Source organism: Amycolatopsis sp. TRM77291 (assembly GCF_054166285.1).
In genome coordinates, this window is the sequence record NZ_JBSZHF010000001.1 from 1259013 (window position 1) to 1452235 (window position 193223).

The window sequence follows — 193223 nt, forward strand, 5'->3', positions numbered from 1 at the left end:
CCGGCGAACTGTACGGATTGCTGACCGCGCACGGCATCCTCGCCCGCACGGCCGCCGATCCGGTCACCGACGACGCGGCCTTCTCTCGGGGCCTGGCCGCGGGACGGCGTTCGCGAGGGCTCGCCACCGAGGCGTTCGGCGCCCGGCCGCTCGTGCTCGACGGCGTACTGGAGCCGGAGTCGTTGCCCGACTACCTCTCCGGCGTCCTTATCGCCGACGAGGTCTCCCATCTGCTGCGTACGTCGGACACGCACGTCGTCCTTTGTGGAGCGAGCGAACTCTGCCGCCGTTATGCCGCCGCTCTCGCCGGAAGGGGAGTGGAGGCCACCGTGCTTTCCGAGGAGATCACCGTCCGGGGGCTGTGGCGTATCGCGACGGCCGCCGGACTGTTCGAAGACCGTCTCGAAAGGACACTGAAGCCGTGACCGGTTTGATCGCGATCCTGCGCGGAGTGACCCCGGCCGAGGTCGTCGGCATCGGCCGGGCGCTCGTCGACGCGGGTTTCCCCGCCATCGAGGTGCCACTGAACTCGCCCGAGCCGTTCGAGAGCGTCCGCCTGCTCGCCGACGCGTTCGGCGAATGGTGCGAGATCGGCGCCGGCACCGTGCTCACCACCGAAGACGTCGGCCGGGCGCGGGCGGCCGGGGCGCGGATGATCGTGGCGCCCAACACCGATCCCGCGGTGATCTCCGCCGCCGTGGCCGAGGGGATGACGCCGTATCCCGGCGTGGCCACGCCCACCGAGGCCTTCGCCGCGGTGGCCGCGGGAGCACGGAGTCTCAAGCTGTTCCCCGCCGGCGCGGTCGGGATCGGGGGCATGAAGGCGTGGCGTGCCGTGCTGCCGTGCGAAATCGGGCTGCTGCCGGTCGGCGGCGTCGACGAAACGAACCTGGCGGACTGGGCCGCCGCCGGGGCGGCCGGGGCGGGGCTGGGTTCCTGCCTCTACCGGCCGGGTGACGACGCGGACGCGGTCGGCGTCCGTGCTCGCGAATTCTCTGAGATCTGGCACCAGGACTAAGGAAGAAATCCATGAAGATCGTGTCAATGACGACATATCAGGTGCCGCCGCGCTGGTCGTTCCTGAAGATCGAAACCGACGAGGGCGTCACCGGCTGGGGTGAACCGGTCCTGGAGGGCCGGGCCGCGTCGGTGGCCGCCACCGTGGAGGAGCTTTCCGACTACCTGATCGGCAAGGATCCTTCGCGGATCGAGGATCTGTGGACCGTGCTCTACCGCGGCGGGTTCTATCGCGGCGGCGGTATCCACATGAGCGCGCTGGCCGGGATCGACCAGGCGCTGTGGGACATCAAGGGCAAGGCACTCGGCGTCCCGGTGCACGAGCTGCTCGGCGGCCGGGTGCGCGACCGGATCAAGGTGTACTCGTGGATCGGCGGTGACCGCCCCGCCGAGACCGCCCGCGCCGCGCGTGAGGTGGTCGATCGCGGGTTCAGCGCGGTGAAGATGAACGGCACCGAGGAACTGTCCTATCTGGACACCTGGGACAAGGTCGACCGCTGCGTGGCCAATGTGGACGCCGTGCGCCAGGCGGTGGGCCCGGACATCGGCATCGGGGTGGACTTCCACGGCCGCGTGCACAAGCCGATGGCCAAGGTGCTGCTGCGTGAACTGGAGCCGTACCGGTTGATGTTCGTCGAGGAGCCGGTGCTGTCCGAGCACGTCGACGGGTTCGCCGACGTCCTGCGCAACTCGCCGATCCCGATCGCGCTCGGCGAGCGGCTGTACTCGAGGTGGGATTTCAAGGCGGTGCTGGCATCGGGCGCCGTCGACATCATCCAGCCGGATCCGTCACACTGCGGCGGCATCACCGAAGCGCGCAAGATCGCGCATATGGCGGAGGCCTACGACGTCGGCCTGGCCCTGCACTGCCCGCTCGGCCCGATCGCGCTGGCGGCCTGCCTGCAGATCGACGCGGGCTGCTACAACGCGACGATCCAGGAACAGAGCCTCGGCATCCACTACAACACGAGCAACGATCTCCTGGATTATCTGGCGGATCCGTCGGTCTTCGCCTACGACGAGGGACAGGTCGTCATCCCCCGCGGGCCGGGGCTGGGCATCGAGATCAACGAGGAGTACGTCGCCGAACGCGCGGCCGAGGGACATCGCTGGCGGAATCCGGTGTGGCGGCACACCGACGGCTCGTTCGCGGAATGGTGAGCGCGATGACGACTTCCGTCCAGACCACTGTGCGCCCGACCCGGTTCCGGGTGCTCATCGCGGTGATGTTGTTCGTCACCGTCGTCATCAACTACCTCGACCGCTCGAACCTGTCGATCGCGATGCCCGCGATCGCCGGCGAACTCGAGCTGACCAAAGCGGAACAGGGCCTGCTGCTGTCGGCCTTCGGCTGGACCTACGCCGCGTTGCAGCTGCCCGGCGGCTGGCTGGTCGACAAGATCCCGCCGCGGTTGCTCTACCCGGCGTGCCTGATCCTGTGGTCGCTCGCGACGTTCTTCATGGGGATCATCGGCGGATTCGTGGCGCTGATCGCGTTGCGGCTGATGGTCGGCGTCTTCGAGGCGCCCGCCTATCCGATCAACAGCAAGATCGCGACCGTCTGGTTCCCGGAACGCGAACGCGCCACGGCCATCGGTTTCTACACCTCGGGCCAGTTCATCGGTCTCGCGCTGCTGACTCCCGTGCTGTCCTGGCTGCAAACCGTGCTTTCGTGGCACTGGGTGTTCATCGCCACCGGTCTGGTCGGCATCCTCTGGGCAGCGCTCTGGTACGCGAAGTACCGGGAGCCGCGCGACTCGCGGGCCAACGAGGCCGAGGTCGAGCTGATCCGCACCGGCGGCGGCCTGGTGGATCTGCCGCGTGAACGGCCGGAGCGGGCGCGGATCACCCGCGCGGATCTGGCGACGGTGCTGGGCAGCCGGAAGCTGTGGGGAATCTACTTCGGACAGTTCTGCCTGACCTCGACACTCTGGTTCTTCCTCACCTGGTTCCCCACGTATCTCGTCGAATACCGGGAAATGGACTACATCAAATCCGGCTTCCTGGCGTCACTGCCGTTCATCGCGGCGCTGGTCGGTGTGCTGGCTTCCGGGGTCCTGTCGGATTTCCTGGTGCGCCGCGGTGCTTCGCTCGGGGTGGCGAGGAAGGGGCCGATCATCGCGGGTCTGCTGCTGAGCACCGTGATGGTCGCCGCTGGCTTCACCGACTCGACGACGCTGGTCATCGTCATCCTGTCGATCGCCTTCTTCGGCAACGGGCTCGCGTCGATCACCTGGTCGCTGGTCTCGGCGCTGGCCCCGCGACGGCTGCTCGGGCTGACCGGTGGCATGTTCAACTTCATCGGGAACCTGTCCTCGATCGCGACCCCGATCGTCATCGGCCTGATCGTCACCGACGACAGCTTCGCGCCCGGGTTCGCCTACATGACCGTGATCACGATCGCCGGGATCCTGTCCTACGTCCTCCTGGTCGGCAAGGTCGAGCGGGTCGCGGAGCGGCTGTGACCAGCGCTACATAGATACCCCTTAGGGGTACTTGCGCCGAGTGAGGCGCCGGGCATAACTTCGTCTCCGTCAGATACCCCCTAGGGGTATCAAGTTCTCGAAAGGACGGTCGTCATGGCGGAGACAACCCCGGACCCACGACGGTGGTGGGCGCTGGGACTCATCGCACTGGCCCAGTTCATGGTCATCATGGACACTTCGATCATCGGCGTCGCACTACCCGCCATGCAGCAGGACCTCGGGTTCTCCCCGGGGGACCTGTCGTGGGTGTTCAACGCCTACGTCATCGCGCTCGCCGGGCTCCTGCTGCTCGGCGGACGCCTCTCGGACCTGTTCGGCGCGCGGAAGATGTTCACCGCCGGCTGGGCCGTCACCCTCGGCGGTTCCGTGGTCGCCGCGGTCGCGGGCACCGCGTGGGTCGAACTGCTCGGCCGGGTACTGCAAGGCGCGGGAGCGGCGCTGATCGCGCCGTCCGCGCTGACCCTGCTGATGATGCTGTTCGGCGCGCGACCCCGTGAGCTGACCAAGGCGCTCGCGCTCTACGGCGCGGCCGCGCCCGCCGGTGGCACCGCCGGGGTGTTCCTCGGTGGCGTGATCACCGAATGGCTGTCGTGGCCGTGGATCTTCTGGCTCTACGTCCCGATTTCGCTCATCGCCGTGCTGGCGACCGGCAAGCTGATGCCGTCCGCGCCCGCACGGCGTGGCTCGGTCGACATCGCCGGTGCCATCGCGGCGACCGCAGGCCTCGGGCTGACCGTGTTCGGTGTCGTCCGGGCACCGGAAGCGGGCTGGGACTCGACGGGCACGTGGGGCGCGCTGGTGGGCGGGGTCGCCCTGCTCGCGGTGTTCGTGCTGATCCAGCGCAGGCGTGAGGTTCCGTTGGTACGGCTGGGAATCTTCCGGACGCCGAACCTCGGCGGCGCGAACCTCGCGCAGTTCCTGCTCGGCGCGGCGTGGATCCCGATGTGGTACTTCCTCAACCTGTACCTGCAACAGGTCCTGGGATACGGCGCCTTCGCCAGCGGTGCCGCGCTGCTGCCGATGACCGTGCTGATCGTCGTGCTGATGGTCGCGGTCGCGCCCCGGCTGATCGGCCGGTTCGGGCCGAAGAAGATGATCATCGGTGGCCTGTGGGCACTCGCCGCGGGTCTGGTCTGGCTGTCGTTCGTCAGCCCGACGGGCAATTTCGTCGTAGACGTCCTGCCCGCGTCGCTGGTCGCGGCACTCGGCCAGGCGCTCGCGTTCATCCCGTCGCTCGGCACGGCCATCTCCAGCGCGAAACCGGAGGAAGGCGGACTGGCGTCGGGGATCGTGAACACCTCGTACCAGATCGGTTCGGCGCTCGGCCTCGCCGCGATGACCGCGGTCGGCGTGTCGTCCGGCGCGGGGCGGATCGGGGACCCGGTCGCGCTGACCGGAGGTTACTCGGCCGCGTTCCTCGGGGCGGCGGGAATCGCGGTCGCCGGTGGCTTCCTGGCCATGGCCACCCTGCGCGTCCCGAAGCCCGAGCCGAGCGAGACCGGCGGAGGTGAACCGGCGGTGCTGCGATGACCGGCTGTATCCCGTGTGGAGGGTGAGACCGTTCCAGGTCCGCCCTCCACACGTGTTTTCGGGCCCGGCCTCACATTCCGCGCGGCTGCCTCGTCGGTTGGACAGGAACATCCACCAACGCAAGGAGATCGCGATGAACGCCAGGCTCGACTACTTCGGCAACCAGGTCGGCGGAAAGTTCGTGAAGGCTCTCGTCTCGGCGAACAAGGGGCTGGTCGACTCGCCGCTGTCGCTCACGATCCAGGAACTGGTACGGATGCGCGCGAGCCAGATCAACGGATGCGCGGTGTGCCTGGACATCCACACCAAGGAGGCCGCCGCCGCGGGTGAGACGGACGTGCGGATCAACCTGGTCGCCGTGTGGCGGGAGGCGAACTGCTTCACCGAGGCCGAGCGTGCCGCCCTGGAGGTGACCGAGCAGGCCTGCCGGATGGCCGACGGCGGCGTCGTCACCGATGAGGCGTGGGCGAACGCCGCCAAGCACTTCGACGAGGACCAGCTCGCCGCCCTGGTGGGCGTGATCTCGCTGATCAACGCCTTCAACCGGATGAACGCCATCATCCAGAACCCCGGCGGCGACTACCGGGTCGGGCAGTTCGCATGACGAGCACCGAGACGGCACGCAACCGGGCGGCGTTCGACCGCTTCCACGACGCGACGAACAGTGGCAGCTACGACGTCATCGAGAAGATGATCGACGAGGTCGTCGCGCCGGACGTGGTGTTCCACGCGCCGGTGCCGATGGAGACGACGGGGGCGCAGGCGCTGAAACAGGTGTGGACGGTGCTGCTTCGCGCGTTTCCCGACCTGCGGGTCACTGCCGAGGACGTGCTCGCCGACGGCGACAAGATCGTCTGCCGGAACACTGTCACCGGCACCCATGAGGGCGAATACCGGGGAATGCCCGCCACCGGGAAGCCGGTTTCCTACAGCGAGATCTTCATCCTCCGCTTCGCCGGAGGGCGGGTCGCCGAGATCTGGGGCGTCGTCGACGTCCTCACCCAGCTGCGGCAACTCGGCGCCCTCGCGGCGTAGCGGTCAGGCGTCGGCCCACGGCCGGAGTTTCTCCGGGTTCCGCATCCCCCAGATCCGCTGGATGCGGTCTTCGGCGACGTGGAACGCGAAGACGGCGACGGTCTGCCCGGCCTGCTGGAGGACGAGGCCGGGCAGCCCGTTGACCTCCCGCTCCACCAGGTCGAGGCCGGACGTCAGGTGCGCCACCGTGAGGAGATAGGACGCGACCTCCTCGCGCCCTTCGAACGGGTGCAGCGCGGCCCTGACGACACCTCCGCCGTCACTGGCCGCCTTGACGTCCGGATCGAGGAGACCGATGAGGGCTTCGATGTCCTTGGCCTCCCACGCCTTCTTGAACTCCTTGACGAGGTCCGCCTGCCGGGCGACCGGAGCGGGCACGAGCCGCGACGCGCGGATGCGGCGGCGGGCGGAGGTCGCCAGCTGACGGCAGGCGGCCGGGCTGCGGCCGACGATCGCCGCGACCTCGGCGAAGGGATAGCGGAAGACGTCGTGCAGGACGAACGCGACCCGCTCGGCCGGTGTCAGCGACTCGAGCACGACGAGAAACGCCATGTTGATCGACTCGTCGAGAGTGATCCGATCGGCCGGATCGTCGGTGGGCGGGCGCAGGGTCGTCCACTCGACATGTCCCGGCACCGGCTCGGGCAGCCACTCGCCGACGTAGCGTTCCCGCCGCTTGCGGGCCGAACCGAGGAGGTCCAGGCAGATGCGGCCGGCGACGGTGGTCAGCCAGGCGCCGGGGGAGTCGATCGCTTCCCGCTGTGCCGGGGACAAGGCGTACCAGCGGGTGTAGGTCTCCTGCACCACGTCCTCGGCCTCGGAAAGCGAACCGACCAGGCGATACGCGAGGCCGATCAGCTGACGCCGCTCACTCACTATCGCCTTCAACGCCGGGTCGAGCGGGCCTTGCGTGCGTTCGGTCATGGGAAGTCGCCCCCTGGGTCTCGTGCGTTGTCCCGGGTACGACGAGACACGCCCGCCGGTTGTGAGGTCGCTGCCGGCGGTGGGCCTTCGATTGTGTGCCTGCGCCTGGCCACGTCGATGAAGGAATTGGGACATCGAGTGTCCCGGTTCCTTCATCGACGAGCCACTACCTCACACTGTGCGGCTCTCGGGCTTCGCCTTGCCACGGTAGCCACAGGATCAGCAGCGGTCACCGTGGTGGTCCGTGAAACCAGGGCGGCATGGGTCAGTGCGTCCCGGCTTCGGTGAGGATCCGGACAACGCCCGCCTGGCCTTTGGACCGGGCGTGGGCGAGGGGAGTGACGCCCTCCTTGTCGGCCAGGTTCACGTCGGCCCCGGCGGTGGCGAGTGCTCGGACCACCTCCTGGTGACGCGGCCCGCCGTCGCCGAGGATGACCGCTTCCAGCAACGCGGTCCAGCCGAGATCGTTCACGTGGTCGACGTCGATCCCGCTGCCGGCCACCAACCGCACGTACTCGGCGTGCCCGCGTTCGGAGGCGGGGATCAGCGAGACGCCGCCGTACCGGTTGGTGATGGTCAGATCCGGTTTGGCCTCCAGCAGCAGCTTCGCCATCGGGACGCTGCCGGTGACTCCGGTGACCAGCCACGGCGTGTCGTGCCGTCCGTCGAGCGCGTCCGGGTCGGCGCCCGCCCGCACCAGGACCTCGGCGACGTCGACGCGGTTTTCGGTGACCGCGACGAGCAACGGGGTCCGGCCGCGATCGTCACGCGGGTCTCCAGGTCGGCGCCCGCCTCGACGGCCTGCCGTACGCGGTTCACGTCGGCTTCGAAAAGCTGGCTCACGGGGACTCCTTGCCGGGGCGGCTGGGACGAGGCGGGCGGCGGGGCAGTGCTCGGAGCCGTCCGGGGTGGTGCGCTCGGTGCCTGGGGGGAGCAGGCACCGAGCACGAGGGCGGCGAGCAACGCCACGACCGCCCGCTCACCGATCATCAGCGGAGTTCCCCGATGGCGCGCAGCCCGGCCGTGGCGAAGCGCTCGTCGAGGTCACCGCTGGGCGCCCCGCCGACGCCGATCCCGGCGATCGGGCCGCCGTTCGCGGCGACCGGCACACCCCCGCCGAGGAAGAGCGTGCCCGGGATGTCGCGGATGGTCGGACCGTCACCCCGGGCGTTCTTGGCCAGCGCGGACGTCGGCTGTCCGAAGGAGACCGCGGTGAAGGCCTTGCGCTTGGCGGACTCTTCCGTCTGCGGCCCGGCGCCATCGCCCTTGAGCAGCACACGCACGTCACCCGAGCGGTCCACCACCGCCACGGTGACCCGCTGGCCCTCCTTCTCGGCGGCGTCCAGCGCGGCCTGCGCGGCGCGGATGGCGGCGTCGGCGCCGAGCACGCTGGTCTGCACGACGGCCTGCTGGGCGGGCGGCTGCGGCTTGCGGTCCTGTGCCTGCGCCGCGCCCACGCCGGTGGCCAGCGCGACGGTCGCGAGACCGGCCGTCATACCGAGGAGGAGACGAGTGCGGGGGAGCTTGGCGTTCATCGGATTTCCTTTGCGGTGAGGGGGTGTTGCCTTCCCCTACGACTCTCCCGTCCGGCGGGGCGCGGCGAATCGGGAGAGTGGACATCGATCGGACGCCGAGTGATCGGTGGGGGCATCAACCGAACGATTGATGCGGAACACCCCGCCTCCCTGCTTACGATCATCGACGACGAAGGGAGGACCGAATGGAATCGCACCTCGGCGCGGCCACCCGGCTGAACGCCGCGATGCATGCCGGGTTCTTCCTGCTGCTCGCCGCGTCGGTGGCCAGGTTCGTCGCCGGGCACGGTTTGAGCGGTGCCACACCGTTGATCCTCGTGCTCACCGGCGCGCTCGCGCTGGTGTACGTGGCGGGGATACTGAGCTGGGAAACGCTGGGCCGGTGGCGTCCGGTGTGGTTGACGGCGGTGATCGGGGTCTGGCTCGCGCTGGTGGTGGCCGCGCCGAGTTTCGCCTGGTGCGCCGTGCCGTTGTTCTTCGTCTGCCTGCAGATGCTGCGCCCGCGGGTGATGGTCGCGGTCGTGGTCCTGCTGACCGCCGCGACCATTCTCGCCCAGCTGAGGATCGCGAGCGGGTTCGATCCGAGCCTCGTGCTCGCGCCGGTCGCGGTCGCGCTGATGGCCACGATGACCTTCCTGCAACTCGACCGGGGCCGGAGGGAGCTGGGTGAAGCCGTCAAGGCACTCCTGGGCGCCAGGGTCGATCTCGCGCAGAGCCAGCGACTGGCCGGGATGATGAAGGAACGGGAGCGGCTGGCGCGAGAGATCCACGACTCCCTCGCACAGGGGCTCTCGAGTATGCGGATGCTGTTGCAGGCGGCGGAGCGGTCGTGGGACACGGACCCGGAGCTGGCGAAAGCCCATGTGTCCCGCGCCGTCGAGGCGGCGGGGGACAACCTCGCCGAGGCGCGCCGGTTCGTCAGAGGCCTCGGGTCACCGCGGCTCGACGCCGGGGATCTCGCCGAGACCTTGAAGGAACTCGCCGAGCAGATCATGTTCGCCGCCATGCACGCGGTGCGCTTCGAGACCAGCGGAGACCCGTATCCGCTGCCGCCCGCGGTGGAGGCGGCTCTGCTCCGGGTCGCACAGGGCGCGCTGGCGAACGTCAGCGAGCACGCCAAGGCGACGAAGGCCGCCGTCACGCTGACCTACCTGGCCGACAAGGTCGTCCTCGACATCCGCGACGACGGTGTCGGCTTCGATCCGGCGTCGACTCGCGCGAGCGGCGACCGGGGGAACGGTATGCGGATGATCAGCGAGCGGCTCGCCGAACTCGGTGGTGAGATGGTCGTCGAGAGCGCGCCGGGAGAGGGCACCGCGCTCGCCGTCGCCGTGCCCACCAGGGAGTTCCGATGACCGTCCGGGTACTGATCGTCGACGATCATCCGGTGGTGCGGGCGGGAATCGCCGCCCTGCTGGCGGGCGAGCCCGGATTCGAGGTGATCGGCGAATGCGCGGGCGCCGACGAGGCCGTGCTCTTCGCCACCGCGGAGAAACCGGACGTCGTGCTGATGGACCTGCAACTCGGCGACGGCCCCGACGGCGTGAACGCCACCGAACGCCTGACCGCTCTGCCGGAGCCGCCGAAGGTGCTGGTGCTCACCACCTACGACGCCGAGCTGGACATCACCAGGGCGGTGGCCGCCGGCGCCACCGGCTACCTGCTCAAGGCGGGACCGCCCGAGGACCTCTTCAAGGGCATTCACGCGGCCGCGCGCGGGGAGACCGTGCTGGCACCCCAGGTCGCGGCCCGGCTCTTCGGGCATATGCGGGCTCCCGCCCCCGCGTTGAGCCCCCGTGAGACCGAGATCGTGCAGTTGGTGGCGGAGGGGTTGATCAACCGGCAGATCGCCGCGCGGCTGTTCATCTCCGAAGCCACGGTGAAGACACACCTGGTCCACATCTACGACAAACTCGGCGTCGACAGCCGTGCCGGTGCGGTCGCCGTCGCCACGGAACGGAGGATCATCCGCAACTGAAGGCGTTGCCCGGCCGCATTTAGCCGACTACTTGCGTCGCTTTGGCGCCGGACCCAGCGTCGCGGTTCGATGGTCATGTCGCCGCGCGTCAACGCGAGCGTCGTGGCGCGGGACAGCAGTTCGTGCGGGAAACCGAGATCGATCGCGCTGGCCTCGTCGAGGCGGGCCAGTTGCGAGCCGGTGAACTCGACCTCCAGCGCGCCGAGGTTGTCCTCCAGTTGGGCTGGTGTGCGGGCGCCGATGATCGGTGCCGTCACGCTCGGGTTCTGCAACGTCCAGGCGAGCCCGACCTGGGCGGGGGTGCGGCCGAGTTCCGCGGCGACCTCCTTCACCACGTCCACGATGGCGAGGTTGCGTTCGGTGAGCGTGCCCAAGGCGAAGTTGAAGTTCTTGCGAGTGCCGTCCTCGGACGGCACCGCGGTCAGGTCGTCCCGGCTGTACTTCCCGGTGAGCACGCCGCCCGCCAGCGGTGACCAGGGGACCACTCCCAACCCCATCTCGCGTGCCATGGGGATCAGGGCGCGTTCCCCGGTGCGCTCGATCAGGTTGTACTCGATCTGCAGCGCGACCAGTGGCGACCAGCCGCGCAGGTCGGCGATCGCCTGCATCCGCGAAACCTCCCAGGCCGGCGCGTTGGAGATGGCCACGTACAGAAGCTTGCCCTGCCGGACCAGATCGTCCATCCCGCGCAGGATCTCGTCGACCGGGGTCGTGAAATCCCACACGTGCAGATAAAGCAGATCGATGTAGTCCGTGTTCAGCCGCCGCAGACTGGATTCCACCGACGCGAACAGGCTTTTTCGCTGGCCGCCCCCGGAATTCGGGTCGTCCGGACGCCGCAGGGTCGTGTATTTCGTCGCCAGCACGAGGCTTTCGCGGTTGTCACGGGCGAATTCGCCCAGCAGCCGCTCGGAGCTGCCGTCGGTGTAGGTGGATGCCGTGTCGATGAAGTTGCCGCCGCGTTCGACGTAGGTGTCGAACAGTTCGCGCGCCTCGTCCCGCCCGGCGCCCCAGCCCCATTCGGTGCCGAACGTCGCCGCGCCCAGCGCCAGCGGGGACACCCGCAGCCCGGACCGGCCCAGCAGCCGATAGGTGTCGAGGGTGAGCGACATCGTGTCCTCCTGTACTCGTGATCCGTTGTCGAAGACGAGTCTGCGACCGCCGCGAGCAGGGGTTAAGGGAGGAGACATCCTGGGAACACCGGTCCCACCCTCGCTGTTGGACCGGGCATGACGACCCCCACCGTGGACACGACCCAGGAGCTGGCCGCGTTCCTGCGGACCCGGCGTGAACGCCTGGACCCGGACGAATTCGGCCTGCCGTCACGCCGCCGGTCCCGGCGGACCCCGGGTCTGCGCCGCGAAGAGGTCGCCGAATTGGCCGGGATCAGCATCGACTACATCGTGCGGCTGGAACAGGCACGCGGGCTGCGTCCCTCGGCGGACGTGGTGGAAGCGCTGGCGCGCGCGTTGCGCCTGGCCCCCGACGAACGTGTCTACCTGTTCGACCTGGCCCGGCAGCGACCCCGCAACGCCGACAAGCTCGCCACCACCGCGGCGCCGCCATTGGCCCGGCTGGTCGCCGATCTGTCGCCGTTGCCCGCCATGTTGCTGAACCACCGCTACGACATCCTGGCCTGGAACGACGAGATGGCGAGGCTGCTGGTGGACTTCGCCACGTTGCCGCCGTCGCAGCGCAATGCGATGTGGTTGTGCCTCAAGCATCCCGAGGTGCGCGAGTTCTACGCGGACCGTGAACGCGTGGTGCGGGAAGGGATCGCTCATCTGCGCGCCGCCTGGGCGGCGCATCCGGACGACCAGGCCTTGGCCGATCTCATCGCCGAATTCACCAGCGACGGGGAATTCGCGCGGCTGTGGGCCGAACGTGACGTCAAGGTCAACGGCCGCGGGCGCAAGGTGCTGCGGCATCCCGAGGCAGGCGTGCTCGACCTGCATTTCGAAGTGCTGACGCCGCTTCAGGATCAGGATCAGCGGCTGGTGATCTATCGCGCCATGGCCGAAGAAAGCCGCTCGGCGCTGGACCGGTTGTTCAGCACCTAGTCTTGGTGAGCCGGGCGGGCCGGTCGGCGAGCGGTCCGCCCGAGCGGAGCAGGGTCCCCAGCGTTTCGAGCGGCTCGGGGACGACGGTGTACCAGCTCCAGGTGCCACGCCGCTCCCGCTCGAGGATGCCGGCGGAGACCAGCACCCGCAGGTGATGGCTGAGCGAGGGCTGGGGCATGTCGAACTCCTCGGCGAGGTCGCAGAAACACGCCTCGCCTCCGGGGGAGTGCCGCACGAGCGACAGCAAGCGGATCCGGACGGGATCCGACAGCGCCTTGAACAGCTTCGCGGCCGTCTCGGCGTCCCCGGGATCGACGACCGCCGCGGGTTCGGCCATCAGCAGGGTCACCGCGACCGGCTTCCGGGTGCGTCCGTTCTCGCTCGTCACGAGCCCAGCGTACCCCTTGAATTGACAAAATTCGATCCAGGCTCTTCAATTTGGATCGAGATACTTCAATCCAGCTCGCCCGGACCGAGGAGACGTGATGAACCCTGCGACCGAGGGCTTGCCCGGCCGCGCGGCGCTGGACCAGCTCGACCGGATCACCGACGAGCTGGCCGATCGGTTCCGCGGCACGTACGGCCGGGAGACGGTCGAACACTGCGTCGAGGAGACGTACCGGCTGCTGGATCGCTCGGCGACCGTCAAGGTCCACCTTCCGGCGCTGACCGCCCGGTTCGCCCGGCTACGGCTGGTCGACCTCGCCAAAGTCGGCGGGCTCACGTTGGTGACCGCGCCCCAGGTGCTGTTCGTGTGCGTGCACAACGTCGGCCGTTCCCAACTGGCCGCGGCACTGCTCGACCATCACGCCTTCGGGCACGTGATGGTCCGCTCCGCCGGATCGCGGCCCGCCGGGGAGATCCCTCCGGTCATCACCGAGGCGCTGGCGGAGCTGGGCATCCAGCTCACGGATGCCTACCCCAAGCCGTTGACCGACGAGGTCGTCCGCGCGGCCGACGTCGTGGTCACGATGGGCTGCGGGGACGCGTGCCCGGTCTACCCGGGAAAGCGGTACCTGGACTGGGACGTGGCCGACCCGGTGGACCAGCCGCTGAGCGTGGTCCGGTCGATCCGGGACGACATCGGCCGCCGCGTCCGGCACCTGCTCGACGAACTCATCGACTGATCACCGCAGAAAGGCGGACTGGTATGACCCGCAAGCCCGAGGTGTTGTTCGTGTGCGTGCACAACGCCGGCCGCTCGCAGATGGCCGCCGCGCTGTTGCAGCACTACTCGCTCGGCCGGATCGCCGTCCGGTCCGCGGGTTCCGAACCCGCGGACAAGGTGAACCCGGCCGCCGCCGCGGCGCTCGCGGAGTGGGGTTTGGACGTCACCGCCGAGGTACCGAGCAAGCTGTCCACGGAGGACGTCGAAGCGTCCGATGTGGTGATCACGATGGGCTGTGGTGACACCTGCCCGGTGTTCCCCGGCAAGCGCTACCTGGATTGGCCGCTGGAGGATCCCGCGGGCCAGGGTGTCGACGCCGTCCGCCCGATCCGCGACGAGATCGACCGCCGCGTCCGTGGCCTGGTCGCCGAAATCCTCGACGCCTGACCTTCGCTTCCGACCTCTGGAGACCAGCCCCGTGACCCGAACCGCCGAAGAGACCGACACCGACGTCCTGCACAAACTGTCCTTTTTGGACCGCTTCCTGCCGGTCTGGATCATCGTCGCCATGGGGGCAGGACTCCTGCTGGGCAGCGTGATCCCCGGCCTGCAGGGCGTGCTCGACGCGGTGAAGATCGGGCAGGTCTCCTTGCCGATCGCGCTCGGTCTGCTGCTGATGATGTACCCGGTGCTGGCGAAGGTCCGCTACGACAAGCTCGACACCGTGACCAAGGACAAGCGCACGATGGTGCTGTCCTTGGTGCTGAACTGGATTCTCGGTCCGGCGCTGATGTTCGCGCTCGCCTGGCTGATGCTGCCGGACTTGCCGGAGTACCGGACCGGGCTGATCATCGTCGGCCTCGCCCGGTGTATCGCGATGGTGATCATCTGGAACGACCTCGCCTGCGGTGACCGCGAGGCCGCGGCGGTGCTGGTCGCGCTGAACTCCGTCTTCCAGGTGATCATGTTCGGTGTGCTCGGCTGGTTCTATCTCGATCTGCTGCCCGGCTGGCTGGGCTTGGACACCACGACACTGGACTTCTCGCCGTGGGAGATCGCGCTCAGCGTGATCATCTTCCTCGGCATCCCGCTCGCCGCCGGCTACCTTTCCCGCCGCATCGGGGAGCGGAGCAAGGGGCGCGACTGGTACGAGGGCAAGTTCCTTCCGAAGATCGGGCCGATCGCGCTCTACGGCCTGCTGTTCACGATCGTGATCCTGTTCGCCCTGCAAGGTGACAACATCACCTCCCGCCCGCTCGACGTCGCCCGGATCGCGTTGCCGCTCTTGGTGTACTTCGCGGTCATGTGGATCGGCGGCTACCTCCTGGGCAAGGCCTCCGGTCTCTCCTACGAGCGCACCACGACGCTGGCGTTCACCGCCGCGGGCAACAACTTCGAACTCGCGATCGCCGTCGCCATCGGCGTCTTCGGCGTCACCTCGGGGCAGGCGCTCGCCGGGGTCGTCGGCCCGCTGATCGAAGTACCGGTGCTGGTGGCCCTGGTCTACGTCAGCCTCTGGCTGCGCAAGCGTTGGACCGCCAAGGCTCCCTCCGCATGAGCGGTTCGGCGCGGGTAGTGGTCATCGGCGGTGGCCAGGCCGGTCTCGCCGCGGGCTACTACCTGCGCCGTGCCGGGCTGGACTTCGTCATCCTCGACGCCCAGACCGAGCCGGGCGGCGCCTGGATCCACGGCTGGGACTCGCTGCGGCTGTTCTCCCCGGCACAGCACAGTTCACTGCCCGGGTGGCCGATGCCGCCTTTCCCAGGGCCCGGGTATCCGACCGCCGAGCATGTCGTCGACTACCTCGCCGCCTACGAGAAGCGCTACGAACTCCCGATCCGCCGCTCGGAGCCGGTGACCGACGTGTCCCATGACGGCGGTCGATTCACGGTGAGCACCGATACGGGGGAGTGGAGCGCCGAGGCAGTCATCAGCGCCACCGGCACCTGGTGGCGGCCCTTCCTGCCGTTGATGCCCGGCGGATTCACCGGTCGCCAGCTGCACACCGTGGACTATCGCGGTCCGGAGGAGTTCGCGGGCCAGGACGTCGTGGTGGTCGGCGGCGGCAACTCCGGCGCCCAGATCGCCGCCGACCTCGCCGGCACGGCGAACCTGACCTTGGTCACCCGCCGCCCACCCCGCTACCTGCCCGACCACATCGACGGCAAAGCCCTCTTCGACGTCGCCACCCGCCGCCGCCAAGCCCTCGAAACCGGCCAGTCCGACACCGGCGGAGTCGGCGGGCTCGGCGACATCGTCGCCGTCCCACCGGTCCGCGAGGCGCGTGACGCCGGACTGCTGCGGCCACGTCCGATGTTCGCGCGACTCGACAGCGAAGGTCCTGTGTGGACAGACGGCACCCGGCGGCACGCCGACGCGGTCATCTGGTGCACCGGCTTCCGCCCCGCGCTGAGCCATCTCGCGTCGCTGCGGCTGCGGACCACCCGCGGCCGCATCCCCACCGAAGGCACCCGAGTGGTGGCCGAGCCCCGGCTGCACCTTCTCGGCTACGGCGACTGGACCGGGCCGGCGTCGGCCACGCTGATCGGTGTCGGGATGACCGCGCGGGCCGCGGTCGCCGACATCAAGGCCATGCTGGAGACCGGCGGCTCGTAGGCCTGAAGGCCCCCTTCCCTCGGCTCAGCCGAAGGAAGGGGGCCCTCACGCGCATCAAGCGGTGACGAGCGACAAACCGTAGTTCTGCAGGATCTCGTTCACCGGCTGGAACCAGGTCTCCCCGCCGGAACCGCAGTTGCCCCAGCCGCCGGAAGTGACTCCCTGCGCCTGGTCACCGGTGATGAAGGAGCCGCCGGAGTCGCCGGGTTCGGCGCAGACGTTGGTGCGGGTCATCTGGTGCACCGCGCCCTGCGAGTAGTTGACCGTCTCGTTGTGCCCCAGCACGGTGCCGCAGTGCCAGTGCGTCGTCGAACCGGACCGGCACACCGAGGTGCCGACCGGCGCGACCCACGAGCCGCGGACGAGCGCGTCGCTGACGGTGCCCCAGCCGAGGACGACCGGCGCGGTCCACCAGCCGTTGCCGATCCGGATGAAGGCGTAGTCGTTGCCGGGGAAGGAAGAACCGGCGAAGTTGCCCATCGCCGAGCCGTCCCAGCCGACGACGGAACTGCCGGTGCCGCCGCAGTGGCCCGCGCTGACGAAACCGCCGTGGACGGAGAAACCGATGGAGCAGCGGGTGTTCCCGTTGATGTAGTACGGGTCGCCGCCGACGGTACCCGCCGCGAACGGTTCGGCCTTGGGGGCGGTGACCACCGTGACCGGACCGGATTTCCTCGCCCTGGCCAGGAAGTCGTCGACGTCGGAACCGTGCGCGCCCGGCCGCACCGCGACCACGACGCTGCCGCTGCGCGGGTCGGCGCGCCAGCCGCTGACGGCGGCGGGGGCGGGCTCGGTCTCGACCGACCTGTCGATTTCGGCCTTGGCCGCGTCGAGCCGGGCCGCGCTGATCGCGGCCGCGGTGGGTTCGGCGCCTGCCTGCCGGACGGCGGGAGCGGCGGCGGGGTCGGTCACCCCGACGACGAGTTTGCCGCGCGCCGGATCGAACCAGGCGCCGCCGAACGCCGCACCGGCGGCCTGCTGGGCGGCGGGCAGCACCCGCGACGCGGTCATCTCCTGGGTGAGCCTGGCGGAGGCCTGCGCGGCGGTGAGCCCCAGGTCCCGCTGCATGGCGGCGATCAATCCGGGGGAAGCCTGTGCGACGGGAGCGAAAGCGGCGGATGTGAGACTCGCGGTCAGGACGGCGGCGCCACCGACTGCCAGGGCGATTCTTCGACGCATGGTCTAGTCCTCCAAGGCCGGGGGAAAGAAACACACTGCCCGCCGAGTGTGCGGCCCGGGTCCACGAAAGGGCGAGGATTGTCCGGTCTTCTGTCCGGAATTCACAAGAGCGAATTCCGGCGGACCGGACCATCCATTGTCTACTTAGGACGGATGGCCGCCCGGGCCGTCCGAGCGCCCTCGCCGGGGTTCCAGTACGTTGCCGGATATGACCGCGTCGCCGGAGGATGTGCCGGAGCAGGTGCTGCGCACCTCGATCGTGGAGCGGTTGTTCGCTCGTGAAGCCGACCCGCGCCCACTGTTCACGCACCAGGACCACAGCGCCGGTGTGGACAGCACGGTCACCTGGACGGAGTTCGTCTCGCGCGTGCGACTGGTCGCGGGCACACTGCGCCAGGTCGCACGGCCGGGTGATCGTGCGGCCGTGCTCACCGGCCAGGACTTGAATTACCCCTTGGCGTTCTTCGGTGCGCTCGCCGCCGGGCTCATCGCCGTGCCGTTGATGGCACCCGGCAGCCCATCCCAGCGAGCCAGGCTCACCGGTGTGCTGGACGACAGCGGCGCACGGGTTTGGCTGACCTCCTCGGCCGCGGCCGCGAAGGTCCGCGAAGCGGGCACGCCGGACCACCTGATCGTGGTCGACGAACTGTCCGGGCCGGGGGCCGATCCGCTCCCCGTCGCGCCGGAAAGTCCCGCGTATCTGCAGTACACGTCCGGGTCGACCCGCGAACCCGCCGGTGCCGTGATCTCGCACCGGGCGGTGGCCGCCGCCTGCTGGCAGGCGAGCCGGGCCTACGCCGTCGACGAGGGCACGACGTGCGCCGGCTGGATCCCGTTCTTCCACGACATGGGCCTGATCCAGCTGCTGTGCCTGCCGGTCCACGCGGGGGCGCGATCGGTGTTCATGTCGCCCGCCGAATTCGTGCACCGTCCGGTGCGCTGGCTGCGTCAGCTCGCCGATCACCCGGCCGTGTTCACCGCCGCGCCGAATTTCGCGTTCGACCTGGCCGTCGAAGCGGCCGGAGAAGCGGGGGACGACCTCGACCTCTCCGACGTCCGGATCGCGCTGAACGGCGCCGAGCCGGTGCGGCCGGACACGGTCGCGCGCTTCCTGGAGACGTTCGGACCGCACGGATTCCGTGCCGAGGCCCACCGTCCGTCCTACGGCCTGGCCGAGGCCACCGTGTACGTCGCGAGCGCGGACGCGGAAGGGCCGCGTAGCGCGGTGTTCGACCGCGAAGCCCTCGCGCAGGGCCGGGCGATCGAGGTGGCGAAAGGTCAGGAACTCGTCTCGGTCGGCCGGCCGCTCGGCCAGCGGGTCCGGATCGTCCGGGACGGGGTGGCGCAGCCCGACGGCATCGCCGGGGAGATCTGGATCCACGGGCCGAACGTCGCGGCGGGGTACTGGGGCCGTGGCGACGCCGCCGCGTTCGACGGCGAACTCGACGGCGTCGCCGGCTGGTTGCGCACCGGTGACCTCGGCGTGTTCCACCGCGGCGACCTCTACATCACCGGCAGGCTCAAGGACCTCATCGTCATCGACGGCCGCAACTTCCACCCGCAGGACATCGAGGCGGTGGCGGGTGAGGCGCATCCGGCGATCCGCCGCGACCGCGTCGCCGCATTCGGTGTCACGGACGAAAGGGGAGAAGGGGCGATGTTGGTAGCCGAATGGGCAAAAAACGCCGAGGCGGATGTCAAAGAAGTGACGAGAGTGGTATTGCGCGCCGTTTCCAGGGAACATGATTTGACGCTGCGATCGGTACGTCTGGTTCCCTCCGGTGACCTTCCGCGCACTTCCAGTGGCAAGGTCGCGCGAGCCGCGGCGAGGGCGCGTTATAGTCGGCCTCGTGGGTGATCACCGCGCGGAGGTCGTGAAGGTCGTCAGTGAGACTTTTCGGCTTGATCCCGCCGAAATCGAGTCCGACGCGCCGCTCGAAGAGCTGGGTATCGACTCCAAGGGACGGATAAAACTCCTGTCGGCGCTGGAGATCTACCACGACGTGAGAATCGATCTGGACCAGCTGGACCGGTTCACCGACATCGGGTCGGTGGCCGAGGTGCTCGCAGAGGCACTCGGCGTCAAGGCCGACGGATCCGACGAAAGGCGCTGAAAAGAATGAGCGGGGGCTTCACCGCGGCGACCGATGCGCTTTCATCGGCGTCGAAGAACATCGGAAAGCTGACGGAACAGCTGCTCGAAGACAATCCGGATCTGTCGAACACTCCGGTGAACGCGGCGGGCTTCGGCCAGGCGCACGGCGACCACGCGAAGAAGTACACCGACGGCGTGGCGGCGTTGTGGGCGTCGGTCCAGGGGTACAGCACCACGCTCGGCTCGTTCGGCACGAACCTCGGTACCGCCGCCACCGCCTACGGCACCAACGAGGACGAGCAGAAGAACAAGATCACCGAGACGGGGATGCGCTAGTGGCCACCGAAACCACCTGGACCGACGTCAAGGCCGTCCTCGACGACCCGGCCGTTCCCGCCGAGCAGAAGACCAAGCTCATCGGCTCGTGGATGCGGACGCATCCGGCGCCCCCGCCGTGGTCGGCGGACCAGGAGCCGGAGGACATCAAGCGCAAGCGCGAGGAAGCCGAGAAGTACGCGGCGTCCTACAACGCCATCCCGTTCCTGGCGTCGGACGACGTCGGCAAGGTCTACGACGAGGCGAAGAAGGCCGGAGATCAGGCCAGCTTCAACCAGAACGAAGAGACGAAGGCCGTCGACGAAGGCAACAAGAAGCTCGACGGCGTGAAGGAACCCACCGCCGAGGGCGCCGGGACCAAGACGTCGGACGAGATCTTCGACGCCGCCGCGCCCGCGCTCAAGGTCTTCCAGACCTTCGGCTCGCTGCTGGCGAAGGTCCCGGAAGACTGCCGTGGAGCTTCTCGCGCGCTCGATTTCGAGAAGGACATCAAGAAGCCGTTCGACGAGCAGCGCGGGATCAGCTTCAAGAACTTCGTCGACGACGCCGCCCACTTCAAGACCGGTGCGAAGACCGTCGAGAAGGCCATCGAGGACACCGGTTCCCAGCTGACCACGCTCTACGGGACCTGGACCGGGAAGGCCGCCGACGCCTCGTCGGCCAACTACAACGAGAAGATCCTCCCCAAGGCCAAGAAACTCTCGCAGACCCTCGACAACGCGAGCGAAGCCACGCTGCACACCACCGCCACGGTCTTCAAGCTGTGCAAGGGCAAGGCCGACACGGTCGTCGATCTCTACAAGGAGATCGTCGGCAAGGCGGACTTCACGATGGCGCAGAAGGTCATCGCCATCGCCGCCGGCGAGAAGAGCGGCAAGGAGGACCTCGGCGCGATCGCGGGCTGGATGGACGTCAACTTCGGCTCCAACCTGGTCCAGCAGCTGAACAACGACGGCTGCTGCGACGACGACGAGTTCAAGAAGGCGGGCCAGAACCTCGCCAAGCAGTGGATCCAGAACCAGTTCATCCCCGAGATGTGGACCATCATCTACGAGGGATTCGCCAAGTCATGCAAGGAAACCAAGGATTTCGTCAACCAGGCCTACGACGAGCTCGACAAGGTCATGGGCAAGGTCAAGAACGAGTTCGAAGGCGCGGGCGCCGGTGGCGCCGGTGGCACGGGCGGCGGCCCTGGTGGCACGGGTGGCGGTCCCGGCGGCACGGGAGGCGGGCCAGGCGGTCAGGGTCCGGACTTCACCGGTGGCCAGGGCGGACCGGGCGGTGGCCCCGGTGGTGGTCCTGAAGGCTCGGGAACCGGCGGACCGGGTGGCGGCCCTGGCGGCGGCGGAACGGGCGGTTCGGGCAAGGGCCCGGACTTCACCGGTGGCACGGGCGGCGGACCAGGCGCCGGTCAGGGACCGGACTTCACCGGCGGCACCGGCGGCGGTCCGGGCGGCGGCGGCCCCGAGGGCGGCTCCGGCAGCGGCCCCGGTGGCGGTGGTTCCGGTCCCGGCGGGAGCGGTACCGGTCCGACGGGCGACGTCAAACCCCCGCCGGTCCCGGACGTGAAGATTCCCGAGAGCGGCTCCGGGTCTCCGGGCGGCTCCGGCGGCGGTCCGGACGCGAACAAGGATCAGACGTCGCCCTCGGGCGTGACCCCGCCGCCGTCGAACGGCGATGAGCAGAAGGCCGCGGCCGAAGAGGCGAAGAAGCAGGCCGCCGCGGCGGCCGAGAACGCGAAGAAGCAGGCGTCCGAGGCGCTGGGCAAGCTGGGCGACGGTCCGGCCGGTGCCGACCTCGGTGGTTCCGGCGGCTCCGGGCCGGGCGGTTCGAGCCCCGGTGGAGGTGGAAACACCGACGCCGCGGCCGAAGCCAAGGCGGCGGCCGAGAAGGCCGGTGAGGAGGCGAAGAAGCAGGCTTCCGACGCGCTGAACAAGCTGGGCGACGCCCCCGGCGGCATGGGCGACACCGAAGGCAAGGACGGCGACTCGAAGGACGGCGAGAAGTCCGCCGACGAGGCGAAGAAGAAGGCGTCGGACGCCTTGGACAAGCTCGACGACGAGCTTTCCGGCGAAGACAAGCTGACCGGTGACAAGCCCGGTGAGGACGGCGGCAAGGCCGAGGACGGCGAACGCGAGACCCTCAAGGTCAAGCAGGGCGACACCACCTTCGAGATGACCGAGCCGGACAAAGACGGCGAGATGGAGATCAAGGTCGGGGACGGTTCCGGGCCCGCCAAGGACTTCAAGCTCGACTGGACCGGCGACGGCGACGAGTCCAAGCTGAGCTCGACCCCAGGCCAGGACGACGGGAAGCCGGACAAGGACGGTGTCCACCGTCCCGGTCCGGACGGCAAGATCCACATCCAGGACGGCGATGTGAAGATCACCGCCGAACGGCCCGACGGTCCCTCCGGGCCGACGGTCGTCACCGTCGACGACGGCACCGGCAAGCCGACGACGTACACCCTCGGCGAGGACAAGCCCTCCACCGACAAGCCCTCCACGGACAAGGCGGCACATCCGGCGACCCCCGTCACCGGGACGGCGCAGCCCGACTCCAAACCGGAGTTCACCCCGCACCACGGTGGTGGCGGAACCGTCCCCGACGGGATCCGCGCCGGTGACATCGGAGGCGGTGGCGGTGGTGGTTTCGGAGGCGGTGGCGGTAGTGCCCCGTCGATGCCCTTCGAGACCGCGAGCCCCGCGACGGGCCAATCGCTCAGCGAAGGCGTGCACACCGGCGGCGGTGGGACACAGCAGCCACAGCCCGTGGCCGCGGGCGCCCCGTCCGCTCCGATGGGCAGCCCGGCGAGTCAGTCGTTCGGCGGTGGTGCGATGCCGCCGATGGGCATGGGTGCCGGCGGAGCGGGCGGCCAGGGCGGAGACCAGGAACGGACCAACCGCGCGTACCGGATCGAGGGCGAGGTGTTCGACCAGATCAACGAACCCACCGGCCGGATCACCGGTTCGCTGCTGGACGACGAGGATCAGTCGGTCACCCGCAAGCGGTGAGCCGGGGCAGGGGAGAACAGATGAGCGCCGATGACACCGCCGCCATGAAGGCGACCCTGGACGGCCTGGTCCGCGAGCAGTCGGAGCGCCGGGCGCTGCGGGACAAGCGGGCCGACGACATCAAGGCGAGCTCGCAGGAGTTCATGACCAAACAGGTCGCGACCGCCCAGCGGTACGTCGAGCACCGGCGGGAGCTGGGGCAGCGCAAGACGAAGTCGGGCTGGAGCACCGATCGGTCGCACGCGCAGCCGGGGGCGGCGTCGCCGTTCGAAGACGAGCCCGTGGACATGGCGGCTCCGTTCGCTTCGGAGCCGCCTGCCCGCCCGGGGCGGGACACGCCCCGGCGCGCTCCCCGCGCCCGCCCGGCACCGGCGGACGACGAGGACGACGCCTTCCTCAACAACCGTTGGCGCGACTGAACCCGCCGGGTTTGCCCTTGCCGCCGCGGGGTATCCGGCTCGGTGAGGCGAGCCGGAACGAGCCGGCCGGGTATCCAGGGCGGATGGGTTCATGGTCGACGTGAAGATGACGGTAGACGCTTCTCTCGAGCGCATTTTCGAGGTGCTCGCGGACGGCTGGACGTACGCGGCGTGGGTCGTGGGGGCATCCCACATCCGTGACGTCGACGCGGGCTGGCCGGCGCGGGGGACGCGGATCCACCACTGTGTGGGGTCATGGCCCCTCCTGCTCGACGACGTCACCAAGGTGCACGTCGCCGACCCGCCGAGGCTGCTCGAACTCGACGCGCGCGCCTGGCCGTTCGGCACCGCGCGGATCCGGTTGGAGCTGCGGGAAACCGCGGCGGCGACCACGGAGATCCTGATGTCCGAGCAGGCGACCCGCGGGCCGGGACGTCTGCTGCCGGAGGCCGCGCAGGCGCTTTTCCTGGTGCCGCGGAACCGCGAATCCCTGCGACGTCTCGCGGATCTCGCCAAGGGCCGCGAAGCCGCTCAACCGCCGGTTTGATCCTGGTGGCTCGGCCGCCCGAGCCGGATCCGGTCGCGCGGCGGGTCGAGGGGGTGGCTGTCTCCCCGTCTGCCGGCGCGGATGGCGGCGAGCAGTTCCTTGATCGTGGCCGCCGCGTCGTGGCGGGGCCGCCAGCCGAGTTCCTCCCGCGCGCGCCGGGTGTCCACAAGGGACGCCCGATCGGCGAGCCGCAGCCAGGACGGATGCAGTGGTTGCAGGCCGAGCCGCCAGCTCGGCCAGGCCAGCCCGGTCAGCAGCCGCAGCGGTACGGGAATCCGGAACCCGCCCGCCAGTCCGGCGAGGTCGCGGCTGTCGAGGACGGGTTCGCCGGCGAGGTTGAACGCACCGGTCGCGCGGCGGTCGAGGATCGCCCGGATCGCCTGTGCCACATCGTCGGAGTGCACGACCTGCATCCGCAGCCCCGGCCACAACGGCACCGGCAGCCATTTGCCGCCGAGCGGTAACGGCGGCGCCAGCGGGCTGAGCAACCACCCCGAGAACTCGGCCGCGGCGTCCGGCTGCACGACACCGCACGGACGGATCCGCGCCACCCCGATCTCGGGGTGATCACGGCAGAATTCGTCCAATTTGGACTCGAAAGCCGCTTTACCCGCGCTGTAGGCGCTTTCGGGGAGACCGCCGCAGGGCCACTCCTCGTCCACCTCGGCCCAGCGGTCCGCCGGGGTGTAGGCGGCGACCGACGACGCGCACACGATGTGCTTCACACCGGCGTCGGCGGCCGCGCGCAGGACGTTCGCGCTGCCCGCCAGGTTGGTCCGGCGCATGGCAGGATCGTCGGCGCGCGGATGAATCGCCCACGCGAGATGCACCACGGCGTCGGCGCCGCCGAAGATCTCGGTCAGCCCCGGCCAGGCGTCGTTCGCCCCGATGTCCTGCTGGACCCAGCGGGCCGACGAGTAGGGCGCGACGGTCGTGTCGGGGTGGCGGCGTGCCACTCCGAGCACGTCGTGACCGTCTCCGGCCAGTGCCCGGAGCAACGCGGTCCCGATATTCCCGCTCGCTCCGGTGACGACGATCTTCATCCGCGAGTCCTCATCGGTAGACGGCGCGGTGCGCGGCACGCACCGTCGCGCGATAGACGGAACCGGCCCAGCCGTCCCTGGCGAGGGCCGCCCTGGCGGCGTTCGAGCCGGGCGCGCCGTGCACCGCGCCGCCGGGATGCGCCGACGCGGACGCCAGGAAGAGCCGGTCGATCGGCGTGTCCGCCCGGCCGAGACCGGGGACGGGACGGAAGAAGAGCTGCTGCTGGATGGCCGCGGTCCCGGCGTTGATCGAACCTTCCACCAGGCTGTGGTTCCCTTCCTCGAGTTCGGCGGGCCCGGCGATCGCGCGGCCCGCGATCAGGCCGCGGAAACCGGGCGCGTGCTTCTCGATGACCTCTTCCATCAGGTCCGCGTGGCGGCGCAACCGGGAAGCGGACCAGGGTTCGCCCCTCGGCACATGCGTGTAGGCCCAGGCCGATTCGGTCCCGGCGGGGGAGCGGGTCGGATCCGCGGTGGTCATCTGCCCGAGCAGCAGGAACGGATCAAGGGGCACCCTTCCGCAAGCGAGATCGTTGGCGATCCCGGCGAGGCCGTCGAGGTCCGCTCCGATGTGGACGGTGCCCGCTTCGCCGACTTCGGTGGCGCTCCACGGAATGGGCGAGGACAGCGCCCAGTCCACTTTGATCGTGGCGTCGTCCCACACGAACCGGTCCAGATCGGACACCAGCCGCGCGGGAAGGTGCGCGGCGCCGACCAGATCCCGGTAGAGCACCGGAGCGGGGACATCGGCGAGCACGGCCTTGCGGGCACGAACCGGTCGTCCGTCCGCGTCCCGCACACCCACCGCCCGGCCATCCGAGAGCGTGACTTCGGTGACCGGCGTGCCACAGACGACCTCGCCGCCCTTGGCGGACAGGCGGTTCACCAGCGCGTCGGTCAGACAACCCGCCCCGCCTTCCGGCACCGGGAATCCGACGTCCTGGCCGAGCATGGTCAGCAGCCAGCCGAAGACGCCGCTCCCGGCCTGGTCCGGGCCGAGGTCGGTGTGCATGGCGTTGCCCGCCAGCAGCAGACGGGCGCCCTCGCCGTCGAACTTCTCCTTGCCGAGGCCGCGGGCGGTCAGGGTCAGCATCCTCGCCAGCCGGAGCGATTCCGCCGTGCCGAGTGTCTTGAACAGCCGCGCCCCCGACCGCACCGGCGGAAAGGGGCGCACGATCGCGTCCAGCAGCGGCTCGCGCAGACGCTGCCAGCTCGCGTGCTCGGCCCGCAGGTTGTCCGCGTCCCGCGCGTCGAACTCCGCCACGGAACGGGCCGTGCGGTCGAGATCGCGGGACTGCAGGACGTACCGGTCGTCGGGCAGCACATGCGCCAGCACCGCCGGCGCGTGCCTCCACCGCAGGCCGTATCCCTCGAGTTCCAGCCCGGCGAGCACCGGCGACGCCGCGCCGAGCGGGTAGAAGGCGCTGTAGACGTCGTTGCGGAAACCCGGCGCGGTGAGCTCCTTGGTCCGTACCGCGCCCCCGGGCTCGGCCGTGGCCTCGATGACCAGCGTCTCCCAGCCGGCGTCGGCCAGGAGATTGGCCGCGACCAGGCCGTTCGGCCCCGATCCGATCACCACGGCGTCGACTTCCATGGTCAGGACATACCCCGGACGGGCGGATTCAATCCCGTAGATCTACTTCGCCCGCATGGACAGCCAGGACTCGTGCTGCTCTTCGGTCTTCGCCCAGAGGGCCGCCAGTTCGCCGGTGCCGATGTCCTCCACCGGGATGCGGAACTCGCGCAGCGTCGCGGCGAACTCGTCGAGAGAAGTCAGGGTGCGGCGGTCGCCGTCGCCGCGTTTGAGCGTGCGCGCCCGGAGAGCCAGCTCGCGGCCGTCACGGTGATGTTGTGCCACCAGCACCTTGGCGAACGGGGAGTCCGGGGACCTGATCTCGGCCCGATCGGCGAATTCGGTGACCTCGCGGGGCTCGGTGCGGTAGTCGCAGGAGCCGACCGTGCCACCGGGATGGTGATGCATCCGCCAGGTTCCGTCGTCGAGACGCTCGATCCGGAAGGGCAGTTCCCCTTGCCAGTACGTGCCTTCTCGTACCGGGAGGGGTTCGAGGAACGCGTCGCCGATCCCGGTGTCGGCGAGCCAGGTCTCCCCGTCGACGTCGACCAGCAGGGCGATGTGGTTGCCCCATTGGCCTTCGCCGCGGGTCGAGCGCAGGACGGCGCCCTCCACGACGGTCACCTCGAATCCCGCCGCCCGCAGGAGAAGGGCGAGCGCGCCGTTCATCTCGTAGCAGAGCCCGCCCCGGCCGCGGCGCGTGAACTTGTCGAGCAGGGCCTCCTGGTCGAGCAGGAGCGTCCTGCCGAGCTGGAGGTCGAGGTTCTCGTAGGGCACGCGCAACCGCCATGCCCGGTGCAGGTTCCGGAGCGTGGCCGGATCCGGCCGGACGGGCTCGCGGTACTCCAGCCGGTCGAGGAACGCGTCGAGGATCATGGGGCCTCCTTGGGTAGATCGACTCTAAAAATAGAGTAGCTCTAATTTTGGTGCCGATCCAGTATGCTGACCTCATGACCGAGCCGGTGGGTTTGCGGGAACGGAAGAAATGGCGCACCCGGAAGGTGTTGATCGAGACGGCGTACCGGCTTTTCGAACGGCAGGGCTACGACCGGACGACCACCGCCGAGATCGCCGCGGCCGCCGAGGTGTCCGCCGCGACGTTCTTCAACCACTTCGCGACGAAGGAAGACCTCCTTCTCACCGACGACGGCGAACAGATCCTGCGCGTGGGCCTGGACGTGCTCGCCGCGCGCGAAGTGGGAGAGACCCCCGCCGGGCTTCTGCGGCGCGCGATGTTCGGGATGCTCGCCGAGGCCGGAGCGGGGCTCCGCGATCCGGCGGCCGAGCCCGAGCGGATCCGGCTGGACCTCATCACGTCGGTGCCGTCGTTGCGCGCGACGATGCTGCAGCGCGCCTTCGACGCTCAGGAGCGGCTTTCGGCCGCGCTGTGCCGATCCTGTGCGGGCGAGATCGACGAGGTCGACGCCGCGGCGCTGGTCGGTGCCGCCACCGGGGCGGTCTTCGCGGCCGGGCGGACGGCCCTCCGCCTCGGCACTCCGCTCGACGAGGCGATGCGCCGCGCGATCGGCCGCGCGACGGCCTGACCGGGCGGTTTCACGAACGGCGCCAGGCGATCCCGCGGTAGGCGGAGCTGTCCGCCGCGAAGCCGTAGCCGATGACGACGGTGCCGGTCGCGTTGATGTGCTGGGCCACGATCGCCGTGATACCGGCGGGTGACGGGAGCGGGAGGGGCGTCGCGTCCGCGTCCCAGCGCACCGGCCGCACCATTCCCCCGCGCACGGACTCGCCGACGACGGTCCCGGCCTCGTCGACGTCGAAACACGTACTGGCGGTGTCCGAAGGCAGGGGCCGGAGCACGGTGGGCCGTCCGTCGCGATCCCAGCGCGCGCCGACGCCGCGCCGGTCCGGCGTCAGGCCCCAGCCGATCGCGACACCCCGCCCGGTGATCCGGACGACCTGCCCCGCGGAGAACTCCGGTTCACCGGTCAGCAGGACGGTGCCTCCGTCGCGGTGCCACACGACACCGTCGCCGAGGATGGCGCCGGCGTCGGTGATCCCGCACGCCGTCGTGCGGCGGGGCGGGGGCAGGGTGCTGATCTTCCCCGACGGCGTCCAGCGCACCGCGGTGCGGACGCCCGAGCCGTTCCTGGCCGATCCGACGACCTCGTCCAGCCCGTTCAGGTCCTGCCCCTGTGTCTCGCCGTCCCCTGGCAGGGCGGCGAGTTCGACGACCTCGCCGTCCGGTGCCCAGCGCAGCGCCCGCCAGCGGTGGCCCGGCCACATCGCGTTCCCCAGGATCGACCCGCGCGCGTTCACCCGGCACGCCGTGCCGGAGAGCGCCCCGGCCGGGAGTTCGAGCGCGTGTACGCGGCCGTCGGGCCGCCAGCACACGGGCCGGAGGTACTCGCGGGCGAGGAGCGAACCCGCGATGACGCCCGAAGCGTTGACGCCGACCGCGCGTCCGCCGGAGCAACCGTCGAGGAGAGACAGCGGCGTGGGATGCCCGTCGCGATCCCAGCGCGCCGGCCGTGACCCCGACTCGCCCACGATCACCCCGGCGTCGTTCACGCCGTAGGCGCCGGTGCCCTCGCCGCCGGTGAGCGGCCGCAGGCCGACCGCCGTGAAGCCGGGTCCCTCGGGCATCGGATCGGGCACGAGTGGGCAGCCTAGTGCGACGGCGCACGCGATGGGGAAACTTGCACTGACCGGGTGACGCGGCACTCCACAATGGACCTGGCTACGGCGTCAGCACGATCCGGCCGAACACTTCGCCGTCGTCCATCTTCCGGTGCGCCAGAACGGCTTTCTCCAGCGGCAGCACCTCGTGCACCACCGGACGCAGCTCACCGCGCACCGTCGCGCCGAAGTGCTCCGCGTTCACCGCCCGCCGATCCGGCTCGGGGATCGAGTCCGCGCTGAAGGCCGCGAACGACAAGGACTTCCGAAAGGTCGCCATCAGCTTCGCGCCGAAATCCGCCGGGGGCATGCCCGCGACCACGCCGACGAGGACCATGCGGCCGTTCGGATTCAGGCGGTCGAAGAAGGACGGCATGTCCACACCGGACACGATGTCGATGATGACGTCGTACCCCGACGGCCCGTCCCCCTCGCCGGACCGGTCGAGGACGTGGGTCGCTCCCAGTTCGCGCAGGCGCTCGCCGCGTTCGGCCGAGGACGTCGTGACCGCCACCGCGCTCGCGCCACCGCGCGCCGCGAGCTGCACCGTCATGATCCCGATACTGCCCGCAGCCCCGCGCACGAGCACCGATTCGCCCGGCGCGAAATGGGCGTGGGCGAGCGCGAAATGGGCCACCATGCCGGAGGTCCCGATGGCCACCGCGTCGGTGGCGGGCAGGTCGCCGGGAAACGGGAGGATCCTGTCCGCCGGGACGGCCACCTGTTCGACGTAGCCGCCGCCCTCGCCGGTGAACGTCCAGACCCGCCGCCCGGCCAAGGCCGGATCGACGCCGCCGCCGACCGCCCTGACGGTTCCGGCCACCTCGTTGCCGGGGATGAATCCCTCCTGGAAGCCGCCGAGGCCGGCGAGAGCGCCGCTGCGGATCACGGTGTCGACCCCGCCGACACCGATCGCTTCCACGTCGATCAGCACTTCTCCCTCGGCGGGAACGGGGGAGGGGACGTCGATCACGGCAAGGCCCTCGGGGGCGCCGAACGTCCGGATCTCGACTGCGCGCATTTCGTCTCCTGGTCGTCGATCACTGGTCCGGCGGACGTTAACGGACGCCCCCGTCCGTTTTGGCTAAACTGAGAGCGGTGACCGATCATTTGCCTCGGATCCCGCGCTCCGACGCCGTGGACAACCGGGAACGCATCCTCGAAGCGGCTCGCGCGCTGTTCGCCACCGAGGGCCTGAACGTGCCGCTGCGGGAGGTCGCGCGCCGCGCGGGAGTCGGCCCCGCCACGCTGTACCGCCACTTCCCGACCAAGGAGATCCTGGCGACGGAGGCGTTCGCCGAGCAGATGCGCACCTGCCACGCCGTCGTCGACGAAGGGCTCGCGGATCCGGATCCGTGGCGCGGCTTCTGTTCCGTGATCGAGAGGATCTGCGAGCTGCATTCCCGCGACCGGGGCTTCACGGCGGCCTTCGTCTCCGCCTTCCCCAAGGCGGTGGACTTCACCGCGGATCGCGACTACGCGCTCAAGGCGATAGCCGAACTGGCGGGCCGGGCCAAGGACACCGGGAAGCTGCGCCCCGATTTCGTCCTCGACGACCTGATCCTCATGCTCATGGCCAACAACGGGATCCAGGCCGCTTCGGCGGCCGCGCAGGTGGCGGCGTCCCGCCGGTTCGCCGCGCTCGCGATCCAGGCCTTCCGGGCCGTGCCGGACCGGTCGCCGCTGCCGCCGGTGGCGCGGCTGGCCCTCGTGCTGCCGGGAGTGACCCGCTGACTCATTTCCTGCGGGCTTCGAGCCCTTCCAGGATGAGGTCGAGGCCGTAGGCGAATTCCTTCGTGTGGTCGTAACCCGGCCGCCGGGCGTGCTCGGTGATCACCTCGGCCAGATGCGGGAACTCGTCCCGCGGCAGGCCGTCCAGGATGTCGCCCGCGACCTCCGGGACGTCTTCGCTCAGCGGGAGGTTCGACTCCTGGAGCACGAATCCGCCGATGTAGCTGTCGATGAGCGAGACGGCGTGCACCGCCATGGGGACCGTGAATCCCGCCCGCCGAAGGACACCGAGGACGGCGTCGTGGTGGCGTAACGTCGCCGGCCCCGGATTCCGCCGGGAGTCCATGAGGCCCAGCGCCCAGCTGTGCCGCGAAAGGACCGCGCGCGCGGACGAAGCCCGCGCGCGGATCGCCTCGCGCCAATCGACGGCGCCGGGGTCCGGCAGCTCGATCGCCGCGAACACCGCGTCGACGACGCCGTCGAGGATCGCGTCCTTGTTCGGCACGTGGTGGTAGAGCGACATGGCCTCCACGCCGAGGTGCTGCGCGACCCGGCGCATCGTCATCGCCTCCACGCCACCGCGATCGGCGACTTCGATCGCGGCTTTCAGTACGCGGTCCCTGGTGAGTGATCGGCGAGGCGGCACGTTGACAACCTTACAGGTGTAAGACAGCCTTACGGGTGTAAGGCCATCGAGAGGAGAGACCGATGCCGATGCCGAGATGGTGGGGCCACATCAACAAGCGGGTGTTCAACCCCCGGGCGATCGCCGGAGGGAAGTATCCGGTGCTGATCCACGTCGGCCGCAGTTCCGGAAAGACCCGCCACACGCCGCTCGACGCGCATCCCGTCGATGGCGGCTACCTGTTCGTCCCGGTGTACGGCCCGGAGGCGGACTGGGTGCGCAACATCCTGACCGCGGGGGAAGCGCGGCTCCGGATCGGCGGACGGGAAGTGGACCTCACCCGCCCGCGGCTCGTCGGGGCGGACGAATTCCCCGACGGCGTGACCCGTCCGCCGAAACTGCTCCGCCTCACCGAATTCCTCCGGATGGACCTGAAACCCTGAGAGGACCCTGTGCTCCGTTAGTACCAGGGAGGGAGGCGGTGTCGTCCTCCAAGCCGATGCCCGGTGTGCCCGTGCCTTCGTAGTTTTGCCGGTATGAAACGCACTTCAGTCGTCATGGCCGTGCTTTGCGCGGCAACGCTCGTCACCCCGGCCGTCGCGTCCGCGGCGCCATCGCTGCAGCGGACACTGCAGCGCGATGCCGACACGCTCGTCGCGAACGGGTCGCCCGGCGTGCTCATGGAGGTCAGCACGGCGAAGGGCGGCGTCAAGGTGCGCAGCGGCCACGGCGATCTGCGGACCCGGACCCCGGTGCCGTGGAACGGTCATTTCCGGATCGCGAGTTTCAGCAAAACGTTCCTGTCCGCGACGATGCTCCAGCTCGTCGGCGAGGGACGGCTTTCCTTGGAGGACACCGTGGACCGGTGGCTTCCGGGGGTGGTGAGCGGGAACGGCAACGACGGCAAGGCCATCACCGTCCGGCAGCTGCTGCAGCACACCAGCGGGCTGCACGACTACATGGCGGAACTGGACATGTTCACCGAGAAGGGTTTCCTGCGGCACCGGTTCGACGAGCTGAGCGCGTCCGAGGCGGTGAAGCTGGCGGTCGGAAAGCCGCCGGAGTTCGCGCCGGGGACGAGCTGGGGCTACTCCAACACCAACTACGTCCTCGCCGGGATGGTGACCGAGAAGGTGACCGGGCGGGACTGGCGACAGGAGATCATCGACCGGATCGTCCGCCCGCTGGACCTGCGCGAGACCACCCTGCCGTATACGTCGCCGTTCATCCCGGCACCGCACGCGCGAGGGTACGACCGGTTCGTCGTCGAGGGCTCGAATCCGCCGCGGCTCGGACGGCGGGTGGACGTGACGCTGATGAATCCGTCGATGGGCGGGGGAGCGGACGGGTCGATCAACAGCACCACCGAGGACGGCAACAAGTTCCTGCGGGCGCTACTGGGTGGCAAGGTGCTCCCGCCGTCCATGCTGGCTGAAATGAAGAAGACCGTGCCCGCCCCGGGGCTCGGCGCGTACGGGCTCGGCCTGGTGAAGTCGACCGCTTCCTGCGGTGACTACTGGGGCCACGGCGGCGCGCTGCCCGGCTACCTGACGGGCAACGGGGTGACCGAGGACGGCAAGCGCAGCGTGATGGTCTCGCTGAACACGCTCACGCCGCTCAACCCCGGTTCCGAACCGCCGCCGGGGAACCCGCTGGACCCGGTGATCGACCACGCGCTCTGCGGCCGCTGACCCCCGCCCTTACCACTCACGAGGTTCAGCACCGGCGATTTCCCGTGATCGGGCGGACGACACACGTGTCTGGGACGACACACGTGTCTGGATGGACGACACGAGCGTGGCCGGGGTTTCGCCGCGTGTCGTCCGCCCGATCACGCGTGTCGTCCCTCCAATCACGCGTGTCGTCCGTCTGGTCACGCGAACCCGCCATCCGTGCGCCGGCCGGACGTCGTATCCAAGTGAGTCGCCGCGGTCGGGGTCGTGTCGTTCCTCGGCGGCCGGTCGTCAGGGAACGACCAGCACCGGCCAGTGCCCGGCCCTGATGAGCTTGGTCGCGACCGACCCCGCGAACCGGTGACCGGCCTGCTGTGAGGCGCCGACCACGACGGTGTCGACCTTGCCGCGGTCGGCGGTGTCGCGGAGCACGGTGTACGGATCGCCGTAGGTCTTCAGGAAGCTGACCGGCACGTCCAGTTCTTCGGCGGCCTCGCGGATCTGCTCGCGGATCTCCGTGTAGAGCTGCACCGCCGTGTCGTGTTCCATCGTCGCCGCGACCGCGGGACCGAGCGCCGGACGGCAGACGAAGGCGACGATCAGCCTGCCGCCCTCGCGTCGTGCCATGCCGAAGGCGAAGGCGGCCGCCCGCATCGCCGTGTCCGAGCCGTCGACCCCGGCCAGGATGGCCCGCCCCGGATGGTGCCGGGGCGGGCCGAAACGCTCCACAGTGGACTCGAAGGCCCCGGCGGCGTTCTCGTTCATCGCGCGACCGGTGCTTCCGACGGCGTCTCCACGTCGAGGGTGGTGCGCAGGGTGAGCGGCTTGAGCAGCAGCGCCGCGATCACGCCCACGACGCCCACCGCCGCGGAGATCAGGAAGATGTGCGCGGTCGCGTCGCCGTACACGGTGTGCACGATCGTCTGGACCTCCGGCGGCAGCGCCTTGAGGTTCAGCGCGCTGACGCTGCCCGTCGACGCCTGGCCCGCCGGCACGTGCAGCGCGGTGGAGAGGTCGGCGGTGACCCGGTTCGCGAGCACCGCGCCCAGCACCGAGACGCCGATGGTGCCGCCGAGCGACCGGAAGAACGTGACCGAAGCGCTGGCCGCGCCCAGATCCCGCAGCGGCACGGTGTTCTGCACCGCGAGAACGAGGTTCTGCATCGTCATGCCGACACCGACGCCGACGATCGCCATCGCGACACCGACCAGCCACAGCGGTGAGGCGTGGTCGACGGTGCCCAGCCCGAGGAAACCGATCACCAGGGTGATCGTGCCCGCCACGATGTACGGCTTCATCCGTCCGGTGCGGCTGATCAGGCGCCCGGACACGGTCGAGGAGACGAGCACGCCGCCCATCAGCGGGATGGTCAGCAGTCCGGCTTCGGTGGGGGAGTAGCCGCGGCCGACCTGGAAGTACTGGCCGAGGAACACCGCGCCGCCGAACATCGCCATCCCGACCGCGAGGCTCGCGATGATCGCCAGCGCCGGGGTGCGCTGGGTGATGATGTGCAGCGGGACGACGGGTTCGCGGACCTTCCGTTCCACCAGCACGGCGAAGGCGAGGAGCACGGCGCCGCCCGCCACCATCACGGCCGTCTGCCACGACAGCCAGTCGAAGCTGTTGCCGACGAACGAGACCCAGATCAGCAGGACGCTCACGCCCGCCGCGATCAGGCCCGCGCCGAGGTAGTCCACCTGGACGCCTTCCCGGCGCACGGTCTCCAGCTTCAGGGTCCGCTGCAGCACGATGAACGCCGCCACCGCGATCGGCACGCCGACGAAGAAGCACCAGCGCCAGCCGAGCCACGGCACGTCCACGATCAGGCCGCCGAGCAGCGGCCCGCCGACGGTGGCGACCGCCATGACCGCGCCGAGGTAACCGTTGTAGCGGCCGCGTTCCCGCGGCGGGATGATCGCCGCGATCACGACCTGGACCAGCGCCTGAAGACCGCCGACACCGATGCCCTGGAACGCGCGGGCGGCGATCAGCTGCCCGGTGTTCTGGCTGAATCCGCTGATCATCGACCCGATCACGAAGATCACGATGGCGATCTGGACCAGCGTCTTCTTGTTGAACAGGTCGGCGAGTTTGCCCCAGATCGGGGTGGTGGCCGTCGCCGCCAGCAGGGTGGCCGTGACCACCCAGGTGTACTGCGTCTGCGAGCCGTTCAGCGAGCCGATGATCAACGGCAGGGCGGTCGACACGACCGTCGAGCTGATCATCGCCACGAGCAGCGCGAGCAGCAGACCGGACAGCGATTCGAGCACCTGGCGGTGCCCCATCGCCCCTGACGGTGCCTCCGCCGTCGTTCCCTCGGTCTTCATGGCGTCCTTTCGAGCGGCAATGTTGCTCATTGTGCAAACTTGCACAGTGAGAACTTTATTCCCCTCGCTACGCTGTCCTGGTGGACGCCCTCGACACGCTGCGCACCCGCAAGAAGGCGGCGACGCGGCAATCGCTGCACGAGGCCGCGCTCCGGCTGGCGATGGAGCACGGGCTGGACGGGGTGACCGTCGAGGACATCGCCGACGCGGTTGGCGTGTCCCGGCGGACGTTCTCGAACTACTTCGCGAACAAAGAGGACGCGATCCTGCACGCCGACCGCGAGCGCACCGGCCTGCTGGTGACGCTGGTCGAGGGCAGGCCGCCGGGCGAGAAGCCCTGGCAGGCGCTGCGAGCGGCCGCCCGTGAGCTGTACCGGGCGCACCCCGTCCCCGACCGCGAATGGGTGGCGCAGCTACGGCTGCTGCGGCGGCACCCGTCGCTGCTCGCCCGGCAGGCGGGTGACCAGTTCGCCCTCGAACGCGACCTGATCGCGGTGCTGCTCGCCAGGGGGCACGGCCTCGATCAGGAGCTGGCCAGGCTCACCGCGGCGACCTTCCTGGCCACGTTGCGCACGGGGAACGTCCTGTGGCTGGAAGGTCCGGAAGAGCAGTCGCTTCCCGAGCTGGTGGACCGGTTGCTGGCCCGCGTCCGGCTTCGCTGAGCGGGAACGGATTCTCTTCCGTCCATTCGGACCGAGTCAGATCGAGCCGGTGCGCAAGGCGAAGGCGACGGCGTGCGTGCGGTTGTGCAGGCCGTATCGCGACATCACCCGGTGGAGGACGTTCTTCACCGTGCTCTCCGAATAGGCGAGTTTGGCCGCGATCTCTTCCGTGCCATGGCCGTCGGCCAGCAGGCGGAGTACTTCTCGCTCCCGGTCGGACAGGCCGGACAGCGCGAGTCCGTTGGGCGCCAGCAGGTCTTCCTGTATCCGTTCGAGCTGGGAGAGCAGGCTGCCCTGCAGGCGCGGCGGCAGCGCGCCCGCGCCCTGGCTGACCGCGAGGATCGTCCGCGCCAGCTGCTCGCCGTCGAGATCGCGCCGCGGCAGCAACGCGGCCATCCCGCATTCGATCGCCGTCATCAGCACCTGGACCGGGAAATGGTCGGTGACGATCACGCATCTCGGCGGCGTCGCGAGTGACGACGCGGCGCGGACCTGGCGCAGGAAGGCGAAAACGCCGTCGCCGATCGAATCCCCGACCGTCACGACGACCTCGGCGGACCCGAGGTCGGTGCCGGACAGTACGTCCAGCCGTTCGTCGGCGCCGAGGATGCTCGTCGTGCCGAGCCCGGCCAGCGGATCCGGGGCGTACACGGCGACTCTGACGCGATCGGTCCTCCTGCTGAGCTTCTCCCCGTGAATCATGCGAAGTCCCCGTCCGAAGCGCAGCGTTAATAGCTATTGCGATACTTAGAAGCTATAACGTTCCAACGTCGCATGTCAACCGCGGTCGGCAGCGGCGTCACAGGGCAAGACGCCCGGCAGGCGGGAAAGGTTCACTGCGAAGGTGATCGGGTCACCGGGACGTGAGGTCGTCCAGTTCGTCCGCGATCAGCAGGTCGGGGTCGAACTTCATCCCGGTGAAATGGCCGGCGAGTTCGAGTGAGAGCACGCCGTGCAGGCGGGTCCAGAAGGCGATCGCGCGGTGCAGCGTCGAGGACGGGGCAGGGTCGTCGCCCGCCCAGTCGCGATGGCCGTCCAGATGCTTGTCGAACGGGGTTTCCGGCTTGTCCACGGTGATCGCGCGGCACGCTTCGAGCAGCACGGCCATGACCTCGCTCGAGATGGCGGTGGTGTCCTCGGGCGCGTGGTAGCCGGGGACGGGCGTGCCGTAGATGAGGAAGTAGCGCTGCGGGTCGCTCCGGGCCCAGTCCCGGATCGTGACGGCGAGCCCGGCCAGATCTGCGCCGCCGTCGAACGCCGCGCGGACGGTGTCGGCGAGGCTCCGGTACGCGTCGCGGATGAGCGCGGTGATGAGGTCGTCGCGGCTGGCGAAGTACCGGTACAGGGCGGGACCGCTCATCCCGACCTGTTTGGCGATCGCGTTGAGGGACAGCGCGGGCACCCCGGCGGCGGCGATCTGCTCCCACGCGTGCTGCTTGATCTCCGCGCGCACCTGGTCGCGATAGCGCTCCCGCGGGCTCTTCCCGTCCGCGTCCGTCATCGGTCCTCCCGCTCTGTCGGCCCGAAGCTTAGTCGGCGCTCCGCGGGCAGGAGCGCAAGTTCGGCCGAAGCCTGCTCGCGCAGCGCGCCGAACGACGGCCCCTCGGAGAGGTCCACGGCCATGGCGAGGCACTCCCTGGCCTCCTCGAAGGCACCGGCCTCCCGCCAGGCCCGCCCCTCACGGACGGCGCAGGTCGCCTCCAGCGCGTCGAAACCGCCTTCCCACGCGAGCCAGCGGCCGGTGCGGTAGTGGCCCGCCGCCTCCCGCCATTCGGCGAGATCACCGAGCACGTCGCCGATGGCGCGCAGGGTCAAGGCCTTCAGCAGCCGGTGGAAAGCGGGATACGTGTCGGCGGCCAGCCGCTCGGCGTCGGAAAGCACGGCCCGGTGCACGGCGAGCGCTTCGGCGTGCCGTCCGGCGTTGAGCAGCGCGCGCCCGTAGACATTCCGCGCCGTGGTTTGCCCGTCCCAGAACGGGAGTTCGCCCGCCAGTTCGTACCCGCGCTTCGCGAACTCGAACGCTTCGTCGGTCTTCCCGGTCAGCCGCAGCACCTGGCCGAGGTAGATGGACGCCCAGGTCTGCTCGACGCGGTCGCCGATCCCGGCGGCGATTTCCAGCGCGCGGCGGTGCGCCGCCACGGCACCCTCGTCGTCGCCGAGACAGACGCTGGCGGCCCAGCCGACGAAGTTGAGCAGTTTCGCCTCGGCCCCGGCGTCGCCGAGCGCGTTCGCCGCGGCCGCGCCGAGCGAGAAGATCTCCCACCACGGCCGCTGGGCGCTCCGCCCGTCGGAATACCAGTGCAGTGCGACGGCGAGGTCCCGGACCTCCCGGTGGAGACCCTTCCGTGCCGCGATCCGGTGTGCGGCGACCCAGTTCCCGCCTTCGACGTCCAGCCAGCGGGCGCTTTCCTCCCGTGAGCCGAACCGGCCGTTCTCCGGCGCCCCGGGGTAGAACAGCCTCGCCGCTTCCGCCGCCTTGCCGAGCAGATGGGCGAGCACGGTGTCCCGCGCGGCCGGGTCCTCCTCCGCCTCGAACCGTTCCTCGGCGAACAGGCGGATCAGGTCGTGGAACTGGTGCCGTTCCGGCTCCGCCGTGCTCTGCAGGAGGCTGGCGTCGACGAGTTCGTCGAGCTGGTCACGGACGTCGGCGGGCGGCGCGCCGGAGACGACGACCGCGAGTTCGAGGCCGAAGTCGGCGCCGGGCACGGTCGCCAGCAGCCGGAACAGGCGCCGGGCCTCGGGCGAGACCGCGCGATAGGACAGGTCGAAAGCCGAGCGCAGCCGCAGATCGCCCGCCGCGAGCGCGCGCAGGCGGGTGCTTTCGTCGCGCAGCCGGTCGGCCAGCTGGGCCAGGGACCATTGCCGCCGGGTGGCGAGCCGGTTGCCCGCGATCCGGAGCGCGAGCGGCAGATATCCGCACAGCTCGGCGAGTTCGCGTGCCGCGGCGGGCTCCGCGGCCACCCGGTCGGCTCCGACGATCTTGGCGAGCAGGCCGGTCGCGCCGTCGTCCGAAAGCGCTTCGAGGGCGAGCCACCGGGCGCCTTCGAGCCCGGCGAGCGTCCTGCGGCAGGTGATCAGGGTGAGGGAACCGGGCCCGGTGACCAGCAGCGGCCGGAGCTGCGCCTCGTCGGCCGCGTTGTCGAGCAGCAGCAAGACTTTGCGGCGTTCGAGCAGCATCCGCAGCAACGCCGACCGTTCGGCGTCGGAGGCGGGCACCTGCCCAGGCGCGACGTCCAGCGCGCGCAACAGCCGGTCGAGCGCGGTCCCGGCGCTCAGCGGGCGTTCGTCCATCCCGCGCAGGTCCACCGCGTAGCCCCCGTCCGGGAACTCCGCGCGCCACAGATCCGCGGCGGTCACCGCGAGCGCGGTCTTCCCGACCCCGGCCTGCCCGACGATCGCGACCACGCCGCCACCTTCGGCGACCCTCGCGGACAGCTGCTCCAGCTCGCTTTCGCGGCCGGACAGATCCGCGGTCGGCGCGGGCAGCGCGCAGGTCGCCGCGATCTGGGCGGCCAGCGCCGGATTCCGGCGACGTCCCTGTTTGGCGACGGTGAGGAAGAACTCCCGGTCGCCGCCGGTCAGGCCGAGCGCGTCGGCCAGCACCTCGGCGGAGCGTTGCTGGGCGGCTCGCGCGCGGCCGCGTTCCAGTTCGCGCAGGGCACGGACGCTGATACCGGAGGCCTCGGCCAGGCGCCCCTGCGTCCACCCCGCGGCCCGACGGTGTTCGAGCAGGAGCTTGCCGAACACCGACCGCTTCTCGTTCGCCTCCACCGCGGCCCATTCAACCGGCAGGCTTCCGGCGACGAAAAGCTGCCCCCTGCTTCCGCTTGTCCGGCGTTCTCGGGGGCCGGTTACCTGGAAGGCATGTCGACGATCATGACGACGCCCGTGCGCCCGGTGCTCCGGGCCGAGAAGATCCGGGTCGCCGTGCACGCCGCCGACCCGCTCGTGCGGGCGGGACTGCGCAGCGCGCTCGGCGACGGGCCCGGCATCAGCCTGCGCGACGACCCGCGGCAGGCCGACGTCCTCGTCGCGGTCGCGGACGACGACCCCCGGCGTATCCCGGCCGGGTCCGCGCGGCTGGTGCTGGTGGCCGATCACCCCAACCAGGCCGAACTGTGGGCCGCGGTGGAACGCGGGCTCGCCGTCGTCGTCGCGCGCTCCGAGGCGACGCCGGCGCGGCTGCTGCGCGCGGTCGCCGACGCCCACGCCGGCCGCGGCGATCTGCCCGCCGAGCAGCTCGGCAGCCTGCTCCGGGGGATTTCGCGGCTGCACAAGGAAGTTCTCGAGCCCCGCGAGCTCACGCTCAGCGGTCTGTCGCCCCGCGAGACCGAAGTGCTCCGCCTGCTCGCGGAAGGATTCGACACCGGTGAGATCGCGCGTCGGGTGGCCTACTCCGACCGGACGGTGAAGAACATCCTGCACGGCCTGCTCAGCCGGTTCAACCTGCGCAACCGCACCCATGTCGTGGCGTACGCGCTGCGAGAGGGGCTCATCTGAGCGCTTTCAGATGACCCCTTCCCGGATCGCGTAGGCCACCGCGTGCGACCGGTTCCGCAGCCGCAGCCGGTCGGTGACCGCGTAGATGACGTTCTTCACCGTCCGCTCCGAATAGGCGAGTTCGGTGGCGATCTCCTGTGTGTCGAACCCGTCGGCCATCAGGCGGAGGACGTCGATCTCCCGCGAGGAGAGCGCCACCCCGGCGGGTACCTCGGGCGCGAGCATCTCCCGGTGCAGCCGCTCCGCGTGTTCGGTGAGCCTGCCGAGCAGATCCCGCGGCGGGTACACGGAGCCCGACGCGGCGGCCCGGACGCTGTCGGCCACGCGGGAGTCGGTCATCGCCGACCTCGGCAGGATGGCGACCACCCGGCATGCCACCGCCGCCGCGAGGCCACCTTCCTCGATCCGGTCGGTGACCAGCACGATCGGCCTGCCGATTTCGGCGGCGACCGCACGCAACGCGGTGACCGCGTCGGGGGAAAGCCGGTCGAACGCGGCGACCACGACATCGGTTTGGTCCCGCGCCCGGCCCTCGACCACCTGCACGGACGCGCGTGCCTCGAGGAGGTCGGCCATCCCGGCCTTCGTGATGGGGTCCAGTGCGCAGACGCTCACCCGGACTGGTCGCATATACCCTCTTCTGTCCACTGTGGATCTTCGATTTGTCAAGAGCCGCAAGGACAAAAAGCGCTGCCCGCATGAGCGGGCGGAGCTCTTGTACGGTGGGCTCCGGGTAGCGGCCCGCCTCGGGTGACCCCCACACTCTGATGGCGGGTCGCTTCCTTTCGTGCGGCGCGTGGCGATTCTCGCCCGCCGCGAACAGCCCCGGCAACGCGTTCGCCCGCCTCCTGCTTTCCCCGCCAACTGAGACTGGCCGAAGGGGCAAATTCGGCCCTGACCTGCGGTGACGCCACTTTGGCGCAATGTGACGCCAGGTTGGCCTTGCAATGGCGCCACCTTGGTGCCATGATGGCATCATGGATTTGACGCCCTTTGTGGACAACGTTCGCCGGGAACTCGCCGTCGCCGCCGAGGCTGGGGGAGCCGAGGCGAGCGCGCTCGCCGAACGCCTGACCGCGCCGCTCGCGTCGGCCATTCGTCTCGCGCTGCTGGACGCGCTGTCCGCCGCGTCGGACGAGATCACCCGTGACCTCGCGCCGGGTTCGGTCGAGGTCCGGTTGCGTGCCGGGGAAGCCAGCTTCGCCGTCACGCTGCCCGCGGTCGAACAGGCCCAGCCGGTCGCGGCCGCCGCGCCGGAGCCTCCGGCGGCGCCGCTGACAGAGGACGAAGGAGCCACCGCGCGGATCAACTTCCGGCTTCCGGAAAACCTCAAGACACGCGTCGAGGAAGCGGCGGCCGCGCAAGGCCGTTCGGTCAACGCGTGGCTCGTGCGCGCCGCGTCCGCGGCGTTGAACCCGTCGGAGCCGGCCGCGCCGCCCGCCCCGGCGAGCGGCGGTCGTCGCGGCGCGCAGCGCTACACCGGCTGGGTCAGCTAGACCTCGCCTGCCAGCACGAACACCGATCACACCACCTTCGAGGGGACAACCATGCCTTCTTTCGCCACCCCGGAACCCATTCTCGCGGACCTCGAGCCGGTCGTCGGCAACGTCCGCATCGTCGCCGGCGACCGCGCCGACACGGTCGTCGAAGTGGCGCCGCTCGACGAGAACAGCGAATCCGACGTCGACGCCGCGAAGCGGACCGTCGTCGAATTCTCCGGCGGCACCCTGACCGTCCGCGCGCCGAAGATGCGCCTGCTCGACTTCTCCAACCGGACGAGGTCGATCGACGTGACCATCGAACTGCCCGCCGGTTCCCGGGTGCAGGGCAGCACCGGGCTCGGCGACCTGACCGTGACCGGGCGGATCGCCGGCTGCCGCTACCGGTCCGGGACCGGGCACATCCACCTCGACCAGGCCGGGGAGCTGAAACTGCACTCCGCGTCCGGGAACATCGTCGTCGAGCACGCCGACGGGAACGCCGACATCAGCACGAGCTCCGGCCGGGTGCACGTCGGCCGGATCGACGGCACCGCGGTGGTCAAGAACTCCAACGGTGCCACCACGATCGGCGCCGTCGCCGATTCGATCCGCATCCGTTCGGCCAACGGCGACATCACCGTCGACAAGGCCGAAAGCGGCGTCGAAGCCAAGACCGCCAACGGTTCCGTCCGCGTACTCGACGCGGCCAGGGGCACACTCACCCTCGAGACGTCGCTGGGCGACATCGAGGTCGGCATCCGCGAGGGCAGCGCGGCCTGGCTCGACGTGAACACCCGGTTCGGCCGTGTCATCAACGACATGGCCGCCGCCACCGCGCCCGGCGACGCGACCGACAAGGTCGAGGTCCACGCCGGCACCTCCGTCGGCGACATCGTCGTCCACCGTTCCTGAAGGGGATCCCCGATGAGAAACCCGGCCATCTCCGCCACCGGACTGCGTAAATTCTACGGCGACAAGGTCGTCCTGGACGGTATCGATCTGCACGTCCCGGCGGGCACCGTCTTCTCGCTGCTCGGCCCCAACGGCGCGGGCAAGACCACCACGGTCAACATCCTGTCCACTTTGGTCACTCCGGACGCCGGTGCGGCGACCATCGCCGGAGCCGACCTCGGCACCGACCCGGACGGCGTCCGCGCCGCCATCGGCCTCACCGGCCAGTTCTCCGCCGTCGACAACCTCCTCACCGGCGAGGAGAACCTGTTCCTCATGGCGGATCTGCACCATCTGCCGCGCCGGGCGGGGCGCAAGCGCGCCGCCGAACTCCTGGAACGGTTCGAACTGTCCGACGCGGCGAAGAAGACGCCGTCCACCTTCTCCGGTGGCATGCGCCGCAAACTCGACCTGGCGATGACGTTGATCGGCGACCCGAAGGTCATCTTCCTCGACGAACCGACCACCGGCCTCGACCCGCGCAGCCGCCGCACGATGTGGCAGATCGTCCGGGACCTCGTCGACAGTGGCGTGACGATCTTCCTCACCACGCAGTACCTGGAGGAGGCCGATCAGCTCGCGGACCGCGTCGCCGTCCTCGACGGCGGCCGGATCGTCGCGCTGGGCACACCCGACGAGCTGAAGCGACGCGTGCCCGGCGGGCACATGCAGCTGAAGTTCCCCGACACGGTCTCGCTGCGTGACGCGACCCGCGTGCTTCGAGTGTCCACTTCGGACGAAGACGCGCTTGCGCTCCGCGTGCCGACTGACGGCACCGTCGCCGATCTTCGCGCCGTGCTGGACCGCCTCGAAGCCGAATCCGTCGCCGTCGACAGCCTCACCGTGCACACGCCGGATCTCGACGACGTGTTCCTCAGCCTCACCGGTCACCGGACCGACGCCACCAAGGAGATGGCCCGATGAGCACCCTGTCCCTTTCGATGCGCGACTCGGCGACCATGCTGCGCCGCAACATCCGGCATATGCAACGGTATCCGTCGCTCACCATCATGCTGATCGGCCAGCCGATCGTGTTCCTGCTGCTGTTCGTCTACGTTTTCGGCGGCACGCTCGGGAACGGCCTCGGCGGCGGAGGCGGCAGAGCCGAATACGTCGGCTATGTCACGCCGGCCATCCTCCTCGTGACCGTGTGCAGTGCCGCGCTCGGCACCGCGATCTCCGTGGCGACGGACATGACCGAAGGCATCATCGCGCGGTTCCGCACGATGGCGATCAGCAAGGCGTCGGTACTGACCGGGCACGTCGTCGGCGCGCTCATCCAGACGACGATCGCCCTCGCCGTGGTCTTCGGGGTCACGCTGCTCGTCGGCTTCTCGCCGACGGCGGGAGTCGGCGAATGGTTCGCGGTCGCCGGCCTGCTGTTGCTGCTGGCCCTCGCGCTCACCTGGCTTTCGGTGGCGCTGGGCCTGGCGGCCAAGAGCGTGGAGACGGCCAGCAACACGCCGCTGATCTTCATGCTGCTGCCGTTCCTCGGCAGCGGGTTCGTGCCCACCGACTCGATGCCCGCGTGGCTGCGCTGGTTCGCCGACTACCAGCCGTTCACGCCGGTCATCGAAACCCTTCGCGGACTGCTGCTCGGCACGCCGATCGGCAGCAGCGGCTGGTTCGCGATCGGCTGGTGCGTCCTGCTCTCGGCGGTCGGGTATGTGTGGTCGAAGTCCTTGTTCGCCAAGGAACGCGACCGCTGAGACGTCGGACTGGGGGTCGCCCCGGGCGGGAACGTTCTGTTCCGGTCCGGGGCGCCGGTCTTTCAACGCGCCGAAAACCCTCCAGCGCGCTAGCCGCGTCCGACTCCAGACGGACGTCCGCGCACGGGTCCGGCTCCTAGCCTGAACGCACACATTCCGTTCGACATCAAGGAGTCCGGGTTGCCCGACAAAAAAGCCATCGTGGCGGCCCTCGTCATCGCCGCCGCGCTGACCCCGGCGACGCCCGCCGCGGCGGAGGCGCCGACGCCACCAGCCGCGCCGATCACCTGGCACGGCTGCACGACCGGCCCCGGCGACCGGCTCGGCGCGGAACTGGACAAGGCCGGCGCGCAATGCGGCGAGGTCGTCGTGCCGGTCGACTACCGGCGCCCGGAGGGCCGCGAGATCACCATCGCGCTGTCACGGATCAAGGCCACCGATCCGGCGCGCCGCCGCGGCGTGGTGCTGCTCAATCCGGGCGGACCCGGCGGGCCCGCGATGGAGCTGGTCCTGGCCGGGCCGTCGATGCCGGAGATCGCCGCGCGGTACGACCTCGTCGGCATGGATCCCCGGTTCGTCGGGCGTAGTTCACCGCTGCGGTGCGCTTGGCACACCGACACGTTCGCGCGGTCGGCCGGGCCGGACGCCAGGTCGTTCCGTGAGAGCGTGGCCTTCGCGAAGGAGCTGGCGCGCGGCTGCTCGGGCAACGACCACGAGCTTCTGCGGGCCGCGTCGACCCGCAACACCGCGCGGGACATGGACGTCGTGCGTGCCGCGCTCGGCGAGCGGAAGATCTCGTACATCGGCGCTTCCTACGGGACCTATCTTGGCGCGGTCTATCTCCAGATGTTCGGTTCGCGGGCCGACCGGTTCGTGCTCGACTCCGCGGTCGATCCCGGCGTGTTCGGGCCGGGCCTGCTCCGGTCGACCGCCCCGGCGCTCGACGCCGCGCTGAAGAACTGGGCGAAGTCCGCCGCGGGCCGGGAGCTGGGCGAGCAGACCGTGCGGGACATCGCGCGAGCGGCGGAGCGGCGGCCGTTCCGGGTCGGAAAGTACACACTGGACGGTCATCTGGCGCCGTATCTGTTCTTCGCGCACCTCTACGACGACAGGCCCGCGTCGCAGGCCGAGTTCGCCGCCACCGTGCGGACACTCCGCGATGCCGCGGCGGGCCGTCCCGTGACGCCTTCGCCGTCGTTGAACGAACTCCTCGACGGTTTGACGACCGGATCCGGCGCCGCGACCGACCGGGCCGGGACGCCGGTCGTCTGCGCGGATCGCGCGGCTTCCCGCGCGCCGGCGGAGTACTACCGGGACATCCAGTCGCATCGGCAGGCCGAGCCACTGTTCGGCCCGCTGGCCCGCAACATCACGCCGTGCGCGTTCTGGCCCGTGACGCCCGCCGAACCCGCCACCCGGATCCACAACGGCTCACCGGCGTTGCTCCTCGGCTCGACCGGCGACCCGGCGACGCCCTACGCCGGGCAACTCGCCATGCGCAGGGTGCTCGCCGGATCGCGCATGGTGACGCTGGAAGGCGCGTACCGCCACTCGGTGTTCTTGAAGGGTGACGCGTGCGTCGACGCGGCGGTGCGGGACTACCTGCTCGGCGGCGAACTCCCCGCGGACCGGGTGTGCCGCTCGTGACGGATCAGCAGGCGAGATCGTGCCGCGGCCGTGCCCCGGTGACCAGGAACTCCGTGGCCAGGTCGTTCGCGCACTTGTTGTCCTTGAACAGGTACGCCAGATGCCCGCCCTGGTCGGCGGTGACCATCCTGGCGCGGTCGCCGAACGCTTGACGCAGCGTCCGTGCTCCTGCCAGCGGTGTGGCGGGGTCGCGGAGGTTCTGCACGATCAGGACGTTCGACGGGCCGCGGCCGGTGATCTTCACGGGCGGTTCGATCGGTTCGGACGGCCAGAACGCGCACGGGGTGATGTCCGCGGCCGCCGCGCCGAACAGCGGATGGCGGAACCGGTCGATGGCGACGTTGCGTCGATACGTGCCGACGTCTTCCGGCCAGTCGGAGTCGTTGCAGATCACGTGCAGCTGACTCGCGATGTAGTTGTCCGGCGGGTAGCCCGCACCGGACAAAGGCGTCGGGACGGGCTTCCCGGTGTCGAGCGCGCGCCAGGTCTCGGCCAGGTGCGGCAGCTTGCTGTCGTAGTAGAGATCGGCGAACGTGACGTGGCGGAACACCTGGCCGTTGTAGCCGTCCGGGCTCGGTGTCCGGTCCAGTCGCGCGGCGAGCTCGAAGTACTTCGCCGTCACTTGCGCCGGCGTCCGGCCCAGGCCGTATTCGGGTTTCGAGGCGGCGAACTTCGCGAAGTCCGGGAAGCGGTCTTCGACGCTTGGCCGAACAGGCGAGAGAAGGAGGCGTCCCAGCCGCCTGGGCCGGTCGCGCTGTCGATCAGGAACCGGTCGCTGCGCTCGGGGAACAACGACGTGTACACCGAGCCGAGGTAGGTGCCGTACGAGATGCCGAAGTAGTTCACCTTCCGCTCGCCGAGCGCCTCGCGCACCCGGTCCATGTCGCGGGCGGTGTTGGCGGTCGTCATGTACGGCAGGAGCGGGGCGGTCGCCGAGGAACCGCATTTCGCGGCGACGGCGGCGACCCGCTGCGCCTCGCTCGTGACGTCGGCCGAATTCCGGGCGTATCTCGGGATGTTGGTCGGATGCTCCGCGAGGGACAGCCCGCACGTCACCGGCGTGCTGTTGTGGACGCCGCGCGGGTCCATGCCGATGACGTCGTAGGCGTCCAGCACCGCCTGCGGGATGTTCAGCTTCTTGAGCGTGGCCGGATAGGCCAGCCCTTCGCCACCGGGGCCACCGGTGTTCGTCAGCAGTACGCCGCGGCGCTTCTCCGGTTTGGTGCTCGCCAGCCGGGAGATCGCGATCTCGATGGTCTTCCCGCCGGGATCGCGGTAGTCCAGCGGTACCTGGATCGTGCCGCATTCCAGGCTGAGGCCCGCCGCCTCTTCCGGGCACGGTCCCCATTTCGGCGCAGGTGAGGCCGACGCTACCGCCGGGGCCGCTGTGGTCACCAAGACCGCGACCAGAACGGGAAGTAGTTTCATTCCACTTCGGACGGTCATCGGCGCGGCTCCCAGCGGAAGAGCCGCGTCGCCAGGACGACGGCGACGACGACCCACGCCAGCGTCGGGGCGAGCAGGAGTAGCGAGTCGGCAATGGCCACGCCGCCGTTCCAGGCGTTGACGGCGAGTTCCGTCGCCGAGCCTCCGGGCAGCAGCCTTTTGACCAGGGTCAGCTCGTCGGTGCCGGAGATGCCGACCCAGCTGGCGACGGCGATCACACCGAGACTGACCGGCAAGGTGGTGACCTGGGCGTGTTCGGGGGAGTTGGTCAGGCCGGCGGTGGCCAGGCCGAGGCCGATCATCATGGCGACGCTGGCGAGCACCGCCACCACCAGCAGGGCGACGTCGGCGGGCGTTCCGGTGATCGAGCCCAGCACGATCATGATCACCGCCACCTGGACGAGCGAGATGACGGTGACCGGCAGCACCAGGCCGACCAGGATCGACGCGTCACCCGCCGCCGTGGAGCGCAAGCGCTTGAGGAAGAGGTTCTGCCGTCGCGAGGCCAGTGTGGTCACCGCGCTGGTGTAGAGGCCGAACGCGCAGACGGTGAACATCACGATCGCCGCGATGTATCCGAGGCTGCCGATCTTGGCGAAGACCTCGTGCTGGTAGACGAAGAACGCGGAGATGGCCAGCGGCATCACGAAGCTGGTGATCAGGACCGAGCGGTTCCGGAAGATCTGGATCAGCTCGCTGCGGGCTATCGAAAGCATGAGAGAGTCCTTTGTGGCTAGTCGTTGTCGATGGCGCGGAACACGTCGTCGAGCCGGGTCGGGCCCGCTTCGAGATCCCGTAGTTCGATGGCGTTGTCCTGCGCCCACCCCAGCAGGACATGCAGATCCTTCTGCAGGCCGAAGGTCTCGATGACGAACTTCCCGTCGTGTTCGGTCCTGCCCTGCAGCGGCAGCGCGGGGGCCGAAGGCGGCAGGGCGAACCGGATCACGGCGGGCAGCGTCCGCGTGAGTTCGGAGACCGTGCCCTCCCGGTGGAAGGTGCCCCGGTGCATCAGGCCGATGCGGTCGGCGCGCTGCTGGGCCTCTTCGAGGTAATGCGTGGTGAGAACGATGGTCGAACCGTCCTCGCGGAGTTTGTCGACCGCGTCCCACAGCGCGTCCCTGGACTGGATGTCCAGACCGGTCGTCGGCTCGTCGAGGAACACCAGCCGCGGCGAGCCGTACACCGCGGTCGCGAAGTCGAGCCGCCGCTTCTCACCCCCGGAAAGCTGCGACACCTTCGTGTCGGCCTTGCGGGTCAGGTCCACGATGCCGAGCACCCGTTCGAACCGGTCCGTGCGCCGCGTCAGGCTCCCGATGAGGCGGATCGATTCCCTCACCGTCAGATCCGGTGAGAAACCGCTCTCCTGCAGCATGATGCCCATTTCGGGGCGGACGGCGACGCGGTCCCTCGGGCTCTTCCCCAGCACCCGCACCGTGCCCGACGTCGGATTCCGGTGTCCTTCCAGGGTTTCCAGGGTCGAGGTCTTCCCGGCGCCGTTCGTGCCGAGCAGGGCGTAGAACTCGCCCTGCCGGACCTGGAAGGACAGATCCTTCACGGCGTGGAAGTCGCCGTACTTCAGGTTCAGGCGGTCAACGTCGATTGCTGTCGAAGTCATGCCCTGATTCCAGCCGCCCGGCCGCGGCCCGGCCAGTGTGCTCACGTCACGAACGGGTATGACGCAGTGTCACTGGTGCCCGCCTTCGCGCAGGGCCGATACTGGGCTCATGTCTGCTGTGGACACCGAGCCGGCGAAGGGAAAGCTGCGCCGGCTCAACCTCACCATGTTCTTCCCGCTGCTCGTCGTCGGCGGGGTGATCGTGGTCGCGTCCGACGCGCGGACCTGGTGGCACGCGGTCGTCCTGAGCGCGGGCGTGCTGGCGGCCATGGTCGCCTTCGTACGGTGGGCGGCGGGCGAGGTCCTGCGGGTGGCGATCCCGTGCCTGGTCGTTTCGGCGGCCGTGTGGCCGTTCTCGGTGCTGGTGGCAGGCGGGAGTTCGTCGTTCTTCGGCGTCTTCCTCGTGGGTTCCCTGGTCGTCCCCCAGTTGCCCCGGCACCGGATCGCGGCGGCCGTCGCGCTGGTCGCGTACATCGCGGCGGTGGGGGCGCTGAGGCCGCTGGTCTCGCACGAGGACGTCTCCGGTGAGCTGACCGGCTTCGTGTTCGTCCCGGCGGCGATCACGGCCGTCGTGCTCGGCCTAATGTTCCCCAACAAGCGGTTCTACGACGTCGTCAAGGAGCTGGAAGAGTCGCGTGAGCGGGAGGCGGAATTGGCCGTGATCCGGGAACGCGTCCGGTTCGCGAGCGATCTGCACGACATCCAGGGCCACACGCTGCACGTGGTGAAGCTCAAGACCGCGCTCGCCAGGAAGCTGGTGGACATCGACGCCGAGCGGGCGAAACAGGAACTCGGGGAGATCCACGCGCTCGTGGCCGACACGATCACCCAGACGAAGGAACTCGCCTACGCCCAGCGCCGGCTCAACCTCTCCGCCGAACTGGAGAACGCGAGGAACCTCTTCGAGGCCGCGGGGATCCGCGTGCGCGTCAACCGGGAGGCGGACGTCGATCCGGCGGCGGGCAGGCTGCTCGGCCAGGTGCTGCGCGAGACCACGACCAACATCCTGCGCCACGCGCAGGCGAGCCGCGTGCGGATCACGCTGTCGGAATGGAGCATCAGTATCGTCAACGACGGTGCCCAGCGAGCGCCGCTGCCCGAACTACGCGGGCTGGCCGCGCTCGAACAACGTGTCGTCGCGGACGGTGGTGAACTGACGGTGCAACAGGAAGACGGGCAGTTCGTGACGGCCGCGTCGTTCCCCGCCCGGGAGGGACGATGACCACGGTCGTGCTCGCCGACGACGAAGCCCTGCTGCGCAAGGCGATGGCGGCGTTGCTCCCGCTCGAAGGCGAGATCACCGTCCTCGCCGAGGCGGAGAACGGCGAAGAGGCCGTCGAGGCCACCTTGCGGCACGAGCCCGACGTGCTCGTCATCGACCTCGAAATGCCTGGGGTGGACGGGCTGGGCGCGGTCGCGGAGATCCGCCGCACCCGGCCGAACCAGGTCATCCTCATGCTGACCCGGCACGCGAAACCCGGGGTGCTCCGCAAGGCCCTCAAACTCGGCGTCCAGGGCTTCGTGAGTAAGGCCGCCGAGCCGTCGCACATCACTTTCGTCATCGGCGCCCTGCACCAGGGCAAACGCTGGATCGACCCGGACGTCTCCGCGCTCGCCGTCGTCGACGACTGCCCCCTCACCGAGCGGGAACTGGAGGTGCTGCGGGTGACCGGGGAGGGCTATTCCGTCGCCGAGATCGCCGCGCAGCTCCACCTCGCGCAGGGCACGGTGCGGAATTACCTCTCGAACGCGATGCAGAAGACCCAGACGCAGACCCGGCACGAAGCCGCCAGGTACGCCCGCGAGCACGATTGGCTTTAGCGAGCCCGCACGTGCGCGCGTTCCCCCTGCGGTCCGAAAAGGACCAGGGTTTCGACGGCCTTCCCGTCGGCCGAACCGAGCCAATGCGGCAGCGCGGTGTCGAACTCGGCGGCCTCGCCGGGTGGCAGGACCATGTCGCGGTCGCCGACCACCAGCCGCAACCGTCCATTGAGGACATACACCCATTCGTAGCCGCCGTGGGTCTGCGGCGTGGGTTCCGCCGGTTCGGCCCTGCTGGGGATGAGCATCTTGAACGCCTGCACCCCGCCGGCGCGCCGGGTGAGCGGCAGGAACGTCATGCCGTGGCGGTGGATCGGCTGGAGGTGGATGCGCGGATCACCGGTCCGGGGAGCGCCGACGAGGTCGTCGAGCGGCACGCCGTGCACGCGGGCCAGCGGCAGCAGTAGCTCCAGCGTCGGCCGCCTGCCGCCGCTTTCCAGCCGCGACAAGGTGCTTTCCGAGATCCCGGTCGTCGCCGACAGCTCGGCCAGGGTCAGGCCCCGGCGTTTGCGCAGCGCCCGCAGGCGGGGGCCGACCGCGTCCAGTACCTCGTCCGTCTCGTCCATGTCGCCGATCTTGCCAGGTCGGCAAGTTTTCGTGCCAAATCGGCTGCGCTGAGGCGAGGGTGGCGATCATGAACGCGACGGAATTCTGGGACGAACTCTACGAACGGCGCGCCGCCGAAACGCCGAAGGTGAACGCGAGACTGGCCGAGATCGCGGGCCCGCTGACGCCGGGCACCGCGCTCGACCTCGGCTGTGGTGGCGGGGGAGACGCGGTGTGGCTGGCCGCCCGAGGCTGGCGGGTGACCGCGGTCGACATCTCCGGAGCGGCCGTGCGCTCGCTCCGGGAACGCGGCGGGCCGATCACGGCGCTCCGCGTCGATCTCGCCGAGGACTTCCCCGGCGGCACCTTCGATCTGGTGTCGGCGCAGTACTTCCACACACCGTTCGAGCTGGACCGCGCCCGCGTCCTGCGCACCGCCGCGGGGTCGGTGAACCCCGGCGGGCGGCTGGTCGTCGTCGACCACGGCTCCGCCGCGCCCTGGTCGTGGGACCAGGACGCCCAATACCCCACTCCTGCCGAGGTGGCGGCCGGATTGCAGCTCGACCCGGCGGGCTGGTCGATCGACCGCGCGGAGGCGGCGGAACGCCTGGCCACCGGCCCGGCGGGCCGGACCGCGATGGTCGTCGACCACGTCCTGGTGCTCCGGCGGGCAGGCCGATGAGCCGCAAACGCGACGCCGGGCCGCCTTCGACGGGCGCCGGGGAGAAAGACGTCCTCGCCGGATTCCTCGACTATCTCCGGACCGCGGTCATGGCCAAGGCCGAAGGGGTGCCGGAAGACCGGGCCCGCGCCCCCGGCGTGCCGTCCGGCACGAATCTGCTGGGCCTGGTCAAGCATTTGACCCACGTCGAACGCCACTGGCTGCTCGGCCACCGCGTCACCGACTGGAAGGCGACGTTCCGGCCGGGCCCGGACGACACGACGGCGTCGATTCTGGCCGCCTACCGGGAAACCGTCGCCGAGGCGAACACCGAGATCGCTTCCTGGGACGACCTCGCCGCGACCGGGCCCCGCCGGGGATCACGGCGCTGGACGCTGACCCACCTGATCGAAGAGACCGCACGGCACGCGGGACACGCCGACATCCTGCGCGAACTGATCGATGGCGCCACCGGGCGCTGAAACGGAGATCCCCATGTTCCACCGAGCCGCCGCGTTCGTCGTGGCCCTCGTCCTGCTGACGGCCTGCGGTCCGCCCCCGGCCGCCGCCCCGCCCTACGAGAACGTCACCCGCGGCGACACGGCTTTCGCGAGTCAGTTCCGGCACGAGTTCGCCGACGTCGACGGCGTGAAGATGCACTACGTCACCGGCGGCAAGGGCGCCCCGCTCGTCCTGCTGCACGGCTGGCCGCAGACTTGGTACGGCTGGCACCGGGTCATGCCCGCGCTGGCCGAGCACTTCACGGTGTACGCCCTCGACCTGCCCGGACTCGGCGACAGCGCCGGCTCGCCGCCCAGCTACGACAAGGCGACCCTCGCCCGCTATGTGCACGGCCTCGTCGCCGGACGACTGGGCCTGCGCGACGCCCGGATCGCCGGGCACGATCTCGGCGCCGCGGTCGCCTTCCAGTACGCGGCGCAATTCCCTGGCGACATCACCAAACTCGCGTACCTCGATCTGCCGCTGCCGGGCCCCGCGCTCGACGCGACCGCCTACCGGAATCTGAGCTGGCACATCGCCTTCCACTCGCAGAAGACGGTTCCCGAAGCCGTCGTCGGCGACGACGTCCGCGAATACCTGTCCCTGTTCTACCCGCAGGTCGCCTACTCCGGGACGGCCTTCGGCGGGCCAGGAGTGCCGTCGCCGTTCGACGACGCCGAGATCGACGAGTACGCCCGCACCTACACGAGGCCGGAGGTCCTGCACGGCGGTTTCGAGCTCTACCGCACGCTCGGGCAGGACGCGACCGCGAACGCCGGCGCGAAACCGATCACGACTCCCACCCTGCTGATGACCGCGGAAGGTCTGCTCGAACCGCAGAAGGCCACCCTCGCGCCCCGCGTCGCGAACCTGGCCCGCGCCGTGGAGGTGCCGAGGGCGGGACATTGGCTCGCCGAGGAGAATCCGGAGTTCGTGAGCGCCGAACTGGTCGCGTTCTTGAAGTAGTTGCCCAAGATCGAGAACCTTTGCGATGCTTCCCCCATGTCCACCCTGGAAGTCCTCAACCACCCGTTCCGCGAGCAGTTCGAGGTCTTCCTCGACGAACACCGTCGTGTCCTCGACAAGTCACTGGAAGGCCTGACCGAGGAAGAGGCCCGCCGGTCGCTCGTCCCCTCCCGGACGACCCTGCTCGGCCTGGTTAAGCACGCGACCTTCGTGGAGAAGGTGTGGTTCGTGGAAGCCGTCACCTGCCGCCCGCGGACCGAGATCGGCCTTCCCGAGACACCGGACGAATCGTTCATCCTCGCCGAGGAGGACACGATCGACTCCGTGCGGCAGGCGTACCGCGAAGCCTGCGAGGCGTCGCGCAAGGCGGCGGCCGCTCTCGAACTGGACGACCTGCTCCACGGCAACCGGCGCGGCCCGCTTCCGCTGCGATGGGTGTACCTGCACGTGCTGCGTGAACTCGCCCAGCACGGCGGTCACGCGGACATCCTGCGTGAGCAGATCCTGAGCTCCCGGTAGACGACGATGACCGGGGAGCGGGCGCTCCCCGGTCATCGCGCTCAGTGCGTCAGGAACGGGTCAGCGTGACCCCGTACTTGTTCGCCGCGTCCACGACGGGCTGGTAGTAGGAGTACGAACCCGTGGCGTTGGCGCCCTGGTTCCAGCCGCAGTCGTGGCCGTCGGCGGGGCCGCCGGAGGTCATGCCCTGCGCGGTGTTGCCCGCGATGTAGGCGCCGCCGCTGTCGCCGCCCTCGGTGCAGACGGTCGACTTGGCCAGGCCGGTGGTGGCGACGCTTTCGCCGCTGTAGCGGACGGTCTGGTTGTACGCGGTGATCTTTCCGCAGGTCCAGCCGGTGGTGTTGCCCGCCTTGCACAGCGTGGTGCCGACCGGCGCCTTCGAGCTGCCGGTGATCCGCACCGTGGTGCCCATGCGGGTGTCGACGTAGCCGCGGCCGGTGTCCTCGGCGTCGATGTCCATCAGGCCCATGTCGGCCGACGGGAACTGGGTGGCGACACCGCGGCCGATGTGGACGCCGCTGCGGTTGAGGATGTCGGGGTTGCCTTCGACGCAGTGCCCGGCGGTGAGCATCACGTTGTTGCCGTTGCTGGTGGTGCCGGGGAAACCGAGCGAGCAGTTGGTGCCGGGGACGAGGTCCATGATCTGGCCGGGGATGACGTCGGCCTGCGTGGTGTTCCCGTTGGCGACGCCGGTCTGGACCGACACGCCCGGCAGTGCCGTGAGGCGGCGGACGAGGGCGCTGTCGGCACCCGGCTGCACGGTGACGACGACCTGGTCGGCCGCGAGTTCCGGACCCCAGGCCTGCACCTGGCCGACGTCCTTGCCGATCACCGTGCCGACCTTGGCGGACAGGGCGTTCAGCGCGTTCTCGCCGCGGGCGGCGGTGCGCGGGGTGAGCCCGGCCGAGCGGAGCTCCTTGGCGGAGGCGGCGTCGGCGTTCACCACGAGGGCGCCGGCGTCGTCGAAGTACGCGCCGTCCGTGTGGAGACCGCGCGTTCTGATGCTCTCCAGCGACGCGATCAGGTTCTTCTCGTGGTCCAGCTTCTGGGCGGCCTGAAGCGGGCTGACCTTGAGCTGGGCGGCGAGGGTCTCGAGCATCGTCTGGTCGTAGGCGGTGACCGGCGCGGCGGTCGCCGGCACGGCGAGCGCTCCGATTCCGGCACAGACGCTCAGCAGGGTGAGCATGACGGGTCCGCGAATTCGCATGCGAATTTCCTTCGATAAGGAGGGAACGACGAACCGCCGGAATATGTTCGGAAAGCGCAGGGGACCGGGCGGTTCATCTCGACGTCACGCACAGTACGAGCGCCCGTACGGCATGCCGTAGCGCCGAAAGTAGGATCCGTGATCGCGGACCTACTTTCGTATGCGGAAAACGTGAATTGCCCGCGTAATCAATTGCGCGGAAGTGTCATTGGCGCAAAAGTGCCATGTCGAGGTAGCTCTCGAGCGCGGCGGCGCCGGAGAGCAGGGCGCGTCCCCTCGCCGAGAGACGCGAGTGCCAGTCGCGCAGCGCCGACTCCAGCGGGACGACCCCGCCCGCCGACCGGACCTGGTCGAGCACCGGCGCGATGCGCTCCAGGAGGTAGCCGCCGCGCCTGAGCTGATGCGTCAGTTTCGCGTCGCGCACGTCGGCCGCGCTGTAGACGCGATAGCCCGTCTTCGGGTCGCGTCCGGGCCGTAGCAGGCCCGCTCGTTCCCATTCGCGCAGCGTGGCGGGCTGGACGCCGAGCTTCCGCGCCAGCGGGCCGACGAACATCTCACCCCGCTCCTGCGCCACGGGTTCGAGATCGCGGATCGCGGCCGCGACGTCCTGGAGGGTGCGGCGGTCGTCGAGCAGCTGCGCGTGGCTTTCGTCGATGAGCCGGAGAGCCTCCTCGACCGCGTCCTGGTTGACCGCGCGCATGATCGACGACGCCGTCGCGTGGCCGTGCCCTGGTACGAGGGCGAGGAACGCGCGCAGGGCTCGCGCGTGCAGTGGCGTGTAGGCGCGATAGCCCTGCGGACCGCGTTCGGCGGCGGGGAGGATGCCGTCCGCCTCGTAATTGCGGACGGCTTGGGTGGACAGACCGTGCTCGCGCGCCAGGTCGACCGGCCTGAGCCGCTCGCGGGGTTGAAGGTTCCGGCCCACCGCCCCACGATATTCGGTCTACCGGCCGCGCGAGGAGTCCGCCCGCCGCTCGTAACGGGCGCGAGCCAGCCGATAGGCCGTTTCGAGCAGCTCGCGGGTGGCCGTCTCGGTGTTCGACGCCGGGTTGACCACCGCCAGCCAGCCCGCGGTGCCGTACACGGGGTGGGCGACCAGGGTGTCAGCGGCGGCGGGGTCCTGGCCGAGCTGCCGGTTGAACTCCTTCTTACCGGCGTGGATGTTCACGCGGAACGTGTCCGGCCGGTCCAGCCGCGAGCTCTCGTCGCCGGGGTAGTTCTTGGTCACGATCGTCGCGAACGGCTGGACGTTCGTCGGGACGACACCGTCGGGGGAGTAGTAGAAGAACGCGTCGCCCCAGCTGAGTTCCGGCCATTCGTCGCCGGGCCTGGGGGTGAGGGTCAGCACGCCGTCGAGGCCCGAGACGAGGCCGATGATCTCTTCGATGGTCATGTGCTCAAGCGTGGCATTAAAGTGCTTGTGGAGGGTTCGAGCGGGTTTTCGACGGAGTGAAGGGTGTCAAGTCTCAAATCGATGCGCACGGCGGAGGTCGCGCGCCTGGCGGGGTGCTCCGTCCAGCAGGTGCGCAACCTCGAACGCGACGGCGTGCTCCCGGCGGCGTCGCGGACGGCCTCGGGTTACCGGAGCTACGGGGAGATCCACCTCCGGTCCGCGCAGGCCTACCGCGCGCTCGCCGCCGGGGTGGGGCCGGTCGAGGCCAAGAAGATCGTCCGCGCCGTGCACCGGGATCCGCTGCCCGAGGTGCTCGCGCTCCTCGACGCCGCCCACGCCGGGCTCGACGCCGAACGCGCGGATCTCAGGGAAGCCAGGGAAGCGGTCCGGGTGATCTCGCACGAACCGATCGAAGACGTACGCGGGTCGGACTCGATGAGCGTCTCCGAGCTCGCGTCGGCGCTCGGTGTGCGCCCGTCGACGCTGCGGCACTGGGACACGGAACGGCTCGTCGTCCCCGGCCGCGATCGGCGGGGGACGCGGCGGTACACGCCTGCCCAGGTGCGGGACGCGCGGATCGTGCAGCAACTGCGGCTGGCCGGTTACCGGGTCGCGCCGCTTCGGGCCTTGATGCCGGAGCTGCGGCGCTCCCGGCGGGTGGAGGACGTCGCGTCCGCCCTCGCCGCAAGGGACGCCGGGATCGCGGCCCGCTCACGGGCGCTTTTCGACGGCACCGCCGCCCTTTCGCTGGTGGTGCGGGAGGCCGAGAGGTGAGCGCGCCTTCCCCGCACGGTCCGGGCCCGGCGCTGGTGTGGGGGGGGGGCCCGGGGCGGGGGGCCCAACGGCGGGCGGCGGGGGGGGGGGGCGCGGGGCGNACGTTGACCGCCGGGCGCTACTGACCGCTTTGGGCGTGGTGGGCGTGTCTCGAAAGCCACTTTCGGGACATCTGACGTCGCGAAAGTGGCTTTCGCGACATGCCTTCCCACGCGAGTGCAGGTCCACATAGGACAGAAGTGGGGCCGGATCGCTCTCAGCGCGTGCAGCGCCAGAAGACCGTCGCCGAATAGGGCGAGATGACCACCTTGTAGTACTCCTCGCAGTCGGTGAACCCGGCCCGTTCCGCCTGGGTCCTGGCGTCGTGGCGGGCGTGGAAGAGCGCGAGGCCGAAGTCGCTCGACCCGTGCCCGACGAATTCCCTGGTCTCCTGCGTGCTCGCCGATGCGGGGTTGGCGATCGCACCCGAGATGGCGGCCGCGCCGAGCAGCGCGAGCAACGTTTTCCTCATACCGGCCACGCTAGGGCCGCGACGGTGCGCGATTCGCCCACTGGATGGACGTTCCCGCGGCCTCCGTCCGTCGCAGCCGGGTTCGCACGGGGCGCGAAACGGCTATCGTCGCGGCATGTCTTCTCGCAAAGTGGGAACCCAGCGGGCCTTCGACGCGGCCGCCGCCGATTTCGCCGCGCTCGGGCGGCATCTCTGGGAGCCGATCGGCGCCGCCACGGTGGCGGCGGCCGGGCTCGGTGAAGGAGACCGCGTCCTGGACGCCTGCTGCGGCACCGGGGCGTCGGCGATTCCCGCGGCGCGCGCTGTCGGTGCCACGGGCGTGGTGGACGCGATCGACCTCTCGGGGCCGATGATCGGCGAACTGCGCCGCCTTTCGGCCGATCTGCCGCAGTTGCGCGCCCACGAGGCCGACGCGACGGCATGGGGCACCGGCGGCTACGACGTCGTGCAGTCCGCGCTCGGCATCTTCTTCTTCCCCGACATGACGGACGGCACCGAGCGGCTGATCGGCCGGGCTCGGCCGGGCGGCCGGGCCGTGTTCACGATCTGGCGCGGCGGGTCGATGGTGGCGGCGGGTCGCCATCTCGGCCGCGCGGTGGCGGCGGTGACGGATTCCGCGCCGCCGCCCGAACGCGAGCCGGGTTTGATCGACCGCATCGACCAGGCAGGCCCTTACGGAGATTGGCTTTCCGAGCGGAATCTGTCCGATGTGGACGTCGTGGTGAACGAGCTGCGACTGGAGATGACACCCGAGGTCGCTTGGCTGGTCATCATCGGCTCCGGGTTCCGGGGACTGCTCGACGACCTCGATCCCGGCGTCGTCGAGCAGGTGCGTGAGCGCTACCTCGATTCCCTGCGGGCCGAGGGCGTGACCGAACTCGACGCCACGACACTGATCGGCTCCGGCACCGTCCGCTGACGGCCGAGCCCAATTCGGTGTACAGTCGTTCACTCAAACCGGGGTGAACGGCGGGACACGGGTGCGACCAGACAACGACTCCTCTGTTCGGGGCCGCGGGCAGGGGCCGTTCGGCTCCTGGCTGCTCGGCCCGCTCGACCAGGATTCGGCCGTGTTGCGCCGCCGCGTCCAGGGACTGCTCACCGGGACGCTGATCGCGACCAACGTCATCGGCGCGCTGGTCGTGGTCGGGCTGGCGGCGCTGCTCATGCCCGCTCCCGGCATGTCCGGCGAACTCGTCCGCGTGACCGCGATCGCGGTCCCCGTCTACGTGGTCTCCGCCGTCGTCGTGGGCGCGCTGTGGGGCACTCGCGGCGCGCTGCGGACCCTGCGCTGGGCCGCCGACGGCCGGACGCCGAGCGACGAGGAGCGCGCGGCCAGCCTCCGCGTCCCGTTGCGGCTGACGCTGGTCCAGGCCGTGCTGTGGGGCATCGCGACCGTCGTCTTCGGTGTGCTGGCCGCGCTGGTGCAGCCGCGGGTCGTGCTCACCGAACTGCTCGTGGTCGCCTTCGCGGGGGTGGTCGTCTGCGCGATCGCCTACCTGGCCGGGGAGTTCATCCTGCGGCCGTACGCGGCCCTCGCCCTCGCGGGCACCTCGCCGGACCGGCCGCTCAGCGGCGGGGTCAATCTGCGGATGCTGCTGTTCTGGTGCCTCGGCACCGGGGTGCCGGTGGCCGGCCTGGTGGTCACGGCGGTGCTGGCGTGGGTGCGAGGCGACGTGTCGACCACGAAGCTCGCCATCTCGGTCATCGCGCTCGGCCTCGTCGTGCTGGTCTTCGGGCTGCTGGTGACCGTGTTCACCGCCCGGGCCGTGGTGAACCCGATCCGGTCGGTGCAGCACGCGCTCGGCCGGGTCCGGGCCGGTGACTTCGCCGTGGAGATCCCGGTCTACGACGGCACCGAACTCGGTCTGCTGCAGGCGGGTTTCAACGGGATGGCCGTCGGCCTCGCCGAACGCGAACGTTTGCGTGACCTGTTCGGCAGGCATGTCGGCGAGGACGTCGCGAGCGAGGCGATGCGCACGTCGGCCGAACTCGGCGGCACGGTGCGGACGGTGTCGGTGTTGTTCGTCGACCTGATCGGGTCGACCGCGCTGGCCGCGAGCCGCCCGCCCGAGGAGGTCGTCGGCCTGCTCAACCGGTTCTTCGCGGTGGTGGTCGACGAGGTCGACCGCAACCACGGGCTGGTCAACAAGTTCGTCGGTGACGCCGCGCTGGCGATCTTCGGCGCACCGGTGCGGCTGGCCGACCACGCGACCCTCGCACTGTCCGCGGGCCGGGCGATCTCGCGCAGGCTGGCGGCGGAGGTACCCGAATGCCCGGCCGGGATCGGGGTGGCGACGGGTGAGGTGGTCGCCGGCAACGTCGGCGACCCGCGGCGGTTCGAGTACACGGTGATCGGCGACCCGGTCAACGAAGCCGCCCGGCTGACCGAACTGGCGAAGAACGTCGAAGCCCGGTTGCTCGCTTCGTGGACGGCGATCGAATCCGCCGCCGAGGACGAGGCCGCGAAGTGGAAGGCGACGGAGGACGTCGTCTTGCGGGGCCGCGCCCGGCCCACCACGCTCGCGACACCGAAGTCCTGACCCGTGAGTGCTCCTGCGCGGGCGAGCCGCTGCGCCGAGGAACTCCTCTGCTCAGCCGTCGAGGATCTCGGTCGGTTTCGCGAACCGGTATCCCAGCGCCCGTAACGAGTTCACCAGATCCCGCAGGCCGCTCTCGCCGAGGAACGGGTGGTAGAAGAGGCTGGCGACGTTGTCGCGGACGACGAGCGCACTCTGGGCGTCGGCGAGCATGTCGACGGCGGTGCGGGAGGCGTGCTGGTTGAACGCGACGGGCGCCACGTTGCCGATGTTCTCGGGGACGACGTTCGCGCCGTAGACGTCGCGCACCGGATACGGGAAGAACTGGCCGTACACCTGCTCCGTCGTCGCGGTGGCCGTCGAACCGCAACGGCCACCGGGACAGAAGCCCGCGTAGTAGCTGCCGCGGTCGTATCGGGCCTGGAAGATCCCGCTGACCTGCTGGTAGTCCACGGCGGACCCGCCGTAGTGCGGGAACTCGAACATCGTCGGCTCCGGGAGACCCACTCGCCGGAACTCACCCAGGCCGGTCGCGACGCGTTCGTCGAACCACCGCGCCGAATCCCCGGGCATCGGGCCGTCCAAACGCACGACGCCGTCACCGTCCACACTGGACCTGTAGAACTCGAAGTCGCTCGCGCTCACGCCGTCGTAGGGATTCGGGCCGCTGTCGCTCTGATGGCTGTAGCCGTGCATGACCAGCGTCGCGCCCGCTTGGACGGAGTCCTTGAGCACGGCGACCAGTTCCGGCGAGTCCACCAACCGCGCGGAGGTCGGGTTGCCGTCGTTGGCCCGGCCCTGAGGATCGGAGTAGTACGGATAGACCGCGAGGGAGAACGGGATCTTCTCCTGGATCGGGAAGTCCGTGACCCGGCGGAGCTCTTCCGGTTTCGTCCGCGGGCCGACGTCTTCGAGCCGGATCAACGCGCGGTGCCGGTCCGGTGCCTGCGGCGACAGGACACCCAGCAGGATGTCGGCCGCGGCGAGGTAGCGGTCCCGTGCGTCGGCGTAGGCGTACGGCACCTCGGCCACATAGGTCAAATGTCCTGATCGGACGGCCCATGGCGAGGGTGTGCCACCGGGAGCGCTCGCCTCGGCCAGGATCTGGACCCGCGTCCGGTCGCGGACGTCGATCGCGACGACCCCGGTACCCGACCGGGGATCGCGGCGCAGGGGAGTGCCCTTGTAGGTGATGGTGGTGGGGTTGTCGTCGCGATACCCCTCCGTGCGCCACCCCGGGCCGGTTCGCAGCTGCCAGATGTTGGCGCCGATCCAGACCACGGGGGCGCGGATGGCCGCGACGTCGTCGAGGAACGCCTTCGGCAGTGCCGCGTCGGAGACCGAGCCGAGGTACACGACCGACTGGAACGCCTCCAGCTGCCGCGGCCGGTAGTCGGCGGCGGGCCGCATTTCCCAAGCGGTGCCACGGGAAACGAGATTCGCGGTGAACATCGCGTACGCCTCGGCCGTCCGGACCTCTTCCGGCGGGGCACCGGTTCCGTCCTGCTTGCGCCCGTCGTCGTAGAGCACGAGGGTCTTCCTGCCCGGATCCCCGCCGGGACCCGGCATCCCGGCCTTTCCCGCGCCGGGAAGGCGATCGGCGAGCGTCACCGGCGTGGCGGCCGGTGACGCCGTGACCGGTTCCGTCTTGGTGACCTGGACCAGGACGACCACGGCGACGGTGGCGGCGACGACCGCGACGACGGTCAGCCGGAACCAAGCGGGCAGGCGAAAGCGCCGCCCGCCGTCATCCATCTTCATCGGGTCAGACCTCGGCCGGTTCGTTCGAGCGGGCGGGCCGGAAGGGAGCGGGCGGATCCGCGGCGAGGCCGAGGAGATGCGCGATGGCCCGCTCGGTCCGTTCGGCGGCGGCGCCGTCGCCGAAGGGGTTGCCGTTGCTCGTCATCCGCGTGCGGGCCGCCGGGTCGTCCAGCAGGCGCCGGGCGGTCGAAACGATCTTGTCGTGGTCCGTCCCGACGAGCAGGGCGCAACCGGCGTTCACCGCCTCCATCCGCTCGGTGACGTCGCGGAGCACCAGCACCGGGACGCCGAAGGTGGGGGCCTCTTCCTGGATACCGCCGGAATCGGAGAGCACGAGCGTGCTGGCGGCCAAGGTCGCCGCCAGTTCGGGATAGGGCAGCGGGCCGGTGATCAGCGCGCCCGGCGTGTCCGCCAGTTCCTCGCGGACCAACCTTCGCACTTCCGGGTTCGGGTGCGCGGGAAGCACCACGCGCAGTGCCGGATCCGTGGCCATCAGTTCGGCCACCGCGCGCAGGACCCGCCGCATCGGCTCGCCCCAGGACTCTCTGCGGTGGAGGGTGACCAGCATCAGCTTCACCGTGCCGCGGGTGGCGTTTTCCAGCAGTGCCGCCAATTCCCGATCGTGCACCGTGGTGGAGCCGTCCGTCACCGTGAGGATCGCGTCGACGACGGTGTTCCCGGCGACCAGCACGTTCTCTTCGGGTACCCCTTCGGCCCGCAGGTTCGCGGCGGCGTCGGGGGTGGGGGCGAGGTGCAGCGCGGCCGCCTGGGTCACCAGTTTCCGGTTGAGTTCCTCGGGGAACGGCGCGCCGAGATCGAACGAGCGAAGGCCCGCTTCGAGATGCACGACGGGGACGCGGCGCCAGAACGCGGCGAGCGCACCGGCCAGAGTGGTCGTCGTGTCTCCCTGGACGACCACGGCGGACGGCGAACGCCGGTCCGCCACTTCCTCCAGCCCGGCGAGGACGCCGGAAAGCAGTTCCGGCTGGGAACCCGTTCGCCGGTTCAAGGTCAGGTTTTCGTCCGCCGTCAGTCCGAATGTCGCCAACGCCTGGCCCACCATTTCCGGATGCTGCCCGGTCGCGATGAGCACCGGCCGCATCCGTCCGCCGGAAGCCAGCGCCCTGGCCACCGGAGCCAGTTTCACGGCCTCGGGCCGGGTTCCCACGACGAGCCAGATTTCGGGCATGACGTCGGTTTTGTTCTGTGCGTTACGCACCTGGTCCTTCTTCCGGGTTCGTGCATCGGTTCGCGTGAATTCGTCTGCGAAGTCACGAGAGAGTGGGCGCGGGTGAGGCGAGAATCACTGACTGATGGTCACCTTCGCGGGGGATCGACGCCTTCGAACGCTAACACGAACGGGGTAACGTACCCACTCGAAAGGCTGAATATCGCTTACCAGGGGGACCCGCTACTCGCCGTGTGAAAACTGTGAGTAGATGTTTTGTGGCGACCTCCGCCGGGAGGAAAGACATGTCGATGGTGCCGGTGGGCCCGGTCAAAGTTTCCGCGCTCGGAATCGGCGCGACGATGGCGGGGGCGACGGTGAGCACGGTGCTCGCGGTGGTGATCGGGGCGATCGCGCTGCTGCTCATGGCGCGCTCGCTGCACCTTCGCTTGAAGGACTGATGGCGAACCCCGCCTTCGCCGCGACCATGATGTTGTTGCTCCTGTGGTGGCCGGCGCACAACCTCCTGCTCGCGGCCTTCGCGTGGCGCACCGGGCGCCCGCGCCGGTCCGTGGCGGCGCGCGGGAAGGGGCTCGAATTCTGGATCGTCATTCCGGCGCTCAACGAGGAACGGGTCGTCGGCAACACCGTCCGGAACGCGCTTTCGCTTGGTACGGAACGGAATCCGGTCCGTGTACTGGTCATCGACGACGGCTCGGACGACGGCACACCCGGCGCCCTCCGCGAGGTGACCGACCCGCGCCTGCACGTCCTGCGCCGCGATCTCCCGCATGCGCGCAAGGGCAAGGGCGAGGCGTTGAACGCCGGCTACCGCTACATCCTCCGGCTGTGCGAAGCCGAGGGAAGTGTGGCGAGGACGATCGTCGGCATCATCGACGGCGACGGCCGGGGGAGTCCCGGCATGCTGCGCGAGGTGGCCGACGTGTTCGGCGACCGGGGAGTCGGCGCCGTGCAATGCCGGGTGCGGATTCACAATCGGCGCAGTGTGCTCGCGTTGCTCCAGGATCTCGAGTTCGGTGCGGTCGCCGACGCGTCGCAAAGTCTGCGCGATCTCGCGGGCAGTGTCGGAATGGGCGGAAACGGGCAATTCACGAGACTCGGCGTGCTGTGGCGCTTCGACCCGGCCCCGTGGTCGGACTGTCTCGTCGAGGATCTGGAACTCGGACTGCGCCTGCATGTCGCCGGAATCCGGATGCGCTACGTGAAATCGGCGTGGGTCACGCAACAAGGGCTGGTCGATCTGCGCCGATTGCTCCGGCAGCGCACCCGATGGGCACAGGGCAATCTGCAGTGTGCGAGGCATTTGCGGGAATTGCTGGCTTCCCGGCATGTCGGCAGCGTCGGGCTCCTGGATTTCCTCGCCTATCTCGTGACCCCGTGGCTGACCGTGCCGTTGTCGCTGATCGTTTCCCTGTTGTTCGTGGGCACGCTGGTGGCCTCCTGGTCGGGGGTCACTTTCGGTGGGCTGATCGCGCCGCCGTCGGCGTTGCCCGGGGCGGCCTTGATCGGCGTGGCCGTGTTGCTGGTTCCCGGTCTCGTGTGGGCGATCGTGCACCGGCTCCGCCTCGGTGAGGAACCACTTCACCGCTGTCTGCTCGCCGGCCTGCTCTATCCCGGCTTTCTGGTGCTCGGTGTCGTCGCGACCTGGCGCGCGCTGTTCCGCGTGGCGGCCCGCCGCAACAGCTGGACCAAGACGGAACGGTTGAGCGAGGACGAGACCGCCCCCGCCGGAGTCGCCTGAGAAGGTATTCGCATGAATGTCGACGCGATGATCGAAGACCTCAGGACCCTCGTCGAGATCGAGTCGCCTTCGGGGGACATCGAGGCTTTGACCGCGTCGGCCGAAGCGGTCAAAGCCCTCGTCGAGGCCCGTCTCGGCGGAACGGCGACCCTGGTCGAGAGTGCGGCGGGACCGCACGTCCGGTGGTCCGGCGGCGGTGAACCCCGCGTGCTGGTCCTGGGGCACCACGACACCGTGTTCCCGATCGGTACCCTGGCGCGTCGGCCGTTCGCCGTGACCGACAGCCGGGTGACCGGGCCCGGGGTGTTCGACATGCTCGGCGGACTGGTGCAGGCGATCCACGGGCTGGCCGCGCTCGACGACCTCTCCGGCGTCGAGATCCTGGTGACGGCCGACGAGGAAACGGGTTCGCACGCGTCTCGCGCGCTCATCGAGGAACGCGCCCGTGCGTGCGGCGCGGTGCTCGTGTTCGAAGGCGCGGCCGACGGCGGCGGGCTCAAGATCGGCCGCAAGGGCTGCGGCACGTTCGAGGTCGTCGTCACGGGCCGGGCGTCGCACGCCGGCCTCGAACCCGAGGCGGGCGTGAACGCGCTGACCGAAGCCGCGCATCACGTGCTGGCGATCGCCGCGCTCGACCGGCCCGAGGCCGGGACCAGCGTCACTCCGACGGTCGCCTCGGCGGGAACGGCGAGCAACGTCGTGCCCGCGTCCGCGACCGTCGTGGCCGACGTGCGAGTCGAGACCACCGAGGAGAAGGAGCGGGTCGAGGCCGGATTCGCCGCGCTCACCCCGCGCCTGCGCGGGGCGGAGATCACGGTGCGGGGCGGGATCCACCGGCCACCGATGCCCGAGTCGGCCGCCGCGGACCTGTTCGCGACCGCGGAACGACTGCTGCCCGGAGTCGCCGGGGTGTCCGTCGGCGGCGGGAGCGACGGCAATCTCACGGCCGCGGTCGGCGTCCCGACCCTCGACGGGCTCGGTGCCGTCGGCGGCGGCGCGCACGCCGATCACGAGTACCTGCTGGTCGAGTCGATGGCGGAACGGGCGGAGCTGACCGGCGGGCTTGTCAGGGCGATCCAGGGTCGCTGATCGCCAGTTCTTGCCCGATTTCGGGCGAGAACTGGCGCTTCGGTATCACGATGTGCATGATGGGCTCCGTGGAGGACGCGGACATCGTCGAGCAGGTGGCCTTGTCGACGGGTCTGTCGACGGCCATCGCCGCCCGTGTCGTCGAGGACGTCCTGGCGTTCTACCGGCAGCCGGTCGAGCAGTACGTCCGGGAGCGGCATGCCCGGTTGCAGGCCGAGGGCGGGAAGAACCCCGAGATCTTCCCCCGTATCGCCGGCGAGCTGAGCCGTCGTCTCGTCGCGCCTCCCGACCTGTCCGAGCGGCAACTGCGCCGCATCGTCTACGGCTGACGGACCACGCCCGTCCGTTTTCTTTTGTGAGGTTGACTCGTCATGTGCGGAATCGTCGGCTACATCGGCGGCCAGAACGCCGCCCCGATCCTGATCGAGGGGCTGACGCGGCTGGAGTACCGCGGCTACGACTCCGCCGGGATCTCCGTCCTGGGCGGTAAAGGCGCCCAGGTGCACCGGATCGTGGGGCGGGTGCGGAACCTGACGGCCGCCCTGCCCAAACGGCTAGCGGGCAAGGTCGGCATCGGACACACGAGGTGGGCGACGCACGGCCCGGCGACCGAGGCGAACGCCCATCCGCACGTCTCCGAGGACGGCCGGATCTCCGTGGTGCACAACGGGATCATCGACAACGCCGACGCGCTGCGCGAGCAGCTCACCCAGGCCGGGGTGACGCTGTCGTCCGAGACCGACACCGAGGTGCTCGCCCACCTGATCGCGCGGTCGAGTGCGAAGACACTGGAAGACGCGGTCGTCGAGGCCGTCTCCCGCGTCACCGGCACTTACGCCATCGCCGTCACCGACACCGCGCACCCCGACCGGGTCGTGGTCGCGCGGAACGGTTCGCCGCTGATCATCGGCGTCGGCGACCGGGAGATGTTCGTGGCCAGCGACCTGTCCGCGCTGGTCCGGCACACCTCGCAGGTGGTGCACCTCGACGACGGCGAGTTCGCCAGCGTCTCCGCCACCGGCTACCGCACCTTCACCGTCGACGAGAGCGACACCGGCAAGGCCGCGACGGCGATCGACATCCAGGCCGACGACCTCGACCTCGGCGGGCACAAGCACTACATGTACAAGGAGATCCAGGAGCAGCCGGAATGCCTGGAGCGGATGATCCGGGGACGGCTGGACGACCGGTTCGGAGTGTCCCGTTTGGACGGTCTGAACCTGACTCCCCGTGATCTGCGCGGTTTCGCGCGGGTGAAGATCCTCGGCTGCGGTTCGGCGTACTACGCGGGCCAGATCGGCGCCACCATGATCGAGGACCTGGCACGGGTCCCGGCCGACGCGGAGGCCGCGTCCGAGTTCCGCTACCGCAACCCCATCATCGAGGCGGACACCCTCTACATCGCGGTCAGCCAGTCCGGCGAGACCGCCGACACCGCGTTCGCCGTCGAAGAGGTCAAGCGCAAGGGCGGCCGGGTGGTCGGCCTCGTGAACGTCGTCGGCTCGACGATCGCGCGGGCCTGCGACGGTGGCCTGTACCTGCACGCCGGCCCGGAGATCGCGGTCGCTTCGACCAAGGCGCTCACCAACATGGCCGTCGGGTTCGCGATGATCGCGCTGGCGCTTGGCCGCGTCCGCGATCTGTCCAACGCGGACGGACAGCGCATCGTCGCGGCGCTGCGCGCGTTGCCGAAGCAGGTCGCCGCCGTGATCGAGGCGGAGGACCGGATCGCCGAACAGGCCAAGATCTGCGCGGACGCGCGGAGCCTGTTCTTCATCGGCCGGGTCCGTGGGTTCCCGGTGGCGCGGGAGGGCGCGCAGAAGTTCAAGGAGATCTCGTACCGGCACGCGGAGGCCTACCAGACCTCGGAGCTCAAGCACGGTCCGCTCGCGCTGATCGACGAGGAGCTGCCGACGGTCGCGATCGTGCCGTCCGACGACCTGGCCGACCGCAACCTGGCCGCGATGCAGCAGATCAGGGCGCGCAAGGGGCAGGTGCTGGCCATCACCCACGACGACGTGGACTTCGGCGATCTGGACGTGCCGCGGTTCGTGGTCCCGCGTTCGGAGCCGGAACTCGACCCGATCCTGCTCACCATTCCGCTGCAGCTGCTGGCCTACCACGCGGCGCTGCTCCTCGGCCACGACATCGACAAACCGCGTAACCTCGCGAAGTCCGTCACCGTGGAATGATCTCCTGAGCCGTCGAAGGGGTCCGTCATGAGGCAGTACCTGCTCGCCGTCCAGCTCGACGAGAGCGAACGGGACGCGCCGGAGGAAGAGGTCCGGGCGATGCTGGCCAGGACGGGCAAGGTCACCGACGAGATGAAGGCCGCGGGTTCCTGGGTCTTCGTGGGCGGGCTGGAGCACTCGGACGTCTCCACGGTCGTCCGTCCCGAAGGCGGCAAGGTCACGATCACCGACGGGCCGTTCGCCGAGACGAAGGAACAGCTCGGCGGGTTCTGGGTGATCCAGGTCGAGGACCTCGACCAGGCGCTGGCCTGGGCGGAGAAATGCGCGCTCGCCTGCGGGCAGCCGATCGAAGTGCGGCCGTTCGGCGACCCGTCGCTCCCGTGATGGATTTCGACGGGATCTACCGGGCGGAATACGGCCGGTGCGTGGCCACCCTGACCCGTCTCCTCGGCGACATCACGCTCGCCGAGGAGGCGGTCCAGGACGCGTTCGCGACGGCGGTGGAGAAGTGGGCGGAAACGCCGCCCAATCCGGGCGCGTGGATCGTGACCACCGCCCGCAATCGCGCGATCGACCGCATTCGCCGGGAATCCACCCGCGAGGCCCGGCACGCCCAGGCGCTCCTCCTGCACTCGCCGGATGAGCCGCGTGAGCTGGGCCCGGTGCGCGACGACCAGCTCCGCATGATCTTCACCTGCTGCCATCCGGCGCTTTCGCCGCTCGCGCGGACCGCGCTCACCCTGCGCCTGATCGGCGGGCTGGAGGTGGGGGAGATCGCGCGGGCGTACCTCGTCCCGGAACCGACCGTGGCCCAGCGGATCGTCCGTGCGAAGAAGAAGATCCGCGACGCGGGCATCCCGTACCGCGTGCCGGGGAAGGACGAGCTGCCGGATCGGCTGGACTCCGTGCTCACCGTGCTCTACCTGGTTTTCAACGAGGGATACACGTCCACGTCGGGAGACCTACTGCGGACCGACCTCTGCGTGGAGGCGGTGCGCCTGACCAGGGCGCTCGCCGATCTGATGCCCGGCGAGCCGGAGGTGATCGGGCTGCTGGCCCTGCTCCTGCTCACCGAAGCCCGGCGGCCCGCGCGGGTGGGGCCTTCCGGTGAGCTGGTGGTGCTCGCGGAGCAGGACCGGTCGCTGTGGAACCGGGAACTGATCGCCGAGGGCCACGAACTGGTGCGGCGATGCCTGCGGCTCGGCCGTCCGGGCCCGTACCAGGTGCAGGCCGCGATCAACGCCGTGCACACGGACGGTGAGTCGACCGACTGGACACAGGTACTGGCGCTCTACGACCAGCTGTGGCGGCTCACCCCGACGCCGGTCGTCGCGCTCAACCGCGCGGTCGCCGTCGCCGAGGTGGACGGCCCGGCTGCGGCACTGGCCGGGATCGAGGGACTGGAGCTGCCCGGGTATCACCATCTGCCCGCCACGCGGGCGAACCTGCTGGCCCGTCTCGGCCGGACATCGGACGCCGTCGCCGCCTACGACGAGGCGATCACCTTGGCCACCAACGACACGGAACGGGCTTTCCTGCGGGCCAAACGGGCAGTCCTGTCGTAGTTTCGGGCAACCGCCGACGAAAACGCCACACACGCTGTGTCCTCAATGGACAGAGCGCCGCGGCCGGGTGGAGGGTTCCGTTGTCGGACCGGTGAGAAACCAACTATTGTCGCCATGACCGCTCGTCCGCCAGGCAGGAGGTGACCGTTGTACGCCGAAGAGCGGCAGCGCGCCATCCTCAAACAGGCGCGGCAGAACGGCCGGGTCGACGTGGCGACGCTCGCGGCGGCCTTCGAGATCACCAGCGAGACCGTCCGCCGTGACCTGACGGCGCTGGAACGCAGCGGAGTGGTGCGGCGGGTGCACGGCGGCGCGATCCCCGTCGAGCGGCTGGGTATCGAGCAGGGGCTCGACGCCCGCGACGCGGTGATGACCGCGGAGAAGGACCGTATCGCCGCCGCGGCGCTGGAGCAGATCCCCGACGGGGGCTCGATCCTGCTGGACGCGGGCACCACGGTGGCCCGGCTGGCGAACCTCGTCCCCGCCGATCGCGGGCTGACCGTGGTCACTCCTTCGCTGCCGAACGCGTTCACGCTCGCCAACCGGCCCGGCGTCACGCTGATGCTGGTCGGGGGAAGGCTGCGCGGCCGGACCATGGCGTCGGTCGACGGCTGGGCGCTCGACGCCCTCAAGGACACTTTCGTCGACGTCGCTTTCCTCGGTACCAACGGTCTTTCCGTCGAGCGGGGGCTCACCACCCCGGACACCGCCGAGGCGATGGTGAAGCGCGCGGCCATCGCGTCCGCCCGGCGGACGGTGCTACTGGCCGATCACACGAAGATCGGCGACGACCATTTCGCCCGGTTCGGGGGCCTTTGCGACGTCGACACCCTGATCACCGACAGCGGTGTCGAACCGCGGGAGATCGACGACATCAGCCGGGCAGGCGTCAAGGTGATCATCGTTTGAAGCGTTCGGGTGAGAGGCTCGCCGGATACCTGATGACAGCGCCGTTCTACGTCCTCTTCGGCGTGTTCGGGCTCTTCCCGTTGCTCTACACCGCGTGGGTGGCGCTGCACCATTGGCATCTGGTCAACGGTGACACCGGGTTCGCCGGGCTGGGCAACTTCGCGGTCCTGCTCCAGGATCCGTATTTCTACAACGCGCTCTTCAACACGGTCAGCATCTTCATCCTTTCGACCGTCCCGCAACTGCTGGCCGCGCTCGGGCTCGCCGCGCTCCTCGACCGTCCCTTGCGGGCGAGGACAGTGTGGCGGGCGAGTGTGCTGCTGCCCAACGTCGTCTCGGTGGTCGCGGTCGCGCTGGTGTTCAGCCAGCTGTTCGCCGAGGACTACGGCGTCGTCAACTGGGCGCTGGGGCTGGTGGGGATCGACCCGGTGGACTGGCGGTCCGACCGGTTCGCCTCGCACGTCGCGGTGAGCACGATGGTGATGTGGCGCTGGACCGGCTACAACGCGCTGCTCTACCTCGCGGCCATGCAATCCGTGCCGCAGGAACGCTATGACGCCGCGATGCTCGACGGCGCCTCGCGCTGGCGGACCTTCTGGTCCATCACCGTGCCGGCGATCCGCCCGACCATCGCCTTCACCGTCGTCGTCTCGACCATCGGCGGGTTGCAGCTGTTCGCCGAGCCGCAGCTGTTCGACGACACCGGCGTCAACGGGACGGGCGGCGCCGACCGGCAGTTCCAGACCCTCGCCATGTACCTGTACGAAAAGGGGTTCGGCGAGTTCGACGCCGGATACGCGGCGGCCATCGCGTGGTTGCTGTTCCTGTGCTCGGCCGTGTTCGCGCTGGTCAACTTCACGCTCGTGCGCCGGATGCGGGGCGGTGAGTGACCGTGGCGGCAAGGGAACGGGCCGGTTTCGTCGTCTACGGGCTGCTGCTCGCCGTCGCCGTCGCGTCGGTCTTCCCGTTGTACTGGTCGTTCGTGGTGTCCTCGAAGGACAATTCCGCCCTCGGTGAGACCACGCCGCCGCTGCTGCCCGGCGGCAACCTGGTCGAGAACGTCGGCAGGGTCTTCGGGACCGTCGACTTCTGGCTGGCGATGCAGAACTCGCTGATCGTCGCCGGCACGGTCACCGTTTCGAACGTGCTGCTCTCCAGCCTGGCCGGATTCGCCTTCGCGCGGCTGCGCTTCCCGGGCCGTGACTCGCTTTTCCTGGTGGTCATCGGTACCGCGATGGTGCCCGCCCAGCTCGGCGTCATCCCGCTCTACCTCGTGGTCGGGGAACTCGGCTGGTACGGGCGGCTGGAAGCGGTGATCGTGCCCGGGCTGGTCGGCGCGTTCAGCGTGTTCTGGATGCGGCAGGCGTGCGAAGAGGCGATCCCCGGCGAACTGCTCGACGCCGGCCGCGTCGACGGCTGCTCGACGGTGCGGCTGTTCTGGCATGTCGCCATGCCCGCCATCCGCCCTCAAGCCGCCGTGCTCGGGATGCTGACGTTCATGACCGCGTGGAACGACTTCTTCTGGCCGCTGATCGTGCTCGACCCCAACGCTCACCCGACCGTCCAGGTGGCGTTGTCGCGGCTGGCGAGTGGTTACTTCACCGATTACTCGCTGATGCTCACCGCGGCGACGATCGGGGTGCTGCCTGTGATCGTGCTGTTCATCCTGCTGGCCAGGAAGGTGGTCGACGGCGTGATGCGGGGTGCGCCGCGGGCTTGACCGTGGTGGTGTCGTTCGGGCTGCTGGGTCTTCGTGGGTCTTTGCCGTTTTTCGGCGAGGGCAGGGTGTTGTGGTGCGTGGTACGGCCTCGGTCGTGTTGGTGGGCGGAGTGGAGTTCAGCCCGATCGAGGCGTCATCGGATTTCGGCGACCAGGCCGGTGCCGATCGTCGAGGACGCGGCTGTCGCCGTTTTCCGGCGTCTTCGTTGGGGAGCTCCCGATTGCTGTCAGGCCGGCCCGCGGCGTGATCACGAGCGGACTCCAGCCCGATGGTGCCGTAGCCGTATTTCGGCAACCGAGTTGGCGCCACTCGTTGTGGACCCGTGGCCCTTTTCGGCGACGGTTTCAGAATGGTGGCTCTTGGGTGCGGGGTTCGTGTAGTGGCGGTGGCGTGCTGTCGTAGTTGTGGCCGGTGGGTGTGGTGATGGTGAGAGTGCCGTCCTCGGCCAGCCGGTAGATCCAGCCGGGTTCGTCCTTGAGCCGGTGGTCACGGCGGCAGAGGTCGATGAGTTCGGTGTCGGCGGTGTGGCCGCCGTGTTGCCAGGGGACTGAGTGGTCCAGGTCGCAGGTTTGGGCGGGGCGGTGGCAGCCGGGTCTTCGGCATTCCCGGTCTCGGACCCGGACGAACTCGTCCAGTCCGGCGGTGGGCCGGTAGCGGTCGCGGCCGAGGTCGAGGACTTGCCCGGAGAATGGGTCGGTGATGATCCGGCGCAGCACGGCGTCCGGACCGGAGGCGATGTGCCGGGCCAGTGCGGCGGGGATGTGGCCGTGTCCGGCGAGTTCGGCGGGTTCGTCGTTCAGGCCGAGGTAGGTGTTGAGGTCCATGTAGAGGAACACTTCGGGCCGTTCAGCCTTGCCACTTTGGCCACCCAACAGCAGATCGAGGGCGATGTCGGCGCGCAGCTGATCCAGCGTCCGGGTCTCCCCGCCGGTTTTGAGGGCGCGTGCCTCACGGTCGATCCGGGTGTAGGCGGCGGCCACTTTCTCGACAGGGCCGTCCTCGACTTCGATCGAGGCGACGCCGATCTCACCCTGGCGGATCGACAACCGGCGCCCGGCACGGTGCCGTTCCGCGCGGCGGGCGGCACCGTCACGGTCGGCCATCATCGCCGCGTGATTCGCTGCTTTCCGGATCTGCTCGGAGTTCCGGCCCGGCAGACGGTCTTCCAGGACCTCGTCGACCGCGCGGGCGTCCTCCTCCGACAGCCACGCGGTGGCGGTGGCGACCTTCAGCGCCCCATAACCACCCACCTGCCCCTGATCCAGCAGTCCCAGCGTCCGAGGTAATCGCGTGGTCAGCGCCGCCGCCGTCGACACCAGGCCGGCCGCGTGACCGTCCACAACAGACAGTGCGAACGCGACTTCCTGCGCCACGCTAGACGCGCCGTCACGGTGACGGTTGAGCTGCGCGAGCGCGCGGAACCGGACCGCCTCCAGGCGGGCGATACCCTCCGACGCCGCGATAGCAGCGTCGACGGCATCGTTGTCCTCCAACGAATCCAGGGCGGCATTGATCTCCTTCAACACATCAGACGAGGTTATTTCCTTGAGTAGCGCCACAGTGGCGTTGCGTGTGTCCACACATAGAAGCTACAACCGACCACCGACAGTTTCCGGGCCAGCGCGTCGTCGTTTTTCGGCGATGTGTGTGAATCTGGTTGTTGTGTGCCTGCGTGTCTGGAGGGTGTTTGTTTCTGTGTTTCGAGGTTGGGCATGGGACTGACCGTCGAGGTTTTCCGCGCCAGCGCGTCGTCGTTTTCGGTAACGTGCGGTGAGCTATGGTGCGGTCGGAGGTCTGGTCGTTGTGGTCCTACATGCTGTGCGGGGGTGTTCGTTCTTGCGTTTCGAAGTCGAGCATGCAACCGACCACCGACAGTCTCCGCGCCAGCGCGTCGTCGTTTTTCGGCGACGCGCGTCAATTTCGGCGCAGGTCAAGCTGTTGTGACCCCTAGAAGTCCCTGTATGCCTAAATCTTCGTGCAGGATCGTGTCGAAGTCGCGCATGCGACCAGCCATCGCCGAATTCCGGCAACAACAGGACCCAGGCTGTCAGAACGACTGAAGTCCGTTGCGCGCCACCACATCCGCGTAGAACCGGGCGCTGTCCTTGAGAACTCGTTCCTGCGTTTCGAAATCGACGTGCACGAGTCCGAACCGCTGCGTGTACCCCATCGCCCACTCGAAGTTGTCCAGCAGCGACCAGGCCATGTAGCCGCGGACGTCGGCGCCGCGTTCGATCGCGTCGTGTACGGCGGCGAGGTGTTCGGCGAAGTATCGCACGCGCTTCTCGTCGTGCACCCGTCCGTCGACGACCTCGTCCTCGAACGCGGCACCGTTCTCGGCGATCACGAGCGGCAGGCCGGGGCAGTGTTCGTGGAGCCACAGCAACAGATCGGTGAACGACGAGGGCCGCTGTTCCCAGCCGAGCGAGGTCAGGTCGCCGCGGGGCGGCTGGACGTCCATTCCGCGCAGACCTGGCAGAGGACAGTTGCTGTCGGCCTCGGGGTCTTCGAGCGGGACCGCGCGGGCGGGCGCGTAGTAGTTGACGCCGAGGACGTCCAGCGGCTGCGCGATGATCTCCAGATCGCCGTCGGCGATCGCCGGTTCCAATGTGCCGAGATGCGCCAGATCCGCCAGCAGTTCGGGCGGATAGCCGCGGCCCAGCAATGGGTCGAGGAAGAATCTGTTGTGCAGGAAGTCGAACTTGCGCGCGGCCTCGCGGTGCGCGGCGTCGTCCACATCGGTCAGCACCGGGGCGAAGTTGAGCACGATGGACACCTCCTGCTCGCCGCCGTTCGCCCGCAACGCCTGAGCGGCCTTGCCATGCGCAAGCAGGAGATTGTGCCCGGCGACCAAGGCCGCGCCTTCGTCTTTGATACCCGGCGCGTGATCGCCGTTGCCGTAGCCGATGAAGGCGGCGCAGAACGGTTCGTTGATCGTGGTCCATTGCCGCACCCGGTCGCCGAGTACATTGTGGACGGTCAGGGCGTAGTCGGCGAAAAGGCTCGCGAGGTCGCGGTTCGGCCATCCGCCTTCAGCCTGTAAGGCTTCCGGGAGATCCCAGTGGTAGAGCGTCACCATCGGGGTGATGCCGTGCTCCAGCACCGTGTCGACAAGGCGATCGTAGAAGGCGAGGCCTCTGGGCTCGACCGTGCGGCCGTCCGGCATGACCCGGGACCACGCGACGGAGAACCGGTAGTACGGCACGCCGAGCCCGCTCAGCAGCCCGATGTCCTCGCGGTAACGCCGGTAGTGGTCGCAAGCCGGGTCACCGGTGGCCAGACCCGGCCGCGCGGTGAAGGTGTCCCAAATGGACGGTCCGCGGCCATCCGCCGTCGTGGACCCCTCGATCTGGTACGCCGCCGTGGCCGTGCCCCAGCGGAACCCGGCCGGAAACCTGCGTGTCACGCCGTCCCCACTCAGTTGGCGGCCGCGGCGCGGCCCTCGGTCGCGGCCTGGTTCCATGCCTCGTCCAGCGACTGCTTCCCCTCTTCGACGCGGCCGAGCGCGTGTCCGTACACCGGCCGCACCTCGCCGTCGCGCAGCCCGCGGTAGTTCGGCCGCAAGGCCTCGGCGGAAGCCGCGAAGATCTTGCCGATCGGCGCACCGCTGAAGTACTGGCTGGTATGGGAAAGCACGGAGGTGTCCTGGTACGCGCCCAGGGCGCTCGGCAGGAGCCCGCTTTCCAGGAAGATCCGCTTCTGCTGTTCGGGAGCGGTGAGCCAGACGGCGAGGTCGTAGGCTTCCTTGCGGTGCGCGCCCTGTTTCGGGACGGTCAGGAACGAGCCGCCCCAGTTGCCCGCCTTGCCCGGAACCGAGGTGACGTCCCATTTGCCCGCGAGCTCCGGCCCGCCCGCCTCTTCGATCTGGGTGAGCATCCACGCGGGACAGGTGATGGCGGCGAACCGGCTCTGCTTGATCGCGACCGTCCACGGCTGGGTGAAGGTGGTGACGGCGGCCGTCTCCTTCTTCAGCGCCATCCCGCCCGCCAGTTCGAAGGCCTTGCGCACGTTGGGGTTCGTGTCGGCGATGAACCGCTCGTCCTTGGCGAAGTAGTTCTCCTGCGCCTGGTTGAGCATCGCCGTGTAGACGGTGCCCGCCGAGTCGGCGAACTTGACGTCGTCCGGTGCCTTGGCGCTGAACCGCTCGCCGGTTTCGGCGAACTTCTCCCAGGTCGGCCACAGCGCGGCCACCTGCTCGCGGTCGCTCGGCAGACCGGCGTTCGCGAACAGGTCGCGCCGGTAGCAGAGGGCGAGGCTGCCCATGTCGGTGCCGAGGCCCATCACGAACCTCCCGTTTTCGGCGGTGCCCTGGTCCCATTTCCAGGCAGGCCACTGCTCGCGGAGCCCCTGCGCGCCGAACTCGGAGAGGTCGCTGAACTTGTCCGTCGACTGGCGGAACTTGGGGAGGTACTGCTCCTCGATCGCCACCACGTCCGCGCTGCCGCGCCCGGCGCCGAGTCCGGTGGCGAGCTGGCGGTGATGCGTCTCGAAGTCGGCGACCCGGCCCTCGACGGTGATCCCCGGATGGGCCCTTTCGTAGTCGTCGAAGAGCTTTTCGTACCCGAACTCGCCGAAGGTGGCGACGGTGAGCTTGATCGGGCCGCCGGCTTCCGGCGCGCTCGAACAGCCGCTCAGCAGCAGCACCAGGGCCGTCAAGCCGGCCAGTACGCGGGTCATGGTTCTCCTCGGTCGTGTGGTCACGCGAGTCGTCTCGGCAGCTGGTCGCCGACGGTCAGCCGGGAATCGGCGTGCAGTTTGGTCAGGACCCTGGACACCAGCGACTGCACCGTCCGCCGCGGCAGGCTCAGCTCGGCGGCGATCTCCGGGTTCGACAGCTTCGCCGCCACCAGCCGCGCGACCCGCAGTTCCAGCGGCGACAGCGCCCCGCTGTGCCGGGGACTCCGCTCGGCGCGGCTCAGCACGCCGTAGCGGCGCAGCCTGCTTTCCGCCCGGCGGATGCTCCAGGTGGCCCCGACCTCGCCGAGCACCTCACACGCTTCGGTGAGCGAGCGCGTCGCCGCTTCGAGGTAACCGGCGCGGCCGAGCAGTTCGGCGGCGTCCTCCAGCGCGGCCGCGAGTTCGATCGGGCGGTCGACCTCGCGGTAGTGATCGGCCGCGGCCAGCATGCCGTCGGGGTCGCCGTCGATCAGCGACCGGCACCGGAGTGCGGCCGCGGTCGCCCTGGCGGGGACGGTCTCCTGGCTCGCCTCCTCGGCGCAGACGGCGAGCGCTTCCTGAGCGACGGCGTCGTTCCCGGCGGCGAGCGCGACGCGGACGACGTCGGGAAGCCATTGGTGGCGCAGCATCATCCGGGCGTAGTCGGGGCGCAGCACCGGCGCGAACAGCCGCAGCGCGTCGTCGAGTTCGCCGCGCTGCTCGGCGGCCATCGCCTGTGCCGCCAGGTAGAAGTCGCAGCTCTCGCGTTCGGACGAGTTCGACGGTGAGTGCGCCTCGGCCGCCTCCAGATGGGCGCGGACGGCGACGCGTTCGTCGCGATGACCCGCGATGAGGGCGGCGACCCCGTGCAGCAGCAGGGCGGCGGCGCCCGGCTCGCGGACACCGTAAAAGGTGATCGCGGGGCCGTCTTCGGTGACCGAGTCCAGTTCGGCCAGCGCCTCGTCCCAGCGGCCGGTCCAGTAGTAGTGCACGGCCGCCGAGACCTGCGGACCGGTCGGCAGGCCGTGCCGTGCGGCCGTCTCGTACCCGGCGTGCAGGGTGGCGTCGGCCTCGCTCAGCCGGTCGAGGTTCTGCAGGGTGAACAGGCGGTTGTCGAGCAGGTCGAAGCGCAGGGTCGCCAGGTCGGCCTCGTCGCCGGTGGTCTCCAGTGCGGCGTCGATCGCGGTCAGTGCCCGGTCGTGCTCGCGGCGGATCGAATGCACGAGCCACAACGTCTGCTGCGCGTGCGCGGCCGGATAGCGTTCGCCCGCCTCCGCCGCCTCGGCGTGCAGACCGCGTGCGATCCGTTCGGTCTCGTCGAGGTCGGCGAGCGTGCCGCGCCGGAAGTTGGCGAGCAGCGTCCGGGTGCTGGTGCGCCACAGCTCCGGCATCGACGGGTCGTCCGCGGTGTCGCCGAGCGCCTCGATCGCGCCCGGCGTGTCGCCCCGCCGGTAGCGCAGCGCGGCGAGGAAATGCCGCATCTGCGCCAGATCCGCCTTGTCGGTGACGATCTTCACCGCCTGCTCGGCTTCCGCCTCGGGAGCCAGTTCGAGCCGGAACAGCACGCGCACCAGCGCGGCGATCAGCGTCTCCCGCTGCTCGCCGGTGGGCACCGTGCTGTCGAGCGCGCCGCGGAGCAGGTCGGCCGCGATATGCGGGGCCCGGTTGGACACCGCGACGTGGTTGGCGGTGAGCCAGCCCGCGAGCCACGGGTCGAACGGTACCGGCCCGGCCGCCAGCTGCTCGGCGACCCGTTTGATCGGCGCGCCCGCCCGGGCGAGTGACTCGGCGGCGCGCCGGTGCAACGCGGCGCGGACCGGTTCGGCGATGGCGCCGTAGAGCGCCTGACGCTGGAACGGGTGATGGAAGGCGAGTTTGTCGCCGGCGTACTCGATGACGCCCGCGGTGGTGGCGGGCTCCAGCTCCCGCAGGACCTCCAGCGGACCCTTGTCCGCCAGCGCGGCCAGGTCCTCGACGGCGAACTCCGCGCCCAGCAGCGAGGCGGTCCGCAGGATCTCGGTCGTGGCGGGGTCGAGGCATTCCAGCGTCCTGGCCACCGCCGCCAGCAGCGACCGCGGCGCGTTCTCGGTGCCGTCCAGCGTCACCTCGGCCACGCCGTCCTTGATCCGCAACGAGCCGGTGCGGACCAGGTCGTGCGCGATTTCCCTGGCGTAGAGCGGATTCCCGGCCGCGCGCCGGACCAGCGGGCGGAGACTCGCCCCGAGCTTGGCCCCGAGGACCACCTCGAACACGGCGGTGACGTCGTCGTCGGTCAGCACCTCGACCGGCATGATCTCGCCGTCCCTCGCCTCGACCCCGCGGCGGAGCTGGGCGAGATCGCGGCGGCCGTGCCCGGTGCGCGTGGCGGCGACCAGCAGGAGCGGCAGCTGGCGGGTGGCGGCGGCAAGCCGTTGCCACAGCAGCACACTCGCCTCGTCGGCCCAGTGGAGGTCGTCGATCACCAGCACCAGCGGGCCCGCCGCGCAGGTCTCGTCGACCAGCGCCAGCAGTTTGTCCACAGTAGACAGGATCGGGTCGGTGGGGCCCCAGTTCCCGTGCGCGGGTTCGGCGTGCAGCTCGCCCGCCAGCTTGGCCTTGGCCGGATCCGCCGCGCCGTGGTGCACCCCGAGGCATTCCATGATGACCTGCAGCGGGAACCGTTGGCGCAGCTCGTCGGCCGCGGTCCAGGCGAGCTGGCAGCCCCGCGCCGCGGCGCCCGACAGCCCGGCGATCAGCAGTTCGGATTTGCCGATACCCGGTTCGCCTTCGAGCCAGACCGGGCGGCCCCGGCCGGCGAGCACGTCGGTGACGAAACCGTCCAGCCGCTCGACCTGCCGGGCACGGCCGGGCAGCCTGCCCTGGCCGCCGCGTTCGATCGCCTTGGCGACCGGCGGCGGCACGACGCGGACCGGAGCCGGTTTCGGTCGGGTGACAGGTTTTTCGCTGCCGTCGAGGATGCGCTGGTGCAGATCACGCAACGGCGCACCGGGTTCGACGCCGAGCTCGTCCCGCAGTATCCGCCTGGCCTCGCGATACGCGCTGAGCGCTTCGATCGGCCGCCCGCTGGCGTGCAGGGCGCGCATGAGCGTCTCGTGCAACGACTCGCGGAGCGGGTGCCGCTGCACCAGCGCGGTCAGCTCGGCCACCACTTCGCGGTGGTCACCGATGCCGAGCAGAGCCGTGGCGCGGAGTTCCGTGGCGGTGAGCTGGAGTTCGGTGAGCCGGACGCGTTCCGCTTCGGCGAACGGGCCCGGCACGCCGGAGTAGGCCTCGCCGCGCCAGAGCCCGAGCGCGGTGGTGAGCCGGGCGGCCGCCCCCCGCTGATCGGTCTGGGCGATCAGCCGTCGAGCGGCCGCGGCGTCCTGCTCGAACCGGCTGACGTCGAGCGCTTCCCGGTCCAGCCGCAGTACGTAACTCGACCCGGAAGAGCTCAGGACCTGGTGCGCGTCACCGCCGGCCTTGCGGATCGCGCCGCGCAGACCGGAGACGTAGGTGTGGACGCTGCCGGTGGCGCTGGCGGGCGCCGACTCGCCCCAGACGTCGGAGATCAGTTCGCCGAGGGAGATCGCCTGGCCGCGCCGCGCCGCCAGGGTGGCGAAGACCGCGCGCTGCCGGGCGGGCCCGAGCTTCAGCTCGACGTCGTCGAGCCAGGCACGAGGCGGCCCGAGCAGCTCGACGCGCAGCCCGTTCGTCACGCCGGCTCCATTTCTCGTCATGCACCGAAAGTGGCCGGATCACTACTGTGTCCCCGCAGTTTAGGACGTCCTCGGTCCGGTTCGGTTGCGCACCCGGGCGAGTGCGTACAGCGGCGCGCACCAGGGCTGCGCGGACCCGGAGGGCGTGGCGCCCGTTTCGGGCAAAAGGAGCGCGGCGAGCTCGCCCGCCAGGCTCCGGTGCTGCTCCTCGGTCAGATTTCGTTGGCAGGAAAGCAAGTGGAGCAGTTCGACCGCCGGCCCGGTGGACAGCGCGCGGACGTTGTCGAGCAGCCACTGCGGGATCCAGCGGGCCGTCAGCTCGTCGCCGACCTGGAGCAACTGCTCGGCGACGCGGTCCGCCGGCGCGCCGGAACCCGCCATGGTGGCGGCGATCTCCTGGTGCAGCACGGCGCGGATGGCGGGCGGGGTGTTCGCGGCGAACACGTCCCGCACCAGCGGGACCCGGAACCGCAGCCGTTCTCCCTCGGTTTCCAGCACGTGCGCGGCGAGCGCCTCTTCGACCGCTCCGATGAGCGCCCGCAGTTCGCGGCCGGTGACACCTGTCAGATCGGCGACCGTGAACGACGAGCCGAGCAGGGCCGCCGAGCTCAGCGTTCGCTTGCACGGCACGGAAAGCGCGGCGAGATGATCTTCGACCACGGTGGCGAGCCTGCTGTGCGGCGTGACGTCGGGCTCGCGCCCGTCGGCGAGCTCGGCGAACAGCTCGCACAGGTAGCCGATATTTCCGGCGCTGTACTCGGCGGCGAACCCGAGGAAGTCTTCGCCCGGATCCCTGGCCAAGGTCTCCTCGGCGAGCGCGGCGGCGGCCGGGCCGTCGAACGGCGGCAGCGAGATGACGTCCCCGTCGAGCCGAGAGCGGAGGACTTCGAGGGTGCGGCGCCGGGGGAGGGGGCGAGCCGAGCCGACCAGCAGCAGCGGCAGGTGCGCGGTGAACCCGTGCAGCCGCTGCCAGGCGAGCAGGCTTTCCTCGTCGGCCCAGTGCAGGTCTTCGAAGACGAGTACCCACGGCCCGTCCGCGCACAGTTCGGTGACCGTTTTGCCGAGGTCGTCGAGCGCTTCGCCGCCGAGGCAGTCGGCGATGAGGCTCAGCGGGACCGCGCTGGTCAGCTCGTCGGCTTCGACCCAGCGCGTGCGGCTGCGTGCCGAGGCGAGGGCCTCCGCCAGGAACGCGCTCTTGCCGCCGCCCGCCTCGCCGTCCAGCCAGATCGTCCCGCCGCGGCCCTCGTCCATGAGCGCGGCCAGATGACGGCGCACCCGGCGGAGTTCGAACTCCCGGCCGACGAAAGCGGACGGCCGTTCGGGCGGGGCATGGGCCTGTCGATGCCGTTTCGGCCGGTCCTGGTGGTGCAGCGCCGGATCGTCGTCCAGGACCCGTTGCCGCAGGGCGAGCAGCTCCGGCCCGGGTTCGAGACCGGACTGCTCGATGATCGTCTCGCGGGCGCGGTCGAACGCGGCCAGCGCCTCGGCCTGCCTGCCGGACCGGAACAACGCGGTGATCAGCATCCGGTGCAGGCCTTCGCGCAACGGATGGCGCTCGACCAGCACGGCGAGCTCGCCCACGAGTTCGCGGTAGGCGCCGAGGTGCAGCGCGACCTCGGCCTGACGTTCGAGCGCGCTCATCCGCAGCTCGTTCAGCCGGGCGCGCTGGGTCTCGGCGAACGGCCCGGGGATCCCGTCGAGCGCGGAACCCCGCCATTGCCCGAGCGCGGAGTGAAGCGACTCCAGCTCCCGTTCGTGCGAACCGGCGAGCCGGTGCGCGCGGGCCCGCTCCAGCTCGGCTTCGAAGACGTGGACGTCGACCTGCTGCCTCGGCAGGTCGAGGCTGTAGCCGGCGCGGCTGGCGACGAGCGGCCCGCCCGCCGGCTCCAGCGCGCGGCGCAGCGCGGAGACGTAGGTGTACACGATGCCGGTGGCGCTGTCCGGTGGCCGCTCGCCCCAGACGGCGTCGATGATCTCCTTGCGGGAGACGAACTGGCCGGCACGCAGGGCGAGGGTGGCGAACACCGCCTGACGCTGGGCGGGACCCAGCGCGATCTCGCCTTCGCCGTGGCGCGCGGGGGAACCGCCCAGCAGGCGCACTGTCAGCGAGGAAACCTCGTCCATGACCTGCCGCCTGTGCGTCCGACTGCCGAAAAGAGTGTCCTGCTCAGCGGAAAGCCTAGTGGCGGCGATGTGGGTTTCGCAATCAATCGGGCACCCACCGTGTGGGTTTCGGCGGCCGAGCCTGGAACAAGCCGGTTTGTGGACTGTCGGATGTCCGTTCATGTGGGTTTCAGGCCCCGTTCAGGCGAGGGGCGACCGGGCAAAGCCGGGCGTTCGCGGGGGCAGAAAGGCCTGCGGCGCTGGTCGAAGGCATGCGAGGCTGTGCATGCTGTGACAGTGAGCCAGGATCTTGAACACTTCGCCGGTGATGTCCTGCTCAGCCTCGCCAGGAACGGCAGGCTGGTGCTCGACGCCGATGAGGCCGAAGCGCGTATCACCGAGCTTCGGCGGACGCTGGCTTTCGGCTACGCCCTCCTGGCCGACCCGGACTACACCGGACCCGAGGGCAGGCTCCGCGAGATCCTGGACGAGCTGCCCAAGTACGTCGAGGCGTTTCAGCAGGCCACGAAGTCCTTCACGCCTCGTTGAGAACTCGTGGAGACTTCGTGAAGAGCTCCTTCGCAGACTGTGTCCCATCCGACTGGGGCCGCGGACAAGCGGAGGGGACGAAGTGGACACGGAAACCCGACAGATCACCGTGGCGGTGCACGCGCCCGACCCGATCACCACCGCGGGCCTGGCCAGCCAGCTGGGCACGCAGCAGGGGATCGACATCCGGGACTGGGATCAGCGCGCCGAGACCGACGTCCTGGTGTTCGCCGCCGAATGCCTGACGCCGGAGATCGTGCTCTGGCTGCGGCGGCTCGCCGCCGAGGACGGCAAGCCGGTGGTGCTCGTGGTGAGCCAGATCAGCGAGGCGGAACTCGTACCCGCCATCGAATGCCGGGTGGTGGCGGTCCTGCCGCGCTCGGCCACGACCGGCGAACGGCTGGCGCACGCCGTCCGCGCGGCGGCCACCGGCGGCGGAGTGCTCCCGCCGAGCCTGCTCGGCGAACTGCTCAAGCACGTCGAGCGGTTGCAGCGCGAGGTGCTCGACCCGATGGGCGTCAACACCGCCGGGCTCACCACCCGGGAGATCGACGTGCTGCGGCTGATGGCCGAGGGCAAGGACACCGTCGAGATCGCCGGCGAGCTCAGCTACTCGGAACGCAGCGTGAAGCACATCATCCAGGGCATCACCGGGCGGCTGAAGCTGAAGAACCGGCCGCACGCCGTCGCGTACGCGGTGCGGGCCGGGGTGATCTGAGGCGCAACTCGCGTGATTGAAGGCGTAACTCGCGTGATTGAAGGCGTATCTCTCAGATCAAGCCGGCCCGGATGGCTTCGGCCACCGCTTCGGCGCGGTTCCGCAGGGCCAGCCGCCGCTGCGCGTGGTGCAGGATGTTCTTGATGGTGCGCTGGGAGTAGCCCATCACCGCGCCGATCTCCGCGGTGTCCTTGCCCTCCGCGATCAGCCGGAGCACGTTGATCTCGCGTTGGTGGAACAGCGCCGGGCCTTCGGCCAGGGCGCCGTATCCGGCGGCGAGCCTGTCGGCGGAGGCCGGCGGCGCCGATCGCGCGGCCGTGACCTCGGCGATCAGCCGGTCCGGCCGGGCCGCCCGATGCGGCAGGACGCAGCGCACGCCGGCGTCCGCGGCCCAGCGGTGGCCGGACGGCGGGAGCGGTCCGGCGATGAGGATCCCGGGCAGGGCGCCCAGTTCGGTCACCGCCCGCCGCAGCACCGGGAGGTCCTGCCCGGCCGGGTCCTCGGCGGCCACCAGCACGTCGGCGCCCTGGCCGGGTACCACCGCGATCGTCGTGTCCCGCGAAAGGATGCCGACGAGGCCCGCGCTGGTCACCGGGTCGGCCGCGTGGACGGCGACCCGGACGTCCGGCGCCTTCACGAGGCGTATCGGCCGTTCAACAGGGCCGTGGCCAGTTCGATCCGGGAGCGGTAACCGGTCCGGCTGAAGAGCAGGCTCAGCCGTCCGTCCACACTCTTGCGACTGGTCTGCAGGGTCTTCGCCAGCTGCTCGTTCGTCAGCCCTTCGCCCGCCAGCAGCGCCAGCAGGTGCTCGTTCTCGGCGGCCGGCTCCTCGGGGTCACCGGGAGGAGCGATCCCGTTGTCCCGCATGAGATTCCGCAGCCGCGCACGATACAGCAGCGCGTCGAGCGAACCGAGCGTCTCGTAGATCTCGACGAGCACCTTGGGATCCGTCGCGTGGTGCCGTACCAGGCGTTCGGCCGCGATGGCGAGCTCGAACGGCTGGTCGCGCTCCCTGGCCAGCCACAGGCACTCGCCGTCCGGCTCCTGTCCGAGGCAGGCGCGGACCAGGTGGCGATGCAGCAGCACCCGTCCGGTCGGCAGCGCGGAAGCGAGTTCCTCCAGTGCGTCGAGTGCCTTCCTGGCCGCGGCGCGGTCGTTCTTCCGCAACGCGAGTTCGGCGAGGTCGGCCCAGGCGATGTCCGTGCCGACGGCGAGTCCGCAGGTGGCCGCGTGCAGGCGTTTGGCGGCCCGGTCGGTCTCGCCGAGGGCCATGTCGACCCGGGCTTCGGCGATGTCGAGCAGATGCGCCAGCATCGGTGCCGTGGCGCGGGCGGCGGTCAGCAGTTCCCGTGCCGCGGTGAACCGTCCCTGTGACAGCAGGACCGACACGGTCGACAGGTGCATCGCGGCCGATCCGGTGTCGTACCCGCGCCGCGAACGGTCGGCCACGCTGCGGTGGGCGAAGTCGATGGCGCGGGCGGGCCGCCCCCGCATGACCGCGAGCATCGAACGCTCGCTGTCGCGCAGCCCGGTTTCGGGGAAGTCTTCGTCGGCGAGCAGTTTCTCCGCGCGTGCACGTTCGCCCAGCACCAGCAACGCGGTGACGTACGAGGTGATCTGGTCGTTCCGGTGCCGCCGCGCCGACCTCAGCGGCCACCGTTCGCGTTCGGTCAGGTTCGCGCCGAACCTCGCTGAGCGGCCGGCCCAGAGCTCGGCCAGACTGCCGAAGAGTTCCCCCAGCATCGCGGAAACCGTCGATCCGGTCCGCCAGGAATCGTTCTCCGCCAGCAGTTCGGCCGCTTCCGCCCAGCGGTCCAGCAGGCTCAGCGCGATCGCGCTCGAGGCCACCGACCAGTCCGGCGGGTTCGTGGCGATCCTCGCCAGTTCGGCCGTGTTGCCGGAGTTGTGCAGCGCGCAGACGGCGATCGACTGGGCTTCCTGCGCGGCGTCGGCGGACAGCCGGTCGGGGAATTCCTCCAGCAGCCGCCGCGTGCCCGCGAGACTCTGTTCGTGGTCGCCGTTCAGGTGACACCACATGGTGTGGAGCAGGGTCACCCTCGCCCGCTGCGGCCGGTCCTCGGTCAGCTCGACCGCGGCACGCAGCCATCGCGCGCCGCGCGTGGTCTGGTCGTCGGGCAGGAACGCCGCGTTGTCGAGCAGTTCGGCGAGGGCGCGGCGCGGGTCGATCAGCTTGCCTGCCTCCGCGATCCGGTCGGGAAGGTAGTACGGGGCGGACGTGTGCGCGGTCCCGTTCCACAACGCGGTGACGGCGGCCGCGGCGATACGCCGGCGTTCGAAGGGGCCGAGTTCGGCGATCAGCGCGTACGCCACCACCGGCACGGTGAACCGCCAGCCCCGGCCGCGGTGCAGGATCCCGTCCGCTCGCAGGGTTTCCAGTATCGCGAGCGTTTCCGCGGGATCCTGCGCGAGGACCTCGCTGATCAGCGACGGCATCGCCGCACCGAGCGGATGCAGCATCGCGGCGGCCTTCGCGACGGCGAGCCGCCCGGGGGCCAGCTGCATGGATCGCAGCGGCACCAGCGTGCCGGGGACGAGGTACGCGCGCCGGTCGACGATCCGGATCGCGCCCTGCGCGCGCAGCAGGTCCAGCGCCTGGCGCAACGCGGCGGGCACTCCCCGGCTGAGTTCGTGCAGCCGGTCCCGGAGCAGGTCGCTCGGAACGGCGCCCAGCGCCTCGACGACCGGCCGCGTGATCTGCGCCGCCGTCAACGGCAGCAGCCGCACCGGTTCCACCAGGCCTTCGGCGCGCAGCCGCCGCACGACGGCGAGCCTCTCGGCCGCGTCACGGACCGGGGTCCGCGTGGCGCAGACCAGCCTGTCCGACGAGCCGCGGATCAACGCCGCCAGGACGGCGAGGTCGTCGTTTCGCATCCATTGGGTGTCGTCGAGCAGCAGCACGTGCCCGTCGCCGGTGACGGGAGGCCATGGATCGCCGCCGGGCACGAGGTCGCCGTCCTGCGTGAAGCGCACGGTCGAAACCTTTTGCCCCGACGCGGAAAGCCGCTCGGACAGCCGCGCGAGCAGCGTGGTCCGGCCGACGCCCGCCGGCCCGGTCACCCAGACGCAGGGCGCGCCCTCGCCGGTGACGCGCTCCAGGATCCGCTCGGCCACCTCGTCCACGCCTGACATCCTGAGCGGCCGGGACGTCCGCGACGCGGTGGAGGCCGGGGTCTGGCCCGTATGGCCGCCGGGTCCGCCCGAAAACCGTCAGGCGGCCAGCGGACCGAAGACCAGGGTGCCCGGGGCCTTCGCGTCGTTGCCCGCCCAGAACTCCAGCCACAGGGCGGCGAACTCGTCCCGGGACAGCATTCCGTCACCGTCGGAGTCGAGCAGCGGGAAGGTGGCGTCGGTATCGGTGGGGCGGCCGTTCCAGACCTCGATCAGCTGGCGGTACTCCGCCGCGGAGATCAGCCCGTCGCCGTTCTCGTCGATCGCTTCGAACATCGCGTCGGCCGTCGCGGTCACGGCCTCGGGCGTGCCGGGAAGCCTGTCGACGACCAGCAGGACCTCGTCGAGGGTGACCTTGTCGTCCCGGTCGAGATCCGACGCCGCCAGCAGCGTCGTCCACCAGCTCAGCATGATGCCGGTCAGGCGCCGCTCGTCACCCGGGCCGCGCCGCCGCGCCCAGCGGTCGGCCAGGGCCTGGAAATCCCGCTCCTGGAGAAAACCGTCGCCGTCGACGTCCATCGCGGCGAAGACACCTGAGATCTTGCGCCGCTGCAAGTCGCTTGCCATGCGTCCGAACGATAGAACCGGTGGCGTAACGGCACATCGGCCATTCAGGGCCACGGCGATCCACGATCGGGGGACGGTGCGAGGAGCGCCGTACCGTGAAAGGGAACGACCACACCCGGAGGTGGCGGATGACGGCCGAAATCGAACGGGCGGCCCACGCCTACTGTCCTGTCTGCAACCCGGACCCCGGCCTCGGCGAGCCGGTCACGGCGCTCTGCGGGGCGACCCATCCGTACTGGGGCCGCCGCGAGCGGCCGCTGAACAACTGCCCGGCCTGCGAGGCCGTCGTCGTGAAGACGGTGTACCCGTGCGGCCACACGGGTGGGGAGAGATGAGGGCCACAGCGAAAACGTCGTTTCCCCGGCCCGCCGGCGGGTATCCGGAGGCAGCGGACAACGAAAGGGAGGCCCTGATGAACGACAAGGCCGAGAACAAGATCGACGAGCTCAAGGGCAAGGCCAAGGAAGCCGCCGGTAACGCCACGGACAACGAGCAGTGGCAGGCCGAAGGCAAGGCCGAGCAGGGCAAGGCCAACGTCAAGCAGGCGGGCGAGAAGGTCAAGGACGCGGTGAAGGGCGTCCGGGACTGACCCTACGGGCGGCTCGCGCGTGAAGGCAGCTTCACGCGCCCGCGCGAGCCCCTGGGGTACGGTCCGGATCATGGACTTCCGGGATTTCGACGGCATCAAGGTGCGCCGCCCTTCGGTCGAGCGCGACGACCTCGAAAACGAACCCGCCGTGTTCCGGGGCGATTTCGACTTCGACTCGGTCCGCCTCGACGGCGGCGACCAGAGCGGGGTCCGTGGTGGCGGCGAGATCGCGCGTTCAGTCGTCGCGGACGTGAGCCTGGCGAACTCCCGGCTCGACAGGCTGACGCTCTCCGACGTGATCCTCGAAGGCGTCGACCTGTCCAACGCGGCGATCCGCGAACTGTCGGCCCGCCGGGTCGAAATCCTCCGTTGCCGCGCGATCGGGCTCGGAGTGGCGATCACCTCCGCGACCGATCTGTACGTCGAGAACGCGCGGTTCGACTACGCGTCGGTGACGGTCGAGCGGGCGAAGGGTCCGGCCGTCTTCTCCGGATGTTCTTTCCGGGAGACGGTGTTCTCCGGGGACCTATCCCGGTTGACCTTTGTGGACTGTGAGTTCACCGGAACGGAATTCGCGGCCGTCTCCGCGCTGGACTGCGATCTGCGCGGTTCGCGCCTGTCCGATGTCCGCGGTCTGCTGACCCTGCGCGGCGCGAAGATCACCGGCGAGCAGGCCGTCTCGGTCGCGGGGATTCTCGCGGCCGAAAGCGGATTGTCGGTCGTCGGATGACCAACGTCGTCCTCTTCCACTCGGTCCTGGGGTTACGGCCTACCGAGCTGGCCGCGGCGGACCGGCTGCGCGCCGCCGGGCACGAGGTCACCACTCCCGATCTCTACGCCGGTGAGACCGCGACCACGTTGGAAGACGGATTCGCGCTGAAGGACCGGATCGGGTGGTCCACCGTCGCGACCCGTGCGCTCGACGCCGCCCGGAAGCTGCCCGACGACACCGTGCTGGCCGGGATGTCGATGGGCGCGGTGGTGGCCGCGGGCCTGCTCCCTCATCGGCCTGCCACCGCCGGCGTGCTCTTGCTCCACGCCATCGCCGACCTGCCCGCGAAAGTCCGCGAGGGGCTGCCGGTCCAGCTCCACGCGGCCGACCCGGACGGCTTCGCGCCACCGGCCGCGCTTCCCGGCTGGCTCGCCGCGGCGGCCCGCTCCGGCGCCGACGCGCGGGTGTTCACCTATCCCGGAGCGGGCCACTTCTACACCGACGACAGCCTGCCCGACCACGACGAGGACGCGGCGGCCCTGACCTGGCAACGGATCCTGGCGTTCCTGGCGGCTCAGCCTTCGGGATAGAAGACGAAGAGCGTGCATCCGGTCGCCGACGCCGGCACGTGCCACGAACCGGCCGGAGCGTGCAGGAAGGTCCCCGCCGGGTAGTCGCGCGCGCCGTCGTTGAAGGTGCCGGAGACGACGAACACCTCTTCGGGGCCCGGCTCGTGGACGTCGCGATGCGGCCACGAGGTGCCGGGATCCATTTCCAGCACGTTGGCGTGCGCGCCGTCCGTTCCCGTCCACAGTGGACGCAGCCGGATCCCCGGGAACAGCTCGCGAACGGGGGATTCCTTGACGGGGACGGAAGTGTAGCCCTCTTGGGCGAGGATCTCGGGGTGCATGACCTCATGGTGCCGTGGCCGCCTCGCGGCCGGACGGTGTCAGGGAAGACACCACGGGGTATTTTTCTGCCATGCATCGCGTGAGGGCACTGGTGCGGCCGGTGCAGTCGACCTTCGAGCTCGGGATCGCCGCCGAGGTCTTCGGCACGGAGCGCGCCGGAGTGCCGCGGTACTACGAATTCGACGTCTGCACGGAGAAACCCGGCCCGGTGCCGACCACGGCCGGGTACACGATCTCCGTGACCAAAGGCCTGTCCGCGCTGGCTGACGCCGACACGGTGCTCATCCCCGGCTGGTCGCCGGTGGAGGCACCGCTCTCGGCCCCGGTGCGCCGGGCGCTCCTGCGCGCGCACGCCAGGGGAGCGCGGCTCGTCACGATCTGCACGGGTGTCTTCGCGCTGGCCCGCACCGGGCTGCTGGACGGCAGGACGGCGACCACGCATTGGGCACGTGCTTCCCGGCTGCAGGAGGAATTCCCCCGGATTCGCGTGGAACCGGACGTGCTCTACGTGGACCACGGCGACGTCGCCACGAGCGCCGGGGCGGGCGCGGGGATCGATCTCTGCCTGCACCTGGTCCGGCGCGACCACGGGGCCGCGCACGCCGCCCTCGTCGCCCGGCACATGGTGATGCCGCCGCACCGTGACGGCGGTCAGGCGCAGTTCGTCCCGGCCCCGCCGCCCGGCGACGAGCTGGACGGTCTCCTCGAATGGGCGGGCGAGCGCCTCGGGACACCGTTGTCGGTGGGCGATCTGGCCGCGCACCTCAACGTCTCGCCCCGCACGCTCGCCCGGCGCTTCGCCGATCAGCTCGGCACCACGCCGGGCGCCTGGTTGCTGACGCGGCGCGTGACCGAGGCGCGCACCCTGCTGGAGGAGACCGGCTTACCGGTGGAGGTGATCGCGGCCCGCGTCGGGCTGACGTCGGCCGTGAACCTCCGCCGTCGCTTCCGTGATCAGGTCGGCACGACGCCGGGCGCGTACCGGCGCGCGTTCCGTGGCTCGGTTTCGCCTTGAGCGGAACGGAGCACGCGCGCCCCGGCGGAATGTCACGATGAGCCTATGGCGGACATCCTCCCTTTCCACCAGAAGCGTCCCGAACCGGAGCCGCTGTGGCGTGACGTGCTGGGCAAGAGCCTGCGCGCCGCGAGGGAGGAACAGGGCGGCCGCCTCGTCGACGTCGCCGAACGCGCCGGGATCTCGCCTCAGTACCTCTCCGAGATCGAACGCGGCCGCAAGGAGCCGTCCAGCGAGATGATCGCCGCGGTCACCGGCGCGCTCGGGCTCGACCTGGCGGATCTGCTCTTCGGTATCGCGGGCACGATCAGCCGGGGCGGCAGCACGGGGCTCACGGTCGGCCGCCGCCCGCGAGGACCCGTGCTCATGGCCGCTTGAGCGTGTTTCATATCGAGGGGTAAGCCGAAGGCAGCGCAACGTCGATGGGGGACTGTGGCCGAAGGTCTCAGCGCTGTCGGATGTGTCGCGAAAGCCACTTTCGGGACGTCTGGTGTCTCGAAAGTGGCTTTCGCGACATCAGCACCAGCGCTGTCGGCTTCGAGCGGGCCCCGCGGAAGTGCCGACCACGCCCCCTTCGCCTTACCCGTCAATAAGCCTGTTCGATGGGCTTCGTGCTNGCGAAAGCCACTTTCGGGACGTCTGGTGTCTCGAAAGTGGCTTTCGCGACATCAGCACCAGCGCTGTCGGCTTCGAGCGGGCCCCGCGGAAGTGCCGACCACGCCCCCTTCGCCTTACCCGTCAATAAGCCTGTTCGATGGGCTTCGTGCTGCAAGTGTCCGCGAAAGACCGCGAACCTTGGCTTATGAACACCGCCTAGGCACGCTCGTCGAGAACGCGGTCCGCGAGCCCGTAGGCGACGGCGCCAGCCGCGTCGAACACGCGGTCCCGGTCGGTGTCGTGCCGGAGATCGGACACGGCGCGGCCGGTGTGCGCGGAAAGGATCTCCTCCAGCTGCGTCCGCACCCGCACGACCTCGTCGGCCTGCAGGATGAGGTCCGGGATGGTGCCCCGGCCCTGCGCGGCGGGCTGGTGCAGCACCACCCTGGTGTGCGGCAGCACGAACCGGTGCCCCGCCTCGCCCGCCGCCAGCAGGATCGCGCCCGCCGCGACGGCCTGGCCGACACAGGTCGTGGCCACCGGCGCCTTGATGAAACGCATGGTGTCGTACAACGCGAGCATCGCCGACGGGTCGCCGCCCTCGGTGTTGATGTAGAGGTTGATCTCCTGCTCGGGGTTGTCCGCCTCCAGGTACAGCAGCTGGGTGATCAGGGCGTTCGCCACGCCGGAGTCGATCGCGGTCCCGAGGTAGATGATCCGCTCCGACAGCAGATGCGAGTAGACGTCCATGATCCGCTCGCCGGCGGGGCTGCGGGAGATGACGTTGGGGATGGTGTAGGAGCTCATGCGCCCGCACCCCTTTCCGTGCCGAGGCCGAGTCTGTGCGTGCGGACGGGGACGACCTGGTCGAGGCTCTCGACGATGTGGTCGATGAAGCCGTATTCGCGCGCCTGCTCGGTGGTGAACCAGCGATCGTGGAGCGAGTCGGCGAAGATCCGGTCGATGGGCTGCCCGGTGTCGTCGGCGATGAGGCCGAGCACCGTGTCCCGCGTGTAGCGCAGGTCGTCCGCCTGCACCTCCACCTCGACGGCCGAACCGCCGATACCGGCCGAACCCTGGTGCATGAGGATCCGGGCGTGCGGCAGGGCGAACCGTTTGCCCGGGGTGCCCGCCGAAAGCAGGAACTGCCCGGCACTGCACGCCAGTCCCAGCGCGAGGGTGGCGACGTCGCACGGCACGAGCCGCATCACGTCGCGGATGGCCAGCATCGACGGGACCGAACCGCCCGGCGAGTGGATCCACAACGCGATGTCCTTGCGCGGGTCCTCGCTCGCGAGTGACAGCAGCTGGGTGGTGAGGACCGTCCCGTTGTCGTCGTCGAGCGCGCCGTCGAGGACCAGCACACGCTGGCTGAAGAACCGTTCCCGGAGCCGTTGGTCGAAGAGTGGCTGCTTCTCGTTGTCGGTCATGCCCCGACCATGCCGCCGGGGCCCGGCCGCCCGCCGGTTTCGCTGCTGTGAGCGGATCAGCCCACAGCAGGGCGTTTGGCCGGGACCAGCCATACGCCGATGACCAGCACGGCGGCGAAGACGAGGGCGACGAGATCGAGAGCGAGCCCCGGATACAGGGGAAGGCCCAGGTATTCCCGTTCGTCCAGCGTCTGCAGCAGGAGCAGGCTGAGCAACGTCAGCCCCGCGCCGACGGCGGTCACGACCTGCCCGCGGCGGACGCTGGCGAACAGGAGACCGCCACCGACGATCGAAAACACGCCCGCCAGGACGATGCCGACGCGGGCGAGCAGCATCGGCGGCCAGAACACCTCGAACAGGTACGCCTGGTGGATCATCATCGCGTCGGTCAGCACGTAGAAGCCGAACAGGATGCTCGCCACACCGGCCAGGATCGCGGGCACCGAAGGCATGCCGAGCCCGGGAGAAGTCGGTCGCGGTACCGGGGTTTCGACCCCGCTCGCGGCCTGAGCCAGCAGCGGGAGCGCTCGGTCCGGCAGCATGCGTGCCTGCGGTGCCTTCGCGAGCAGCCCGCGGAGGACGTCCGCGAGTGGCGCGGGCGTCCGGGTGAAGGGCGGCTGCTCGTTGACGACGGCGTACAGCGTGGCCGCGACGTTCGCCCGCTGGAAGAAGTTCCCGCCCTCGCTCGCGCCGAGCAGCGTCACGCCGAGCGACCAGAGATCGGAATGGGGAGTGGCTTCGTGCCCCGCGATCGTTTCGGGGGCGAGGAATGCTGGGGTAGCGGCCGGGTCGAGGGCCTTGGCGATCCCGAAACCGGTCAGTTTCACCGTGCCGTCGGGAGCCACCAGGATGTTCGAGGGCCGCACGTCGCCGTGCACGATCCCCGCCGTGTGCGCGGCGGTGAGCGCGCCGAGCACCTGTCCGCCGATGTCCGCCACGAACCGCGGCGGCAGCGGACCCGCGGACGCGACGTCCTCCAGAGTCCGCCCTTCCACGGGGCCCATCACGATGAACGCCGTCCCGTCCGTCACCACGACGTCGTGGACGGGCACCACCGACGGGTGACCGATCGCGACGCGGGCTTCGCGCTGGAGCCGCTCGACGAGGGCGGGCTCGTGGCTGGGAAGCCGCAGCTCCTTGATCGCGACCCGGTCGCCGTCCGGCCCGTCCTCGGCACGCCACAGCACGGCCGTCCCGTCGCGCCCCAGCTCCTCGAGCAGGGTGTAGCGCTCGGCGATCGTGCGGGAAACTGCCGTCACAGTGGTTCTCCTCGAATCCTGAAAGGGGTCTTCGAGGGACGCTAATCAGCGCTCATGACAAAACGATGAAATGGCCGTTCATCCATAAAGGACCTATCCGGCTGGATATATTCACAGTCATGCTGACCTTGGCGGCCCTGGTCGACGACCCGGCTCTCGAACTGCGGGTGGTCGTCCCCGGCCGCGACGGGGCGCTGACCGGGCAGGTGCTGTGGGTGCACAACACCGAGCTCCCCGACCCCGGGCCGTACGTGCGCGAACACGAGGTCGTGCTGACCAACGGCCTGTGGCTGGACCGCGTCGCCCCGGCGGACTTCGTCGCGCGAGTGGCCGGTGCCGGCGCGGCGGGCGTCATCTTCGGCCTGCGCGTGGAGCAACCCGGCACTCCTCCGGAACTCGCCGAGGCCTGCCGGGAAGCCGGGTTGCCCCTGCTGGAGATCTCGGTGGCGGTGCCGTTCACGGCGGTCACCCGGGCCGCGGCGGCGATCCAGGCCGCGGACCGGCAGAACGCGCTGATGTCGATGGTGCGCCGGGGCGACGAGCTGACCTCGGCGCTGTCGCGGGGCGCGGGCGCGGCCGGGGTGCTCGCGATCCTCCGCCGTGAGCACGAGCTCCCGCTGGCCGTCGTGGACCGGATGGGCCGGGAGCTCGCGTCCGCCGGTGCCGCGCTGGACGCCGGGCAGGCACGCGCCGCGGCGGAGGCGCTGGCCGGGCATCCGCCGCCGCTGGAGGCGGATCTCGGCGCGGGGACGCGGGCGGCGTTGTTCCCGGTGGGCGCGATCGGCGACGCGGACGCCGCGCTGCTGTGCCTGCGGCCCGTGGCAGGCCTGACGCGCGAGGAGCGGGACGCGCTGGAGCAGACCGCCCGTTACCTCAGCCTGGAGGTGGCCCGGCACCAGGCGGTGCAGGCGATCGAGATGCGGTTCGCCGTCGAACTGCTGGACATGATCCTGTCCGGAGCGCAGCGCGCCGCGGAGGTGCCCGGCAGGCTGCGGGCCTTCGGCGTCGACCCGGATGGGCCCCTGGCGGTGATCGCGCTGGCGTTCGCGGGCGACGACGCCGCGACGCGGGCGGGGATGGCGGAGGCCGTGACGGATTTTCTCCTGGCGGACGGTCTCCCCGCGGTCGTGGCGGCGGGCAGCCAGGACGTCGTCGCGGTACTGCCGTTCCGGTCGGGACGGCAGTCGCCCGCCGCCTTCGCGCCGCGGCTGGCGGCGGCGGTGTCACACCGGCTCGGGGGAGGCCGTGTGGTGGTCGGGCTCGCCGATCCCGTGCCCGGCGCGGCCGAACTGCGAGTGCCGCTGTCACGCAGCCGCGAAGCCTGCCGCGTGCTCCGGGGCAGGCGCGGCGGCCCGGTCGCGGCGAGTTTCGCCGAGCTGGGCAGCTATCGCCTGCTCCTGGAATCACACGACGAGCAGTGGAGGCACACCTTCGCCGACGCCCTGCTCGGTCCGCTGCGCGAGCACGACCGCGTCCGCGACGGCGACCTGGAGACGACCCTGCGGGCGTTCCTCGACCACGACGGCCAGTGGGCGGCCACCGCCGCGGCGCTGTACGTGCACGTCAACACCTTGCGCAACCGGCTGGCCAAGGTCACCGAGCTGACCGGCCGCGACGTCGGGCGGACCGCCGACCGGGTCGACCTGTTCCTGGCGCTGGAAGCGGCTCAGTCCGGATAGACCGACGGGTCGATTTCGAGGCGCCGCAAGGGTTCCGCGGGCAACGCCGGGTCGGCGAGCGCCGCGGCGGCCACGTCACGGCACCGGGCGAACCGGACGTCGCCGAGACCGAGCCCGAACTCGATGAGCGAGCGCACGGCCTCCAGCCGTCCCGGCCTGCCCGAAAGGAACGGGTGCAGGCACAGGTTGAACAGGCATCGGTAGCGGCGCATCGCGTCCAGCTCCGCGCGCCACATCTCCAGCACCCGCACCGGGGACGTGATCACCGAGCCGACCTGCGGTGCGGGAAGGAACGCGTACTGCTCCCAGTCGTCGAGCGACCAGTGCACCGGCAGCTCGGCGATCCGGCCCGCCGCGGTTTCGATCAGGTACGGCCGGTCGTCGGCCATCAGCGACGAGTCGTAGCTCAACTCGTGTTCGGCCACCAGCGCCGGAGTGTCCCAAGTAGACTCCCAGCCCGCCGCGCGATGGCCGCTGATCTCGATGCCCTGTGCGGCGAACACCGCCATGCCCCGCTCGAAATCGGCGCGCTGCTCGGCCGCGGTCATCGCGGTCGGCGGCCGGTGGCTGTAGGAGTGGTGGGCCACCTCGTGCCCGCGCTCCACGATCGTGGCGGCGAGGCCGGGCCGCTGTTCGGCGACCCAGCCCGGCACGAAGAACGTCGCGGGCACGGCCAGTTCGTCGAGCAGGTCGAGGATGCGCGGCACCCCGACCCTGGGCCCGTACGCCTGATGGGACATGGTCGAGAGGTGGTCGGCGTAGCCCCGCCCGCGCGCGAGGATCGGGGATTCCGCGTCCACGTCGAAGGTCAGGGTCGCCACCGCGGCCGCGCCGCCGTGCCAGCTTGGTTCCGTCACGCCTGCCGACTCTCCCGCCAACGGCGCGCGTTCGCCACCGTGACCGTCGGGGAGACCATCGCGCGATCGAACCCGGCCAGTGGCCGCGCCGCCGCGACACGGGCGGGCAGGTCGGGGTTGGCCAGCGCGCCGTGCCCGAGCGAGAGCAGGTCCGCGTGCCCGCCGGTGAGCACCTCGTGCGCCCGGGCGAGGTCGTGCATCCCGCCGTTGGCGATGACCGGCAGCCCGGTGACCTGCCGGGCGAGCGCGGTGATGGTGCCGCCGTCGGCCAGCTTCGCCGTTTCGAGCCAGTTCCGGCCCTCGCTGGCGATGTGGAGGTACTGCGCGCCCGCCTCGGCGACCGCGGCGAAGATCACCTCGGCGTCGTCGCGGCCGCCGGGCCAGCGGTAGGTGAAGTCGTTGACCTTCGTCTGCGACAGCCGCACGCCGGTCACCAGCTCGGGCACGGCCTCGGAGACGGCGGTCACGACGCGGGCGGTCAGCCGGATCCGGTTCGCGACCGGTCCGCCGTAGGAGTCGGTGCGGTGGTTGGTGTAGTCGGTGAGGAACTGGTCGAGGAGGTATCCGTTCGCCGCGTGCACCTCGACGCCGTCGAACCCGGCCTGACGGGCACGCACGGCCGCTGCCGCGAAGACTTCGACGACATCGTCGATCTCAGCGGTGGTCAGCTCGCGCGGCACCGGCCACGGCCCGGAACCGCCGTACGCGCGCATCATCTCCCCACGCGGCTGGACGGCCGAAGGAGCGACGGTGTTCGGGTGGCCCTGCGCGATCGCCCCGGCGTGCATGAGCTGCGCGATCATCCGCCCGCCCGCCGCGCGGACTCCGGCGGTGACCACGCGCCAGCCCGCGACATGTTCGTCCCGCGCGAGGCCCGGCTGGTTGAGGTAGCCCTGGCTGGCCGCGCTGTCGGGATAGGTGCCTTCGCTGAACACCAGCCCGAAGCCGCCGCGGGCGAATTCGGCGTAGTAGTCGGCCATCTCGCCGGTCGGGGTGCCGTCCGGGCGGGCCGAGACGCGGGACATGGGGGCGACGGCGTAGCGGTTGCGCAGCGCGAGGCGGCCGAGCGTGGTGGGGGCCAGCGCGGGGTGTTCGACGGTGGTCGTCATGACCGGGTTCCTCCATTGTGGACGGTTTCGATGGCGAGCGGGGAGAGTCCGGCGTCGCTGATCCGGACGAGATCCTGCGGGCAGGCGGAGACCACGACGACGCAGTCCATCTCGGCGCGCAGGGTCACCGCGTCGCCGGGCCGCGAGTTCGCGGTCAGCCAGTTCAGGCGCCCGTCCCCGCCGACCGGGACACGCATGAAGACGTTGATCGGCTGCGGCGTCGGCCCGGTGAAGCCGAGGCCTTCGGTCGTCAGCGCCTCACGCAGGTTCGCGGCGCAGGACCGGTGGCCCGGAGCGCCCAGCGCGGCGTAGCGGGCCGGGTCGCACGCCGGGACGAGCATGTCGTGCTCGCCGGGTGAGGTGTCTTCGATCAGCGTCAGGATCGGGCGGCGCAGGTCGGTGAGGAAGGATTCGCCGACCGCGGGGAACAGCCGGTCGACACCGGCGCGGGTATGCGCCGCGCTGTGGTGCTCGGTCAGTTCCGTCCCGCCGCCGTCGCGGAAGGCGAACACGTCGCCGACCTGGCCGCCATCGACGTCGATGACCCGCACCAGATCCCCTGCGTCCACGCGGACGGCCTTGGCGGTCCCCGGTGGCACTTCCGTTCTGCTCATGGCTCCAGCAAACAGGGGTGGGCGGGCGCCCCGCTATGGAGAAATCACTACTATCCAGGCGCCTCAGTGGAGAAATATCCAGGCGAGCGAGGCGTAACTCGCGTGCTTGAAGGCGTAACTCTCGTGATTGGAGCCGCAACATCGTGTTACGGCTCCAAGCACGCGAGTTACGCGGTGAGATAGTTTCGACTTTGACCATTTTCGCGAAGCCGGGTTAGGGTTCGCCGATGGAGGACGTGGACGCGGCCGGGCTCGATTTCTGGTCGTTCGTGGCGCTGGCGAACCGGCGGCTCGCGCACGAGTACGGCTTCCGGCACCAGCTGGCGACCGAGGTGCTGCTGACCCTCAATCGTGCCTCCGACCTGGTGACCTACGACCTCGAAGCCGCGGTGCACCGGCCGCGCGGCCGGTCGTGGTCGGCGTTCCGGCTGCTGTTCGTGGTCTGGCTCGCCGGGCCGCTCGAACCGACGAGCGCCGCCCGGCTGACCGGGATGAGCCGGGCGGCGGTGTCGAATCTGGTCAAGACGCTGGTCGTGGAGGGGATGCTCCACCGGGTCCCGGACGAGCGCGACGGCCGTTCGGTGCGGCTGTCGCTGACCGAGGCGGGGCACGAGGAGATGGTCTCGGTCTTCCGCGAGCACAACGAGCGCGAATTCGGCTGGACGAACGCGCTGACCGAGACCGAACAACGCATCCTGGTGATGCTGCTGGGCAAGCTGATCACGAGCCGCGCCGAGTTCGGCACCCGGAGCCGCAAGTAGGCCTTCCCGTCGCGCGGAAGACCGGACTACGCTGCCCGATGGGTAGTAAAAGCGTGAACTAAATCGGCGAGGAGGAGACCATGGTGGACGGCGGACGGATTCCCGCGCTCTTCGCCGGGCTGTGCGACGACGCCGCGGTGTTCCCGCCGGGACTGGCCCCGCTGCCGGACGCCGTCGCGGCACACGACCAGCACCTCGATGCCTGGTACGCCGGCCTCGTCGGCCCGCTCGTCATCGCCGCCACCGCGCACGGCGACCTCGCCGAAGTGCTGGGGGACCGGGCGACCCCGCTGCCGGTCTCGGTGACCCTCCCCGGCGGGCCCGCGCAACTCGACGGCGTGCTCGGCGCCGTGGAGAAGCTCCCGGTGAAACTCGACGCGCTCGAGATCGCCGTCCCCGAGGGGATGGGCCCGGACGAGGTGCTCGCCGGGATTTCCCGGGCCACCGCACCGGTCTTCGTCGAGATCCCGCGCGACGAGCGCCGTGTCCCGCTGCTGACCGCCCTTTCCGGCACGGGACACCACGCGAAATTCCGCACCGGTGGCGTCCGAGCCGAGCTGTACCCCGGCGAAGCGGAACTCGCCGCCGCGGTCCGGGCGGCCGTCGGGGCGGGCGTTCCGTTCAAGGCCACCGCCGGGCTGCACCACGCCCTCCGCAACACCGATCCGGAGACCGGCTTCGAACAGCACGGCTTCCTCAACCTGATGCTCGCGACCGACGCCGTCCTCACCGATGGCGACGCCGAAGCCGTTCTCGCCGAACGAGACGGCGCCGTCGTCGCCGGGCGGCTCCGGGAGCTGGACGCGGATCGCGTCGCCGCCCTCCGCGCGGCCTTCACGTCGTTCGGCACCTGCAGCATCACCGACCCCCTGACCGAACTGGCCGGACTCGGCCTGCTCGACGCGCCCCGAGGAGAGGCATGACCACGATCGACATCCCCGCAGGCTCGCTGTTCGGGATCGACAACCTGCCGTACGGCGTGTTCTCCGTCGACGGCGATTCCCCGCGCGTCGGCGTGCGCGTCGGCGACTCCGTTCTCGACCTGGCCGCGGCGCTCGGCGACGACGTGTTCGCCGCGCCGGCGCTGAACCCGTTCATGGCGCAGGGATACGACCGCTGGGTGGCGGTCCGGGAGCGGATCCGCGACCTGGTCTCCGGCGAGCTCCCCGACGGCGCGGTCCACGCGATCGAACGGGTGACCCTCCACCTGCCGATCGAGGTCGCGGACTACGTCGACTTCTACGCCTCCGAACACCACGCCTCGAACGTCGGCAGGTTGTTCCGCCCGGACGCGGAACCGTTGCTGCCCAACTGGAAGCACCTCCCGGTCGGCTACCACGGCCGGTCCGGCACCGTCCTGGTGTCCGGTACGGACATCGTGCGCCCGAGCGGCCAGCGCAAGGCCCCGGCCGAAGCGGCACCGGTGTTCGGGCCGAGCACGCGGCTGGACATCGAGGCCGAGATGGGCTTCGTCGTCGGCACCGGCACCCCGCTGAACACCCCGATCACCCCGGATTCCTTCCCCCGCCACGTTTTCGGCGCGGTCCTGCTCAACGACTGGTCCGCCCGCGACATCCAGGCCTGGGAATACGTCCCGCTGGGCCCGCACCTCGGCAAGAGCTTCGCGACGTCGATCTCCCCTTGGGTGGTGCCGATCCTGGCGCTGGAGGCCGCGCGGATCCCGCTGCCCGGCCAGACGGATCCGGAGCCGCTGCCGTACCTGCGGGAGAGCGAGCCGTGGGGCCTCGACATCGACCTCGTCATCGAATGGAACGGCGAGGAGGTCAGCCGCCCGCCGTTCCGCGAGATGTACTGGTCGCCCGCTCAGATGCTCGCGCACCTGACGGTCAACGGCGCTTCTTCGCGCACGGGCGACCTGTACGGCTCCGGCACGATCTCCGGACCGGAGAAGAACCAGCGCGGCGCGTTCCTCGAATTGTCCTGGGGCGGCAAGGAACCGCTCACGGTCAAGGGGGAGGAGCGCACCTTCCTGCTGGACGGCGACGAGGTCGTGATCACCGGGACCGCGCCCGGCGCGAACGGCTCGCGGATAGGGTTCGGCGAGGTGCGCGGGCGCGTCCTGCCGTCGAACTGAGCCGATGCGGCGGCTGTGACCGGTGTGGTGTGTCGCGAAAGCCACTTTCGGGACGTCTGATGTCCCGAANGTGTGGCGACCTTCGAGGAGGCGCCTTCGCTGGAGGGTACGAAGTTTCCGCCGGGTTCGGTTCTGCCTGCCGCTGAGGGGTAGCCACTCACGACCCATCAGACGTCGCGAAAGCCACTTTCGGGACGTCTGATGTCCCGAAAGTGGCTTTCGCGACAGGTGGCCGGTTGCCGATGGGCCGTGACCGGAGACCTGGCGTCAAAGCTGCCCCTCTGTCACTAGGGATCACGCCGGCGGGGTGGTGAAGGACCTCTTCACTACTCTGAGGGTAGGGAAGGGGGCCTTCACGGGCCGGTGAGCACCGCCGGCACTCAGCTGCCGGGAATCCCGTTGGGCGGCGGCGCGTCGTTCGCGGCGGAGTCGTCCGCCTTGATGGGCGCGTCGCCGAGGTCGGACACCAGGACCGGCGTCAGATCCTTGCCGACGCCGCCCTTGAGCTCGACCACCGACATGCCGGAGATGCCCAGGTGGCTGTCGGCGGTGTACCGGAACGGCGCCAGGCCCGGTCCCTGGAACGTCTTCCCGGACTGCTGGATCACCTCGACGAGGCGCTCGCGCGTCAGATCCTTACCGGCCGCCTGCAACGCCTGGACGAACGTGTACGCCTGCGCCATCCCGTAAATGCGGTAGTTCGTCAGGTCGCCGCCCTTGCCGTGCGCCTTCCAGACGTTCTGCCACAGCTTCGTCCACGCGTTGTCCGGCGCGTCGACACCCGGCAGGTACTCGGTGGTGACCACGCCGTCGATGAGCGACGCGCCGTTGGTGACCTTGCCTTCGGAGAACCGCGCGAGCAGTGAACCGACGAGCGCGGGATCGGAGCCGACGTTGCTGTAGAACCACTTCGGTTTGAAGCCGATCTTCAGCGACGCCAGCTGGGAAAGCGCGGTGTACGACGGAACGGTGAAGCCCAGCACCAGATCCACACCCGCGGCCTTGAGTTTCGCGATCTGCGGCGCGATGTCGGTGTTGCCGGGCGAGTACTTCGCGACCTCGACGACCTGCTGGCCGAGATAACGCCGGGCGCCCTTCTCACCGTCGCGGCCGAAATCGTCGTCCTGGAGGAACAGGCCGACCTTGGCGTTCGGCAGGTTCTGCCGCACCCAGTCGCCGATGATCTTGCCTTCGATCTCGTAGTCCGGCTGCCAGCCGAAGGTGAACGGCGCCTTCTTCGGATCGTCGCCCCAGCGCAGCGAACCCGACGACACGAACAGGTCCGGCACCTTGGAGTTGTTGAGGAAATCGACGACGGCGCTGTGCGTCGGCGTGCCGAGGCCACCGACCATCGCGAAGATCTCCTCCTTGAGCACCAGTTCGTCGGTGACCGCGCTCGTGGTGGTCGGGTTGTAGCCGTCGTCCTTCACCACGAACTCGATCTTGCGGCCGTTGACGCCGCCGTTCGCGTTCACGTAGTCGTAGTAGGCCTGGTGACCGCTGGGGATCTCGCTGTAGCCCGGCGCGGCGACGCCGGTCAGCGGGAAATGCGCCCCGATCTTGATGGTCGTGTCGGTGACGCCGACCGTCGAACCCTTCTGCTCGCCCTCGGGTCTGCCGCCCGCGCCGCAGGCGGCGGTGACCGTGACGGCCAGGAAGACGGCCACGGCCTTGGTCCAGCGTTTCATGAAGTTCTCCTCCGGTGGATGAGTTTCCGCAGCCCACCGGCGAGGCCGGCGGGCGCGAGCAGCACGATCAGGACGGTGACCAGGCCGTAGATCAACGGCGCCAGATGCGCGGCCTGCACGTCGGACAGGCCGAGATCCGTTCCCGCGCCGGTCACCAGTGGCGGCAGGAAGGTCAGCAGCGCGGCGCCGGCGAGCGCTCCGGTCAGGCTCCCGAGCCCGCCGAGCACCACCGCGGACACCAGCAGCAGCGACAACGTCAGCGCGAATCCGCTCGGCGCCGCCAGTCGCGCCGACAACGCCATCAGCGCTCCGGCCAGCCCCGCGCATCCCGAACTGACGACGAACGCCCGCACCCGCGTGCGGCCGAGGTCGATCCCGGCCAGTTCGGCGGCCACGTCCTCGTCGCGCACCGCCCGCCAATCGCGTCCGACGCGGCCGCGGGAGAGGTTCGCCAGCAGGACGAACACGATGATCATCGCGAGCCACGAAAGGTAAGCGAGGTAACGGATCGACGTGAGTTCCTGCCCCGTGACGAAGTACGCGGCGTCCGCCAGCCAGCCGGGGATCTCCGGCATCCGCACGGGCAGGCCCTGCTCGCCGCCGAGCGCTTCGCCGAAGAACAACGGGATCCCGGGGACCGCGACGGCGAGCGCGAGCGTCGCCCCGGCGAGATACGGCCCGTGCAGCCTGGCCGCGGCGACGCCGACGAGGGCACCGACGGCCAGCGTGATCACCATCGCCAGCACCAGGATCACCGGCAGCGGAAGGAATTCCGACTTCAGCAGGAGCGCCGTCGAGTACGCGCCGACGGCCATCAGGGCGCCGTGCCCGAGCGAGAGCTGCCCGTTGAGCCCGGTCAGGACCGTCAGGCCCGCGGCCGCGATCGCGAAGTACGCCATCGTGGTGAGCTGCGAGGTCAGGAACGGTCCGGAGGTCTCCAGGACCAGTACGACGACGACCAGCCCGGCGAGCGCGATCAGCAGGGTGCGGCGTGGCATGTCAGACCCTCCGCTCACGGACGCTCGCGAACAGGCCACCGGGCTTCAGGAGCAGCACCACCATCAGCAGCGCCAGCGCGGCGAGCGGTACGAGTTCGGAGCCGATGTAGCCGCTCACCAGGCTCAGCGACAGGCCGAGGACGACGCCGCCGACGACCGCGCCGACCGGGCTGTCCAGCCCGCCGAGCACCGCGGCGACGAAACCGTACACCACCACACCGTCCATATAGGACGGATGGACGAGGCCGCCGCCGGCGATCAGCAGTCCGGACAGCGAACCGGCGAGCGCGGCCAGCGCCCAGCCGAGGGTGAGCATCCGCCCGACCCGTACGCCGAGCAGGCGCGCGACCTCCCGGTCGAAGGCGGCGGCCCGCATCCGCAGGCCAAGATCGGTACCGCGGAACAACAGCACGAGCCCGATCAGCACCACCCCGACCGCGGCGATGGTGAACACGCCGAACCCGGTCAGCGCGATCGTCGTGTCGCCGACCCGGAAACCGGTGAGCCCGAACGGCGCCGGGAACGACCGGTACCGCGAGCCGAACACCAGCGCCGCCAGCGCGTGCAGCACGATGAACAGCCCGAGGGTGAGGATGACGGCGTTGATCTCGGGTTTCCCGGAGACGAACCGGATCACGAACCGTTCCACCAGCGCGCCGAGCACCAGGCCCGAAAGCAGCGCCACGGCGAAACCGGCCCAGTACGACCAGCCCGCGTCGATGAGGACCAGCGCGAGGTAGGTGGTGATCATCGCCATCGGCGCCTGCGCGAAGTTCACGATCCGCGTCGCCCGCCAGATGAGCACGAGCGCCAGCGCGAACGCGGCGTAGACCACGCCCAGCGTCAGGCCGGTGAGCGCGGTGGTCAGCAGTTGCTGCACAGGGCTCCCTTTCTCCGGGGGTGAGGCGCCGAGCCGGTCACCGGTGAGCCGTGGGGGCGTCGCGAAAGCCACTTTCGGGACGTCTGATGTCTCGAAAGTGGCGGGGGCGTCGCGAAAGCCACTTTCGGGACGTCTGATGTCTCGAAAGTGGCTTTCGCGACATGGTCGGGTGGTGCACAGGGTTCCCTTTCAGAATCCGAGGTAGGCGTGCCGGAGGGCGTCGTCCGCGACGAGCGCGGCCGCGTCCCGCCGGACGACGACCTGCCCGAGGTTGAGCACGACCCCGTGGTCGGCGATGGACAGCGCGCTGCGCGCGTTCTGCTCGACCAGCACGACGGCCAGCCCTTCGTCGTGCACGAGACCGCGCAGCAGGCCGAAGATCCGCGCCACGATCCGGGGCGCGAGGCCCAAGGACGGTTCGTCCAGCAGCAGCACTTTCGGCCGGGAGAGCAGCGCGCGGCCGATGACCAGCATCTGCCGTTCCCCGCCGGAAAGGACGTGCGCGAGACCGTTCTTGCGGTCGGCCAGCGCCGGGAAGAGGTCGTAGATCCGGCGGAGATCGGCCGCCGTCGCGCGGCCGCGCGCCCCGAGCGCGCCGAGCCGCAGGTTCTCCTCGACGGTCAGTTCGGCCAGCACGCCGCGGCCTTCGGGGACGTGCGCGAGCCCGAGCGCCGGGAGGTCCTCTGTGGACACTCGGCGCAAGTCCCGGCCCGCGAGCGAGATCCCGCCGCCAGCCGGCGGCACGAGACCGGAAATGGTGCGCAGCAAGGTGGTCTTGCCCGCTCCGTTCGCGCCGAGCACCGCGGTGATCTCGCCCTCCGCGGCCGAAAGGCTCACCGAGTCGAGCGCGCGCACCGGGCCGTAGCTCGCCGAAAGGTTCTCAACGGTCAGCACCGGCCACCTCCTCGCCGAGGTAGGCCGCCTGGACCGCCGGATCCGCGCGGATCTCGTCCGGGGTGCCGCGGGCGATGACCCTGCCGAAGTCCAGCACCACGATCTCGTCGCAGACGCCCATCACCAGATCCATATGGTGCTCGACGAGCATCACCGACATCCGTTCGGTCAGGCCGCGGACCAGCGTGCCGACCTCGTCGATCTCGGCCGACGACAGGCCGCCCGCCGGTTCGTCGAGCAACAGCAGGTCGGGTTCGCTCACCAGCGCCCGCGCCAGCGCGACCCGCTTCCGCACCGGGTACGGAAGGCTCGCGGGATACCGGTGGGCGACGTCGGCGATGTCGAACGCCTCCAGCTGAGCCATCGCTCGCTCGGTCAGCGCCTTCTCGTCCTTCGTCAAGCCCAGCAACGACGACCAGAAGCCGGATTTCGCGTGCCTGCCCGCCCCGGCGAGGACGTTGTCCAGCACGGTCATCCGGTCGAACAGGCCGAGCTCCTGCAGGCTGCGGGCGATCCCGAGGCCGGCGAGCCGATGCGGGCGCAGCCGCCGCAGTTCCGTTCCGCGCCAGGTCAGCGTGCCGGTGTCCGGGCGGACGAAACCGCACGCGACGTTGAAGAGCGTGGTCTTGCCCGCCCCGTTCGGGCCGATCACCCCGAGCACCCGGCCCGGCGCGACGGTCAGGGAGACGTCCGACAGGGCGACGAGACCACCGAAGGTCACCGTCACGCCGGACATCTCGAAGGTCGACAGGGTCACGCAAGAACTCCCAACGGAGAGAGGAGGTCCCGGCGCGGGCGCGCCGGGACCGAGGACACTCAGGCGTGCGGACACGTGTTCCGGTAGTCGCTGATCGTGCGGTCGTCCGGCGCGGGGCAGAGGAACTGCTCGTAGCGGGTGTCGTTGTCCACGAACCGCTTCAGCCACGAGATCGTGTACTTGGCCATGGTCGTGTTCGCCGTGTTCGGGAAGAAGTGGCTGGCGTTGTCCAGCTCCATGTACGCCTTCTCCGACGAAGCGGGAATGCTGGTGTAGAACGGGATCGAGTGCGACGCCACCGGCGCGACGGAGTCGGACTCGCCGCCGATGACGAACGTCGGCACCCGCAGTGAGGACCACGACTTCTGCGTGTTCCACGCCGCGAGCGGCACCGCGGCCTGCAGAGACGGCCGGTCCTGCGCGGCTTCGAGCGAACCGCCGCCGCCCATCGAGTGGCCTGCCACCGCGAGCCGGGTGGTGTCGACGCGGGAGCGGACGGTGCTGCGCTGGGTCAGGTAGTCGAGCGCGGCCAGCAACTGGTCACCGCGGCTGTCAGGCTGGTCGTAGATCGTGTTGGTGTCGATCGTGAACACCACGAAGCCCTGCGAGGCCAGCCGCGGTCCCATCCACGCGATGCTCGACTGGGTCGCGGTGAACCCGGGCGAGATGGCGACCGCGCCGAACGTGCCCTGCGCGGTGCTGGTGGGGTAGTAGATGGTTCCGCCGCCGAAGCCGGTGACGGCCAGGCTCGACACGGAGGTCTGGGATACCGCGAACGAGCCGCGGGAGGCTTCGATGCTGCTTTCCGTCGGGTCGGGGCCTCGTTCGTAGGGGTTCTCGGCGGCATAGGCCGCGGTGGGGGCGACAGTGAGTGCCGCGACGGTGGCCAGTCCACAAAGGATCCGAGTCGTACTGCGCATGGTGCCGTCTCCGTTCGCCGTTGAACACGGTCCGTGGTGATGGACTGTGGCAAAGGGCGGGAGGGGACTGCATCGGTGAAATCGCCAGTCTTGCTCCGCGAGCGTTCCGGCCGGGCCGGCCGCCCGTACGATCGGCGATCGTGAATCCCTCAGCCGAGGACATAGTCCGCACAGCGGCGCGGTGGATCGACCGCGGCGTCCGCGTCGACACCTCCGCCTTCGCCCACGAACTGGGCATCTCGCGCAGCACCCTGTTCCGCCGCGTCGGCAACCGGGAAGACCTGCTCGGTGATGCCCTCTACTACCTGTCCGAGCGCACCCTGACGGCCGCCGCGCGCACCTGGGAGCGCGATGAGGGCGACGTGGTGCGCAACGCGGCCGGTGAACTGCGCTGTCTCTCGATCATGCGCGAGTACCGGTCCGTGCTGGCGGCGAGCGCCGGGTTCCGGCGCTTCCTCGACGACGAGCCGGTGCTGGCGATCCGGCTGCTGACCGACCCGCACGGACGCGTCCAGCCGAGGGTGATCGCGGCACACGTCGAGCTCCTTCGCCGCGACGTCGAGGACGGCGGTTTCGAACCGGCGGTCGGCTTGGACAGCCTCTGCTACGCCATCGTGCGGCTGGGGGAGGCGTTCCTGTACTCGGACGTCCTCGCCTCCCGGACCCCCGATCTCGAAGCGGCGTCGACGCTGCTCGGCGCGCTCGTGGAAGGACGGGTGCCGAGCAGGACCTTGTGAAACACTTGCGCCTGGTGTTTCATCGAGAGGGATCTCGAGGAGGCGCCGATGCCTGTGTACCCGCTGCGGGGGAGGGACGACCTCTTCGGCGGGCTGCGGTCGGCCGCCGGACGCGCCGTGCTGGTCCGCGGCGCGGAAGGGCTCGGTAAATCGGCCCTGCTCACCGCGCTGCGCGCCACCCTCGGCGTCCGGCTCGTCGGTGTACGGGGCCTGCGAGCGGAACGCGAGCTGCCCTACGGCGCCCTGCAGCGGATGTTCGGCGCGCCGGTCTCCGGCGGCGCGGAGGCGCGGGACCGCCTCGGCGCGGTTTCGGCGCCGACGATCTGCTGGGTCGACGACGCGCACTGGGTCGATCCGGAATCCTTGGCCGCGCTGGGTTTCGCCGCCAGGCGATTGGCGGGCGCGCCGGTCGGGATGGTGCTCGCCTCGCGGTCCGGATCCGACGAGTTCGACTCCGTCGAGCTGCCGCCGCTGGCCGATTCCGCCGCTGATCAGGTGCTGCGTGACCGCGGTGTGCCCGCCGGGGTGCGCCCGCAGCTGGTCGAACTGGGAGACGGGAACCCGGCCGACCTGGTCGCGCTGGCGGCTTCGCTGACACCCGCCCAGGCGGCCGGGCGGGAGCCGGTCTCGCCGATCCTGCGGGAGCGGCTGCCTCGCTACGCGGCCGAACTCGAAGCGATGCGGCTCGACGAACGTCTCCGTTTTCTCGCCACCTGCATGGACTTCTCCGCGAGGAAGGCGACCTGGTACGCGGCGGCGTCCCCGGCCGACCGTAGGGCGGCGCACGCGCGGCTGGCCTCCGCCGAGGAGGGGCCCGACGCGCTCTGGCATCGCGCGATGGCGACGGCCACGCCCTCCGAGCCGCTCGCGGACGCGCTCGCCGCGGCACCGGCGGTGGATCACGCGGCCGCGGCCCGGCAGCTCGAACGCGCCGCCGCACTGACCGCCGATCCGGCGACCCGGGCGACCCGGCTCCTGGCGGCGGCGGACGCGGCGTGGCAGGCGGGCAGATCCGGGTGGGCACGGCTGCTGCTGTCCAGGGTCGACACCGAACCGGGCGCGGTGGCGTTGCTGCACGGGGAGATCGAGCTGCGCGACGGCGATCCCGCCGTCGCCACCCACGAACTGGGCGCGGCGGCGGACCTGCTGCCCGATCCGGCGGGCGCGCTCCTGCTGGCGGGTGAGGCGCGCAGGCTCGGTGGTGATCTGAGCGNTCCAGGGTCGACACCGAACCGGGCGCGGTGGCGTTGCTGCACGGGGAGATCGAGCTGCGCGACGGCGATCCCGCCGTCGCCACCCACGAACTGGGCGCGGCGGCGGACCTGCTGCCCGATCCGGCGGGCGCGCTCCTGCTGGCGGGTGAGGCGCGCAGGCTCGGTGGTGATCTGAGCGGCTACCGGGCCCTCGCCCGGACGGTCCCGGCGGGCGACGAGCTGGCCTCCGCCCATTTCCACGGTCTCACCTCGGTTTACGCCGGCCGCCACGAGGACGCCGTCGCTCCGTTGACGGACGCCGTCGCCAAAGGGATGGCCGGCTCGGACGTCGCCGGCGCCGTCTGGGCGGCCGAAGCGGCCTTCGCCCGCGGGCATGCCGAACGGGCGCACGAATACGCGGCCGCGGCCGTGAGCCGCGCGCGCCTCGGCAAACGGCACGCGGAACTGCCGTGGGCGCTGATCTACCTGTCGCTCTCGGCGATCGCGCTCGACCGAATCCCCTGTGCGCGGGCGGCGTCCCGCGACGGGCTGCGCGCACCGCACAACCTGCGGATGGAGCATCTGACGCTGCTGGGCCTGGCCGCCGCCCTGCTCGGTGACCGCGTACCGGAGCTGGGCGAGGCGGCCGAGGGGATCGCCGAACGCGGCCTCGGCAGGCCCGCCGCGGTCGCCGCGTGGGCGAACGCCTGTCTGGACCTTGCCGAGGACCGGCCCGACGACGCGTTGAGCAGGCTCGAAGATCTCGCTTCGGGTGTCTCCGGCGACCAGCCGGTGATCCGGGTGCTGGCCACGCCGCAACTCGTCGAAGCGGCCGTCTGTTCCGGGCGGCCCGAACGCGCGCTGGCCGCGCTGGAGGTGTTCGACCGCTGGACCCTCGCGGGCGCGGAACCCTGCTGGCTCGCGCTGAGCCACCGCTGTCACGCGCTGACCGCGCCGGATCCGGAGACCGCGGAACGGCGTTTCGTACTGGCCATCGAGGCGCACCGGCGGGCGGGTGGCGCGATGGAACTCGCCAGGACCCGGTTCGCGTACGCCACCCTGCTGCGACGGCATCGCCGGACCCGCGACGCCCGCGACCAGTTCCGCGATGCCCTGCGCGGCTTCGAAAACGTCGGCGCGGCCCGGTTCGCCGAACGGGCGAGGGCCGGGCTGCGGGCGACCGGCGAGACCGTCGACACCCCGCACCGGTCGCTCGCCGGGCTCACCCCGCAGCAGGACGCCATCACCCGGCTGGTGGCGGCGGGGGAGACGAACAAGGAGATCGCGCGGCGGCTGGTGATCAGCCATCGCACGGTGGATCACCACCTGCGGAACATCTTCACGGCACTGGGGGTGCGGTCCCGCGTGGAACTCGCGCGCCGCGTCGCCGCCGGGGAGTGAGGAACTCGCGTGATTGGAGCCGTAACTCACGTGATTGGAGCCGTAACTCGCGTGATCAGCGGCGTGACTCGTGAGTTACGCCTCCAAACACGCGAGTCACGTCGCTGATCACGCGAGTTACGGGCAGGCCAGGACCGGGGCCTGCGGACGTCCGCCGCCGTGCAGGTCGCTCAGCGGAACCCTGGCCAGGCCGAGGATCGCCTGCGCGGTCGCGCGCGGGGCGGTCGACGGGTTCAGGCCCGTGGCGTCGTAGGCGATCGCGCCGCGGTCCGCCTCGGCGCCGGCGCAGCCGGTCTGCAGTGACCGCAGGAATTCCCGCGCCTTGACCGCGGCGGCGGGACGGTGCCCGGCCAGCGCCTGCGCGGCGAGGCCGGTGCTGTTCGCGTTCGGCGCGTCGGTGCCGAAACCGAAGCCGCCGTTCGGGTGCTGCTTGGTGACCAGCCAGGAGGTGCCCTCCCCGGCGTTCACCGCGTCACCGGTGGCGCGCAGAGCCTGGACGACCGTCGCGGTCGCGTCGACGTCGCTCACGCACGTCGCTTCGCCGAAGTTCAGCGGGAAACCGCCGTCCGGGCACTGGCTGCCCGCGAGGAACGCCACGGCCCGCGCCGGCGCCTCGCCGGTGCGGTCCAGCGCCAGCAGTGCGAGCGACTGCGAAAGAGCGTTGGAGTAGTCGCCGTATTCGGACCGGTCGGAGAACCGGCCGGACGGCGTCAGCAGCGAGAGCAGGCCCGCCTTCAGATCGACACCGCCGAACGACGCCGGGTCCTTGCCGCGGACTTGCGCGGCGAGCAGCAGCTTGGCGTGCGCGCCCGCGTACGCCTCCGTGCCACCGCCGACGTAGGCCGTGGTGATCTCCGGTTTCGCCAGCCACGCGATCGCCTTGCCCGCGTTCGTGTCCGATACCCCGGCGGCGGCGAACGCGAAGACCGCGTCGATCGTCAAACCCTGGTCGGGGAACTTCTGGCCGCCGAAGTCGGCCTCGAACCGTTCCCCGTCGGTCAGCTGCCTTGCGAGCCAGCCCGCGGCGGCGTCCGCCTTGTTGTGGGTGGCCGCGGCCGCCGCCGGAGCGGCGACCAGCCCGATGCCGCACAGCAGCACGACAGCGAAAACCAAACGTCTCATGAGAACCCTTTCCCGCATTTCCACGACAGGAGTCGGTGACACCGCGCGACGTGGGTGACCGGGCTCGCCTGGAGGCACACCGTTGCGGGACAGCGCCGGACTCTCACCGGACTTCCCCCACGACCGCGCTGAATCGGACGAACCGAAGAGTACCGCCGAGCGCGAAGGACCGGTGTGATCCTGATGACCGACCTGGTCAGCGGTGCCTGCCGGAGGTGATCGAGTGTTAACCTCGCCTCGCTCGACAACAGAACACCGCCGCCCGTGACGGGGAAGCCGGTCGAAATCCGGCGCTGTCGCGCAACCGTAGGCCCTTCACCAGGGCGAGCCGGGATACCGAACGGGCGGATGAACGAACCACTGTCGCGATAAACAGGGGTGACCGCGGCGTCCCGCGCCGTCCTCCGTCACGCCGCAAGGAGGAGCCATGCGCCGCGGGTACCTGGCCGCGATGGCGTTCGCCGTCAGCGTCGGCGTGGTCGCCGCACTGCTCACCGGGACGGCCGCCGCCGCGAACGACCTCGGCGCCGCGAAGGCGAATTCCCGCTGGCTCGCGACGAAGCTGAAGCCGGACGGCACGCTCGAGAATCCCAGCGGCGGCACACTGCCGGACCACGGCGTGATGCTCGACGTCCTTTTCGCGATGTACGCGTCGGGTGACGGCGCCAAGGCCGAGCCGATCATGAGGTTCCTCGACGAAGAAGGCCACGCCACCGACTACTTCACCTGGGACGGGCTGGTTCCCGGGGGCGGGTACGACAAGGTCGTCGTCGGCGGCTCGCTCGCCAAGATGCTGGTCGCCGCGCAGGTTTCCGGCCGGGACCCGCGAAACGTCGACGGATACGACCTGGTCGCCGAGACCCATGCCGCGATCATGCGCAAGGGCCCCGACAAGGGCCGGATCAGCGACTACTCCAAGGATCCGGAGCACACCGGCCCGGTGAACAACGACGCGAACACGTTCGGCCAGGCGCTCGGCGTCATCGGGCTCGCCGCGGCGGGGGAGAGCGAACGTCTCGCCATCGACAAGCTGCTGACCCAGCAGTGTTCCGAGGGCTACTTCCGCCTCTTCTTCAAGGACATCCCGACGAACGAGACCGGCGACCACGTCACGCCGGACGGACGCAAGATCTCGACCTGCGACGAGGGGAAACCGCTCGACCTGTCGCCGTCGGACGGCGACGCCACCGGTCTCGGGCTCTCGGCGCTGCTGGCCGCACGGAAGGCGGGCGCGACCGGGCTCGACGCGCCGATCGCCAAGACCGTCTCGTGGCTCAAGGCGAACCAGACCGCCGGTGGCGGCTGGGGTGGTGGCGTCAGCACCGAAGCACCGAACACCAACAGCACCGGCCTGATCGTCCAGGCGCTCGCCGACGCCGGCGGCGCGGACGCGGCGGTGAACAAGGGCGTGCGGTACCTCAAATCCGCGCAGGCGAACGCCGCCGCAGACTCCGGTACCAAGCTCGCGGGCGAGCTCGGCGCGATCGCCTACAACCCCGCCGACTACGAGTCCGCGCGCACGTCGGGGATCAGCGGGCTCGACACCTGGATCCGCGCGGGTGCCCAGGCTTCGCTCGGGTTGGCGCAGGTCGGCTTCTACGCGCTCGCGAAGGGTGACGTCCGGCCACCGGCCGACGTCGCCCCGGCTCCCACGACGACCACCACCACGACCGCGGTGACGCCGCCGCCCAGACCCAGGAAGGCGGGCACGCCCAAAGCGTCCACCGTCGTCCAGCCACCGGCGGCGATCGCCGCCCCGGTCACGGCGACACCGCCCGTCCGCCTCGGCGCCTACCTGGCGAACCGGCTCGCCGGCGGTGACCACGTCGAGGTGACCGAGGACGGCAAGACCTACGTCGACTACGACGCCACCGCCGACGTGGTGCTGGCCCTGCGAGCGCTTGACCAGCAGCCGGACGCGGTCGCCCGCGCGTCGCAGTTCCTGCTGAAGCCGGAAGCCGTCCAGGCCTATGCCCACGGCGCGCCGTATGAGCAAGGCGAGGCGTCCTATGCCGAGCCGCTCGCGAAACTCGTGCTCGTCGCCGAGTTCGCGAAGTCGGATGCCGCCGGTCCACTGCGCGCCGATCTGGTGAAGCTGCGCGGCACCGACGGTGAGTTCACCGACACCGGATCGTTCGCCGATGCCGACGAGACCGTCGAGCGGCATGCTTGGGCGGTGCTCGCCACCGCGACCGATCCCGGCCCCGCGGTCGAACTGCTCCTTTCGCGTCAGTGCGCCGACGGAACCTTCCCGAAGCATCTAGACACCGTGGAATGCGGCTCCGGCGACCTCGCCGCGACCGCAGCCGCGGTCACCGCGCTCGCCGCGCGCCCGCACACCGACGCCGCGCCCCCATCCCGGCGCCCGGACGGCTGGACCGAGCGGCGTGTGTCGGCGTTCGTCTCCGCGGTGGGCGCGCTCGGCGTCCGGCCGACCGGCGAGGGCGTCGTCACCGGAGAGGACGGAGAGCCGGACGTCGCGCTGAGCGCCGCCGTCGCCGCCGCGCGGCAGGCCGCCGGCCTCGACGCGAGCGGAACGGCGCGGTCACTGGGCAAGCTGGTCCGAGCCGACGGCGGTTTGGCCAAGGGATCCGCCGGGGAGACCGACTTCCCGACCAGTCTGGCCGCCGCGCAAGGAGTCGCGGGCCGCTCTTGGCTGACCGCGGCCGAGTCGCCGCTCTCGCCCGCGATCCAGCTGCCGCTGACCGAGGCGAATCCGTCCGCCGCACCGGTACTGGCCGCGGAGCAGTCCGGCTCCCCGCCGTCATGGCTGATCTGGGGGCTCGCCGGACTGGCCGTCCTGCTGCTGCTCACCGTGCTCGGCCTGGTTTTCGTACTTCGCCGTTTCACCAAGAAAAAGGGGGCAACACCATGAAGAGACTGCTCGCCGTCACGTCCGTCCTCATCGGACTGATCGGGCTTTCCGCCGCACCCGCGAACGCGGTCGACACCACCAAGGGCTACAACGGGATCTGCACCGGCCCCGACGCGCTCACCGGCGTCACCGTCGTGGTCGACTTCCAGGAGCTGGACGGTAACGGCGGGACCGCCGCGCCGACGATCACCCGCTGCTCGCCCAACGCCGCGCCGGGCACCACCCGCACGGGTATCAAGGCGTTGCAGGACGCGGGGATCGCGGTCGCCGGCACCGCCCGCTGGGGCCTCGCTTTCGTCTGCCGCCTGGAAGGCCGCCCGGCCGCGACGGAGACCATCCCGCTGTCGTCCAACCCGAACTACAAGGAAGCCTGCGTCACCACGCCTTCCCCCGGCGCGTACTGGGGCTACTGGCACGCCGACGGCTCCGGCACCACCTGGACCTACAGCACCACGGGCGCCCTCAACCGCACCGTGACCCCCGGCGGCTTCGAGGGCTGGTCGTTCTCGCTGAACAAGTCGGCGACGACCAACCCGTCGCCCGGTGTCACGCCGAGGAACCCGGCCATCCCGTGAGGAAGGTCCTTCCCGTGGTGGCGGCGGTCTTCCTGATCGCCGCCACGGCACCGTCCGCGCACGCCGTCGACCAGGGCAAGGGGTATCCCGGGTTCTGCAAGGACGACACCGGGGTCACCGTGGTGGTGGACTTCCAGCAACTCGGCGGCACGGCCATCGTCCGCTGCAATCCCCAGACCACGCGCGGCACCGGGCTGGACGCGCTCAAGGGCGCCGGTTTCCAGATCGCCGGGGTGCAGCGCTGGGGCGAGTCGTTCGTCTGCCGGATCGAGAACCGCCCGTCCGCGGCCGAGAACATCCCGGTCAGCGGCCGCGGGGAGTACCGGGAGCCGTGTGTCGACACGCCTCCCGCGCAGGCCTACTGGTCCTACTGGCACGCCTCGAACAACTGCGCGTGGGACTACAGCCAGTGGGGGCTCAAGAACCGCGACTTCACCCCCGGCGGATTCGAGGGCTGGTCGTTCTCCTTGAACGCCACCGCCAAGAGCAACCCCGTCCCGCGGGTCTCCGCCGTACGGCCCGGCACCGAGAGCCGGCCTTGCGTGCCGCGCGAAGAGGCCAAGCCCGCCACCGGCGATCCCGGCGAGCGGCAGCAGCGACCGCAGCCGGGGGACGGTCCGCGGCAAACGGCCGGTGCGGAACCGAGCGTGGGGGAAGCCCCCGCCGCGGGTACGGATTCCGGCGCGCTGCCGCCGCCCAAACCGCGACCGAGCGCCTCGGCGCGGCCGAAGGCACCGGACCCGTCGTGGAACGTCGCGTTCACCGGCGGTGAGCACGCCGAGGACGTCAACGCGGCGATCGAACGCGAGTCCGGGGCGAGCGACTGGGCGCCGTGGGCGGCGGCCACCGCGGTACTGGCGTTGTGCCTGGCCGGATTCCTGATGGCGCGCAGACGCAAACGCGCGCAAGGAGCCTGATGACGTCGTACTTCCTGCCGCGCGACCTGCATCCGGCCGCGTGGTGGGTGTGGGCGCTGGGGCTCGCCGTCGCCGCGACCCGTACGACGAACCCGTGGCTGCTGCTGACCATCGTGGCGGTCGCGGGGTACGTCGTCGTGGCCCGGCGCGGCGAGGCGCCGTGGGCGCTGGCGTTCCGGCTCTACCTGTACCTCGGCGCCTTCATCGTCGCGATCCGCGTGTTCTTCCGCATCGTGTTCGGCGGTGCCGAAGGATCCACGATCATCTTGCGGCTGCCCGAGATCCCGCTGCCGGAATGGGCGGCGGGGATCCGGCTCTTCGGCGACGTGTCCGCGGAATCGTTGCTGGGCGGGCTTTACGACGGGATGCGGCTGGCGGCGATGGTGATCTGCCTCGGCGCGGCCAACGCGCTCGCGAATCCGAAACGGCTGCTCAAGGCGATGCCGCCGGCGTTGTACGAGGTGGGCACGGCGGTGATCGTCGCGCTGTCGGTGTTCCCGCAGCTGGCCGAAAGCGTGCTGCGGGTCCGTCGGGCCCGCAAACTGCGCGGCGGTTCGGGGAAGAAGAAGATGAAGGCCCTGCACACCGTCCTCATTCCCGTGCTGGAGGACGCGCTTTCGCGATCGTTGCAGCTGGCCGCGTCGATGGACTCGCGCGGCTACGGCCGTGCGGGGCTGATCGAGGCACGGACGAGGCTGATCACGGGAACGCTGATGATCGTCGGCCTGCTCGGTGTCTGCGTCGGCGTTTACGCCACTTTGGACGGTTCGACGCCCCGCTACCTCGCCGCGCCGGTGCTTTCGGCGGGAGTCGTGATCGGGCTGGCCGGCTTCTGGTCGGCGGGTAAGCGGGTCCGGCGCACGCGGTACCGGCCCGATCGCTGGCACCTGCCGGAAATCGTCGTCGCCGTCAGCGGGATCGGGGTCGCGGTGACCCTGTTCGTGACCTCCAGCGTGAACCCGATGAACATGAACCCCTCCCTGATCGACCTGTCCTGGCCGTCGCTGTCGTGGGCGCCGTTGTTCGGGGTACTGGTGGGCGTGCTGCCCGCGTTCCTGACCCCGGCCCCCGAACCTCCTTACGCCGCACTAGAAGAAGAAGTCCGCGCATGATCGAACTCGACCACGTTTCCTTCACCTACCACGGCCGCACCGAACCGGTGCTGTCAGACGTGACGCTGTCCATCGGTGAAGGCGAACTCGTGCTGTTCGCGGGCCGGACGGGCGCGGGCAAGTCGACGCTGCTCGGCACGATCAACGGTCTCGTCCCGCATTTCACCGGCGGCCACCTCGAGGGCACGGTGTCCGTCGACGGCGTGACGACGCGGTCCCGGCCGCCGCGCGAGTTCGCGCATCTGGTCGGCGTCGTCGGACAGGACCCGCTCGCGGGCTTCGTCACCGACACGGTCGAGGACGAGCTCGCGTACGGCATGGAGCAGCTCGGCCTCGGCCCGCAGGTGATGCGGCGCCGGGTGGAGGAGACCCTCGACCTCCTCGGCATCGCGGAGCTGCGCAGGCGCGCGCTGCGGACGCTGTCCGGCGGCCAGCAGCAGCGGGTGGCGATCGGTTCGGTGCTGACCACCCACCCCAAGGTGCTGGTGCTGGACGAACCGACGTCGGCGCTGGACCCGACCGCGGCCGAGGAGGTGCTCGCGACGCTGGCCAGGCTGGTGGAGGACCTCGGCACGACGGTGCTGATGGCCGAGCACCGGATGGAACGCGTGATCCCGTTCGCGGACCGGATGATCCACGTCCCCGGCACCGGCGGAGTGATCGATGGGACACCGCCGGAGGTGTTGAAGGACATGCCCATCGCGCCCCCGATCGTCCACTTGGGACGGTTGGCGGGCTGGGATCCGCTGCCGATGTCGGTGCGTGACGCCCGGCGGCGCGCTTCGTCGCTGACCCTGGGGACGCCCGCCGCGCGAAGCGTCACCGTCGGCGAAGAGCTGCTTTCCGCGTCCGGGGTGGTCGTGCGGTACGGGCCGAAGGTCGCGGTGCGGGAGGTCGATCTGTCCCTGCGCGCCGGCGAAGTACTGGCGATGATGGGGCGTAACGGCTCCGGCAAGTCGTCGCTGCTGTGGGCGGTGCAGGGCTCCGGGCCCCGGCAGGGCGGCAAGGTCACCGTCGAAGGCAAGGACCCGAAGACGCTGGGCAGCGCCGCGGCGAGGGCGCTCGTCGGCATGGTGCCGCAGACCGCGAGCGACCTGCTGTACCTCCAGACCGTCGCCGCCGAATGCGAAGCCGCCGACGCGGAATCCGGTGCGGAGCCGGGGCATTGCCGGGACCTGCTCGACCGGCTCGCTCCGGGGATCGATCCCGCGTCGCATCCGCGTGACCTGTCCGAGGGACAGCGTCTCGCGCTGGTGCTCGCCGTGCAGCTGTCGGCCGCCCCGCGGATCATGCTCCTGGACGAACCGACGCGCGGTCTCGACTACACCGCGAAGGCGGCGCTGGCGCGGATGATCGCTTCGCTGACGGCCGAGGGCAAGGCGATCGTCGTGGCCACCCACGACGTCGAGTTCGTCGCGACGATCGCGCACCGGGTGATCGTGATGGCGGAGGGAGAAGTCGTCTCGGACGGTCCGACCGGCGAGGTGCTCGGCGGTTCCCCGGCGTTCGCCACCCAGATCGCGAAGATCCTCGGCGGGCCCTGGCTCACCGTCGAAGAGGTCCGATCGGCGCTTCCGCTGGAGGTCCCGTGACCACGATGGCCCCGGCGGTCCGGCTCGGCCCGCGCTCGGCGACCGTGCTCGGCCTCGCGTCGCTCGCGGGGCTGATGATGTTCGTCTGGCCGCTGCTGGTCCGCGTCGAGCCTCAGTCGATGCAGCACGGCCAGGACGCGCCGTTCGTGTTCATCGGGATCCTGCCGATCCTGATCGTCATCGTGCTGGCCGAGATGTCCGAAGGGGGCATGGACTCCAAGGCGCTCGCGATGCTCGGCGTGCTTTCCGCGGTGAACGCCGCCCTGCGGCCGCTCGGCGCGGGGACCGCGGGGATCGAGACCGTGTTCTTCCTGCTGGTGCTGGCCGGACGGGTGTTCGGTCCCGGCTTCGGTTTCGTGCTGGGCTGCACGTCGATGTTCGCTTCGGCGCTGCTGACCGCCGGGGTGGGGCCGTGGCTGCCGTTCCAGATGATGTGCTCGGCGTGGATCGGGATGGGCGCGGGACTGCTGCCGCGCCGCGTCACCGGCAAAGCCGAGATCGCGATGCTGGTGGGGTACGGGATCCTCGTCGCGTACGTCTTCGGGCTCCTGATGAACCTGTGGTTCTGGCCGTTCATCACCGACGCCGAAGTGCCGTACCACGCCGGGCACATCTCCTACGTGCCCGGCGCCCCGCTGCTGGAGAACCTGCACCGGTTCGCCGTGTTCACCGTGCTGACCTCGACGGCCGGCTGGGACACGGGCCGCGCGATCACGAACACGGTGGCGATCCTGGTGCTGGGGCCCGCCGTGCTCGCGACGTTGCGCCGGGCTTCGCGGAAGGCTTCCTTCGGCGTGCTCCCCTCGTTCGCCCCACCTCGCGATTAGTCGGTTAACTGCGGGATTTCCGGCTCACCACGTGGCCGGACACGGCGAACGCCACTCCCACGGCGACGATGATCGTGGCGAAGACGGGATGCATGTCCTTGGACAGACTCTGAGCGCGTTCGGGGCCGATGGCCCAGAGCGCCAGAGGCGTGGCGTAGGCCGCCGTGAGGGCGATCGCTCCCCAGCGGAGCGCCTTGAACCGGGCGTCGCGCAGGGTGCCGATCAGGACCAGGGCGACCGGGCCGACGGCGAGCATCGCGAACTGGCCGATGATCATGACCGGCACGGCCCAGGCCGAGACGAGGACGGAACGCGGGAAGCGGCGGACGGTGGTTTCACGGTCGAGCGTCGGGGTGGACATCGGTTCCTCCGGGGTTCGGAATGCGGTCAGCGGTGGGATTCGGCGGTGGTCTTGAGATCCTTCAGCCAGGCTTCGAGGCCCCAGCCGAGGAATTCGGTCGCGGTGGGCACGTCGGCCTCCACCTGGGCGCCCGCCCAGTTCTCCTCGGTGCGGACGAGGACGCCGCCCTCGACCTCGGTGAAGGTCCAGACGTGGACGCCGTTGTCGATGCTGAGGCCTTCGCCGACCGCGGGCCCGCTCCAGCGGAGGCATTCGCCGCGCTGGATCTGGTGGACGGTCGAGGTGATCGACAGCGTGGTGGCGGGGGTCGTGGCCGTCGGTGGCGCCGGTGTCGTCCAGCGGAACCGCGAGTTCTTGCGGAGCGGGCCCCGGTCGAGGCGTTCGTTGCTCAGCACCGGCTCCTGCCAGGACGGCCAGCGTTCGACGTCGGTCTGAAGCCGCCAGATCTTGCTCAAGGGAGCGTTGATCAAGGTCTCGGTCCGGTAGTGGATCGGGGCCTTCGTGTCGATGGTCTTGCCCTGGCACGAAAGCGGGGCGGGGGAAGTGGTGTCGGCCCGCGCTGGCGTCACGACGCCACCGAGCAGGCCGAGGGCCAGGGGAAGCGCGAGAACGGCGGTGCGGCGGAGGGTCATGCGAGCTCCTTGTTGGCGGTGATCGCGATAGTTAGAAGCTATAACCACTCGACCGTGAGTGTCAATAGGAAAAGTGATAGCCTCTAACTGAACGAGCCTGGAGGGAGTCGCCGTGAAGACTTCGCGTGAGCGGTACCGGGCCCAGGTGTGCGCCGAGATCAAGCGGCACGCGTGGGAGCAGCTGGGTACGACGGGTGTCTCCGCGTTGTCCCTCAACGCGATCGCCAAACACGTCGGCATGAGCGGCCCCGCGCTGTACCGGTACTTCCCCAGTCGCGACGACCTGATCACGGACCTCGTCCGCGACGCCTACCGAAGCCTCGCCGACGTCGTCCGGGCGGCGGCCGAGTCCGGCGGCGTGGCCGAAGTCGCCTGCGCGATCAGGGAATGGGCGCTGGCGGATCCGCAGCGATACCTGTTCGTCTACGGGACGCCGATTCCCGGTTATCGCGCGCCCGGCGACACCACGGAGATCTCGAACGAGATCATGGCCGTACTGCTCAGGGTGCACGCGGATGCTCCGGACGACGGGCGGGTGACGGTGTTCGACGGTCACGTCGAGGATCATCGCGGATGGGCGGGCGGACTGCCGGCGTCCTCCGCGGTCCTCCGTCGCGCCGTGACGTTCTGGACCCGGATCCACGGCGTCCTGTCGCTGGAGCTGGCCGGGCATTTCGCCGGGATGGGGTTCGACCCCGCCGTGCTGTTCGCCGCCGAGCTCGCCAGTCTGTCCACAAAGGACGATTCCCGATGAGCGGGGCATCGGCGCCCGCTGTGCTAACTTCCGGGGATGCGCAAAGGATCCAGGGTTCCTTTCGGTCGTACGCTCGCGGTGATCGTGTCGATGCTCCTGGCCTCGCTGATCGGCCCCGGTGCCGTCGCGAACGCGTCCGGCGGGCACGGCTGCGAATGCGCCACCCCGTCGATCGACCGGTTGCAGCAGTGGCTCGCCTCCGGCGAGGGCACCACGGTGCCGCCGACCGGCAGCCTCCTCGTCCGGGAACGCGGCGGTTACGCGGCCAAGGTGGACTTCGTCAACGCCGAATGGCACGTGGTCGTCGTCTGGCTCGGGAATCGGTTCGAAGCGCAGGCCGATCTTTCGAAATCCGCCGGTTTCTGGATGACCTACAGCGCGACCGACGACCTCTACGTCCAGCTGCGTCCCGCCTCGAAGTGGAGCGGTGGCGACAAGTGGCTCACGAAGGTGCCGTCGACCGGCGGGAAGCTCGTGAAGAAGTTCTTCAGCTTCAAGGCGGAGGCCTGGACGACGCTGCCCGAACTGGGGACGCCCGGGTACTCCTTCGCCTCGGCGCTGACCGAGGCGCGTGGCCTGGTCTTCGTCGGCAAAACGCCGAACCGGCTCGATTTCCGCGGTCTCTCGATCGACCGCTACCGGCCGCCCTGTCTCTGAGCGGTCCTCGGTATTCACCTGTCCGGAGCGGTGATGGTCGCACACCGTGCCCGTTTTGTCCTGTACGGTGAACGTTCAGCCGCCTGCGCACGACCGATTTCGAGGAGTACCCCAGATGAGCCTGTTCGACTCGCTGAAGGAAAAGGCCGCCGAGTTGCTGGGTGGCGCGGGCGACAAGGTCAGCGAACTGACCGGCGTCGACCTTTCCGGCGCCGCCGACCAGGTCACCCAGTCCGCCGGCGGACTGGCCGAGACCGGCCAGGGGCTAGCCGAAAGCGCCACCACCGCGGGCCAGGACGCCGTCGACTCGGCCACCGCGGCCGGTCAGGGCGTCGTCGACTCCACCGGTGCCTTCGGTGACGCCGCCACCGGGCTGGCCGGCGACGTGATCGACCCGAACGCCCGGGGCTGACCGCCCCCGGTGCCCGGTGTCCGCGAACCTCGCGGATACCGGGCACCGTCATGTTCGCGCTCTTCGCCGGCGAAAATGAGACGCACCCGGCCGCCGTTCACCGCTACCCTGGTCGAAACTGACTGATCTGCGGGGGAGCGGACCATGGTCGGAATCTGGATAGCCCTCGGAATTCTCGTGTTGGTGATCGGCGTCGCCGTCGTCACCGACCTGCGCGACCGAGGCCGGGGCGGGACACGCAAATTCATGTTGCCGGGCTGGGCCTCGCGACGTGCCGACTACACGGAGAACGACCTCGTCCACGGGCGCTGGGCGGAAAAGTCGCCGCGTGAGCAGGACGAGGAGCACCAGCGCAAATACCGGGCCGGCGACGAATAGCGAGTCACGCGGCGGATCTCGTCCAGCACCAGGCGGCGCGCAGGGCGGCGATCAAGGCCTCGTCGTCGGCGAAGGTGGGTTCTTCCCCGACCGGCACCCAAACGCGGTCGACGACTTCACCGTCCCTGGTCCGGACGACGGAGATTCCGGGGTAGGACAACGCCGCGCCGCCGTCGTCGGCCACGCGGCGAGGCTCCCAGCGCAGCTGGACAACGCGATCAGCGCTCATCGACCACAACTTTCCGTACTTGCGTACCGGGTAAGTCGTCTGTCGGTGTCCGCGCGTTTCACGCCGTCCCTGTGACGTGCGCCCTTCGTGCTGCGGAATCCCGCGCCGGATTCGATTCTTCGCGTGAATTCCGCGGAAGAAAAGGCGTCACACGAAAGGTGGTGACCCCGATCACAAAGGTCTCTCTCACCGTGGGAACATAAGGGCCAAGTCACCGGATCCCGGAGGGTGAATGCCCCGCAGAATGCGTCGCTGGCTCGAATTGCTCAGTCTCGGCGGGTTGGCGGTGGCCGGCTTCGCGGTCGGGATCGCGGAACAGCTCGGCCTGCTGGACAAAGTGGCGCCGAAAGGCATCTCCACGCTGACGCTGATCATGGTCAGCGGAGTGGTCGTGGTGCTGCTCATCGAGCTGACCCCGTTGCGCGCGCTGGAGGACATCCGTGACCGCCTCGCGGGCCTCGACATCGACACCATCGCCGCGAGCCGACGCCGTTCGCACTACGGCGGCGTCGTAGAAGTGCACAAACGCTTTCCGGACGACGAGTTCGCGGCGCATATCGCGAAGGCCAAGCAGGTGACGATCCTGAACACCTGGATCCCCAACCTGCAACGACTGGAAAAGGAACTGGAAGCCGCGATCGTGGACCGGCGCGCCCAGGTGCGCATCATGCTGCTGCACCCGAACTCGATGCTGGTGGGGCTGCGCGAAGCGGCACTGGACCGGAGCGACGGCGCGGGCAAGACCTTCGTGAGCACGGGGATCGTGGAGTGCCTGGAGACCCTCGCCCGCCTGCACCGGCGGCTGGCGAAACGTCAGGCCAACCTGAAGGTGCGGGTGTTCAACTCGCAGGCCTCGGTCTCGGTGTACCGGGCCGACGGGCGCTACCTGGTCAGCATGTTCCTGCACGGCCAGCTGGCGATCGACTCGCCGCAGTTCGAGATCGAGGGCACGCACGACACCGTGCTCGGCGAACAGATCCAGCGCGAGCTCGACACGCTGTGGGACATCGGCCGCGACGTGGACCTCGCCGACTGGAACCGAAGCATCGACATGATCCGTTTCTGAGCAAGAGGTGTAGTGATGCGCGAACTCGACGAGTACGAAGACGGTTTGATCGAGCGGTTCCGGCGGCATCCGGCGCTGCGCGGCGTCACCGAGCTCTCGCCGGAGGACCTGCAGGCCGTCCTGCTGCAGCGGCGGTTCCTGTCGCTGGCCTTCACCATGGCCTACGACCTGGCGATCGACCTGCTCACCGACGAGCAGTCCAAACGGATCGCCCGCGTCATCATCCGCGAGGAGTACCCGGACAACACTTCGCCCGGCAACACGCCTTCGCACCGCGAGGACCTGATGGCGGACATCCTCGCGCTGGGTGTCCCGCGGGAAGCGCTGGTGCGGTCCCGGCGGTCACTGGCCACGACGGCTTGTATCGACACCACCATGGAGCTGATCGCTTCGGCAGGCGACTCGAAGTACGCCGACGTCGAACTGCTGACCATCCTGCGCTTCTGGGGCGAGGTGCTGGTTTCGGTCGAGTACGGCGAACTGTGGCGCCGGATCGGCCCGGTGCTCGGCGGCAGGTCCGTCTTCTACTACCCGCACCATGTGCACGACGCGAAGTCCCGCCCGCTCGCCGCCGCGTCCCCGCTTTCGCTCACCCATTCCGATCAGCTCGGCTTGCGGCTCGTGCAGCTGATCGACTCGAGCGAGGCGCGGGAACGGTTCCGGGAGACGGAGCAGGCGGTCGTCGCGGTCAAGACGGCCTTCTACGACCAGTTCCTGCCCGCCTCGTGAACGTGGCGAGCACCTGTCCGTGAAGGCCTCCTTCCCTACCTTCAGGGTAGGCAAGGAGGCCTTCACGGACCGAGTCACTCGGCGACGAGACCGGAGAACCGGCCCAGCGTCTCCTCGCGCCCCAGCGCCTGGGTGATCGCGTGCAGGTCCGGGCTCCGGGTCGAGCCCGTGATCGCGATCCGGATGATCTGCGAAGCCTCGCGGATGGAGCCAGGGAAGCCTTCCGGGTTCTTCTTGAACTCCTTGGCGTTCTTCGCGAAGCCGTGCTTCGCCGCGACCTCGCGGATCTGCTGGAACCATTCCTGGCCGTCGTCGAGCTGCTGGTAGTTCTCGACGAAGTCCCGTGCCACGGCCCGGACGACCTCGGAGTCGACACCGAGGGCGGCGATCCGCTCGTCGTCGGCGCTCGCCACGGCGGCGTGCAGCTGCGGGAAGAAGAAGCCGTAGACGGCGCGGAACTCGCTCCACTTCTTCAGGTCCTTGCGCGGGTTCTCGGCGCCGTCGCGCTCGACGGCGAGCGCGCGGAGGGCGAGCTCCGGCTCGGCGTCGAGGACGGTCCGAAGCTCGGGGTCGAACCGCTCCGCCCAGCCGCGGACCTCTTCGAGGATCTCGGTACCGGTCAGCGTGGCGATGTGGTCGGCCGAGATGTCGTCGAGTTTGACCAGGTCGACCAGCGGGCCGGCGACGCCGCATTCCTCGAGCTTGATCGGCTCGGCCAGCGCCTGGTCGAGCGGCATCTCGGCGAGCCGTCCGTTGGCGAGGCCGCGCAGGTAGTAGAGGACGGCCTTGGTGGGGTAGCCGGACTCGATGTAGAAGTCGACGCTCGCTTCCGGGTCCTTGCGCTTCGACAGCTTGCGCTTGCTGCCGCCCTCCTGCTTCATCAGCGGCGCGATGTGCGCGTACGTGATCGGCTCGAAGCCGAGCGCGTCGAACAGCTGCTGGTGCACCGGCACCGACGAGATCCACTCGTCGCCGCGGATGACCAGGTTGACGCGCATGAGGTGGTCGTCGACGGCGTGCGCGAAGTGGTAGGTCGGCAGCCGGGGGCTCTGGTCGGAGCTCTTGAGTATGACGACGTCGTTGCGGTTGGCCTCGGCCTCCAGCGGGCCGCGGATGGCGTCGGTGAACCGCGCGCGGGCGCCGGTGTCGTCGGGCGCGCGGAACCGCACGACGTACGGGTCCCCGGCGTCGAGCTTGGCCTGGACGTCGGCGGGGTCGGCGTCGCGCCAGATGGCCCAGGAGCCGTAGTAGCCGGTCGGCAGCTTCGTCGCCTGCTGCCGGGCGGTGATCGCCGCCAGTTCGTCCTTGGTGGCGAAGTCGAGGTACGCGCGGCCGCTGCGGAGCAGGTGGCGGACGTAGGTCAGGTAGATCTGCTCGCGCTCGGACTGCTGGTACGGGCCGTAATCGCCGCCGCGGTGGATGTCCTCGTCGGCGGCGAGATCGAAGTAGGCGAAACCGCGCTCGAACTGCTCGATGGCGCCTTCGACCTCGCGGGACCGGTCGGTGTCCTCGACCCGGACGAGGTAGCGGCCGCCGCTGCGGCGGGCGACGTCCTGGTCGATGGTGGCGACGTAGACGCCGCCGATGTGGACGAACCCGGTCGGCGAGGGGCCGAAGCGGGTGACCAGGGCGCCCTCGGGGAGCTCGCGGGCGGGGTAACGCTGTTCCCAGTGCTCGGGCTCGGGCAGGTCGGCGGGGAAGAGGGCGTCGATGACTGCTCGGTCCAGCATGGCGGTTCAGATCTCCCGGCGTCGTGGTGCATGGCGGTTTTCGCCACCGAAGAGCCTAACCGTCCGGCCTCCCGGCCTGGTGAGGGTGGGTCCCGAAGCCGGATCGAGACGTGCTTTTCCGTCGGTGCGCCCCGGTAAAATAGGCCTTGCCGGACATTCGGGGAGGAAATCGGTGACCACCGATAGCTCGCTTCGTGAAGAACCCCAGCTCACCATCCGACCAAAGCCTTCGGCGTTCTTTCTGCGCCGTCGTTTTCTCCGCACTTTCGGGCCCGCGCTGGTGCTGGCCGTGAGCGGCCTGATCGTCCTGCTCGTGAGCGGCACCGTCGTGGTGCCGTTCCAGCAGACGCTGGTCCTGCGCGGGGTGTCGAGGCGTTCGTCTCGGTGAAGGGCCTGTTCCGTAAACGCTCCCAGACCGGCACCGAGACGGTTTTCGTGGCACCGTACGGGAATCCGGACGATCCGGGGCGGAGCAGGCGGATCCGCTTCACCTGCGTGACCAGCGACCCCTGCGCGACACCGCGCCCTCCGGCGCGTTCCGGGCGCGGTGTCTCGGCAAGGTCGAGGACTGGGACCCCGAAACCGGTGAACTCGTCGTTCATCCCATCGCGATCTTCAAATGATCCGTTGAGAGGTAAGGCGAACGTGGCGTGTTACGGCAGCCACTTTCGCAACGTCGGCTTTCCGCCTCGCCGGTCTGGACGCGCGTCGCGAAAGCCACTTTCGAGACGCGTGATGTCCCGAAAGTGGCTTTCGCGACGAGCCCCGACGGCGCCACGAGCGAACCACCTACCTGCGACCACGTCGGATTCATCCGGCATCGGCGCAGAAACACCCGACGCCTTTCGCGATCCAGTCCCGGCCNGCGAAAGCCACTTTCGAGACGCGTGATGTCCCGAAAGTGGCTTTCGCGACGAGCCCCGACGGCGCCACGAGCGAACCACCTACCTGCGACCACGTCGGATTCATCCGGCATCGGCGCAGAAACACCCGACGCCTTTCGCGATCCAGTCCCGGCCTTCCCACTCGGGGTGGCGTTCGATCATCAGCGCTTCGATCTCCGCGGCGATGGTCTCTTCGGGAAGAGCCGAGTCGCGCCGTGACCAGGTCTCGTCGCGCAGCAGTTCGAGGTATTCGCGGACGTCGGTCAGGATCCGGCGTCCGGAGACGTCGCCGTGGCCGGGGATGACGATGTCCGGCCCGGCGGCGGCCAGCCGTCCCAGCACCTCGATCCACCGCGATCCCGAGACGTCGGTGTCGTGCGGCGGGAACCACGGGAAGATCGCGAACTGGCCTGCTTCGACGAGATCCCCGGTGAACAGCGCGCCCGCGTCGGGCACGGTCACCACCTGGTCACCCTTGCTGTGGGCGCGTCCGGTGGCCTCCATGCGCACCACCCGCCCGCCGAGGTCGAGTTCGTACGCGTCGTCGTAGACCACGTCCGGGGTGGCCAGGGTGACGCCGTCCAGCGCCCGTGCGACCGGTGCGCCGAGGCCGCGGAACATCTCGAGATAGCCCGGTCCTTTGTGGACCAGGTCCGCCGCCTGCGCGCTGTTGACGAGGTAGGTCGCCTCGCCCGCGAAGACCTGCGCGCCGAAAGCGTGCTCCGGGTGGAAATGCGTGGTGGTCAGGTACAGGCGGCGGCCACGGGCGTGCTCGGCCGCGAAGGCGAGCACCTTCTCCGCGTTGCGAGGACCGAGCCCGGTGTCGACGACGAGCACCGAATGCGAGCCGCCGATGACCCCGATGTTGGGGACGAGGTCGACGTCGAGATTCGGGATCACCACGAGGTCCCCGGCGATTTCCCGGGCCTGGCCGGGTTCGACGGCGGGTTCGTGGGTGAGGGGTTCGAAGGGCATGACCCCACCTTCGGGCCGGTCCCGGCGCACCGTCCAAGTCCGATCTCCACCGCCCGATACCTGATGGGTATCATCGCTGGTGATGGAGCTTCGTCTGCTGCGTTACTTCGTGGCCGTCGCCGAGGAGCGGCACTTCGGCCGGGCAGCCGCGCGGCTGCACATGACCCAGCCGCCGCTGAGCCGGGCCATCCGGCAGCTGGAGAACGACCTCGGCGTCGTCCTGCTGCTCCGCTCGGCCGCCGGCGTCGAGACAACCCCCGCCGGAACCACCCTGTACGCCGAGGCCCGCACCCTGCTGGACCAGGCCGATCGCGCCCGCGCCCGGGTGCTGGAGGCGGCGGGGCCCGCGACGCTCACCGTCGGCACCCTGGCCGACGGTGCGGGGGAGTCGGGCACCCGGCTCGCCGCGGCGTTCCGGCGACGGCATCCCGAGGTCTCGGTCCGCTTCCGCGAGACGGATTTCACCGATCCCACCACCGGGTTGCGCGCCGGGCTGGCCGATGTCGCGCTGACCCGGTCGCCGTTCGACGAGACCGGCCTCAGCGTCCGCGTCCTGCGATCCGACCCGGTCGGGGTGGTGGTGCGCACCGGCGATCCGCTCGCCGGTCGTGCGTCGCTCCGGCTGGCCGACGTCGCCGATCGGCCCTGGTTCCAGCTGCCGGAGGGCACAGACCGGCTGTGGCGCGAGTACTGGAACGGGGCGACGCCCATCGGGCAGCGTCCCACCGGGCCGGTGGTGCGCACTGTCGGCGAGTGTCTTCAGGCCGTGCTCTGGAACGGCTCGGCCGGGATCGCCCCGCTGGGGCACGCCCTGCCCGACGGGCTGACCTGGGTGCCGCTGGCCGACATGCCACCGAGTCCGCTGGTCGTCGCCTGGGTGACCGCGCGGGAGAACCCGCTGATCCGCTCCTTCGCGCGGATCGCCATCGAGAACCATCGCTAGAGCGCACTTGCAAGTGCGTACTTCCCTTGGGAGAGCGGCTCCCCGAAAGTGAGTCACAGCATCGCTCACCGTCCACAAGGGAGAACACGTCATGTCGAGACCCGCTGCCAGGTCCCGGATCCGGGTCGGCCGCACCACCGTCACCTACCTGCCCGACGGCCACGCCTGGCTCAACCCCGCCGTTTTCCTGCCGTCGAGCCTCCCGTCCGGCTGGGCGGCCCACGACGCGTTCCTCGACGAACGCGGCTGGTTCCCGGTCAGCATCGGCTCCTTCCTGATCCGGACCGGGGACCGGACCGTCCTGGTGGACCTTGGGCTGGGCGCCGCCGACTTCGCCTTGCCCGGTGCCGCCGAGTTCCACGGCGGCGGCCTGCTCGCCGCACTGGCCGCGGAGGGCGTGACACCCGAAGACGTCGACACGGTGATCTACACGCATCTGCACCACGACCACGTCGGCTGGACGACGAACGTCGCGCCCACCCCGGACGGTACGGCCGAGCCGGTGACCGGGCTGACCTTCCCGGCGGCGCGGCATCTGGTCAGCGAGAGCGAATGGGCGCACTGGTCCGGCACGAACGACCCGGTCGGCCCGGATCCGCTCGCCGTCCAGCGGCCACTGGCCGACGTGATCGGGTTCTTCGCCGACGGCGACAGCGTCGCGCCGGGTGTGCGGATACTCGCCACGCCGGGACACACGCCCGGTCACAGCAGCGTCGTGGTCACCGATCCGGCCGAGGAGGACCCGCGCCGCGTCGTCGTGCTCGGCGACGTCATGCACTGCCAGGTGCAGATCACCGAAAGCCATTGGACGTTCGCGTTCGATGTCGATCCGGCGGAGGGTGTCGCCACCCGTGAGCGCCTGCTGAAGGAGATCGAGGACGACCGGACGATCCTCGCGGGCGGGCATTTCGCCGGGCAGGTGTTCGGCCGGGTCCTGCCGCCCGCGTTACGCCGGATCTGGGCCGCCGGCCAGGCCACCGGATAACGTCGAGGTATGCCGGAGCCATCCCGCCGTCGCCCCCGTCCAGGCACTCCAGGCCAGGTGCTGGCCTGGTTGCCGGACGGGCGGCCGGCCGACGTGTACAGCGCGCCATGCCCTTCGCGACAGGTCCTGGACCGCATCGCGGACAAATGGACCGCGCTCATCGTCGGCTGCCTCTCCACGGGGACCAAGCGCTACAGCGAACTGCGCACCGCGATCGACGGGGTGAGCGAAAAGATGCTCACCCAGACCCTGCGCGGCCTCGAACGCGACGGTCTGGTCACGCGCACGGTGCATCCGACCGTGCCGCCGAAGGTCGAGTACACGTTGACCGAGCTCGGCCGCACTCTCACCGCGCCGCTGGCGGTGATCCGGGACTGGGCCGAAATCCACATCAACGAGATCAACGACGCCAGGGCACGGTACGACGCCGGGGTGTAGAAACACCGGCTCCGGGGCATTCACCGGCATGCCGGACTCATCTCCAGAACCTGACGAGGCGACCGTCGACGCGGTCGGCAAGCTGGTCTTCGCGCTCGAAACGGTCGAACAGGCGCGCGGCCACCTGTACGCGTTCCACCACCTCACGGGAACCGCCGACTTCGCGCTCGGCGAGGCCGTCGAAGGCCTCCGGAAGGCAGGCCACGCGGACTGGGCCGAGCGCATCGAGACCGAGCTGATCGGGCTCAACGTGCTGCCGGACAGGTGGACCTTCCAGGTGATCGAGGAGTACGACCAGGGCTACTACGCGGCCTACCGCGACATGACGCGGGGCGTCGCCGAAGACCTCACCGGAGGGCGCCTTCACCTGCACGAAGAGCGGATCAAGCGCAGTCGGCGTACCGAGGGGCGGCCCGGGCACGAGATGGGGAGGCCGAGCGGCTGAGCTACTTGCAGGGATCGTGGCCCCAGTTCATCAGCGAGTACCGCCAGGGCGTGTCCTCGATGTCGCCGGACGGGCGCTGCGCGAGATGCCGGTGCACGTAGCCGATCACCTTGCGCATGTGCTCTTCGTCCTGTTCGGACAACTCCGCCTTCTTCGTGCGCAGGATCGTCACGATCCGGCGACCCGACTCGTGGCCGACGGACTCGCCGCCGTTCTTGTGCTGCCCCGCCTGGCGGGACTCGTCGGTCTTCAGCCACTTTTCGAGTTCGCCGGCGGTCATGTTGACCGCTTCGCCGAACTCGGCCCGGACGTCCTTGTCCTCGCTCACAGCTTCTCCAGTGCCTCGGGCTTGTGCACCGCTTCGCCACCGCTCTTGTCGCTGCGCACCAGGTACTGCGGCTCCTCCTTGGACGCGCGCACGGTGCGTCCGCCCGCCTCGGTGTCGGCGGTGATCTCCTTCAGGACTTCACCTTCGGCGTGCCCGCCGTGACTGTTCCAGCGGACCTTGTCGCCTTTGCGGAATCGCTTGGTCATCGCACTCCTTCTCGTCGTGGCCGGTCCGACGCCGGCCAGATGTAGGGCAGGTCGTCGGGGACGTCCGGGAATCTCGGGCGGTAGTGCTCCGGCTCTTTGCGGACGAGCGCGGACTGGTGGCTGCGGTGGAAATCCGGGTCGCCGAGCCAGGGCGGCAGTTCCTTCGCTTCCGCGAGGCTGTCCTGAGTGCGGACCTCGTGGATCCCGGTGGCGCTGAGCAGGTCGAGCCGCAGTGTCTGCCGGCAGGTGTCCTGGCGGCCGGTCGCGCACCAGACTTCGCAGATGTCGAAGCCGTAGCGGGTGAGCGCCTCTTCGTAGCCCGCCCACATCGCCGCGGCCGGGTGGTGCCGCCAGCCGTACCCCGGCACCGTCAGCGCGCGCAGTACCTGGATCGTCTCCACGCGCTGTTTTCCCAGCCTTCGCTGGTCGAGGACGGAAGCGGAGGCCCGGAAGCCGGCGTACGGGAGAAACGTCTGCACACCGGCGTTTTCCCCGTCGTCACGGGTTCAAACCGATCAGAAGATCGACCAGCCGGTCAGGGTGGTGAACCGGTCCAGCGCCGCCACGCCCGCGACGGAGTTACCGCGCGGGTCCAGTCCCGGGCTCCACACGCAGATCGCGCACCGGCCGGGGACGATCGCGACGATGCCGCCGCCGACCCCGCTCTTGCCGGGAAGCCCGACGCGATAGGCGAATTCGCCCGCGGCGTCGTAGGTGCCGCAGGTCAGCATCACCGCGTTGACCCGCTTGGCCGCGCTCCGCTCGAGCAGCCGGGTGCCGTCGTTGCGCACGCCGTGCCGGGCGAGGAAGACCGCCGAGCGCGCGACGTCGCGGCAGCTCATCGCGATCGAGCACTGGCGCATGTACTGGTCGAGGACCGCGGGCACCGGATGACGCATGTTCCGGTACGACGCCATGAAATACGCGAGCGCGCGGTTGCGGTCGGCGTGGGCGGCCTCGGACGCGGCGACCTCGGTGTCGATCCCGATGCCGGCGTGGCCGCTTTCCTCGCGGAGGAACCGAAGCAGCGTCTCCGCCGCGTCGCCGTGGTGCGCCAGTTCGTCGGTCACCACGAGCGCGCCCGCGTTGATGAAGGGGTTACGGGGGATCCCGTCCTCGTTCTCCAGCTGCACCAGGGAGTTGAACGGGTTGCCGGACGGCTCGCGGCCCACCCGTTCCCACACGCCGTCGCCGTGGGAGAGCGCGAGCGCCAGGGTGAAGACCTTCGACATGCTCTGGATGGAGAACGGCGTCTCCCAGTCGCCGACGCCGTGCAGTCCACCGTCCACTTCGGCCACCGCCATGCCGAACCGTCCGGGTTCGACCCTGGCCAGGGCGGGGATGTAGTCCGCGACTGAGCCGCGGCCGATCTCCGGCGCGACGTCGTCGGCGATCCGGTCCAGCAGCGCTGCGAGGTCCACGGCCGTAGCGTAGAAGCGCTCCTTCGCGCGCGAAGATCGGGGTTCGCCGGTGAACTTGTCAAATCGAAAAGGGAAATTCCAGTAAAACCACCAGAGTGACGTCCCGCACACCTTAAGTCTTCCTTAGCACTGTTGGTGACCTGCCGCACACGCTCTAGCGTCTGGCAACCATGGATTCCTCGCTGCTCACCGAAAAAGGTGAAAGCTACTCAAAAGCACTGGGCAACCGCCAAGTGCAGATGATCGCCATCGGCGGCGCGATCGGCGTCGGGCTGTTCCTCGGTGCCGGAGGCAAGCTCCACCAGGTCGGGCCGTCGCTCGTCCTGTCGTACGCGCTCTGCGGCATCGCCGCGTACTTCGTGATGCGCGCTCTCGGTGAGCTCGTGCTCCATCAGCCGACTTCCGGCAGTTTCGTCACCTATGCCCGCAAGTTCATCGGACCGTGGGCGGGTTTCGTCTCCGGCTGGATGTACTGGGTGAACTGGGCGATGACCGGGATCGCGGAGATCACCGCGGTGGCCATCTACGTGCACAAATGGCTGCCCGACGTGCCGCAGTGGATCACCGCGCTGGTCGCGCTCGGTGTGCTGATCGTGGTGAACCTGCTTTCGGTGAAACTGTTCGGCGAGCTGGAATTCTGGTTCTCGGTGGTCAAGGTGCTGGCCATCGTGGTCTTCCTGGTCACCGCGGCCGGGCTGGTGCTCACCAGCGCCGACATCGGCGGCACCACGGCGGGCGTGCACAACCTGACCGCCCACAATGGATTCTTCCCGGCCGGTATCGGCATCGCGCTGATGACGCTGCAGGCGGTCATCTTCGCGTATTCGGCGATCGAGGTCGTCGGTATCGCCGCCGGCGAGACCAAGGACGCCCGCAAGGTGCTGCCGAAGGCCATCAACGGGGTCGTCTGGCGGATCGGCGTGTTCTACGTGGGATCCGTGCTGCTGCTGGCGATGCTCCTGCCGTGGCCGTTCTACAACGGCGGCGAGAGCCCCTTCGTCACCGTGTTCAGCCGCCTCGGGATCCCGGGCATCGGCGACGTGATGAACGCCGTCGTGCTCACCGCCGCGCTGTCGAGCTGCAACTCCGGGCTCTATTCGACCGGCCGCATCCTGCGGGCACTCGCGGACAAGGGCGAGGCCCCGAAGTTCGTCGGCCGGATGAGCAGCCGTCACGTGCCCTACGGCGGCATCCTGTTCACTTCCGGCGCCTACGTGCTCGGCGTGGTGCTCAACTACCTGGTGCCGAAGGACGCCTTCGACATCGCGATCGCGATCGCCTCGCTCGGCGTGATCACCACCTGGGCGACGCTGATCTTCTGTCAGCTGCGGCTGCGTCAGGCGGCACTGCGCGGAGAGCTGGAAAGGCCGTCCTACCGGATGCCTTGGGCGCCGTACAGCGGCTGGGCGACGCTGGGCTTCCTCGCGCTGGTGGTCGTCCTGATGGGCTTCTCCGACGGCGCCGAGAAGATCGCGTTCTATTCGATCCCGGTGCTGGTCGTGGTGCTGGCGGTCGGCTGGCGGATCGTCGGGAAGCGGCAGCGGCAAGAGGTGCGCTGACCCCTCACCGATTTCGTGAGTGCTTGGAGATCGGAGCCGTGTCGCGAAAGCCACTTTCGCGACGTGTGATGTCCTGAAAGTGGCTTTCGCGACAGGTGAGGCGCGGGCGCCGGATGGGGTGAAGGGAGCCTTCGCTGCGTCAGATNCGTCGGGAAGCGGCAGCGGCAAGAGGTGCGCTGACCCCTCACCGATTTCGTGAGTGCTTGGAGATCGGAGCCGTGTCGCGAAAGCCACTTTCGCGACGTGTGATGTCCTGAAAGTGGCTTTCGCGACAGGTGAGGCGCGGGCGCCGGATGGGGTGAAGGGAGCCTTCGCTGCGTCAGATGCGGTGAAAGGCCCCTTCACCCCGCCCCGAAGCGCATTCAGAGGACGAAACGCGGTCGTCAGCTGGACGTCGGGAAGTGGAAACCGGCGGTGGAATGCGGCCACCGCGTCGTGACGACCTTCGCCCGCGTGTAGAACCGGACGCCCGCCGGGCCGTGGATCGGGCTGTCCCCGATGAGCGAGTCCTTCCAGCCGCCGAAGGAGTAGTACGACATCGGCACCGGGATCGGCACGTTCACCCCGATCATGCCCACCTTCACCTCGCGCTGGAACCGCCGCGCCGCCTCGCCGCTTCCGGTGAAGACCGCCGTCCCGTTGCCGTACGGATTCGCGTTGATCAGCGCGATCGCTTCGTCCAGTGTGGACACCCGCACGATCCCGAGCACCGGCCCGAAGATCTCGTCGCGATAAGCGGCCATCTCGGTGGTCACGTGGTCCAAAAGGGACGGTCCGACGAAGAAACCCTCTTCGTGCCCGGCGACCCGGAGGTCCCGGCCGTCGACGACCACGGTCGCGCCCTGCTCCGCGCCGAGGGCGACGGAGTCGATCACCCGCCGCCGCGCTGCCTCCGTGACCACCGGGCCCATGTCGTTGCCCGCCTCGTGCCCGGGGCCCACCTTGATCTCGGCGGCCTTGCGCTCGAGGATCTCGACCAGTCCGTCGCCCGCCGAACCCACGGCGACCCCGATGGAGATCGCCATGCAGCGCTGCCCGGCGGAACCGAACGCGGCGGCCGTGAGATGGTTCGCGGCGTACTCCAGGTCGGCGTCGGGCAGGACGACGGCGTGGTTCTTGGCCCCGCCCAGCGCCTGCACGCGTTTGCCGGTCGCCGTCGCGCGTTCGTGGACGTACTTGGCGATCGGGGTCGACCCGACGAACGACACCGCGGCGACATCGGGATGCTCCAGGATCGCGTCGACCGCGACCTTGTCCCCGTTGACCACGTTGAACACCCCGTCCGGAAGCCCGGCCTCGGCGTACAGCTCGGCGACCAGCCGGGACGCGGACGGGACGCGCTCGCTGGGCTTGAGCACGAACGTGTTGCCCGCCGCGATGGCGATCGGGTGCATCCACAGCGGCACCATGATCGGGAAGTTGAACGGCGTGATCCCGGCGACGACCCCGAGCGGCTGCCGGAAGTCGTGCACGTCCACGTCGCGCGAGACCTGGTCGGAGAAGCCGCCTTTCAGGGCGTCGGCGATCCCGCAGGCGTACTCGACGATCTCACGGCCGCGGACGATCTCGCCGCGCGCGTCGTCGATCACCTTGCCGTGCTCGGCGGAGATGATCCGGGCGAGTTCGTCCTCGTGCTTCACCAGCAGCTCGCGGAAGGCGAACATCACCTTCGTCCGCTGAGACAGCGACGAATCGCCCCAGGTTTCGAACGCCTTGCCCGCGGCGGCGACCGCGATGTCCACATCGGACGGTTCCGCGAGGAGCACCTCCGCCCGCGCGTGTCCCGCGGCCGGGTCGTACACCGGGGCGGTGCGGGTGGATCCCGCCGTGGTCCCGGCGCCGTTGATCCAGTGGTCGATGGTCTTCACGCGTTGTCCTCCACAGGTGTTCACAGCAGTCCGACGGCCGTGTCGACGGCTTTGGCGACGTCGCCGTCGTGCGGGTAGAGCAGGGACCGGCCGACCACGAGGCCTTGCACGGTCGGCAGTGCCAGCGCGCGTTGCCAGGCGGCGAACGCCGCGTCCGGGTCCTTGACCTCGCCGCCCAGCAGGACGGCGGGCAACGTCGAGGCGGCCAGCACGCGCTCCATGTCCTGCACCACCGGGAGTTTCAGCCAGGTGTAGGCCGACGAGCGGCCGAGCGCGGAGGCGATGGTGATCGAGCGGATCACGGCGTCGGGGGAGAGGTCGGTGCGGAGACGTCCGTCGACCCAGTCGGCGAGGAACGGCTCGACCATCGCGATCAGTTTCCGGTCGGCGAGGTCGTTGACCGCCTTCGCGGTGTTCTCGAGGACGCTCGGCGTCGCCGGGTCGGTCAGGCAGATCCTGGTGAGCGTCTTGCCGCCGTCGAACCGCATCCGCTCGATCGTTTCCGCGTCGTAGCAGGCGAACCGGTCGTCGATCTCGAAAGTCGATCCCGCGAGCCCGGTGCGGTTCATCGAGCCGATGACGGTCTTGCCGTCGAGGGCGCCGAGGAGCAGCAGGTCGTCGATGATGTCCGGCGTCGCCAGCACTCCGGTGACCCCGGGGCGTTCCAGTGCCAGGCCGAGGCGGTCGAGCAGTTCGCCGCGGCCGGCCATCGCGAGCGGGTCGGAGCCGACGCCGTTCGCGCCGCGCGCCGGATGGTCCGCGGCGATGATCATCGTGCGGCCCTTGTCGTTGAAGGGGGTCTTCGCCCGGACGCGGGTGGCGGCGGCCACCGCGACGGCCCCCGGATCGCGCACCCGCGCGGCGACTATCCGGCGCACTGTGTCCGACACCTTCGTACCTCCCGGCTCGCGTGGTCCTCCGACCATCGCAAGGTCCAGGAGACTTTGTCAAGACATATGGACATAAGGTCATAGTGGCCGGTCGCGGTAGGCTCCGCGCATGAAACCCTGGGCGCCCGGCGAGATCGTGGTGGATCCGAACGGTCCGGAGCCGCTGTATTCCCAGGTCGCCCGGCAGATCGGCGCCGCCATCGAGGACGGCAGGCTGCCCAACGGCGCCAGGCTGGACAACGAGCTCGATCTGGCCGCCCGGCTGCACCTCTCGCGGCCGACCATCCGCCAGGCGATCCAGTCGCTGGTCAACCAGGGGCTCCTCGTCCGCAAGCGCGGTGTCGGCACGCAGGTCGTGCGCACCAAGGTCGCGCGGCCGCTGCGATTGAGCAGCCTCTTCGACGACCTCAGCGAAATCGGCGACAAGCCGGAGTCCGTCGTCCTCGTCAACCGGGTCGAGCCCGCGGGCGAAGACGCGATCGAGTATCTCGAGACGCCGGGCCTGACCCACGTCCGGCGCCTGAAGCGGGTGCGATCGACCGGTGGCGAGCCGCTGGCGATCATGAACAACTACCTGCCCGACGGCCTCATCGCCCCGGCCGACGACGAGCTGCGGGACAAGGGCCTGTACCAGCTACTGCGCTCCGCGGGCGTCCGTCTGCACGCAGCCCAGCAGAACGTCGGTGCCCGGCAGGCGACCGAGGAGGACGCCGAACTGCTCGGCGAGAAGCCGGGCGCCGCACTGTTGACCATGCGCCGCACCACCTACGACGAGTCCGGCAAGGTCGTGGAATACGGGTGGCACGTCTACCGGGCCTCGCGTTATTCGTTCAACCTCTCACTGACCAACAACGTTTGACGGTTCGCGCTCCAGGTCGGTCTCCAGCGCGTCGTATACCGACGGACGGAACCGCCGCAGCCAGCCGGCGAGGGCGAGCCCGGCCAGCGCGACCACCAGGAGCAGCCACGGAAGGTGCGGGACGACGCCGTTGCTCGATCCGGCGAGCGTCGGGAAGTTGAGGATCGCCAGCGTCACGATCAGCCCGAGCCCCACCGCGCCCAGGCCGGGGGCGATCAGCGTCTTCACGACCCGCCGATCCCGCGTGCGGCGGAAATAGACCAGGATCGCCACCGCCGCGAACAACTGCAGGGTGAGGATCCCGAGGGTGCCGAAGCCGGTCATGCTCGCGGTGAGGTCCGCGACCGGGTCGAGACCGGCGAGCCGGAACGCCAGTGCCACCAGGGAACCGAAGGTCAGCTGGACGATCGAGGCGTAGCGCGGCGCGCCGTTGCGCGGGCTGGTCTTGCCCAGCAGGCGCGGCAGCACGCCGACCCGGCCCAGCGCGTACAGATAGCGGGTGGCCGAATTGTGCAGCGCCAGCAGCGCCGCGAAGAGGCTGACCACCAGAAGCAGCAGCATCACCTTCGTCAACGGGCCGCCGAGGTATTCCTGCGCGACCGAAAGCACGAGATCGCCGCTCGGCAGATGCGCGGCGGCCACGTCCTGTGCCTGCTCGGCGCCGATCGCGCTGACCACGGCCCAGGTCGTGAACGCGGCGAACACGCCGATGAACCCGATCGCGATGTAGGTCGCCCGCGGGATCGTCCGCTTGGGATCCCTGGCCTCCTCGCCGAACAGCGCCGTCGCCTCGAACCCGATGAAAGCGTTGGCGGCGAACAACAACGCGAGCCCGCCCGCTCCCTGGAACACGACGGACGGGCTGAACGCGGCGAACGAGAAACCGTGCCGGAACAGCACGCTGAAATCCATGATCAGCAGGATCGCCACTTCGAGGATCAGCGAGACACCCAGCACCTTCGCGCTGACCGCGATTCCCCGGCGGCTGAGCAGGAGGACCAGCGCGACCGAAAGCGCGCTCCAGAACAGCCAATCGAGTTTCACGCCGAAGACGTCGTCGATCGCCGTGGCGGTGAAGAACCCGCTCGTGCCGATCGCGCCCGCGACGAAACAGTTGTAGCCGAGCATCGCGACGAACCCGGCGACGAGACCCGGTGTCCTGCCCAGCCCCTTGACCACGAAGGCGTAGAAGCCGCCCGCGCTGGTGAGCACCCGCGACATCTGCGCGTAGCCGACGGCGAACAGCAGCAGGACGACCGTCGCCAGCAGGAACGCCGCGACCATGCCGCCGCCGTTCCCGACCGCGATGCCGATGGCCGCGATCACGATCATCCCGGTCAGTGGCGCGACCGCGGCGAGCACGAGGAAGACGATGCCCGGCACGCCGAGGACGTTCTTGGCGAGCGACGTGTCGTCACGGCTCATTCGGGCTCCTCGTCTCGGCTGGACGGCCAGTATGGGAGCGGAGGTGGGCGCGGCCTTTGCCTTTGCGTGCTCGGGGCTTGTTCGTCAGCGCTGAGTGCTCCGAGTGGGTGTCCGCGCCCGAGGCCGGTTGACCGGAATCGACGCGTTTAGAGCCCGCGGGAGTGGTTAGTCCGATTCGACCGATCTCGCTGCTTAGGCTGTTCGGTCGGATTTGCCCGTCCGGTCCACGTCATCCCACCCGACCGGGTACACGGGAAGGAGCGCCGTCAGGAACGATCCGCCTCCGGTGTCCTCAAGGGGGACTCGAATGGACACACCGCTGGGAAAGTTCATGCTGCTGGTTTCGGAAGACCCGGAGGAGATACGGACCTGTCTCGCCGGCCTCTTCGGGGAATGCCGGTTCCGCGCGCGTTCGGCGTCGAAGGTCCGCGTGCACGCCCGGCGGACGAAGAACTTCACGGTCGCCTACGTCGCTTGCCCGGCCGCGGCCGAACTGCGGATCGGCTGCACCCGCCAGCACTTCCTGATCGCGGTCCCGGTCACCGGCAGGGCGGCCATCATCGGGGAAGTGTGCAATCCCGGTTCCGTGCTGGAGGCCCGCTGGTCGCGGGAGTTCGCACAGTTGATGGTGATCATCGACCGCGGAGTGCTGGAAATGCGGCTGAGCGCGATGCTCGGGCGCGCACTGCCGCAGCCGTTGCGATTCGAGGGGACGCTGAACACCGGTCGCCAGCCCGCCAAAGGATGGTATGACGCTCTGACGGCCTACGTGGGGTCGCTGGACGACACGGACAGCGCGCTGGAAATCGAAGCCGTCGCGGAGTCCGTCGAACAGGGCTTGATGACCACGTTTTTGGCCTCACAGAAGCACAATTACTGGGACGTGGTGACCGGCGAAGCGAAACTCGTGTCTTCACGCACCATTCGCGAGGCCACCCGGCTGATCGACGGGCAACCGCACCGGCATCATTCGGTGAAGAGCCTCGCCCGCGAGCTCGGGGTGAGCGTGCGCGCCCTGGAGAAGGGGTTCAAGCGGCATTTGGCGACCACTCCCAACGCCTATCTTCGCGATGTCCGGTTGGAGCGCGCCCACGCCGACCTTTCCGCGGGCGAACCCGACGCGGTCACCGTGGCACAGGTCGCCCAACGGCACGGGTTCTTCCACTTCGGGCGGTTCGCGGCCACGTATCGTGACCGGTTCGGTGAAGCCCCTTCGCATACCTTGCGCCGCCTCGTCGGGCCTTTTCGCTCGGGGTACGGATGATGGACAGGACCGTGCGCGGAAGTGATCGCCACGGCCCCTATGCCCTCATACGGTGGAATTGAGCGTCACCCACCGGTACATCGTTCTTCCCTGCTGCACCAGGTATGCGGCGTGGCGCTTCCGGTACATCCGACGGAAGGGTCAGTGCCATGCCCCATGAGCGTGAAATACCGTCCCGAAGAAGAGGTGCCGCGGCCGTGCTGGCCGCGGCCCCTCGCGTGCCGGCCGGCGACGTCCCGGCGTGGCTGACCGGCCTGCTCACCGAATGCCCCGGCCCCGACGCGGCCAGCGCGTCGGCCGCGTGGGCCGGAATAGGCGAGCATTGGATCGCGCGATGGCGCGCCATCACGGGTTCCCCGGCCCCCGCGATGGACGACGCCATCCGCGACTTCATCCAGACCATGCGCGGGGAAGGCGATCTCTCCGAAGTCCAGCTGGCGCAGGTGTGCCACGCCATCGATCCCGGCCGCGGCCACCCCCTCGCGGACGGCGCCGGCTCGGCGATCGAACGGTTCCTTTGGCGAGTCCGGCCGTGGCTGCCGCTCTGGGTCTCCTTCGCGCACTGGGTCGTCCGATGGTGCGTGCACCGCCGTCGCCGGCACGTGCTCTTCCTCGCGCGCGACATGCTGACGACGTACCTCACCGCGCGGCGGCTCGACCTGAAACTGTCCACCGGGCTCGACATCCGTCTCGCCCACGCCTCACGCGCCGACCACGGCGCCCTCGCGGACGTGCTCGGGCTGCGGGACGGTGAGTGGTTCGAGCCCGAACGTGTCGCGCTGGTCGACTCCGGTTGTTACGGCACGGTCATGTCGCGGCTGGCCGGGCAGATCGACGCCGGGACACGCGCCGAGGAAGAAGCCGCCTGCCTGTTCTATTTCAGCCGTAACCCCAAGATCTTCGGCTACCTCAACTATCTCCTCAGCCCCAGCATCCTCGAACTCGACATCGCGGGCACGGACGTCGCCGACTTCGTCATCTACGCCGGAGACCTGCTCGAAGCCATGCCCAAGCCGTACCGGGTGGTCCGGACCGAGTCCGGCCTGGTCGCCGAGCCGCAGGATCTGCTGACCTTCTGTCTCGGCATGGCCGTGCTCAAGGAGGTCGACGACTTCGTCGCCGCCGGTCCGCTGGCTTCCATTCCGCAAGCGCAGCGCCGGGCGCTGGAGCTGTACAACGCGTACGCCAACGCCTCGGGGAACCGGATGCACGCCGATTCACTGCTGTTCCACACCCCCGCACCGCAGCAGCTGCCCGCCGACTATGGCTTCGAAGCACTCGACTTCCAGAGTTTCCCGCCACAGAACGAGATCTTCGGGTCAGCGCCCGGCTGAGGAAGAAAGGAAAGCACACCATGACCGACGCCCTCACCTTCGTCGAATCCTGCCGTGACAGCGACGGGTTGCTCGTCGAGACCGATGAAAGCGGTCCCAGCCTCGAGGCCGCCCGGTTCGGCGCCGAGATCCGCGCGATGCGGGGAATCGGCCTGACGCGGCCGGAGCTGGAATTCGCCTCGGCGGCCCGGACCGGTGGCGCCTACGCGATGTTCCGGGGCGGGGCACCGTCCTTAGGAGCGACGTACTACGCCTTGCGGCTGTATCAGCTCGCCGGAGTCCCCGTGCCGGATGCCGGCGCGGTGGTCCGGTGGGTGGACGAGGCGCTCGTCGCCGGCGGCAGGGTCGTCGTCGACATGGACGACCTCTTCTACGGGGTCAGGTCCCTGATCATCCTCGACGCCCGGCCGGAACCGGACGGCGCCGCCGAGATCCGTGCGTTCCTGCGCGCGTGTACCGGCGACGATCGTGGCTGTGCGCTCCTGCCCGACGGTCCGTCCGACATCGAACGGACCTATTGCTCGGTCGCGATCCGGCAATGGCTCGGAACCGAGGACGATCATGCCGACGCACAGGCGAGCGCTCCGTTCGTCGTTTCGTGCGACGACGGTTTCGGGCACATCCGGATGCGGCCGTCGCGAGCGGAATGGTCGCTCGCGAGCGCTTACTGGGGCGCGCGAACCGCTCAGTTGCTGAACCTGGCTTGGCCATGGGCCGAGTTGCACGCCGCGGTCCAGCGGTGCGCGCAACCCGACGGCGGGTTCAGCACGAACCCTGGTTCGACGTTGTGGGAGACCTATTGTGCGCTGCGGGTCATGAACATCGCCGCCTCCAGGCAGGAGCAACCGGTATGAGTGCCGGTCTTCGTGAGAGCGTCGCCATCAGCGGAAGACTGGGGTTCGGCGTCTACCTGATCCCGGGTTTCCCCGACTGGGACGCCAGCCTCGCCGCCGTCCGTGCCGCGGTGGCCGCGGGAGTGGACTTCGTCGAGTTCCCGATCCTGCTCGACGCGGGCTTCTCCGCCAGCACCGGGAGCGTCGTCGCGGAGGCGCTGGCGAAGGCGGGGCCGGACAACCTGGACCCGCGCTCGTCCCGGCTGCGCGAATGGCTGGCGGAGGCGCCGGTGCGGGTCGGGATCGTCTACCGGTCGGCCTGGCCCGCCGCCGGCGACTGGCGTGCCGGTGACGAAATCCTGGCCGGCTGCGCGGGTCTGCTCTGCGAGCACGACATCCGGCCGTTTCCCGAGTACGCGGCCCGCGCGCGCCGGCGCGGACTCGCCCTGGTGCCGCCGCTGCGGGTGACGGCCGGGCCCATCACCGACGAAGAGGCCGGCGTGCTCGGCCGCGGCGACGGGTTCGTGTATCTCGCGCTCAGCGCGGAGACCGGGCGGGCGGGCACCATCGACGATGGGCTCGGCCGCCGGATCGGCGACATCCGGCGTATTCGTCCGGACCTGCCTGTCTACACCGCTTTCGGCATTCGGGACGCTGGCGACGTCGCAGCGGTCGCGCGGCAGGGAGCCGACGGTTTCATCGTCGGCAGCCACGCGCTCACCGTCCTCGGTGACGGTGTGCCGGCGTTCGAACGCTGGCTCGCCGGGATGACCGCGGCCCGGTCCGCTCAGGCGTCAGCGGGCCTTCTGGAGAACTTCAGGTAGAGCAGTGCCCCCACGGCGAGCGCCGCCGCGAACAACAGGTACCAGCCCGCCAGCAGGAGCACGCCGAACACCAGGACCGTCGCGATCACCGCGAACCACCGTTGTTTGCCACCGGACGGCAGAAGCCGGACCCCGGCGGCCATCGCCACCAGGTAGATCGCGATCAGGCAGGCGTTCTCCGCGAGCAACGCCTGTTCCAGTTCGAATCCGGTGAGGATCGCGACGAGGAAGCTGATCGCGGTCCCGGTGGTCACCACGAGCAGACTGCGCCTCGGAACGTCACCCGATCGGCTACCCTTGGCCAGCCAATGCGGCAGAGCGCCATCACGGCCCAGCGCCGCGCCGAGTTTCGCCATACTCGCCACGAACACATTGAGCACCCCGAGGGTGACCACGACGGCGATCACCGCGGCGACCACTCGAACGGAGGTACCGAGCCCTTCGCCGAGCAACGCGGCCAGTGGCGCTTCGGTTTCCCCGGCTCGCGGGCCGAGCACGAGAATCGTCATTCCGCCGACGGCGAGATAGAGCACGCCGATGACGACGATGGAGATTCCCGTGGCCAAGGGCAGGTCTCGCCGCGGATTCCGGAAATCGGGGGCCAGATGAGTCACGGTCTCCCACCCGATGAAGGCCCACACCAGCAGGCTGATCGCGGTCGCGATACCGGCGAAGCCGTGAGGCGCGAACGGCTGAAGGTTGGCCGTGTCCGCTTTCGGCGCCGCGAGCACCACGGCGCCGACCAGGAGAAGGGCCAGGAAACCGGTGAGCACCAACTGCACACGGCCGGACAGGTGCACGCCGAAAAGGTTCACCCCGATGGCGATGAGCACCAGCACGGCGGCCAGGAACATCGTCATCGTCCGGCCGCCGCCGACCAGTTCGGTGATGTAGGCCGCGCCGAACGCGCTGGCGGCGGGCATTCCCGCCAGGGTGCCGAAATAGAACCACCATCCGGTCACGGCCGAGGTCTTCGGCCCGAACGCCCGCAGGGCGAATGTCGCCGGCCCGCCGGCGTCCGGATACCGTCCCGCCAGCGCGCCGAAGGTCGCCGCGACCGGGGCGGAGACCAGCACCAGGACCAGGAAGGCGATCAGGGACGCCGGGCCCGCCGCCTTGGCCGCGAGCGCCGGTAGTACCAGCAGACCGGTGCCGAGGACGGCGCCGACGTACAGCGCGACGCCCTGCGGCACGGTCAGATGCCGGGTGTTCGACCGGGACGAGTGCTCGACTGTCGATCGGCTCATGACCGTCGGATACCCGGCGCGCGCCTGGGGTTAACTTCGGCGGCGGGATCGGGTGGAGAGCGGCGTTCGGGTTATTGAGGCTTAAGGCGAACATGTAGTGGTGGGTGAAGGGAGCATTCACCGCCGGCGCCCATGTCGCGAAAGCCACTTTCGCGACGCCTGATGTCCCGAAAGTGGCTTTCGCGACGCGTTCGGCCGAACTGACCGGTCACCTCGAATCGTCACTCACGGCCGACGCATGTGCCGCCGTTCCGCGAAGGCCCCGGATCCGCCCGGACGCGCGAGGCTAACNTCGCGAAAGCCACTTTCGCGACGCCTGATGTCCCGAAAGTGGCTTTCGCGACACCCCTACGCCACGTTCGCCGTATTTCCACAGAACGCTCAAGACTCGCGCGGCGCGGGAAAGGAAGGCCACCCGTGCGGCTTCCCCAGAATCTCGATGGTCGCCTGGTCGACCAAAAAGTACTGCCCGCCGTCCTCGCGCGGATTCGTATAGGCAGCCGTCGCGATCGAGCGGCCGAAATCGGCCATCACCGCGATGGGATAACCGCCGTCGAAGATCTCGCCGTGCGCGGCCGTCGCGACGGTCCCGGTCTCGTACCAGGTGACGAAATACTGCGCCGGACCGGTTTCGAAGACGCGCAGTGTCGCTTCCTTCTGCCGGACACCGGCGAAATCACCGGACACACCGGTCCAGATCATCGTGGTCCGGTCCGCGTAGTGCTGCTCCAGCACGTTCCCGGAGCCGTAATGGAAGTTCGCGCGGAGCCCGACGAGGTCGGTGCTGAGCGGATGGGTCCCGGTCACAGGGAAGAAACGGACGTCGAGTCGCACGGGCTGAAACCTCCGGGTAGCTGGTATCCGCAGGTTTAGCAGCCCGTCGCACCTCGATCGTTGTCCGGCGAAGCGATCCTCTTGTCGGTGGACGCGAGGATCAGTCGAACATGCCGGGCTGGTAGTCACCGGCGGGCGTCCGGGCGATGACGTTGAGCCGGTTGTACGCGTTGATCGCGGCGATCAACGCGATCAGGGCGCCGATCTGCTCGTCGTCGTAGTGCTTGCGCACCTGCGCCCAGGTGTCGTCGCTGACGCCGTGGTGCGCGTCGGCGATCCGGGTGCCCTCCTCTGTGAGCGCGAGAGCCGCGCGCTCGGGCTCGGTGAACACGTTCGCCTCCCGCCAGGCGGCGACCAGGTTGAGCCGCACCGAGGTCTCGCCGGCGTGCGCGGCGTCCTTGCTGTGCATGTCGGTGCAGAAACCGCAGCCGTTGATCTGGCTGGCGCGCAGCTTCACCAGTTCCTGGGTCGCGTGGGGCAGCGAGGACTCCTCGATCGGCCGGTTCGCGGCGCCGAGACGCTTGACGTATTTGAGGATGACGTCGTTCTCGAACAGGTTGATTCGCGGTTCCATGATCTTTCCTCTCCGTCGGTTTCTGCACACATGACGAGGGGGACGGAGAGGTTGTGACAGTACTCGATGTGACGCCGGTCACCCGTGGAAGAGTTCGGCGAGGATCTCCGCGCCGTCGACGACGCGCGGGCCGGGCCGGTTGAAGTAGGCGGGTCCGTCGAGGACGTGCACGGCCGGAATGTCGTCCCAGCCCGGCAGACCGGTCAGCAGATGCAGTTCCGCCTCGGTCCGCTCCGGTGGAAACCCGCAGGGCATGAGCAGTAACACGTCGGGTCGTGCTTCGACGACGGCGTCCCACGTGATCGGCCGGGTGTGTTCGCCCGCGGCGGCGAGCAGCGGGATACCACCGGCGGCGTCGATCTGCTCCGGGACCCAGTGCCCGGCGGGCCAGAGCGGGTCGAGCCATTCGATGGCGGCCCCCCTCGGCCGCGGTCGTCCCGCGACGCGAACCCGGACCGCCTCCCAGCGTTCCTTGAGAAGACGAGTCTCGTGAGCCGCGCGTTCGGGGACGCCCAGCACTTCGCCGAGCGTTGCCAAGCAGGTGAAGATGCCGTCGAGCGTTCGCGGTTCGAGGCTGACCACCCGGATGTCGCCGTCCAGCGTGCGCACGGTCTCCGAGACCTGCCGGTAGGAGACCGCGCAGACGTCGCAGAGATCCTGCGTGAGCACGACGTCGGGTCCGGCCGCCGCGAGCATGGCGGCGTCGAGGGAGTACAGGGCCGAGCCGCGATGCTCGCCGCCGACGGCCGCCGAAATCTCCCGGCTCGACAGCGCGTCGTGGTCGATCGCGCTGCTCGTGACCACCGGGACGTCGTCCAGCTCGCCGGGCGGCCAGTCGCATTCGTGGGTCCGGCCGGCCAGCGACGGCAGGAGCCCGAGGGTCGCGACGAAGTCGGTCGCGGCGGGGAGCAGCGAGACGATCCGCATCCGTCCACGGTAGGTGACCAACTCATCCTGCACATCTGCGCGGAGCAAATGCGTGAAAGTGCGCTAATAGAGCATTGACGTTGCACAAAACTGCACCTAACGTGACAGCTATTGCGCACAACTGGCACGGATGGGGAGTTCATGAGCGGGACCTTCATGGCGGCGGAGATCGCGAGCCAGCCCGGCTGCTGGCGGGAAGCGGCGGCGCTGGCCTCGGCGAACAGTGACCTGTTGCCGCCGCCGGGCGCGCGGGTCGCGATCGTCGGCTGCGGCACGTCGTGGTTCATCGGTCAGGCGTACGCCGTCCTCCGCGAGTCCGCCGGGCTCGGTGAGACCGACGCCTTCGCCGCGTCCGAGTTCCCGGAGGGCCGTTCCTACGACCAAGTCGTGGCGCTGACCAGGTCGGGTACGACGACCGAGGTCCACGCCCTGCTGGCGAAGCTGCGGGACAGGACGCCGACCATCGCGATCACCGGCGTGCCGCGCGAGATCGAGGCCGCCGCCGACAAGATCGTCGACCTCTCCGTGGTGGACGAACGCTCGGTCGTGCAGACCCGGTTCGCCACGACGGCGCTGGCGATGCTGCGCGCCCATCTCGGCGAGGACCTGACGGCGGTCGCCGACCAGGCCGAACGCGTGCTCGCCGAACCGCTGCCCGACGAGCTGGTCACCGCGGAGCAGTTCAGCTTCCTCGGCACCGGCTGGTCCGTGGGCATCGCGAACGAGGCCGCGCTCAAGTTCCGCGAGGCCTGCCTGCTGTGGACGGAGTCGTACCCGGCCTGGGACTACCGGCACGGCCCGATCAGCATCAGCGAGCCGGGCCGCGTGACCTGGATGTTCGGGCAGGCCCCGGAAGGGCTGGCCGACGACGTCGCCCGCGCGGGCGGCCTGTTCGTCGAGAGCGGCCTGGACCCACTGGCGGACCTGGTCCGCGCGCAGCGCGTCGCCGGGGCCATCGCCGCCCGCAAGGGACTCGACCCGGACAACCCCCGCAGCCTCACCCGATCCGTCGTCCTGACCTGAAAGCCCGTAGGCGGAGCTGTGCGGTATTCGGAAAGGGACCAGACGCGTGAACCCGCTCCGTCCTGCCGACGTCGATCGCGGTCGCGGGTTCACCGACAGGCGAATGGGGCCGCGCCGTGATCGTCACCGTCACGCCGAACACCGCGCTGGACGTCACGTACACAGTGGACGGTCTGCGGCCCGGTGACGTGCACCGCGCGCGGACCGTGCGGCACCGGGCGGGCGGCAAGGGCGTCAACGTCGCCCGCGTGCTGCACACGATCGGCGCCGACGTCCGCGCGATCGTCACCGCGGGCGGCCCGACGGGAACGGCGGTCGTTGGCGAGCTCGCGGCAGCGGGCATCCCGGCGGGCGTCGTGCCGATCGACGGGGAAACCCGGCGCACCACCACGGTGCTCGCGGACGACGGATCGGTCACGTTGCTCAACGAGCCCGGGCCCCGGCTCACCGAGGACGAATGGCAAGCGCTTGCGGCGGCCGTCCGGGCCAGGAACCCGGACGTGCTCGTCTGCTCGGGCAGCCTGCCGCCGGGAGCCGGGGGATACGCCGGCCTCCTCGGTGACGCACCGTCCATCTTGGACACTTCCGGTGAGGCGCTGCTCGCCGGCCTCGCCGGAAGACCGTCCGTGGTCAAGCCGAACGCCGACGAACTGCGCGAGGTCACCGGCCTGCGGGATCCGGTGGCAGCCGCGAGGGAGCTGCGCAAGGCCGGGGCGGGCGCCGTCGTGGTCTCGCTCGGGCCGGAGGGGCTACTGGCGGTGACCGGTTCCGGCACTTGGCACGCGGCACCGTCCACTGTGCTCCGCGGCAACACCACCGGCGCGGGTGACGCCGTCGTCGCCGCGCTGGCGCTGGGACTGAGCCGCGCCGAATCGTGGCCGGACATCCTGCGCCGGGCCGTCGCGTTGTCCGGGGCGGCCGTGCTCGGTCCGCTCGCCGGCGACGTCGACCTCGCGCACTACCAAGCCGAACAGGGGCTGGTCGCCGTGCGCGCCCGCCCGGACTAGGAGAACTGCCATGCCTCTGGTGGGAACCGGGGAGATCGTCGGAGCCGCCGCGGCGGCAAGGCGCGGCTGCGGCGCGTTCAACGCGATCCAGCTCGAACACCTCACCGCGATCGTCGACGGCGCCGCCGCGGCGGAAGCGCCGGTGATCGTGCAGCTGAGCCAGAACGCCGTGAAGTACCACGGCTCGCTCGCACCGGTCGGAACGGCGGCGCTCGCCGCGGCGAGAGAGGCCGTCACGCCGGTCGCGGTGCATCTCGACCACGCCGAATCGGCCGACCTGGTCCGTGAGGCGGTCGCGCTCGGTTTCGGGTCGGTCATGTTCGACGCGTCCAAACTGGACTACGCCGACAACGTGCGTGCGACCCGTGAGGTCGCCGCGTACTGCCATGACCACGGCGTCTGGGTCGAGGCCGAACTCGGCGAGGTCGGGGGCAAGGACGGCGTCCACGCGCCCGGGGCGCGCACCGATCCGGACGAGGCGGCGGAGTTCGTCGCGGCCACCGGGGTCGACGCGCTCGCGGTGGCGGTGGGCAGTTCGCACGCCATGCTGACCCGTGACGCCGCGCTGGACTTCGAGCTGATCGCGCGCCTGCGGGAGCGGGTGCCGGTGCCGCTCGTGCTGCACGGCTCGTCGGGCGTGCCCGACGACGGGCTGGCCGAGGCGGTCCGGGCCGGGATGACGAAGATCAATATCGCCACCCAGCTCAACAAGGTGTTCACCGCGGCCGCCGCGGAGGACTGGCGCGCGCATCCAGAGCGCGTCGACCCGCGAAAGTATCTCGGTGCCGGGCGCGCCGCGGTCGCCGTCGAGGTGCGGCGGTTGCTGGGAGTGCTCAAGCTTGATCGGATTGAACCGGTCAAGGTGACGATTGAGCAGACTTTGCGCGATTGACTGTTGACATGTGCGCGAAACCTCACAAAACTGCGCAACAACAAGCAGAACTTGTGTGATCTTCGATCCAGGTGGTGGCGGATGCGGGTAGGCAGGCTCACGACAGCGGTGTCAGCGATGGCAGGGGCGGCGCTCCTGCTCGCGGGATGCGGCGGCGGGGACGTCGCCGGTGGCACCGGCGAGAACGCGCTCCCGGGCGTCGACCAGTTCCTCAACGCGCCTTGTCCGGAGGCGGCGGTGAAACCCGCCACGGACAAGGAATTCACGTACTGGTCCATGTGGACGGCCGACGAGCCGCAGGGCAAGGTCCTCCAGAAGGCCTTCAAATGCTTCCAGGAGAAGACGGGCGTCAAGGTCGACGTGCAGTGGCTGGGCCGCAAGGCCTACACGCAGAACCTGGTGCCCGCGCTGAACACCGACGCCGTGCCGGACCTGTTCGACCAGGACGTCAGCAAGGTCGGCGCGGCGGTCATGACGCCGGGCGGCACGCAGAGCGTCGACGACGTGTTCGCGATGAAGGTCGGCGAAGGCGACAAGACCGTCAAGGACGTGCTTTCGCCCAGCTCGTACGACTTCCCGCAGAACAAGGACCGCGAGGGCCACAACTTCATGGTCCCGTACACGATCCAGTCGAGCGCCTGGTGGTTCAACAAGGACACCGCCGGCGACATCCAGCAGCCGAAGACGATGGACGAGCTGATCGGCCTGTTCGACAAGGCGAAGGCCGACGGCAAGGCCGCCATCAGCCTCGACGGCGACATCCCGTTCTACAACATGTACTTCTACACCCAGCTCGCCGAGCGGTACGTCGGCGCGGGCGGGCTTTACAAGGCGGCGACCGACAAGACCGGTCAGGCGTGGAAGACCGATCCCGGCTTCCTCAAGGCCGCCACCGAAACCGCGAAGCTGCCCAAGTACTTCATCGACGGCTGGGACGCGGCGAAGTTCCCGCAGGTGCAGCAGCGCTGGGCCGACGGCGACTCCCGGTTCCTCTACGTCGGCAGCTGGGCGCCGAGCGAGACCCGCGAGTACCTGGACAAGCAGGGCGCCGGAACGAAGATCAACTACGGTTCCTTCCAGTTCCCGATGCCCGAAGGCGCCACGCACGACACCGTCGAGCAGATGTCGATCGGCTTCTCGGTGACCAAGAAGGCCAAGCACCCCGAGGCGGCCAAGGCGTTCATCGCCTACTTCCTCAACAAGGACCTGCTCGCCGGGATCCCGATCGTGGCCGACAACCTCGTGCCGCGTGCCGACCTCGCCGTGCCGGACGACCTCAAGCAGGTCAAGGCCGCGCTGGACGACCCGAAGAAGGAACACGTCCTGCAGTACGACGGGATCGACGGTGTCGCCGGCGGCAAATGGCAGACCGACGTCTTCGACCCCGCCGACATCGCGCTGCTGAAGGGGCAGATCACCCCGCAGCAGTTCGTGGACCAGCTCGCCACCAAGGGCGCCGAGTTCTGGAAGAACCAGGGCTGATGGCGACGGTCACGACGCCGCCGGTGCGGGCCGTGAAGGCCGGGGCGCACCTGAGTCGCAAGAAACGGCTGTTCTGGCCGTTCGCCGCGCCGGCGCTGGTGCTGTACCTGGCCTTCCTGGTCCTGCCGACGATCGCGACCGTCGTGCTGAGCTTCACCAGCTGGGCCGGGGCGGGGGACACGCCGGAACCCAACGGCGTCACCAACTACACGCAGATGTGGGCGAGCGACTCGTTCCAGTACGCCTTCCGCAACACGCTGATCTACGTGTTCCTCGGCGGCATCGGCACGTTCGCGCTGGCGTTCCTGTTCACGATGGTGCTGCGGGACATGAAGGGCGGCAAGATCGTCCGCGCGATCCTGTTCTTCCCGAACATCGTGGCGCCGGTCGCGCTCGGCATGTTCCTCGGCTTCGTCTTCAAGTACCAGCCTGGGAAACAGGGCCTGGCGAACTACGTGCTGGAAAGCCTCGGCGCGGACGCGGCGAAGTTCCTCGCACCGTCCAATGTGACCGGTGTGGTGACGGCTTCGCTGATCTGGGCAAGCTCGGGGTTCTACATCACCATCCTGATGGCCGCGGTCGACCGCATCCCGCCGTATCTCTACGAGGACGCGGAGCTGGGCGGCGCGTCGCCGTGGCAGAAGTTCAGGAACATCACGCTGCCGATGACCTGGGACGTCGTCGGGGTCGCCGGGGTGCTGTGGACGATCAACGCGCTCAAGATCTTCGAGCTGGTGTTCGTGCTGGCCGGGCCGGGCACCTACGCCCCGCCCAACGAGGCGTGGACGCTGGGGATCTACGTGTTCGACCGGACCTTCGGCTCGAACGGCACCCCCGACTTCGGCGCCGCGTGCGCCTGCGCGGTGGCGATGATCGCGCTGGTGTCCGTGCTCGTCGTCCTGCTCCGCCGGTTGATGCGCCGTGACGCGATCCAGTTCTGAGGGAGATCACATGTCCGTCACCGACGTCGAGGCGCCCGCGCGCCCGTCGCCGAAACCGGTGCGCAAGCCGCCGCGCAAACCGCGCCCGGCGCCCGGTTCCAAACGGTTCAGCCCGTTGCGGGTACTGGGTTCCACGATCGTGTGGCTGTTCACCGCCGGCAACATCCTGGTGCTGTACTGGCTGCTGACGGCGTCGTTCAAGACACCGGTGGAGATCTTCACCAAGCCGTTCGACCTGCCGTACCAGTGGTTCAAGGCCGGCAAGCCGTTCCGGAACTTCATCTACGCCTGGAACAACGCCGGTTTCGGCGAGGCCGTGCTGACGACCGTGGTCCTGGTCGGGCTGGCGACGGTCGTCACGGTCGCCGTCTCGGCGCCCTGCGCGTATGCCCTGACCAGGCTCGGTGTCCGCGGTGCCGGCCCGATGACGAACGTCGTCGCGATCGGCATGGGCGTGCCGTTCCAGACCGTGATCATCCCGCTGTTCGTGGTGCTCAGCAAGGTGCACCTGGACAACGAATACGGCCTGTTCGTGTTGTACGTGGCGCTGTCGATCCCGTTCACGGTGTTCCTCATGACGGGCTTCTTCCGGTCGCTGCCGGACGAACTGGAGGAGGCGGCCGCGCTCGACGGCGCCTCGCCGACGCGCACGTTCTTCTCGGTCATGCTGCCGCTGACCCGCGGCGGCATGATCACCGCGCTGACGCTGAACGCCATCGGCCTGTGGAACGAGACGCTGCTGGCGATCGTGTTCCTCAAGGACCAGGCGCATTTCACGCTGTCGCGCGCGTTGTTCACCTTCTACGGGGCCGCGAGCTACCAGTCGGAGTACGGCGGCCTGATCGCCGGGGTGGCGATCGTCGTGCTCCCGATGCTGGTGCTCTACCTCGTGCTCGCCCGCCGGATCATCACCGGCCTGACCCTCGGCGCCGGAAAGTAGGACCTGATGGCCACCGTGACCTTCTCCGACACCACGCGGTTCTACGCCGGAGTGGACCGCCCCGCGGTCGACGGCCTCGACCTCGAGGTCGCCGACGGCGAATTCCTGGTGCTGGTCGGCCCGTCCGGCTGCGGGAAGTCGACCACGTTGCGGATGCTCGCCGGGCTGGAAGGCGTCGACGACGGCTCCATCCACATCGGCGACCGCGACGTCACCGAACTCCCGCCGAAGGACCGGGACATCGCCATGGTGTTCCAGAACTACGCGCTCTACCCGCATATGACGGTGGGGGAGAACATCGGCTTCCACCTGAAGCTGGCGAAGATGGCCAAGGCCGAACGCGAGCGCAAGGTGCGCGAGGCCGCGGCCGTGCTCGACCTGACCGAGTACCTGGATCGCAAGCCCGCGAAGCTGTCCGGCGGGCAGCGGCAGCGCGTCGCGATGGGGCGGGCGATCGTGCGCGAGCCCAGTGTGTTCCTGATGGACGAGCCACTGTCCAATCTGGATGCCAAGCTCCGGGTGCAGACCCGGACCCAGATCGCGTCCCTGCAGCGGCGGCTGGGCATCACGACGCTCTACGTCACGCACGACCAGGTCGAGGCGATGACCATGGGCGACCGGGTCGCCGTGCTGAAGGACGGGATCCTGCAGCAGTGCGACACCCCCGTGGGGTTGTTCGCCAAGCCGGTCAACGTGTTCGTCGCCGGGTTCATCGGCTCGCCCGCGATGAACCTCCTGGAGACCACTGTGGACAGTGAAGGTGCCGTCGCCGGTGGTACGCGGCTGCCGCTGACCCCGGCACAGCGTTCGGCGCTGACCGGGCCCGGCATCGTCGTAGGCGTCCGGCCCGAGGGCTGGACGATCGGGGACGGCGGTTTCGAGGCCGTCGTCGAGGTCGTCGAGGAACTGGGGAGCGACCAGTACCTCTACTGCCGGGACGGCGACCGCGTGCTGACCGTACGCACTCCGGGGATGGCGCCGTGGCAGCGCGGCGAGCCGATCACCTTGACGCCGCAACCGGGCGCGGTGCACCTGTTCGACGCCGCCACCGGCGATCGGCTCCCGGACGCATGACCCGCCTGTACCGCACCGGGTTGCTACTGCCCGCCGCCGAACTCGGGCCGGAGAACCCGTTGCCACCGCTCCGGAAGCCCGAAGCGGTGGCAACGGTGTCCAATGTGGACGAGCTGCCGCCGGACCTGGCGGAGAACATCGGGTACGGCCGCCTGGACACGCCGCTGCCGTGCCTGTTGCAGGACGGCTACACCCGCGAGCGCGCCGAACGCGAACTCCCGGCGTTGGTGCTGGAGAACGACAAACTCCGCGTCACCGTGCTGCCGTCGCTGGGCGGACGGCTGTACTCGCTGGTCCACAAGCCGTCCGGGCGCGAGCTGCTCTACCGCAATCCGGTGTTCCAGCCCGCGAACCTCGCGCTGCGGGACGCGTGGTTCGCCGGCGGTGTCGAGTGGAACCTCGGGAGCACCGGGCATACGACGCTGACCTGCGAACCGATGTTCGCCGCGGAGATCGAGGGCCCGGACGGCACGCCGGTGCTGCGGTTGTGGGAATGGGAACGCACCCGCGACCTGCCGTACCAGATCGACTTCTGGCTGCCCGACGGCTCGGAGCACCTGCTCGTGGCCGTGCGGGTGCGGAATCCGCATCCCTACGACGTCCCGGTGTACTGGTGGTCGAACATCGCGGTGTCCCAGAACGAAGGCACCCGGGTGCTGGCGCCCGCGACACAGGCGTGGCACTACGGCTACTCGGGACGCCTAGACCTGGTCGACGTGCCCGGCGAGCTGACGTATCCGGCGCGTGCCGAAGCGGCGGCGGACTACTTCTTCGAGGTGACCGGGCGGCCGTGGGTCGCGGCCGTCGAGAAGGACGGCACGGGGCTGGCGCAGTCGTCCACCGGCCGGTTGCGTGGCCGCAAGCTGTTCCTGTGGGGCGAATCCACCGGTGGACGCCGCTGGCAGGAGTGGCTGGCTCCCGGCGCGGGCGGCTACCTGGAGATCCAGGCCGGGCTGGCCCGCACCCAGCTGGAGCACCTGCGCTTGCCGCCGGGGGAGAGCTGGGACTGGCTGGAGGCCTATGGTCCGGTCACCGCCGATCCCACGGCGGTGCACGGCGAGGACTGGACGGCGGCCCGGGAAGCCGTCGCCGACGGCCTGCCGTCGGCGGAAACCCTGGACGAGTACCTCGGCGAATGGCGCAAGATCGCCGACGTCACCCCGGAATCCTTCCTGGCCACCGGTTCCGGCTGGGGCGCGCTGGAGAACCGGCGCGCGCCGATGTGCCTGCCCGGCACACCGTTCCCGGACGAGTCGCTCGGGCCGGATCAGGAACCGTGGCTCGCGTTGCTCGACGGGACGCCGCCGGACGGGGATTCGCTCGCGGTGCCGCCGCCGACGCTGGTGAACCGCTACTGGGCGGATCTCATGGAATACGCCCCCAAGAACTGGCTGACCTGGTATCACCGCGGTGTCGCGCACTGGGCCGCCGGACGGCATTCGGACGCTGTCGGCGCCTGGCGCGAGTCCGTCTCGGCGGCCGAGAACCCTTGGGCACTGCGGAATCTCGCGGTCGCCACCGCCGGGCCCGAGGCCGCCTGGCTGTACCGGCGGGCGGTCGCCCTCGCGCCGTCACTGCGCCCTCTGCTCGTCGAGGCCATCGTGGCTCAACTCGCCGCGGGACTCGCGGACGAGGCGAGCGAACTGCTGGCCGGGCTGCCCGTGGAGGGGCGGATCGCCCTGCTGACCGCCCGCACCCGGCTCGCCCTCGGCGACGTCGCCGGGGCCAAGGCCGTGTACGACACCGGTTTCGAGGTCGCGAACATCAGGGAAGGGGAAACGTCTTTGTCCGACACCTGGGCGGCGGTTTCCGATGAACCGCTGCCGGAACAGCACGACTTCCGGATGAAGTGACCGGCCGGGCCACTCGACCGGCGTGCCGCCCGCGACAGACAACCGCGATGCAGCATACTGCTCGAAACAGTGGCCAACAGCGCACCGGTATGCGCGATAGGCCGCAGCGAGCTAGGAGTGGCGCCGATGGCCCGGCACGAACGGCTGAGCACCCTGCTGGACCTGCTGGGGCAGCGGGAAAAGATCGACGTCGAGGACGTGGCCGAGGAGTTGAACGTCTCCGCCGCCACGATCCGGCGCGATCTCGATCACCTGGCGGAGCAGCAGTTGCTCACCCGCACCCGGGGCGGCGCGGTGGCCAACGATCTCGCCTACGACCTGCCGCTGCGGTACAAGACCGCGCGGCACGTTCCCGAAAAGCAGCGGATCAGCGTCGCCGCGGCGGCGCTCGTCGCGCAGGGCATGGTGGTCGGCCTCAACGGCGGGACGACGACGGCCGGCGTCGCGCGGTCGCTGGCCACGCGGTCCGATCTCGCGGGTCTCCGTGATTCGCCAGGGCTGACGGTGGTCACCAACGCGCTGAACATCGCGCACGAACTCGCGGTCCGGCCGCATGTGAAGATCGTGGTCACCGGCGGGGTCGCGCGTCCGCAGTCGTTCGAGCTCAGCGGTCCGCTGGCGACCCGCGTGCTCAGCGAACTGACGATCGACCTGCTGTTCCTCGGCGTCGACGCGTTCGACGCCGACGCGGGCGCCTTCGCGCACCACGAGGGTGAAGCGAGTATCAACCGGCTGATGGTCGAGCGGGCGGAACGCGTCGTCGCGGTCGCCGACGGCTCGAAGCTGGGCCGCCGCGCGTTCGCGCGGATCTGCGCGACCCCGCAGGTGCACGCCCTGGTCACCGACTCCAACGCCGATCCGAAGGTGCTGCGGGCGTTCGAGGCCGCGGGCGTCGAGGTCCAAGCCGTCTGACCAAGTCCGTGAAGGCCCCCTTTCCTACCTTGAGGGTAGGGAAGGGGGCCTTCACGTCTTTCGCGCACTCCTTGTGACATAAGGATCTCCGGGCGGCCCGACGAAAGTCGGCAGCACCGCTTCGGCGGATGACTTTGCGCGAACCGTGCGCTATACAGAGACCATCTTGCGTATTCATGCGCGAAAGGTGTCTCGAATGAGCAGAGTTGCGCAATCCCTGAGTTGTTTGGCCGCAGTGGCCTTACTCGGGCTTTCCCCGGTCGCCGCCCACGCGGATCCGGCCGCGGCGTCGTCCGGCAAGCTGGGCGATCTCACCGGGATCTCCGGCGATGGCCCCACGGTCACCCTGAATTCGGGAAGCGCCGCGGTACGCGTGAGCTTCCCGGCCGAAGGCGCCGTCCGGGTCTGGCTGGCGCCGGACGGCACGTTCACCGATCCGGCCGGAAGCAAGATCGTGCTGCCGCGTACGGGTGCCCCGGTCACGCCGAAAAGGACGGACAAGGGGGACTACTGGGCGATTTCCACGGGCAAGGCGACGCTGCGGGCGTACAAGCACCCGCTGCGGCTCGCGTTGTACGACGGCGCGGACCGCAAGCGGCTCTGGGAGGAGTCTGCGCCGCTGTCGTGGACCGGCAAGCAGACCACGCAGACCCTCGCCCGGACGGCGACCGAGCAGTTCGTGGGCGGCGGCGAGCAGAACGGCCGCTTCAGCCACCGTGACCAGACGATCCGGATCTTCGCCGACTACAACTGGAACGACGGCGGAGCCCCGAACTCGCAGCCGTTCTACGCCTCCACAGCCGGATACGGCGTGCTGCGCAACACTTTCGCGCAGGGCACCTACGCCTTCACCGAGCCGGTGCGCACCACGCACGACGAGCGCCGCTTCGACGCGACGTACGTCGTCGGCGACGGGCTCAAGGACGTCATCACCGGCTACACCGATCTGGTCGGGAAGCCTTTCCTGCCACCGCTCTACGGTCTCGAACACGGTGACGCCGACTGCTACCTGCACAACGCCAACCGCGGTGAGCGGCACACGCTGGACGCGGTCAAGGTCGCGGAGGGCTACACCGAGCACGGCATGCCCAACGGCTGGATGCTGGTCAACGACGGCTACGGCTGCGGCTACGAGAACCTCCAGCAGACCGGTGAAGGCCTCCGCAAGAACAACATGCAGCTCGGGCTGTGGACCGAGAACGGCGTGCCGAACCAGGTCGAGGAGGTCAAGGCCGGGGTCCGGGTCCGCAAACTCGACGTCGCGTGGGTCGGCCCGGGGTACGAGTTCGCGCTGGACGCCTGCGACACCGCGTACAAGGGCATCGAGGACAACAGCGACGCGCGCGGTTTCGTCTGGACGCCGGTCAGCTGGGCGGGCGCGCAACGCTGTGGCGTGCTGTGGAGCGGCGACCAGGCCGGTTCGTACGACTACATCAAATGGCAGATCCCGACCTACGCCGGCGCCACGACGTCCGGCATGGCGTACAACACCGGCGACATCGACGGCATCTTCGGCGGCAGCCCGCAGACCTACGTCCGCGACCTGCAGTGGAAGGCGTTCCTGCCGGTCTCGATGACGATGGACGGCTGGGCCGCGTCGGACAAGCAGCCGTGGCGCTACGGCGAGCCGTACACCTCGATCAACCGCAAGTACCTGCTGCTCAAGGAGCGGCTGCTGCCCTACACCTACAGCCATTCGGTGGAGGCGCACAAGACCGGCGTCGGGCAGGTCCGCCCGCTGGCGCTCGAGTACCCGGACGACCCGAACGTCTGGGGCGAGAAGGCGAAGTACGAGTTCCTCTCCGGCAAGGACTTCCTGGTCGCGCCGGTGTACGAGAACTCGACCGTGCGCAACGGCATCTACCTGCCGAAGGGCACCTGGGTCGACTACCGGAGCGGCAAGACCTACACCGGTCCGACCACTGTGGACGGTTACGACGCGCCGCTCGACACGCTGCCGCTGTTCGTCCGCGCCGGGGCCGTGGTGCCGATGTGGGCCGAGGGCACGAAGTCGTGGCAGACCAGGGACAAGGGTGTGCTCGACCTCGACGTGTACCCGCAGGGCAAGGGTTCGTTCACGCTCACCGAGGACGACGGCGTCACGCGTGCCTACAAGAACGGCGACCAGGCGAAGCAGACCTTCACCGTGGACGCGCCGACGTCCGGCCTTGGCACGGTGACGGTCGGGATCGGCGCGAGTTCCGGTTCCTACGCCGGAAAGCCCGCGTCGCGGAACTACCAGCTGACCGTCCACACGGGAAGCAAGCCCGCGACGGTGCTGGCCGGGACGTCGATCCTGCGGCAGTACGGCAGCAAGGCCGAACTGGACGCGGCACCGTCGGGCTGGTGGTTCGATCCGGCCACCGGCGGGGTCGTACGGGTCAAGACCGGCAAGATCGGCGCCGCCGACCGACAGGACGTCCGGCTGTTCGGCACGAGCGCGGTCGGCGGGATCTTCCCCGAAGACCGCGACGGTTCGGTCGCCCTCTCCGTGCCGCCGGTCGCCGGTCCGGGGCAGACCGCGACGGGCACGCTGAGCTTCACCAACGGTACCCCGCTGCCGGTCCGCGACATCTCGTTCTCCTTGCCCGCCAACGGCTTCCGTGTGGAGGTGCCCGCCGGGCCGCGGCTCGTGATGCCCGGCAGGACCGTCCAGGTCCCGGTGAAGGTGACACCGGACGCGGGCATCAGGCCGGACGACTACCAGCTCACCGCGTCGGCGTCGTACAAGGCGCGGCTCGGGGAGAACCGGGTCGCCGACTCGGTGACGGTCACCGTGCCGCACGCTTCGCTGGCCTCGGCGTACGGCAACGTCGGCGTCACCGACGCGGCGCACGTCGCGGTGGGGGACATCGACGGCGGCGGCAGCAGTTTCCGGGCGGAAGGCCTCGCCGAAGCCGGCCTCAAGCCCGGTGCGGGCTTCTCCGCGCTCGGTGCTCAGCTGACCTGGCCGGTGAGCGGTAGCGGGCAGAAGGACAACGTCCTCGCGTCCGGCCAGACCATCGCGGTGCGCGGTTCGGGTACCAAACTGGTGCTGACCGGAACCGGGACGGGTACGGCGAAGGGCACTGTCGTCGTCCGCTATGCAGACGGCAGTACCGGTCAAGCCGAACTCGGGTTCCCCAACTGGTGCTGTGCCGATCCGGCCCAGTACGGCGCGACCACGGTCGCGACCGTGATGGGCAAGAACACCCGCACGGGAGCGGCGTATCCGACCACGCCTTACCGGGTGTTCGCGAACTCCGTCCCGCTGACCGCCGGGAAGGAGGTCGTCGCGGTGACGCTTCCGTCGAACACCGCGATGCACGTCTTCGCCGCCGGCATCGGCTGAGTCCTCGCGAGTGGTAAGGACGGTTAGAACCGTCCTTACCACTCACGAGTCAGGCCGCGACGGGCGTCCACAGTGCGTCGATGGCCCGTTCGGCCTCGGCCTGGCTGGCCTCGGCCAGGGGGATGAGGTCCGCCATCGCCGGATTGACCATCGCCATGGTCAGCTCGGCGGTGACGAAGCGCGGTTCGAGGCCGGTCAACGAGATACCGTGCGGGATCCACGCCTGCGCGTGGTCCCAGCCCTCGCGCGGGGTTCCTTCGCCGTAGCCGCCGCCGCGCGCGGTCACGACGATGAAGTCACGGCCGCCGAGCAGGCCTTCCCTGGTCTCGGCGTCGAGCGACAGCCCGGGCGCGATCAGGTGGTCGACCCAGGCCTTGACCGTGCTCGGCGGGCCGAAGTTGTACAGCGGCAGGCCAAGCAGGATCGTGTCGGCCGCCTTCACCTCGTCGACGAGCTCCTTGATGAGCCGCCAGGCCGCGGCCTGCTCCGGAGTGTGCTGCTCCGGCGGCGTCGCCTTGGCCGCGTTGGCCGTCGCGTCCAGATGTGGCAGCGGGTCGGTGCCCAGGTCGCGGTAGGTGACCGTGCCTTCCGGATGCGCGGCGCGCCAGGCCGCGGCGGCACGCGCGGTGAGGCGGCGGCTGATCGAGTGCTCGCCCGTGATGCTCGAGTCGATATGCAGCAGGTTCGTCATGCCTACTATCTTGCACAGATAGTTTGTGTAACGCAAACCATTGATGCTGTGGCGACCATCATGGGGAACGTACACTTGACGGGTGCCCGAACTCCCGGTCGTGAACCAGCCCCCGCACCGCTGCGGCGCGCTGCTCGACCACGTCACCCGCCGGATCCGGCTGCGCAGCGAGTCCGTCCTGACCCCGCTCGGCCTGCGGCCCCGCCATCTCGTCGCGCTGACCGTGCTGCGTGACCTCGGCGGCTGCTCACAGCAGGACCTCGCGAAGACGCTGGAGATGGACAGCACGAACGTCGTCGGGCTGTTGAACGACCTCGAGTCCGCGAACCTGATCGAGCGCCGGCGGTCACCGGCGGACCGGCGCCGCCACATCGTCGAACTCACCGATGTCGGCCTGAAGCAGCTCGTCAAGGCCGAGTTCGCCCTCGCCGCGGTCGAAGACGAGGTGCTCGGCGCGCTCGACAAGGATCAGCGCGAGACGCTGTACACCCTGCTGTACCAGGCGGCGGGGCACGCCGAGCCCGCCGGCTGCGTCGACGCCGCGCACGTCGAAAACTGCTAGCCGCCGAGGCCGAACAGGTCGTGAAGCTGTGCGGTGGCTTCGGCGCCGTACAGGACGCTCCCGACCGGGACCTCGCTGCCCACCGCGTCGATCACCCGTGCCGTCCACACGGGACCGAACGCGCCGCACAATTCGACCAGCTGTGCCCCTTCGTCGACCAGTCGCCGGGCCGCGGCGACGACCTGGTCCACGCGGCCGACCCCGATCAGCACCGTCAGGCACCGCCCAGTGTCCACACGGGACACATCCCGCGCCGGGTCGCAGCCGTCGGCCAAGTACACGAAACCCCACTGTCGCATGACGATTCTCCTTCGTTCTCGGTCACCGTGAGGTAATCGCGGAACACGGGGCACCGTCCACGAGGCGGATCCGTACGGCCGTCCGGGATCACCGAAGAGCAGAGGTCGGGCGGACGGCGCGGAGATCCGATGTGGGCGCCGTCATACCAGCGCCGCGATCCGCTCCGAAGACTCGTGCGCCGGGTCCCATACGAGCGCGTGGCGGACGACCGGGGCCTCCCGCAGCGGCAACCAGCGCAGACCTTCGGCCGGTTCCTCTCGGGGACGCAAGGCGACGACGTCGCCACCGTGCCGCAGTTCGGCGACGAACAGCGACCGCCGAGGCGGTCCGGCGCGGACGTGAGCCGGCCGCCAGCCCGCCGCCGCGCAGTCCGCGAGCAACCTGTCGTGGTAGCCGGGAGCCAGCTTTCTTTCGTACAGAAGGAGGTCCAGCCCGATGAGGTCGTCCCAGCCCACTTCGTCGAGCCGGGCCAGCGAGTGGGCGTCGGAGACGAGCGCGCCCAACGGTCTCTCGCACACGACGGCGACGCGCAGACCGTCCACGTCCTCCGGCAGGGCGAGCAGCCCGGCGTCGAGCGCGCCGCGGCGAAGGAGTTCCAGCTGCCGCGCGGCGGACAGGTCGTCGATCTCCACCGCTTCGGTGTACAGAGTCGCGAGGACGGTCGGCGGCGCGCCCGGCGTCACGCCGACGCGGAGCGGCCTGCCCATGGTGTCGCGGACGGCCCGCGCGCCGAGTTCGGCCTCCTCCAGCATCCGCCGGGCGTGGGGGAGCAGCGCCAGGGCGGCGGCGGTGGGCGTCATCCCCGCCTGGGTCCGGACGAACAAGGTCGCGTCCAGTTCCCGTTCCAGCGCGATGATCTGCTGGCTGAGCGACGACGCACGGATGCCGAGACGCTCCGCCGCGCGGGTGAGATGCCCTTCCTCCGCCACGGCGCACAGATATCGAAGACGTCGTAACTCCACCGCCGCACAGTAGCTCGTAGGACAATGGCGGCGTGACTGACGGAGAAGCCCGATGGCGTACCACCACGCACGACTGGGCCGGGTCCGTGGACGCCGGACATCTGAGGCATATCCGCCGGAACCCCGAGGAGTTCGCCCCCGGCGGAGTCGCGCACCTGGTCCTCGAAGTGCTCGCCTACGCGGCGGAGGAAGCCGAAAGCACCGGCCGCGGAAAGGCCGTCGTCACGGTCCACCCCGACGGCTCGGTCTCGGTGGCGGACCACGGGCGGGGCACCGACACCCGCGCGGACGGGCACGGCGGCTTCGTGAAGAAACCGGTCATGTCGACCAAGGATCTGCGCTTCTTCGATTTCCCGGGAAAACAATGGCTTCCGGACGGTCATCCGCGTCGCGGGGTGTCGGTCGTGGCGGGCTTGAGCGACTGGCTCGTGCACACCAACCGGCGGCACAACGGCTCTTGGACCCAGCGTTATGAACGCGGCGTCCCGGTCACCGATCTGACGCCGATCGCCGACGACGGTACGACGGGAACGACGGTGCACTTCTCCCCGGGCGCGGAAGTCGGACCGGTGCGGCTGCCGGATGTCGACGGGTGGCCGTACTTGAGTGTGGAGGTCGTCCGATGAGAAGGTGCCTGACGGCGGCGGCTTCGGTCCTGGCCCTGCTCACGGGGTGCTCGGCCGGGCAGGAACCGCCACCCGCCAAACCCGTCTACGACCTGCCCGCGCGTGAGGTCCGTCCGGACGAGACCGCCCTGCACCTGCCACCGGCGCTCAATGGGGAGACCGAGTTCTCGCTCATCGGCGTGGCCGCCGGGCTCCCCAGCCTCACCGGCAGCCACACCGAATTCGAGGCGAAGGGACAGTTCGTCCGGCTTCGGCTGGTGGTGACGGGAAAGGGCCTCTCCGGGATCCTCTTCGACACGCGGCGCCAGCAGCTCGTCACCGATTCCGGCGCGGTGATCGCGGTCGACAACCAGGCCATGACGATCAAACGGCAGCCGGACAAGTTCGAGCTCGGGCGCGGCGTGCGGGTCGAGTTCGACCTCTACTTCGATCTCCCGAAGGAGGCGAAACCCGTGGTGCTGCGGGCTTTCGGCGGTCCGACGCTGACCGACATGAAGAACCTCACCGGCACGGACATCAAGCTGACCTGAGAAGCCCGACCGGGGCTCGCGCGATGCCTTAGCCGCGTCTAATGCGGTGAAGGGGGCTTTCGGCCCAGTTCAAGCGGGTCGTGAGCGGCGTTTCAGGTCACTGTGTGGATTTTGGGGCGTTGGATGACCCGAAATCCACACAGTCCGGCGACACCGTCCCTGTCATGGCCGGTTCAGGTGGGGGGGTGTGGAAACAGGGACACTCAACGTCCCTGTTTCCACACACCTCCACCTTTGCCGCACCCCTCAATGATCAAACTGGCATGAGAAGCCCGACCTGGAGGGGCTGAAGCATCCACAGGGAAGTGGGGCTCGTGCGATACCTGGTNGTGTGGAAACAGGGACACTCAACGTCCCTGTTTCCACACACCTCCACCTTTGCCGCACCCCTCAATGATCAAACTGGCATGAGAAGCCCGACCTGGAGGGGCTGAAGCATCCACAGGGAAGTGGGGCTCGTGCGATACCTGGTCGTTCTATCGAGCCGAACGTCGGACGTGGCGTGGTCTCGCCCCCGTGGAATTCAAGCGGGGACAGTCCGTCCGGACCACCGGCGAAGAAAGGGCCCCGCCGCGAAAACGCGACGGGGCCCTTCGAACAAGGCGTCAGACGCCCAGGTCGCCACCGAGGTAGGCGGCCCGCACCTGCGGGTCGTCCAGCAGCTCGGCACCGCGGGCGCTCTTGACCACTCGACCGGTCTCCAGCACGTACGCGCGGTCGGAGAGCTTCAGCGCCTGCTGCGCGTTCTGCTCCACCAGCAGGACCGTGGTCCCGCGTTTGTTGATCTCGCGGATGATGTCGAAGATCTGCGCGATCAGCATCGGCGCCAGGCCCATGGACGGCTCGTCGAGCAGCAGCACCTTGGGCTTGGTCATCAGCGCGCGGCCGATGGCGATCATCTGCTGCTCGCCACCGGACATCGTGCCGCCGAACTGGGTCTTGCGCTCGTTCAGCCGCGGGAACAGCTCGTAGACCTCGTCGAGGTCGGCCTTCAGGTCGTCCTTACGGGTGTAGGCACCCATCAGGAGGTTCTCCTGCACCGTCATACCGGGGAACACGCCCCGGCCTTCCGGTGACTGGCCGATCCCGAGCTCGACCCGTTTGTGGCCGGGCGTCTTCGAGATGTCCTTGCCGTCGAAGAGGATCCGGCCGCTGGTCAGCGGACGCAGCCCCGAGATCGTCTTCAGCGTCGTGGTCTTGCCGGCGCCGTTGGCCCCGATGAGCGAAACGATCTCGCCCTCGCCGACCTCGATGGTCATACCCTTGAGCGCGGCGATCTTCCCGTAGTGGACGTTGATGTCCTGAACCTCAAGAAGCATCTTCCGCCACCCCCAGGTAAGCCTCGATCACCTTTTGGTTGTTCTGCACCTCGTGGGGGAGCCCTTCTGCGATCTTCTGGCCGAAGTCGAGCACGGCCAGCCGGTCGGCGATCTGCATGACCAAGCCCATGTCGTGCTCGATGAGCAGCACGGTGCGGCCGTCGTCACGGATCTTGCGGATCAGTTCCTGCAGCGAGTTCTTCTCCGCCGGGTTCATACCGGCGGCGGGCTCGTCGAGCAGCAGCAGCTTCGGGTCGGTCGCGAGCGCACGCGCGATCTCCAGACGGCGCTGGTCGCCGTAGGAGAGGTTCTTCGCGGTGTTGTGCTCGACCCGGCCGATACCGACGAAGTCCAGCAGCTCCCTCGCCAGCTCGCGGCCCCGCTTCTCTTCCTTGCGGTGCACGGGCAGGCCCAGCGTCGCCGAGATCGCGCCGGTCTTGTGGTGCGAGTCCGCACCGACCATCACGTTCTCGAGCGCCGACATGTTGTGGAACAGCCGGATGTTCTGGAACGTCCGGGCGATCCCGTTCTGGTTGATCTTGAACCGTTTCATCCCGTCGATCCGGGTGCCGCCGAAGCGCACCTGGCCTTCGGTCGGCCGGTAGACGCCGGTGATCACGTTGAAGACCGTGGTCTTGCCCGCGCCGTTCGGGCCGATCAGGGCGAAGATCTCACCCTGGTCGATGGTGAGGTCGACTTCCTTCAAGGCCGTGACACCGCCGAAGCGCATCGTCACGTTGTCGAATTCGAGCAGTGCGCTCATTTCGTCACCTCCGCCGAAGCCTCGGAATCCGGACCCGCGACCTCGGCGCCCATGGCACCCATCCCGCCCGTTCCTTCGTGTAGTTCGGCCTTGCGCTGCCGCGACGGCAGCAGACCCTCCGGCCGCAGCGCCATCATCAGCACCAGCACGCCGCCGAAGATCAGGATGCGGTACTCGGACAGGAACCGGAACCGTTCCGGAAGCCAGGCGACCAGGAACGCGCCGAGCATGACACCGGGCAGGTTGCCCGCGCCACCGAGCACCACGGCCGCGAGGATGGTCGCGGACAGGATGAACGGGAAGTTGTTCGGCTCGATGAAGACGGCCTTGCTGGCGTAGACCACACCGGCCATACCGCCGAGCATGGCGCCGATGGCGAACGCCAGCAGCTTGAATTTGAACGTCGGGACACCCATCAGCTCGGCGGCGTCCTCGTCCTCACGGATGGCCGCCCACGCCCGCCCGACGCGGCTCTTGTGCAGCCGCACCGAGAAGATGATCGCGATCACGATCGCCGCGAGGATCAGGTAGTAGTACGGCGCCGGGTCGAGCAGGAACTCGGTCCCGAACATGGGCTCCGGGTGCGGGATGTTGGTGATACCGCGGGCGCCGCCGATGGCGTCGGTGTTCGTCGCGGTGATCCGGACGATCTCACCGAAGCCGAGGGTCACGATGGCCAGATAGTCACCGCGCAACCGGAGCGTCGGAGCGCCGAGGATCACCCCCGACATCGCCGCCAGGAAGATACCGAGCACGAGCGTGCCCCAGAATCCCCAGCCGTGCAGGGTGCCCATCACGGCGAGCGTGTACGCGCCGATCGCGAAGAACGCGACGAACCCGAGGTCGAGCATGCCCGCGTGGCCGACCACGATGTTCAGGCCGATCGCCAGCAGGATGTACACCCCGACCGGGAAGATCAGGACCGTGGTCCAGTCCGATTCCGGCGACATGAACGAACCGATCGCGGGCGCGGGCAGGATCAGCGCGCCGATGATCAGGGCCAGGTACACGCCATAACGTTGCCAATGCGGGGCGCGTGCCCACCAATCCCGCATGCCGTCCACGGGGTGAAAGCCGGCGCGCGTCGGCTTTCCGTTCTCTGGGGACTTCTCAGCCACTTCTTCGTTGCCCTTCATGCGCGTGCCCGCTGCAGCGATTCACCGAGGATGCCGGTGGGACGGAACATCAGGACCAGCACCAGTACCACGAAGGCGGTGACGTCCTTCCAAGCCGAACCGAAGAAGATGGAACTCCAGTTCTCCACCAAACCGAGCACGATGCCACCGAGCAGAGCGCCGCGCAGGTTGCCGATACCTCCCAGCACGGCCGCGGTGAACGCCTTGATACCGAGGAGGAAGCCGATGCGGTAATCGGTGTTCTCGTACTCCATGACGTACAGCGCGGCGGCGACACCGGCCATCGCGCCACCGAGCAGGAACGTGAGGCGCACGATCTTGTCGATGCTGACGCCCATCAGCACGGCGGCTTCGGGATCCTGTGCGGTGGCACGGATACCGCGGCCGATGCGGGTGCGGCTGACCAGCTGGTCGAGGACGACCATCATGATCACGGCACCGACGACGACGAACACGTGGTCCGTGCGCACGACACCGTTGCCGATGTGGAAAAGCTCCTCGTGCGGGATGAACCGTGGCGCGTTCTGTTGCACACGGCCGGATTTGTCGGTGATCCATTCGATGATCTCGAGACCGAACAGTTCCTGCAGGAACAGCGAGGCGCCGATGGCGGAGATCAGGGCGGCCAGCCGGGTGGCGCCCTTCTTGCGGAGCGGCCGGTACGCGACTTGCTCCAGCAACACCGCCGCGCCGCCGGACACGGCGGCCGAAGCGATGATGATCAACAGCAGGACGGCGATCATCCCGAACACGCCGAGCGTGATCGGGGCGGTGCCACCCGCGATGGTGATCAGGACGAACAGGGACGTGACCGTCCCGATCATGAAGATTTCGGAATGCGCGAAGTTGATGAGCCGGAGCACGCCGTAGACCATTGTGTAGCCGAGGGCGATGAGGGCGTAGATGCTTCCGGCGACCAGTCCGCCGATGGTGCTACCGAGGAACTGGGCTTGCAGGTCTTGAAGCATGACGTGGATGCCTTACGGGACGGGGCGAGGATTTCTTTCGCCACATTTGCGGGAAGCGGGGGTGCTGTGATCGCACAGCGCCCCCGCTTCCGTTAGGTGTTCCTATCTGCTCCGTCAGCCGTTGAGCTTGGCTTCGGTCGAGACGCCGAGGTTCTTCAGGACACCACCGGTGACCTGGTAGATGTTGATCGCTTCCGTCGACGGTTCGCCGTTCTCCTTGAACTTGATCTGCTTCGAGGCACCCTTGAAGTCGATCGTCTTGAGGGCCTCGTTGATCTTCTCCGAGGTGTTGGCGCCGGACTTGACCGCGTTGATGATGGCGGTCGCGGCGTCGTAACCCTCGCTCGAGTAGATCGCCGGGTCCACGTTGAACGCGGCCTTGTACTTGGTGCTGAACTCGTCGGTGGAGCCGGCGTCCGGGATGTTGCACGGGCAGCCGACGACGGCCTTCTCGGCGGCCGCGGCACCGGCACCGCTGATCAGCTGGGCGTCGAGCGAACCGTCACCGGTCGCGAAGGTGGCGGTCACGCCGCCGTCACGCAGCTGCTTGAGCAGACGGCCACCCTGGGCGTAGTAGCCACCGAAGAGGATGATGTCCGGGTTCGCGGCCTTGACCTTCTGGACGGTCGAGGAGTAGTCCGACGCGTCCTTGGCGAACTTGTCGCGCTCGCTCGGGACGTTCTTCTCCTTCAAGGTCTTCTCGAAGTTGTCGGCCAGGCCGACGCTGTATTCCTGGTCGTCCGAGATGATGTAGGCCTTCTTGGGCGACTTCGCCGTGACGAGGAAGTTGGCGATCGCCGGTCCCTGGCTGGCGTCGCTCGCGACGACGCGGTGCCAGTACTTCCACCCGTTCGAGGAGAGGCCCGCGTTGGTCGCCGAGGGCGAGACACTCGGGATCTTGTTCTGTTCCAGCTGACCGCCGATGGCCTTCGACTCACCGGAGAAGGCCGGGCCGATCAGCGCGGTGATCTTGTCCTGGCCGACGGCGGTCGCGATCAGCGACGTCGCCTGCTCGGGCTTGCCCTGGCTGTCGTATTCCTTGAGCTCCAGCTTGATCGCCGGGTTCGTCTTGTTGTACTCGTCGATAGCGAGCTTGGCGCCGTTGCGGGGCGGGATCACGATCCCGGAGTTCTCACCGGTGAGGTCACCCATGAACCCGATCTTCAGCGTGCTGCTGTCACCGCTGCCGGACGAGCTGCTGCCGCCTGCACAGCCCGCCAGCGCCAGCGACGCAGCCGCCGCGACGGCGAAAACCCGTCCAAAACGCACTCCTGACACCGACTACCTCCCATGACCAACCAGCCGCCGGTAGGCGTTGCCCCCGACACAGGGGCTAGGTTAGGGCAGGAAGATATCCCCCTACGCCATGATCTGCCCAGACGCCCATCACTCTGTGTCCACATCGTGACGGTCGAAACCAGAACGAATTGCACGAAAAGGCGAATGTTGCCGGTTGGCGGGTCTTCGCTGGTCACGCTGGGGATTCACCGCTACCACGCCGATCATGCTCGTGGGTAATGATCATGTTTCGGCCGCGTATCTTCCGCTTTTTCAGCCCCTTCGTGGGCGGCCGTTCGTCGTAGCAATGCTGCCCCAAAGGGCGCCAACGGTGCCCCCGCTTCCCTGGTGCCATGACAACCGATGGTTGTCGTCGCGGTCCGAACGGCTGTTGGATCTCGGCCCTGACCTCGCGATTAGCTGTTCCCAGAGCCGAAAACGAGGATCTGGGAGAACATGAAGATGAGCGTCGAAACGATCGAAGGCGTCGCCGCGGGAGTCCCGTTCGTGGCGGTGCCGCCGTCGGACCGGGCACGCCCGGCGCCGCTGGTGCTGACCTGGCATCTGCTGGGCGCGCCCTTCAGCGAGGCGGCCATGGCGGCGGCGCTGCCGATGCGGGGGCTGCACGCGTGGCGGGTGCACCTCGGGTTGCCGCTGACCGGTAAACGGTTTCCCGAGGGCGGTTTCGAGGGCTTCTTCCGGCTCGCGAGCGAGGACAACGTGCTCAACGTCGTCGAACCGCTGACCAGGCAGGTCGAGGCGGAGTTCCCGGCCGCGGTGGCGGACCTGCGCTCCCGCCTGTCCATTGAGGACGGACCGGTCGGGCTGGTCGGCGGTTCGCAGGGTGGCGCGGTCGCGTTGCAGCTGCTGACCCATCCGGAGATCGACGTGGCTGCGGCCGCGCTGGTGAACCCGGTGACCCAGCTGGCGCCGGTGATCGCGGCGAACGAGCGGGTCTACGACGTCACCTACCACTGGTCGGACCGGTCCCGCGCGGTCGCCGACGAGTACGACTACGTGCGGCGGGCGGACGAATTGACCGCGCCGGTCCTGCTCGTCATCGGCGAGGAGGACGACGTTTCGATCACCGAACCGGCCGAGGCCCTGCACAAGGCGTTAGGGGAGGGGCGATCCGAGCTCGTCACGATCCCGGGGATGGCGCACGGATTCGCCGAGGCGCCCGGCCTCGAACCGGCTCCGCAGACGGCGCACGCGAAGCTGGTCGACGCCGAGCTCACGCGTTGGTTCGCCCGGCACCTAGCTGTCTGAGGTCGTCGTCCGGCAGCCAAGATCGCGCGGGATCGTAGGTGCACCAACCTTCTTCGTGGCTGGTCCGGCCGGCGAGCGCCAGCAGGCGCCGCAGGGCCGGGCCTTCGCCGCGCCGCCACACCACCGACCACGGGAACAGCGGCGACGGCTCGAACGGAAGGACCCGCAGATTGAGGTCGGAGGCGAGGTCCATGTCGGCGCCGGCGAGCGTGACCCGCTGCTTCCCGTAGCGAGTCTGTTCCAGAGTGTGTCTGAGGTCGTAACTGACACCGGAGTCGTCGATCGGGACGTCGAATTCTTTGCATAGGCGTTGCAAATAAGAAAGCCATTCGACCGGGCCGCCCAATTGCGGAATCCAGATGCCCTCGCTCCGGAGATCGGACAATTTCAGGACATCGTTGCTCGCGAGCGGGTGTTCCGGTGCGAGAAGGGCGACCAATGGCTCCAGCCGGACCAGGCGGTGTTCGAGTTCCGCGGGCACTTCGCGGCCGAGGTCCGCGACGCGGCCGAACGCGAGGTCGATCTCGCCGCGGACCAGGGGATCGAGGGCGTTGGCCAGCCCGCGTCCGGCGACGCGCTCGACGGCCAGCGCCGGGTCCCGCTGGGCGATGCGGCGCAGCATGTACATGGGGGACAGGCGCGGATCGATGACGTCGAGGCGGGGCGGGCGGTCCTGGAGGCCCATCGCGGCGACGGCGGCGTCGGCAGCGCGGATCAGCTCGCGCGCGTGCGGGAGGAACCGGTCGCCCTCGGCGGTCAGCTCGACGGATCGGTTGGTGCGCAGGAAGAGCTGGACCGACAGGGTTTCTTCGAGCTTCCGGACGCGCTTCGACAGCGCCTGCTGGGTGAGGAACAGGGATTCCGCCGCGCGACCGAAATGGCCGTGGTCGGCGGTGGCGACGAACGCGCGCACCTGGGCCGTGTCGAGATCCACGTCCTGAAGGTACGTGAAGGCCTCCTTGCCTACCCTCAAGGTAGTGAAGGAGGCCTTCACGGACTCACCTGCCCGGCGGCCGCTCCCGCACCACGCAGGTCAGCCGCGCCGTGCACGACCGGCGCCCCTGGTCGTCGGTCAGGACGATCTCGGCGGTCACGGTCCCGCGTCCGACGTGCACCGGGGTCGCGACGCCGGTCACCCGTCCGGAGCGGACGGCCCGGTGGTGCGTGCACGAGAGTTCGAGCCCCATCGTCGCCTTGTCGGTGCCGGCGTTGAGCGCGCAGACCATCGAACCGAGCGCCTCGGCGACCACGGCGTTCGCGCCGCCGTGGAGGAGACCGTAGGGCTGGAGGTTGCCCTCCACCGGGATGCTGCCCACGACGCGTTCGGGACCGAATTCGCTGATCTCGAGCCCGAGCTTGTCGTTGAGCTGTTGTCCGGCGTAGGCCGGGTCGATCCCGGCGAAGGATTCGAGGGCTTGTTCGGTCACGCAGAGCTCCTTAACATTCGTGAACCCGCGACCGCGTCGACTGGGCACACGTCATCGAGTTTTTCTCACGTCCTGCCTCCGGCCTGGCGAGTTTCCTGCGCCAAGGGGGTCTGAGCAGCTCCGCCGACAGGCCGCAACAGACACGACAGGTAGGACTGTCGGACCCTCACCCTAGACTCGCTCCCGTGAGCCCGAGTGAGAACACGACCGTTGCCAACGCCACACCCGCCACCGCACAGGCCGAGCGGCCCAAACTGCTGCTGATCGACGGCCATTCGATGGCGTATCGCGCGTTCTTCGCGCTGCCCGCGGAGAACTTCAAGACGAAGACCGGGCAGACGACGAACGCGGTGTTCGGGTTCACCTCGATGCTCATCAACCTGCTGCGCGACGAGGCGCCGACCCACCTCGCCGTGGCGTTCGACCTCTCCCGCAAGACGTTCCGGTCGGAGACGTACGCGGAGTACAAGGCCAACCGCAGCAGCACCCCGGACGAGTTCAAGGGCCAGGTCGGGCTGGTCGAGGACGTGCTGAAGGTCCTCGGCATCCCGGCGCTGACCAAGGAGAACTACGAAGCCGACGACATCATCGCCACGCTCACGACACAGGCGACCGCGGAAGGTTTCGACGTCCTCATCTGTACGGGTGACCGTGACGCGCTCCAGCTGGTGACCGACCAGGTCACCGTGCTGTACCCGAAGCGCGGCGTGTCGGAGATGACCCGGTTCACCCCGGAGGCGGTCGAGGAGAAGTACGGCCTCACGCCGGCGCAGTACCCGGACTTCGCCGCGCTGCGTGGCGACCCCTCGGACAACCTGCCCAGCATCCCGGGGGTCGGCGAGAAGACGGCCGCGAAGTGGATCAGGCAGTTCGGCTCCTTCAACGAGCTGGTCGACCGGGTCGATGAGGTCAAGGGCAAGGTCGGCGACGCGCTGCGCGAGCACCTCGGCGCCGTCATGCTGAACCGCCAGCTCACCGAGCTGATCCGCGACGTCGAGCTGGAGCTCGGCCCGACCATGCTCGAGCTGCGCCCGTGGGACCGCGAGGCCGTCCACGCGCTGTTCGACGAGCTGGAGTTCCGTGTCCTGCGAGACCGGCTCTTCGCCACCCTGCAGAGCGCCGAGCCCGAGGCCGAGGAGGGTTTCGAAGTCAGCGGTTCGAAGCTCGCGCCGGGCGCGCTCGCGGAATGGCTGGCCGCGCACACCGGCCGGGACAAGCCCGTCGGCCTGGCGTTCCGTACCACCGGGGCGTCGGTCCGCTCCGACCTGAAGGCCATCACGTTCGCGGCCGCGGACGGCGAGGGCGCGTATGTCGACGTCACCGCGATGGACGCCGGAGACGACAAGGCGCTCACGGCCTGGCTCGCCGACGAGAAGATCCAGAAGATCGGCCACGAGCTCAAGGTCCCGCTGCACGCCGTCCGGGCGCGCGGCTGGACGTTCGCCGGGCTGGTCATGGACACCGCGCTCGCCGCGTACCTCGTCCGCCCCGGCCAGCGCACCTTCGAGCTCGACGACCTCGCCCTGCGGTACCTGCACCGTGAGCTGCGGTCCGAGGCCGACACCGGGGACGGGCAGCTTTCGCTGCTCGACGGTGGCGCCGAGGACCTGGAGCAGAAGGAGATCCAGGCCGAGCTGGTCAAGGCCCGCGCGGTCGCCGAACTCGCGGGGGCACTGACCAAGGAGCTCGAAGACCTGGGCGGCGCGCAGCTGCTCGCCGAGCTCGAACTGCCGCTGCTGCAGGTGATCACCGGTCTCGAAGCGGCGGGCATCGCGGTCGACATCGAGCACCTGACCAACCTGGAGGCGCACTACCTCGGCCGGGTGACGCAGGCCGCGGAGGAGGCGTACGCGGTCATCGGCAAGCAGGTCAACCTCGGTTCGCCGAAGCAGCTGCAGGTCATCCTGTTCGACGAGCTCGGCATGCCGAAGACCAAGCGCACGAAGACCGGCTACACCACCGACGCCGAGGCCCTGCAGAGCCTGTTCGAGAAGACCGAGCACCCGTTCCTGCAGCATCTGCTGGAGCATCGGGACGCGGCAAGGCTGCGCACCACGGTCGAGGGCCTGATCAAGTCGGTCGCCGACGACGGCCGCATCCACACCACGCTGCTGCAGACGATCGCCGCCACCGGGCGGCTCTCCTCGGTCGACCCGAACCTGCAGAACATCCCGATCCGCACCGAGGAAGGCCGCCGCATCCGTGACGCCTTCGTCGTCGGCGACGGATACGCCGAGCTGATGACGGCGGACTACAGCCAGATCGAAATGCGGATCATGGCGCACCTCTCGCAGGACGAAGGGCTGATCCAGGCCTTCAACAGCGGCGAGGACCTGCACACTTTCGTGGCGTCGCGCGCGTTCTCGCTGCCGCCGGAGGAGATCACGCCGGAACTGCGCTTCCGGGTGAAGGCGATGTCGTACGGCCTGGCGTACGGGCTTTCGGCGTACGGGCTTTCGCAGCAGTTGCGGATCTCGACCGAAGAGGCCAAGGAACAGATGGAGGCGTACTTCTCCCGTTTCGGCGGCGTGCGCGATTACCTCCATTCGGTCGTGGGCGACGCGGCGAAGGTCGGTTACACCGAGACGATCTTCGGCCGCCGCCGGTATCTGCCGGACCTCAACAGCGACAACCGGCAGCGCCGCGAGATGGCCGAGCGGATGGCGCTCAACGCCCCGATCCAGGGCAGCGCGGCCGACATCATCAAGGTCGCCATGCTCAACGTGCACAAGGCGCTGACCGAGGCGAAGCTGAAGAGCCGCGTGCTCCTGCAGGTCCACGACGAGCTCGTCCTCGAGGTCGCCGATGGCGAGCGCGAGCAGCTGGAAACGTTGGTGCGCCAGGGAATGGGCTCCGCCTACGAACTGGCGGTCCCGCTGGAGGTCTCGGTCGGATACGGCCGGTCGTGGAACGACGCCGCGCATTAGGCCTCGTGAGTGGTAATGACGGTTAGAACCGTCATCACCACTCACGATCGGTAGGGTCGTCCGGGTGACTTCCGAGCGCAGACGCTGGCGGGTGCGGCTGCGCGATCACCGTGGGCGGATCCTGGGCGCCGGGACCATGCTCGACGGCGAACACCTCCTCACCTGCGCTCACGTGATCGAAGGCCACGACGACGTCGCCGTGGATTTCGTGGCGCTTCCCGGTGTGGAGCCCGGAATCGCCACGATCCTCGCGCAGGCCGCGCCCATCGGCGACGACGGCGGGGACATCGCGTTGCTCCGGTTGCGCGACCCCGAGGAACAGATCTCCGGCGCCCCGCTCCACCGGACGGCCCTCGAAGACGGCCAGCGGGTCCGCGCGTACGGCTTCCCGACCGGTTCGGACGGCATGTGGTCGTTGGCGACCGTCGTCGGTGACGGCGGGCACGGGCTCGAACGTGTCCAGCTGCACCGCACTCCGGACGCCGAGCCGATCACCCACGGCTTCAGCGGTTCGGCGGTGATCGCCGACAAGACCGGCCATGTCGTCGGGATGGTCGCGACCCGGTACGCGACCGAGGCCGCCCGCGTCTCGTGGATGATCCCGGTCGAGACCATGCTCGGGTACCTGCCCGCCCTGCGCCGCTGGGCCGAAGGCACCCCCGCGATCGACCCCAGCTTCGTGCAGTACCCGGAACCGCCCGCGATCGACCCGCGGTTCGCCCGCGAATTCGCCCGGTGGCTCGGCGACCACGGCCGGGCGGACGTCCGGGTGATCATCATGGGCGCGGACGATTCCGCCGTCGCCGCCTCGTTGCGGCGCGCCGTCGTCCTCGCCGACCGCGAACGCGGCGCGGGCCGGAGCGTGACCGGGCCGACGGTCCCGCCGCTGGGCAGTGTCGTGCTCGCCGTCGACGCGGTCGGCAAGACCGCCGAAGAGGTCCGCCGCCGGATCTCCGACCGGCTCGACGTCGCCGCGGATTCGCCCGCCGGCCGCCACGGGGCCGCCCGCACCGTCGTCGTCTACGGGATCGACGAAGCGGCCGAGCCCGACGCGCTCGTCGGTGAGGTGCTCGCGCCGCTCGCCCAGCGCGCGCACGAACTCGGGCTGCGGCTCGCGCTGGCCTTCCGCGAGGAGAGCTCGCCGGGGGTGAGCGTGGTCCGGTCGAGCACGGACGTCCTGCCCGCCGCCGAGGACGACACCGAGGGCCGCCTCGCCCTGCTGGAAACCCGGTTGGGTGAACTCGACAGTCTGGAGAAGGACAATCTGAGCGACGCGCCGCGCTTCGCGGACGCACCGCATGTCCATCCCAAGGCACGACGGCTGAGAGGCGCGTTGACACAACTGCGTTCGGCGGAGCAGGACGGTGACACCGATTGGGTGAAACGGCAGCTTCCGGTCTGCGAGCGAGCCGTGGCCAAGACCGTCGAGCGCGCCCGCGACCTCCGCCGCCTCCTCGACGAGAACCTCGCGCGGCGCGCGGAACTGCGCGCCCGGCTCGACGCGTACGGGGAGATGGCGCGTAACAGCGGCCTCGTCGAAGACGTCGAACTGGATGCCGCCTACGCACCAGCCTGGCGGATGCTCTTCGAAGGACCTTGTGACCTCGCGGCCGCGGCGGCGGCCGTCGAGCGATACGCGGACACCGTACGGAAACGGATCGACGGATGACGGCCTGCGGACGGGACGGCTGCCCGGGTGTGCTCGGCAAGACGGGCTTCTGCAAGATCTGCGGATTGCCGCCAGGGGCACCGGAAGAGCCCGCGCCGCGGGAGAAACCGACCCTGGTGATCCCCGGCCCCGGCGAGGCGCCGACCAGGATCACCAGCACGGTGGTCACCCGTTCCCAGCAGATCGCGGGCCACGCGAGCGCGGACGACCGGGTCCCGCTGCCGGTCGTCGAACTCCCGGACGTCGCGGGCCGTCTGCTCACCGAGCCGCATGTCCCGGAGGAGGAACGGTTCTGCGGCAAGCACGGATGCACGGCCACCCCGGTCGGCCGCTCGATCGGCGGCGGACCCGCGCCCACCGAAGGGTTCTGCCCGGTCTGCCGGACGCCGTTCTCCTTCGCGCCCAAGCTCGCGGCCGGTGACGTGGTCGACGGCCGGTACCACGTGCTCGGCTGCGTCGCGCGCGGTGGACTCGGATTCGTCTACCTGGCGACGGATTCCGGGCTCGGTGACCGATACGTCGCGCTCAAGGGCCTCATCAACACGAACAACACCGCCGCCGTCCGGATCGCGGAGACCGAAAGCCAGGTGCTCACCGCGCTGGACCACCCGAACGTCGTCCGGATCCTCGACGTGGTCGAACACGAGGGCCTCCGCTACATCGTCATGGAGTTCGTCGACGGGCTTTCCCTGCGGGAGGTCAAGAACCGCGGCCGGGCCGGCCTGGACTCCAGTGAAGGACGGCTGCTCGTCGAGCACGTCGTGGCGTACGGTCGCGAGATCCTGACCGCGCTCGACTACCTGCACGGCGAAGGCCTGCTGTACTGCGACATGAAGCCGGACAACGTGATCCACGGTGAGAAGCGGATCAAGCTCATCGATTTCGGCGCCATCCGCAAGATCACCGACGACGAGAGCCCGATCGTCGGCACCGAGCACTATCAGGTGACCCCGGCGGAACGGGTCAAACACGGGCTCACCATCCGGTCCGACATCCACACCGTCGGCGTGACGCTGCGGGAGCTCTTCCAGGCCAGCGACGGCTGGTCGGTCACCACCGACGCGCGGGGTGTCCGGTTCGGCATCGAATCGTTCCTCCGGGTCCTCGATCGCGCGACCGCCCCGTTCGAGCAACGGTTCGCGACCGCGCGCGAGATGCTGGTCCAGCTCGACGGTGTGCTGAGCGAAATCCTTTCTCTGCGGGACAAGCAATCCCGGCCCGCCGGCTCGACGTTGTTCGCCGAAGGGGCGGTCCTGCTCGACGCGGGCCTCGGCCAGGCGCCGCCGTTGGAGCACTGGACGCGCGGGACACCCGTCTCGCTCGGCGCGCGCCCGACCGCCGGGGAGATCGCCGTCGGGCTCCCGGTGCCGCGCGAGGATCCGGACGACCCGCAGGCGAGCTTCCTGCGCGCCGTCCGGGCGCCCGATGCCGCGCGGCTGCTGAAGAAACTCGACAAGGTGCCGGGTTCGGTCGAGGTCGAGTTCCGCCGCTGCCGGGCACATCTGGAGCTCGGGGCGACCGTCGAAGGCGCGCTGGCGGTGGCTGAGGCCGAACGGCTGCTCGGCGAGCGTGCCGCCCATGACTGGCGAGTGGCGTGGCACCGCGGCCTGCTCGCGCTCGGCGCCGGCGATTTCGCGGCGGCCAAGGAGAAGTTCACCGCCGTGTACCGCGACATCCCCGGCGAGGAGCCGCCGAAACTCGCGCTCGGGCTTTGCGAGGAGCACCTCAATGGCGCGGCCGCCGCCGAGCGGTACTACGACGCGCTGTGGGTGCGAGACCGGTCTCAGGCCAGCGCGGCGTTCGGGCTCGCGCGGGTCCGGCTGCTGCGTGGCAACCGCGCCGCCGCCGTCGAAATCCTCGACCAGGTCCCGGAATTCTCGCGCTACGACGAGGCGGCGCGGATCGCCGGGGTGCGGGTGCTGTCCGCGCCGATGCCGGGGACGGGGGATCTCCCGGCGTCGGCCGAACTCGACGACGCCGTGGTCCGGCTGACCGCTCTGGATCTCGACGGCGATTCCCTCGACAGGCTGGTGACCGCCGTGCGCGAGACCGGGCTGGCCGCCGTGCTCCTCGGGCAGGACGGGATCACCGAAGGCGAGATCCTGCGCGCGGGCGAGACGGGTGCCCGCACGGTGCTGGACAAGTCGTACCGGCGGCTCGCCCACCACGCGCCGACGGCGGAAACGCACGACGTGCTGATCGATCTCGCCAATTCCGTGAGACCGGTGACCTTGGTGTGAGCGCCTTGCCGAGATCGATCGCGGTCGCGGGTTCACCTGGAAGAAAAGGGGAGAGATGAGGGAACCGAGTCTGGGCCTCGAAGTGCACCAGAACAAGTTCCTGGCCGAGGGGGACCGGGCGATGACCGCGATCGTCCGGGTCGTCTCCCGCGGCGGTGATGCGGCCGCGTCCAGGACGGCCGCCGAAGTCCTGATGATCGACTGCTCCAGTTCGATGCGCTTCCCCAGCACCAAGATCGGCGAGGCCCGGCGGGCGGCAGCGGCGGCCATCGACGTCCTGCCCGACGGCGTGCGGTTCGCCGTCATCCAGGGCACGGACCGCGCGAAGATGATCTACCCGGCCGAAGACGGCCTGGTGACCGCCTCCGCGGCCACCCGGGCGGAGGCACGCGCCGCGGTCGAACATCTCGCGGCCGTCGGCGGCACCGCGATGGGCACCTGGCTCGCCAAGGCACGCGACCTCTTCGACCTCGTGCCCGACGCCGTCCGCCACGCGATCCTGCTCACCGACGGCCGCAACGATTCGCAGACCAGGGCCGACCTGATGAGCGTGCTGAACGCCTGCGAGGGCCGGTTCGTCTGCGACGCCAGGGGGATCGGCGACGGCTGGGAGCCCGCCGAACTCACCCTGATCGGCCGGGTGCTGCGCGGGAACGTCGACTCGGTCGTCGAGGCCGACGAACTCGCCGAGGACTTCCGGCAGCTGGTCGAGGGCGCGATGACGAAGGTGCTGCCCGAGGTCCGCCTGCGCGTCGGCACCATGCCGTTCAGCAGGCTGCGGTCGGTCAAGCAGGTGTTCCCGGACGAATACGACCTCACCGACCGGTGCCGGGAGGTCGCCGTCCGAGAGCAGGAGCTGTCGCTCGGTTCGTTCGCGGGCGACGAGACGCGGGACTACCAGCTGATCCTGGATCTGGATCCGGATCTCGAACCCAGCCACGGGCAGGACCGTCAGCTGGCGTGGACCGAACTCGTCCCCGTGCCGGGAGCCACGGTCGAGGAAGATGCGCTGGCCATCGCGGGAAGGTGGACCCACGACCCGATCCCGCCGACGCTGATTCACCCGATGGTCTCGAAATACGCCGCCCAGGCCGATCTCGGCGAGGCGCTGACCTCCGGCGGCGACGCCTACGCGGCGGGCGACCAGGCCGGGGCCGAGCGGGCCTGGGGCCGGGCGGCCGCCTTGGCCACGGCGGCGGGCGACGAAGAGACGCTCAGCCGTCTCTCGGGGGTCGTGGAGATCATCGACGCGGAGAAGGGGGTCGTGCGCTTGCGGCCGGACGCGACGCGCAGCCACGCGTTGCACGTCGTCATCCCGTCGAGGGTTTCGGAAATCGCGCTTCCGCAGGAAGATCGGCCGATGCCCGGAGGAGCACCACTCACCTGTCCCGTCTGCCCCGCGCTTTCGCCCGCCGGGGCGAACTTCTGCGTCGGCTGCGGAAGACCGTTCGGCGAGGCGGTTTCGTGACGGCCACCCGGGTGCGGCTGGTCCGGCTCCGGACCGCCCTGCTGGCGCTCACCCTCGCGGTACTGGTGGTGTCGCTGTGGGCGTTCCAGAACGTCCAGGACACGGCGGAGACCGTCCGCGACCGCACCGCGCACGCGGTACTCGAAGTGACCGCCGCGCGGGCCGCGCTGGTGGCCGCCGACGCCGCGGCGATCGCGAGTTTCGCCTCCGGCGAGGCGAAACTCGCCGGACCGGGGCAGGAGTACTCGAATCAGCTGGCGCTGGCGAGCCAGAGTCTCGCGAGGGTCGCGGAGTTCAACCAGGCGGGTGAAGAAGGCGGTAACGCGCTTCAGGTGATCGAAGGCCAGGTCGCGGCCTACTCGGGCTCCATCGGACAGGCCGACGTGCATTTCCGTCAACCGGACGCGGCCGTGCTGGGCGCGGTCGACCTCTGGCACGCCTCGCGGTTGCTGCACGCTCCAGGCGGTGTCCTGGAGGAGCTGGACCTGTTGCAGGGCAGGCAACGCGAGGCGCTGGATCGCCAGCTGGCATCCACCGGGATGAACCTCGCGATGCTCCCGCTGTGGCTTCTGCCGGTGCTCGCGCTCCTGGTGTTGCTGGTCTTCACCCAGCTGTACCTGAGGAAACGTTTCCGCCGCGTGGCGAACGTCCCGCTGCTCGCGGCGACCGTGCTGATCGCCGCCATCGGGGTCGCCCTGGTGTTCACCCTGGTCAGCCGTGACCGGCTCGACTCGGTCGGGGAGCGGCTCGACGGCGTCGCCGCCGCACGGGCCGCGCAGATCCAGGCGGCCGACGACGAAGGCCAGCGGCGGCTCGCCGAGCTGCTGGCCGGGTACTGCGACGAGGAGCAGGGATGCGGTGTGACCGTCGACGGGTTCCGGGAGCGGGTTCGGCAGGCCTCCGCGCCGTCGACCGACAACACGCGGGTGGCCACGGCGGGGGCGAGGGCGGTGGCGGCCGACGCCTCCGCCGCGGCCGAATCCGGCGGGCGGGAATTCCTGATCCCGGCGGGCACCCTGCTCGCGGGCGGGCTCGTCCTGCTCGGCCTGCACGCCAGGATCGACGAATACCGGTACCGCCCGTGAAACGCCTGCTGGCCTTGGTGATGGCGCTGTCGCTGGCCGCGGGCGGCTGTTCGGCGTCGGCGGAAGACGGGCCCGTCGTCGTCCTCGCGTCCTGGGCCGGGGAGGAGGAGCGCGCGTTCCGCCAGGTGCTCGACGCGTTCAAGGCCGACACCGGGATCGACTACCTCTACGAGGGCACCCGGGCCGTCGACCAGGTGCTCGCTTCGGACGTCCAGCGCGGCACGCCGCCGGACGTGGCCGTCCTGCCCAACGCCGGAGTGCTCGCCAAGTACCAGAAGTCGGGCGACCTGCTGCCGCTCGACGAAGATCTCTCCGCCGCCGTGACCCGGTCCTTCAGCCCGCAATGGGTCAGGCTGCAGCAGATCGGCACCGAAAGGTTGTACGCGGTCGCCGTGAAGGCCGACCTCAAGAGCCTGATCTGGTACGACCCGGCGCGGATGACCGGGATCCGGCCCACGACGTTCGCCGGGCTCCGCGAGTACGCGGCAGGGTTGACGGCCGCCGGGGGCACGCCCTGGTGCGTCGGGATGGGCGCCCCGCCTGCCTCGGGCTGGCCGGGAACCGACTGGATCGAGGACATCCTGCTGCACTCGGCGGGCCCCGAGAAGTACCGGCAGTGGGCGTCCGGCGGCCTCGAATGGAGGTCGCCGGAGGTCAAACAGGCCTGGCTGGACTGGGGTTCCCTGCTCGAGCCCAGCGCGATCCGCGGCGGGACCGCGGCCGCCCTGCTGACCGACTTCGGCGACGCGGGCAAGCCGATGTTCGCCGATCCGCCCGGATGCGCGCTGGAACACCAGGCGTCGTTCATCATGAGCCGGTACCAGAACTTCCAGCGGCCCGACGGCACGTTCCCCAAGCCCGGCACCGATTTCGACTTCCTCACCTTTCCGGGGCAGGACGTCTCCGAGGTCGCCGCCGACCTCGCCGGGATGTTCCAGGACACGCCTGGGGCACGGAAGCTGATCGCCTTCCTCGCTTCGGAGAAGGCGCAGCGGATCTGGCCGTCGATACCTCGCGCGAACGCCTTCTCCGCCAACCGGAAGGCCGGCCTCGACGTCTACCCGGATCAGGTGAGCCGGAGGGTCGCGGACACGATCACCTCGGCGTCCGCGCTGTGTTTCGACGCCTCAGACCTGATGCCCGCGACGATGACCGGCGCGTTCCACCGAGCCGTCCTGGAGTACCTGAGCAACCGGGACCGCCTGGACATCCTGCTGAAACAACTCGACGACGTCCGGGAGAGCATCCAGCCCGGCGAATGGTTGAAAATCCATTGTGGACAGTGAGGAGCATCGGTGAACGACCTGGCGCGGTTCCCCCTCGAAGGCGGCGGTTCGGTGGTCGTCGAGATCGACCCGGTCCCCGGCACCTCGCGGGTCTCCCGGCGTGACGACCTGGTCGACGACGCCAAAGGGTCCTTCGAAGCGGCGCTCGCGAACGTCAAGGACGCGGCCGTGGCGGCACTGGACACCTTCCGGTCGATGACCAGGGGACCGGACGAGGTCGAACTCAAGTTCGGCGTCAAGCTGACCGCGCAGGCGGGCGCGGTCATCGCGAAAACGGGCCTGGAGGGGAACTTCGAGGTCAAGCTGAAGTGGGCCAAGGAGACCGAAGCCTGAACCCGGATCACGCGTGATCGAAGGCGTAACTCGCGTGATCAGATCCGTAACTCACGTGCTTGAAGCCGTAACACCTCCCCACCGTGTCTTCCGGCTCCGATCACGCGAGTTACGAGTCCAAGCACGCGAGTTACGGCTTCAAGCACGCGAGTTACGGCTAGCGGCCGAGGCCCCGGATCAGCACCATCACCGATTCCCGCACGTCGGCCCGCGTCCGCTTCGGCTGGAACACCTGCCAGTCGAGGGCGACCACCAGCATCGTGCCGAACAACCCGGCCGCCGCCGTCGGGATCTGGACGCCGTCGGGCAGCCGCCCGGCGGCGTCCAGCCGGTGGAGCTGTTCGCGCACGATCGAGATGATCTCCTCACGCAGCAACGTGAGCGTCTCGTGCCAGGTGCCGGGCGTGCGCCACATCTCGCTCACCAGGATCTGCGAGAAACCGGGGTATTCGGCGATGAACTCCAGCGCACCGTCCACTTGCGACTCGATGACGTCCATCGGGTCGCCGTCGCCGGTGGCCGCGCGCAGCCGGTCCGCGAGCACGCCGACGCCGTAGCGCAGCAGCGCGTCGACAAGACCGTCCTTGCTGCCGAAGTTGTAGTAGACGGTGCCCTTCGCGACCTTCGCCTCGGCCGCGATGTCGTCCACCGTCAGGCCGACGAGGCCGCGGCTGGCGGACAGCCGCAGGGTCGCCTCGAACAGCTTCTGCTTCGTCGCCTCACCCCGTGGACTCACAACGCGAGCTCGGGTTTCAGCGCCGAAACCGTCCACGTGCGCCGTTTCCGCGCCGCCAGCGTCGAGACCAGGATCCCGCCGACGAGATACGCGACCAGGACGCCGATGTCACCGAGGATCTCCATCGAGGCGCCACTGTAGAGCAGGTGCCGGAACCCGTCGATCGCGTAACCCATCGGCAGCACGATGTGCAACGGGTACAACGCGTCCGGGATGGTCTGCCACGGGAACGTGCCGCCCGCGCTGACCAGCTGCAGCACCAGCAGCACCAGGCCGAGGAACTTCCCGACGGCGCCGAAGAACGCGTTGAGCGCGTGCACCACGGACGTGAAGGTCAGCGACACCAGCACCGCGAATCCGATCGCGCCGAGCGGATGCGCGACGTCGATGCCGACCAGCCAGGTCACCGCGCCGAACAGCACGATCACCTGCGCGATCCCGAGCAGCGCCGAGGACAGCCAGCCGCCGAGCGCGACCTTGAACGGCGACGCGCCGGCGGTCAGGGCGCGGGTCGAGAGCGGGCGCAGCAACAGGAACAGCACGAACGCGCCGATCCAGGTCGCGAGCGAGATGAAGAACGGCGCGAGACCGGCGCCGTAGGTCCCGGCCGAGGCGACGCCGGAGGAGTTGACCGCCACCGGGTCGGCGATGGTGTTGGCGGTCGCCGCGCGGGTCGGGTCGTCCGGGTTCGGGATCTCCTTGAGCCCGGCGGCGAGCCCGTCGCGCAGCTGCACCGAACCGTCGGCGAGCTGGTTCGTGCCGGTGACCGCGGACTTCTCGCCGTCGTTGAGCTTCGCGGCGCCGTCGCGGATCTGGTTCGACGCGTCGGCGGCCTGCGCGATGCCGCTGGTGAGCTGCGGCGTGGCCGAGGCCAGCTGGTGCGCGCCGTCGGACACCTGCCGGGCACCGGACGCGAGCTGGGCGAGCTGGCTGTTCGCGCCCTGGATCTTCGTGTTCGCCTGGTCGACCGGTGACCGCAGCGTGTCGAGGCGGCTCAGGATCTCCTGCACCTTCGCCTCGGGGACTTCGGCGGCGCGCAGGTCCTGCGCGAGCTGGGTGCGGTAACCGTCGAGTTTGGCCTGGATGTCCCCGGACGCCGTCGCGGCGAGCGAGGCGGCGTCGGAGACCTTCTGGTTGCCGTCGGCGACCTTGCCGGCGCCGTCGGCGAGCTTCTGCGTCTGCGCGGGGAGCTGGGCGGTACTGGATTTCAGGGTGCCGAGCCCGGTCGCCAGCTGGGAGCTGCCGGAAGCGAGCTGGGAGGCGCCGTCCGCGAGCTGCTGCTGTCCCGACTTGAGCTTCCCCGCGCCGTCGGCGAGCTGTGAAGCACCCGTCGACGCCTCCTGGATCTTGCCGTAGATCGTGGAGAAACCGACCAGGAACTTGTCCGCCGCCTCGCTGCCGACCTTCTCCGCGATCGTCTTGCGGACCTGTTCGGCCACCTGTTTCGCGATGGTCCCGGACAGATAGTTGTTCGCGTCGTTGGTGGTCAGCGTGATCGTCGCCTGCTGGGGCTGGAAGTTGCCCGAGGACAGCAGCGCGGTGGAGAAGTCGCGCGGGATGCCGATCGCGAACGAGTACTTGTCGTCGCGGACGCCCTTCGCCGCCTCCTCCGGCGACACCTCGTGCCACTGGAAGGTGCCGGACTTGACCAGTTCGTCGGTGACCTCGCGGCCGACGTTGCGTTCCGCGCCGGCCGAGTCCTTCGCGCCGGTGTCGGCGGTGAAGACGGCGGCGGGCAGCTTGTCCAGGCGCGAGTACGGGTCGTAGTTCGCGTAGAGGTAGAAGGACGCGTAGAGCAGCGGCACCAGGACGAGCGCGGCCATGGCGAGCTTCGGCAGGGTGCCGCTGCTCAGCCGGCGCAGCTCGTTGGCGGCGATCCGGACGGGGTTCATTCCTGGTCTCCTGAAGTCTTTTCGATCTCCGCGGTTTCGGCAGGCTCGGGCTCGACAGGCGCGCAGCGCACGGGGTCGGGCTGATCGAGTGCGCCGCAGAGGGCGGGTTTCTCCGGCAGGGCCGAAACCGGGGTGGTGGCGGTCAGCACGATGACGGCGAGGCCGCGCTCGGCGTGTTCGCGGGCGAGCTTCGCCCAGCTGTCGACGTCGCTGGTGTGCCGGTCCGGGGTGTCGAGCACGAGGACGCCGACCCCCTTGCGGTCCGCGGCGAGCGCTGTGAGCAGCCGCGTGCGCGTCACCGGTTCGAGGTTCTCGAAGCGGGTGGTGGCGTATGCGGCGGCGTCGTGCTCGGCCAGCCAGCTCGCGACGGCGGCCTTGTTCGCCGGTCGCTTCGCCAGTTCGAGTTCCTCCCCGACGACGACCTGCAGCGACAACGCGCCGTCCGGCTCGCTCACGCCCGGGGAGTCGACGATCGCCACGACCTTCCGCGGGTCACCGCCCTCGACGGTCACCGTCCCGGTGGCGGGCTTCAGCCTGCCTGCCAGCGCCAGCCCGAAGGCGGTGACGCCGACCCCCGGCTCGCCGTGCACGATCGCCAGCTCACCACCCGAAACGGTGAGCGAGGTCGGCGACAGCAACGTGCCGTGGGGTCCGGTCACGGACACCCTGTCGGCTTGAACCCGCACGAAGAACTCCCAGGTCGGTGACTCGCGGAACTTGAACTGACTGGTCAGTTCAAAAGTTAGCCCTGACCTGGGAGGGATACAACCGTGGGGGGCTCATGTCACACGCAAGAGTGACGAAACCACCGCAAACCGGACGGCTAACGCAGGGCCGAAGCCGGATGGACCTCCCAGGACGTCCACAGTGGACGATAACCCTGGCGGTGCCAGAACACCGAAGAAAGCGGGTTGGTCGGGTTGTAGTAGAGGTACGTGCCGTCCGCGCCGCCCGCGGCGAACTCCTCGTGCACCGCCGCCATCAGTGTGCGGCCGAGACCGCTCCCGCGCAGGGCGGGCACGGTGACCACGTTGTTGACGTAACCCCAGCGGCCGTGGGGGAGGAGCTCGGCCTCGGCCGAACCCGGCGACGAGGTGATCCAGGCGCCGTGCGCGAACGCGGCGATGCGGGCGTCCCGTTCGGCCAGCCACAACAGCGGCCGGTCCTTGTCGAGGGCGAGTTCCAGCGCCGGGGCGAGCAGTTCGGCGGCGTTCGGGCGGTAGCGGGTGGCGACCTGGCCGATGTAGTCGTGCGTCGACACGGCCAGCGCGAGTAAGGTGTCGAAGTCTTCGTGCCGGGCGCGGCGGACGGTCACGCCGTCGGCGCCCGGATCGCCGCGACGGCGCCCGGCGCGCACGGCGAGCGCGGACATCGGCACCAGCCCGTGGTCGAGGAAGGCGCGGATCGCCTCGGCGTCCCGGCTCGGCCAGTTGATCACGCAGGCCGAGTCCTCGCCGGGGGTTTCGGCGTCCATCCGTGTCCGCCACGCGCGCAGCAGCACGTCCATGCCCTCGGTGCCGGTGTCGCCGACGAACGGGAACAGCTGCCGGGCGTCGGCGGCCGACCAGAGCAGGGTGACGTCGTCCGGACCGTGCAGCTGACGTTGCACCACCCCGGTGACCTGGACGCCCGCCGCCGTGGCGGCGTCCACGCGCTCGCCGCCGACCGGGGGCGGCGCGGCTTCGGGCAGGAGCCGGTCGATCGCCGCGAACCGGGCGCGGTGCGCGTCGAGCAACGTCTTCTCGATTTCCATCCCGTCCCCCGGATCGACCGCTACCGCAGGGCCGCGGCGGGACTGGCGGCCCACGTCGTCCACAGTGGACGATAACCCTGCCGGTGCCAGAACACCGGGGAGAGCGGATTGGCCGGATTGTACGAGACGAAGGTACCGCGCAGCGACGGCGAGAACAGGTCGTCGTGCGCGACGGCGGTCAGCGCCCGCCCGATCCCGCGGCCCCGCGCGGCCGCGGTCACCGCGAGCGTTCCGACATAGCCCCATTCGCCAGGCGGCAGCCGCCCGGCGAGCGCGTCACCGGGGCTCGGGGAGCGCTTTCCCGTGGTCACGATCCCCACCGTGACGCCTTCCTCTTCGGCGATCCAGACGCGGCCGCCGAACTGCATGCCGCGCCGGACCTCTTCCGCGAGCAGGACCTCGGCCCCCGGCCGGACGACACCGTGGCCGACCAGCGAGGTGTAGCGGAGTTCTTCCAAGCGCAGGCCGACGATCTCTTCGAGGTCGCCGTGTGTCGACGCGCGGATCGTCACGCCGGGTACGGAGTACTCCTCACCCGCCGCGGGCGCGCGGACGGCCAGTGCCAGTTGCGGCGCGAGCCCGTGGTCGAGCAGTGCGCGTGACACCGTGACGTCGCGGCTGGGCCAGGTGACCGTGCACGACGAATCGGGTTCGGCGTCGGCGAGCGCGATCCGCCCGCGCCAGGCGGAGAGCAGCGCGCTCATCCCCGCGCGGGCGTCGGCCGGAAGGATCGCGGAGAGGATCTGCAGATGAGCCGGGCTCCAGAGCCGTTGCCAGGAACCCGCCGCGAACCGCACGTGCGTGATCGTCCCGAAGGCGCCGGCCGCCTCGACGGTTTCGCCTGCCGGGAGCGGGGGCGGCGGCGGGAGCATCGGGTCGAGTGCGGCGAACCGCGCCCGCTGCCGCTCCGCCGCCGGGGTCATCCCCGCTGGGTGCAGAAGATCGCCGTACCGGGGAAGAGCTTGCCGCGCAACGGGCTCCACTGGCCCCACGTGCGGGAGTGGCCCTCCGGCCAGGCGGGCTCGATGAGGTCGGTCAGCGCGAACCCGGCGTCGGCGAGCGCGCGGACGTAGTCGCCGAGGGTGCGGTGGTACTCGACGTAGGTCGCGACGCCCGCTTCGTCGACCTCGACGTACGGCGTGCGGTCGAAATACGGCTGGGTGACGGTGAGCCCCTGCGGGCCGGGGTCGTCGGGGAAGATCCAGCGCATCGGATGGGTCACCGAGAACACCCAGCGGCCGCCCGGCCGGAGTACCCGGCGCACTTCGGCGAACACGACGTCCACCGACGCGACGAACGGCACCGCGCCGAAAGCCGAGCAGGCCGCGTCGAAACTCGCGTCGGCGAACGGAAGCGACTCCGCCGTCGCCTGCACGAGCGGGACGGGGGTGCCGGTCCGTTCGTTGCCCTCCCTCGCGTGGCGGAGCATGCCCGCCGACAGATCGGTCGCCACGGCGTCGGCGCCCTGCTCGGCGAGCCAGCGCGAGCAGGCCGCCTGCCCGCAGCCGACCTCGAGGATCCGCTTGCCGCCGACTTCACCCAGAAGCGCGACGTCGGCCTCTCGGACGCCCTCCGGGCACCAGACGAAGTCCGCGTCGCCGAGGAAGCCGCCGTGGGTCGCCTGGTAGTCGTCGGCGTCGGCGTCCCACCACGCCAGGTTGGCGGCGGTCGCCTCCGGCGCCGAGACCGCCCGGTAGGCGACCCCCGCGGTGCCGAGCCGCTCCTCGGCCTCTGCGTGCCATTCGGGCTCGGTGACGGACTGCTGGCTCAAACCGATATCCTTTCCCCAGGTCAGGGCTTCGCGGGACAGTTTATCCGCCCGCCGTGATCGTGGGGGCGACCCTGATTGTGCCGTGTACAGGGGGCCGCGTAGGATATCTGTTAGCGCAGTGGGTTCGCGCTACTCTTTCCCCCGGTTCGCTCAGCGTCCGGGTCAGGGGGTCGCGTACCGGATGCGGTGATGCTCGCGGTCGTTCCCTGTGGACGTTTGCTTATGCGGTCGCCTCATGTCGGAAGCCCATGGTGCCCTAACTGCAAACCCACTACTTCCCATCCACCGGAGCAACCCGCCTAATGACGACCGACACCGCCACCGCCCCGACCGCCCCCGCCGGGCCCCAGCAAGTCGCTATCAACGACATCGGGTCGGAGGAAGACTTCCTCGCTGCGATCGACAAGACGATCAAGTACTTCAACGATGGCGACATCGTCGAAGGAACCATCGTCAAGGTCGACCGTGACGAGGTCCTGCTCGACATCGGCTACAAGACCGAGGGTGTCATCCCCTCGCGCGAGCTCTCCATCAAGCACGATGTCGACCCGGCTGAGGTTGTCACCGTCGGCGATGAGGTCGAAGCCCTGGTCCTCCAGAAGGAGGACAAGGAAGGCCGTCTGATCCTGTCCAAGAAGCGCGCGCAGTACGAGCGCGCCTGGGGCACGATCGAGGAGCTCAAGGAGAAGGACGAGCCCGTCAAGGGCACCGTCATCGAGGTCGTCAAGGGCGGCCTCATCCTGGACATCGGCCTCCGCGGCTTCCTGCCCGCGTCGCTGGTCGAGATGCGCCGCGTGCGCGACCTGCAGCCGTACGTCGGCCGCGAGCTCGAGGCGAAGATCATCGAGCTGGACAAGAACCGCAACAACGTGGTCCTGTCCCGCCGCGCCTACCTGGAGCAGACCCAGTCCGAGGTGCGCAGCGAGTTCCTCAACGCGCTCGCCAAGGGCCAGGTCCGCAAGGGCGTCGTGTCGTCCATCGTCAACTTCGGTGCCTTCGTGGACCTGGGTGGCGTCGACGGCCTGGTGCACGTCTCCGAGCTGTCCTGGAAGCACATCGACCACCCGTCCGAGGTCGTCGAGGTCGGCCAGGAGGTCACGGTCGAGGTTCTGGACGTCGACATGGACCGCGAGCGCGTCTCGCTGTCGCTGAAGGCGACCCAGGAAGACCCGTGGCGTCAGTTCGCCCGCACCCACGCGATCGGCCAGATCGTGCCGGGCAAGGTCACCAAGCTCGTCCCGTTCGGTGCGTTCGTGCGCGTCGAGGAGGGCATCGAGGGCCTGGTGCACATCTCCGAGCTGGCCGAGCGCCACGTGGAGATCCCGGAGCAGGTCGTCCAGGTCAACGGCGACGTGATGGTCAAGGTCATCGACATCGACCTCGAGCGTCGTCGCATCTCGCTGTCGCTGAAGCAGGCGAACGAGGGCGTCACGCCGGAGACCGAGTTCGACCCCACCCAGTACGGCATGGCCGCCGAGTACGACGCCGAGGGCAACTACATCTACCCCGAAGGCTTCGACCCGGACACCCAGGAGTGGCAGGAAGGCTTCGACAAGCAGCGTGAGGAGTGGGAGCGTCAGTACGCCGAGGCTCACACCCGCTACGAGGCTCACATGAAGCAGGTCCAGAAGGCCGCCGAGGCCGACGCCGAGGCCGCCGCGGACGCCGCGACCGGTGTCACCTCGAGCGACTCGGGCGAGCAGAGCTACACCTCCGCTCCGGCCGAGGCCAAGAGCGGTGGCACGCTCGCCAGCGACGAGCAGCTCGCGGCTCTCCGCGAGAAGCTGTCGGGCGGCGCGTGATCCAAGCGCTCAGCCAATAGCTGACAGACAGCGGCCCCGGTCCACTTCGGACCGGGGCCGCTGTCTTTGTCCGCATTTAGTCCTCTGGATGCGTTCCATGCACGCGCAACTACCGCATTCAGAGGACTGAATGCGGTAGTGGGGAAGCGTGGCGGTGCCTCATCACCCAGGTCGCCATCTCACGCTGAGCTCGCGACCCTGTGCCGACTTCGGCGTCGCGAAAGCCACTTTCGAGACATCTGGTGTCCCGAAAGTGGCTTTCGCGAC

The 193223-nt window shown here is 69.7% G+C and carries 190 protein-coding genes, 1 pseudogene and 2 riboswitches (1 of these 193 only partly in view); of the genes and pseudogenes, 109 read left to right on the top strand and 82 right to left on the bottom strand.

What is annotated here, in order from left to right; genetic code table 11:
* The 7 genes from ACXIZN_RS06035 to ACXIZN_RS06065 form a co-directional block, all read left to right on the top strand.
* Positions 1-425, top strand: partial view of a 2-dehydro-3-deoxygalactonokinase gene (locus tag ACXIZN_RS06035; protein WP_457952994.1) — the 3' end only. It extends 556 nt beyond the left edge of the window; only the last 425 of its 981 coding nucleotides appear in the window; the start codon falls outside the window, past its left edge; its stop codon occupies positions 423-425.
* Positions 422-1018, top strand: coding sequence for a 2-dehydro-3-deoxy-6-phosphogalactonate aldolase (locus ACXIZN_RS06040; protein ID WP_457952995.1), 597 nt, complete (start codon positions 422-424; stop codon positions 1016-1018). Before ACXIZN_RS06035 ends, ACXIZN_RS06040 begins: the two co-directional genes overlap by 4 nt.
* A gap of 11 nt (positions 1019-1029) precedes the next feature.
* Entirely contained in the window at positions 1030-2178 is a 1149-nt protein-coding gene (dgoD, locus tag ACXIZN_RS06045) for a galactonate dehydratase (protein ID WP_457952996.1), read from the top strand.
* Positions 2179-2183: 5 nt separating this feature from the next.
* Positions 2184-3482, top strand: a complete 1299-nt coding sequence (locus ACXIZN_RS06050) for an MFS transporter (RefSeq protein WP_457952997.1) — start codon at positions 2184-2186, stop codon at positions 3480-3482.
* 114 nt (positions 3483-3596) lie between these two features.
* Positions 3597-5033 (top strand): MFS transporter, encoded by a 1437-nt coding sequence (locus ACXIZN_RS06055; protein ID WP_457952998.1) that lies wholly within the window; start codon positions 3597-3599, stop codon positions 5031-5033.
* 133 nt (positions 5034-5166) lie between these two features.
* Entirely contained in the window at positions 5167-5637 is a 471-nt protein-coding gene (locus tag ACXIZN_RS06060) for a carboxymuconolactone decarboxylase family protein (protein WP_457952999.1), read from the top strand.
* Positions 5634-6068, top strand: a complete 435-nt coding sequence (locus ACXIZN_RS06065; RefSeq protein ID WP_457953000.1) for an ester cyclase — start codon at positions 5634-5636, stop codon at positions 6066-6068. The genes ACXIZN_RS06060 and ACXIZN_RS06065 overlap by 4 nt, the downstream gene beginning before the upstream one ends.
* 3 nt (positions 6069-6071) lie before the next feature.
* On the opposite strand, the gene sigJ is transcribed toward ACXIZN_RS06065, so the two are convergent.
* The 3 genes from sigJ to ACXIZN_RS06080 all read right to left on the bottom strand — a co-directional run bounded on the left by sigJ (position 6072) and on the right by ACXIZN_RS06080 (position 8527).
* A complete protein-coding gene (gene sigJ / locus ACXIZN_RS06070) occupies positions 6072-6992 on the bottom strand; it encodes an RNA polymerase sigma factor SigJ (protein ID WP_457953001.1) in 921 nt (306 codons plus the stop codon).
* A 265-nt stretch (positions 6993-7257) separates the two neighbouring features.
* Entirely contained in the window at positions 7258-7737 is a 480-nt protein-coding gene (locus ACXIZN_RS06075; RefSeq protein ID WP_457953002.1) for an ankyrin repeat domain-containing protein, read from the bottom strand.
* Between the two features lie 244 nt (positions 7738-7981).
* Positions 7982-8527 carry a GlcG/HbpS family heme-binding protein gene (locus tag ACXIZN_RS06080; RefSeq protein WP_457953003.1) on the bottom strand — a complete coding sequence of 182 codons (546 nt, stop codon included), beginning with the start codon at positions 8525-8527 and terminating at the stop codon, positions 7982-7984.
* A gap of 185 nt (positions 8528-8712) precedes the next feature.
* Here ACXIZN_RS06080 and ACXIZN_RS06085 point away from each other — a divergent pair, with 185 nt between their 5' ends.
* Entirely contained in the window at positions 8713-9882 is a 1170-nt protein-coding gene (locus ACXIZN_RS06085; RefSeq protein WP_457953004.1) for a sensor histidine kinase, read from the top strand.
* Positions 9879-10505: a response regulator gene (locus ACXIZN_RS06090; protein ID WP_126737064.1), complete on the top strand. Its 627-nt coding sequence runs from the start codon at positions 9879-9881 to the stop codon at positions 10503-10505. The genes ACXIZN_RS06085 and ACXIZN_RS06090 overlap by 4 nt, the downstream gene beginning before the upstream one ends.
* Here ACXIZN_RS06090 and ACXIZN_RS06095 read toward each other — a convergent pair.
* Positions 10430-11617: an aldo/keto reductase gene (locus tag ACXIZN_RS06095; protein ID WP_457953005.1), complete on the bottom strand. Its 1188-nt coding sequence runs from the start codon at positions 11615-11617 to the stop codon at positions 10430-10432. The two genes, ACXIZN_RS06090 and ACXIZN_RS06095, sit on opposite strands and share 76 nt — an antisense overlap.
* 117 nt (positions 11618-11734) lie before the next feature.
* Here ACXIZN_RS06095 and ACXIZN_RS06100 point away from each other — a divergent pair, with 117 nt between their 5' ends.
* On the top strand, positions 11735-12565 hold the full coding sequence (locus ACXIZN_RS06100; RefSeq protein WP_457953006.1) for a helix-turn-helix transcriptional regulator: 831 nt from the start codon (positions 11735-11737) through the stop codon (positions 12563-12565).
* Here ACXIZN_RS06100 and ACXIZN_RS06105 read toward each other — a convergent pair.
* Positions 12555-12953, bottom strand: a complete 399-nt coding sequence (locus ACXIZN_RS06105) for an ArsR/SmtB family transcription factor (RefSeq protein ID WP_457953007.1) — start codon at positions 12951-12953, stop codon at positions 12555-12557. The genes ACXIZN_RS06100 and ACXIZN_RS06105 overlap by 11 nt on opposite strands.
* A gap of 97 nt (positions 12954-13050) precedes the next feature.
* Between ACXIZN_RS06105 and ACXIZN_RS06110 the strand changes: the two genes are divergently transcribed.
* From ACXIZN_RS06110 to ACXIZN_RS06125, 4 genes are read left to right on the top strand one after another with little or no spacing between them, the layout of a single operon-like run.
* On the top strand, positions 13051-13692 hold the full coding sequence (locus ACXIZN_RS06110; RefSeq protein WP_457953008.1) for an arsenate-mycothiol transferase ArsC: 642 nt from the start codon (positions 13051-13053) through the stop codon (positions 13690-13692).
* A 23-nt stretch (positions 13693-13715) separates the two neighbouring features.
* Positions 13716-14120: an arsenate-mycothiol transferase ArsC gene (locus ACXIZN_RS06115; RefSeq protein ID WP_126737062.1), complete on the top strand. Its 405-nt coding sequence runs from the start codon at positions 13716-13718 to the stop codon at positions 14118-14120.
* A gap of 31 nt (positions 14121-14151) precedes the next feature.
* Positions 14152-15231 (top strand): ACR3 family arsenite efflux transporter, encoded by a 1080-nt coding sequence (arsB, locus tag ACXIZN_RS06120; RefSeq protein ID WP_457953009.1) that lies wholly within the window; start codon positions 14152-14154, stop codon positions 15229-15231.
* The gene (locus ACXIZN_RS06125) at positions 15228-16289 is read left to right on the top strand and encodes an ArsO family NAD(P)H-dependent flavin-containing monooxygenase (RefSeq protein WP_457953010.1); all 1062 of its coding nucleotides are present in this window, start codon (positions 15228-15230) and stop codon (positions 16287-16289) included. Before arsB ends, ACXIZN_RS06125 begins: the two co-directional genes overlap by 4 nt.
* Positions 16290-16343: 54 nt before the next feature.
* Here ACXIZN_RS06125 and ACXIZN_RS06130 read toward each other — a convergent pair whose 3' ends face one another.
* A complete protein-coding gene (locus ACXIZN_RS06130; RefSeq protein ID WP_457953012.1) occupies positions 16344-17468 on the bottom strand; it encodes a S1 family peptidase in 1125 nt (374 codons plus the stop codon).
* Between the two features lie 208 nt (positions 17469-17676).
* Between ACXIZN_RS06130 and ACXIZN_RS06135 the strand changes: the two genes are divergently transcribed.
* The 6 genes from ACXIZN_RS06135 (at position 17677) to ACXIZN_RS06160 (ending at position 23879) form a co-directional block, all read left to right on the top strand.
* Positions 17677-19326, top strand: coding sequence for a fatty acyl-AMP ligase (locus ACXIZN_RS06135; RefSeq protein ID WP_457953013.1), 1650 nt, complete (start codon positions 17677-17679; stop codon positions 19324-19326).
* Entirely contained in the window at positions 19319-19582 is a 264-nt protein-coding gene (locus ACXIZN_RS06140) for an acyl carrier protein (RefSeq protein WP_457953014.1), read from the top strand. The genes ACXIZN_RS06135 and ACXIZN_RS06140 overlap by 8 nt, the downstream gene beginning before the upstream one ends.
* A gap of 5 nt (positions 19583-19587) precedes the next feature.
* On the top strand, positions 19588-19899 hold the full coding sequence (locus ACXIZN_RS06145; protein ID WP_126737057.1) for a hypothetical protein: 312 nt from the start codon (positions 19588-19590) through the stop codon (positions 19897-19899).
* Entirely contained in the window at positions 19899-22913 is a 3015-nt protein-coding gene (locus ACXIZN_RS06150; protein ID WP_457953015.1) for a WXG100 family type VII secretion target, read from the top strand. The genes ACXIZN_RS06145 and ACXIZN_RS06150 overlap by 1 nt, the downstream gene beginning before the upstream one ends.
* A gap of 20 nt (positions 22914-22933) precedes the next feature.
* Positions 22934-23332 (top strand): hypothetical protein, encoded by a 399-nt coding sequence (locus tag ACXIZN_RS06155; protein ID WP_457953016.1) that lies wholly within the window; start codon positions 22934-22936, stop codon positions 23330-23332.
* 91 nt (positions 23333-23423) lie between these two features.
* Complete coding sequence (locus ACXIZN_RS06160) at positions 23424-23879, top strand: SRPBCC family protein (RefSeq protein ID WP_457953017.1); 456 nt, start codon at positions 23424-23426, stop codon at positions 23877-23879.
* Here the strand turns inward: ACXIZN_RS06160 and ACXIZN_RS06165 are convergent.
* Genes ACXIZN_RS06165 through ACXIZN_RS06175 form a run of 3 tightly spaced genes read right to left on the bottom strand, consistent with a single transcriptional unit; the run spans position 23864 to position 27371 of the window.
* Entirely contained in the window at positions 23864-24922 is a 1059-nt protein-coding gene (locus tag ACXIZN_RS06165; RefSeq protein ID WP_457953018.1) for an NAD-dependent epimerase/dehydratase family protein, read from the bottom strand. The genes ACXIZN_RS06160 and ACXIZN_RS06165 overlap by 16 nt on opposite strands.
* Positions 24923-24932: 10 nt before the next feature.
* Positions 24933-26516, bottom strand: a complete 1584-nt coding sequence (locus ACXIZN_RS06170) for a phytoene desaturase family protein (protein ID WP_457953019.1) — start codon at positions 26514-26516, stop codon at positions 24933-24935.
* A gap of 42 nt (positions 26517-26558) precedes the next feature.
* Positions 26559-27371, bottom strand: a complete 813-nt coding sequence (locus ACXIZN_RS06175) for an arylamine N-acetyltransferase family protein (protein WP_457953020.1) — start codon at positions 27369-27371, stop codon at positions 26559-26561.
* Positions 27372-27445: 74 nt separating this feature from the next.
* Between ACXIZN_RS06175 and ACXIZN_RS06180 the strand changes: the two genes are divergently transcribed.
* A complete protein-coding gene (locus ACXIZN_RS06180) occupies positions 27446-28039 on the top strand; it encodes a TetR family transcriptional regulator (RefSeq protein ID WP_457953021.1) in 594 nt (197 codons plus the stop codon).
* 10 nt (positions 28040-28049) lie between these two features.
* Here the strand turns inward: ACXIZN_RS06180 and ACXIZN_RS06185 are convergent, their stop codons facing one another.
* Both ACXIZN_RS06185 and ACXIZN_RS06190 read right to left on the bottom strand, forming a co-directional pair.
* The gene (locus ACXIZN_RS06185; protein WP_457953022.1) at positions 28050-29111 is read right to left on the bottom strand and encodes a hypothetical protein; all 1062 of its coding nucleotides are present in this window, start codon (positions 29109-29111) and stop codon (positions 28050-28052) included.
* Positions 29112-29193: 82 nt separating this feature from the next.
* Positions 29194-30153 carry a zinc-dependent alcohol dehydrogenase family protein gene (locus ACXIZN_RS06190; RefSeq protein WP_457953023.1) on the bottom strand — a complete coding sequence of 320 codons (960 nt, stop codon included), beginning with the start codon at positions 30151-30153 and terminating at the stop codon, positions 29194-29196.
* A gap of 77 nt (positions 30154-30230) precedes the next feature.
* Between ACXIZN_RS06190 and ACXIZN_RS06195 the strand changes: the two genes are divergently transcribed.
* The gene (locus ACXIZN_RS06195; protein ID WP_457953024.1) at positions 30231-30866 is read left to right on the top strand and encodes a TetR/AcrR family transcriptional regulator; all 636 of its coding nucleotides are present in this window, start codon (positions 30231-30233) and stop codon (positions 30864-30866) included.
* A 1-nt stretch (position 30867) separates the two neighbouring features.
* Here ACXIZN_RS06195 and ACXIZN_RS06200 read toward each other — a convergent pair whose 3' ends face one another.
* Positions 30868-31509, bottom strand: a complete 642-nt coding sequence (locus tag ACXIZN_RS06200; RefSeq protein ID WP_257485671.1) for a TetR/AcrR family transcriptional regulator — start codon at positions 31507-31509, stop codon at positions 30868-30870.
* Positions 31510-31571: 62 nt separating this feature from the next.
* Between ACXIZN_RS06200 and ACXIZN_RS06205 the strand changes: the two genes are divergently transcribed.
* Positions 31572-31931, top strand: coding sequence for a nitroreductase family deazaflavin-dependent oxidoreductase (locus tag ACXIZN_RS06205; RefSeq protein ID WP_457953025.1), 360 nt, complete (start codon positions 31572-31574; stop codon positions 31929-31931).
* A 93-nt stretch (positions 31932-32024) separates the two neighbouring features.
* Positions 32025-33179, top strand: coding sequence for a serine hydrolase domain-containing protein (locus ACXIZN_RS06210; RefSeq protein WP_457953026.1), 1155 nt, complete (start codon positions 32025-32027; stop codon positions 33177-33179).
* A 273-nt stretch (positions 33180-33452) separates the two neighbouring features.
* On the opposite strand, the gene ACXIZN_RS06215 is transcribed toward ACXIZN_RS06210, so the two are convergent.
* On the bottom strand, positions 33453-33926 hold the full coding sequence (locus ACXIZN_RS06215) for a universal stress protein (protein ID WP_457953027.1): 474 nt from the start codon (positions 33924-33926) through the stop codon (positions 33453-33455).
* Positions 33923-35488, bottom strand: a complete 1566-nt coding sequence (locus tag ACXIZN_RS06220; protein WP_457953028.1) for an MDR family MFS transporter — start codon at positions 35486-35488, stop codon at positions 33923-33925. The genes ACXIZN_RS06215 and ACXIZN_RS06220 overlap by 4 nt, the downstream gene beginning before the upstream one ends.
* 80 nt (positions 35489-35568) lie before the next feature.
* Between ACXIZN_RS06220 and ACXIZN_RS06225 the strand changes: the two genes are divergently transcribed.
* The gene (locus ACXIZN_RS06225; protein ID WP_457953029.1) at positions 35569-36150 is read left to right on the top strand and encodes a TetR/AcrR family transcriptional regulator; all 582 of its coding nucleotides are present in this window, start codon (positions 35569-35571) and stop codon (positions 36148-36150) included.
* A gap of 36 nt (positions 36151-36186) precedes the next feature.
* Here the strand turns inward: ACXIZN_RS06225 and ACXIZN_RS06230 are convergent, their stop codons facing one another.
* From ACXIZN_RS06230 to ACXIZN_RS06240, 3 genes are all read right to left on the bottom strand, one after another.
* The gene (locus tag ACXIZN_RS06230) at positions 36187-36852 is read right to left on the bottom strand and encodes a helix-turn-helix transcriptional regulator (protein ID WP_457953030.1); all 666 of its coding nucleotides are present in this window, start codon (positions 36850-36852) and stop codon (positions 36187-36189) included.
* A 151-nt stretch (positions 36853-37003) separates the two neighbouring features.
* Positions 37004-37651 carry a TetR/AcrR family transcriptional regulator gene (locus ACXIZN_RS06235; RefSeq protein WP_457953031.1) on the bottom strand — a complete coding sequence of 216 codons (648 nt, stop codon included), beginning with the start codon at positions 37649-37651 and terminating at the stop codon, positions 37004-37006.
* Positions 37648-39921 (bottom strand): ATP-binding protein, encoded by a 2274-nt coding sequence (locus ACXIZN_RS06240; protein ID WP_457953032.1) that lies wholly within the window; start codon positions 39919-39921, stop codon positions 37648-37650. Before ACXIZN_RS06240 ends, ACXIZN_RS06235 begins: the two co-directional genes overlap by 4 nt.
* Before the next feature lie 93 nt (positions 39922-40014).
* On the opposite strand from ACXIZN_RS06240, the gene ACXIZN_RS06245 reads away from it, so the two are divergent.
* A complete protein-coding gene (locus ACXIZN_RS06245; RefSeq protein ID WP_457953033.1) occupies positions 40015-40650 on the top strand; it encodes a LuxR C-terminal-related transcriptional regulator in 636 nt (211 codons plus the stop codon).
* A 6-nt stretch (positions 40651-40656) separates the two neighbouring features.
* Here the strand turns inward: ACXIZN_RS06245 and ACXIZN_RS06250 are convergent, their stop codons facing one another.
* The gene (locus ACXIZN_RS06250) at positions 40657-41226 is read right to left on the bottom strand and encodes a response regulator transcription factor (RefSeq protein WP_457960460.1); all 570 of its coding nucleotides are present in this window, start codon (positions 41224-41226) and stop codon (positions 40657-40659) included.
* Positions 41227-41627: 401 nt separating this feature from the next.
* On the opposite strand from ACXIZN_RS06250, the gene ACXIZN_RS06255 reads away from it, so the two are divergent.
* The 5 genes from ACXIZN_RS06255 to ACXIZN_RS06275 all read left to right on the top strand — a co-directional run bounded on the left by ACXIZN_RS06255 (position 41628) and on the right by ACXIZN_RS06275 (position 46438).
* Positions 41628-42146, top strand: coding sequence for an Arc family DNA-binding protein (locus ACXIZN_RS06255; protein ID WP_457953034.1), 519 nt, complete (start codon positions 41628-41630; stop codon positions 42144-42146).
* Positions 42147-42197: 51 nt separating this feature from the next.
* On the top strand, positions 42198-43043 hold the full coding sequence (locus ACXIZN_RS06260; RefSeq protein WP_457953035.1) for a DUF4097 family beta strand repeat-containing protein: 846 nt from the start codon (positions 42198-42200) through the stop codon (positions 43041-43043).
* Between the two features lie 12 nt (positions 43044-43055).
* Entirely contained in the window at positions 43056-44006 is a 951-nt protein-coding gene (locus ACXIZN_RS06265; protein WP_457953036.1) for an ATP-binding cassette domain-containing protein, read from the top strand.
* Complete coding sequence (locus tag ACXIZN_RS06270) at positions 44003-44791, top strand: ABC transporter permease (protein WP_457953037.1); 789 nt, start codon at positions 44003-44005, stop codon at positions 44789-44791. The genes ACXIZN_RS06265 and ACXIZN_RS06270 overlap by 4 nt, the downstream gene beginning before the upstream one ends.
* 180 nt (positions 44792-44971) lie before the next feature.
* The gene (locus ACXIZN_RS06275) at positions 44972-46438 is read left to right on the top strand and encodes an alpha/beta hydrolase (protein WP_457953038.1); all 1467 of its coding nucleotides are present in this window, start codon (positions 44972-44974) and stop codon (positions 46436-46438) included.
* 4 nt (positions 46439-46442) lie between these two features.
* Here ACXIZN_RS06275 and ACXIZN_RS06280 read toward each other — a convergent pair.
* The 3 genes and pseudogenes from ACXIZN_RS06280 to ACXIZN_RS06290 all read right to left on the bottom strand — a co-directional run bounded on the left by ACXIZN_RS06280 (position 46443) and on the right by ACXIZN_RS06290 (position 49499).
* Positions 46443-47884: pseudogene (locus ACXIZN_RS06280) on the bottom strand (alpha/beta hydrolase).
* On the bottom strand, positions 47881-48600 hold the full coding sequence (locus tag ACXIZN_RS06285; protein ID WP_219150765.1) for an ABC transporter permease: 720 nt from the start codon (positions 48598-48600) through the stop codon (positions 47881-47883). Before ACXIZN_RS06285 ends, ACXIZN_RS06280 begins: the two are co-directional and overlap by 4 nt.
* A 17-nt stretch (positions 48601-48617) precedes the next feature.
* On the bottom strand, positions 48618-49499 hold the full coding sequence (locus ACXIZN_RS06290) for an ABC transporter ATP-binding protein (protein WP_457953039.1): 882 nt from the start codon (positions 49497-49499) through the stop codon (positions 48618-48620).
* 118 nt (positions 49500-49617) lie between these two features.
* On the opposite strand from ACXIZN_RS06290, the gene ACXIZN_RS06295 reads away from it, so the two are divergent.
* Both ACXIZN_RS06295 and ACXIZN_RS06300 read left to right on the top strand, forming a co-directional pair.
* Positions 49618-50721 carry a sensor histidine kinase gene (locus ACXIZN_RS06295; protein ID WP_457960462.1) on the top strand — a complete coding sequence of 368 codons (1104 nt, stop codon included), beginning with the start codon at positions 49618-49620 and terminating at the stop codon, positions 50719-50721.
* On the top strand, positions 50718-51320 hold the full coding sequence (locus tag ACXIZN_RS06300) for a response regulator transcription factor (protein WP_034323874.1): 603 nt from the start codon (positions 50718-50720) through the stop codon (positions 51318-51320). Before ACXIZN_RS06295 ends, ACXIZN_RS06300 begins: the two co-directional genes overlap by 4 nt.
* Here ACXIZN_RS06300 and ACXIZN_RS06305 read toward each other — a convergent pair.
* Entirely contained in the window at positions 51317-51886 is a 570-nt protein-coding gene (locus tag ACXIZN_RS06305; RefSeq protein ID WP_457953041.1) for a helix-turn-helix domain-containing protein, read from the bottom strand. The genes ACXIZN_RS06300 and ACXIZN_RS06305 overlap by 4 nt on opposite strands.
* Before the next feature lie 68 nt (positions 51887-51954).
* Here ACXIZN_RS06305 and ACXIZN_RS06310 point away from each other — a divergent pair, with 68 nt between their 5' ends.
* From ACXIZN_RS06310 to ACXIZN_RS06325, 4 genes are read left to right on the top strand one after another with little or no spacing between them, the layout of a single operon-like run.
* On the top strand, positions 51955-52548 hold the full coding sequence (locus ACXIZN_RS06310; protein ID WP_457953042.1) for a class I SAM-dependent methyltransferase: 594 nt from the start codon (positions 51955-51957) through the stop codon (positions 52546-52548).
* Positions 52545-53009, top strand: coding sequence for a DinB family protein (locus ACXIZN_RS06315; protein ID WP_457953044.1), 465 nt, complete (start codon positions 52545-52547; stop codon positions 53007-53009). The genes ACXIZN_RS06310 and ACXIZN_RS06315 overlap by 4 nt, the downstream gene beginning before the upstream one ends.
* Positions 53010-53022: 13 nt before the next feature.
* On the top strand, positions 53023-53994 hold the full coding sequence (locus ACXIZN_RS06320; RefSeq protein WP_457953045.1) for an alpha/beta fold hydrolase: 972 nt from the start codon (positions 53023-53025) through the stop codon (positions 53992-53994).
* A gap of 36 nt (positions 53995-54030) precedes the next feature.
* Positions 54031-54513 (top strand): DinB family protein, encoded by a 483-nt coding sequence (locus ACXIZN_RS06325; protein ID WP_457953046.1) that lies wholly within the window; start codon positions 54031-54033, stop codon positions 54511-54513.
* 49 nt (positions 54514-54562) lie between these two features.
* Here the strand turns inward: ACXIZN_RS06325 and ACXIZN_RS06330 are convergent, their stop codons facing one another.
* The 3 genes from ACXIZN_RS06330 to ACXIZN_RS06340 form a co-directional block, all read right to left on the bottom strand.
* Positions 54563-55720 carry a S1 family peptidase gene (locus ACXIZN_RS06330; protein WP_457953047.1) on the bottom strand — a complete coding sequence of 386 codons (1158 nt, stop codon included), beginning with the start codon at positions 55718-55720 and terminating at the stop codon, positions 54563-54565.
* A gap of 205 nt (positions 55721-55925) precedes the next feature.
* The gene (locus ACXIZN_RS06335; RefSeq protein ID WP_457953049.1) at positions 55926-56645 is read right to left on the bottom strand and encodes a TioE family transcriptional regulator; all 720 of its coding nucleotides are present in this window, start codon (positions 56643-56645) and stop codon (positions 55926-55928) included.
* Positions 56646-56663: 18 nt separating this feature from the next.
* Complete coding sequence (locus tag ACXIZN_RS06340; protein ID WP_457953051.1) at positions 56664-57113, bottom strand: DUF6194 family protein; 450 nt, start codon at positions 57111-57113, stop codon at positions 56664-56666.
* 63 nt (positions 57114-57176) lie between these two features.
* Between ACXIZN_RS06340 and ACXIZN_RS06345 the strand changes: the two genes are divergently transcribed.
* Entirely contained in the window at positions 57177-57887 is a 711-nt protein-coding gene (locus ACXIZN_RS06345) for a MerR family transcriptional regulator (RefSeq protein ID WP_457953052.1), read from the top strand.
* A gap of 256 nt (positions 57888-58143) precedes the next feature.
* Here ACXIZN_RS06345 and ACXIZN_RS06350 read toward each other — a convergent pair whose 3' ends face one another.
* The gene (locus ACXIZN_RS06350) at positions 58144-58398 is read right to left on the bottom strand and encodes a hypothetical protein (protein ID WP_457953054.1); all 255 of its coding nucleotides are present in this window, start codon (positions 58396-58398) and stop codon (positions 58144-58146) included.
* 115 nt (positions 58399-58513) lie between these two features.
* On the opposite strand from ACXIZN_RS06350, the gene ACXIZN_RS06355 reads away from it, so the two are divergent.
* The gene (locus tag ACXIZN_RS06355; RefSeq protein ID WP_457953055.1) at positions 58514-59317 is read left to right on the top strand and encodes a class I SAM-dependent methyltransferase; all 804 of its coding nucleotides are present in this window, start codon (positions 58514-58516) and stop codon (positions 59315-59317) included.
* A 61-nt stretch (positions 59318-59378) separates the two neighbouring features.
* The gene (locus ACXIZN_RS06360; protein WP_457953056.1) at positions 59379-60941 is read left to right on the top strand and encodes an adenylate/guanylate cyclase domain-containing protein; all 1563 of its coding nucleotides are present in this window, start codon (positions 59379-59381) and stop codon (positions 60939-60941) included.
* Between the two features lie 51 nt (positions 60942-60992).
* On the opposite strand, the gene ACXIZN_RS06365 is transcribed toward ACXIZN_RS06360, so the two are convergent.
* Together ACXIZN_RS06365 and wecB are read right to left on the bottom strand one after the other, a co-directional pair.
* Positions 60993-62699 (bottom strand): DUF2334 domain-containing protein, encoded by a 1707-nt coding sequence (locus ACXIZN_RS06365; protein ID WP_457953057.1) that lies wholly within the window; start codon positions 62697-62699, stop codon positions 60993-60995.
* Between the two features lie 4 nt (positions 62700-62703).
* Positions 62704-63918, bottom strand: coding sequence for a non-hydrolyzing UDP-N-acetylglucosamine 2-epimerase (gene wecB, locus ACXIZN_RS06370; RefSeq protein ID WP_457953058.1), 1215 nt, complete (start codon positions 63916-63918; stop codon positions 62704-62706).
* 254 nt (positions 63919-64172) lie between these two features.
* Here wecB and ACXIZN_RS06375 point away from each other — a divergent pair, with 254 nt between their 5' ends.
* The 10 genes from ACXIZN_RS06375 (at position 64173) to ACXIZN_RS06420 (ending at position 73104) form a co-directional block, all read left to right on the top strand.
* The gene (locus ACXIZN_RS06375; RefSeq protein WP_167373570.1) at positions 64173-64328 is read left to right on the top strand and encodes a hypothetical protein; all 156 of its coding nucleotides are present in this window, start codon (positions 64173-64175) and stop codon (positions 64326-64328) included.
* Positions 64328-65629 (top strand): glycosyltransferase family 2 protein, encoded by a 1302-nt coding sequence (locus ACXIZN_RS06380; RefSeq protein WP_457953059.1) that lies wholly within the window; start codon positions 64328-64330, stop codon positions 65627-65629. Before ACXIZN_RS06375 ends, ACXIZN_RS06380 begins: the two co-directional genes overlap by 1 nt.
* Before the next feature lie 12 nt (positions 65630-65641).
* Entirely contained in the window at positions 65642-66718 is a 1077-nt protein-coding gene (locus ACXIZN_RS06385) for a M20 family metallopeptidase (RefSeq protein WP_457953060.1), read from the top strand.
* A 56-nt stretch (positions 66719-66774) separates the two neighbouring features.
* On the top strand, positions 66775-67047 hold the full coding sequence (locus ACXIZN_RS06390) for an HU family DNA-binding protein (protein ID WP_378342058.1): 273 nt from the start codon (positions 66775-66777) through the stop codon (positions 67045-67047).
* Between the two features lie 42 nt (positions 67048-67089).
* Complete coding sequence (gene glmS, locus ACXIZN_RS06395) at positions 67090-68910, top strand: glutamine--fructose-6-phosphate transaminase (isomerizing) (protein ID WP_457953061.1); 1821 nt, start codon at positions 67090-67092, stop codon at positions 68908-68910.
* Positions 68911-68937: 27 nt separating this feature from the next.
* Positions 68938-69294 carry a YciI family protein gene (locus tag ACXIZN_RS06400; protein WP_457953062.1) on the top strand — a complete coding sequence of 119 codons (357 nt, stop codon included), beginning with the start codon at positions 68938-68940 and terminating at the stop codon, positions 69292-69294.
* Complete coding sequence (locus ACXIZN_RS06405; RefSeq protein ID WP_457953063.1) at positions 69294-70475, top strand: RNA polymerase sigma factor; 1182 nt, start codon at positions 69294-69296, stop codon at positions 70473-70475. The genes ACXIZN_RS06400 and ACXIZN_RS06405 overlap by 1 nt, the downstream gene beginning before the upstream one ends.
* Before the next feature lie 147 nt (positions 70476-70622).
* Positions 70623-71384, top strand: a complete 762-nt coding sequence (locus ACXIZN_RS06410) for a DeoR/GlpR family DNA-binding transcription regulator (RefSeq protein WP_457953064.1) — start codon at positions 70623-70625, stop codon at positions 71382-71384.
* A complete protein-coding gene (locus tag ACXIZN_RS06415; RefSeq protein WP_457953065.1) occupies positions 71381-72274 on the top strand; it encodes a carbohydrate ABC transporter permease in 894 nt (297 codons plus the stop codon). The genes ACXIZN_RS06410 and ACXIZN_RS06415 overlap by 4 nt, the downstream gene beginning before the upstream one ends.
* Before the next feature lie 2 nt (positions 72275-72276).
* Positions 72277-73104 carry a carbohydrate ABC transporter permease gene (locus ACXIZN_RS06420; RefSeq protein ID WP_457960463.1) on the top strand — a complete coding sequence of 276 codons (828 nt, stop codon included), beginning with the start codon at positions 72277-72279 and terminating at the stop codon, positions 73102-73104.
* Between the two features lie 344 nt (positions 73105-73448).
* Here ACXIZN_RS06420 and ACXIZN_RS06425 read toward each other — a convergent pair whose 3' ends face one another.
* The 5 genes from ACXIZN_RS06425 to ACXIZN_RS06445 form a co-directional block, all read right to left on the bottom strand.
* Positions 73449-74627: a DUF222 domain-containing protein gene (locus tag ACXIZN_RS06425; RefSeq protein ID WP_457953066.1), complete on the bottom strand. Its 1179-nt coding sequence runs from the start codon at positions 74625-74627 to the stop codon at positions 73449-73451.
* 524 nt (positions 74628-75151) lie between these two features.
* Positions 75152-76510 carry a GH1 family beta-glucosidase gene (locus ACXIZN_RS06430; RefSeq protein WP_457953067.1) on the bottom strand — a complete coding sequence of 453 codons (1359 nt, stop codon included), beginning with the start codon at positions 76508-76510 and terminating at the stop codon, positions 75152-75154.
* Between the two features lie 11 nt (positions 76511-76521).
* Positions 76522-77781, bottom strand: a complete 1260-nt coding sequence (locus tag ACXIZN_RS06435) for an ABC transporter substrate-binding protein (protein WP_457953068.1) — start codon at positions 77779-77781, stop codon at positions 76522-76524.
* A gap of 20 nt (positions 77782-77801) precedes the next feature.
* Entirely contained in the window at positions 77802-81455 is a 3654-nt protein-coding gene (locus tag ACXIZN_RS06440; protein WP_457960465.1) for a BTAD domain-containing putative transcriptional regulator, read from the bottom strand.
* 60 nt (positions 81456-81515) lie between these two features.
* Positions 81516-83579 (bottom strand): BTAD domain-containing putative transcriptional regulator, encoded by a 2064-nt coding sequence (locus ACXIZN_RS06445; protein ID WP_457953069.1) that lies wholly within the window; start codon positions 83577-83579, stop codon positions 81516-81518.
* Between the two features lie 276 nt (positions 83580-83855).
* Between ACXIZN_RS06445 and ACXIZN_RS06450 the strand changes: the two genes are divergently transcribed.
* Both ACXIZN_RS06450 and ACXIZN_RS06455 read left to right on the top strand, forming a co-directional pair.
* Complete coding sequence (locus ACXIZN_RS06450; protein ID WP_457953070.1) at positions 83856-84107, top strand: hypothetical protein; 252 nt, start codon at positions 83856-83858, stop codon at positions 84105-84107.
* 82 nt (positions 84108-84189) lie between these two features.
* Complete coding sequence (locus tag ACXIZN_RS06455; protein WP_125682074.1) at positions 84190-84825, top strand: helix-turn-helix transcriptional regulator; 636 nt, start codon at positions 84190-84192, stop codon at positions 84823-84825.
* Between the two features lie 52 nt (positions 84826-84877).
* Here ACXIZN_RS06455 and ACXIZN_RS06460 read toward each other — a convergent pair whose 3' ends face one another.
* The 3 genes from ACXIZN_RS06460 to ACXIZN_RS06470 all read right to left on the bottom strand — a co-directional run bounded on the left by ACXIZN_RS06460 (position 84878) and on the right by ACXIZN_RS06470 (position 88581).
* The gene (locus tag ACXIZN_RS06460) at positions 84878-85462 is read right to left on the bottom strand and encodes a helix-turn-helix transcriptional regulator (protein ID WP_457953071.1); all 585 of its coding nucleotides are present in this window, start codon (positions 85460-85462) and stop codon (positions 84878-84880) included.
* On the bottom strand, positions 85459-87975 hold the full coding sequence (locus ACXIZN_RS06465) for a hypothetical protein (RefSeq protein WP_457953072.1): 2517 nt from the start codon (positions 87973-87975) through the stop codon (positions 85459-85461). Before ACXIZN_RS06465 ends, ACXIZN_RS06460 begins: the two co-directional genes overlap by 4 nt.
* Positions 87976-88053: 78 nt before the next feature.
* Complete coding sequence (locus tag ACXIZN_RS06470; RefSeq protein ID WP_457953074.1) at positions 88054-88581, bottom strand: EF-hand domain-containing protein; 528 nt, start codon at positions 88579-88581, stop codon at positions 88054-88056.
* Between the two features lie 128 nt (positions 88582-88709).
* Between ACXIZN_RS06470 and ACXIZN_RS06475 the strand changes: the two genes are divergently transcribed.
* The 4 genes from ACXIZN_RS06475 (at position 88710) to ACXIZN_RS06490 (ending at position 90472) form a co-directional block, all read left to right on the top strand.
* The gene (locus ACXIZN_RS06475; protein ID WP_457953075.1) at positions 88710-88916 is read left to right on the top strand and encodes a hypothetical protein; all 207 of its coding nucleotides are present in this window, start codon (positions 88710-88712) and stop codon (positions 88914-88916) included.
* Between the two features lie 77 nt (positions 88917-88993).
* Positions 88994-89170: a CsbD family protein gene (locus ACXIZN_RS06480; protein ID WP_016335571.1), complete on the top strand. Its 177-nt coding sequence runs from the start codon at positions 88994-88996 to the stop codon at positions 89168-89170.
* Between the two features lie 70 nt (positions 89171-89240).
* Complete coding sequence (locus ACXIZN_RS06485; protein WP_457953076.1) at positions 89241-89900, top strand: pentapeptide repeat-containing protein; 660 nt, start codon at positions 89241-89243, stop codon at positions 89898-89900.
* Positions 89897-90472: a dienelactone hydrolase family protein gene (locus ACXIZN_RS06490; protein WP_457953077.1), complete on the top strand. Its 576-nt coding sequence runs from the start codon at positions 89897-89899 to the stop codon at positions 90470-90472. Before ACXIZN_RS06485 ends, ACXIZN_RS06490 begins: the two co-directional genes overlap by 4 nt.
* On the opposite strand, the gene ACXIZN_RS06495 is transcribed toward ACXIZN_RS06490, so the two are convergent.
* On the bottom strand, positions 90457-90792 hold the full coding sequence (locus tag ACXIZN_RS06495; protein WP_457953078.1) for a cupin domain-containing protein: 336 nt from the start codon (positions 90790-90792) through the stop codon (positions 90457-90459). The two genes, ACXIZN_RS06490 and ACXIZN_RS06495, sit on opposite strands and share 16 nt — an antisense overlap.
* 71 nt (positions 90793-90863) lie before the next feature.
* Here ACXIZN_RS06495 and ACXIZN_RS06500 point away from each other — a divergent pair, with 71 nt between their 5' ends.
* A complete protein-coding gene (locus ACXIZN_RS06500; protein WP_457953079.1) occupies positions 90864-91808 on the top strand; it encodes a GlxA family transcriptional regulator in 945 nt (314 codons plus the stop codon).
* Positions 91809-91853: 45 nt separating this feature from the next.
* A complete protein-coding gene (locus ACXIZN_RS06505) occupies positions 91854-92186 on the top strand; it encodes a helix-turn-helix domain-containing protein (RefSeq protein WP_457953080.1) in 333 nt (110 codons plus the stop codon).
* Positions 92187-92621: 435 nt separating this feature from the next.
* Here the strand turns inward: ACXIZN_RS06505 and ACXIZN_RS06510 are convergent, their stop codons facing one another.
* The 3 genes from ACXIZN_RS06510 to ACXIZN_RS06520 are packed head-to-tail and all read right to left on the bottom strand — an operon-like array spanning position 92622 to position 95094.
* Positions 92622-93212, bottom strand: coding sequence for a ClpP family protease (locus tag ACXIZN_RS06510; protein ID WP_126734194.1), 591 nt, complete (start codon positions 93210-93212; stop codon positions 92622-92624).
* A complete protein-coding gene (locus ACXIZN_RS06515; RefSeq protein ID WP_126734193.1) occupies positions 93209-93835 on the bottom strand; it encodes a ClpP family protease in 627 nt (208 codons plus the stop codon). The genes ACXIZN_RS06510 and ACXIZN_RS06515 overlap by 4 nt, the downstream gene beginning before the upstream one ends.
* Before the next feature lie 56 nt (positions 93836-93891).
* Positions 93892-95094 (bottom strand): serine/threonine-protein kinase, encoded by a 1203-nt coding sequence (locus ACXIZN_RS06520; protein WP_457953081.1) that lies wholly within the window; start codon positions 95092-95094, stop codon positions 93892-93894.
* Positions 95095-95213: 119 nt separating this feature from the next.
* Between ACXIZN_RS06520 and ACXIZN_RS06525 the strand changes: the two genes are divergently transcribed.
* Complete coding sequence (locus ACXIZN_RS06525) at positions 95214-96773, top strand: helix-turn-helix domain-containing protein (protein WP_457953082.1); 1560 nt, start codon at positions 95214-95216, stop codon at positions 96771-96773.
* Here ACXIZN_RS06525 and ACXIZN_RS06530 read toward each other — a convergent pair.
* The 3 genes from ACXIZN_RS06530 to ACXIZN_RS06540 are packed head-to-tail and all read right to left on the bottom strand — an operon-like array spanning position 96761 to position 99353.
* On the bottom strand, positions 96761-97630 hold the full coding sequence (locus tag ACXIZN_RS06530) for a polysaccharide deacetylase family protein (RefSeq protein ID WP_457953083.1): 870 nt from the start codon (positions 97628-97630) through the stop codon (positions 96761-96763). The genes ACXIZN_RS06525 and ACXIZN_RS06530 overlap by 13 nt on opposite strands.
* Entirely contained in the window at positions 97627-98739 is a 1113-nt protein-coding gene (locus ACXIZN_RS06535; protein ID WP_457953084.1) for an oxidoreductase, read from the bottom strand. Before ACXIZN_RS06535 ends, ACXIZN_RS06530 begins: the two co-directional genes overlap by 4 nt.
* Complete coding sequence (locus ACXIZN_RS06540; RefSeq protein ID WP_457953085.1) at positions 98736-99353, bottom strand: DUF1989 domain-containing protein; 618 nt, start codon at positions 99351-99353, stop codon at positions 98736-98738. Before ACXIZN_RS06540 ends, ACXIZN_RS06535 begins: the two co-directional genes overlap by 4 nt.
* A 227-nt stretch (positions 99354-99580) precedes the next feature.
* On the opposite strand from ACXIZN_RS06540, the gene ACXIZN_RS06545 reads away from it, so the two are divergent.
* The 3 genes from ACXIZN_RS06545 (at position 99581) to fahA (ending at position 102209) form a co-directional block, all read left to right on the top strand.
* Positions 99581-100114: a MarR family winged helix-turn-helix transcriptional regulator gene (locus ACXIZN_RS06545; RefSeq protein WP_457953086.1), complete on the top strand. Its 534-nt coding sequence runs from the start codon at positions 99581-99583 to the stop codon at positions 100112-100114.
* 80 nt (positions 100115-100194) lie between these two features.
* Positions 100195-101037, top strand: coding sequence for a hypothetical protein (locus ACXIZN_RS06550; RefSeq protein ID WP_457953087.1), 843 nt, complete (start codon positions 100195-100197; stop codon positions 101035-101037).
* Positions 101034-102209 (top strand): fumarylacetoacetase, encoded by a 1176-nt coding sequence (fahA, locus tag ACXIZN_RS06555; protein WP_457953088.1) that lies wholly within the window; start codon positions 101034-101036, stop codon positions 102207-102209. Before ACXIZN_RS06550 ends, fahA begins: the two co-directional genes overlap by 4 nt.
* 380 nt (positions 102210-102589) lie before the next feature.
* On the opposite strand, the gene ACXIZN_RS06560 is transcribed toward fahA, so the two are convergent.
* The 6 genes from ACXIZN_RS06560 to bdeA all read right to left on the bottom strand — a co-directional run bounded on the left by ACXIZN_RS06560 (position 102590) and on the right by bdeA (position 108346).
* Positions 102590-103897: an ABC transporter substrate-binding protein gene (locus tag ACXIZN_RS06560; protein WP_457953089.1), complete on the bottom strand. Its 1308-nt coding sequence runs from the start codon at positions 103895-103897 to the stop codon at positions 102590-102592.
* Positions 103894-104895, bottom strand: a complete 1002-nt coding sequence (locus ACXIZN_RS06565; RefSeq protein WP_457953090.1) for a branched-chain amino acid ABC transporter permease — start codon at positions 104893-104895, stop codon at positions 103894-103896. Before ACXIZN_RS06565 ends, ACXIZN_RS06560 begins: the two co-directional genes overlap by 4 nt.
* 1 nt (position 104896) lies before the next feature.
* Positions 104897-105775, bottom strand: coding sequence for a branched-chain amino acid ABC transporter permease (locus ACXIZN_RS06570; protein ID WP_192741507.1), 879 nt, complete (start codon positions 105773-105775; stop codon positions 104897-104899).
* A gap of 189 nt (positions 105776-105964) precedes the next feature.
* Positions 105965-106669, bottom strand: coding sequence for an ABC transporter ATP-binding protein (locus ACXIZN_RS06575; protein WP_126734181.1), 705 nt, complete (start codon positions 106667-106669; stop codon positions 105965-105967).
* Positions 106656-107426: an ABC transporter ATP-binding protein gene (locus ACXIZN_RS06580; protein WP_457953091.1), complete on the bottom strand. Its 771-nt coding sequence runs from the start codon at positions 107424-107426 to the stop codon at positions 106656-106658. Before ACXIZN_RS06580 ends, ACXIZN_RS06575 begins: the two co-directional genes overlap by 14 nt.
* Before the next feature lie 59 nt (positions 107427-107485).
* Positions 107486-108346, bottom strand: a complete 861-nt coding sequence (gene bdeA / locus ACXIZN_RS06585) for a bis(hydroxyethyl) terephthalate hydrolase (RefSeq protein WP_457953092.1) — start codon at positions 108344-108346, stop codon at positions 107486-107488.
* A 140-nt stretch (positions 108347-108486) separates the two neighbouring features.
* Between bdeA and ACXIZN_RS06590 the strand changes: the two genes are divergently transcribed.
* Both ACXIZN_RS06590 and ACXIZN_RS06595 read left to right on the top strand, forming a co-directional pair.
* Positions 108487-109083 carry a QsdR family transcriptional regulator gene (locus ACXIZN_RS06590; protein ID WP_457953093.1) on the top strand — a complete coding sequence of 199 codons (597 nt, stop codon included), beginning with the start codon at positions 108487-108489 and terminating at the stop codon, positions 109081-109083.
* A gap of 1241 nt (positions 109084-110324) precedes the next feature.
* A complete protein-coding gene (locus tag ACXIZN_RS06595) occupies positions 110325-111677 on the top strand; it encodes a helix-turn-helix transcriptional regulator (protein ID WP_457953094.1) in 1353 nt (450 codons plus the stop codon).
* 117 nt (positions 111678-111794) lie between these two features.
* Here the strand turns inward: ACXIZN_RS06595 and ACXIZN_RS06600 are convergent, their stop codons facing one another.
* Positions 111795-112799 (bottom strand): prenyltransferase/squalene oxidase repeat-containing protein, encoded by a 1005-nt coding sequence (locus ACXIZN_RS06600; protein ID WP_457953095.1) that lies wholly within the window; start codon positions 112797-112799, stop codon positions 111795-111797.
* 32 nt (positions 112800-112831) lie between these two features.
* A riboswitch (cobalamin riboswitch) is annotated at positions 112832-112957 on the bottom strand.
* Between the two features lie 87 nt (positions 112958-113044).
* Positions 113045-113159: riboswitch (cobalamin riboswitch) on the top strand.
* 67 nt (positions 113160-113226) lie between these two features.
* On the opposite strand from ACXIZN_RS06600, the gene ACXIZN_RS06605 reads away from it, so the two are divergent.
* Genes ACXIZN_RS06605 through ACXIZN_RS06630 form a run of 6 tightly spaced genes read left to right on the top strand, consistent with a single transcriptional unit; the run spans position 113227 to position 120697 of the window.
* Positions 113227-115674 (top strand): hypothetical protein, encoded by a 2448-nt coding sequence (locus ACXIZN_RS06605; protein WP_457953096.1) that lies wholly within the window; start codon positions 113227-113229, stop codon positions 115672-115674.
* Positions 115671-116249 (top strand): flagellar hook-length control protein FliK, encoded by a 579-nt coding sequence (locus tag ACXIZN_RS06610; RefSeq protein WP_457953097.1) that lies wholly within the window; start codon positions 115671-115673, stop codon positions 116247-116249. The genes ACXIZN_RS06605 and ACXIZN_RS06610 overlap by 4 nt, the downstream gene beginning before the upstream one ends.
* Complete coding sequence (locus ACXIZN_RS06615) at positions 116246-117166, top strand: ABC transporter substrate-binding protein (RefSeq protein WP_457953098.1); 921 nt, start codon at positions 116246-116248, stop codon at positions 117164-117166. The genes ACXIZN_RS06610 and ACXIZN_RS06615 overlap by 4 nt, the downstream gene beginning before the upstream one ends.
* Positions 117166-118278 (top strand): energy-coupling factor transporter transmembrane component T, encoded by a 1113-nt coding sequence (locus ACXIZN_RS06620; RefSeq protein WP_457953099.1) that lies wholly within the window; start codon positions 117166-117168, stop codon positions 118276-118278. Before ACXIZN_RS06615 ends, ACXIZN_RS06620 begins: the two co-directional genes overlap by 1 nt.
* On the top strand, positions 118275-119870 hold the full coding sequence (locus tag ACXIZN_RS06625; protein WP_457953100.1) for an ABC transporter ATP-binding protein: 1596 nt from the start codon (positions 118275-118277) through the stop codon (positions 119868-119870). The genes ACXIZN_RS06620 and ACXIZN_RS06625 overlap by 4 nt, the downstream gene beginning before the upstream one ends.
* Positions 119871-119875: 5 nt before the next feature.
* Complete coding sequence (locus ACXIZN_RS06630) at positions 119876-120697, top strand: ECF transporter S component (protein WP_457960466.1); 822 nt, start codon at positions 119876-119878, stop codon at positions 120695-120697.
* A 4-nt stretch (positions 120698-120701) separates the two neighbouring features.
* Here ACXIZN_RS06630 and ACXIZN_RS06635 read toward each other — a convergent pair whose 3' ends face one another.
* Together ACXIZN_RS06635 and ACXIZN_RS06640 are read right to left on the bottom strand one after the other, a co-directional pair.
* On the bottom strand, positions 120702-121058 hold the full coding sequence (locus ACXIZN_RS06635; protein WP_457953101.1) for a hypothetical protein: 357 nt from the start codon (positions 121056-121058) through the stop codon (positions 120702-120704).
* Positions 121059-121084: 26 nt separating this feature from the next.
* Positions 121085-121690 (bottom strand): SRPBCC family protein, encoded by a 606-nt coding sequence (locus ACXIZN_RS06640; RefSeq protein ID WP_457953102.1) that lies wholly within the window; start codon positions 121688-121690, stop codon positions 121085-121087.
* A gap of 112 nt (positions 121691-121802) precedes the next feature.
* On the opposite strand from ACXIZN_RS06640, the gene ACXIZN_RS06645 reads away from it, so the two are divergent.
* From ACXIZN_RS06645 to ACXIZN_RS06660, 4 genes are all read left to right on the top strand, one after another.
* Complete coding sequence (locus ACXIZN_RS06645; protein ID WP_457953103.1) at positions 121803-122444, top strand: TetR/AcrR family transcriptional regulator; 642 nt, start codon at positions 121803-121805, stop codon at positions 122442-122444.
* Positions 122445-122522: 78 nt separating this feature from the next.
* Positions 122523-123101: a hypothetical protein gene (locus ACXIZN_RS06650; RefSeq protein ID WP_457960467.1), complete on the top strand. Its 579-nt coding sequence runs from the start codon at positions 122523-122525 to the stop codon at positions 123099-123101.
* Positions 123102-123216: 115 nt separating this feature from the next.
* Entirely contained in the window at positions 123217-123513 is a 297-nt protein-coding gene (locus ACXIZN_RS06655) for a hypothetical protein (RefSeq protein WP_126734169.1), read from the top strand.
* A 144-nt stretch (positions 123514-123657) separates the two neighbouring features.
* Complete coding sequence (locus tag ACXIZN_RS06660) at positions 123658-123891, top strand: hypothetical protein (protein WP_457953104.1); 234 nt, start codon at positions 123658-123660, stop codon at positions 123889-123891.
* Positions 123892-123895: 4 nt separating this feature from the next.
* On the opposite strand, the gene ACXIZN_RS06665 is transcribed toward ACXIZN_RS06660, so the two are convergent.
* The gene (locus ACXIZN_RS06665) at positions 123896-124120 is read right to left on the bottom strand and encodes a hypothetical protein (protein ID WP_457953105.1); all 225 of its coding nucleotides are present in this window, start codon (positions 124118-124120) and stop codon (positions 123896-123898) included.
* A 232-nt stretch (positions 124121-124352) separates the two neighbouring features.
* On the opposite strand from ACXIZN_RS06665, the gene ACXIZN_RS06670 reads away from it, so the two are divergent.
* Entirely contained in the window at positions 124353-125186 is an 834-nt protein-coding gene (locus tag ACXIZN_RS06670) for a hypothetical protein (RefSeq protein WP_457953106.1), read from the top strand.
* Between the two features lie 15 nt (positions 125187-125201).
* Positions 125202-125915 carry a hypothetical protein gene (locus ACXIZN_RS06675; RefSeq protein WP_457953107.1) on the top strand — a complete coding sequence of 238 codons (714 nt, stop codon included), beginning with the start codon at positions 125202-125204 and terminating at the stop codon, positions 125913-125915.
* Between the two features lie 74 nt (positions 125916-125989).
* On the opposite strand, the gene ACXIZN_RS06680 is transcribed toward ACXIZN_RS06675, so the two are convergent.
* Positions 125990-127645, bottom strand: a complete 1656-nt coding sequence (locus ACXIZN_RS06680) for a glutamate--tRNA ligase (protein WP_457953108.1) — start codon at positions 127643-127645, stop codon at positions 125990-125992.
* A 172-nt stretch (positions 127646-127817) separates the two neighbouring features.
* Between ACXIZN_RS06680 and ACXIZN_RS06685 the strand changes: the two genes are divergently transcribed.
* Complete coding sequence (locus ACXIZN_RS06685) at positions 127818-128033, top strand: hypothetical protein (RefSeq protein ID WP_457953109.1); 216 nt, start codon at positions 127818-127820, stop codon at positions 128031-128033.
* Positions 128034-128610: 577 nt separating this feature from the next.
* On the opposite strand, the gene ACXIZN_RS06690 is transcribed toward ACXIZN_RS06685, so the two are convergent.
* Positions 128611-129504, bottom strand: a complete 894-nt coding sequence (locus tag ACXIZN_RS06690) for an MBL fold metallo-hydrolase (RefSeq protein WP_457953110.1) — start codon at positions 129502-129504, stop codon at positions 128611-128613.
* Between the two features lie 82 nt (positions 129505-129586).
* Between ACXIZN_RS06690 and ACXIZN_RS06695 the strand changes: the two genes are divergently transcribed.
* From ACXIZN_RS06695 to ACXIZN_RS06710, 4 genes are all read left to right on the top strand, one after another.
* Positions 129587-130447, top strand: coding sequence for a LysR substrate-binding domain-containing protein (locus ACXIZN_RS06695; protein WP_457953111.1), 861 nt, complete (start codon positions 129587-129589; stop codon positions 130445-130447).
* Between the two features lie 91 nt (positions 130448-130538).
* Positions 130539-131432: an MBL fold metallo-hydrolase gene (locus ACXIZN_RS06700; RefSeq protein WP_457953112.1), complete on the top strand. Its 894-nt coding sequence runs from the start codon at positions 130539-130541 to the stop codon at positions 131430-131432.
* Between the two features lie 9 nt (positions 131433-131441).
* A complete protein-coding gene (locus ACXIZN_RS06705; RefSeq protein WP_457953113.1) occupies positions 131442-131870 on the top strand; it encodes a winged helix-turn-helix transcriptional regulator in 429 nt (142 codons plus the stop codon).
* A 28-nt stretch (positions 131871-131898) separates the two neighbouring features.
* Complete coding sequence (locus tag ACXIZN_RS06710) at positions 131899-132315, top strand: hypothetical protein (RefSeq protein WP_457953114.1); 417 nt, start codon at positions 131899-131901, stop codon at positions 132313-132315.
* Between the two features lies 1 nt (position 132316).
* On the opposite strand, the gene ACXIZN_RS06715 is transcribed toward ACXIZN_RS06710, so the two are convergent.
* From ACXIZN_RS06715 to ACXIZN_RS06730, 4 genes are read right to left on the bottom strand one after another with little or no spacing between them, the layout of a single operon-like run.
* Entirely contained in the window at positions 132317-132643 is a 327-nt protein-coding gene (locus ACXIZN_RS06715; RefSeq protein WP_457953115.1) for a DUF3140 domain-containing protein, read from the bottom strand.
* Positions 132640-132849, bottom strand: a complete 210-nt coding sequence (locus ACXIZN_RS06720) for a DUF2945 domain-containing protein (protein ID WP_457953116.1) — start codon at positions 132847-132849, stop codon at positions 132640-132642. The genes ACXIZN_RS06715 and ACXIZN_RS06720 overlap by 4 nt, the downstream gene beginning before the upstream one ends.
* Positions 132846-133328 (bottom strand): MSMEG_6728 family protein, encoded by a 483-nt coding sequence (locus ACXIZN_RS06725; RefSeq protein ID WP_457953117.1) that lies wholly within the window; start codon positions 133326-133328, stop codon positions 132846-132848. Before ACXIZN_RS06725 ends, ACXIZN_RS06720 begins: the two co-directional genes overlap by 4 nt.
* A 36-nt stretch (positions 133329-133364) precedes the next feature.
* Positions 133365-134270 (bottom strand): glutaminase, encoded by a 906-nt coding sequence (locus ACXIZN_RS06730; protein ID WP_457953118.1) that lies wholly within the window; start codon positions 134268-134270, stop codon positions 133365-133367.
* Positions 134271-134440: 170 nt separating this feature from the next.
* On the opposite strand from ACXIZN_RS06730, the gene ACXIZN_RS06735 reads away from it, so the two are divergent.
* On the top strand, positions 134441-135829 hold the full coding sequence (locus ACXIZN_RS06735; RefSeq protein ID WP_126734155.1) for an amino acid permease: 1389 nt from the start codon (positions 134441-134443) through the stop codon (positions 135827-135829).
* 383 nt (positions 135830-136212) lie between these two features.
* Here the strand turns inward: ACXIZN_RS06735 and ACXIZN_RS06740 are convergent, their stop codons facing one another.
* Both ACXIZN_RS06740 and ACXIZN_RS06745 read right to left on the bottom strand, forming a co-directional pair.
* On the bottom strand, positions 136213-137697 hold the full coding sequence (locus ACXIZN_RS06740; protein ID WP_457953119.1) for a CoA-acylating methylmalonate-semialdehyde dehydrogenase: 1485 nt from the start codon (positions 137695-137697) through the stop codon (positions 136213-136215).
* Between the two features lie 20 nt (positions 137698-137717).
* Positions 137718-138587 (bottom strand): Cgl0159 family (beta/alpha)8-fold protein, encoded by an 870-nt coding sequence (locus tag ACXIZN_RS06745; protein WP_457953120.1) that lies wholly within the window; start codon positions 138585-138587, stop codon positions 137718-137720.
* Between the two features lie 109 nt (positions 138588-138696).
* On the opposite strand from ACXIZN_RS06745, the gene ACXIZN_RS06750 reads away from it, so the two are divergent.
* The gene (locus ACXIZN_RS06750; protein WP_457953121.1) at positions 138697-139446 is read left to right on the top strand and encodes a GntR family transcriptional regulator; all 750 of its coding nucleotides are present in this window, start codon (positions 138697-138699) and stop codon (positions 139444-139446) included.
* Here the strand turns inward: ACXIZN_RS06750 and ACXIZN_RS06755 are convergent.
* Entirely contained in the window at positions 139426-140871 is a 1446-nt protein-coding gene (locus ACXIZN_RS06755; protein ID WP_457953122.1) for an APC family permease, read from the bottom strand. The genes ACXIZN_RS06750 and ACXIZN_RS06755 overlap by 21 nt on opposite strands.
* 307 nt (positions 140872-141178) lie before the next feature.
* Here ACXIZN_RS06755 and ACXIZN_RS06760 point away from each other — a divergent pair, with 307 nt between their 5' ends.
* The 4 genes from ACXIZN_RS06760 (at position 141179) to ACXIZN_RS06775 (ending at position 145126) form a co-directional block, all read left to right on the top strand.
* Positions 141179-142135: an AraC family transcriptional regulator gene (locus ACXIZN_RS06760; protein ID WP_457953123.1), complete on the top strand. Its 957-nt coding sequence runs from the start codon at positions 141179-141181 to the stop codon at positions 142133-142135.
* A gap of 197 nt (positions 142136-142332) precedes the next feature.
* Positions 142333-143469 (top strand): hypothetical protein, encoded by a 1137-nt coding sequence (locus ACXIZN_RS06765; protein WP_457953124.1) that lies wholly within the window; start codon positions 142333-142335, stop codon positions 143467-143469.
* A gap of 20 nt (positions 143470-143489) precedes the next feature.
* Positions 143490-144323, top strand: coding sequence for a prenyltransferase/squalene oxidase repeat-containing protein (locus ACXIZN_RS06770; protein ID WP_457953125.1), 834 nt, complete (start codon positions 143490-143492; stop codon positions 144321-144323).
* The gene (locus ACXIZN_RS06775) at positions 144320-145126 is read left to right on the top strand and encodes a tryptophan synthase subunit alpha (RefSeq protein ID WP_457953126.1); all 807 of its coding nucleotides are present in this window, start codon (positions 144320-144322) and stop codon (positions 145124-145126) included. Before ACXIZN_RS06770 ends, ACXIZN_RS06775 begins: the two co-directional genes overlap by 4 nt.
* Here the strand turns inward: ACXIZN_RS06775 and ACXIZN_RS06780 are convergent.
* The 4 genes from ACXIZN_RS06780 to ACXIZN_RS06795 all read right to left on the bottom strand — a co-directional run bounded on the left by ACXIZN_RS06780 (position 145090) and on the right by ACXIZN_RS06795 (position 148708).
* Positions 145090-146373, bottom strand: a complete 1284-nt coding sequence (locus ACXIZN_RS06780) for an APC family permease (protein WP_457953127.1) — start codon at positions 146371-146373, stop codon at positions 145090-145092. The two genes, ACXIZN_RS06775 and ACXIZN_RS06780, sit on opposite strands and share 37 nt — an antisense overlap.
* A 381-nt stretch (positions 146374-146754) precedes the next feature.
* Positions 146755-147207 (bottom strand): MoaF C-terminal domain-containing protein, encoded by a 453-nt coding sequence (locus ACXIZN_RS06785; RefSeq protein WP_457953128.1) that lies wholly within the window; start codon positions 147205-147207, stop codon positions 146755-146757.
* Positions 147208-147307: 100 nt separating this feature from the next.
* A complete protein-coding gene (locus ACXIZN_RS06790) occupies positions 147308-147781 on the bottom strand; it encodes a carboxymuconolactone decarboxylase family protein (protein WP_126734146.1) in 474 nt (157 codons plus the stop codon).
* A 78-nt stretch (positions 147782-147859) separates the two neighbouring features.
* Positions 147860-148708, bottom strand: coding sequence for a cobalamin-binding protein (locus ACXIZN_RS06795; RefSeq protein ID WP_457953129.1), 849 nt, complete (start codon positions 148706-148708; stop codon positions 147860-147862).
* A 141-nt stretch (positions 148709-148849) separates the two neighbouring features.
* On the opposite strand from ACXIZN_RS06795, the gene ACXIZN_RS06800 reads away from it, so the two are divergent.
* The 10 genes from ACXIZN_RS06800 to ACXIZN_RS06845 all read left to right on the top strand — a co-directional run bounded on the left by ACXIZN_RS06800 (position 148850) and on the right by ACXIZN_RS06845 (position 162163).
* Positions 148850-149731, top strand: coding sequence for an SIS domain-containing protein (locus tag ACXIZN_RS06800; RefSeq protein WP_457953130.1), 882 nt, complete (start codon positions 148850-148852; stop codon positions 149729-149731).
* 116 nt (positions 149732-149847) lie between these two features.
* Positions 149848-150738, top strand: coding sequence for a 1-phosphofructokinase family hexose kinase (locus ACXIZN_RS06805; RefSeq protein WP_457953131.1), 891 nt, complete (start codon positions 149848-149850; stop codon positions 150736-150738).
* 10 nt (positions 150739-150748) lie between these two features.
* Positions 150749-151630, top strand: a complete 882-nt coding sequence (locus ACXIZN_RS06810) for a class II fructose-bisphosphate aldolase (RefSeq protein ID WP_457953132.1) — start codon at positions 150749-150751, stop codon at positions 151628-151630.
* 81 nt (positions 151631-151711) lie between these two features.
* Positions 151712-153112, top strand: a complete 1401-nt coding sequence (locus ACXIZN_RS06815; protein WP_306856012.1) for an ABC transporter substrate-binding protein — start codon at positions 151712-151714, stop codon at positions 153110-153112.
* Positions 153112-154053, top strand: coding sequence for a carbohydrate ABC transporter permease (locus ACXIZN_RS06820; RefSeq protein ID WP_457953133.1), 942 nt, complete (start codon positions 153112-153114; stop codon positions 154051-154053). Before ACXIZN_RS06815 ends, ACXIZN_RS06820 begins: the two co-directional genes overlap by 1 nt.
* Positions 154054-154063: 10 nt before the next feature.
* Entirely contained in the window at positions 154064-154993 is a 930-nt protein-coding gene (locus ACXIZN_RS06825) for a carbohydrate ABC transporter permease (protein ID WP_457953134.1), read from the top strand.
* A gap of 6 nt (positions 154994-154999) precedes the next feature.
* Entirely contained in the window at positions 155000-156067 is a 1068-nt protein-coding gene (locus ACXIZN_RS06830; RefSeq protein WP_457953135.1) for an ABC transporter ATP-binding protein, read from the top strand.
* Positions 156064-157920 (top strand): DUF5107 domain-containing protein, encoded by a 1857-nt coding sequence (locus ACXIZN_RS06835; RefSeq protein ID WP_457953136.1) that lies wholly within the window; start codon positions 156064-156066, stop codon positions 157918-157920. The genes ACXIZN_RS06830 and ACXIZN_RS06835 overlap by 4 nt, the downstream gene beginning before the upstream one ends.
* Before the next feature lie 126 nt (positions 157921-158046).
* On the top strand, positions 158047-158832 hold the full coding sequence (locus ACXIZN_RS06840) for a DeoR/GlpR family DNA-binding transcription regulator (protein WP_034316006.1): 786 nt from the start codon (positions 158047-158049) through the stop codon (positions 158830-158832).
* A 235-nt stretch (positions 158833-159067) separates the two neighbouring features.
* A complete protein-coding gene (locus tag ACXIZN_RS06845) occupies positions 159068-162163 on the top strand; it encodes a TIM-barrel domain-containing protein (RefSeq protein WP_457960468.1) in 3096 nt (1031 codons plus the stop codon).
* Positions 162164-162212: 49 nt separating this feature from the next.
* Here the strand turns inward: ACXIZN_RS06845 and ACXIZN_RS06850 are convergent, their stop codons facing one another.
* Positions 162213-162854: an FMN-dependent NADH-azoreductase gene (locus ACXIZN_RS06850; RefSeq protein ID WP_457953137.1), complete on the bottom strand. Its 642-nt coding sequence runs from the start codon at positions 162852-162854 to the stop codon at positions 162213-162215.
* An 82-nt stretch (positions 162855-162936) separates the two neighbouring features.
* Here ACXIZN_RS06850 and ACXIZN_RS06855 point away from each other — a divergent pair, with 82 nt between their 5' ends.
* Complete coding sequence (locus tag ACXIZN_RS06855; RefSeq protein WP_457953138.1) at positions 162937-163416, top strand: MarR family winged helix-turn-helix transcriptional regulator; 480 nt, start codon at positions 162937-162939, stop codon at positions 163414-163416.
* Here ACXIZN_RS06855 and ACXIZN_RS06860 read toward each other — a convergent pair.
* Both ACXIZN_RS06860 and ACXIZN_RS06865 read right to left on the bottom strand, forming a co-directional pair.
* A complete protein-coding gene (locus tag ACXIZN_RS06860; protein WP_457953139.1) occupies positions 163413-163715 on the bottom strand; it encodes a DUF6506 family protein in 303 nt (100 codons plus the stop codon). The genes ACXIZN_RS06855 and ACXIZN_RS06860 overlap by 4 nt on opposite strands.
* Positions 163716-163856: 141 nt before the next feature.
* Positions 163857-164678, bottom strand: a complete 822-nt coding sequence (locus tag ACXIZN_RS06865; protein ID WP_457953140.1) for a LysR family transcriptional regulator — start codon at positions 164676-164678, stop codon at positions 163857-163859.
* Positions 164679-164710: 32 nt separating this feature from the next.
* On the opposite strand from ACXIZN_RS06865, the gene ACXIZN_RS06870 reads away from it, so the two are divergent.
* Positions 164711-165304: an ATP-binding protein gene (locus ACXIZN_RS06870; RefSeq protein WP_457953141.1), complete on the top strand. Its 594-nt coding sequence runs from the start codon at positions 164711-164713 to the stop codon at positions 165302-165304.
* Entirely contained in the window at positions 165301-165834 is a 534-nt protein-coding gene (locus ACXIZN_RS06875) for a hypothetical protein (protein WP_378345940.1), read from the top strand. Before ACXIZN_RS06870 ends, ACXIZN_RS06875 begins: the two co-directional genes overlap by 4 nt.
* 605 nt (positions 165835-166439) lie before the next feature.
* Here ACXIZN_RS06875 and ACXIZN_RS06880 read toward each other — a convergent pair.
* From ACXIZN_RS06880 to ACXIZN_RS06900, 5 genes are all read right to left on the bottom strand, one after another.
* Positions 166440-167153, bottom strand: a complete 714-nt coding sequence (locus ACXIZN_RS06880) for an ABC transporter ATP-binding protein (RefSeq protein ID WP_192741557.1) — start codon at positions 167151-167153, stop codon at positions 166440-166442.
* Positions 167143-167916 carry an ABC transporter ATP-binding protein gene (locus tag ACXIZN_RS06885; RefSeq protein WP_457953142.1) on the bottom strand — a complete coding sequence of 258 codons (774 nt, stop codon included), beginning with the start codon at positions 167914-167916 and terminating at the stop codon, positions 167143-167145. The genes ACXIZN_RS06880 and ACXIZN_RS06885 overlap by 11 nt, the downstream gene beginning before the upstream one ends.
* A complete protein-coding gene (locus ACXIZN_RS06890; protein WP_457953143.1) occupies positions 167913-169052 on the bottom strand; it encodes a branched-chain amino acid ABC transporter permease in 1140 nt (379 codons plus the stop codon). Before ACXIZN_RS06890 ends, ACXIZN_RS06885 begins: the two co-directional genes overlap by 4 nt.
* Complete coding sequence (locus ACXIZN_RS06895) at positions 169049-170020, bottom strand: branched-chain amino acid ABC transporter permease (RefSeq protein ID WP_034315979.1); 972 nt, start codon at positions 170018-170020, stop codon at positions 169049-169051. The genes ACXIZN_RS06890 and ACXIZN_RS06895 overlap by 4 nt, the downstream gene beginning before the upstream one ends.
* A 114-nt stretch (positions 170021-170134) precedes the next feature.
* Entirely contained in the window at positions 170135-171289 is a 1155-nt protein-coding gene (locus ACXIZN_RS06900) for a branched-chain amino acid ABC transporter substrate-binding protein (RefSeq protein ID WP_257485783.1), read from the bottom strand.
* A 465-nt stretch (positions 171290-171754) separates the two neighbouring features.
* On the opposite strand from ACXIZN_RS06900, the gene ACXIZN_RS06905 reads away from it, so the two are divergent.
* Positions 171755-172567 (top strand): alpha/beta hydrolase family protein, encoded by an 813-nt coding sequence (locus ACXIZN_RS06905; RefSeq protein WP_457953144.1) that lies wholly within the window; start codon positions 171755-171757, stop codon positions 172565-172567.
* On the opposite strand, the gene ACXIZN_RS06910 is transcribed toward ACXIZN_RS06905, so the two are convergent.
* Together ACXIZN_RS06910 and ACXIZN_RS06915 are read right to left on the bottom strand one after the other, a co-directional pair.
* A complete protein-coding gene (locus ACXIZN_RS06910) occupies positions 172533-173501 on the bottom strand; it encodes a LysR family transcriptional regulator (protein WP_457953145.1) in 969 nt (322 codons plus the stop codon). The two genes, ACXIZN_RS06905 and ACXIZN_RS06910, sit on opposite strands and share 35 nt — an antisense overlap.
* 64 nt (positions 173502-173565) lie before the next feature.
* Complete coding sequence (locus ACXIZN_RS06915) at positions 173566-173994, bottom strand: PaaI family thioesterase (protein ID WP_457953146.1); 429 nt, start codon at positions 173992-173994, stop codon at positions 173566-173568.
* Positions 173995-174179: 185 nt separating this feature from the next.
* Here ACXIZN_RS06915 and polA point away from each other — a divergent pair, with 185 nt between their 5' ends.
* The 7 genes from polA (at position 174180) to ACXIZN_RS06950 (ending at position 185002) form a co-directional block, all read left to right on the top strand.
* Positions 174180-176921 carry a DNA polymerase I gene (gene polA, locus ACXIZN_RS06920; RefSeq protein WP_457953147.1) on the top strand — a complete coding sequence of 914 codons (2742 nt, stop codon included), beginning with the start codon at positions 174180-174182 and terminating at the stop codon, positions 176919-176921.
* A 64-nt stretch (positions 176922-176985) separates the two neighbouring features.
* Entirely contained in the window at positions 176986-178590 is a 1605-nt protein-coding gene (locus tag ACXIZN_RS06925; protein WP_457953148.1) for a S1 family peptidase, read from the top strand.
* Positions 178587-180830: a tetratricopeptide repeat protein gene (locus ACXIZN_RS06930; protein WP_457953149.1), complete on the top strand. Its 2244-nt coding sequence runs from the start codon at positions 178587-178589 to the stop codon at positions 180828-180830. The genes ACXIZN_RS06925 and ACXIZN_RS06930 overlap by 4 nt, the downstream gene beginning before the upstream one ends.
* A 55-nt stretch (positions 180831-180885) precedes the next feature.
* Complete coding sequence (locus ACXIZN_RS06935) at positions 180886-182298, top strand: VWA domain-containing protein (protein ID WP_457953150.1); 1413 nt, start codon at positions 180886-180888, stop codon at positions 182296-182298.
* The gene (locus ACXIZN_RS06940; RefSeq protein WP_457953151.1) at positions 182295-183383 is read left to right on the top strand and encodes a hypothetical protein; all 1089 of its coding nucleotides are present in this window, start codon (positions 182295-182297) and stop codon (positions 183381-183383) included. Before ACXIZN_RS06935 ends, ACXIZN_RS06940 begins: the two co-directional genes overlap by 4 nt.
* The gene (locus ACXIZN_RS06945) at positions 183380-184669 is read left to right on the top strand and encodes an ABC transporter substrate-binding protein (protein WP_457953152.1); all 1290 of its coding nucleotides are present in this window, start codon (positions 183380-183382) and stop codon (positions 184667-184669) included. The genes ACXIZN_RS06940 and ACXIZN_RS06945 overlap by 4 nt, the downstream gene beginning before the upstream one ends.
* A gap of 9 nt (positions 184670-184678) precedes the next feature.
* Positions 184679-185002 carry a CU044_2847 family protein gene (locus tag ACXIZN_RS06950; protein ID WP_457953153.1) on the top strand — a complete coding sequence of 108 codons (324 nt, stop codon included), beginning with the start codon at positions 184679-184681 and terminating at the stop codon, positions 185000-185002.
* 157 nt (positions 185003-185159) lie between these two features.
* Here ACXIZN_RS06950 and ACXIZN_RS06955 read toward each other — a convergent pair whose 3' ends face one another.
* The 6 genes from ACXIZN_RS06955 to ACXIZN_RS06980 form a co-directional block, all read right to left on the bottom strand.
* Positions 185160-185738: a TetR/AcrR family transcriptional regulator gene (locus tag ACXIZN_RS06955; RefSeq protein ID WP_034315955.1), complete on the bottom strand. Its 579-nt coding sequence runs from the start codon at positions 185736-185738 to the stop codon at positions 185160-185162.
* Complete coding sequence (locus ACXIZN_RS06960; protein ID WP_457953154.1) at positions 185735-187630, bottom strand: YhgE/Pip family protein; 1896 nt, start codon at positions 187628-187630, stop codon at positions 185735-185737. The genes ACXIZN_RS06955 and ACXIZN_RS06960 overlap by 4 nt, the downstream gene beginning before the upstream one ends.
* On the bottom strand, positions 187627-188316 hold the full coding sequence (locus tag ACXIZN_RS06965) for an ATP-binding cassette domain-containing protein (protein ID WP_457953155.1): 690 nt from the start codon (positions 188314-188316) through the stop codon (positions 187627-187629). The genes ACXIZN_RS06960 and ACXIZN_RS06965 overlap by 4 nt, the downstream gene beginning before the upstream one ends.
* A gap of 137 nt (positions 188317-188453) precedes the next feature.
* A complete protein-coding gene (locus ACXIZN_RS06970) occupies positions 188454-189383 on the bottom strand; it encodes a GNAT family N-acetyltransferase (protein WP_457953156.1) in 930 nt (309 codons plus the stop codon).
* A gap of 20 nt (positions 189384-189403) precedes the next feature.
* A complete protein-coding gene (locus tag ACXIZN_RS06975) occupies positions 189404-190306 on the bottom strand; it encodes a GNAT family N-acetyltransferase (RefSeq protein WP_457953157.1) in 903 nt (300 codons plus the stop codon).
* Positions 190303-191154 (bottom strand): class I SAM-dependent methyltransferase, encoded by an 852-nt coding sequence (locus ACXIZN_RS06980; protein ID WP_457953158.1) that lies wholly within the window; start codon positions 191152-191154, stop codon positions 190303-190305. Before ACXIZN_RS06980 ends, ACXIZN_RS06975 begins: the two co-directional genes overlap by 4 nt.
* Positions 191155-191456: 302 nt before the next feature.
* On the opposite strand from ACXIZN_RS06980, the gene rpsA reads away from it, so the two are divergent.
* Positions 191457-192956: a 30S ribosomal protein S1 gene (gene rpsA, locus ACXIZN_RS06985; protein WP_192741575.1), complete on the top strand. Its 1500-nt coding sequence runs from the start codon at positions 191457-191459 to the stop codon at positions 192954-192956.
* Positions 192957-193223: the final 267 nt, after the last annotated feature.

Coding starts and splice junctions, on each gene's coding strand:
- ACXIZN_RS06525 (WP_457953082.1), top strand. CDS start 95,214: ATGCTGACCTTGGCGGCCCTGGTCGACGACCCGGCTCTCGAACTGCGG.
- ACXIZN_RS06110 (WP_457953008.1), top strand. CDS start 13,051: ATGAACCCTGCGACCGAGGGCTTGCCCGGCCGCGCGGCGCTGGACCAG.
- ACXIZN_RS06100 (WP_457953006.1), top strand. CDS start 11,735: ATGACGACCCCCACCGTGGACACGACCCAGGAGCTGGCCGCGTTCCTG.
- ACXIZN_RS06355 (WP_457953055.1), top strand. CDS start 58,514: ATGTCTTCTCGCAAAGTGGGAACCCAGCGGGCCTTCGACGCGGCCGCC.
- ACXIZN_RS06065 (WP_457953000.1), top strand. CDS start 5,634: ATGACGAGCACCGAGACGGCACGCAACCGGGCGGCGTTCGACCGCTTC.
- ACXIZN_RS06750 (WP_457953121.1), top strand. CDS start 138,697: ATGAAACCCTGGGCGCCCGGCGAGATCGTGGTGGATCCGAACGGTCCG.
- ACXIZN_RS06365 (WP_457953057.1), bottom strand. CDS start 62,699: ATGAAGATGGATGACGGCGGGCGGCGCTTTCGCCTGCCCGCTTGGTTC.
- ACXIZN_RS06265 (WP_457953036.1), top strand. CDS start 43,056: ATGAGAAACCCGGCCATCTCCGCCACCGGACTGCGTAAATTCTACGGC.
- ACXIZN_RS06435 (WP_457953068.1), bottom strand. CDS start 77,781: ATGACCCGCGTACTGGCCGGCTTGACGGCCCTGGTGCTGCTGCTGAGC.
- ACXIZN_RS06660 (WP_457953104.1), top strand. CDS start 123,658: ATGGTCGGAATCTGGATAGCCCTCGGAATTCTCGTGTTGGTGATCGGC.
- ACXIZN_RS06470 (WP_457953074.1), bottom strand. CDS start 88,581: ATGGCAAGCGACTTGCAGCGGCGCAAGATCTCAGGTGTCTTCGCCGCG.
- ACXIZN_RS06260 (WP_457953035.1), top strand. CDS start 42,198: ATGCCTTCTTTCGCCACCCCGGAACCCATTCTCGCGGACCTCGAGCCG.
- ACXIZN_RS06285 (WP_219150765.1), bottom strand. CDS start 48,600: ATGCTTTCGATAGCCCGCAGCGAGCTGATCCAGATCTTCCGGAACCGC.
- ACXIZN_RS06310 (WP_457953042.1), top strand. CDS start 51,955: ATGAACGCGACGGAATTCTGGGACGAACTCTACGAACGGCGCGCCGCC.
- ACXIZN_RS06055 (WP_457952998.1), top strand. CDS start 3,597: ATGGCGGAGACAACCCCGGACCCACGACGGTGGTGGGCGCTGGGACTC.
- ACXIZN_RS06490 (WP_457953077.1), top strand. CDS start 89,897: ATGACCAACGTCGTCCTCTTCCACTCGGTCCTGGGGTTACGGCCTACC.
- dgoD (WP_457952996.1), top strand. CDS start 1,030: ATGAAGATCGTGTCAATGACGACATATCAGGTGCCGCCGCGCTGGTCG.
- ACXIZN_RS06180 (WP_457953021.1), top strand. CDS start 27,446: ATGACCGAGCCGGTGGGTTTGCGGGAACGGAAGAAATGGCGCACCCGG.
- ACXIZN_RS06085 (WP_457953004.1), top strand. CDS start 8,713: ATGGAATCGCACCTCGGCGCGGCCACCCGGCTGAACGCCGCGATGCAT.
- ACXIZN_RS06690 (WP_457953110.1), bottom strand. CDS start 129,504: ATGCCCTTCGAACCCCTCACCCACGAACCCGCCGTCGAACCCGGCCAG.
- ACXIZN_RS06545 (WP_457953086.1), top strand. CDS start 99,581: ATGGAGGACGTGGACGCGGCCGGGCTCGATTTCTGGTCGTTCGTGGCG.
- ACXIZN_RS06675 (WP_457953107.1), top strand. CDS start 125,202: ATGCGCGAACTCGACGAGTACGAAGACGGTTTGATCGAGCGGTTCCGG.
- ACXIZN_RS06230 (WP_457953030.1), bottom strand. CDS start 36,852: ATGATTCACGGGGAGAAGCTCAGCAGGAGGACCGATCGCGTCAGAGTC.
- ACXIZN_RS06620 (WP_457953099.1), top strand. CDS start 117,166: ATGACGTCGTACTTCCTGCCGCGCGACCTGCATCCGGCCGCGTGGTGG.
- ACXIZN_RS06665 (WP_457953105.1), bottom strand. CDS start 124,120: ATGAGCGCTGATCGCGTTGTCCAGCTGCGCTGGGAGCCTCGCCGCGTG.
- ACXIZN_RS06860 (WP_457953139.1), bottom strand. CDS start 163,715: ATGCGACAGTGGGGTTTCGTGTACTTGGCCGACGGCTGCGACCCGGCG.
- ACXIZN_RS06770 (WP_457953125.1), top strand. CDS start 143,490: ATGACCGACGCCCTCACCTTCGTCGAATCCTGCCGTGACAGCGACGGG.
- ACXIZN_RS06375 (WP_167373570.1), top strand. CDS start 64,173: ATGTCGATGGTGCCGGTGGGCCCGGTCAAAGTTTCCGCGCTCGGAATC.
- ACXIZN_RS06510 (WP_126734194.1), bottom strand. CDS start 93,212: ATGAGCTCCTACACCATCCCCAACGTCATCTCCCGCAGCCCCGCCGGC.
- ACXIZN_RS06830 (WP_457953135.1), top strand. CDS start 155,000: ATGGCCACCGTGACCTTCTCCGACACCACGCGGTTCTACGCCGGAGTG.
- ACXIZN_RS06720 (WP_457953116.1), bottom strand. CDS start 132,849: ATGACCAAGCGATTCCGCAAAGGCGACAAGGTCCGCTGGAACAGTCAC.
- ACXIZN_RS06205 (WP_457953025.1), top strand. CDS start 31,572: ATGCCGATGCCGAGATGGTGGGGCCACATCAACAAGCGGGTGTTCAAC.
- ACXIZN_RS06670 (WP_457953106.1), top strand. CDS start 124,353: ATGCCCCGCAGAATGCGTCGCTGGCTCGAATTGCTCAGTCTCGGCGGG.
- ACXIZN_RS06780 (WP_457953127.1), bottom strand. CDS start 146,373: ATGAGCCGATCGACAGTCGAGCACTCGTCCCGGTCGAACACCCGGCAT.
- ACXIZN_RS06390 (WP_378342058.1), top strand. CDS start 66,775: ATGATGGGCTCCGTGGAGGACGCGGACATCGTCGAGCAGGTGGCCTTG.
- ACXIZN_RS06600 (WP_457953095.1), bottom strand. CDS start 112,799: ATGAGACGTTTGGTTTTCGCTGTCGTGCTGCTGTGCGGCATCGGGCTG.
- ACXIZN_RS06130 (WP_457953012.1), bottom strand. CDS start 17,468: ATGCGTCGAAGAATCGCCCTGGCAGTCGGTGGCGCCGCCGTCCTGACC.
- ACXIZN_RS06560 (WP_457953089.1), bottom strand. CDS start 103,897: ATGAAACGCTGGACCAAGGCCGTGGCCGTCTTCCTGGCCGTCACGGTC.
- ACXIZN_RS06705 (WP_457953113.1), top strand. CDS start 131,442: ATGCCGGAGCCATCCCGCCGTCGCCCCCGTCCAGGCACTCCAGGCCAG.
- ACXIZN_RS06755 (WP_457953122.1), bottom strand. CDS start 140,871: ATGAGCCGTGACGACACGTCGCTCGCCAAGAACGTCCTCGGCGTGCCG.
- ACXIZN_RS06885 (WP_457953142.1), bottom strand. CDS start 167,916: ATGAGCGCACTGCTCGAATTCGACAACGTGACGATGCGCTTCGGCGGT.
- ACXIZN_RS06080 (WP_457953003.1), bottom strand. CDS start 8,527: ATGAACGCCAAGCTCCCCCGCACTCGTCTCCTCCTCGGTATGACGGCC.
- ACXIZN_RS06250 (WP_457960460.1), bottom strand. CDS start 41,226: ATGGCCGACCTCCTCGAGGCACGCGCGTCCGTGCAGGTGGTCGAGGGC.
- ACXIZN_RS06190 (WP_457953023.1), bottom strand. CDS start 30,153: ATGCGCGCAGTCGAGATCCGGACGTTCGGCGCCCCCGAGGGCCTTGCC.
- ACXIZN_RS06325 (WP_457953046.1), top strand. CDS start 54,031: ATGTCCACCCTGGAAGTCCTCAACCACCCGTTCCGCGAGCAGTTCGAG.
- ACXIZN_RS06235 (WP_457953031.1), bottom strand. CDS start 37,651: ATGACGGACGCGGACGGGAAGAGCCCGCGGGAGCGCTATCGCGACCAG.
- ACXIZN_RS06840 (WP_034316006.1), top strand. CDS start 158,047: ATGGCCCGGCACGAACGGCTGAGCACCCTGCTGGACCTGCTGGGGCAG.
- ACXIZN_RS06165 (WP_457953018.1), bottom strand. CDS start 24,922: ATGAAGATCGTCGTCACCGGAGCGAGCGGGAATATCGGGACCGCGTTG.
- ACXIZN_RS06210 (WP_457953026.1), top strand. CDS start 32,025: ATGAAACGCACTTCAGTCGTCATGGCCGTGCTTTGCGCGGCAACGCTC.
- ACXIZN_RS06680 (WP_457953108.1), bottom strand. CDS start 127,645: ATGCTGGACCGAGCAGTCATCGACGCCCTCTTCCCCGCCGACCTGCCC.
- ACXIZN_RS06175 (WP_457953020.1), bottom strand. CDS start 27,371: ATGATCCTCGACGCGTTCCTCGACCGGCTGGAGTACCGCGAGCCCGTC.
- ACXIZN_RS06930 (WP_457953149.1), top strand. CDS start 178,587: ATGACGGCCTGCGGACGGGACGGCTGCCCGGGTGTGCTCGGCAAGACG.
- ACXIZN_RS06350 (WP_457953054.1), bottom strand. CDS start 58,398: ATGAGGAAAACGTTGCTCGCGCTGCTCGGCGCGGCCGCCATCTCGGGT.
- ACXIZN_RS06625 (WP_457953100.1), top strand. CDS start 118,275: ATGATCGAACTCGACCACGTTTCCTTCACCTACCACGGCCGCACCGAA.
- ACXIZN_RS06635 (WP_457953101.1), bottom strand. CDS start 121,058: ATGTCCACCCCGACGCTCGACCGTGAAACCACCGTCCGCCGCTTCCCG.
- ACXIZN_RS06605 (WP_457953096.1), top strand. CDS start 113,227: ATGCGCCGCGGGTACCTGGCCGCGATGGCGTTCGCCGTCAGCGTCGGC.
- ACXIZN_RS06800 (WP_457953130.1), top strand. CDS start 148,850: ATGAGCGGGACCTTCATGGCGGCGGAGATCGCGAGCCAGCCCGGCTGC.
- ACXIZN_RS06090 (WP_126737064.1), top strand. CDS start 9,879: ATGACCGTCCGGGTACTGATCGTCGACGATCATCCGGTGGTGCGGGCG.
- bdeA (WP_457953092.1), bottom strand. CDS start 108,346: ATGCGCAGTACGACTCGGATCCTTTGTGGACTGGCCACCGTCGCGGCA.
- ACXIZN_RS06820 (WP_457953133.1), top strand. CDS start 153,112: ATGGCGACGGTCACGACGCCGCCGGTGCGGGCCGTGAAGGCCGGGGCG.
- ACXIZN_RS06315 (WP_457953044.1), top strand. CDS start 52,545: ATGAGCCGCAAACGCGACGCCGGGCCGCCTTCGACGGGCGCCGGGGAG.
- sigJ (WP_457953001.1), bottom strand. CDS start 6,992: ATGACCGAACGCACGCAAGGCCCGCTCGACCCGGCGTTGAAGGCGATA.
- ACXIZN_RS06695 (WP_457953111.1), top strand. CDS start 129,587: ATGGAGCTTCGTCTGCTGCGTTACTTCGTGGCCGTCGCCGAGGAGCGG.
- ACXIZN_RS06540 (WP_457953085.1), bottom strand. CDS start 99,353: ATGAGCAGAACGGAAGTGCCACCGGGGACCGCCAAGGCCGTCCGCGTG.
- ACXIZN_RS06320 (WP_457953045.1), top strand. CDS start 53,023: ATGTTCCACCGAGCCGCCGCGTTCGTCGTGGCCCTCGTCCTGCTGACG.
- ACXIZN_RS06330 (WP_457953047.1), bottom strand. CDS start 55,720: ATGCGAATTCGCGGACCCGTCATGCTCACCCTGCTGAGCGTCTGTGCC.
- ACXIZN_RS06610 (WP_457953097.1), top strand. CDS start 115,671: ATGAAGAGACTGCTCGCCGTCACGTCCGTCCTCATCGGACTGATCGGG.
- ACXIZN_RS06125 (WP_457953010.1), top strand. CDS start 15,228: ATGAGCGGTTCGGCGCGGGTAGTGGTCATCGGCGGTGGCCAGGCCGGT.
- fahA (WP_457953088.1), top strand. CDS start 101,034: ATGACCACGATCGACATCCCCGCAGGCTCGCTGTTCGGGATCGACAAC.
- ACXIZN_RS06095 (WP_457953005.1), bottom strand. CDS start 11,617: ATGTCGCTCACCCTCGACACCTATCGGCTGCTGGGCCGGTCCGGGCTG.
- ACXIZN_RS06245 (WP_457953033.1), top strand. CDS start 40,015: ATGTCGACGATCATGACGACGCCCGTGCGCCCGGTGCTCCGGGCCGAG.
- ACXIZN_RS06700 (WP_457953112.1), top strand. CDS start 130,539: ATGTCGAGACCCGCTGCCAGGTCCCGGATCCGGGTCGGCCGCACCACC.
- ACXIZN_RS06895 (WP_034315979.1), bottom strand. CDS start 170,020: ATGCTTCAAGACCTGCAAGCCCAGTTCCTCGGTAGCACCATCGGCGGA.
- ACXIZN_RS06135 (WP_457953013.1), top strand. CDS start 17,677: ATGACCGCGTCGCCGGAGGATGTGCCGGAGCAGGTGCTGCGCACCTCG.
- ACXIZN_RS06400 (WP_457953062.1), top strand. CDS start 68,938: ATGAGGCAGTACCTGCTCGCCGTCCAGCTCGACGAGAGCGAACGGGAC.
- ACXIZN_RS06850 (WP_457953137.1), bottom strand. CDS start 162,854: ATGACGAACCTGCTGCATATCGACTCGAGCATCACGGGCGAGCACTCG.
- ACXIZN_RS06255 (WP_457953034.1), top strand. CDS start 41,628: ATGGATTTGACGCCCTTTGTGGACAACGTTCGCCGGGAACTCGCCGTC.
- ACXIZN_RS06775 (WP_457953126.1), top strand. CDS start 144,320: ATGAGTGCCGGTCTTCGTGAGAGCGTCGCCATCAGCGGAAGACTGGGG.
- ACXIZN_RS06170 (WP_457953019.1), bottom strand. CDS start 26,516: ATGGAAGTCGACGCCGTGGTGATCGGATCGGGGCCGAACGGCCTGGTC.
- ACXIZN_RS06385 (WP_457953060.1), top strand. CDS start 65,642: ATGAATGTCGACGCGATGATCGAAGACCTCAGGACCCTCGTCGAGATC.
- ACXIZN_RS06835 (WP_457953136.1), top strand. CDS start 156,064: ATGACCCGCCTGTACCGCACCGGGTTGCTACTGCCCGCCGCCGAACTC.
- ACXIZN_RS06115 (WP_126737062.1), top strand. CDS start 13,716: ATGACCCGCAAGCCCGAGGTGTTGTTCGTGTGCGTGCACAACGCCGGC.
- ACXIZN_RS06500 (WP_457953079.1), top strand. CDS start 90,864: ATGCATCGCGTGAGGGCACTGGTGCGGCCGGTGCAGTCGACCTTCGAG.
- ACXIZN_RS06960 (WP_457953154.1), bottom strand. CDS start 187,630: ATGAACCCCGTCCGGATCGCCGCCAACGAGCTGCGCCGGCTGAGCAGC.
- ACXIZN_RS06405 (WP_457953063.1), top strand. CDS start 69,294: ATGGATTTCGACGGGATCTACCGGGCGGAATACGGCCGGTGCGTGGCC.
- ACXIZN_RS06515 (WP_126734193.1), bottom strand. CDS start 93,835: ATGACCGACAACGAGAAGCAGCCACTCTTCGACCAACGGCTCCGGGAA.
- ACXIZN_RS06565 (WP_457953090.1), bottom strand. CDS start 104,895: ATGCCACGCCGCACCCTGCTGATCGCGCTCGCCGGGCTGGTCGTCGTC.
- ACXIZN_RS06465 (WP_457953072.1), bottom strand. CDS start 87,975: ATGTCAGGCGTGGACGAGGTGGCCGAGCGGATCCTGGAGCGCGTCACC.
- ACXIZN_RS06710 (WP_457953114.1), top strand. CDS start 131,899: ATGCCGGACTCATCTCCAGAACCTGACGAGGCGACCGTCGACGCGGTC.
- ACXIZN_RS06905 (WP_457953144.1), top strand. CDS start 171,755: ATGAAGATGAGCGTCGAAACGATCGAAGGCGTCGCCGCGGGAGTCCCG.
- ACXIZN_RS06875 (WP_378345940.1), top strand. CDS start 165,301: ATGAGAAGGTGCCTGACGGCGGCGGCTTCGGTCCTGGCCCTGCTCACG.
- ACXIZN_RS06890 (WP_457953143.1), bottom strand. CDS start 169,052: ATGAAGGGCAACGAAGAAGTGGCTGAGAAGTCCCCAGAGAACGGAAAG.
- ACXIZN_RS06810 (WP_457953132.1), top strand. CDS start 150,749: ATGCCTCTGGTGGGAACCGGGGAGATCGTCGGAGCCGCCGCGGCGGCA.
- ACXIZN_RS06340 (WP_457953051.1), bottom strand. CDS start 57,113: ATGACCATCGAAGAGATCATCGGCCTCGTCTCGGGCCTCGACGGCGTG.
- ACXIZN_RS06880 (WP_192741557.1), bottom strand. CDS start 167,153: ATGCTTCTTGAGGTTCAGGACATCAACGTCCACTACGGGAAGATCGCC.
- ACXIZN_RS06305 (WP_457953041.1), bottom strand. CDS start 51,886: ATGGACGAGACGGACGAGGTACTGGACGCGGTCGGCCCCCGCCTGCGG.
- ACXIZN_RS06475 (WP_457953075.1), top strand. CDS start 88,710: ATGACGGCCGAAATCGAACGGGCGGCCCACGCCTACTGTCCTGTCTGC.
- ACXIZN_RS06630 (WP_457960466.1), top strand. CDS start 119,876: ATGGCCCCGGCGGTCCGGCTCGGCCCGCGCTCGGCGACCGTGCTCGGC.
- ACXIZN_RS06975 (WP_457953157.1), bottom strand. CDS start 190,306: ATGACCCCGGCGGCGGAGCGGCAGCGGGCGCGGTTCGCCGCACTCGAC.
- ACXIZN_RS06060 (WP_457952999.1), top strand. CDS start 5,167: ATGAACGCCAGGCTCGACTACTTCGGCAACCAGGTCGGCGGAAAGTTC.
- ACXIZN_RS06760 (WP_457953123.1), top strand. CDS start 141,179: ATGGACACACCGCTGGGAAAGTTCATGCTGCTGGTTTCGGAAGACCCG.
- ACXIZN_RS06215 (WP_457953027.1), bottom strand. CDS start 33,926: ATGAACGAGAACGCCGCCGGGGCCTTCGAGTCCACTGTGGAGCGTTTC.
- ACXIZN_RS06270 (WP_457953037.1), top strand. CDS start 44,003: ATGAGCACCCTGTCCCTTTCGATGCGCGACTCGGCGACCATGCTGCGC.
- ACXIZN_RS06550 (WP_457953087.1), top strand. CDS start 100,195: ATGGTGGACGGCGGACGGATTCCCGCGCTCTTCGCCGGGCTGTGCGAC.
- ACXIZN_RS06640 (WP_457953102.1), bottom strand. CDS start 121,690: ATGACCCTCCGCCGCACCGCCGTTCTCGCGCTTCCCCTGGCCCTCGGC.
- ACXIZN_RS06050 (WP_457952997.1), top strand. CDS start 2,184: ATGACGACTTCCGTCCAGACCACTGTGCGCCCGACCCGGTTCCGGGTG.
- glmS (WP_457953061.1), top strand. CDS start 67,090: ATGTGCGGAATCGTCGGCTACATCGGCGGCCAGAACGCCGCCCCGATC.
- ACXIZN_RS06155 (WP_457953016.1), top strand. CDS start 22,934: ATGAGCGCCGATGACACCGCCGCCATGAAGGCGACCCTGGACGGCCTG.
- ACXIZN_RS06795 (WP_457953129.1), bottom strand. CDS start 148,708: ATGCGGATCGTCTCGCTGCTCCCCGCCGCGACCGACTTCGTCGCGACC.
- ACXIZN_RS06505 (WP_457953080.1), top strand. CDS start 91,854: ATGGCGGACATCCTCCCTTTCCACCAGAAGCGTCCCGAACCGGAGCCG.
- ACXIZN_RS06300 (WP_034323874.1), top strand. CDS start 50,718: ATGACCACGGTCGTGCTCGCCGACGACGAAGCCCTGCTGCGCAAGGCG.
- rpsA (WP_192741575.1), top strand. CDS start 191,457: ATGACGACCGACACCGCCACCGCCCCGACCGCCCCCGCCGGGCCCCAG.
- ACXIZN_RS06790 (WP_126734146.1), bottom strand. CDS start 147,781: ATGGAACCGCGAATCAACCTGTTCGAGAACGACGTCATCCTCAAATAC.
- ACXIZN_RS06655 (WP_126734169.1), top strand. CDS start 123,217: ATGAGCCTGTTCGACTCGCTGAAGGAAAAGGCCGCCGAGTTGCTGGGT.
- ACXIZN_RS06290 (WP_457953039.1), bottom strand. CDS start 49,499: ATGACTTCGACAGCAATCGACGTTGACCGCCTGAACCTGAAGTACGGC.
- ACXIZN_RS06935 (WP_457953150.1), top strand. CDS start 180,886: ATGAGGGAACCGAGTCTGGGCCTCGAAGTGCACCAGAACAAGTTCCTG.
- ACXIZN_RS06445 (WP_457953069.1), bottom strand. CDS start 83,579: ATGGACGAGGTTTCCTCGCTGACAGTGCGCCTGCTGGGCGGTTCCCCC.
- ACXIZN_RS06380 (WP_457953059.1), top strand. CDS start 64,328: ATGGCGAACCCCGCCTTCGCCGCGACCATGATGTTGTTGCTCCTGTGG.
- ACXIZN_RS06220 (WP_457953028.1), bottom strand. CDS start 35,488: ATGAAGACCGAGGGAACGACGGCGGAGGCACCGTCAGGGGCGATGGGG.
- ACXIZN_RS06970 (WP_457953156.1), bottom strand. CDS start 189,383: ATGGAAATCGAGAAGACGTTGCTCGACGCGCACCGCGCCCGGTTCGCG.
- ACXIZN_RS06495 (WP_457953078.1), bottom strand. CDS start 90,792: ATGCACCCCGAGATCCTCGCCCAAGAGGGCTACACTTCCGTCCCCGTC.
- ACXIZN_RS06735 (WP_126734155.1), top strand. CDS start 134,441: ATGGATTCCTCGCTGCTCACCGAAAAAGGTGAAAGCTACTCAAAAGCA.
- ACXIZN_RS06815 (WP_306856012.1), top strand. CDS start 151,712: ATGCGGGTAGGCAGGCTCACGACAGCGGTGTCAGCGATGGCAGGGGCG.
- ACXIZN_RS06535 (WP_457953084.1), bottom strand. CDS start 98,739: ATGACGACCACCGTCGAACACCCCGCGCTGGCCCCCACCACGCTCGGC.
- ACXIZN_RS06825 (WP_457953134.1), top strand. CDS start 154,064: ATGTCCGTCACCGACGTCGAGGCGCCCGCGCGCCCGTCGCCGAAACCG.
- ACXIZN_RS06160 (WP_457953017.1), top strand. CDS start 23,424: ATGGTCGACGTGAAGATGACGGTAGACGCTTCTCTCGAGCGCATTTTC.
- ACXIZN_RS06480 (WP_016335571.1), top strand. CDS start 88,994: ATGAACGACAAGGCCGAGAACAAGATCGACGAGCTCAAGGGCAAGGCC.
- ACXIZN_RS06145 (WP_126737057.1), top strand. CDS start 19,588: ATGAGCGGGGGCTTCACCGCGGCGACCGATGCGCTTTCATCGGCGTCG.
- ACXIZN_RS06485 (WP_457953076.1), top strand. CDS start 89,241: ATGGACTTCCGGGATTTCGACGGCATCAAGGTGCGCCGCCCTTCGGTC.